Source organism: Kitasatospora sp. NPDC042419 (assembly GCF_056437345.1).
Genome location: NZ_JBWKAW010000003.1, coordinates 264,690 through 491,452 on the forward strand (window position 1 = coordinate 264,690; position 226,763 = coordinate 491,452).

202 protein-coding genes, 1 tRNA gene and 2 pseudogenes (1 of these 205 only partly in view) are annotated in these 226,763 nt (G+C 72.8%); 101 read left to right on the forward strand and 104 right to left on the reverse strand.

What is annotated here, in order from left to right; translation table 11 throughout:
- Positions 1-7 precede the first annotated feature (7 nt).
- The 5 genes from AC067J_RS08540 to AC067J_RS08560 all read right to left on the reverse strand — a co-directional run bounded on the left by AC067J_RS08540 (position 8) and on the right by AC067J_RS08560 (position 5,563).
- Positions 8-2,014, reverse strand: a complete 2,007-nt coding sequence (locus tag AC067J_RS08540) for an anthranilate synthase family protein (protein ID WP_478297135.1) — start codon at positions 2,012-2,014, stop codon at positions 8-10.
- Positions 2,011-2,784, reverse strand: coding sequence for an isochorismatase family protein (locus AC067J_RS08545; RefSeq protein WP_478297136.1), 774 nt, complete (start codon positions 2,782-2,784; stop codon positions 2,011-2,013). Before AC067J_RS08545 ends, AC067J_RS08540 begins: the two co-directional genes overlap by 4 nt.
- Positions 2,777-3,547 carry a 2,3-dihydro-2,3-dihydroxybenzoate dehydrogenase gene (locus AC067J_RS08550; protein WP_478297137.1) on the reverse strand — a complete coding sequence of 257 codons (771 nt, stop codon included), beginning with the start codon at positions 3,545-3,547 and terminating at the stop codon, positions 2,777-2,779. The genes AC067J_RS08545 and AC067J_RS08550 overlap by 8 nt, the downstream gene beginning before the upstream one ends.
- A gap of 164 nt (positions 3,548-3,711) precedes the next feature.
- Entirely contained in the window at positions 3,712-4,893 is a 1,182-nt protein-coding gene (locus AC067J_RS08555; protein ID WP_478297138.1) for a 3-deoxy-7-phosphoheptulonate synthase, read from the reverse strand.
- Between the two features lie 52 nt (positions 4,894-4,945).
- The gene (locus AC067J_RS08560) at positions 4,946-5,563 is read right to left on the reverse strand and encodes an NAD(P)H-dependent oxidoreductase (RefSeq protein ID WP_478297139.1); all 618 of its coding nucleotides are present in this window, start codon (positions 5,561-5,563) and stop codon (positions 4,946-4,948) included.
- 248 nt (positions 5,564-5,811) lie between these two features.
- Between AC067J_RS08560 and AC067J_RS08565 the strand changes: the two genes are divergently transcribed.
- Both AC067J_RS08565 and AC067J_RS08570 read left to right on the forward strand, forming a co-directional pair.
- Positions 5,812-6,987: a transaldolase family protein gene (locus AC067J_RS08565; RefSeq protein WP_478297140.1), complete on the forward strand. Its 1,176-nt coding sequence runs from the start codon at positions 5,812-5,814 to the stop codon at positions 6,985-6,987.
- A 174-nt stretch (positions 6,988-7,161) separates the two neighbouring features.
- Entirely contained in the window at positions 7,162-9,090 is a 1,929-nt protein-coding gene (locus AC067J_RS08570) for a helix-turn-helix domain-containing protein (RefSeq protein WP_478297141.1), read from the forward strand.
- A gap of 74 nt (positions 9,091-9,164) precedes the next feature.
- Here AC067J_RS08570 and AC067J_RS08575 read toward each other — a convergent pair whose 3' ends face one another.
- From AC067J_RS08575 to AC067J_RS08585, 3 genes are all read right to left on the reverse strand, one after another.
- Positions 9,165-10,490, reverse strand: a complete 1,326-nt coding sequence (locus AC067J_RS08575; RefSeq protein WP_478297142.1) for an IS701 family transposase — start codon at positions 10,488-10,490, stop codon at positions 9,165-9,167.
- A gap of 209 nt (positions 10,491-10,699) precedes the next feature.
- Positions 10,700-11,548 carry an NAD(P)H-binding protein gene (locus tag AC067J_RS08580; protein ID WP_478297143.1) on the reverse strand — a complete coding sequence of 283 codons (849 nt, stop codon included), beginning with the start codon at positions 11,546-11,548 and terminating at the stop codon, positions 10,700-10,702.
- A gap of 28 nt (positions 11,549-11,576) precedes the next feature.
- On the reverse strand, positions 11,577-12,764 hold the full coding sequence (locus tag AC067J_RS08585) for an acyltransferase family protein (RefSeq protein WP_478297144.1): 1,188 nt from the start codon (positions 12,762-12,764) through the stop codon (positions 11,577-11,579).
- A gap of 231 nt (positions 12,765-12,995) precedes the next feature.
- On the opposite strand from AC067J_RS08585, the gene AC067J_RS08590 reads away from it, so the two are divergent.
- The 5 genes from AC067J_RS08590 to AC067J_RS08610 all read left to right on the forward strand — a co-directional run bounded on the left by AC067J_RS08590 (position 12,996) and on the right by AC067J_RS08610 (position 20,812).
- Positions 12,996-13,976 carry an NADPH:quinone reductase gene (locus AC067J_RS08590; protein ID WP_478297145.1) on the forward strand — a complete coding sequence of 327 codons (981 nt, stop codon included), beginning with the start codon at positions 12,996-12,998 and terminating at the stop codon, positions 13,974-13,976.
- A gap of 85 nt (positions 13,977-14,061) precedes the next feature.
- Positions 14,062-15,516: an MFS transporter gene (locus AC067J_RS08595; RefSeq protein ID WP_478297146.1), complete on the forward strand. Its 1,455-nt coding sequence runs from the start codon at positions 14,062-14,064 to the stop codon at positions 15,514-15,516.
- 77 nt (positions 15,517-15,593) lie between these two features.
- Positions 15,594-16,373, forward strand: coding sequence for an alpha/beta fold hydrolase (locus AC067J_RS08600; protein WP_478297147.1), 780 nt, complete (start codon positions 15,594-15,596; stop codon positions 16,371-16,373).
- Positions 16,374-16,628: 255 nt separating this feature from the next.
- Positions 16,629-20,618, forward strand: coding sequence for an ATP-dependent RNA helicase HrpA (gene hrpA, locus AC067J_RS08605; RefSeq protein ID WP_478297148.1), 3,990 nt, complete (start codon positions 16,629-16,631; stop codon positions 20,616-20,618).
- Positions 20,619-20,738: 120 nt separating this feature from the next.
- Positions 20,739-20,812 (forward strand) — tRNA-Asp (locus AC067J_RS08610).
- Positions 20,813-21,177: 365 nt separating this feature from the next.
- Here the strand turns inward: AC067J_RS08610 and bldC are convergent.
- Together bldC and AC067J_RS08620 are read right to left on the reverse strand one after the other, a co-directional pair.
- A complete protein-coding gene (bldC, locus tag AC067J_RS08615) occupies positions 21,178-21,384 on the reverse strand; it encodes a developmental transcriptional regulator BldC (protein ID WP_014137253.1) in 207 nt (68 codons plus the stop codon).
- A 529-nt stretch (positions 21,385-21,913) separates the two neighbouring features.
- On the reverse strand, positions 21,914-22,834 hold the full coding sequence (locus tag AC067J_RS08620) for a DUF8083 family protein (RefSeq protein WP_478297149.1): 921 nt from the start codon (positions 22,832-22,834) through the stop codon (positions 21,914-21,916).
- A 242-nt stretch (positions 22,835-23,076) separates the two neighbouring features.
- On the opposite strand from AC067J_RS08620, the gene AC067J_RS08625 reads away from it, so the two are divergent.
- Both AC067J_RS08625 and AC067J_RS08630 read left to right on the forward strand, forming a co-directional pair.
- Positions 23,077-24,237 (forward strand): Glu/Leu/Phe/Val dehydrogenase dimerization domain-containing protein, encoded by a 1,161-nt coding sequence (locus AC067J_RS08625; RefSeq protein ID WP_478297150.1) that lies wholly within the window; start codon positions 23,077-23,079, stop codon positions 24,235-24,237.
- Positions 24,238-24,630: 393 nt separating this feature from the next.
- A complete protein-coding gene (locus AC067J_RS08630; protein ID WP_030306026.1) occupies positions 24,631-24,888 on the forward strand; it encodes a DUF3073 domain-containing protein in 258 nt (85 codons plus the stop codon).
- A gap of 333 nt (positions 24,889-25,221) precedes the next feature.
- Here the strand turns inward: AC067J_RS08630 and purM are convergent, their stop codons facing one another.
- From purM to AC067J_RS08645, 3 genes are all read right to left on the reverse strand, one after another.
- The gene (purM, locus tag AC067J_RS08635; protein WP_478297151.1) at positions 25,222-26,307 is read right to left on the reverse strand and encodes a phosphoribosylformylglycinamidine cyclo-ligase; all 1,086 of its coding nucleotides are present in this window, start codon (positions 26,305-26,307) and stop codon (positions 25,222-25,224) included.
- A 77-nt stretch (positions 26,308-26,384) separates the two neighbouring features.
- The gene (gene purF, locus AC067J_RS08640) at positions 26,385-27,968 is read right to left on the reverse strand and encodes an amidophosphoribosyltransferase (protein ID WP_478297152.1); all 1,584 of its coding nucleotides are present in this window, start codon (positions 27,966-27,968) and stop codon (positions 26,385-26,387) included.
- A gap of 291 nt (positions 27,969-28,259) precedes the next feature.
- Positions 28,260-29,120, reverse strand: coding sequence for a diacylglycerol kinase family protein (locus AC067J_RS08645; protein ID WP_478297153.1), 861 nt, complete (start codon positions 29,118-29,120; stop codon positions 28,260-28,262).
- A 126-nt stretch (positions 29,121-29,246) separates the two neighbouring features.
- On the opposite strand from AC067J_RS08645, the gene AC067J_RS08650 reads away from it, so the two are divergent.
- Together AC067J_RS08650 and AC067J_RS08655 are read left to right on the forward strand one after the other, a co-directional pair.
- Positions 29,247-30,530 carry an adenylosuccinate synthase gene (locus AC067J_RS08650; protein ID WP_478297154.1) on the forward strand — a complete coding sequence of 428 codons (1,284 nt, stop codon included), beginning with the start codon at positions 29,247-29,249 and terminating at the stop codon, positions 30,528-30,530.
- A 174-nt stretch (positions 30,531-30,704) separates the two neighbouring features.
- Positions 30,705-31,307, forward strand: a complete 603-nt coding sequence (locus AC067J_RS08655; protein WP_478297155.1) for a GNAT family N-acetyltransferase — start codon at positions 30,705-30,707, stop codon at positions 31,305-31,307.
- A gap of 139 nt (positions 31,308-31,446) precedes the next feature.
- On the opposite strand, the gene AC067J_RS08660 is transcribed toward AC067J_RS08655, so the two are convergent.
- Positions 31,447-31,596 (reverse strand): hypothetical protein, encoded by a 150-nt coding sequence (locus AC067J_RS08660; RefSeq protein WP_478297156.1) that lies wholly within the window; start codon positions 31,594-31,596, stop codon positions 31,447-31,449.
- Between the two features lie 308 nt (positions 31,597-31,904).
- Here AC067J_RS08660 and AC067J_RS08665 point away from each other — a divergent pair, with 308 nt between their 5' ends.
- The 3 genes from AC067J_RS08665 to metG all read left to right on the forward strand — a co-directional run bounded on the left by AC067J_RS08665 (position 31,905) and on the right by metG (position 35,164).
- The gene (locus tag AC067J_RS08665) at positions 31,905-32,093 is read left to right on the forward strand and encodes a DUF397 domain-containing protein (protein ID WP_478297157.1); all 189 of its coding nucleotides are present in this window, start codon (positions 31,905-31,907) and stop codon (positions 32,091-32,093) included.
- Positions 32,094-32,129: 36 nt separating this feature from the next.
- Positions 32,130-33,251 (forward strand): damage-control phosphatase ARMT1 family protein, encoded by a 1,122-nt coding sequence (locus tag AC067J_RS08670; protein WP_478297158.1) that lies wholly within the window; start codon positions 32,130-32,132, stop codon positions 33,249-33,251.
- 182 nt (positions 33,252-33,433) lie between these two features.
- On the forward strand, positions 33,434-35,164 hold the full coding sequence (gene metG / locus AC067J_RS08675; protein WP_478297159.1) for a methionine--tRNA ligase: 1,731 nt from the start codon (positions 33,434-33,436) through the stop codon (positions 35,162-35,164).
- 198 nt (positions 35,165-35,362) lie between these two features.
- On the opposite strand, the gene AC067J_RS08680 is transcribed toward metG, so the two are convergent.
- Together AC067J_RS08680 and AC067J_RS08685 are read right to left on the reverse strand one after the other, a co-directional pair.
- Positions 35,363-36,391 carry a transglutaminase-like domain-containing protein gene (locus AC067J_RS08680; RefSeq protein WP_478297160.1) on the reverse strand — a complete coding sequence of 343 codons (1,029 nt, stop codon included), beginning with the start codon at positions 36,389-36,391 and terminating at the stop codon, positions 35,363-35,365.
- A gap of 182 nt (positions 36,392-36,573) precedes the next feature.
- On the reverse strand, positions 36,574-37,065 hold the full coding sequence (locus AC067J_RS08685; protein ID WP_478297161.1) for a MarR family winged helix-turn-helix transcriptional regulator: 492 nt from the start codon (positions 37,063-37,065) through the stop codon (positions 36,574-36,576).
- Between the two features lie 140 nt (positions 37,066-37,205).
- On the opposite strand from AC067J_RS08685, the gene AC067J_RS08690 reads away from it, so the two are divergent.
- From AC067J_RS08690 to AC067J_RS08700, 3 genes are all read left to right on the forward strand, one after another.
- On the forward strand, positions 37,206-37,622 hold the full coding sequence (locus AC067J_RS08690) for a DMT family transporter (RefSeq protein WP_478297162.1): 417 nt from the start codon (positions 37,206-37,208) through the stop codon (positions 37,620-37,622).
- 62 nt (positions 37,623-37,684) lie between these two features.
- Entirely contained in the window at positions 37,685-38,005 is a 321-nt protein-coding gene (locus AC067J_RS08695; protein WP_478297163.1) for a DMT family transporter, read from the forward strand.
- A 93-nt stretch (positions 38,006-38,098) separates the two neighbouring features.
- The gene (locus tag AC067J_RS08700) at positions 38,099-38,422 is read left to right on the forward strand and encodes a DUF6087 family protein (RefSeq protein ID WP_478297164.1); all 324 of its coding nucleotides are present in this window, start codon (positions 38,099-38,101) and stop codon (positions 38,420-38,422) included.
- A gap of 181 nt (positions 38,423-38,603) precedes the next feature.
- Here the strand turns inward: AC067J_RS08700 and AC067J_RS08705 are convergent, their stop codons facing one another.
- From AC067J_RS08705 to AC067J_RS08715, 3 genes are all read right to left on the reverse strand, one after another.
- Positions 38,604-39,539, reverse strand: a complete 936-nt coding sequence (locus AC067J_RS08705) for a class I SAM-dependent methyltransferase (protein WP_478297165.1) — start codon at positions 39,537-39,539, stop codon at positions 38,604-38,606.
- 29 nt (positions 39,540-39,568) lie between these two features.
- Positions 39,569-40,663 carry an NAD(P)/FAD-dependent oxidoreductase gene (locus AC067J_RS08710; RefSeq protein ID WP_478297166.1) on the reverse strand — a complete coding sequence of 365 codons (1,095 nt, stop codon included), beginning with the start codon at positions 40,661-40,663 and terminating at the stop codon, positions 39,569-39,571.
- A 142-nt stretch (positions 40,664-40,805) separates the two neighbouring features.
- The gene (locus AC067J_RS08715; RefSeq protein ID WP_478297167.1) at positions 40,806-41,810 is read right to left on the reverse strand and encodes a hypothetical protein; all 1,005 of its coding nucleotides are present in this window, start codon (positions 41,808-41,810) and stop codon (positions 40,806-40,808) included.
- Between the two features lie 279 nt (positions 41,811-42,089).
- Between AC067J_RS08715 and AC067J_RS08720 the strand changes: the two genes are divergently transcribed.
- The 3 genes from AC067J_RS08720 (at position 42,090) to AC067J_RS08730 (ending at position 43,892) form a co-directional block, all read left to right on the forward strand.
- Entirely contained in the window at positions 42,090-43,148 is a 1,059-nt protein-coding gene (locus tag AC067J_RS08720; RefSeq protein WP_478297168.1) for an aldo/keto reductase, read from the forward strand.
- A 112-nt stretch (positions 43,149-43,260) separates the two neighbouring features.
- Entirely contained in the window at positions 43,261-43,491 is a 231-nt protein-coding gene (locus AC067J_RS08725; RefSeq protein WP_478297169.1) for a PhdYeFM domain-containing protein, read from the forward strand.
- Positions 43,488-43,892 (forward strand): PIN domain-containing protein, encoded by a 405-nt coding sequence (locus AC067J_RS08730; RefSeq protein ID WP_478297170.1) that lies wholly within the window; start codon positions 43,488-43,490, stop codon positions 43,890-43,892. The genes AC067J_RS08725 and AC067J_RS08730 overlap by 4 nt, the downstream gene beginning before the upstream one ends.
- A 30-nt stretch (positions 43,893-43,922) precedes the next feature.
- Here AC067J_RS08730 and AC067J_RS08735 read toward each other — a convergent pair whose 3' ends face one another.
- Positions 43,923-44,819 (reverse strand): imine reductase family protein, encoded by an 897-nt coding sequence (locus AC067J_RS08735; RefSeq protein ID WP_478297171.1) that lies wholly within the window; start codon positions 44,817-44,819, stop codon positions 43,923-43,925.
- A 98-nt stretch (positions 44,820-44,917) separates the two neighbouring features.
- Between AC067J_RS08735 and AC067J_RS08740 the strand changes: the two genes are divergently transcribed.
- Positions 44,918-45,283: a winged helix-turn-helix transcriptional regulator gene (locus tag AC067J_RS08740; protein ID WP_478297172.1), complete on the forward strand. Its 366-nt coding sequence runs from the start codon at positions 44,918-44,920 to the stop codon at positions 45,281-45,283.
- 116 nt (positions 45,284-45,399) lie between these two features.
- On the opposite strand, the gene AC067J_RS08745 is transcribed toward AC067J_RS08740, so the two are convergent.
- Positions 45,400-45,822, reverse strand: coding sequence for a DUF350 domain-containing protein (locus AC067J_RS08745; RefSeq protein ID WP_478297173.1), 423 nt, complete (start codon positions 45,820-45,822; stop codon positions 45,400-45,402).
- A 160-nt stretch (positions 45,823-45,982) separates the two neighbouring features.
- Here AC067J_RS08745 and AC067J_RS08750 point away from each other — a divergent pair, with 160 nt between their 5' ends.
- The 4 genes from AC067J_RS08750 (at position 45,983) to AC067J_RS08765 (ending at position 50,749) form a co-directional block, all read left to right on the forward strand.
- Positions 45,983-46,420, forward strand: a complete 438-nt coding sequence (locus AC067J_RS08750) for a hypothetical protein (RefSeq protein ID WP_478297174.1) — start codon at positions 45,983-45,985, stop codon at positions 46,418-46,420.
- Between the two features lie 6 nt (positions 46,421-46,426).
- Positions 46,427-47,656 (forward strand): glutathionylspermidine synthase family protein, encoded by a 1,230-nt coding sequence (locus AC067J_RS08755; RefSeq protein WP_478297175.1) that lies wholly within the window; start codon positions 46,427-46,429, stop codon positions 47,654-47,656.
- A 176-nt stretch (positions 47,657-47,832) separates the two neighbouring features.
- Positions 47,833-48,864 carry a Fic family protein gene (locus tag AC067J_RS08760; protein WP_478297176.1) on the forward strand — a complete coding sequence of 344 codons (1,032 nt, stop codon included), beginning with the start codon at positions 47,833-47,835 and terminating at the stop codon, positions 48,862-48,864.
- A gap of 46 nt (positions 48,865-48,910) precedes the next feature.
- The gene (locus AC067J_RS08765; protein WP_478297177.1) at positions 48,911-50,749 is read left to right on the forward strand and encodes an NHL domain-containing thioredoxin family protein; all 1,839 of its coding nucleotides are present in this window, start codon (positions 48,911-48,913) and stop codon (positions 50,747-50,749) included.
- A gap of 91 nt (positions 50,750-50,840) precedes the next feature.
- On the opposite strand, the gene AC067J_RS08770 is transcribed toward AC067J_RS08765, so the two are convergent.
- A complete protein-coding gene (locus AC067J_RS08770) occupies positions 50,841-52,154 on the reverse strand; it encodes a M18 family aminopeptidase (RefSeq protein WP_478297178.1) in 1,314 nt (437 codons plus the stop codon).
- Positions 52,155-52,688: 534 nt separating this feature from the next.
- Positions 52,689-54,518 carry an acyl-CoA dehydrogenase gene (locus tag AC067J_RS08775; protein WP_478297179.1) on the reverse strand — a complete coding sequence of 610 codons (1,830 nt, stop codon included), beginning with the start codon at positions 54,516-54,518 and terminating at the stop codon, positions 52,689-52,691.
- A 227-nt stretch (positions 54,519-54,745) separates the two neighbouring features.
- On the opposite strand from AC067J_RS08775, the gene AC067J_RS08780 reads away from it, so the two are divergent.
- Both AC067J_RS08780 and AC067J_RS08785 read left to right on the forward strand, forming a co-directional pair.
- A complete protein-coding gene (locus AC067J_RS08780; protein ID WP_380354552.1) occupies positions 54,746-55,246 on the forward strand; it encodes an SseB family protein in 501 nt (166 codons plus the stop codon).
- 126 nt (positions 55,247-55,372) lie between these two features.
- Entirely contained in the window at positions 55,373-56,323 is a 951-nt protein-coding gene (locus AC067J_RS08785; RefSeq protein WP_478297180.1) for a pirin family protein, read from the forward strand.
- Between the two features lie 111 nt (positions 56,324-56,434).
- Here AC067J_RS08785 and AC067J_RS08790 read toward each other — a convergent pair whose 3' ends face one another.
- The 3 genes from AC067J_RS08790 to AC067J_RS08800 form a co-directional block, all read right to left on the reverse strand.
- Positions 56,435-57,256 carry an integrase gene (locus tag AC067J_RS08790; protein WP_478297181.1) on the reverse strand — a complete coding sequence of 274 codons (822 nt, stop codon included), beginning with the start codon at positions 57,254-57,256 and terminating at the stop codon, positions 56,435-56,437.
- Positions 57,257-57,659: 403 nt separating this feature from the next.
- Complete coding sequence (locus AC067J_RS08795; protein ID WP_478297182.1) at positions 57,660-58,289, reverse strand: TIGR03086 family metal-binding protein; 630 nt, start codon at positions 58,287-58,289, stop codon at positions 57,660-57,662.
- Positions 58,286-59,248: an alpha/beta fold hydrolase gene (locus AC067J_RS08800; RefSeq protein WP_478297183.1), complete on the reverse strand. Its 963-nt coding sequence runs from the start codon at positions 59,246-59,248 to the stop codon at positions 58,286-58,288. Before AC067J_RS08800 ends, AC067J_RS08795 begins: the two co-directional genes overlap by 4 nt.
- 142 nt (positions 59,249-59,390) lie before the next feature.
- Between AC067J_RS08800 and AC067J_RS08805 the strand changes: the two genes are divergently transcribed.
- Positions 59,391-60,032: a TetR family transcriptional regulator C-terminal domain-containing protein gene (locus tag AC067J_RS08805; RefSeq protein WP_478297184.1), complete on the forward strand. Its 642-nt coding sequence runs from the start codon at positions 59,391-59,393 to the stop codon at positions 60,030-60,032.
- Positions 60,033-60,113: 81 nt separating this feature from the next.
- Here AC067J_RS08805 and AC067J_RS08810 read toward each other — a convergent pair whose 3' ends face one another.
- From AC067J_RS08810 to AC067J_RS08825, 4 genes are all read right to left on the reverse strand, one after another.
- Entirely contained in the window at positions 60,114-61,472 is a 1,359-nt protein-coding gene (locus tag AC067J_RS08810; RefSeq protein WP_478297185.1) for an amidase, read from the reverse strand.
- A gap of 106 nt (positions 61,473-61,578) precedes the next feature.
- Positions 61,579-61,809 (reverse strand): hypothetical protein, encoded by a 231-nt coding sequence (locus AC067J_RS08815; RefSeq protein ID WP_478297186.1) that lies wholly within the window; start codon positions 61,807-61,809, stop codon positions 61,579-61,581.
- Positions 61,810-61,929: 120 nt separating this feature from the next.
- The gene (alc, locus tag AC067J_RS08820; protein ID WP_478297187.1) at positions 61,930-63,084 is read right to left on the reverse strand and encodes an allantoicase; all 1,155 of its coding nucleotides are present in this window, start codon (positions 63,082-63,084) and stop codon (positions 61,930-61,932) included.
- A 59-nt stretch (positions 63,085-63,143) separates the two neighbouring features.
- Entirely contained in the window at positions 63,144-64,061 is a 918-nt protein-coding gene (locus AC067J_RS08825) for a LysR family transcriptional regulator (RefSeq protein ID WP_478297188.1), read from the reverse strand.
- Positions 64,062-64,225: 164 nt separating this feature from the next.
- On the opposite strand from AC067J_RS08825, the gene AC067J_RS08830 reads away from it, so the two are divergent.
- From AC067J_RS08830 to AC067J_RS08840, 3 genes are all read left to right on the forward strand, one after another.
- Positions 64,226-65,245, forward strand: a complete 1,020-nt coding sequence (locus tag AC067J_RS08830) for an LAETG motif-containing sortase-dependent surface protein (RefSeq protein ID WP_478297189.1) — start codon at positions 64,226-64,228, stop codon at positions 65,243-65,245.
- Positions 65,246-65,492: 247 nt separating this feature from the next.
- Entirely contained in the window at positions 65,493-66,575 is a 1,083-nt protein-coding gene (locus AC067J_RS08835) for an LPXTG cell wall anchor domain-containing protein (RefSeq protein WP_478297190.1), read from the forward strand.
- Between the two features lie 360 nt (positions 66,576-66,935).
- Positions 66,936-68,153 carry an MFS transporter gene (locus AC067J_RS08840; protein ID WP_478297191.1) on the forward strand — a complete coding sequence of 406 codons (1,218 nt, stop codon included), beginning with the start codon at positions 66,936-66,938 and terminating at the stop codon, positions 68,151-68,153.
- Between the two features lie 407 nt (positions 68,154-68,560).
- Here the strand turns inward: AC067J_RS08840 and AC067J_RS08845 are convergent, their stop codons facing one another.
- The 3 genes from AC067J_RS08845 to AC067J_RS08855 form a co-directional block, all read right to left on the reverse strand.
- Positions 68,561-68,959, reverse strand: a complete 399-nt coding sequence (locus AC067J_RS08845; RefSeq protein WP_478297192.1) for a hypothetical protein — start codon at positions 68,957-68,959, stop codon at positions 68,561-68,563.
- Complete coding sequence (locus AC067J_RS08850; RefSeq protein ID WP_478297193.1) at positions 68,956-69,771, reverse strand: hypothetical protein; 816 nt, start codon at positions 69,769-69,771, stop codon at positions 68,956-68,958. Before AC067J_RS08850 ends, AC067J_RS08845 begins: the two co-directional genes overlap by 4 nt.
- Before the next feature lie 305 nt (positions 69,772-70,076).
- The gene (locus AC067J_RS08855) at positions 70,077-70,298 is read right to left on the reverse strand and encodes a hypothetical protein (RefSeq protein WP_478297194.1); all 222 of its coding nucleotides are present in this window, start codon (positions 70,296-70,298) and stop codon (positions 70,077-70,079) included.
- Positions 70,299-72,067: 1,769 nt separating this feature from the next.
- Here AC067J_RS08855 and AC067J_RS08860 point away from each other — a divergent pair.
- The 7 genes from AC067J_RS08860 to AC067J_RS08890 all read left to right on the forward strand — a co-directional run bounded on the left by AC067J_RS08860 (position 72,068) and on the right by AC067J_RS08890 (position 81,604).
- Complete coding sequence (locus AC067J_RS08860) at positions 72,068-73,129, forward strand: phosphotransferase (RefSeq protein WP_478297195.1); 1,062 nt, start codon at positions 72,068-72,070, stop codon at positions 73,127-73,129.
- A gap of 121 nt (positions 73,130-73,250) precedes the next feature.
- Entirely contained in the window at positions 73,251-73,913 is a 663-nt protein-coding gene (locus AC067J_RS08865) for a GNAT family N-acetyltransferase (RefSeq protein ID WP_478297196.1), read from the forward strand.
- 174 nt (positions 73,914-74,087) lie between these two features.
- Positions 74,088-76,637 carry a valine--tRNA ligase gene (valS, locus tag AC067J_RS08870; protein ID WP_478297197.1) on the forward strand — a complete coding sequence of 850 codons (2,550 nt, stop codon included), beginning with the start codon at positions 74,088-74,090 and terminating at the stop codon, positions 76,635-76,637.
- A gap of 423 nt (positions 76,638-77,060) precedes the next feature.
- Positions 77,061-77,426 (forward strand): hypothetical protein, encoded by a 366-nt coding sequence (locus AC067J_RS08875; RefSeq protein WP_478297198.1) that lies wholly within the window; start codon positions 77,061-77,063, stop codon positions 77,424-77,426.
- 121 nt (positions 77,427-77,547) lie between these two features.
- Positions 77,548-79,407 (forward strand): nitroreductase family protein, encoded by a 1,860-nt coding sequence (locus AC067J_RS08880; protein WP_478297199.1) that lies wholly within the window; start codon positions 77,548-77,550, stop codon positions 79,405-79,407.
- On the forward strand, positions 79,404-80,429 hold the full coding sequence (locus tag AC067J_RS08885; RefSeq protein ID WP_478297200.1) for a hypothetical protein: 1,026 nt from the start codon (positions 79,404-79,406) through the stop codon (positions 80,427-80,429). The genes AC067J_RS08880 and AC067J_RS08885 overlap by 4 nt, the downstream gene beginning before the upstream one ends.
- Positions 80,429-81,604, forward strand: coding sequence for a JmjC domain-containing protein (locus AC067J_RS08890; protein ID WP_478297201.1), 1,176 nt, complete (start codon positions 80,429-80,431; stop codon positions 81,602-81,604). Before AC067J_RS08885 ends, AC067J_RS08890 begins: the two co-directional genes overlap by 1 nt.
- Before the next feature lie 271 nt (positions 81,605-81,875).
- Here the strand turns inward: AC067J_RS08890 and AC067J_RS08895 are convergent, their stop codons facing one another.
- Both AC067J_RS08895 and AC067J_RS08900 read right to left on the reverse strand, forming a co-directional pair.
- Positions 81,876-82,109: a DUF397 domain-containing protein gene (locus tag AC067J_RS08895; RefSeq protein WP_478297202.1), complete on the reverse strand. Its 234-nt coding sequence runs from the start codon at positions 82,107-82,109 to the stop codon at positions 81,876-81,878.
- A gap of 8 nt (positions 82,110-82,117) precedes the next feature.
- Positions 82,118-83,011: a helix-turn-helix domain-containing protein gene (locus tag AC067J_RS08900; protein ID WP_478297203.1), complete on the reverse strand. Its 894-nt coding sequence runs from the start codon at positions 83,009-83,011 to the stop codon at positions 82,118-82,120.
- 295 nt (positions 83,012-83,306) lie between these two features.
- Here AC067J_RS08900 and AC067J_RS08905 point away from each other — a divergent pair, with 295 nt between their 5' ends.
- From AC067J_RS08905 to AC067J_RS08935, 7 genes are all read left to right on the forward strand, one after another.
- A complete protein-coding gene (locus tag AC067J_RS08905) occupies positions 83,307-83,954 on the forward strand; it encodes an ATP-binding protein (protein WP_478297204.1) in 648 nt (215 codons plus the stop codon).
- 306 nt (positions 83,955-84,260) lie between these two features.
- Positions 84,261-84,878 carry a hypothetical protein gene (locus tag AC067J_RS08910; RefSeq protein ID WP_478297205.1) on the forward strand — a complete coding sequence of 206 codons (618 nt, stop codon included), beginning with the start codon at positions 84,261-84,263 and terminating at the stop codon, positions 84,876-84,878.
- Between the two features lie 159 nt (positions 84,879-85,037).
- Entirely contained in the window at positions 85,038-85,421 is a 384-nt protein-coding gene (locus AC067J_RS08915; RefSeq protein WP_478297206.1) for a roadblock/LC7 domain-containing protein, read from the forward strand.
- Entirely contained in the window at positions 85,418-86,878 is a 1,461-nt protein-coding gene (locus AC067J_RS08920) for a Mur ligase domain-containing protein (RefSeq protein ID WP_478297207.1), read from the forward strand. The genes AC067J_RS08915 and AC067J_RS08920 overlap by 4 nt, the downstream gene beginning before the upstream one ends.
- A 57-nt stretch (positions 86,879-86,935) precedes the next feature.
- Positions 86,936-87,460: a helix-turn-helix transcriptional regulator gene (locus AC067J_RS08925; RefSeq protein ID WP_478297208.1), complete on the forward strand. Its 525-nt coding sequence runs from the start codon at positions 86,936-86,938 to the stop codon at positions 87,458-87,460.
- Positions 87,460-87,714, forward strand: coding sequence for a hypothetical protein (locus tag AC067J_RS08930; protein ID WP_478297209.1), 255 nt, complete (start codon positions 87,460-87,462; stop codon positions 87,712-87,714). Before AC067J_RS08925 ends, AC067J_RS08930 begins: the two co-directional genes overlap by 1 nt.
- Positions 87,711-88,802 (forward strand): hypothetical protein, encoded by a 1,092-nt coding sequence (locus AC067J_RS08935; RefSeq protein WP_478297210.1) that lies wholly within the window; start codon positions 87,711-87,713, stop codon positions 88,800-88,802. Before AC067J_RS08930 ends, AC067J_RS08935 begins: the two co-directional genes overlap by 4 nt.
- 51 nt (positions 88,803-88,853) lie before the next feature.
- Here the strand turns inward: AC067J_RS08935 and AC067J_RS08940 are convergent, their stop codons facing one another.
- The 7 genes from AC067J_RS08940 to AC067J_RS08970 form a co-directional block, all read right to left on the reverse strand.
- On the reverse strand, positions 88,854-89,816 hold the full coding sequence (locus AC067J_RS08940; protein WP_478297211.1) for a hypothetical protein: 963 nt from the start codon (positions 89,814-89,816) through the stop codon (positions 88,854-88,856).
- A gap of 233 nt (positions 89,817-90,049) precedes the next feature.
- A complete protein-coding gene (locus AC067J_RS08945) occupies positions 90,050-90,379 on the reverse strand; it encodes a hypothetical protein (RefSeq protein WP_478297212.1) in 330 nt (109 codons plus the stop codon).
- A gap of 155 nt (positions 90,380-90,534) precedes the next feature.
- Positions 90,535-93,183, reverse strand: a complete 2,649-nt coding sequence (locus AC067J_RS08950) for an ATP-binding protein (protein ID WP_478297213.1) — start codon at positions 93,181-93,183, stop codon at positions 90,535-90,537.
- A gap of 136 nt (positions 93,184-93,319) precedes the next feature.
- A complete protein-coding gene (locus tag AC067J_RS08955; RefSeq protein ID WP_478297214.1) occupies positions 93,320-95,083 on the reverse strand; it encodes a relaxase/mobilization nuclease domain-containing protein in 1,764 nt (587 codons plus the stop codon).
- The gene (locus AC067J_RS08960) at positions 95,080-95,739 is read right to left on the reverse strand and encodes a plasmid mobilization protein (RefSeq protein ID WP_478297215.1); all 660 of its coding nucleotides are present in this window, start codon (positions 95,737-95,739) and stop codon (positions 95,080-95,082) included. The genes AC067J_RS08955 and AC067J_RS08960 overlap by 4 nt, the downstream gene beginning before the upstream one ends.
- A gap of 1,041 nt (positions 95,740-96,780) precedes the next feature.
- A complete protein-coding gene (locus AC067J_RS08965; protein WP_478297216.1) occupies positions 96,781-97,890 on the reverse strand; it encodes a DUF3631 domain-containing protein in 1,110 nt (369 codons plus the stop codon).
- 393 nt (positions 97,891-98,283) lie between these two features.
- Positions 98,284-98,502: a helix-turn-helix transcriptional regulator gene (locus tag AC067J_RS08970; protein WP_478297217.1), complete on the reverse strand. Its 219-nt coding sequence runs from the start codon at positions 98,500-98,502 to the stop codon at positions 98,284-98,286.
- 597 nt (positions 98,503-99,099) lie between these two features.
- On the opposite strand from AC067J_RS08970, the gene AC067J_RS08975 reads away from it, so the two are divergent.
- Complete coding sequence (locus tag AC067J_RS08975) at positions 99,100-100,395, forward strand: tyrosine-type recombinase/integrase (RefSeq protein ID WP_478297218.1); 1,296 nt, start codon at positions 99,100-99,102, stop codon at positions 100,393-100,395.
- A 71-nt stretch (positions 100,396-100,466) separates the two neighbouring features.
- On the opposite strand, the gene AC067J_RS08980 is transcribed toward AC067J_RS08975, so the two are convergent.
- Complete coding sequence (locus tag AC067J_RS08980) at positions 100,467-101,114, reverse strand: ATP-binding protein (protein ID WP_478297219.1); 648 nt, start codon at positions 101,112-101,114, stop codon at positions 100,467-100,469.
- Positions 101,115-101,343: 229 nt separating this feature from the next.
- Here AC067J_RS08980 and AC067J_RS08985 point away from each other — a divergent pair, with 229 nt between their 5' ends.
- From AC067J_RS08985 to AC067J_RS09030, 10 genes are all read left to right on the forward strand, one after another.
- Positions 101,344-102,186, forward strand: coding sequence for a hypothetical protein (locus tag AC067J_RS08985; protein ID WP_478297220.1), 843 nt, complete (start codon positions 101,344-101,346; stop codon positions 102,184-102,186).
- Positions 102,187-102,381: 195 nt separating this feature from the next.
- Complete coding sequence (locus AC067J_RS08990; protein WP_478297221.1) at positions 102,382-103,149, forward strand: YcnI family copper-binding membrane protein; 768 nt, start codon at positions 102,382-102,384, stop codon at positions 103,147-103,149.
- 93 nt (positions 103,150-103,242) lie between these two features.
- A complete protein-coding gene (locus AC067J_RS08995; protein WP_478297222.1) occupies positions 103,243-103,929 on the forward strand; it encodes an SCO family protein in 687 nt (228 codons plus the stop codon).
- Entirely contained in the window at positions 103,926-104,477 is a 552-nt protein-coding gene (locus AC067J_RS09000) for a copper chaperone PCu(A)C (RefSeq protein ID WP_478297223.1), read from the forward strand. Before AC067J_RS08995 ends, AC067J_RS09000 begins: the two co-directional genes overlap by 4 nt.
- 12 nt (positions 104,478-104,489) lie before the next feature.
- Positions 104,490-106,568, forward strand: a complete 2,079-nt coding sequence (locus tag AC067J_RS09005) for a copper resistance CopC/CopD family protein (protein WP_478297224.1) — start codon at positions 104,490-104,492, stop codon at positions 106,566-106,568.
- Positions 106,569-106,582: 14 nt separating this feature from the next.
- Complete coding sequence (efeB, locus tag AC067J_RS09010; RefSeq protein ID WP_478297225.1) at positions 106,583-107,911, forward strand: iron uptake transporter deferrochelatase/peroxidase subunit; 1,329 nt, start codon at positions 106,583-106,585, stop codon at positions 107,909-107,911.
- A gap of 245 nt (positions 107,912-108,156) precedes the next feature.
- Positions 108,157-109,092 carry a prephenate dehydratase gene (gene pheA / locus AC067J_RS09015; protein ID WP_478297226.1) on the forward strand — a complete coding sequence of 312 codons (936 nt, stop codon included), beginning with the start codon at positions 108,157-108,159 and terminating at the stop codon, positions 109,090-109,092.
- A gap of 529 nt (positions 109,093-109,621) precedes the next feature.
- A complete protein-coding gene (gene serS / locus AC067J_RS09020) occupies positions 109,622-110,896 on the forward strand; it encodes a serine--tRNA ligase (protein ID WP_478297227.1) in 1,275 nt (424 codons plus the stop codon).
- Between the two features lie 148 nt (positions 110,897-111,044).
- Complete coding sequence (locus AC067J_RS09025; protein WP_478297228.1) at positions 111,045-111,893, forward strand: HAD family hydrolase; 849 nt, start codon at positions 111,045-111,047, stop codon at positions 111,891-111,893.
- 156 nt (positions 111,894-112,049) lie between these two features.
- Entirely contained in the window at positions 112,050-113,933 is a 1,884-nt protein-coding gene (locus tag AC067J_RS09030; RefSeq protein WP_478297229.1) for an LCP family protein, read from the forward strand.
- Positions 113,934-114,062: 129 nt separating this feature from the next.
- On the opposite strand, the gene AC067J_RS09035 is transcribed toward AC067J_RS09030, so the two are convergent.
- On the reverse strand, positions 114,063-114,827 hold the full coding sequence (locus AC067J_RS09035) for a sporulation protein (RefSeq protein ID WP_478297230.1): 765 nt from the start codon (positions 114,825-114,827) through the stop codon (positions 114,063-114,065).
- A 195-nt stretch (positions 114,828-115,022) separates the two neighbouring features.
- Between AC067J_RS09035 and AC067J_RS09040 the strand changes: the two genes are divergently transcribed.
- Together AC067J_RS09040 and AC067J_RS09045 are read left to right on the forward strand one after the other, a co-directional pair.
- Positions 115,023-115,763, forward strand: a complete 741-nt coding sequence (locus tag AC067J_RS09040) for a FadR/GntR family transcriptional regulator (protein WP_478297231.1) — start codon at positions 115,023-115,025, stop codon at positions 115,761-115,763.
- Between the two features lie 155 nt (positions 115,764-115,918).
- A complete protein-coding gene (locus AC067J_RS09045; protein ID WP_478297232.1) occupies positions 115,919-117,181 on the forward strand; it encodes a CynX/NimT family MFS transporter in 1,263 nt (420 codons plus the stop codon).
- Positions 117,182-117,279: 98 nt separating this feature from the next.
- On the opposite strand, the gene AC067J_RS09050 is transcribed toward AC067J_RS09045, so the two are convergent.
- From AC067J_RS09050 to AC067J_RS09070, 5 genes and pseudogenes are all read right to left on the reverse strand, one after another.
- The gene (locus tag AC067J_RS09050) at positions 117,280-117,996 is read right to left on the reverse strand and encodes an ABC transporter permease (protein WP_478297233.1); all 717 of its coding nucleotides are present in this window, start codon (positions 117,994-117,996) and stop codon (positions 117,280-117,282) included.
- Positions 117,997-118,161: 165 nt separating this feature from the next.
- On the reverse strand, positions 118,162-119,079 hold the full coding sequence (locus AC067J_RS09055; RefSeq protein WP_478297234.1) for an ABC transporter ATP-binding protein: 918 nt from the start codon (positions 119,077-119,079) through the stop codon (positions 118,162-118,164).
- A gap of 23 nt (positions 119,080-119,102) precedes the next feature.
- Positions 119,103-120,008 (reverse strand): ABC transporter permease, encoded by a 906-nt coding sequence (locus AC067J_RS09060; RefSeq protein WP_478297235.1) that lies wholly within the window; start codon positions 120,006-120,008, stop codon positions 119,103-119,105.
- The gene (locus AC067J_RS09065; protein WP_478297236.1) at positions 119,992-121,044 is read right to left on the reverse strand and encodes an ABC transporter ATP-binding protein; all 1,053 of its coding nucleotides are present in this window, start codon (positions 121,042-121,044) and stop codon (positions 119,992-119,994) included. Before AC067J_RS09065 ends, AC067J_RS09060 begins: the two co-directional genes overlap by 17 nt.
- A 209-nt stretch (positions 121,045-121,253) precedes the next feature.
- Positions 121,254-121,649 (reverse strand): annotated as a pseudogene (locus AC067J_RS09070) (LLM class flavin-dependent oxidoreductase); the annotation flags it as partial.
- A 105-nt stretch (positions 121,650-121,754) separates the two neighbouring features.
- Here AC067J_RS09070 and AC067J_RS09075 point away from each other — a divergent pair.
- Together AC067J_RS09075 and AC067J_RS09080 are read left to right on the forward strand one after the other, a co-directional pair.
- Positions 121,755-122,057 (forward strand): hypothetical protein, encoded by a 303-nt coding sequence (locus AC067J_RS09075; RefSeq protein WP_478297237.1) that lies wholly within the window; start codon positions 121,755-121,757, stop codon positions 122,055-122,057.
- 193 nt (positions 122,058-122,250) lie between these two features.
- On the forward strand, positions 122,251-122,580 hold the full coding sequence (locus AC067J_RS09080) for a hypothetical protein (protein ID WP_478297238.1): 330 nt from the start codon (positions 122,251-122,253) through the stop codon (positions 122,578-122,580).
- A gap of 559 nt (positions 122,581-123,139) precedes the next feature.
- Here the strand turns inward: AC067J_RS09080 and AC067J_RS09085 are convergent.
- On the reverse strand, positions 123,140-123,772 hold the full coding sequence (locus tag AC067J_RS09085; protein ID WP_478297239.1) for a GNAT family N-acetyltransferase: 633 nt from the start codon (positions 123,770-123,772) through the stop codon (positions 123,140-123,142).
- A 23-nt stretch (positions 123,773-123,795) separates the two neighbouring features.
- On the reverse strand, positions 123,796-124,794 hold the full coding sequence (locus AC067J_RS09090; RefSeq protein WP_478297240.1) for a hypothetical protein: 999 nt from the start codon (positions 124,792-124,794) through the stop codon (positions 123,796-123,798).
- 583 nt (positions 124,795-125,377) lie between these two features.
- On the opposite strand from AC067J_RS09090, the gene AC067J_RS09095 reads away from it, so the two are divergent.
- Both AC067J_RS09095 and AC067J_RS09100 read left to right on the forward strand, forming a co-directional pair.
- Positions 125,378-125,791, forward strand: a complete 414-nt coding sequence (locus AC067J_RS09095; protein WP_478297241.1) for a hypothetical protein — start codon at positions 125,378-125,380, stop codon at positions 125,789-125,791.
- Positions 125,792-125,822: 31 nt separating this feature from the next.
- Positions 125,823-126,800 carry a hypothetical protein gene (locus tag AC067J_RS09100; RefSeq protein WP_478297242.1) on the forward strand — a complete coding sequence of 326 codons (978 nt, stop codon included), beginning with the start codon at positions 125,823-125,825 and terminating at the stop codon, positions 126,798-126,800.
- 50 nt (positions 126,801-126,850) lie between these two features.
- Here AC067J_RS09100 and AC067J_RS09105 read toward each other — a convergent pair whose 3' ends face one another.
- Positions 126,851-127,738: an LLM class flavin-dependent oxidoreductase gene (locus tag AC067J_RS09105; protein WP_478297243.1), complete on the reverse strand. Its 888-nt coding sequence runs from the start codon at positions 127,736-127,738 to the stop codon at positions 126,851-126,853.
- A gap of 62 nt (positions 127,739-127,800) precedes the next feature.
- On the opposite strand from AC067J_RS09105, the gene AC067J_RS09110 reads away from it, so the two are divergent.
- Both AC067J_RS09110 and AC067J_RS09115 read left to right on the forward strand, forming a co-directional pair.
- On the forward strand, positions 127,801-128,049 hold the full coding sequence (locus AC067J_RS09110; protein ID WP_405012215.1) for a type II toxin-antitoxin system CcdA family antitoxin: 249 nt from the start codon (positions 127,801-127,803) through the stop codon (positions 128,047-128,049).
- Entirely contained in the window at positions 128,046-128,447 is a 402-nt protein-coding gene (locus AC067J_RS09115) for a DNA-binding protein (RefSeq protein WP_478297244.1), read from the forward strand. Before AC067J_RS09110 ends, AC067J_RS09115 begins: the two co-directional genes overlap by 4 nt.
- A 49-nt stretch (positions 128,448-128,496) precedes the next feature.
- On the opposite strand, the pseudogene AC067J_RS09120 reads toward AC067J_RS09115, so the two are convergent.
- Positions 128,497-128,682: pseudogene (locus AC067J_RS09120) on the reverse strand (LLM class flavin-dependent oxidoreductase); the annotation flags it as partial.
- 159 nt (positions 128,683-128,841) lie between these two features.
- Between AC067J_RS09120 and AC067J_RS09125 the strand changes: the two are divergent.
- From AC067J_RS09125 to AC067J_RS09135, 3 genes are all read left to right on the forward strand, one after another.
- Positions 128,842-129,270 carry a type II toxin-antitoxin system PemK/MazF family toxin gene (locus AC067J_RS09125; protein ID WP_478297245.1) on the forward strand — a complete coding sequence of 143 codons (429 nt, stop codon included), beginning with the start codon at positions 128,842-128,844 and terminating at the stop codon, positions 129,268-129,270.
- Positions 129,271-129,371: 101 nt separating this feature from the next.
- Complete coding sequence (locus AC067J_RS09130; RefSeq protein WP_478297246.1) at positions 129,372-130,055, forward strand: maleylpyruvate isomerase family mycothiol-dependent enzyme; 684 nt, start codon at positions 129,372-129,374, stop codon at positions 130,053-130,055.
- A 158-nt stretch (positions 130,056-130,213) separates the two neighbouring features.
- Positions 130,214-130,663 (forward strand): iron chaperone, encoded by a 450-nt coding sequence (locus tag AC067J_RS09135; RefSeq protein ID WP_478297247.1) that lies wholly within the window; start codon positions 130,214-130,216, stop codon positions 130,661-130,663.
- Between the two features lie 110 nt (positions 130,664-130,773).
- On the opposite strand, the gene AC067J_RS09140 is transcribed toward AC067J_RS09135, so the two are convergent.
- On the reverse strand, positions 130,774-131,685 hold the full coding sequence (locus AC067J_RS09140; RefSeq protein WP_478297248.1) for a serine/threonine-protein kinase: 912 nt from the start codon (positions 131,683-131,685) through the stop codon (positions 130,774-130,776).
- A gap of 86 nt (positions 131,686-131,771) precedes the next feature.
- Here AC067J_RS09140 and AC067J_RS09145 point away from each other — a divergent pair, with 86 nt between their 5' ends.
- The 3 genes from AC067J_RS09145 to AC067J_RS09155 all read left to right on the forward strand — a co-directional run bounded on the left by AC067J_RS09145 (position 131,772) and on the right by AC067J_RS09155 (position 133,985).
- Positions 131,772-132,317 carry an RNA polymerase sigma factor gene (locus AC067J_RS09145; protein ID WP_478297249.1) on the forward strand — a complete coding sequence of 182 codons (546 nt, stop codon included), beginning with the start codon at positions 131,772-131,774 and terminating at the stop codon, positions 132,315-132,317.
- A 287-nt stretch (positions 132,318-132,604) separates the two neighbouring features.
- Complete coding sequence (locus AC067J_RS09150; protein WP_478297250.1) at positions 132,605-133,177, forward strand: hypothetical protein; 573 nt, start codon at positions 132,605-132,607, stop codon at positions 133,175-133,177.
- A gap of 94 nt (positions 133,178-133,271) precedes the next feature.
- A complete protein-coding gene (locus tag AC067J_RS09155) occupies positions 133,272-133,985 on the forward strand; it encodes a hypothetical protein (protein ID WP_478297251.1) in 714 nt (237 codons plus the stop codon).
- A 36-nt stretch (positions 133,986-134,021) separates the two neighbouring features.
- Here AC067J_RS09155 and AC067J_RS09160 read toward each other — a convergent pair whose 3' ends face one another.
- Positions 134,022-137,396, reverse strand: coding sequence for a BTAD domain-containing putative transcriptional regulator (locus tag AC067J_RS09160; protein WP_478297252.1), 3,375 nt, complete (start codon positions 137,394-137,396; stop codon positions 134,022-134,024).
- Positions 137,397-137,492: 96 nt separating this feature from the next.
- On the opposite strand from AC067J_RS09160, the gene AC067J_RS09165 reads away from it, so the two are divergent.
- Entirely contained in the window at positions 137,493-138,158 is a 666-nt protein-coding gene (locus tag AC067J_RS09165) for a hemerythrin domain-containing protein (RefSeq protein ID WP_478297253.1), read from the forward strand.
- A gap of 77 nt (positions 138,159-138,235) precedes the next feature.
- Positions 138,236-138,628 carry a DUF4267 domain-containing protein gene (locus AC067J_RS09170; RefSeq protein WP_478297254.1) on the forward strand — a complete coding sequence of 131 codons (393 nt, stop codon included), beginning with the start codon at positions 138,236-138,238 and terminating at the stop codon, positions 138,626-138,628.
- A 253-nt stretch (positions 138,629-138,881) separates the two neighbouring features.
- On the opposite strand, the gene AC067J_RS09175 is transcribed toward AC067J_RS09170, so the two are convergent.
- Positions 138,882-139,850, reverse strand: coding sequence for an ArsR/SmtB family transcription factor (locus AC067J_RS09175; RefSeq protein ID WP_478297255.1), 969 nt, complete (start codon positions 139,848-139,850; stop codon positions 138,882-138,884).
- A gap of 76 nt (positions 139,851-139,926) precedes the next feature.
- On the opposite strand from AC067J_RS09175, the gene AC067J_RS09180 reads away from it, so the two are divergent.
- Positions 139,927-141,291, forward strand: coding sequence for an MFS transporter (locus tag AC067J_RS09180; RefSeq protein WP_478297256.1), 1,365 nt, complete (start codon positions 139,927-139,929; stop codon positions 141,289-141,291).
- Positions 141,292-141,355: 64 nt separating this feature from the next.
- On the opposite strand, the gene AC067J_RS09185 is transcribed toward AC067J_RS09180, so the two are convergent.
- Positions 141,356-141,532: a hypothetical protein gene (locus tag AC067J_RS09185; RefSeq protein ID WP_478297257.1), complete on the reverse strand. Its 177-nt coding sequence runs from the start codon at positions 141,530-141,532 to the stop codon at positions 141,356-141,358.
- Positions 141,533-141,701: 169 nt separating this feature from the next.
- On the opposite strand from AC067J_RS09185, the gene AC067J_RS09190 reads away from it, so the two are divergent.
- The 3 genes from AC067J_RS09190 to AC067J_RS09200 all read left to right on the forward strand — a co-directional run bounded on the left by AC067J_RS09190 (position 141,702) and on the right by AC067J_RS09200 (position 144,207).
- Positions 141,702-142,166, forward strand: a complete 465-nt coding sequence (locus tag AC067J_RS09190; protein WP_478297258.1) for a hypothetical protein — start codon at positions 141,702-141,704, stop codon at positions 142,164-142,166.
- Positions 142,167-142,244: 78 nt separating this feature from the next.
- A complete protein-coding gene (locus AC067J_RS09195; protein ID WP_478297259.1) occupies positions 142,245-143,261 on the forward strand; it encodes a hypothetical protein in 1,017 nt (338 codons plus the stop codon).
- Positions 143,262-143,373: 112 nt separating this feature from the next.
- Positions 143,374-144,207 carry an HAD family hydrolase gene (locus tag AC067J_RS09200; protein ID WP_478297260.1) on the forward strand — a complete coding sequence of 278 codons (834 nt, stop codon included), beginning with the start codon at positions 143,374-143,376 and terminating at the stop codon, positions 144,205-144,207.
- A gap of 154 nt (positions 144,208-144,361) precedes the next feature.
- On the opposite strand, the gene AC067J_RS09205 is transcribed toward AC067J_RS09200, so the two are convergent.
- The 17 genes from AC067J_RS09205 to AC067J_RS09285 all read right to left on the reverse strand — a co-directional run bounded on the left by AC067J_RS09205 (position 144,362) and on the right by AC067J_RS09285 (position 169,516).
- A complete protein-coding gene (locus AC067J_RS09205; protein WP_478297261.1) occupies positions 144,362-145,324 on the reverse strand; it encodes a phosphate ABC transporter ATP-binding protein in 963 nt (320 codons plus the stop codon).
- Positions 145,325-145,347: 23 nt separating this feature from the next.
- Positions 145,348-146,292 (reverse strand): class E sortase, encoded by a 945-nt coding sequence (locus AC067J_RS09210; protein WP_478297262.1) that lies wholly within the window; start codon positions 146,290-146,292, stop codon positions 145,348-145,350.
- A complete protein-coding gene (locus AC067J_RS09215) occupies positions 146,289-148,256 on the reverse strand; it encodes a phosphate ABC transporter substrate-binding protein PstS (protein WP_478297263.1) in 1,968 nt (655 codons plus the stop codon). Before AC067J_RS09215 ends, AC067J_RS09210 begins: the two co-directional genes overlap by 4 nt.
- 38 nt (positions 148,257-148,294) lie before the next feature.
- Positions 148,295-149,542 carry a phosphate ABC transporter permease PstA gene (gene pstA / locus AC067J_RS09220; protein ID WP_478297264.1) on the reverse strand — a complete coding sequence of 416 codons (1,248 nt, stop codon included), beginning with the start codon at positions 149,540-149,542 and terminating at the stop codon, positions 148,295-148,297.
- A 143-nt stretch (positions 149,543-149,685) separates the two neighbouring features.
- Complete coding sequence (gene pstC / locus AC067J_RS09225) at positions 149,686-150,705, reverse strand: phosphate ABC transporter permease subunit PstC (protein WP_478297265.1); 1,020 nt, start codon at positions 150,703-150,705, stop codon at positions 149,686-149,688.
- 165 nt (positions 150,706-150,870) lie between these two features.
- Positions 150,871-153,582, reverse strand: coding sequence for a hypothetical protein (locus AC067J_RS09230; protein ID WP_478297266.1), 2,712 nt, complete (start codon positions 153,580-153,582; stop codon positions 150,871-150,873).
- A gap of 334 nt (positions 153,583-153,916) precedes the next feature.
- The gene (locus AC067J_RS09235) at positions 153,917-154,516 is read right to left on the reverse strand and encodes a hypothetical protein (protein WP_478297267.1); all 600 of its coding nucleotides are present in this window, start codon (positions 154,514-154,516) and stop codon (positions 153,917-153,919) included.
- A 189-nt stretch (positions 154,517-154,705) separates the two neighbouring features.
- Entirely contained in the window at positions 154,706-155,746 is a 1,041-nt protein-coding gene (locus AC067J_RS09240) for a PstS family phosphate ABC transporter substrate-binding protein (RefSeq protein ID WP_478297268.1), read from the reverse strand.
- A gap of 106 nt (positions 155,747-155,852) precedes the next feature.
- Complete coding sequence (locus tag AC067J_RS09245) at positions 155,853-156,914, reverse strand: PstS family phosphate ABC transporter substrate-binding protein (protein WP_478297269.1); 1,062 nt, start codon at positions 156,912-156,914, stop codon at positions 155,853-155,855.
- A 442-nt stretch (positions 156,915-157,356) separates the two neighbouring features.
- Complete coding sequence (locus tag AC067J_RS09250) at positions 157,357-157,764, reverse strand: hypothetical protein (protein WP_478297270.1); 408 nt, start codon at positions 157,762-157,764, stop codon at positions 157,357-157,359.
- Positions 157,754-158,167, reverse strand: coding sequence for a DUF1508 domain-containing protein (locus tag AC067J_RS09255; protein WP_478297271.1), 414 nt, complete (start codon positions 158,165-158,167; stop codon positions 157,754-157,756). The genes AC067J_RS09250 and AC067J_RS09255 overlap by 11 nt, the downstream gene beginning before the upstream one ends.
- Positions 158,168-158,388: 221 nt before the next feature.
- Positions 158,389-160,068, reverse strand: a complete 1,680-nt coding sequence (locus tag AC067J_RS09260) for a sensor histidine kinase (protein WP_478297379.1) — start codon at positions 160,066-160,068, stop codon at positions 158,389-158,391.
- Positions 160,069-160,411: 343 nt separating this feature from the next.
- Positions 160,412-163,948: a thiol reductant ABC exporter subunit CydD gene (gene cydD / locus AC067J_RS09265; protein WP_478297272.1), complete on the reverse strand. Its 3,537-nt coding sequence runs from the start codon at positions 163,946-163,948 to the stop codon at positions 160,412-160,414.
- A 4-nt stretch (positions 163,949-163,952) separates the two neighbouring features.
- Positions 163,953-164,978, reverse strand: a complete 1,026-nt coding sequence (gene cydB, locus AC067J_RS09270) for a cytochrome d ubiquinol oxidase subunit II (protein WP_478297273.1) — start codon at positions 164,976-164,978, stop codon at positions 163,953-163,955.
- A 13-nt stretch (positions 164,979-164,991) separates the two neighbouring features.
- Positions 164,992-166,536, reverse strand: a complete 1,545-nt coding sequence (locus tag AC067J_RS09275; protein ID WP_478297274.1) for a cytochrome ubiquinol oxidase subunit I — start codon at positions 166,534-166,536, stop codon at positions 164,992-164,994.
- Positions 166,537-167,041: 505 nt separating this feature from the next.
- Complete coding sequence (locus AC067J_RS09280) at positions 167,042-168,430, reverse strand: oxygenase MpaB family protein (protein WP_478297275.1); 1,389 nt, start codon at positions 168,428-168,430, stop codon at positions 167,042-167,044.
- 192 nt (positions 168,431-168,622) lie between these two features.
- Positions 168,623-169,516 (reverse strand): oxidoreductase, encoded by an 894-nt coding sequence (locus AC067J_RS09285; protein ID WP_478297276.1) that lies wholly within the window; start codon positions 169,514-169,516, stop codon positions 168,623-168,625.
- Between the two features lie 57 nt (positions 169,517-169,573).
- Here AC067J_RS09285 and AC067J_RS09290 point away from each other — a divergent pair, with 57 nt between their 5' ends.
- Positions 169,574-170,254: a helix-turn-helix transcriptional regulator gene (locus tag AC067J_RS09290; protein ID WP_478297277.1), complete on the forward strand. Its 681-nt coding sequence runs from the start codon at positions 169,574-169,576 to the stop codon at positions 170,252-170,254.
- On the opposite strand, the gene AC067J_RS09295 is transcribed toward AC067J_RS09290, so the two are convergent.
- From AC067J_RS09295 to hisC, 4 genes are all read right to left on the reverse strand, one after another.
- Positions 170,232-170,813 (reverse strand): Uma2 family endonuclease, encoded by a 582-nt coding sequence (locus AC067J_RS09295; RefSeq protein WP_478297278.1) that lies wholly within the window; start codon positions 170,811-170,813, stop codon positions 170,232-170,234. The two genes, AC067J_RS09290 and AC067J_RS09295, sit on opposite strands and share 23 nt — an antisense overlap.
- A 108-nt stretch (positions 170,814-170,921) precedes the next feature.
- Positions 170,922-172,532, reverse strand: a complete 1,611-nt coding sequence (locus AC067J_RS09300) for a sensor histidine kinase (protein WP_478297279.1) — start codon at positions 172,530-172,532, stop codon at positions 170,922-170,924.
- A 16-nt stretch (positions 172,533-172,548) separates the two neighbouring features.
- Positions 172,549-173,304, reverse strand: a complete 756-nt coding sequence (locus tag AC067J_RS09305) for a response regulator transcription factor (protein WP_478297280.1) — start codon at positions 173,302-173,304, stop codon at positions 172,549-172,551.
- 347 nt (positions 173,305-173,651) lie between these two features.
- Positions 173,652-174,722, reverse strand: coding sequence for a histidinol-phosphate transaminase (gene hisC / locus AC067J_RS09310; RefSeq protein ID WP_478297281.1), 1,071 nt, complete (start codon positions 174,720-174,722; stop codon positions 173,652-173,654).
- Between the two features lie 332 nt (positions 174,723-175,054).
- On the opposite strand from hisC, the gene AC067J_RS09315 reads away from it, so the two are divergent.
- From AC067J_RS09315 to AC067J_RS09325, 3 genes are all read left to right on the forward strand, one after another.
- Entirely contained in the window at positions 175,055-176,212 is a 1,158-nt protein-coding gene (locus AC067J_RS09315; protein WP_078879728.1) for a LacI family DNA-binding transcriptional regulator, read from the forward strand.
- 148 nt (positions 176,213-176,360) lie between these two features.
- Positions 176,361-177,671 (forward strand): metallophosphoesterase, encoded by a 1,311-nt coding sequence (locus AC067J_RS09320; protein WP_478297282.1) that lies wholly within the window; start codon positions 176,361-176,363, stop codon positions 177,669-177,671.
- Between the two features lie 270 nt (positions 177,672-177,941).
- On the forward strand, positions 177,942-178,685 hold the full coding sequence (locus AC067J_RS09325; RefSeq protein WP_478297283.1) for a hypothetical protein: 744 nt from the start codon (positions 177,942-177,944) through the stop codon (positions 178,683-178,685).
- A 138-nt stretch (positions 178,686-178,823) separates the two neighbouring features.
- Here AC067J_RS09325 and AC067J_RS09330 read toward each other — a convergent pair whose 3' ends face one another.
- Positions 178,824-180,080, reverse strand: coding sequence for a hypothetical protein (locus AC067J_RS09330; RefSeq protein WP_478297284.1), 1,257 nt, complete (start codon positions 180,078-180,080; stop codon positions 178,824-178,826).
- A gap of 357 nt (positions 180,081-180,437) precedes the next feature.
- Here AC067J_RS09330 and AC067J_RS09335 point away from each other — a divergent pair, with 357 nt between their 5' ends.
- A complete protein-coding gene (locus tag AC067J_RS09335; protein WP_478297285.1) occupies positions 180,438-181,019 on the forward strand; it encodes a hypothetical protein in 582 nt (193 codons plus the stop codon).
- Here the strand turns inward: AC067J_RS09335 and AC067J_RS09340 are convergent.
- Positions 180,962-181,918: a LysR family transcriptional regulator gene (locus AC067J_RS09340; protein WP_478297286.1), complete on the reverse strand. Its 957-nt coding sequence runs from the start codon at positions 181,916-181,918 to the stop codon at positions 180,962-180,964. The genes AC067J_RS09335 and AC067J_RS09340 overlap by 58 nt on opposite strands.
- Before the next feature lie 129 nt (positions 181,919-182,047).
- On the opposite strand from AC067J_RS09340, the gene AC067J_RS09345 reads away from it, so the two are divergent.
- Together AC067J_RS09345 and AC067J_RS09350 are read left to right on the forward strand one after the other, a co-directional pair.
- A complete protein-coding gene (locus tag AC067J_RS09345; RefSeq protein WP_478297287.1) occupies positions 182,048-182,440 on the forward strand; it encodes a VOC family protein in 393 nt (130 codons plus the stop codon).
- 352 nt (positions 182,441-182,792) lie between these two features.
- Positions 182,793-184,181 (forward strand): cytochrome P450, encoded by a 1,389-nt coding sequence (locus AC067J_RS09350; protein WP_478297288.1) that lies wholly within the window; start codon positions 182,793-182,795, stop codon positions 184,179-184,181.
- A gap of 78 nt (positions 184,182-184,259) precedes the next feature.
- Here the strand turns inward: AC067J_RS09350 and AC067J_RS09355 are convergent, their stop codons facing one another.
- Positions 184,260-184,439: a thiamine biosynthesis protein ThiC gene (locus AC067J_RS09355; protein ID WP_478297289.1), complete on the reverse strand. Its 180-nt coding sequence runs from the start codon at positions 184,437-184,439 to the stop codon at positions 184,260-184,262.
- Between the two features lie 49 nt (positions 184,440-184,488).
- Here AC067J_RS09355 and AC067J_RS09360 point away from each other — a divergent pair, with 49 nt between their 5' ends.
- Complete coding sequence (locus AC067J_RS09360; protein ID WP_478297290.1) at positions 184,489-186,063, forward strand: recombinase family protein; 1,575 nt, start codon at positions 184,489-184,491, stop codon at positions 186,061-186,063.
- Positions 186,064-186,186: 123 nt separating this feature from the next.
- Here the strand turns inward: AC067J_RS09360 and AC067J_RS09365 are convergent, their stop codons facing one another.
- From AC067J_RS09365 to AC067J_RS09385, 5 genes are all read right to left on the reverse strand, one after another.
- The gene (locus AC067J_RS09365) at positions 186,187-187,650 is read right to left on the reverse strand and encodes a replication initiator (RefSeq protein ID WP_478297291.1); all 1,464 of its coding nucleotides are present in this window, start codon (positions 187,648-187,650) and stop codon (positions 186,187-186,189) included.
- Positions 187,651-187,759: 109 nt separating this feature from the next.
- On the reverse strand, positions 187,760-188,575 hold the full coding sequence (locus AC067J_RS09370) for a DUF2637 domain-containing protein (protein ID WP_478297292.1): 816 nt from the start codon (positions 188,573-188,575) through the stop codon (positions 187,760-187,762).
- Between the two features lie 41 nt (positions 188,576-188,616).
- The gene (locus AC067J_RS09375) at positions 188,617-190,032 is read right to left on the reverse strand and encodes an FtsK/SpoIIIE domain-containing protein (RefSeq protein WP_478297293.1); all 1,416 of its coding nucleotides are present in this window, start codon (positions 190,030-190,032) and stop codon (positions 188,617-188,619) included.
- Entirely contained in the window at positions 190,029-190,241 is a 213-nt protein-coding gene (locus tag AC067J_RS09380) for a hypothetical protein (RefSeq protein ID WP_478297294.1), read from the reverse strand. The genes AC067J_RS09375 and AC067J_RS09380 overlap by 4 nt, the downstream gene beginning before the upstream one ends.
- Before the next feature lie 29 nt (positions 190,242-190,270).
- A complete protein-coding gene (locus AC067J_RS09385) occupies positions 190,271-190,666 on the reverse strand; it encodes an SCO3933 family regulatory protein (RefSeq protein ID WP_478297295.1) in 396 nt (131 codons plus the stop codon).
- A 157-nt stretch (positions 190,667-190,823) separates the two neighbouring features.
- Here AC067J_RS09385 and AC067J_RS09390 point away from each other — a divergent pair, with 157 nt between their 5' ends.
- The gene (locus AC067J_RS09390) at positions 190,824-191,543 is read left to right on the forward strand and encodes a GntR family transcriptional regulator (RefSeq protein WP_478297296.1); all 720 of its coding nucleotides are present in this window, start codon (positions 190,824-190,826) and stop codon (positions 191,541-191,543) included.
- Between the two features lie 1,767 nt (positions 191,544-193,310).
- Here AC067J_RS09390 and AC067J_RS09395 read toward each other — a convergent pair.
- The 6 genes from AC067J_RS09395 to AC067J_RS09420 all read right to left on the reverse strand — a co-directional run bounded on the left by AC067J_RS09395 (position 193,311) and on the right by AC067J_RS09420 (position 196,940).
- Positions 193,311-193,730 (reverse strand): hypothetical protein, encoded by a 420-nt coding sequence (locus tag AC067J_RS09395; RefSeq protein WP_478297297.1) that lies wholly within the window; start codon positions 193,728-193,730, stop codon positions 193,311-193,313.
- A gap of 206 nt (positions 193,731-193,936) precedes the next feature.
- The gene (locus tag AC067J_RS09400) at positions 193,937-195,025 is read right to left on the reverse strand and encodes a radical SAM protein (RefSeq protein WP_478297380.1); all 1,089 of its coding nucleotides are present in this window, start codon (positions 195,023-195,025) and stop codon (positions 193,937-193,939) included.
- 19 nt (positions 195,026-195,044) lie between these two features.
- On the reverse strand, positions 195,045-195,578 hold the full coding sequence (locus AC067J_RS09405) for a class IV adenylate cyclase (RefSeq protein ID WP_478297298.1): 534 nt from the start codon (positions 195,576-195,578) through the stop codon (positions 195,045-195,047).
- Positions 195,565-196,176 (reverse strand): AAA family ATPase, encoded by a 612-nt coding sequence (locus tag AC067J_RS09410; protein WP_478297299.1) that lies wholly within the window; start codon positions 196,174-196,176, stop codon positions 195,565-195,567. The genes AC067J_RS09405 and AC067J_RS09410 overlap by 14 nt, the downstream gene beginning before the upstream one ends.
- Positions 196,177-196,281: 105 nt before the next feature.
- The gene (locus tag AC067J_RS09415) at positions 196,282-196,485 is read right to left on the reverse strand and encodes a hypothetical protein (RefSeq protein ID WP_478297300.1); all 204 of its coding nucleotides are present in this window, start codon (positions 196,483-196,485) and stop codon (positions 196,282-196,284) included.
- Entirely contained in the window at positions 196,482-196,940 is a 459-nt protein-coding gene (locus AC067J_RS09420) for an ATP-binding protein (protein ID WP_478297301.1), read from the reverse strand. The genes AC067J_RS09415 and AC067J_RS09420 overlap by 4 nt, the downstream gene beginning before the upstream one ends.
- A gap of 215 nt (positions 196,941-197,155) precedes the next feature.
- Here AC067J_RS09420 and AC067J_RS09425 point away from each other — a divergent pair, with 215 nt between their 5' ends.
- Positions 197,156-198,337 carry a helix-turn-helix domain-containing protein gene (locus AC067J_RS09425; protein WP_478297302.1) on the forward strand — a complete coding sequence of 394 codons (1,182 nt, stop codon included), beginning with the start codon at positions 197,156-197,158 and terminating at the stop codon, positions 198,335-198,337.
- Positions 198,334-198,636 (forward strand): hypothetical protein, encoded by a 303-nt coding sequence (locus tag AC067J_RS09430; RefSeq protein WP_478297303.1) that lies wholly within the window; start codon positions 198,334-198,336, stop codon positions 198,634-198,636. Before AC067J_RS09425 ends, AC067J_RS09430 begins: the two co-directional genes overlap by 4 nt.
- 70 nt (positions 198,637-198,706) lie before the next feature.
- Here AC067J_RS09430 and thiC read toward each other — a convergent pair whose 3' ends face one another.
- Positions 198,707-200,518 carry a phosphomethylpyrimidine synthase ThiC gene (gene thiC, locus AC067J_RS09435; protein WP_478297304.1) on the reverse strand — a complete coding sequence of 604 codons (1,812 nt, stop codon included), beginning with the start codon at positions 200,516-200,518 and terminating at the stop codon, positions 198,707-198,709.
- A 415-nt stretch (positions 200,519-200,933) separates the two neighbouring features.
- Between thiC and AC067J_RS09440 the strand changes: the two genes are divergently transcribed.
- From AC067J_RS09440 to AC067J_RS09470, 7 genes are all read left to right on the forward strand, one after another.
- A complete protein-coding gene (locus AC067J_RS09440) occupies positions 200,934-201,140 on the forward strand; it encodes a hypothetical protein (RefSeq protein WP_478297305.1) in 207 nt (68 codons plus the stop codon).
- A gap of 103 nt (positions 201,141-201,243) precedes the next feature.
- A complete protein-coding gene (locus tag AC067J_RS09445; RefSeq protein WP_478297306.1) occupies positions 201,244-202,740 on the forward strand; it encodes an SPFH domain-containing protein in 1,497 nt (498 codons plus the stop codon).
- A gap of 80 nt (positions 202,741-202,820) precedes the next feature.
- Positions 202,821-203,834, forward strand: a complete 1,014-nt coding sequence (locus tag AC067J_RS09450; RefSeq protein WP_478297307.1) for a 3-oxoacyl-ACP synthase III family protein — start codon at positions 202,821-202,823, stop codon at positions 203,832-203,834.
- A complete protein-coding gene (locus AC067J_RS09455; RefSeq protein WP_478297308.1) occupies positions 203,831-204,646 on the forward strand; it encodes a glycosyltransferase family A protein in 816 nt (271 codons plus the stop codon). The genes AC067J_RS09450 and AC067J_RS09455 overlap by 4 nt, the downstream gene beginning before the upstream one ends.
- Before the next feature lie 100 nt (positions 204,647-204,746).
- Entirely contained in the window at positions 204,747-206,234 is a 1,488-nt protein-coding gene (locus AC067J_RS09460; protein ID WP_478297309.1) for an AMP-binding protein, read from the forward strand.
- Positions 206,231-207,529: a cytochrome P450 family protein gene (locus AC067J_RS09465; protein WP_478297310.1), complete on the forward strand. Its 1,299-nt coding sequence runs from the start codon at positions 206,231-206,233 to the stop codon at positions 207,527-207,529. Before AC067J_RS09460 ends, AC067J_RS09465 begins: the two co-directional genes overlap by 4 nt.
- Positions 207,520-208,443, forward strand: coding sequence for an NAD-dependent epimerase/dehydratase family protein (locus AC067J_RS09470; RefSeq protein ID WP_478297311.1), 924 nt, complete (start codon positions 207,520-207,522; stop codon positions 208,441-208,443). Before AC067J_RS09465 ends, AC067J_RS09470 begins: the two co-directional genes overlap by 10 nt.
- 27 nt (positions 208,444-208,470) lie before the next feature.
- Here the strand turns inward: AC067J_RS09470 and AC067J_RS09475 are convergent, their stop codons facing one another.
- The 3 genes from AC067J_RS09475 to AC067J_RS09485 all read right to left on the reverse strand — a co-directional run bounded on the left by AC067J_RS09475 (position 208,471) and on the right by AC067J_RS09485 (position 210,022).
- Positions 208,471-208,671, reverse strand: a complete 201-nt coding sequence (locus tag AC067J_RS09475) for a DUF5326 family protein (protein WP_478297312.1) — start codon at positions 208,669-208,671, stop codon at positions 208,471-208,473.
- 287 nt (positions 208,672-208,958) lie between these two features.
- On the reverse strand, positions 208,959-209,627 hold the full coding sequence (gene tenA, locus AC067J_RS09480; protein WP_478297313.1) for a thiaminase II: 669 nt from the start codon (positions 209,625-209,627) through the stop codon (positions 208,959-208,961).
- A gap of 77 nt (positions 209,628-209,704) precedes the next feature.
- A complete protein-coding gene (locus AC067J_RS09485) occupies positions 209,705-210,022 on the reverse strand; it encodes a cupin domain-containing protein (protein WP_478297314.1) in 318 nt (105 codons plus the stop codon).
- 104 nt (positions 210,023-210,126) lie between these two features.
- Between AC067J_RS09485 and AC067J_RS09490 the strand changes: the two genes are divergently transcribed.
- Positions 210,127-210,501 carry a phage holin family protein gene (locus AC067J_RS09490; RefSeq protein WP_478297315.1) on the forward strand — a complete coding sequence of 125 codons (375 nt, stop codon included), beginning with the start codon at positions 210,127-210,129 and terminating at the stop codon, positions 210,499-210,501.
- 116 nt (positions 210,502-210,617) lie between these two features.
- Here AC067J_RS09490 and AC067J_RS09495 read toward each other — a convergent pair whose 3' ends face one another.
- On the reverse strand, positions 210,618-211,043 hold the full coding sequence (locus tag AC067J_RS09495) for an SsgA family sporulation/cell division regulator (protein ID WP_478297316.1): 426 nt from the start codon (positions 211,041-211,043) through the stop codon (positions 210,618-210,620).
- A gap of 205 nt (positions 211,044-211,248) precedes the next feature.
- Positions 211,249-212,130, reverse strand: coding sequence for an IclR family transcriptional regulator (locus AC067J_RS09500; protein WP_478297317.1), 882 nt, complete (start codon positions 212,128-212,130; stop codon positions 211,249-211,251).
- Between the two features lie 327 nt (positions 212,131-212,457).
- On the opposite strand from AC067J_RS09500, the gene AC067J_RS09505 reads away from it, so the two are divergent.
- Positions 212,458-212,985 carry an NUDIX domain-containing protein gene (locus AC067J_RS09505; RefSeq protein ID WP_478297318.1) on the forward strand — a complete coding sequence of 176 codons (528 nt, stop codon included), beginning with the start codon at positions 212,458-212,460 and terminating at the stop codon, positions 212,983-212,985.
- A gap of 61 nt (positions 212,986-213,046) precedes the next feature.
- Here AC067J_RS09505 and AC067J_RS09510 read toward each other — a convergent pair whose 3' ends face one another.
- The 4 genes from AC067J_RS09510 to pdhA form a co-directional block, all read right to left on the reverse strand.
- Positions 213,047-214,423 (reverse strand): globin domain-containing protein, encoded by a 1,377-nt coding sequence (locus AC067J_RS09510; RefSeq protein WP_478297319.1) that lies wholly within the window; start codon positions 214,421-214,423, stop codon positions 213,047-213,049.
- Between the two features lie 705 nt (positions 214,424-215,128).
- The gene (locus AC067J_RS09515) at positions 215,129-216,505 is read right to left on the reverse strand and encodes a dihydrolipoamide acetyltransferase family protein (RefSeq protein WP_478297381.1); all 1,377 of its coding nucleotides are present in this window, start codon (positions 216,503-216,505) and stop codon (positions 215,129-215,131) included.
- Positions 216,506-216,510: 5 nt separating this feature from the next.
- Complete coding sequence (locus AC067J_RS09520) at positions 216,511-217,473, reverse strand: alpha-ketoacid dehydrogenase subunit beta (protein ID WP_478297382.1); 963 nt, start codon at positions 217,471-217,473, stop codon at positions 216,511-216,513.
- Between the two features lie 98 nt (positions 217,474-217,571).
- Complete coding sequence (pdhA, locus tag AC067J_RS09525; protein WP_478297320.1) at positions 217,572-218,711, reverse strand: pyruvate dehydrogenase (acetyl-transferring) E1 component subunit alpha; 1,140 nt, start codon at positions 218,709-218,711, stop codon at positions 217,572-217,574.
- A 148-nt stretch (positions 218,712-218,859) separates the two neighbouring features.
- Here pdhA and AC067J_RS09530 point away from each other — a divergent pair, with 148 nt between their 5' ends.
- Positions 218,860-219,321, forward strand: a complete 462-nt coding sequence (locus AC067J_RS09530) for an Lrp/AsnC family transcriptional regulator (protein WP_478297321.1) — start codon at positions 218,860-218,862, stop codon at positions 219,319-219,321.
- Positions 219,322-219,573: 252 nt separating this feature from the next.
- Here the strand turns inward: AC067J_RS09530 and AC067J_RS09535 are convergent, their stop codons facing one another.
- Positions 219,574-220,161: a TetR/AcrR family transcriptional regulator gene (locus tag AC067J_RS09535; protein ID WP_478297322.1), complete on the reverse strand. Its 588-nt coding sequence runs from the start codon at positions 220,159-220,161 to the stop codon at positions 219,574-219,576.
- 128 nt (positions 220,162-220,289) lie between these two features.
- Here AC067J_RS09535 and AC067J_RS09540 point away from each other — a divergent pair, with 128 nt between their 5' ends.
- From AC067J_RS09540 to AC067J_RS09550, 3 genes are all read left to right on the forward strand, one after another.
- Positions 220,290-221,558, forward strand: coding sequence for a hypothetical protein (locus AC067J_RS09540; protein WP_478297323.1), 1,269 nt, complete (start codon positions 220,290-220,292; stop codon positions 221,556-221,558).
- Positions 221,559-221,719: 161 nt separating this feature from the next.
- Positions 221,720-223,420 carry a phenylacetic acid degradation protein PaaN gene (gene paaN, locus AC067J_RS09545; protein ID WP_478297324.1) on the forward strand — a complete coding sequence of 567 codons (1,701 nt, stop codon included), beginning with the start codon at positions 221,720-221,722 and terminating at the stop codon, positions 223,418-223,420.
- A gap of 158 nt (positions 223,421-223,578) precedes the next feature.
- Entirely contained in the window at positions 223,579-225,075 is a 1,497-nt protein-coding gene (locus AC067J_RS09550) for an FAD-dependent monooxygenase (RefSeq protein WP_478297325.1), read from the forward strand.
- Between the two features lie 55 nt (positions 225,076-225,130).
- Here the strand turns inward: AC067J_RS09550 and AC067J_RS09555 are convergent, their stop codons facing one another.
- Positions 225,131-225,697 (reverse strand): CGNR zinc finger domain-containing protein, encoded by a 567-nt coding sequence (locus tag AC067J_RS09555; RefSeq protein ID WP_478297326.1) that lies wholly within the window; start codon positions 225,695-225,697, stop codon positions 225,131-225,133.
- A 285-nt stretch (positions 225,698-225,982) separates the two neighbouring features.
- On the opposite strand from AC067J_RS09555, the gene AC067J_RS09560 reads away from it, so the two are divergent.
- Positions 225,983-226,763, forward strand: partial view of a hypothetical protein gene (locus AC067J_RS09560; protein ID WP_478297327.1) — the 5' portion only. 236 nt of this gene lie beyond the right edge of the window; only the first 781 of its 1,017 coding nucleotides appear in the window; its start codon is at positions 225,983-225,985; its stop codon lies off the right edge, out of view.

Sequence of the window (226,763 nt, forward strand, 5' to 3'; positions counted from 1 at the left end):
GGCCTTGTCAGGTGGACGCGGAATCGGCCGGGCCGGACGGGTCGGCCGGGTCTGCCGGGCCGGACGGGTCAGCCGGGCCGGGCGGACGCCGGGCCGGACCGCCCAGCGCGTGGGCGATCAGGTCGCCGGTGATCCGCACGCCGTCGCGGGTGAGGACCGACTCGGCGTGGAACTGCACCGAGGCGAAGCGCGGGCCCCGCAGCGCGTGCACCTCCCCGGTGGCGGCGTCCCGGGCGACCCGGACGGTGCCGCCGGGCAGTGCGAACTCCCCCTCCGGGCCGGTCCCTTCGGTCCAGGAGGCGGCGAAGGTGTTGTAGAAGCCGACCCGCTCGCCGGCGCCGAACAGGTCGATCTCCCGCTGCACGCCCTGGTTGGGCACCTCGCGGCGGACCAGCGGCAGGCCGAGTTCCGCACAGAGCACCTGGTGGCTCAGGCAGACCGCCAGGAACGGCCGCCGCTCGGAGATCAACTGCCTCACCCGCGAACGGAGATGGGCGATCTTCGGGTGGGCGGTGTCGCGCGGGTCGCCGGGCCCGGGGCCCAGCACCACCAGGTCGGAGCCGGCCAGCCCGTACGGCCGGTCGAACCGCCGGACGGTGACGTCGAGGCCGAGCGCCCGCAACTGGTGGTCGATCATCGCGGTGAAGGTGTCCTCGGCGTCCACCACGAGCACCCGTCGCCCGACCAACTCCGCGCGTCGGAACGGCCGTTCGTCGGGTCTCGCGCCGTCGACCGCGGTCTCGTCGCCGCCGGCCCCGCCCTCGCCGGCGAGCCAGAAGCCGGCCAGCGTGCGGTTCCGCCCGGCCAGCGCGTCGCGGACCCTCGGATGGGCGCCGAACCGGCCCCGGCCGCCGTCCTCCAGCGCGGCGAGCAGCCCGGCCGCCTTGGCCCTGGTCTCGGCCACCTCGGACGTCGGGTCCGAGTGGCGCACCAGCGTCGCGCCGACACCGATCCGCAGCCGCCCGGCCGAGTCGATGTCGGCGGTGCGGATCAGGATGCCCGAGTCCAGCGCCCGCGCGCCCTCCGCGTCCCGACCGATCAGCGCGACCACGCCGCTGTAGTAACCCCGGCCCCCAGGCTCGTACTTGGCGATCACCCGGGCGGCGGACTCCAGCGGGCTGCCGGTCACCGTCGGTGCGAACAGCGTCTCGCGCAGCACCTCACGCGGATCGCGTTCGGTCCGGCCCTCGATGAAGTACTCGGTGTGCGCGAGCCGCGCCATCTCCTTCAGGTACGGGCCGACCACCCGGCCGCCCGACGTGCAGATCCGGGCCATCATCTTGAGCTCCTCGTCGACCACCATGAAGAGCTCCTCGGCCTCCTTGCGGTCGGCCAGGAAGTCCATCAGGCCGTCGAGGTCCGGCCCCCGCTCCGGGTACCGGTAGGTGCCGCTGATCGGGTTCATCACCGCCCGCCCGCCGTGCACGCTGATGTGCCGCTCGGGGGTGGCTCCGACCAGCGTCCGCTCCCCGGTGTGCACCGCGAAGGTCCAGTAGGCGCCGGTCTCCCGCTGGAGCAGCCGGCGGAACAGGGTCAGCGCGGCGGCCGGGGTGTAGCCGGTGATCTCGGCGACGAACGAACGCTTGACGACGAAGTTGGCGCCCGTCCCCTCGCCGATCTCCTCGCCGATCACCCGGCGGACGGTCTCCGCGTACTCCTCGTCGTCGGCGTCGAAACGGCCGCCCGCCAGGGTGATCGGCACGTCCGGCAGGCGGGCGAGCAGCTCCGCGAGCGGCAGGACGGCCTGCTCGGTGACGGTCAGCGCGAGCAGCGGGGTGCCGTCGTCGGGCGCCTCGAAGCCGCGCTCGGAGATCTGCCGGTACGGGACCAGCGCCAGCAGCTCGTGGCCCTTCCCGGCGGGCTCGGCGGGCAACGGCAGGTCCGCCAGGGTGGCCGGCGCGGACACCTCGCCGACCAGCAGGTCCACCAGTCCCGACCCGGTGGCCTCCGGGCGGTGCAGCAGCGCGAAGGCCGGCGGGTGCCCGGCCAGCACCCGGTCCAGCAGCTCGCTCATCGGGTCACCGTCCCGGCGGTCGACGGGGCCGCACCGGACTGCTCCGCCGCGGGACCGGCCGCCGCCGGTGTCACCGGAGCGGCCGCGGAACCGGCTGCCGGACCGGCCGCCGCGGCCACCGGGTCGCCGGTGACCGAGTCGGCGGTCAGCACCACGGCGCAGCGCCGGGCCGCGTAGTCCAGCGCCATCCGGTGGTCCTCGGCCGTGAAGTCGGCCACCGCGTCGGCGACCAGGAAGGTCTGGATGTCGTTGGTGAACGCCTCGACCGCCGTCATCAGCACCCCGACGTGCGCGTACACGCCGCAGAGCACCAGCTGGTCGCGGCCGGCGGCGCGCAGCCGGGCCAGCAGGTCGTTGTTGAAGAAGGCGCTGTAGCGCCACTTGGTGACCAGCCAGTCGGCCGGCCCGGGGGCGAGCCGGTCGACGATCTCCCGGTCGGCGGGGGCGGCCTGCATCCCCGGGCCCCAGAAGTCGGCCAGCAGGCCGCGCTGTTCGGGGGTCATGCCGCCGGGCTGTGCGGTGTACGCGACCGGCAAGCCGTGCGCGCGGGCCCAGTCGCGGAGCCGGACGGCGTTGGCGAGCAGCGGGCCGTCCTCGCCGAACGGCGCGAGGAAGTAGCGCTGCATGTCGTGCACGAGCAGGACCGCGCGGTCCGGGTCGAGCGTCCAGTCCGCCGTGTTGGCCGGCAGGTCGGCGGCGGTGGGCAGCGGGTAGGGGGCGATCGCCGGGAGGCCCGGCCGCCTCGGCGGGGTGGGGAGGCCATTACGCACCGAGCCCGGCACCCCCGTCCACCGTGAGGTCGTGCAGGGTGATGTGGCCGGCCTCGTCGGAGAGCAGGAAGACGACGGCGTGTGCGACGTCCTCCGGCTCCGCGAGCTTGCCGAGCGGGATGCCGACCCGGTAGGCGGACGGCCGGCCCTCCAGGGTGCCGGCGCGGCCGCTCTCGTCGTGCCACATCGAGCTGAGCATCGGGGTGTCGGTGGAGCCGGGCGCGACCAGGTTGCAGCGGATGCCGTACCGGGCGACCTCCAGGCCGAGGCTCTTGGTGAAGAGGGTCGCCGCGGCCTTGGACGCCGCGTAGGCGGCCATCTCGCTGCGCGGGGTGGCCGCGGCGTTGGAGGCCACCGTGACGATCGCCCCGCTGCGGCGCGGGATCATCCGGTTGACCACGGCGCGGGAGACCCGGAAGACGCCGTCGGCGTTCACCGAGAAGGTGCTGTGCCAGTCCTCGTCGGTGAAGTCGCGGACCTCGCCGAGCCGGAGCACGCCGGCCGTGTTGACCAGGTAGTCGAGCGGGCCGAGGCGTCGTTCGGCGGTGTCGACGGCCTCCTCGACGGAGGCACTGTCGGTGACGTCGGCGGGGATCGCCGTGACGGTGAGGCCCTCGGCGGTCAGCTTGCCGGCCAGTTCGGCGAGGCGGCCGGCGTCCCGGTCGACGGCGGCGACCAGGACGCCGCGGGCGGCCAGGGCCCGGGCCACGGCGGCGCCGATGCCGCCGGCCGCGCCGGTGATGAGTGCCACCTTGTTCTGCATGTGCCAGACCTCCCTGGGGTCGGCCCGGGGGTGCGGGCCGGCGGTGTGGGTTGGGGGTTGTGCACGCGGGGTCGTACGGGGGCGGGTGGTGCCGGACGGGACGGACGGTGCCGGACGGGACAGGTGGTGCCGGAGGGGTCGGTGCGTCGGGTGCCGTGCCCGGGTCAGGCGCGCCAGGCGGACACCACGGTGATCGCCTGGCCCGGGTTGAGCCGCGGATCGCAGAAGCTCGTGTACTTGTCACCGACCCGGCCGAGCCCGGCCTCGTCGTCGGCGCACTCGGTGACGTCGTCGGGCGTGGTCTCCAGGTGCAGGCCGCCGGCGGTGCCGCCCTCGGCGCGGACGGCCTGCTGGAAGGCCTCGACCTCCCGGACGACGGTCTCCACCAGGCGGGTCTTCAGGCCGTCGGGCCGGCTGAAGGTGTTGCCGTGCATCGGGTCGGTGAGCCAGACCACCGGGTGTCCGGCGGCCCGGACGGCCCTGACCAGCCCGGGGAGGACCCGGGCGGCGCGGTCGGCGCCCAGCCGGGCGATCAGGGTGAGCCGGCCCGGCTCGCGGCCGGGGTCGAGCAGGTCGCAGAGCCGGAGCAGCTCGTCCGGCGTCGTGCCCGGGCCGACCTTGCAGCCGACCGGGTTGACCACCCGGGCGAGCAGTGCGACGTGGGCGCCGTCGGGCTGCCGGGTGCGTTCGCCGATCCACGGGAAGTGCGTGGAGGCGAGCAGTGGACGGCCCTCCTCGTCCCGGCGGAGCAGCGGCAGTTCGTAGTCGAGCAGCAGCGCCTCGTGGCTGGTCCACACCGGCGGGCAGGCGGCGGAGGGTTCGCCGGGGGCGAGCCGGCCGAGGTGGACCATGGCCTGCCGGGCGGCGTCGTAGCCGCTCAGCAGGCGGCGCGGGTCGGGGGTGCGCTGGACCGGGTCGGGCTCCGGACCGTTGACCATGTGGCCCCGGTAGACCGGGAGTTCGACGCCGTCACAGCGTTCGGTGAGGTGCGAGCGGGGCTTGGCGAACTGTCCGGCGATCCGGCCGATCCGCACCACCGGGCGGTGGGTGGTGATCTTCAGGAGGCCGGCCAGCGCGTCCAGCAGCCCGGCCTTGCGGGCGACGTCCCCGGCGGTGCACTCCAGGGGGTCCTCGGCGCAGTCGCCGGCCTGGAGCACGTGCGCGCGGCCTTCCGCGACCTGGCCGAGCAGGGCGCGCAGCCGGTGCACGTCGGCGGCCGACACCAGGGCCGATCTTTCAGCCAACTCCTGTCTGACGGAATCGATTTCGACGGAATCCGGCCAGTCCGGCTGCTGTCTGGCGGGGCAGCCGGCGAGCGGGCCCACGAGCAGGTTGTCCACTGACATCTCCATCACGGTTTGGGGTCCGGCCTCGACCGACCTGATCCACAGGAGGCCCCTAGGGCGTGTCGAGGCCCCGGACCACGCCCGCGACCCGGACCACGCGGCGGGCCTGGTACTCGACGGCGGCGATGTTCTCCTCGTGGACCTGCCCGGGCACGTTCCGGGAGACCGCGCTGGCGCCGTACGGGTTGCCGTTGTTGGGCCGGAACAGCACCGGATCGGTGGAGCCGGTGGCCAGGATCAGCGAGCCCCAGTGGCAGAACGCGTTGTGCAGGGCCAGGATCGTGGTCTCGTGGCCGCCGCGCGGCGCCGAGCCCGAGGTGAACGCCGAGACCGCCTTGTTCGCCAGCCCGCCCGGGATCGACAGCGGCGCGGTGGAGTCGACGAACCGCAGGACCGGCGCGGCCGGCAGGCCGAACCGCACCGGGGTGCCGATCAGGATGCCGTCCGCCCACGCCAGGTCGTCGAGCCCGGCCACGGGGACGTCCGCGGTGCGTTCCCGCAGCTCCCGCGCGGCGTCCTCGGTCCCGGGCACGTAGGTGTCGTCGGGCAGGTCGGCGATCCGGCGCAGCCGCACCTCGGCACCGGCCTTCTCCGAGGCGGCGGCCGCCGCCTCGGCCAGCCGGGCGACATTTCCGGTCGACGAGTAATAGATGACGGCAATGGTGGTCATGGCAGCGAACTCCTCGGGGACGGGGGCGCGTTCAGCTGATCCTTGACGGTGGACAGCGGGTCGGCCAACGGAGTTCCCGGCACTTCGTCAGGTGGCGTCGCAGTCCATCAAATACTCATCAGATGTCCCGTTCGACCCGACCTGACATTGACCGGGGGAGTGACTTTTCCGGGCACGAATTGCTCCCTATCCTCGGTGCCCGGCACCGTTTTCGGGCCGTCGCAGAGCCGAGGAGCAGTGATCCCGCAGTGAAGAAACCGCCGGCCGCCCCACCCAGTCGACGAGACCTGCGGCCGCTGATCGCCGAAGGCGTCTCCCCCTGGCTGGACGGAATACACCGCGGCCTGGCCACCTCGGGCCTGCTCGGCCGGCTGATCGACGAGTCCGGCCTGCGCGGCGCCACCACCAACCCCGCGCTGCTGGCCGGCCGGCTGCGCCGCGACCCGGTCTACGCCGAGCAGTTGGCCCGGCTCGCCGGGCACGACGTCTCCCCCGAGGGCTCGGTGTGGGCCGCCTCGGTGCACGACCTGCGACTGGTCTGCGACCAGTTCCTGGACGTCTTCCGCACCGCCCACGGCCACGACGGCCTGGTCTCGGCGGACCTCGACCCGCGGCTGGCGCACGATCCGGCGGCGACCACCGCCGAGGCCGTCGAGCTGGCCCGCGCGGTGGACCGGCCCAACCTGCTGGTGAAGATCCCGGCCACCCCCGAGGGCCTGGGGGCGATCCGCGACTGCGTGGGCCTCGGCCTCGGCGTGCACGCGACCGGGCTGTTCTCGGTGCACCGCTACGGCCAGGTGGTGGAGGCCTACTTCGACGGCCTGGAACAGGCGCTGGCGGCCGGCCGGCCGCTGGCGGCGATCGCCTCGGTGGCGTCGCTGCCGGTCGGCCGGGTCGACCAGGAGATCGACCGGCGGCTGACCGCGCTCGGCACCCCCGACGCCCTCGCGCTGCGCGGCCTGACCGCCCAGGCGGCGGCCCGGCTGATGTACCGGGCGTACGAGGAGCGGCTCGGCGACGGCCGCTGGCGCACCCTGCGCGCCTCCGGGGCCCGGCCGCAGCGGCTGCTGTGGACCGACTCCGCGCTGGCCGGCGCCGCCGCCGCGCAGGCCCGGTACGTGGCCGGTCTGGTCTCCTGGGGCACCGCGCACGCGATGACCCGGCCGGTGCTGGACGAGGCGGTCCGCAAGCTCCGGCTCGACGGCGACACCCTGATGGGCCGGCACGAGGCGGCCCAGGCGGTGCTGGACCGGCTGGGCCGGCTCGGCATCGACTACTGCGCGGTGGTGCGGCGGCTGGAGGAGGAGAGCGTCCCGCGGCTCGTCGACCACTGGCTCCGGCTGCACGCCTCGGCCGCCACCCGGCTGGCCCGCCCGTCCGACCTGCCGGGGGACAGCGAACCAGCCCGACTCCGGGGCAGCTGAGGATCTTTGACGAACCATCACTTGTGTTCGCCCGGCGGTGTCCGACCTCTCACCGGTGGCCCGGCGACCGGCCCGGACCTGTGCTTGACGGGAACATCCGCCCCCGCATACCTTCCGATTTGCAGGCCGTCACGCACTCCTTCTGCTCGGGAGGGCCTGGGGGGAGGGAAGGTCATGACGCGACGGTCGGCCGACTCAATCGCGTTCAACGTCCTGGAGTTGCTGGCCAGCGAGGCGCCCGCCGCCCAGCTGGAGGAGCTGGTCGAGCAGGCCCGGAAGAGCTGTGAGTCGCCCCGGGAACGGGAGGCGCTGGGCCGGATCGAACAGCTCGGCCTCTCCATACGCTCACAGTCGCAGCGCCGCCGCCGGCGCGAGGCCGGGCTCGCCGCGCTCGCCGACACCGCCCGCGACCTGGCGCTGCCGTACGACCTGGACGGCCTGCTGAAGGTGATCACCCGCCGGGCCCGGCTGCTGCTGGGCGCCGACGTGGCCTACCTGACCACCGCCGACGAGGAGCACGGGCAGGTCCGGATCCGCACCACCGACGGCCCGGCCGGGTCCCTCGCCGTCGGCCTGCGGATTCCCGACGGCTTCGGCCTGGGCGCCGGCGTGCTCGCCGACCCGGCGCCGCACTGGACCCCGGACTACCTGGCCGACGACCGGATCCGGCACAGCCCGGTGATCGACGAGGCGATCCGCGCCGAGGGCCTGCGCGCCGTGGTGGCCGTCCCGCTCGGCCACCGCACCCGCCCGTTCGGCGTGCTGTACGTCGCCGAACGCACGGTCCGCTGCTTCACCACCGACGAGATCTCCCTGATGGCCGCGCTCGGCGACCTCGCCGGGGTGGCGGTCGAGAAGGCCCGGCTGCTGGAGCTCGCCGCCCGCCCGGCCGCCGGACCGCCGCCGGACGGCCCCCTCGGCGAACTCGCCGCGGCCCACCGCGCCCTGGTCGACCTGGCGCTCTCCGGGGGCGACCCGCACGCCCTGGTCCGGGACGCCGGCCGGCGCCTCGACCTCGGCCTGCGGGTGTACGCCACCGACGGCACGGTGGTCGCCTCGGCCGGCGACCTGCCCGAGCTGGACGAGCCCACCGTGGTCGCCACCGCGGTGGACACCCACGCCGCCGGCCGCCCGGTCCGGCTGGCCGGACCGCTCTGGGCCGCCCCGGTCTGCGCCGGCTCCACCGACCTGGGCACCCTGCTGGCCCGCCCGTCCACCGGCCGGGCCGACCTGGCCGCGGAGTTCTGCCAGAGCGTGGCGCAGGCGGTCGCGGTGGCGCTGCTGCTGGAGGGCGGCCGGGCCGCCGGCCCGGTCGGTCCGGCCGGCCAGGTCCGGGACGAACTCCTCGACGAGCTGCTGGCCAGCCCGCAGCGCCCGCCGCAGCAACTCGCCCTGCGTGCACGCCGGCTGGGCATCGACCTGTCCACCGCGCACGTCCTGGTGGTGGCCCGGCCCGAAGGGGAGGCCCAGGGCAAGGCCGCGACCTGGGCCAACCTGTACGCCCACCGGATGAGCGGGCTGAAACGGGTCCACAACGGCCGGGCGGTCCTGCTGCTGCCCGGCAGTGACCCGGGGACGGCCGCCCGCGCCGTCTCGGAGGAGCTGACCCCGCTGCTGGGCATCCCGGTGACGGTCAGCGCGGCAGGCCCGGTCTCCGATCCGACCTCGGTGTTCCACGGCTACCAGGAGGCGCTGCGCTGCCTGGACGCGATGACCTCGCTCGGCGCCGTCGGCCGCGCCGCCTCCGTCCGTGAACTCGGCTTCGTGGGCGTACTGTTGGCGGACAACCATGACATCGAGGGGTTCATCGAGTCCGCCGTCGGACCGGTCCTCGACTACGACCGGCAGCGGCTCACCGAGCTGACCCGCACGCTCCAGGCGTACTTCGAGACCGGCAACAGTCCGACCCACGCCGCACAGAAACTGCACGTCCACCCCAACACGGTGGCGCGGCGGCTGGAGCGGATCGGCGAACTGCTCGGCCCGGACTGGCAGAAGCCCGAGCGGGCCTTCGAGGTCCAGCTGGCGCTCAAGCTCTGCCGGGTGCGGCGCGTCCTGCTGGACCGCGCCGCCCACAAGGACCCTCCCGGACACCCGTTCTGACGCCTCATCAGCTCCATCATCCACGACCGCCGCGCCAAGCCCCACCGGTCACACCCGCCGGTCACACCCGCCGGTCACACCCGCCGGTCGTCGCCGCGCGCCAGCACCGCCACCGCATGGGCCGCCGAGGCCAGCGTGATGTGCCGGTGCCAGCCACTGAACGACCGCCCGGCGAAGTCCCGCACCCCGACCCGGTCGGCGGTCCGGGCGAAGTCCCGGCCCACCCGGTCGGTCAGCCGGGCCAGCCGGACCAGGGCGGCCGCCGGCAGGTCCACCAGATCGGTGAGCCAGAGCTCGGCCGGCCACCGCCGCCCGGGCGCGCCCACCCCGAGCAGCAGCAGCTCCCCGCCGCCCCGCCCGTCCCGGCCAGGCCCCGCCGCGCGCCCGGGCAGCCGGACCGGGACCGAGGCGACCAGTCCGTTGCGCAGCCCGCCGGCCGGGCCCGACCAGACCACCGGCCGGCGCAGCTCCCGGGCCGCCGTCATCAGCTGGTAGGCGGGCCCCGGTCCGGCCGGCCGCCCGGGCAGCACCGGCCCCACCGGCAGCAGCGGGAACGAACCGCCGACCCGGACCAGCATCGGCAGCCGCTCGGCCCGCAGCCGGCGCACCATCCGCAGCCCGTCGGTGTCCCGGGCGTCCGTCACCACCGGGCGCAGCGGCAGCCCCCAGCGGGCCGGCAGGCCGAGCACCGCCTCCAGCGCGCAGTCGCCGAGGGTCTCCGCGTCGACCTCGTCCGGGATCAGGGCCTGGCTGCGCCGGGGCTCGTTGTCCAGCCAGGCCTGCGGCAGGTGCAGCCGCCAGTTGACCGGGCCGCTGAAGCTCTCCGAGGCGGCCCAGACCCCGACCGCCTGCTGGGCGTTGAGCACCTGGCCGAGGGCCGGGATGAACCGGCGGTCCACACCCACCGAGTGGTCGCCGGCCTTCGGGATCACCATGGGCCGCAGCACGTACGCCTGCGGCGGGGCGATCCGGGCCAGGTGCTGGGCCAGCGCCTGGCGGACCGGTCCCCAGTCCCAGGTGGAGCTGGTGATGAAGTGGTGCAGGCTCTGTTCGGCGGCCTGGCCGCCGACCACCGTGGCGATGTTCCGGATCGACTTGCGCCCGCGCGCGCCGAGCAGGCCGCGCAGGTACTGGACGCCCTTCTGCCGCTGGTCGCTGCGGGGCAGCGAGGCGAACAGCACCGCGCACAGCTCCCGGAGCAGGACGTCGTGCGAGGCGTCGAGGCCCGGTCCGGGCTCGCCCGGCAGCTGCCGCGCCACCGGGACCCCGTGCACCGGAAGACCGTGCAGCGGCACACCGTGCGCCGGGACCCCGTGCGCCGGGACGTCGTGCACCGAAAGGCCGTGCGTCGGAACGCCGTGCACCGGAACGCTCCCGGCGCCCAGGGCGAGACCACTCATTGATCCCCCTCGAATGCGCGGATGGCTGCGCCGTCCTCACGCTAGGTGCCGCGCCCCCTCCCGCTAAGGTGCGCAGCCCACCCGTCCGGCGCTCGCGGCGGTGGCCCGGCCACCTGGACCCGGACCACCGGTACGGAGGGTCCGGTATCCGGCGGCGCGGGCGGGCACCGGCCGGGCGCCCCCGCGGGGGTGGCACCCGGCCGGACGGGTCAGGCGGTGAAGTCCGCCACGTGGTCGCGGGCCCACTCGGCGAAGGTCCGGGCCGGCCGCCCGGTGAGCTTCTCCACCGTGTCGGACACCTCGGTGGGGACGCCGTCGGAGCCCTCCCAGTAGCCGACCACCGCGTCCATCACCCAGACCGGCACGATCGGGGCCAGCGCCTCGCGCGCCTCGGCGTCGGTCAGCTCCTCGAACTCCAGCGGCCGGCCGAGCGTCTCGGCGAGGACCGCCAGCTGCTCGCGCTGGGTGATCGACGCCGGGCCGCTGATGAAGTACGCCTGGTTCTCGTGGCCGGGCTGGGTCAGCGCGACCACGGCGACCGCGGCGATGTCCTTCTCGTGGATCGCGTCGCTGTGCGACTCGGGGTAGGGGAAGCGGATCCGCCCCTCGGTCCGGATCGACTCCGGCCACCCCCACATCAGGATGTTGGTGGCGAAGTTGTGCGGCCGCAGGAGGGTGTGCGGGATGCCGGAGGCGACCACGGCCGCCTCGACCGTCCGGTGCATCTCGACGATCGGCCGCTGCACCGGGAAGGCGTCCACGACGGTCTGCGAGGAGAGCACCACGACGTGCCGCACGCCCGCCTCCTTCGCCGCCGCGAGGAAGCCCTCGGTGCCCTGCGGCACCGCGTAGAGGAACACCTTCTCGACCCCGGCCAGCGCCGGGCCGTAGGTCTCCGGGTCGGTCAGGTCGAGCACGGCCGTCTCGGCCGAGGCGGCCGGCGGCAGCTTCTCCGGGGTCCGGGCGCCGGCCCGGACGTCGGCGCCGGCCGCCAGCAGCTGTGCCAGCACCTCGGCGCCGACCTGGCCGGTCGCCCCGGTGACGAGGATCTTGCCCATGGGAACGGCTCGCTTTCTTGACGGTCTGTCAGTCGTTTCGGACGGCGGGTCGACCGCGGCGCGAGGTGGAGAACCGCCGGGTGATCGGCGCCTCGACCAGCCGGTAGAGCACCCAGGAGACCAGCACGGTCGCCGCGATGGCGAAGAGCAGCAGGCCGATCCCCTCCACGGTGGAGAACATCCGGGTGCCGAGCAGGTCACGCAGTTCGGTCAGCACGATGAAGTGCAGCAGGTAGAAGGCGAAGGAGATCTCGCCGAGCCAGGTCATCGCCCGGTTGCGGAAGATCGTGAACCGCCCCTCGTTGTCGGCGATCGCGGCGGCCGCGATGAGCAGCGCGATCGGGACGACGGTGACGGCCCGCTGGGCGTACAGGTAGGGCACGTAGTGGGTGGCGATGTAGCCGGCCACCAGCAGCAGGCCGGACCAGACCATCCCGATGTTGCGCCAGCGGCCGCTGCGCACCGCGTGGGCGACCAGCATGCCGAGCGCGAAGTCCAGCATCCGCACCGGCGGCAGCACGTAGCTGAACCAGTACTGCGACACCGAGCCCTCGTACCCGCCGGGGACGCCCGGGGTGTCGGGCAGCAGCAGGTAGGCGACGGCGGGGGTGGCGACGACGGCGGCGACCGCGCCGGCGATCCAGAACACCAGCCGCTCCGGGCGGATGGTCCGGAACACCCGGTGCAAGAGGGGGAAGGAGAGGTAGAAGACCGCCTCGGCGCCCAGTGACCAGCTCGGCGGGTCGACGCTGAAGTAGGTGTTGAAGTCGGGTATCCAGACCTGGAGCATCAGCAGGTTGACGATCGCGGTCCGGGCCGGGGTGTAGGTGCTCGCGAACAGCACCATGGCGAGCACCCAGGCGACCACGTAGTTCGGGACGATCTTGACCATTCTTCGCCGCCAGAACGCGGTGGCCGTGTCGTCGGCGCGAGCCGACCAGGTGAGCACGAAGCCGCTGAGCACGAAGAAGAAGGCGACGCCGAGCCCACCGGCCTGGTCGGCGATGTCGACGAAGCGGAACTCGGTGCTGTCGTCGGCGAAGAGCCGCAGGGTGGGGATGGGCAGGGCCGCGTGGTAGGCGAAGACCGCAAGGGCGGCGGGGAAGCGCAGGCCGGTCAACGACGGCAGACGGCTGGTGAAGGGACGCTGCGACTGCTGTCCGCTCCCGCCGTCGGGCGTCGGCCCCGGCTGGGCGAGGAGTCGGTCGGTGGCCATGGTTCCGTCCTTGAGGGTGTCGGGCCTGTGGACCGGACCGATGGCGCCGGCCCGACCCGAGACCCAAGTAAACTACTCGGTGCAGATGAGAGATTGCACCGATCGGTGTAGCATCTATGTCAGGTCGGGGGACAACCCGGCCCGCCCCGCCTTTCCCTCCGAGACAAAGGAGTTGACGAACGATGCCGTGTCTCGGCGCAGACCGCCCGTCCCTCCCGGAGGATCGGCCCCATGTACGCAGCGTTCATCACCCAGCACGGACCGGCAACGGACATCCGCTACGGCGAACTGCCCGGACCGGTCCCCGGGCCCACCGATGTCCTGGTCGACGTGGCCGCGGTCTCGGTCAACCCGGTCGACACCTTCGTCCGCTCGGGGCTCTTCCGCACCCCGGTGCCCTTCCCCTTCGTGATCGGGCGGGACCTCGTGGGCACCGTCGCGGAGGCCGGGCCGGGCGCCCCCGGCTTCGCCCCCGGTGACCGGGTCTGGTCCAACAGCCTCGGCCACGGCGGCCGGCAGGGCCCGACGGCCGAACGGGCCGTCGTCCCCGCCGACCGGCTCTACCACCTGCCCCCGGGCGTGGACGGGACCGGCGCGGTCGCCGTGGTCCACCCGGCCGCCACCGCCCACCTCGCCCTGTTCGCCCACGGCGGGCTGCGGGCCGGCGAGACCGTCCTGGTGGCCGGCGGCGGCGGCAACGTGGGCGGCGCCCTGATCGTCCTGGCCGCCGAGGCCGGCGCCCGGGTGGTCGCCACCGCGAGCGCCGCCGACGCCGCCCACTGCCGGGACCTCGGCGCCACCGAGGTCCTCGACTACCGCTCCGCCGACCTGCCCGACCGGATCCGGGCCGCCTGCCCGGACGGCGTCGACGTCCACCTCGACACCTCCGGCACCAACGACCTCGCCACCGCCGTCGACCTGCTCGCCCCGCGCGGCCGGATCGTGCTGCTCGCCGGCGCCCGCTCCCGCCCCGAACTCCCCGCCGGACAGCTCTACATGAAGGACGGTTCGATCCGCGGGTTCGTCATCTCGCACGCCCGCACCGGTGAACTCGCCGAGGCCGCCGGCACGATCAACCGCCTGCTCGCCGCCGGCCGGCTGCGGCCGCGCGCCGTGGAGACCCACCCGCTCAGCGCCGCCGCCGAGACCCACCAGCGGCTGGAGAAGGGCGGGCTGAACGGCCGCCGGGTCGTCCTGCGGCCCGACCTGTAGTGCCCCGCACCGACCCGTGGTGCCCCGCACCGACCTGCGGTGGCCCGCACCGACCGCCTCCCCGTCCCCGAAAGGCCATCCCCCCATGCCCCCGTCCGCCGGCGCCGAGCAGGCGTCCGGGCCGCGTCACTCGGGTCTCCTCCTGGCCCTGCTGGCGTTCGCCCAGTTGATCGTCTCGATCGACTACAACATCGTCTACGTGGCACTCCCCGAGATCGGCAGCGGCCTCGGCTTCTCCGCCCAGAACCTGCAGTGGGTGGTCAGCGCCTACGCGGTGGCCTTCGGCGGTTTCCTGCTCTTCGGCGGCCGCGCCTCCGACCTGTTCGGACGCCGCCGGATGTTCGTCCTCGGCCTGCTGCTCTACGCGGGCTCCTCGCTGATCGGCGGCCTGGCCACCGCCCAGGGCCTGCTGATCGCGGCCCGCGCCCTCCAGGGCCTCGGCGGCGCCTTCCTCTTCCCCGCCACCCTCGCCCTGGTGGTCACCAGCTTCGCCGAGGGCCGCGAGCGCAACCGGGCGCTCTCGGTCTGGGCGGCGGCCGGCGCCAGCGGCATGATCATCGGCTCGCTGGCCGGCGGCGTGCTGACCTCGGCCTTCGGCTGGGAGGCGGTCTTCTACGTCAACGTGCCGCTCGCCGGCGGCGCGGCGCTGCTCGCCCCGCGGCTGATCCGCGCCGACGGGCCCCGCGAGCAGGCCCGCTCCTTCGACCTGCCCGGCGCGCTCACCGCCACCGCCGGCGCCACCCTGGTGGTCTTCACCCTGGTCCAGGCACCCGCCTCCGGCTGGACCTCGCCGCTGGTGCTCACCACCGCCGTCCTGGGCCTCGCCCTGGTCGCCGCCTTCCTGGCGATCGAGGCCCGCACCGCCGACCCGCTGATGCCGCTGCGGCTCTTCCGCAACCGCAACCTCTCCACCGGCGTGGTCACCACCTTCCTCTTCATGGCCTCCTTCGGCACCCTGCTGTACTTCCTGACCGTCTACTTCCAGACCGTGCACGAGTACAGCGCGCTGCGCACCGGCGTGGCCTTCCTGATCCCGATGGCCTGCGGCTTCCTCGGCTCGATGCTGGGCGGCCGGCTGGCCACCCGGTTCGGTGCCCGCACCACCCTGATCGCCTCCTTCGTCCTCGGCGCGCTCGGCACCGCCGTGATGGCGCTGGCGATGGAACCGGACGGCTCGTACGTCTCGCTGCTGCCCGGCCTGGTCGTGCTCAGCCTCTGCCAGGGCGTCGTCTTCACCACGATGTTCTCCGCCTCCGCGACCGGGGTGCACCCCTACGAGCAGGGCATCGCCTCCGGCATCGTCTCCACCGGCCAGCAGGTCGGCAGCGCGGTCGGCCTGGGCGTCCTGGTCGCGATCGCCAACGCCGGCACCTCCGGGCTGACCGGCGAGGCGTTCCGCTCGGCCACCACCGACGGCCTGCGCACCGCCGTCCTTGTCGCCACCGGCGGGATCGTCGCCCTGGTCCTGGTCGCGCTCGGCTTCGACCGCGCCCCGCGCCCGGCGGCCGCCGCCGAGGCCCCCGCCGAGAGCCTGGCCTGACCGACCCGCCCGCCCGGCACGCCCGTCCCACCGCTACTCCGACACTCCGATCCGACACTCCGAGGAGAACCGCCACCATGCCCATCGCCTCCACTCCCAGCGCCCGCGTCTCCTACCAGGTGGACGGCTCCGGCCCGGGCCTGGTCTTCGTGCACGGCACCGGCTTCGGCGCCGAGGGCACCTTCGGCCACCTCGCCGCCGACTTCACCGGCTCCCGCACCGTCGTCCTGCCGGACTACGCCGGCTGCGGCGACACCGAGGACGACGGCGGCGAGCTGACCGTCGAGCTGCTCGCCGAGCAGATCATCGGCGTGATCGAGGAGGCCGGCGACGGCCCGGTCGACCTGGTCGGCTTCTCGCTCGGCTCCGTGGTCGCCGCCGCCGTCGCCGCCGCCCGGCCGGACCTGGTGCGCAGCCTGGTGCTGACCGCCGGCTGGACCCGCCCGGACGACGCCTACCTGCGCAACCACATGACCACCTGGCTCGGCACCCGGGCCGACAGCGACGCCTTCGGCCGGTTCGGCACGCTGACCGCGTTCAGCCGCGACCACCTCAACAGCCTCCCCACGGAGGCCGTCGAGGGCATCATCAAGGGCAACCAGCCCACCGACGGCGCGCTGCGCCACATCGACCTCAACCTGCGCGCCGACATCCGCGAGCTGCTGCCCCGGATCACCGCCCGCACCCTGGTGATCGGCTGCACCAAGGACGCCACCGTCCCGGTCGAGCTGACCCGCGAGCTGGCCGAGGGGATCAGCGGCAGCAGCTACGCCGAGATCGAGAGCGGCCACGTGGTGGTCTACGAGAAGCCCGCCGAGTGGGTCCGGCTGGTCAGCGACTTCATCGCGCAGGACTGACCGCCACCGCACCGCGCAGCACCGCACCACCGCCGCACCTGCACCGCGCAGCACCCGTGGGCCCCGTCCGGACCGTCCGGACGGGGCCCACGGCCGTTCCCCGGCCCGGTCCGCCCCGCCCCAGCCCCGGCCCGTCCCGACCCGGCCCCGCCACCGTCCGGACCGGTGTTGGCAGCGGACCGCCGTCCCCTGTGACACTGGAGACGCTCGAAAACCGAGGTGCGCTCCGCCGCATCTCCTTGCGAACCTAGAGGGATGCCCGCCGTGAGTTCTCCCGCAGTCCAGTCCGCCGACGCGCCCACCGAGGACCAGGGGCCCGGGATCGGCGAGCTGGCCGCGCGCCTGCCCGAGCTGACCCTGCGCGACCAGGTGCGGATCGGCCGCCGGCTGGAAGGCGCCCGCAAGGTCCGCAAGCCCGAGGCGCGCCGGCAGATCGCCACCGAGATCGCCGGCGACATCGAGCGCGCCGAGCTGCTGGTCGAGCGCCGCCGCGCCGCCGTCCCCGCGATCAGCTATCCCGCCGAGCTGCCGGTCAGCCAGAAGAAGGACGAGATCCTCGCGGCCATCCGCGACCACCAGGTGGTGATCGTGGCGGGCGAGACCGGCTCCGGGAAGACCACCCAGATCCCGAAGATCTGCCTGGAGCTGGGCCGCGGCGTGCGCGGCCTGGTCGGCCACACCCAGCCCCGCCGGATCGCCGCCCGCACGGTGGCCGACCGGGTCGCCGAGGAGCTGAACACCCCGCTGGGCGAGGCGGTGGGCTGGAAGGTCCGGTTCACCGACCAGGTCGGCCCGGACACCCTGGTCAAGCTGATGACCGACGGCATCCTGCTCGCGGAGATCCAGACCGACCGCGAGCTGCGCCAGTACGACACCCTGATCATCGACGAGGCGCACGAGCGCAGCCTCAACATCGACTTCCTGCTCGGCTACCTCAAGCAGCTGCTGCCCCGCCGTCCCGACCTCAAGGTGGTCATCACCTCGGCGACGATCGACCCGGAGCGGTTCGCCCGGCACTTCGGCGAGGCCCCGATCGTCGAGGTCTCCGGCCGCACCTACCCGGTCGAGGTCCGCTACCGCCCGGTCACCGACGAGGACCCCGACGGCGACGGCGACGAGGTGGACCACGACCGCGACCAGATCCAGGCGATCTGCGAGGCCGCCCAGGAGCTGCAGGCCGAGGGCCCGGGCGACATCCTGGTCTTCCTCTCCGGCGAGCGGGAGATCCGCGACACCGCCGACGCCCTCGGCAAGCTGAAGCTGAAGTCCACCGAGATCCTGCCGCTCTACGCCCGGCTGAGCTCGGCCGAGCAGCACAAGGTCTTCCAGCGGTCCGGCTCCCGCCGGATCGTCCTGGCGACCAACGTCGCCGAGACCAGCCTCACCGTCCCGGGCATCAAGTACGTGATCGACCCGGGCACCGCCCGGATCTCGCGCTACAGCCACCGCACCAAGGTCCAACGCCTCCCGATCGAGGCGATCAGCCAGGCCAGCGCCAACCAGCGCAAGGGCCGCTGCGGCCGCACCTCGGACGGCATCTGCATCCGGCTCTACTCGGAGGAGGACTTCCTCTCCCGCCCCGAGTTCACCGACGCCGAGATCCTGCGCACCAACCTGGCCTCGGTCATCCTCCAGATGACCGCCGCGGGCCTCGGCGACATCGCCGCCTTCCCGTTCCTCGACCCGCCGGACTCCCGCAACATCAAGGACGGCGTCAGCCTGCTGCACGAGCTGGGCGCGCTCGACCCGGAGGAGAAGGACGTCCGCAAGCGGCTCACCCCGCTCGGCCGCAAGCTGGCCCAGCTGCCGGTCGACCCGCGGATGGCCCGGATGGTCCTGGAGGCGGACCGGAACGGCTGCGTCCGCGACGTCATGGTGATCGCCGCCGCGCTCTCCATCCAGGACCCGCGCGAGCGCCCCGCCGAGAAGCGCCAGGCGGCCGACGAACGGCACCGCCGCTTCAACTCGGAGACCTCCGACTTCCTCGCCTTCCTCGCCATGTGGCGGTACGTGCGCGAGCAGCAGCGGGAGCTCTCCTCCTCGGCGTTCCGCCGGATGTGCAAGGCCGAGTTCCTGAACTACCTGCGGATACGGGAGTGGCAGGACATCTACTCCCAGCTGCGCACGGTCGCCAAGCAGCTCGGCGTCACCATCGAGGAGCCGCACGAGGACGCCGAGCCGGACGCCGACCGGATCCACCAGTCGCTGCTGGCCGGCCTGCTCTCCCACATCGGCCTGTTCGACGTGGAGAAGCGCGAGTACGGCGGCGCGCGCGGCGCCCGGTTCGCGGTCTTCCCCGGTTCGGGCCTGTTCAAGAAGCCGCCGCGCTGGGTGATGTCCGCCGAGCTGGTGGAGACCTCCCGGCTCTGGGCGCGGATCAACGCCAAGATCGAGCCGGAGTGGGTGGAGCCGCTGGCCGGCCACCTGGTGAAGCGCAACTACAGCGAGCCGCACTGGGAGAAGAAGTCCGGCGCGGTGCTGGCGTACGAGCGGGTCACCCTCTACGGGGTGCCGGTGGTGGCCCAGCGGAAGGTCAACTACGGCCGGATCGACCCGGAGCTCTGCCGCGAGCTGTTCATCCGCAACGCGCTGGTGGAGGGCGACTGGGAGACCCACCACCGGTTCTTCGCGGAGAACCGGAAGCTGCTCAGCGAGGTCGAGGAGCTGGAGAACCGGGCCCGCCGCCGCGACATCATGGTCGACGACCAGACCCTGTTCGACTTCTACGACAGCCGGCTCCCCGACGACATCGTCTCCACCCGGCACTTCGACTCCTGGTGGAAGAAGACCCGGCACGACCAGCCGGACCTGCTCAGCTTCGAGAAGTCGATGCTGATCAACGACTCGGCGGACGGCGTCACCGAGGACGACTACCCGGACCACTGGCAGCAGGGCAAGCTCCGCTTCAAGCTGACCTACCAGTTCGAGCCGGGCAGCGACGCGGACGGCGTGACGGTCCACATCCCGCTGCCGGTGCTCAACCAGGTCACCGCGGAGGGCTTCGACTGGCAGATCCCGGGCCTGCGCGAGGAGCTGGTCACCGCCTGGATCAAGTCCCTGCCCAAGGCGGTCCGGCGCAACTTCGTCCCGGCCCCGGACTACGCCAAGGCGGCGCTGCGCGCGCTGAAGGACCGCCAGGAGCCGCTGCTGCCGACCCTGGAGCACGTGCTCAAGCGGATGACGGCGATCACCGTCCCGCCGGAGGCCTGGGACGAGGAGCGCGTCCCGGACCACCTCAAGGTGACCTTCCGGGTGGTGGACGGCCGCAAGAAGCTCGCCGAGTCCAAGGACCTGGAGGAGCTGCGGCTGAGCCTGAAGCCGAAGCTGAAGGAGACGCTCTCCTCGGCGGCCTCCGGGCGGGGCATCGAGCAGTCCGGGCTGACCGCCTGGCCGTCCGCCCTGCCGGTGCTCCAGCGCACCTTCGAGCAGCGCTCCCGGGGCCACTCGCTGCGCGCCTACCCGGCGCTGGTGGACGAGGGGGACACGGTCGGCATCAAGCTGTTCGACACCCCGCAGGCGCAGGCGCAGGCGATGTGGGCGGGCACCCGGCGGCTGCTGATGCTGACCACCACCTCGCCCGCCAAGTCGATCCAGGGCCGGCTGGGCAACCAGGCCAAGCTGGCGCTGTCGTACAACCCGCACGGCTCGATCCCGGCGCTGTTCGAGGACGTGGTGGCCTGCGCGGCCGACCGGCTGATCGCCCGGGCCGGCGGGCCGGCCTGGGACGAGGCGGCGTTCGGCTCGCTGCACGACAAGGTCCGGGCCGACCTGTACGACCTGTCGGCGGACACCACGCTGAAGACGGCCACCGCGCTGATCGCCTTCCACAAGGCGTCGACCCGGCTGAAGTCGGTGAGCAGCCCGGTGCTGCTGAACGCGGTGAACGACATCCGGCTGCACCTGGCCTCGCTGGTGCACCCGGGCTTCGTCACGGCGACCGGCTGGCAGCGGCTGCCGGACCTCAAGCGGTACCTGCTGGCGGTGGACCGCCGCCTGGAGGCGCTGCCCAACCACCCGCAGCGGGACTCCCTGCAGCTGCTGAAGGTCCAGCAGGTGCAGCAGGAGTACGGGGAGCTGCTGGCGGCGGTACCGGCCGGGCAGCAGCCCTCCGAGGAGGTACGGGCGATCCGCTGGATGATCGAGGAGCTCCGGGTCAGCTTCTTCGCCCAGTCGCTGGGCACGCCGTCGCCGGTCTCCGAGAAGCGGATCACGAAGGCGATGGAGGCCGCCCGGGCGTCGCTCTGAGCGCGCCCCAGCTCAGCGGGCCGGGGCCTCCAGGAGCCAGTTCGACCTGGGGGCCCACCATGGGCTACGATCTGTCTTGTTCGCAGCGCAGCAAGCGAGTGAACGAGATCAGAACACTCTGGTCCCGTGGAGCAGTTGGTTAGCTCGCCACCCTGTCAAGGTGGAGGTCGCGGGTTCAAGTCCCGTCGGGATCGCCGTAGTCGAGAGGCCCGGAACCGTTTGGTTCCGGGCCTCTTGCTTTTGGCCTGACACCCCCTTTACCCCGGTCCAGGTCTAGACCACAAGTGACCGTGCGTGTGATAGTCGTCACCCACCATCTCCGGGAACCGACCGTTCGAACACCCTTCCAAGAGGGCACTAATTTAATATGTAAAATTGTACTGCCATTAACAGTAAATCCCCCCCACCCCACCCACCTCAAATCGTTATCCGGAGTTCAACATTCCGGGCGGGGTGCGCCACAACGACAGCCGTGTAGAAACAAAGAAAGGGGCCGCTTACCGGACCCGGCGGAGTCCGGTAAGCGGCCCCTTTCGAAGAGCCTTGCGCCTTCGGCCTGTCAGGCCTCGGTGCGCTGAGCCGGAATACCGGCCAGCAGGGCGCGCACCTCCGCCTCGCGATAGCGGCGGTGACCGCCGAGCGTGCGAATGGACGTGAGCTTGCCGGCCTTGGCCCAGCGCGTCACGGTCTTCGGGTCCACGCGGAACATGGTGGCGACCTCTGCCGGCGTCAGCAGGGGCTCGGCATCAGGGGTACGAGCGGTCATGAGCGGCCTCCTCGGGAGAACCGAACCAGGGCGGTTCTATCCTTCAAATTCTGCACCTTGGCCCGCGATGCCCGAAATGGCATAGACGGGCCGAGTCGGTAATAGGACGAACGGCTTGTCCTGGTGTCTACAACTACACCATCCGTCCAGCCCTATCGACCAAACCGCCAAAATTGACCCCTCACGGGTTCAAGGCCGACGGATGGCGATGGACCACCCCATAACGGGCAGTCACCTAATAGTGACATTCGGTTACGAGAGGACCAGACCCTCCGTTTCCCCGCAAAGCACGCATCGACTCCAGAACCACCCAAAAGTGGGCACGCTCACGTGAAGTTGGGCTGGTTGTCCCATTTTTGCACATAGGGGTTAGTTCGCGTCAACGGTGAGTAGTGTCACGTTCGACAGGTATTGACCCGAACCAGGACCTTGGTCATGCAGGACGGGCCGTAGGACTCTTACAGTCTTACAAGTACCACCGACACCCGCCCCGGCCCGCCGTGACAGACCCTCAGCCGGGCGGGCCCGGCTAGTTCGCGTACCGCAGCGCCAGCACCCGGCGCCAGCGCACCGTCAGCTCCTCGTACGCCCGCAGCGCCTCCGCGGTGTCCCCGGCCCGCAGCGCCCGCAGCCCGTCCTCCAGCTCCCCCGCCGAACGGTCCGCCAACAGCCGCTCCGGCCCCAGCAGATGCACCAGCCCCCCGTAGTCCAGCTCCACCAGCGACCGCGGATGGAACTCCTCCAGCCACCGCCCCACCTGTTCCGCGCCCCGCACCAGCTCCCCCTCCGGCACCGCCTCGCGCAGCGCCCGGTACGCCCGGGCCACCCGCCGGCGCGCCTGTGCCATCGGCGTCAGGTAGAACAACGACGCCTTCTCCCCCCGCACCCCTCCTCCCCCGTTCCGTTCCCCCGATTCCTCCTCCCCCACTCCTGCGGGAACGAAGCACCGGTCCTCCTCCCCGAACGGCAGGAACCACCGCACCGGCACCTCCCACCGGCTGGTGAGGATCCACGGCCGGGCGTCCGGGTGGTCGGCCCGCCAGCGCTCGCGGTCCGCCTCCGCCGCCGCCCGGGTCGCCGGCGGCAGCGCGGTGTCCACCAGCGCCACCGGCGCCCCCGCCCGGAGCTCCTCCAGCGCCTGCCAGCTCCGCAGCCTGGTCGCCCACGGACAGACGTACAGCACCCCGTCCACGGCCCGGACGAACGCCCGCTCGCTCTCCCGCTCCGGCAGGGCCCGGGGCGTCCGGCCGACCACCCCGGCCAGCGCCGAGCGCTGCTCCTCCAGCACCGCCGCCGCGACCGACCCCCCGGCCTCCGCCGCGTCCGGCCCGTGCTCCGCCGCGTAGGCCTGCCAGTGCGCCCGCTCGGGCTCCGGGTACGCGGCCAGCGGTTCGTAGACCCGCAGGTGCGCGGCGTAGGGCGGCAGCACGGAGGTGCGTACGACGGTCACGTCCTGCATGCTCCCACGCGCTCCCGCCGTCCGGGAGGGCGCGGTTCGCGGACGCACTCCCGCGCCGTCCGCGGACCGCCCTCCGTCCGGGTCCGCGCAGCGCCCGGGCCTGCCCGTCTCACCCTTCGGACAACCGGCCCGAGCTTCGCCAAGGGGGCGGATCGGCGGCTTTCCCGCGACTACGCTTCGCCCTAGGCGCCCGCACCACAGCAGCGGGCCTCGGAAATACTGGAGTCACCACAGTGACCGACGTACAGACCGCATCCGCCACGCACCCCGCACCCGGCGTGCTCGGCAGGATCTTCGGCACCCCCCAGGACGGCGCCAACGGCGACGGCCACGAGCAGGTCGTGCTGTGCCACGACCGCTCCTCCGGACTCAAGGCGATCATCGCCGTCCACTCCACCGCCCTGGGCCCGGCCCTCGGCGGCACCCGCTTCTTCCCGTACGCCTCCGAGGAGGCGGCACTGGAGGACGCCCTCAACCTCTCGCGCGGCATGTCCTACAAGAACGCGCTGGCCGGACTCGACCTCGGCGGCGGCAAGGCCGTCATCATCGGCGACCCGAACAAGGACAAGAACGAGGCGATGCTCCGCGCCTACGGCCGCTTCGTCGAGTCGCTGCGCGGCCGCTACATCACCGCCTGCGACGTCGGCACCTACGTCCAGGACATGGACGTCGTCGCGCGCGAGACCGAGTTCGTGACCGGCCGCTCGCCCGAGAACGGCGGCGCCGGCGACTCCTCCATCCTGACCGCGTTCGGCGTCTTCCAGGGCATGCGCGCCTCGGCCCAGGCCCGCTGGGGCCAGCCGACCCTGCGCGGCAAGCGGGTCGGCGTCGCGGGCGTCGGCAAGGTCGGCCACTACCTGGTCGGCCACCTCGTCGCGGACGGCGCCACCGTCGTCGTCACCGACGTCTCGGAGACCGCCGTCAACCGCGTGCGCGCCGCCCACCCGGAGGTGGAGGTCGTCGCCGACACCGCCGCGCTGCTCCAGGCCAAGCTGGACGTCTACGCCCCCTGCGCCCTCGGCGGCGCGCTCACCGACGACTCGGTGGCCGCGCTGGGCGAGTTCGGCACCGCCGTGGTCTGCGGCGCCGCCAACAACCAGCTGGCCCACCCGGGCGTCGAGAAGGACCTCGCCGACCGCGGCATCCTCTACGCCCCGGACTACCTGGTGAACTCCGGCGGCGTCATCCAGGTCGCCGACGAGATCGAGGGCTTCAACTTCGACCGCGCCAAGAACAAGGCGACGAAGATCTTCGACACCACCCTGGAGATCTTCACCCGGGCCGCCTCCGACGGCGTGCCGCCGGCCGTCGCCGCCGACCGTCTGGCCGAGAAGCGGATGCGCGAGATCAGCGCGCTCCGCTCGGTGCTGCTGCCGGGCGCCCGCCGGGGCTGATCCCGCCCCGGCCGAGCCGGGCGGATCCGCGATGCGCGGGGGGCGGTCCACTTCCGCCCCCCGCGCATCACAATGTGGAACCGGATTCTCACTTCTGCGCCCGATCGGGTGATCCAACGTCCCCCTTGGGGGGATAATCGATGCGGGAACAACGGACCTGAGACACCTCCGGACAGCGTGCAGAAAGCCGCAAAACCTCCCCTGACCTGGGACGACCTGGTCGCGGGTGCGGCAGGTGCGCGCCACGTCACACTGACGACGTACCGTCCAGCGGCAGAAACAGGTACCGTTAATGCTCCAAGGGACGGTTCTCCCCATTCGGGCAGGCCGCTCTTGATCATGAACACGTGTCAGACTCGGGGCCGTGAGCCCCATCGTTGAGGGGGTCGACCCATGGGGCGCGGCCGGGCCAAGGCCAAGCAGACGAAGGTCGCCCGCGAGCTGAAGTACAACAGCGGCGGGTTCGACGCCAATCGTCTCTCCAGCGAGCTGGGCGTATCGCCCTCCACCTCCCCGATCGAGCCGGAGCCGATCGAAGAGGACGAGGACGACGACCCCTACGCGGAGTACGCGGCTCGTTACGCCGACGACGACGAGGACGACGACACCGAGTCGGGTACCGGGCCCTCCCAGGCCCGCCGTCGCGCGTAAGTCTCCCAGTCTGGCCTGACCGGCCTCGGTGCCCAGTGCACCGGGCCGGTTTTCGGCGTTCCCGCGTGCTCCCGGCACTCCCGCGCTCCTGCCGGCTCCCGCGCCGCCCCCGCGCGTGCCCCCGGACGCCCTCCCCGGTACCTCCCGCTGCTTCCCCGCTGCTTCCGCGGTCCCCCGGCACCCGGGGACCGGTGCGCGGCCGTGATAGCCCCTCGGGCCCCGCGCAGGGCCCCGGCGCAACCGGCCCGGCGGCCCCGGCCCTGCGCACCCCCCGCCCCAGCGGAAAGGCCCCTCCGGCACGCTGCCGGAGGGGCCTCTTCACGGTTACCGCGCTCAGCCCGCGGTGAAGCCCTCGTACGCGTTGTAGAGCGCCGCGCCGCCGTCGTGCCCGTCGGTCCGCTCAACGATGTCGCCCAGCAGCCAGGACTCGACGCCGCGGTCCTCCAGGATCGACAGCACCGCGTCCACCGAGTGCGGCGGGACGACCGCGACCATGCCGATGCCCATGTTGAGCGTCTTCTCGATCTCCAGCGTCGCCACCTTGCCGACCTGCGCGACGGTCTGGAAGACCGGCAGCGGGGTCCAGGTGCCGCGGTCCAGGCGGGCGTGCAGGCCGTCCGGGATGACCCGGGCCAGGTTGGCCGCCAGGCCGCCGCCGGTGACGTGCGAGAAGGCGTGCACCTCGGTGGCCCGGGTCAGCGCCAGGCAGTCCAGCGAGTAGATCCGGGTCGGCTCCAGCAGCTCCTCGCCGAGCGTCCGGCCGAACTCCTCGACCTTGCGGTCGAGCTTCCAGCCGGCCTCGTTCAGCAGCACGTGACGGACCAGCGAGTAGCCGTTGGAGTGCAGGCCGGAGGCGGCCATCGCGATCACCACGTCGCCGGCCCGGACGCGCTCGGCGCCCAGCAGCGCGTCCGCCTCGACCACACCGGTACCGGCGCCCGCGACGTCGTACTCGTCCGGCCCGAGCAGGCCCGGGTGCTCGGCGGTCTCGCCGCCGACCAGGGCGCAGCCGGCCAGGGCGCAGCCCTCGGCGATGCCCTTGACGATCGCCGCGACCCGCTCCGGGACGACCTTGCCCACGCAGATGTAGTCGGTCATGAAGAGCGGCTCGGCACCGCAGACCACCAGGTCGTCGACGACCATGCCGACCAGGTCGTGGCCGATCGTGTCGTGCTTGTCCATGGCGGCGGCGATCGCCACCTTGGTGCCCACGCCGTCGGTGGCCGAGGCCAGCAGCGGCCGCTCGTAGCGCTTGAAGGCGGACGCGTCGAAGAGCCCGGCGAAGCCGCCGAGGCCGCCGACCACCTCGGGGCGACTGGCCTTCTTCACCCACTGCTTCATGAGCTCGACGGCGCGGTCGCCCGCCTCGATGTCGACGCCGGCGGCGGCGTAGGTGGCGCCGTTCTGGTTCGTGGTCACTGCGGTGCGGCCCTTTCGGGTCAGTGGGGGTTGGAACAGCGGTGGGGCCCCGGGGATCCGGGACCCCACACGGGTCGTTACGGGCGGCGCAGCGCGTCGGCCGCGCCCGCTCCGCCGAGCAGCGACTGGACGCCGTCCAGGTCGCTGCCGCTGGTCGGCTTGCCGCGGACCGCCGGCTGCTGCTGGCCGCCCTTGATCTCGGCCTCCAGCAGGAGCTTGCCGAGCAGCGCCGGGTCCGGCAGCTCCATCGGGTACTCGCCGTCGAAGCAGGCCCGGCAGAGCCGGTCCTTCGGCTGCTTGGTGGCCTCGATCATGCCGTCGATCGAGATGTAGGAGAGGGAGTCCGCACCGAGCGTGCGGCCGATCTCCTCGATGGTCATGCCGTTGGCGATCAGCTCCGCGCGGGTGGCGAAGTCGATGCCGAAGAAGCACGGCCACTTGACCGGCGGCGAGGAGATCCGGATGTGGACCTCGGCGGCGCCCGCCTCGCGGAGCATCTTCACCAGGGCGCGCTGGGTGTTGCCGCGGACGATCGAGTCGTCGACCACGACCAGGCGCTTGCCCTGGATGACCTCGCGCAGCGGATTCAGCTTGAGCCGGATGCCGAGCTGGCGGATGGTCTGGCTGGGCTGGATGAAGGTGCGGCCCACGTAGGCGTTCTTCACCAGGCCGGAGCCGTAGGGGATGCCGCTGGCCTCGGCGTAGCCGATCGCGGCGGGGGTGCCGGACTCGGGCGTCGCTATCACCAGGTCGGCGTCGACCGGGGCCTCGGCGGCCAGCTTGCGGCCCATCTCCACGCGGGAGAGGTGCACGTTGCGGCCGGCGATGGAGGTGTCCGGGCGGGCGAGGTAGACGTACTCGAAGACGCAGCCCTTGGGCTTGGCCTCGGCGAACCGGGAGGTCCGCATGCCGTTCTCGTCGATGGCGATGAGCTCGCCCGGCTCGACCTCGCGGATGAAGGAGGCGCCGCAGATGTCCAGCGCCGCCGTCTCGGAGGCGACCACCCAGCCGCGCTCCAGCCGGCCCAGCACCAGCGGGCGGATGCCCTGCGGGTCACGGGCGGCGTAGAGCGTGTGCTCGTCCATGAAGACGAGCGAGAAGGCGCCCTTGACCTTGGGCAGGACGAGCTTGGCCGTCTCCTCGATGGAGAGGTCCGGGTGGCCGGCGAGCAGCGCGGTCACCAGGTCGGTGTCGTTGGTCGCGGCCGACCTCCCGGAGCGGGAGACGTGCTCCTCGCCGGGGAGTTCGGCGACCATCGCCGCCAGTTCGGCGGTGTTCACCAGGTTTCCGTTGTGCCCGAGGGCCAGCGAACCGTGCACGGTCGCCCGGAAGGTCGGCTGGGCGTTCTCCCAGACCGAGGAACCGGTGGTCGAGTAGCGGGCGTGTCCGACGGCGATATGCCCGTGCAACGACCCCAGGGAGGCCTCGTCGAAGACCTGGGAGACGAGTCCCATGTCCTTGAAGACGAGAATCTGGGAGCCATTGCTCACTGCGATGCCCGCGGATTCCTGACCGCGGTGCTGCAGGGCGTAAAGGCCGAAGAACGTGAGCTTGGCGACCTCCTCGCCGGGAGCCCAGACACCGAAGACGCCGCAAGCGTCCTGGGGGCCTTTCTCACCGGGAAGAAGATCGTGGTTGAGTCTTCCGTCACCACGTGGCACGCCTTCGAGTCTAGGGCAGTTGGCACAGGCTTCCGGAACCCGGTCGGCCGGGATTGTCGGGCGGTCGGACAGTAACGCGCGTAGACAAAACCCCTTACCCACCGTGGATTTCGACGGCTCCGCATTCCCCGCGCACGCGGTTGGCCTTGCGGTTCGCGCCCGTTGGCGCATTCCGTGCACGGACGGCCCTTCGCCTCGCGTTCGGCCGCCGTTCGCCCAACGTGAGCCTGCTCACCCAGGGGCCTTCCATGTCGCCCGGTGTCCCGCGGGTAGCGCTGCGCTCCGCGGCGACTACGCAGCGGGCAGCAGCAGGCCCCAGCAGCCGGGGTGGACCGTCCAGGTGCGCGCCCGGACCGGGCCGACCGGGTGACCGTCCGCCTCGTAGCCGAAGCCGCGCCCGACCACCGAGACGCTGGCCGCCCGGGCCCGCACCAGGGCGCCGGGCGTGCGGACCACGACCTCCATCACGCCCTCGCCGAGCGCCTCCCCGGCGGGCAGCGTCACCTGGACGGCCCGGACCGGGCGGTGGACGTCCGCGAGCAGCCGGCCGTCCGCCTCGACCCTGAGCCGGGAGCTGTGCTCACCCCTGTTCTCGCCCCTGGGCTCGGATGTGAGTACGGTCCCCTGCTCGGCCGCAGCCAGTTTCGCCCATAGCGAACGCCAACCGCTCGAACGGCCGACCGGCCGGCGCGCTCCGCCCCCCGGGATCCGCACCCCGCCGAGCGCCACCCCGCCCCCGTCGTCCACCAGCAGGTCCAGCTTCCGCGGCACCCCGGACAGCACCGCCCGCGCCGCCGCCACCGGGGCGCCCGGCACGCCCAGCGCCCGGGCCGCCGACAGCTCGTCCGTCCGGCCCACCGGCACCATGCCCACCGCGTCCGCCCCCAGCTCACGCTGGCGGTGCAGCGCCTGGAGCACCCGCTGCAGGGCCAGGTCGGAACCGATCACCACCGGTCTCCTCCGACCGCGGTGCGAAAGCACCCGGTCGAGCTCGGACGGGCTCTCCGGGTACGCCACCTTGACGTCCGCCCCACCGGAGAGAACGTCCTTCGCGATCCGCACCGACTCGCCGTCGGTCTGCCGGGCCGCCGGGTCGAGGAGCAGCAGAAGCGGCTCGGGGCCGCCGGTTGCAGGCGTGGACAGGGACGACACAACCGGTCCTTCCTCAGGTAATCTCTCGGTGCAAGAGCCCCTTGCGCTATTGCGCCAGGGGCTTCGTCTATCTCGGGGCAGACTGCGGCCTACGCAGGATGCCCCAACCGGAAGGGGTGTACGCCTGTGCCGGCACTCGTGCTCGTTGGCGCTCAGTGGGGAGACGAGGGCAAGGGGAAGGCGACCGACCTCCTCGGCGGCTCCGTCGACTACGTCGTCCGCTACCAGGGCGGCAACAACGCCGGTCACACGGTGGTCATCGGCGACCAGAAGTATGCCCTGCACCTGCTCCCTTCCGGCATCCTCAGCCCGAACGTGACGCCGGTGATCGGCAACGGCGTCGTGATCGACCCGGGCGTGCTGCTCTCCGAGCTCAGCGGCCTGAACGAGCGCGGCATCGACACCTCCAAGCTGCTGATCTCGGGCAACGCCCACCTGATCACGCCGTACCACCGGACCCTGGACAAGGTCACCGAGCGCTTCCTCGGCAAGCGCCGGATCGGCACCACCGGCCGCGGCATCGGCCCGACCTACGCGGACAAGATCAACCGCGTCGGCATCCGGGTCCAGGACCTCTTCGACGAGTCGATCCTGCAGCAGAAGATCGAAGCCGCGCTGCACGACAAGAACCAGCTGCTGGTCAAGCTCTACAACCGCCGCGCCATCCCGGCCGAGCTGGTGCTGGAGGAGTACCTCGGCTACGCGGACAAGATCAAGCCGTTCCTGGCCGACACCACCCTGGTGCTGGACGAGGCGCTGAAGGCCGGCAAGGTCGTCCTGCTGGAGGGCGGCCAGGGCACCCTGCTCGACGTCGACCACGGCACGTACCCCTTCGTGACCTCGTCGAACCCGACCGCGGGCGGCGCCTGCACCGGCGCCGGCATCGGCCCCACCAAGATCGACCGGGTCATCGGCATCCTGAAGGCGTACACCACGCGCGTCGGCTCGGGCCCGTTCCCGACCGAGCTGCTGGACGCCGACGGCGAGGCCCTGCGCCGGATCGGCGGCGAGCGCGGTGTCACCACCGGCCGTGACCGCCGCTGCGGCTGGTTCGACGCGGTCATCGCGCGCTACGCGACCCGGGTCAACGGCCTCACCGACTTCTTCCTCACCAAGCTCGACGTGCTGACCGGCTGGGAGCAGATCCCGGTCTGCGTCGCGTACGAGGTCGACGGGCAGCGGGTCGAGGAGCTGCCGTACAACCAGTCGGACTTCCACCACGCCAAGCCGATCTACGAGACGCTGCCGGGCTGGAACGAGGACATCAGCGGGGCGAAGACCTTCGGCGACCTGCCGAAGAACGCCCAGGCGTACGTGAAGGCGCTGGAGGAGATGTCGGGCGCCCCGATCTCCGCCATCGGCGTCGGCCCGGGCCGGTACGAGACGATCCAGATCAACTCGTTCATCTGAGCCCGTTGGCCTGAGCCCGTTGACCTGAGCTCGTTCATCTGAGCCGCGGCCGACGCCCGACCGACAGGAAGGCCCTGCGGACTTCGCGTCCGCAGGGCCTTTCCGCGCCCCGGGGATTTTGCACTGGTGCAATAAGCCGTTGCATCTAGTGCATTCTGGCGCTACCTTTCGATCATGACTGCGAAGATCCCCGCCCCCGTCACGCTCACCGGCCGCCACGTCCGCCTGGAGCCCCTCGGCCGCGACCACCTCCCCGAGCTGTGGGCCTCCGTCGGCCGGGACCAGGACGTCTGGCGCTGGATCCCGTTCGCCGCCCCCACCACCGAGGAGGAGCTCGGCGCGATCCTCGACGTCCGCCTCGCCGAGGTCGCCGCCGGGACGGCCGTGAAGTTCGCCGCCGTCGACCTCGCCTCGGGGCGGGCCGTCGGCATCACCGGCTTCTACGACTTCAGCGCGGAGAACGAGCTGGTCGAGATCGGCGGCACCTGGAACGCCCGCTCGGTGTGGCGGACCGGCCTCAACACCGAGTCCAAGCTGCTGCTGCTCACGTACGCGTTCGAGGAACTGGGCATGGGCCGGGTGTTCTGGAAGACGGACGCGCTCAACGACCGCTCCCGCAACGCGATCCTGCGCCTGGGCGCGAGCTTCGAGGGCATCCACCGCCGCGACAAGCGGCGCGACACCGGGGTCTGGCGCGACACGGCGTACTTCTCGATGCTGCGGGAGGAGTGGCCCGCCGCGCGGGCCCGCCTGGAGGAGAGGCTGGCCGCCGGATGACCGCTCGGCGCCCCCTCCCGTCGTCCTGACGGGCGGCCGAAAGGCCCCGTCCGAACACGACTTCGCCGAACCGGGCAGGCTCCGACGGCATCCACCGGCCGAATCGGCCGTGCCCCGCCGGGAGTTGGCGCGACAGTGCCTACTTCTCCCGGCCGGCGACGGAGTGGCCGGAGGCCAAGTCCCGCCCGGTGGAACGTCTTTCCCGCGGCTGACGACTCGCGATGATCTGCGCCACCACCCCGACGAAGACCACCGACACCAGCAATCCCGTCAGCAGCACGACAGCCATCAGCGATCGACCGCCACCACGGCCCAAACCGCCTTGCCGCAAAGCCCGATGAGTTCCACACCCCAGTCATCGGCCAAAGCGGCGGCGAGGTCAAGCCCCCGCCCACACGTTCGAGCCAGATCCGGCTCCGGATGGACCGGAGGGTCCGGACGGGCCTCCTGGCACCGTCATGTCCGGTCTACCGCACCGGAGTTCGAGCCCGACGGCCGGTGCGCCCGCCCGTGGATCCGGGCAGAATCGGGCCGTGGCCCGTCGCGTCGGTCCCGGGCTCAACCGCCGACCTCCACCGCCGACCTCCAGGAGCAGTCATGGACGACCGCGACCCGCAGGCCCCGGACACCCCCGACCGGGGCGGCCACCGCCCCCGGGTCACCGTCACGCCGGACGCCGTCCTCGTCCGCAGCGGCCGCGCCCCCGACGCACCCCACGCCGTCCTCACCCACCGGGAATGGCAGGACCTCGTCGCCGCCGTCAAGCAGGGCGAGTTCACCCTCTGACCGGCACATCTCCTGGACACGCCCTAGAGTCGCACCGTGGCTGAGGCGGCGGTGATTCGTAGCGACGTACCCGGATCGTTCGCGTGGGCGGTGTTCCACGAGCGGCATCCGCGGCTGGTGAGCCGGGTGCTGGCCGCGCTGCCGTACGGGGCGCGGCAGCGGGCGGAACTGGAGCGGCTGCTCGCGGAGAGCACCGCCGGGGTCCTGGAGCCGCTGCCCGAGGACGCGCACGACGGCGCCGGGTGGCTGGCCTGGGGCGAGGGCCTGTGGGGGCGGCCGTGGGGGGAGGCGCCGTTCCTGTGGGCGGAGAGCTACTTCTACCGTCGGCTGCTGGAGGCGACCGGCTACTTCGACGACGGCGTGTGGCGGGGGATCGACCCGTTCGGCCCCTTCAAGGCCGCCGAGTTGGCCGGGGCCCCGGTGGACGGGTTCGGCGACGGCCCGCAGGAGCTGCTGGCGTCCGCCCTGTGGGGGAACCGGGCCGACCTCGGGTTCCGGATCACCGCGGGGGAGGGACCGCAGGCCGAGACGGACGCGCTGGTGGCGGACGACTCGGCGGCCTTCTGGTCCGCACTGGAGCGCGGCCGGGGCGGGCGGGTCTGCGTGGTGGCCGACAACGCCGGGCCCGAGCTGCTGCCGGACCTCGCCCTGATCGACCACCTGCTGGAGCGCGGGCTCGCGGCCGAGGTCGCCCTGTACGTGAAGCCGCAGCCGTACTTCGTGTCGGACGCGACGATGTCCGACGTCCTGGCTGCGGTCGACCGCCTGCACGGCACGGCGGCCGGGCGGCGGCTCCGGCGGGCGATGGAGGACGGCGCACTGGCCGTCCGGACCGACCCGTTCTTCTGCGCGCCGCTGCCGTACGACGCGATGCCCGCCGGCCTGCGGGCGGAGTTCGCCGGGGCGGCGCTCACCGTCCTCAAGGGCGACCTCAACTACCGCCGGCTGGTCGGCGACCGGCACTGGCCGCCGACCACGCCCTTCGCGGCCACGGCCGGCCACTTCCCCTCACCCGTCGCGGCACTGCGCACGCTCAAGTCGGACGTCCTGGTGGGGGCGGACGCGGCGGTGCTCGACCGGCTGGACGGGACCGGGACGCGGTGGCGGACGGCCGGCCGGCACGCGCTGGTGCAGGTGGACGGAGCGGCCCGGCGGTAAACGGGAGCGAAGGGGCGGGAGGAGCTTCGCTAGGATTGGGGCCGCCCACAGTGGAACCCGCTCTGTGTGGCAGCCCGGGAACCGGCCTGCGTGCCGGGCTTCCGTTGCGGCCCCCAGAACCCTGCGCCTGTCACGGCACTCCGGGGTAGGGGTGCGTGCGGGAGAAATCGGAGCATCCGAGGATGGCTCGGCACCTGATCACCAGCGCCCTTCCCTACATCAACGGGATCAAGCACCTGGGCAACATGGTCGGGTCCATGCTGCCGGCGGACGTCTACTCCCGGTACCTGCGCCAGCGCGGGCACGAGGTGCTCTACATCTGCGCGACCGACGAGCACGGGACGCCGGCCGAGCTGGCCGCCCAGGAGGCCGGGCTGCCGGTGGCGGAGTTCTGCGCGCGGGCGCACGACCAGCAGAAGGCGGTCTACGACGGATTCCGGCTGTCGTTCGACTACTTCGGGCGCAGCTCCTCGGTGCAGAACCGGGAGATCACCCAGGAGATCGCCCGCGAGCTGCACGCCAACGGGTTCATCGAGGAGCGGGCGATCCGCCAGGTGTACTCGATCACGGACGGGCGCTTCCTGCCGGACCGCTACATCGTCGGCACCTGCCCGCACTGCGCCTACGACAAGGCGCGCGGTGACCAGTGCGAGAACTGCACCCGCGTCCTGGACCCGACGGACCTGCTGGACCCGCGGTCGGCGATCAGCGGCAGCTCGGAGCTGGAGGTGCGGGAGACCAAGCACCTGTTCCTGCTCCAGTCGAAGCTCACCGAGCAGGTGGAGCAGTGGGTCGCCGCGCACGGTGACCAGTGGCCGGTGCTCGCCTCCTCGATCGCCCGCAAGTGGCTGACCGAGGGCCTGCAGGACCGGGCGATCACCCGTGACCTGGAGTGGGGCGTGCCGGTGCCGGCCGACGTGTGGCCGGAGCTGGCGGCCTCGGGCAAGGTCTTCTACGTCTGGTTCGACGCCCCGATCGAGTACATCGGCGCCACCAAGGAGTGGTCGGACGCCGCGGCCGACGGCGAGACGCGGGACTGGAAGTCCTGGTGGTACGAGGTCGACGACACCGTCCGCTACACCGAGTTCATGGCCAAGGACAACGTCCCCTTCCACACGGTGATGTTCCCGGCGACGATCCTCGGATCGCGCCGGCCGTGGAAGAAGGTCGACTACGTCAAGGCCTTCAACTGGCTGACGTACTACGGCGGGAAGTTCTCCACCAGCCAGAAGCGCGGCATCTTCACGGACGTCGCGCTGGAGCTGCTGCCGGCCGACTACTGGCGCTACTTCCTGATGGCCCACGCGCCCGAGTCGGACGACTCCAGCTTCACCTGGGACCTCTTCGCCGCCGCCGTCAACAAGGACCTCGCCGACACGCTCGGCAACTTCGTCAACCGGGTGCTCACGTTCAGCCGCAAGCGCTTCGGCGACGACGTGCCGGCCGGGCACGCGGCGGGCGAGCCGGAGGAGCGGCTGGGCGCACAGATCGCCGAGCTGCTGGCCGACTACGAGGCGCAGCTCGACGCGCTCAACTTCCGCAAGGCGGCGCAGAGCCTGCGGGCCCTGTGGAGCGCCGGCAACGCCTACCTGGACGAGAAGGCGCCCTGGCTGCAGGTGAAGACCGACCCGGAGGCGGCCGCGCTGACGCTCCGGACGGCGATGAACCTGATCCACCTGTACTCGGTGGTCTCGGAGCCGTTCATCCCGACGGCGGCGGAGGCGATGCGCGGGGCGTTCGCGCTGCCGGCCGACGCCCCGGCGAGCACCCGCCGCTGGGTGGGCGCGGAGGAGGCGCGGGCGCTGGACGGCGTCCCGGCCGGGACGCCGTTCACCGTGCCGCCGGTGCTGTTCGCGAAGATCACGGACGAGGACCTGGCCGGCTGGACGGCGCGGTTCGGCGGCGGGGAGTAGCCCGGGGTCGCGGCACGAACGGCGCGGCCGCCCGCCTCCGTCCAGGACGGGGGCGGGCGGCCGCGCCCGTCGCGGGGCCCGGCGGGCGGTCGGGCGGTCGGCCCCGGCGGGCGGCCCTGGCGGTCGGGCGGTCCCGGTGGGCGGGCGGCCCTGGCGGTCGGGCGGTCCCGATGGGCGGGCGGCCCTGGTGGTCGGGCGTCAGCGCAGGAGCACTTCGCGCGGGCCGTGGAACGGGGCCATCGAGAGGACCCGCCCCGGGGTCCGCAGGCCCTCCTCGGCGGTGAACAGGCCGCGCACCGCCGCGAACCGGACACCGGGGCCGCCGGTCAGACGGGCGACCCGGTCGTAGAGCGTGCGGACGTCGTCGGTCATCCCGTCGTCGCTGCCCGCGCCGGCCCCCCAGACGTCCCAGAGCAGCGTCTCGACCTTGTTGAGTGCCGCGAGGTCGAGCCGGACGCTGCCCGCGACGAACCACTCCCCCACCAGCGGGGCCCGCGGGTCGGGGAGGCCGAAGGACAGCGGGTCCGCCGCGCCGGTCCGGACGGCCCGCCAGGCCGCGCCCGCGACCAGGAAGCGGTCCCGGGGCACGTCCATCGGGTCGAGGTCGACACCGAGGGCCTCGGCGATCGCCGGGTCGGCGAGTTCGGCGTCGGCGAGCAGCCAGCCGCGGTCGGCGTCCCAGTACTCGGTGACCACGTGGTCGACGTGGAAGCCGTCCGGGCCGAGGTAGTCGGCGAAGCCGATCCGCAGGCGGGCGGGGGTGCCGGTGTGGCGGAGGAACGAGCAGTGCAGCAGGGCGAAGTCGCGGCAGACGCCGACGAACCGGTCGCCGGGGGCGCGGGCCCCGGTCAGCGGGGAGGCGTCGCGGGCGAGGACGATCCGGAGGATGTCGTCCGAGTAGCGGGTCTCGGCGTCGTCGTGGAGGCGGTCCGGCGGGATGTCGTGCCGGAAGTGCTCCCCCTCCAAGCGGTGGATCACCAGACCCCTGGCGATCGCGGCGAGTCCGGCCGGGTCGCGCGGCAGGCCGGCGTAGTGCGGGGCGAGCGGGCCGGGGTCGGAGAAGGGGCTCTGGCTCGCGTAGAACGCGGCCTCACCGGACGCGAGCCGGGCGGCCGCAACGGGGGCGGGCGCAGCGCCGACGGATCCGGGGTGGGTGGGCGGCTCCTGGGCGTCCGGCCCGCGCGCCGCGCCGGGTGGGTTCGGCGGATCCGGCGAGGCGTGCGACACGGCTGGTACCCCCTGGCGGTGCGAGCGGCGGCGGAGCGGACCCCGCCCACCGTGCCAAAATTCGCCCGCCCCCGTCCAGGCCGGCCGCCGACCGACCGCCGCCGCCCGGGCACCGCTGCACCGCCGCACAGGAAGTCGGCCCGGTCGACTTCCTGTGCGGCGGGCGGCGCTCCGACCCGGGTTCAGCCGAGGGAGCGGCGGGCCGTTTCGAGGAGCGGGGCGAGGTCGGGGGTCGCGGTGGCGGCCTCGTCGAGGGCGGTGGTGAGCGTCTCCTCGTAGGTGCCGAGGGCCTCGCGGTGGCGGTCGCGGCCGGCGTCGGTGAGGACGGTGTAGACACCGCGCTTGTCATCGGGACAGAGGTCCCGGTAGGTGAAGTCGGCGGCGTTGAGGCGGGCGACCAGGCGGGTGACGGAGCTCTGGTTGAGGCCGAGCCCGGCGGCGAGGTCCTGCATCCGCAGTTCGCTCCTGGGCGCCTCGGCGAGCAGGCCGAGGGCGCGGTACTCGGAGAGGCCGAGGCCGTGCCGGCGCTGGAGCGCAGTGGCGAGGCGGCCTTCGACCTGGGCGTGCAGGGCCGTGATCCGGCCCCACATGCGGGCGTCGGCGGGGGCGTGGGGGCCGTCGGCGGCCGGGGCGGGGGCGTGCTCCGGGGTGGCTCGGCCGGGTCGGGTGGGCATCGGGCGCTCCTGTCCGGACGGTCGGACCGTCAGGTCGGGCGGGGTGGGTTGACACGATGTTACTTGTACATGCATGCTTTTGCCCAGCGCGATCTACTTGCACATACATGCAAACACCATGACCCCGGGGGGCTCTTCCCATGGCCTGGATCCACCTGCTCATCGCCTCGGTCTTCGAGGTGGTCTTCGCCCTCGGCACCAACGCCACCGACGGCTTCACCGAACTGGGCCCGTCCCTCCTCACGGCGGCGGCCGCGGCCGGCGGGATCTTCTTCCTCAGCCTCGCCCTCAAGACCCTCGACGTCGGCGTCGGCTACACCGTCTGGACCGGGATCGGCTCGGTCGGGACGGTCGTCCTCGGCACCCTGATCTTCGACGAGGAGATGAACGCGGGGAAGGCCGTCGCCTTCGTGCTCATCATCGGCGGCGTCCTGGGCCTCAAGCTCGCCGACCGGCCGGCCGGAGCCGACAGCACCGCACCGGCCGCACAGCAGCCCGCCGCACCGGCCCCGACCCCGGTCCCGGCGGCCACCGCCGGCCCCGCGACCACCGCCTGACGGCCGCCCCCGCCCGCATCCGCACCCACGATCCCGCACCCACAAGAGAGAGTTGAACCGTCATGGCCTGGGTCTTCCTCGCGATCGCCGTCGTCTTCGAGATCGTCTTCGCCCTCGGTACCAACGCCACCAAGGGCTTCACCAAGCTCTGGCCCTCCGTCCTCACCCTGGCCGCCGCCGCGGGAGGCATCTACACGCTGAGCCTCGCGCTCCGCACCCTCGACGTCAGCGTCGGCTACACGATCTGGACGGGGCTGGGCTCGATCGGCACGGTCGTCCTCGGCGCCCTGATCTACAAGGAGCGGATCACACTCCCCAAGCTGGTCTCCTTCGCCTCGATCATCGCCGGCGCGGTCACCCTGAAGCTGGCGTCAGGGCTCTGACCCCGCACCGGATTTCACCCGATCGTGGAATCGTCCGCCCGATCCGGATCGGCAAGACTGGCCGTCCCCGACCGATCCCCGAGGGAGGCGGCGATGGACGCCGAGGACGAGCCGCTGGCCGAGTGGTACGCGAGGCGGGCGCGCCGACGCCGGGCGCCCGGCACGCGCGACACGATCACCCTGGCGCCGGGGCCGCGGCGCGGGGCGCACGTGTTCCAGGACGTACCGCGGCTGGTCGTCGAGTGGGACGGCTTCGCCTGGCAGCCGGTCGCGGTGGCGGAGAGCTACGCGGAGGCGTACCCGCTGATCGTCCGGCCCGAGGAGGCGGCCGGACCCGCCACCGTCCTCCCGCAGGCGGACACTCCGGTGCCGCTGCTGCGCAAGGGCACCGGCCGCCACCGGAAGCCGGACCGGTGACGAGCGGGCCGCCACCCCCACCGGGCCTCGACCCCGCCCCACCACAGGGGAGTCGGGCGGCTTCGAGGACGACCGCGGGGGCCGGCCCGCCCTCCGACCGGCGGCCCGCAGGCCCCGGCCGGCGGCAGGATCTCCTGCCGCCGGCCGCTCCGTCCGCGGTACCGGCCGAGCCGCAGCAGCGCTACCGCCCGTCGGCCGCCCGGGCGGTGTGGACGGTGACGGCGGTGAGGTAGAAGGCGTCCGGGCGGGCCAGGATGCCGGTGGGGGCCTCCGGGTCGAGCAGGACGTCGAGGGTCGCACGGTCCTCGGCGTCCAGCTGCTCCGCCAACTGGTCGCGCCGGCGCGAGAGGTTGACGTGCAGGTACTCGCGCGCCGGACGGTCCAGCGGGGCCGGGCGGTCGGTGAGGAAGGTGCGCGTCCCGCTCGGGACGAGCCCGGCCTCCGCCAGCATCGCCGGCCAGTCCTCCACCGCGGCGACCGTACCGGGCAGTTCGGCGCGCATCCTGCTGAAGGTGTCCTCGTTGGCGGCGTCCAGCCGGGCCTGGAGGCCGGGGCGTCCGGTCCCGAGGTCACGGGGGAGGAAGCGCGGCGGCAGGCCGCGTTCGGCCACGGCCAGCAGGCCGCCCGGGCGCAGCGATCCGGCCAGGGCCGTCAACGCGGCCTGCTGGTCGCCCAGGTGGTGGATCGCGTTGGCGGACCAGATGAGGTCCGCGGTGCCGAGCGCGGCGAAGTCGTCCGGCAGGTCGGCCCGCCGGGTGGCGACGCGGCCGGCCGACCGCTTCCGGGCGCGGTCCAGCAGGGCTTCGGACTGGTCGACGGCGACCACCTCGGCGGCCGGGAAGGCGTCCGCGAGCAGTCCGGCGATCACGCCGGGGCCGCTGCCGACGTCGAGCACCCGGCCGACGGCGGCGCCGTCCAGCAGCCCGCGCAGCCAGTGCGCGGCCTCGGTGACGGCAGGGGCCTGGAGTTCGGCCTCGTGCTCCAGGTGGGCGGCGAGGGCGTCCCAGTCGAAGTCCGTTCCGGGGCCCTGGTGGTGGCCGTGACCGTGAGCGTGGGCGTGGCCGTGGCCGTTGCCGTGCTGGTGTCCGGGGGCCTGCGGGGAGTGGTCGTGCGGCATGGCGTACTCCGTTCGGTCGGGGGTGGGCTTCACCGCGGCACGGCGGTGGCTACGGCGGTGGCGGTGGCAACGGCGTGGACGGGGTCGGTGGCGGTGGCGGTGGCCGCGGCGAGCGCCTGCTCGACGTCCTCGTCCACCAGGTCGTGGTTGAGCGCGAAGGCGGCCGCCGCCCCGGCCCCGGCGGCGGTGACCACCTGGGCGCGCGGGTCGGCGACGTTGCCCACCGCCCAGACGCCGGGAACGCTGGTACGGCCCGCGCCGTCGGTGGTGACCCAGCCCTGCGCGTCCCGTTCGCAGGCGAGGCCGAACAGCAGCGCGTCCCTGGGCACCATGTGCGGGAAGACGAAGACCGCCTCGCGGGGCACCGCCCGGCCGTCGGCGAGTTCGACACCGCGCAGCCGGTCGTCCTCGACGACCACCCGCTTGACCGGGCCCTCGACGACGCGCACGCCCCGGGCGGCGAGCCGGGCCCGGGCGGCGTCGGACGGCTCCAGGGTGTGCGCGAAGAACACCACGTCCGCCGACCACTGGCGGACCAGCAGCGCCTGGTGCACCGCGCCCGGGTGGGTCCCCAGGACGCCGAGCGGCCGGTCGCGGACCTCGTAGCCGTGGCAGTACGGGCAGTGCAGCACGTCGCGGCCCCACCGCTCGGCGAGGCCGGGCAGTTCCGGCAGTCCGTCGCGCAGACCGGTGGCGACCACCACCCGGCGGGCCCGCAGCACGGGGCCGCCGGCCAGGTGGACGTGGAACCCGGGAGCACCGGGGCCGGGGAGGTCGGCGCCGGGGACGGCGGGGCCGGGGACTTGCGAGCCGGGCCCGGCGTCCGGGACGGGCTCGATGTGGTCCACCCGCGCGTCGATCAGGTCGCCCCCGTAACCCGCGACCTCCTCGCGGCCGACCGCCAGCAGTGCGGCCGGGGACATGCCGTCCCGGGAGAGGAAGCCCCGCATGTGCGCGGCGGGGGCGTTGCGCGGCTGGCCGGCGTCCACCACGGCGACCCGGCGACGGGCCCTGGTGAGCACCAGCGCCGCGTTCAGCCCGGCGGCGCCCGCGCCGACCACCACCACGTCGTAGCCGTCGGGGGTCCGGCCCTCGGAGCCGGGTTGGATCTGCTTGTCGCCCACGGCGATCACCTCCACCGCCAGGCTGCGCGACCGGTGCTCCCCGGGCAACTTTCGTTGCGGTTTCGGCAACACCCGCAGGGCCGCCCGGCCGCGCACCGCTCAGCCCGTACGCCGCCCCGCCCGTACGCCACGGCCGCACCGCTCAGCCCGTACGCCGCCAGTACGAGCGGGCGGCCACCGCCAGCGCCACCCCGTAGACCGCGAACGCGCCGAGGCCGATCCAGCAGACCAGCAGGGCGTCCCCCGACGTCGGGAAGTCGCCGCGCCGGATCCCGACCACGCCCGCCGTCACGAGGGCCGCGTACCCGACGCCGACCACGCCGTACGGCGCGAGCGTGCCCGCACCCAGCAGCGCGGGGGTGAGCGGCAGCCAGCGGGGGACCCGACGACCGCTCAGCGGCAGGGTCCAGCGCGGGAAAACCTGCCCCCAGGGGCGGACCAGGCCCCAGAGCAGGAAGACGCCGAGGGCCGCCAGCAGCGCGGTCGCGTCCAGCCCCCAGGACTCCAGGGTGAGCCAGAGCCCGGAGGCGCCGTTGCGTTCGGCGGCGGCGCGCATCTCGGCACCGCTCACCCCGGCGAAGGTGCCGCCGAACGCCCAGGTCAGCTTCATCCCGACGTACGGGAGGAACGCCACCGTCCCTGCCCAGGCGGCCAGTTGGACCGTCGGCGGGGCCTCCGAGGGAGCCGCCGGAGGAGCGTCCGGCGAACCCGCCGGGACCGCCGCCGCGGCCCTCGCCGTCCCCGCCAGCAGCCCTGCGCCGAGCGCCGAGAGCGCGTGCTGCACCGCACCCGGCACACTGTCCACGCCCTGCCCGAAGAGCAGCGTGATCACGTCCATCAGCAGGCTGAACGCCCCTGCCCCGGCCAGCCCGCAGAGCGTCCAGAGCACCGGACGCAGTGCCGGGCGCGGCCCGGACCGCGCCACCGCGGCACCGGCCGCCGCGGAGGCCAGACCGACCGCCGCCACCGCCCACCCCACCCAGGACGCACCGAACAGCGCCGTCCCGCCGACCGCGCAGCCCACGCCGAACGCCGCGTACGCGACGCCCCACCCGGCCGCGCCCCGCCCGTCGGTCACCCAACCCGCCGGCCCCGGCCTCCGCCGCGCCGGCGTCCGCCCGGCCGCCCACCCGCTCGTCGTCGTCATGCCCTCACGCTCGCACCGGGCGCCCGGGCCGGTCCTCCCCCGCTCGGACGAAGCCGCTCCCCCGCCGGGGGGAGCCGGGCCACCGGGCCTGGTCACCGAGCCCGACCACCGGGCCAGCCACCGGGCCCGACCACCGCGAGCGGTCCCGCTCGAAGCCGCCCCGCCCCTTGCCTTGGAGCGCACTCCAGGTCGTAGCGTCGACACCGGCGACTCCGCAGGAACCGGCGCCGACCAACCTGACCACGCACCACCACCCACACCACCAGGGGGATTCGCACCATGCGCTACCGCATCCTCGGCGGCACCGGCATCGAGGTCAGTACCTACTGCCTCGGCACGATGATGTTCGGCGCGGTCGGCAACCCCGACCACGACGACTGCGCCCGGATCATCCACACCGCCCTCGACTCGGGCATCAACTTCGTCGACACCGCCGACATGTACTCCGGCGGCGAGTCCGAGGAGATCGTGGGCAAGGCCCTGCAGGCCCGGGGCGACCGCGACGACGTCGTGCTCGCCACCAAGGTGCACTTCCCGATGGGCGAGGGCCGCAACCGGGGCGGCAACTCCCGGCGGTGGATCGTCCGGGAGGTCGAGGAGAGCCTGCGCCGGCTGCGCACCGACCGGATCGACCTCTACCAGGTGCACCGGCCCGACCACGGCACGGACATCGAGGAGACCCTCTCCGTGCTCGGCGACCTCGTCCGGGCCGGCAAGATCCGCGCCTTCGGCTGCTCGACCTTCCCCGCCGAGGAGATCGTCGAGGCCCACCACGTCGCCGAACGGCGCGGCCTGGCGCGCTTCCGCACCGAGCAGCCGCCGTACTCGCTGCTCGCCCGCGGTGTCGAGCGGGACGTCCTGCCGACCGTGCGGCGGCTCGGCATGGGCGCGCTGACCTGGTCCCCGCTCGCCTCCGGCTTCCTGACCGGCCGCTACCGCAAGGGCCGGCCGATCGACATGGGCAGCGGCCGCGCCGCCCTCACCCCGGCCCGGTTCGACCCGGCGCTGCCGGTCAACGCGGCCAAGCTGGAGGTCGTCGAGGAGCTCACGGCCCTGGCCGAGGACCTCGGCCGCACGCTGCCCGAACTGGCCCTCGCCTTCCCGCTCGCGCACCCTGCGGTCACCTCGGTGATCATCGGCCCGCGCACCCTCGGCCAGCTGGAGTCGGCCCTCAAGGGCGCCGACCTGGTGCTCGACGACGCGGCCCTCGACCGGATCGACGCCGTCGTCGCGCCGGGCACCAACGTCTACCACCCGGACGGCGTCTGGCAGCCGCCCGCCCTCACCGACCCCGCCCTCCGCCGCCGCCCCGCCGCCGACCGCCCCGCCGCCGGCTGACCGGCCGCCGGTTGACCGGGCACGACAACGCCGTATCGCAATGCATTACGCCGCGACACAATCAATGCATGAAGACCATCACGCAGCGTAACTCGCCGCCCGGTCCAAGGCCGTGCTCGACGACGTCGAAGCCGGCGAGGTCTACCACATCACCCGCAACGGCACCGAGATCGCCGAGGTCCGCCCGCTCACCTCCCGCCGCCGGTTCGTCCCGATCGAGGAGCTCCAGCGGAAGTGGAGCACGGCGCCGGCGGTCGATGCGGCGGAGGTGCGCGCGGAAGCCGACGCCTTCTACGGTGACGAGGACCGCGTCGACGGCGACGACCCCTGGGAGCGCTCGTGACCGAGCGCCGTCCACGCGGTCTGCCGGACACCTGCGTGGTCATCGATCTGCCACAGCTCGGCCCGGAACGGCTGCCGGTGGAGGCCGCCGTCTCGGCCATCGTCCTGGCCGAGCCGGCCCAAGGCATGGCCATGGCCAAGGACCCGGTGCAGATGCTCGCCCGAGCCCAGCGCCTCGCCGACGCCGAGGCCGAGTTCGCCGCCATCCCCTTCGACCGGGAGGCAGCGCGGCGCTTCGGCACCCTGGTCGCGCTCACGATCCAAGCCAGGCGTGCCCCCCGGCCCCGCCGGATGGACCTGATGATCGCCGCGACGACCGCTGCCGCCGGCCACCCCCTCTTCACCCGCCATGCCGCGGACTTCGTCGGCCTGGAGCAGGGGGTCGAGGTGATCGAGGTCTGAGGCCGGACCGGGCCCTGCCCAGCCGGGCTCCTACCGCCGGAGCAGGTCGATCACGCCGGTCAGGTCCTCCGCGCCGTTCCGCACGTCCTGGCCCAGGCGCCGCTCCATCAGGTCGAAGAAGGGCGCCAGCAGCTCCGGGCTGACGCCCTGCTCCTCCGCGGTGCGCAGGAACGTCGGAACCCCGGCCGTCTGCATGGCGAGGTTCGACACGACGCCCAGGGTGTAGTCGCCGGCCTCCAGTTGCTCGGCGGTGGTCGCCACCGAGCGGGTCATCGCGGTGAGCCAGGAGGTGAGCATCGGGGCGAGGCTGCCCGGGGCGACGGACTCGGAGCGGGCCAGCGCGAAGGCGTGCGCGACCCCGGCGAACATGCCGTACATCGCGCTCAGCAGCGCCACGTCGTGCAGGGCGGCGAACCCCGGGTCCTCACCGACCCAGGTGGTGCCGGCCGGGGCCGCCAGGGTCTCCCGGTGCTCCTCGAACAGCTCGGGCGAACCGCTGTAGAAGACGTACGGGCCGACCGCCGGGACGCCGATCATCGGCGGGACGGCCATGATCCCGCCGTCCAGGTACCGGGCGCCGCGGCCGGCGGCCCAGGCGGCCCGGGCGCGGGCCTGGCCGGGGGTGCCGGTGACCAGGTTGACGACGTCCTTGCCGGTCAGGTCGGCGCCGGCCAGCGTCTCCTCGACCGAGGCGTCGTCCAGCAGGCAGACCACCACCAGCCGGTTCGCGGCGACCGCCCCGGCCGCGGTGGCCGCGACGGCGGCGCCCCGGGCGGCGAACGGTTCGGCGCGGGCCGCGGTGCGGTTCCAGACGGTCAGCGGGTGCCCGGCGGCGAGCCAGGCGTCGGCCAGCGCGGCGCCCATCGCGCCGAGGCCGAGCAGGGTGACGGGGGTCTTCGAGGCGGTGTCGACCGCGTTCTCTGTCATGCCCGCCAGGCTCGCCGCCCGCCGCCGGAACGATCAAGTACGCACTTCGGAGTGGGTGGTTACCCTGAGGTGAGCGAACAGGTCGGAGAGGTGGGGGCATGGCGACCGTACCGAGGCCCGGCGCGTACGTCTGCGGGATCGACGCCGCGATGGACGTGATCGGCGGCAAGTGGAAGGTCCTGATCCTCTGGGCGCTGGCCGAGCGTCCGGGCTGCCGGTTCGGCGAGCTGCGCCGGCTGGTCCCGGGGATCACCGAGAAGGTGCTCGCCGCCCACCTGCGCGAGCTGGAGGCGGACGGCGTCGTGCACCGCGAGGCGTACGACGAGGTGCCGCCGCGGGTCGAGTACTCGCTCACGGCGGTCGGGGCACGGCTCAACGAGGCGCTGGCCCCGCTGGGCGCCTGGGGGCGCGAACACGTGCTGGGCGGCGAACCGCACCCCGCACCGGGCCGGCTGACCGCCTGAAGCCCGACGGCCCGCCCGCCCCGGACCGTCCCCGGACCGTCCCCGGACGCCCGGACCGTCGCCGAGCGCCCCGAGCGCCCTGAACGCCCGGGCCGTCCCAGCCGTCCCGGACCGCCTCAGGCGATCGACGCCGACACGATCGCGGCCACCGCGAGGTTGCAGCTGGCCGTCACCCAGACCGCCGGGTGCGGCTCCGGGTCGACCAGGATCGCGCCGAGCTTGCCCGGCGTCAGGACGTCCACCACCCAGAACGCGACGGCCATCAGCACCAGGCCGAGCACGCCGAAGCAGGCGGTGGAGGCCAGGCCCTTCCCGAAGTCCTCGTAGGTGTAGAGGATCGCGGTGAAGACGATGCCGCCGATGCCGAGCAGCGCCGAGCTGAGCAGCACGGCGGCGTTGCGGTTGCGCTCCACCCAGATCTGCCGGCCGAGCTTGCCCGGCGTCAGCAGGTCCACCAGGACGATGCCGAGCAGCAGCAGCACCACGCCGACGCCGCCGAAAGCGGCGGCCGCGCCGAGACCGTGCAGGATGTCGTTCATGGGTGTCTGCCCCCGGTTCCACGTACGTCACGGGGCCGGCCGACGTCCGACGCGGCCCCACGGTCAAGGATCGGCAAAAGATAACCCATCGGGCCCGGCCGTGGCCGGGTAACGGGGTCCCCTCCCGTACCATCCGGCACCGCGCGTACCATCGGGCGCCATGACGCAGCCGTTGCCAGCCGCCCCCTCCCCGAGACCGGACGCGCCCGCCCGGATTCCGGACGCAGCGACCCCCGACGCCGCGACCCCGGGCACCGCGACCCCGGGAACCGCCCCGACGCCCACCGCCGCCGAACCGGCCGGCCGGCGCCGCTCGGGCTTCGTCACCCTCGGCATGGTCGGCACCCTCGCACTGGCCCTGTCCGGCTGCTCGTCCTCCTCCGGGAGCAACCCGCCGAGCCGCTGCGTCGACCCCGGCACCCTCAAGGTGCTGGACCGTCATTCCTGCACCAGCGGGACCGGCGCGGCCACCGCCGGCCGCTGGTACTACTGCGGTTCCGGCTCCGCCACGGCCCTCGGCGGCACCTTCGACAAGGCCGCGACCAAGCGCGGCGGCTTCGGCTGCCCGTCCGGCTCCAGCGGCTCGGGCGGGGGCTGATCCGCCGTGCGCCGCCGCACCATCACCCCGCGCCCGGACTGGCTGGCCACCGTGGAGGGCCAGGGCCTGATCTACGCCATGTGCTCCGACCCGTGCAACCAGGGCGGCCCGCACGCCTACTGGGACGAGTCCGCGTACTACGAGTTCTCACTGCCCGAGGTGGAGGCGCTGGAGGAGGTCGTCGAGGAACTGCACGAGCTGTGCCTGGCCGCCGCCGACCACGTGGTCCGCACCGGCCGGTTCGCCGACTACGGCATCACCGACCCCCGGCTGGCCGACGCGGTCGCCGAGTCCTGGCGCCGGCGCGACGAACAGCCCGCCGTCTACGGGCGGTTCGACCTCGCGTACGACGGCGCCGGGCCGGCGAAGCTCTTCGAGTACAACGCCGACACCCCGACCTCGCTGATCGAGGCGGCCGGCCCGCAGTGGTTCTGGATGGAGGAGCGGTTCCCGGGCGCCGACCAGTGGAACTCGCTGCACGAGCGGCTGGTCGCCTCCTGGGCCCGGCAGAAGCACCTGCTGCCGCCCGGCCCGGTGCACTTCGCGCACTCGCGCGGCGACACCGAGGGCGAGGACTGGATGACCACCCTCTACCTCCAGGAGTGCGCCGAGCAGGCCGGCATCGAGACCGTCGGCATCGCCATGGAGGACATCGGGTGGGACCCGCTCTCCGGCCGCTTCGTCGACCTGGAGCACCGCTTCGTCCGGGCCGCCTTCAAGCTCTACCCGTGGGAGTGGCTGGCCTCCGACGAGTTCGGCACGCAGCTGCTGGACGTCATCGACCACGGGGGCTCCACCGGCTCCACGCTGTGGATCGAGCCGGCCTGGAAGATGCTGCTCTCCAACAAGGCGCTGCTGGCCGTGCTCTGGGAGCTGTTCCCGGGCCACCCCAACCTGCTGCCCGCCTACCTGGACGGCCCGCGCGAACTCGCCGACCCCGACGGGCCCGGCTACGCGGCCAAGCCGCTGCTCGGCCGCGAGGGCGCCGGCGTGCGGATCGTCGAACCGGGCGGCCGCGAGACCCGCCTCGCCGAGTGGGCCGGCGACCCGGACCGCTACGGCGCGGAGGGCCACTGCTACCAGCAGCTCCACCCGCTGCCCGACTTCGACGGCAACCGCCCGGTGCTCGGCACCTGGGTGGTGGACGGCGAGTCCGCGGGCCTCGGCATCCGGGAGACCGACGACAGCCCCATCACCCACCAGGGCGCCCGCTTCCTCCCGCACCTCATCACCTGACCACCCCGCCCCGCCCCGGCCCCGCGCCCCCGCCCCACCGCGACCGCCCTGGGCCGCTGCCTCGGCACCATCCCACTCCCGGGTGAGAACCGGCGTGATCGGGGCCCCGCCCTCCCCGAAGTTGATAAGTTCAATTGGCCGTTCCGGTCATGTATCAACTCCGGGGAGGAGCAACGGTGGCCGGACGAGGCAGGCCCAGCCGCAGCACCGTCTACAACCGGCTCAGCGGCGCGCTGGCCGAGCTGAACGAGCGCTTCGGCGGCCTCCCCAGCCCCAGGGAGGCCCGGGAGGTCTGGGACGACATCTGGCACGAGGAGGCGCACCACTCCACCGCCCTGGAGGGCAACACGCTGGTGCTCCGCGAGGTCCAGGCGCTCCTGGACCAAGGCCGGGCCGTCGGGGCGAAGCCGCTCAGCGAGTACAACGAGGTCCAGGGCTACGCCGATGCCGCGCGCTGGGTCTACGGCCAGGCGCTGGAACCGGACTCGTGGCACGACGGCCGCCTCGTCACCCTCGGCGAGATCCGCCACGTCCACCACGTGGCCATGACCCCCGTCTGGAACGTCTCCCCTCATCCGGACGCCGGGGACCGCGAGGCCCCCGGCAACTTCCGGGAGCACGACATCGCCCCCTTCGCCGAAGGGATGACACCGCCGCCCTGGCCGCTGGTCCCGGCCCAGGCCGAGCAGTGGGTCGCCGACGTCTGCGCCCTCGGCCGACGGATCGAGACGAACGAGGACCTCGGACGCCCTCTTCCGGAGGAACTGGCCCGGATCCACAACCGGTTCGAGTACATCCACCCGTTCCTCGACGGAAACGGCCGCACCGGCCGACTCGTCATGAACCTCGTCCTCGTACGGCTCGGATTCCCGCCGATCATCATCTTCAAGCGCCAGCGGGACGCGTACCTGACCGCACTGCGCAGGGCCGACGCGGGCGACTGCGGATCCCTCGGCGAGCTCATCGCTCGGGCGATGGAGGACAACCTCAACCGGTTCATCGTCCCCAACGTGGCCGGTCCCGCCCGCATGCTCCCGCTCGCCGCGCTCGTCGATGCCGAGCTCTCCCTGGCGGCCCTCCGGCAGGCGGCGCAGCGCGGCCGTCTGAACGCCGTGCAGGGAGCGGACGGGGTCTGGCGCTCGTCGCGGAAGTCGGTCGACGCCTACAAGGCGGCCAAGCACCGGCGCAGGCCGCGTTCCACGCCGTGAAGCCCCGTCCGGAATGCGGGGCGGGGTGGTGCTGTTTCATTGGCTCATGGCATCTCGTGCACGTGTACGCGCCCCCGAGCTGGTCGGGGCAGGCGGTTGGCTGAACACCGGCGGCAAGGACCTCACCCTCGCCGACTTCCGGGGCAAGATCACCATCCTGGACTTCTGGACGTTCTGCTGCATCAACTGTCTGCACGTCCTCGACGAACTGCGTGAGCTGGAGGAGAAGCACCGCGACACCGTGGTGATCGTCGGCGTGCACTCCCCCAAGTTCGTGCACGAGGCCGACCACCAGGCCGTGGTCGACGCCGTCGCCCGCTACGAGGTGCACCACCCGGTGCTGGACGACCCGGCGCTCGCCACCTGGAAGCAGTACGCGGTGCGGGCCTGGCCGACGCTGGTGGTGATCGACCCCGAGGGCTACGTGGTCGCCCAGCACGCCGGCGAGGGGCACGCGCACGCCATCGCCCGGCTGGTCGAGGAGCTGGAGGCGGAGCACGCGGCCAAGGGCACGCTGCGGCGCGGCGACGGCCCGTACGTGGCACCCGAGCCGGCGGCCGGGGACCTCAGGTTCCCCGGCAAGGCGATCCGGCTGCCGAACGGCAACTTCCTGGTGGCGGACTCCGGCCACCACTCGCTGGTCGAGCTGGAGGCGGACGGCGAGACCGTGGTGCGCCGGATCGGCGACGGCGTGCGCGGCCTGGTGGACGGGACCGCTCCCCGGTTCAGCGAGCCGCAGGGGCTCGCGCTGCTCCCGGCCGGCTCCGCGTACGACGTGGTGGTGGCGGACACCGTCAACCACGCGCTGCGCGGCGTCCGGCTCGCCGACGGCGCGGTGACCACGCTGGCCGGTACCGGGAAGCAGTGGTGGCAGGGGTCCGCGACCGAGGGCCCGGCCCGCGGGGTGGACCTCTCCTCGCCGTGGGACGTCGCCTGGTTCGACGGCAAGGTGTGGATCGCGATGGCCGGCGTGCACCAGCTCTGGGCGTACGACCCGGACGCCGGCACGGTCGGCGTCGCGGCGGGCACCACCAACGAGGGCCTGGTCGACGGGCCGGCCGCCGAGGCCTGGTTCGCCCAGCCGTCCGGCCTGGCCGTCTCGGCGGACGGCGAGCGGCTCTGGGTCGCCGACTCGGAGACCTCGGCACTGCGCTGGGTTTCACGTGAAACCAAGGCCGTGCGGTCGGCCGTCGGCACCGGCCTGTTCGACTTCGGGCACCGGGACGGCGAGGCCGGGCAGGCGCTGCTCCAGCACCCGCTGGGCGTCACCGTGCTGCCGGACGGCTCGGTGGCCGTCAGCGACACCTACAACCACGCGCTGCGCCGCTTCGACCCGGCGAGCGGCGAGGTCACCACGCTCGCCACCGACCTGCGCGAGCCGTCCGGCGCCGTGCTGGTCGACGGCGACATCGTGGTGGTCGAGTCGGCCCGGCACCGGCTGACCAGGCTGCGGCTGCCCGAGGAGGCCGTCCGGGTGGACGCGGTGGCCCACCGCACCCAGCGGGCCGCCACCGAGGTCGCGCCGGGCGCGTTCCGGCTGGACGTGGTCTTCTCGGCGCCCAGCGGCCAGAAGCTGGACGAGCGGTACGGCCCGTCCACCCGGCTGCTGGTCAGCGCCACCCCGCCCGAGCTGCTGCTCTCCGGCGCGGGGGCGGACACCGCGCTCTCCCGTGAGCTGGTCCTCTCCGACCGGGTGGCCGAGGGCGTGCTGCACGTGTCGGCGATGGCCGCGTCCTGCGACGACGACCCGGAGATCGAGTACCCGGCCTGCCACGTCCACCAGCAGGACTGGGGCGTGCCGGTGAAGCTCGCCGCCGGCGGCGAGCGCCGGCTGCCGCTGGTGCTGGCGGGCCTGGAGCAGGCAGCGGAGCAGGCGGCGGAGTAGGCGGCGGAGTAGGCACCGCCCCGGTACGACGGAGGGGCCCGGCGGATTCCGCCGGGCCCCTCCGTCGTACCGGTCGCTCACACGGCCGTGCTCAGCCCTCCAGGAAGGCCTTGATCGCGCCGGCCAGCAGGTACGGGTCGTCCGCCCCGCAGAGCTCGCGCGCCGAGTGCATCGAGAGCGCCGCGATGCCGCAGTCCACGGTCTGGATCCCGAGCCGGGCCGCCGTGATGGGGCCGATCGTCGTACCGCAGGGCATGGCGTTGTTGGAGACGAAGGTCTGCCACGGCACGCCGGCCTTCTCGCAGGCCGCCGTGAAGACCGCCCGGCCGACGCCGTCCGTCGCGTACCGGTTGTTGACGTTGACCTTCAGGATCGGACCGGCGTTCGGCATCGGGTGGTGGCCCGGCTCGTGCCGCTCGCTGTAGTTCGGGTGGACGGCGTGCCCCATGTCGGAGGAGAGGCAGATGGTGCCGGCCAGCGCCCGGGCGCGCTCCTCCACGCCGCCGCCGCGCGCGTACACGGTGCGCTCCAGCACGTTGCCGAGCAGCGGGCTCTGCGCGCCGGTGTCCGACTCGCTGCCGGTCTCCTCGTGGTCGAAGGCGGCCAGCACCGGGATGTAGGGCAGCCGGACGCCGCCCGTCTCGGCCGCGGTGGCGACGGCGGCCAGTGCGGCGGTGGCGGCGTGGACCGAGAGCAGGTTGTCCAGTCGCGGGCCCGCCAGCAGCTCGCGGTCGCGCCCGAGGTAGGAGGCGGGCTGCACGTCGTGGGTCATGAGGTCCCAGCCGGCCACCTCGGCCGCCTCGACCCCGGCCCGCTGGGCGACGTACTCGATCAGCGAACCCTCGTCGACCGGGCCGAGGCCCCAGATCGGGGTGAGGTGGCGCTGCTTGTCCAGCTTCATGCCCTCGTTGACCTGCCGGTCCAGGTGGATCGCCAGCTGCGGCACGCGCAGCAGCGGCTCGTCCAGCTGGACCAGCCGCTTGCTGCCGTCGCGCAGGGTGAGCCGGCCGGAGAGGCCGAGGTCCCGGTCGAGCCAGGTGTTGAGCGGCACCCCGCCGTAGATCTCCACCGCGACCTGGCGCCAGCCGGCCGTGCCCGTGTCGGGGATCGGCTTGACCCTCAGGTTCGGTGAGTCGGTATGGGTGCCCACCACGCGGAACGGTGTCTCCGGGCCCGCGCCGTGCGGCACGTACCAGGCGATCAGCGCGCCGCCGCGGACGACGTAGCGGCCGCCGGTCGTCGCGTCCCAGGCGTCCGTTTCCAGGACCTGCCGGAAGCCCGCTTTCTCCAGTCGCTCGGCGGCGCTCGCGACCGCGTGGTAGGGCGACGGCGAGGTTCCGAGAAAGGCGATCAGATCATCGGTGTGCGTCCGGTCGAAGAAGGCCTGGCGGGCGGCGGTCGACATGCTGCTCCTGGGTCGAGGGAGGGCCGAAGCCGAAATGGGGGATCGGCTTCGCACCTTGAGCATATGCCCGTACACGGACATGACACTCGGAGCAGCCCAACGGATGCAGAACGCAGACGCAACCGTGAACTGACGGCAGGACGGGAGTCCGCCCGGGCGCGTGCTGCCGCCCACGGCAGCGGGGTACCTGCCCTGGTGGCGCCGCGTCAGGCCACCGTCCGTGCCCTCTCCGGAGTCCCGTCCGGGCGATCGGGCGATCAAGTGGTCGGATGGTCGGGCGATCGGGGAAGCGGGGGTCGGATGCTCAGACGATCGAGCAGCCGAGCGCCAGGCGGTCAGGCGATCGGGCGATCGGGCGATCGGGCGATCGGGCGCCGGACGGCCGGGTGCCCCCGACGGGTCCGCCCGGCCACGCCCGGCCACAACCGGCCACGGCCCGACTCGCCCCCGCCCCCGCCCGGGTACGCCGAAGGGCCCGGGGTGCACCGGGCCCTTCGGCGTGAGGGTTGGGTCAGGCGGTCAGTGGGGGCGGCGTCAGAACGCCTCCTCCGCGAGCTCCATGATCTCGTTGTCGATGCCCTCGGCGATCAGGCGCTGCGGGGCGACGGTCGGCAGGATGTTCTTGGCGAAGAAGCGGGCCGCCGCGACCTTGCCCTGGTAGAAGGGGACGTCCTTCTCCGAGGCGCCGGCCTCCAGCTTGGCCAGGGCCACCGCGGCCTGGCGGAGCAGCAGCCAGCCGACCACGACGTCGCCGGAGACCATCAGCAGGCGGGTGGTGTTGAGGCCCACCTTGTACATGTTCTTGACGTCCTGCTCGACCGAGGAGAGGTCGGCGAGGAGCTTGCCGATGATGGCCTCCAGGTCGCCGGCGGCCTTGGCGAGCAGCTCGCGCTCGGCGGCCAGGGCGTCGCCGCCCGCGGCGGAGGCGAGGAACTTCTGGATCTGCTCGGACAGGGCGGTGAGCGCCTGGCCGCCGTCCTTGACGATCTTGCGGAAGAAGAAGTCCTGGCCCTGGATGGCCGTGGTGCCCTCGTAGAGGGTGTCGATCTTGGCGTCCCGGATGTACTGCTCGATCGGGTACTCCTGCAGGTAGCCGGAGCCGCCGAAGGTCTGCAGGGACTGGGCGAGCTGCTCGTAGGACTTCTCCGAGCCGTAGCCCTTGACGATCGGGAGGAGCAGGTCGTTGAGGCGCTCGGCGGCCTCGTCGTGCTCGCCGCGCAGGCGGGCGGCGGCCATGTCGTCCTGGGTCGACGCGGTGAACAGGACCAGGGCGCGCATGCCCTCGGCGTACGCCTTCTGGGTCAGCAGCGAGCGGCGCACGTCGGGGTGGTGGGTGATGGTGACGCGCGGGGCGGTCTTGTCCAGGAACTGCGAGATGTCCGCGCCCTGCACGCGCTCCTTGGCGTACTCCAGGGCGTTCAGGTAGCCGGTGGAGAGGGTGGCGATGGCCTTCGTGCCGACCATCATGCGCGCGAACTCGATGATCTTGAACATCTGGCGGATGCCGTCGACGGTCTCGCCGAGCAGCCAGCCCTTGGCCGGGTGCTTGGCGCCGAAGGTCATCTCGCAGGTGTTGGAGGCCTTGAGGCCCATCTTGTGCTCGACGTTGGTGGCGTAGACGCCGTTGCGCTCGCCGAGCTCGCCGGTCTCCCAGTCGAAGTCGAACTTGGGGACGATGAAGAGGCCCAGGCCCTTGGTGCCCGGCTTACCGCCCTCGGGGCGGGCCAGCACCATGTGGATGATGTTCTCGGACATGTCGTGCTCGCCCGAGGTGATGAAGCGCTTCACGCCCTCGATGTGCCAGGAGCCGTCCTCCTGCTTGATCGCCTTGGTGCGGCCGGCGCCCACGTCGGAGCCCGCGTCGGGCTCGGTGAGGACCATGGTGGAGCCCCAGAGGCGGTCGGTCATCCGCTTGGCGACCTCCAGCTGCTCCGGGGTGCCCTCCTCGGCGATGACGCCGGCGAAGGCCGGGCCGGAGGAGTACATCCAGATGGCCGGGTTCGAGCCGAGGATCTGCTCGGCGAACGCCCAGATCAGCGAGTTCGGGGTGACCTGGCCGCCGATCGACTCCGGGATGCCCAGGCGCCACCACTCGGCGTCCATGAAGGTCTGGTAGCTCTTCTTGAACGCGGCCGGGATCGGCGCGGTGCTGGTCTCCGGGTCGAAGACGGGGGGGTTGCGGTCGGTGTCGGTGAAGGACGCGGCGAGGTCGTTCTCGGCGAGGCGTGCGATCTCGCTCAGGATGTTCTTCGCGGTCTCGACGTCCATGTCCGCGAACGGTCCGGTGCCGTACACCTGCTCGCGACCGAACACCTCGAAGAGGTTGAACTCCACGTCCCGCAGGTTGGACTTGTAGTGACCCATGGCCGTTTTCTCCGGTTCGTCGCTTCCGGGAGACCGCCGCGTTCGGGCGCCCCGTACCCACCAGTACGCTTCATGATGCTACCCAGCGGTAACTTGTTTCAAGCCCTCGCCGGTGAAACCTCGGCGGAATCCGCTATGAACGTGGTCACGTCCCACAAGCCGGGGCGACCACTCCTTGTCAGGATCGGCGCCAGCACGGGTGGCCGCGCTCCCGATAGCCTGTCCGTGTGTACGGCTATGACCAGAACGCATACCCGGGCGATCCCTACCAGCAGGCGGGGCCGCAGCCGGGCATGAACGGCATGCCCGGCCCCGGCCCGTACGGCGAGCAGCCGCCGGGCGCACAGCAGTCCCTGTACCCGGAACCGTCCCCGCCCTCGCTGGCGGACGCCGTCCGGGCCTTCACCACGGGCTCGATGGCGGTGGAGGACTTCCAGGCCATCTTCATCACCTCCAAGGTGCACTGTCCGCGCGGTGAGCGCCCCGGCTTCCTGGCGCTGCACAACACGCCGACGCCGGTGATCCCGATGTTCAGCTCACTGAAGGAGCTGCGCCGGTACGCCGGCAAGGACTCCAAGCACTTCACCGTCACCGGCGCCGAGGTCCTGGACCTGCTGCCGACGGGGTACGGCTTCGCGCTGGACATGGAGGGCGAGCACCGGATGGTGTTCGACGCCAAGGCGGTCGAGCAGATGGTCGACTTCACCATGCGCCGCATGTACGGCTAGCCCAGGATGAAGGGGAGCCCCGCGGCTCCGCCGCGACCAAGTGGTTCAAAATTCAACTTGCTTCTTGTTGAGGATTGAACTAATCTCGTGGACGTAGGCCAGAGGAGAACCCCGAAGGAGGCCGACATGCCCGCCGTGACCGTCGACAACCCGTTGATCCTCCCGCGCGTCGCCACCCCCGACCCCGCCGTCGCCGGCGCCCGGCCGGTGCTCACGGTGGTCACCGCCCCCGAGGGCTTCGAGGGCGAGGGCTTCCCGGTCCGCCGCGCCTTCGCGAAGATCAACACCAAGTACCTCGACCCGTTCATCATGATGGACCAGATGGGAGAGGTGGAGTACGCCGCCGGGGAGCCGAAGGGCACCCCGTGGCACCCGCACCGCGGCTTCGAGACGGTCACCTACCTGATCGACGGCGAGTTCATCCACAAGGACTCGCACGGCGGCGGCGGCCACCTCGGCGGCGGCGACACCCAGTGGATGACGGCCGGCTCCGGCATCCTGCACATCGAGACCCCGCCCGAGTCCCTGGTGCTGTCCGGCGGCCTGTTCCACGGCATCCAGCTCTGGGTCAACCTCCCGGCGTCCGACAAGATGACCGCCCCCCGGTACCAGGACATCCACGGCGGCCACGTCAAGCTGCTCTCCACCCCGGACGGCGGCGCGATCCTCCGGCTGATCGCCGGCGAGCTGGACGGCCACCAGGGCCCGGGCGCCACCCACACCCCGATCACCCTGCTGCACGCCACCATCACCCCGGGCGCGCAGATCACCATCCCGTGGCGGCCGGACTTCAACGCGCTCGCCTACGTCCTCAACGGCGACGGCAAGGTCGGCGCCGAGGGGCGGCCGATCCGCACCGGGCAGGCGGCGGTGTTCGGCGACGGTGACACCCTCACCATCTCCGCCGACCCCGTCCAGGACTCGCGGCACCCCAACCTGGACGTGATCCTCCTGGGCGGGCAGCCGATCCGCGAGCCGGTCGCCTGGTACGGGCCGTTCGTGATGAACAGCCACCGCGAACTGGAGCAGGCCATGCGGGACTTCCAGTCCGGCTCGTTCGGCCACCCGATCGACTGAGCCGACCGGCCGGGGGACCGGGCCGGACGCGGCCGGGCGGCACCGACCCGCCCGGCCGCGTCCGGCCCGGACACCCCGCAACGACGACGCCCCGGCCCCCCGCGCCCGCTGCTACAGCAGGGCGTAGAGGGCCGAGGCGTCGTCGTGCGCCTTGCCCCGCGGCCAGCGCTCGCAGGCGGCGTCCGCCCGCTCCACCGCCCGCACCTGGGCGATCAGCTCGGCCGGCCCCGACTCGGCCAGCAGCCGCAGCGCGTCGCCCCAGCTCCCCAGGCCGAAGCGCTCGGTGAAGCGCGAGGCGCCGTCGCTCAGGGCCGCCACCGCGCGCAGCGCGGTCAGCGGGACGAATCCGGTCTCGGCGTGCGCGGCCGCCTTCGGGCTGGCGGCCGCGATCCACGGGCCGTTGCCCGAGTTCCGGGCGGCCCGGACGGCCAGCACGTACTCCAGGTAGAGCGCGGCGCGCTCCGCCGAGCCGGGCACCGTCGACCAGACCTGTCGGCGCAGCTCCTCGCCGCCCGGGAAGCGCTGGTTGTCGCCGATCACCCGCGGCGGACCGTCCTTCGGCTCCAGCACCAGCAGCGAGTCGCCGAGCACCAGGTACTCCAGCGCGCCCCCGTGCCGCCGGGCCGCGACCACCATCGCGGCGGGCGTGTTGGGGTGGGCGAGGTCGCACCGGCCGCCGTGCAGCGCGGCCGTCTCCGCGATGGCGTCGGCCAGGCACTCGGCGATCGAGCGGTCGGCGCGGTCGGTGAGCCGGGCCAGCAGATGCACCCCCAGCCTGCGGACGTACCAGGGGGTGCCGTGGCGGCACCCGGACTCCAGGCCGGTCGGCGAGCTCGAACCGTCGAGCAGGACGAGCGCCTCCGATGTGGCGGCCGCGAAGTCCTCGCTCTCGCGGTCCGGCCGCCGTGCTTCCCCTGCGAGCTGTACCTGCATCCCGACAGTGTGGCCGCAGAGCGGGGCGTGCGCCCAGACCCGTGCGCGTGCCACGGCGTGCCGCCCGGTGGCAGCGGAGGAAATTCGGCCATACCGTCGGATAGCGAGTGGACAATTCGGCCATTCAGGGCCGATCGGGTTTGCGACCTCCTTCGGGGGGATCCCGCCCCCGGCGCTGACGACCGCAAGGACGAGGACGAGGAGCGACGGATGTTCTGGGAGTTCATCGTGCTGGTGGCCGCCTCGCTCGGCTTCCCGACCGCGGCACTGCTCTTCCTGATCGGCGGGCCGCGGTTCCCCGACGAGCAGCGCGACGGCCGGTAGGCCCCACGACGGCCGGCAGGCCACACGCCGGCCTGCGGGCCCGCGGCGGAGGCCGGGCCGGCCGGCGCCCGCCGCGCCGCTACCGGGCGGGCACCGCCCAGTGCGGGTCACGGCCGAGCAGGGCGAGCGTCCGGCCGAACGGCCCGGCGGCGGCCGCCGGCGACCGGCCGGCGGCGAAGGCACGGCCAGGCCCCCGGTCGGCCGGCGTGGCCGGGACGGCCTCGGCCACCGCCAGCAGCGCCCCCGCGAGCGCCGGCTCGGCCTCGACCGCGGCCGTGATCCCGGACGCGGAGGACGGGCCCAGGGCCGCCGCCACGTCCCAGGCGTGCACCAGCGTGTCCAGCAGGTGGAAACCGACCGCGAGGTCCAGCGGGAACGGGCCGCCGTCGCGGATCTCCGGCAGCCAGAGCCGGGGCCGCCCCGGGGTGTCCGCCGCGGCGGTGAACGCCGCCGTCAGCTCCGCGGCCGAGCGGCGGAAGGCTCCGGCCGGGTCGCCGTCGACGGGGACGTCCCGCCAGAGCGCCCGGTCCGGCCCGGCGCCGCGCGCCGCGGCGGCGAAGCCCCGGTGCTGGCCGATCACGTGCTCCATCAGCCGCCGGAGCGGCCAGTCGGCGCAGGGCGTCGGGAGCACCAGTTGCTCCGGCTGCACCGTGTCGACCACCCCGGCCGCCAACTCCAGGGAACGGGTGTGCAGTTCGACCAAGCTCATGCCGCGCCCACCTCCCGGGCGGACACCGCGGCGTGACCGGCGGCGGGAGCGTCACCCGGCGCGGAGGCGCGACCGGACCCGGTGGCCTGGGCATCCGCCGCCGCCTCGCGCCCGGCCGCCAGGAAGCCGATCGCGTTGTCGACCACGGCCGGCTCGGTGAGGATCCGGCGGTGGCCGAGCCCCCGGGTGGCCAGCAGATCCAGCCGGTCCCCGTAGGCGGCGGCGAGCCGGCGGGCGTGCCCGAACGGGACCACGTCGTCGCCCTCGTCGTGCGCCACCAGGATCGGCAGGGCGATCTCCTCGGGGCTGCGGGTCGCGTCGAAGTGGGCCGCCACGTCCGTCACCCCGGGGAACATCGCACCGCTCTCCACCCGGCGGCCCAACTCCCTCTCCACGGTGGAGTTCAGCCCCAGCCGGGCGCAGAACGCGGCAGGCAGGCCGGAGACCTCGGCGACCCCGGCGACGGCGACCAGCCGGCCGGCCCGGAGGCCGCCGCGCAGCGCCAGGAAGGCCGCGTTGACGCCGAGCGAGTGCGCGACCACCGCCTCGAAGGCGCCGTGGCGCTCCTGGAGCCGGAGGGCGATCTCGCGGTAGTCGAGCACGGTGGTGGCGCGTCCGCCCGAGTCTCCGTGCCCGGGGGCGTCGAAGGCGACCGGGGTGAGGCCGAGCGCGGCCAGCCGGGGGACGAAGCCGGCGAACCGGGAGGCCCGGGACTGCCAGCCGTGCAGCAGCAGGACCGGCCGGGCGCCGTCGCCCCAGCGGTAGACCACGACGCGCTCGCCGCGGAAGGTGAGCGACTCGGTGACGGCGCGGTCGTGCACCTCGCGCTCGCGGGTGCGGACCCGGCCGCGCCGGACGGGGTGGCGGTACAGCTCGAACGCGGCCCGCCCGGCGAGCCGCGGGGCGGCGAGCGAGGCGGCGTTCAAGGTGGTGCGGATCAGTGCGACGGCCGGGTCCATACGGATCTCCCTGTCGATGCCGAGGGGCAAGAGCCGAACTCGTCGAGATATTAGCACGACCGTTCGTGCTTTTTTTGATCCCCGGACCGCCCGCCCCCGCTACCCTGGCGGCACGGGAACCGGACGAGAGCTGAGGTGAACGGTGGCCGGATCGACCACGGACGGACGGGTCCTGCGCGGCGAGGAGACCAGGCGCACGGTACTGCGGCGCGCCGTCGAGATCTCCTCCGTCGAGGGGCTGGACGCGCTGTCGATCGGCCGGCTCGCCACCGACCTCGGACTCAGCAAGAGCGGAGTGTTCGCCGGTTTCGGCTCCAAGGAGGAGCTCCAGCTGGCCACGATCCGGGCCGCCCGCCGGATCTTCTCGGACGCGGTGCTCGAACCGGTCCGGCAGGACGCCCCCGGCCTCGGCAAGCTCCGGCGGCTCTGCGACTCCTGGCTGGCCTACTCACGGGCCCGGGTCTTCCCCGGCGGCTGCTTCTTCTACGAGGTCACCGCCGAGTTCGACGCCCGCCCGGGACCGCTGCGGGACGCCATCGCCGCCAGCTGGCGCGAGTGGCGCGCGACCGTCCTCGACCTGCTCGCGGAGGCCCGCGCCACCGGCGAACTCCGGGCCGGGGCCGACCTGGAGGACATCGCGTTCACCCTGATCGCCCTGCTGGAGAGCGCCAACGCGCAGGCGCTGCTCTTCGACGACAGCGCCCCGTACGACCGGGCCGCGCGCGCCGTCCTGCACCGGCTGCGGGCGGACGCCACCGACCCGGACTCGCCCGCCCTCGCCTGACGCCCCGGACCGAGCGGCACCCGGCCCACCCTGGCCCGGACCACCCTGCCCTGCCTGTTCCGACCCGCCCGCCCCGACCCGTCAGGCGCAGTCCAGCACCCGCTCCAGCACGGCCGCCTGGGCGAGCAGCCGCTCGTCCGCCCACGCCTCGCCGACCACCTGGAGGCCCAGCGGCAGCCCCTCCGCCGTCACCCCCGCGGGCAGGCTGAGCGCGGGGAGTCCGGCGTAGCTCCACGGCAGCGACATCACCGCGTCGCCGGTGCTGTCCAGGCCCGCCGGGGCCGGGCCGGTCGCCGACGGCGCGAGCAGCAGGTCCACCCCGGCCCGCCGCCGCTGCTCGGCGAGCCGGTCGCGGAAGTGCTCCCGGGCCCGCAGCGCGGCCTCGCGGTCGCCCGGATCGACGGTCCGGCCGTGCCGGATGCTCGCCACGGTCTCCGGGCGGTAGAGGCCGCCGAACCTGGTGAACCAGTCGGCGTGGCTCGCGGCCAGCTCGAACCGGTTGATGACCTGCAGCTGCCGGACGAGCTCGTCGAAGTCGGGCAGCACGTCGATGTGCCGGATCGTCAGCCCCCGGGCGGACAGCCGGTCCAGCTGCTCCCCGAAGGCCTTCAGCGCCTCCGGGCGGGCCCGTTCCAGGTAGCTCCCGACCGGGACGCCGAGGACGGGACCGCCGCCGCCCCGCCCGTCGGGACCGAGAGGACCGCCCCGGTCGCCCGGCCCGCCCTTCCCGCCCCGGTCGGCCCAGTCGTCGCAGAGCAGTGGCGCGGCCAGCGCGACACCCGCCAGGTCGGCGGTGAACAGGCCCAGGGTGTCGAAGCTCGGCGCGTTCGGGATCACCCCGTCGACCGGGATCCGCCCGTACGTCGGCCGGAACCCCACCACCCCGCAGTACGCGGCCGGCCGGATCACCGAGCCGACCGTCTGGGTGCCGATCGCCAGCGGCACCAGCCCCGCCGCGACCGCCGCCGCGGAGCCGCTGCTGGACCCGCCCGGGGTGTGCCCCGGGTGGTGCGGATTGCGGGTCGGCCCGGGCGCACTGGCCGCGAACTCGGCGGTGACCGTCTTGCCCGCCACCAGCGCGCCCGCCGCCCGGAGCCGGTCCACCACGGTGGCCTGCGGTCCGGCCAGCACACCGGGCGGCAGCGCCGAACCGGCGTGCGTGGGCAGGCCGTCCACGTGCACGATGTCCTTGACCCCGACGGCCACCCCGTACAGCGGCGGCGCGTCCGCCCGGTCGGGGTACCGGGCGGCGAGCGCGCGGGCCTCGGCCTGCAACCGGTCGGTGCGCCCGGGCTCGGCGACGAAGGCGTGGATCAGCGGGTCGACCTGGTCGATCCGGGCGCAGAGCCGGTCGACGTGGACGGCCAGGGCGGGCACTCCGGCCCGCAGTGCGGCGGCCTCGCGGGTCAGCGCCCGGGGCCGGACCAGGGACTCCTCCATGCCGACCACGGTAGCCCCGGCCCGCACCGGACGGCCCACCCGTGCCCGGGCGGACCCGTCGCCCACCCGTCGACCTGGGCGTTCGCCGCCGTTCACGAAGTGGTCGCTACGGGTGTTCGGCCCCCAGGTAGGGGGCCTCGCGCAGGTAGTACGCGCCACAGGTGTGGCAGCAGAGTTCGGGGGTCTTCCCCCAGTCCACCGCCTCCCGGGACACCGCTCCCGCGTCGAGTTCCCGGCCGCACATCGCCACGTCCTCCGCCCCGCGGACCATGTGCCAGAGCCGCACCCCGGCGGACTCGCCGCCGTCGCCGTACTCGGCACGCATCTGGTGCATCATGCCCCCATCGTCCGGCCGGTCCGCGGCACCGGCAACCGGGGGAACGGGCGGGCGGCGCGCACGGGAGACGGCCGGCCGGCCGCCGGGTGGCGGCCGGGGATCAACCGGGTGGCGGCCGGGTCAGACCAGGCCGCCGTACAGCCGCAGCCGGGCTATCCCGCCGTCCGGGAAGACGTCGAGCCGGACGTGGGTGGCCGGGCGCGGCGCATCGAGCACCAGGCGGTGGACGGCGTCGGGCTGCAGCCGGGTGCGCGGCACCAGTTCGAACCACTCCTCCGGGTCGGCGGCGCGGTCGTCCCGCCCGTACAGCGCCGCCCAGCCGGCCGCGTTGCCGACGTAGTAGCCGGTGTCGATCTCCACCGCCCGGACGGCGCCCCGGCCGGCCAGTCGCAGCCGGACCCAGTCACGGCCGCCGTCCCGGCGCCGCCGGTTCTCCCACCCGTCGCCCATCTCGCGGGACTTGCCGGGCAGGGCCAGGTTGGCCGGGGCGGAGAAGAAGCGGTCCGAGGCGTCCTCGACGGCGCCGCCGTTCTCGATCGCGGCCAGGTCGAAGGTGCCGAGCGCGGCCAGCCAGGCCGGGTCGGGGCGGGCCTCGCCGTGCACCCGGAACCGCGCGACGCCGCCGTCCGGGTACTGGCTGAGCCGCAGGTGGGTGAAGCGGCGGCGGTCGGCGACGGCGAAGCCGTTGGCCGCGTGGCCGCGCACCGGCGAGCGGGGGACCAGCGGGTGCCAGACGGTGGCCGCGTCCAGCAGCTCCTCCGGGCCCGGGATGCCGGGCAGTTCGGCGCCCTCGACGCTGATCTGCCGCGGCTGGTTGGCGCGGAAGTGTGCGGTGTCGACCACGACGCCGTGCACGACTCCCGGCACTCCCAGGCGGATCAGCGCCCAGTCGCGGTCCTCCGCGGCCGGGTGCGGGTGCGCGGCACCGGCTCCGCGCCGCCGCCTGGTCTCCCAACCGTCCATGACCTGGCCCTTGTTGCCGAAGGTGTGCGGGCGGAACTCGGCCCGCCCGGGCAGCAGCAGGTTCTCCCGGTCGGCGAACAGCTCGTCGTTGGCGGCGATCACCGCGCCGCCGAGCCGGCGGTCGGCGAGGTCGGTCAGCGCGGTGAAGGCGAACCCGGCGGCGCGGTAGTCGGCGTACGGGTTGCCGCCCCCGTACGGCGGGGCGTCGTAGCCGGCGTCGTCGGAGGGGGCGTCGTCGGCGAGGGCGTCGTCGGAGGGGGCATCGTCAGAGGGGGAGGGGGCGGGGGCGGGGCGGTGCGGGTCGGCGGTCATGGATCCACCATCGCCCCGCTCGACCGATCAGGTCCATCACAAAGAACTGAGCAAACCGTTCACCCGGACTGAACGGTCCCGGCCACCGCGGACAGCTCCGCCAGCACCCGCCGCAGCGGCGGCGTCCGCTCCGTCCCGGCCCGGACGGCGGCGACCACCCGGCGGGCCGGCAGGTCCGCCGGCAGCGCCCGGACCACCGCCCCGCCGCCGCGCCCGGCCGTGGCCAGCCGGGGCACCAGGGCCACCCCGAGCCCGGCCGCCACCATGGCCAGGATCGCCGTCCAGTCGGCGGCGGTGTGCGCCCGCTCCGGTGTGAACCCGGCCTCCGCGCAGGCCGCCCGGGTGATCTCCCACCACGGCCCCGCGGCCCCGTAGATCCACGGCTCCTCCGCCAGGTCCGCCAGCCGCAGCCCCGGCGCGTCGGACAGCGGGTGCCCGGGCGGCAGCGCCACGTCCAGCGGGTCGTCCAGCAGCACCGTCCCGACGAACCGGGGGTCGCGGCCGTCCTGCCCGACGGCCAGCGACAGCGCCAGGTCGACGTCCCCCGCCGCCAGCAGCCGGATCGCCTCCGCCGCCTCCGCCTCCACCACCCGCACCGTCAGCCCGGGTGCGGCAGCGCGCAGTCGGGCCACCGCCGGGACGAGCAGCCCGCCGATCGCGGTCGCGAACGCGCCCACCCGGACCTCGCCGGCCTCGCCGTGCAGGTAGCCCGCCAGCTCCGCCTCGGCCCGCTCCAGCTGGCCGAAGACCAGCTCGGCGTGACGCAGCACCAGCCGGGCGGCCGGGGTGAGCCGGACCCTCCTGCCGTACGGCTCCAGCATCGGCGCGCCCAACTGCCGTGCCAGCGCCGACACCTGCTGCGACACCGCCGACGGCGACAGGCGGAGGCGCTCGGCCGCCGCCGTCACCGTCCCGTACTCGTCGACCGCCCGCAGCACCCGCAGCCGCCGGAGCTCCCACTCACCCACCGCACCCATCGCGCCAGGGTAGGACCTACGGCGGCCCCATCCGGCCACCCCGACCGGAACCCTTCGCCCACCCACCGATAGGGTGCCGCTCCTGCGACCCCGCCGGTGATCGAAACCAGGCATCAAGTCGCCCATATTCGGACAGAATTCGCCAAACCATGGAGCAAAAGACCGTGCGCTCATCCCGCCTTCTGGCTGCGTCCACGCTGCTCGCGCTCTCCCTCGGCGCGACGGTCGGTGCGGCCACCGCCGGCGCCGCCGCCGTCTCGCCGTCCCCGACGGTCACCCCGAGCGCCACCACGACGGCCTCCCCCTCCGCGACGGGCACCCCGTCCGCGACCGGCACGCCGAGCACCACCGCGTCGCCGAGCACTTCCGCCTCGCCGAGCGCCACCGGCACCCCGTCGGCCACCGCCTCGCCGAGCGCCACCGGCACCCCGTCGGCCTCGGCCACGGCCACCCGGCCCCCCGTCCGCCCCAGCTTCCCCGCGCCCACCTTCTCGGGCATCTGCCAGGGCGGCGTGTACCAGGCCGACATCAAGGTCACCGGCAGCGGGCTGTGGGGCGGCAGCACCACCCCGGGCGCGGTCAACGAGACCACCGTGACCTGGGAGAACACCAGCGGCGTCGAGCTGCCGAACTTCCACACCTACCTCTACCTGACCGACCACATCCCGGAGGGCGCCTCCAGCCCGGTCGAGTGGAGCAAGGACTTCTTCACCGTCCAGTTCCGCGCCCCCGGCCAGGACTGGAAGCCGGTCACCATCAACGACCGCAGCCTGGACACCGGCAAGTACAAGCTGGCCAAGGGCGAGAAGGTCACCCTCCAGTTCCGCATCGCGGCCACCGACAAGGCCCCGCTCGGCGAGTTCGGCGGCAACTTCGGCGGTGGCGACACCGCCATGGAGAACCCCGGGCTCCCCCACCCGGCCAGGCCCGACAAGAACGGCTGCACCCAGTACATCAGCTACTACGAGGGCACGTTCAAGCTGGCCGCACCCGGCTCGGCCACCACCGCCGCGTCGGCCACCCCGGCCACTGCCAAGGCCTCCGCCCCCGCAGGGCCGCACCTGGCCGAGACCGGCTCCAGCTCCAACACCCTGCCGATCGCCGTCGGCGGGGCCGCGGTGCTGGCCGCCGGCGCCGGGACGCTGTTCGTGCTCCGCCGCCGCAAGGCCGGCGCGCACAGCTGACACCCGCCCGGCACGATCCGTCCCGCCCGCGCACCCGCGCGGGCGGGACGGCGCCGTTCCGGACCCGCGCCACCCGTACCGGCCGTGCCGCACCACCACCGTCGGCCACACCACCACCGTTTGCCGTAGCCGCACCTGACGGACGGTCGACGGACCGCGCGACGGATGCGTACAACCGTTCACCCCCTTCGCGGGTCTTCTCCTCGGAACGTCCTTCCCGTCACTTCTCACAGCCGGAGCCGTGATCGTGCGCACCTCCCGTCTGGCGGCCACCGCCGCCCTGTTCGTGCTCACCGCGGGCGCGATGGTCTCCGGGGCCACCGGCGCCTTCGCCGACGACGCCACACCCGGCCCCTCGGCGACGGCGACGGCGACGGCCGGCGGCACGCCGACCACCGAGGCGACGGACACCCCGTCCGCCACCGCCACGCCCACGGCCACCACCACGCCGTCCGCGGAGCCGACCGGCGGCCCGACCGCGACGACGACGCCGACGGCCACCACCACGCCGACCGCCACCTCCACGCCGACGGCGACCGGCACCCCGACGGCCACCCCGACCCTGCCCGAGGGCTGCATGTACGAGCGCGAGGAGAAGATGCCGGTCCACGGCGTCACCCTCGGCACCGACGGATCGTGGCGGGACATGGCCGTCTCCGTCTACAACAGCACCTCGACGACGATCACGGACTTCCGGATCACCGCCGTGGTCAGGAGCGCCACGGGGGCCGTCCCGTCCGAGGTCGGGGTGAAGTTCCAGGGCGACCAGGCCTGGGCCCCGGTCACGGCGGACCCCGCCACCGGCGCGGTCTCCCTCGGCCACCACCGGATCCCCTCGCACGAGATGTACACCGTGGTGCTCCGGATCACCGCCGACCCGGCGGAGAAGGCCGAGGGCTACACCCTCACCGTCAACGGCGCCTCCGAGGTGCTGCCGTACGGGGTCGGCCCGACCAACGTGAAGTACACCTGCAACCGGCTGACGGCGTCCTCGACTGGCCGGGTCACCTTCCGTGACGAGCCGACCGCCACGGCGACCCCGTCGGCGAGCACCACGCCGTCGGCCACCGCCACCCCGTCGGCGAGCACCACGCCCACCGCGAGCACCTCGCCGAGCGCCTCGGCTTCGCCGTCCGCGACCTCGACCGGCGGCGTCGTCCCGGCCGGCAACCGCGGGACGGGCACCGGCACCACGGCCACCGCCGGCGGCCGCCTCGCCGAGACCGGCAGCTCCGGCACCGTGCCGCTGGCCGTCACCGGTGTCACCGCCGTCGCCCTCGGCGGCGGCGCCGTCCTCGTCGCCCGCCGCCGCAGGAACGCCCGCGGCTGACACCGCGGCAAGGCCCGGCACGCCTCGTCCCGCCCGCGCACCCGCGCGGGCGGGACGACGCCGTTCGGTGCCCCGCCCCGGTCGTCCCTCCGGTGACCGCTGTTCGCCGCCTCCGCCGGCACGTTGTGGCACGGCATTCGGTGCGGGAGCCCGATGCGGCCGTCGAGATTCGACGGGCCGGCCGGTCCCGCTCTGACGTGCAGCAACACGGGACGGCGTGGACTCCACCGGCGGACTGCGGCCATTCCGCGCCGGCCGGGGGCTGACTGTCGGCGTCGGAAATCCGCCGGAGGATGGTGCCCGTTCCTGCTGGACTAGTGGTCGCACTCTGCACGTGATGCCCAACTCAGGACGGGATTCATGTCCACGGCAACCACTCCTTCTGTCCGATCTCCCGCACCGTCGGACCGCTCGCCCTCGGCTTCCTGGCCGGCTGTCATCTCAGTGATGCTGGGGATCTTCTCCATCGTCACCACCGAGATTCTGCCGATCGGCCTGCTCACCTCGATCGGATCGAGTTTCACCGTCTCGGACGGAATGGCTGGTCTCATGATGACCACGCCCGGATTCCTGGCCGCGGTCTCGGCCCCCCTGGTCACGGTGGCCACGGGGCGTATCGACCGGCGGGTGATGCTGGGTGTGTTCATCCTCCTGCTGGCGCTGGCCAATTTCCTGGCCGCCATTGCGTCGAGCTACTGGCTGGTCCTGGTCTCCCGCGTCTTGGTGGGGGTCACCATCGGCGGCTTCTGGTCCATCGGAGCCGGACTCGCCGGCCAGCTGGTGCCTGCCGAGTCCGTGGGCCGCGCGACCTCGGTGATCTTCTCCGCGGTACCGCTCGGCTCCGTACTCGGGGTACCGCTGGGCACTTTCATCGGTGACGTCGCGGGCTGGCGGACGGCGTTCCTCGTCATGGGCGGCTTCACGCTGGCCGTCCTCGCCTTGCTGCTCCTGGTCGTCCCGCCGCTCCCCTCCGACCAGACGACGCGCCTCGACGTCCTCGGCGGCATGTTCCGGAGCGTCAACACCCGCTTCGCCCTGGTGATGACCTTCCTCGTCGTGCTCGCCCACTTCGGCACGTACACGTACGTCACCCCCTTCCTGGAGCAGGTGACCAAGGTGGGTCCGGGGCTCATCACGGTCTACCTGCTCATCTACGGAGCGGCGGGCATCGCCGGCAACTTCCTCGGTGGATCAACCGTGGGGCGCTGGCCGCGAGCCACCTTCGCCGCGGCCGCCGCGTTGATCGCCGGCGCAACCCTGCTCCTCCCGGTCCTCGGCGGGTCGGACGTGGGAGCGGTAGCACTGCTGGTCGTCTGGGGCGTCGCCTACGGAGCCGTCCCGGTCTGCTCGCAGACCTGGTTCGCCAAGGCTTCGCCCGACTCTCCCGAGGCGTCCTCTGTTCTCTTCACCGCCTCCTTCCAGGCCACCATCTCCATCGGGGCGCTGGCCGGCGGGGTCGTCCTCGACCGTTCCTCGCCCTCGACGGTCATGGTGCTGGGCGGATCGGCAGCTGCCCTGACGGTGCTGGTGGCCTGGGCCCACCGGGCGGGGAGGTTCCCCTGGCCCAAGGCTTCCTAGCCGCACCGTGCCAGGTGCAGCCATCCGCGCCGGCAGTTTGCCCGGCGGGGCACGACCTGGCCGACGAAGTGCTCGGCGTCCCCGTCTCCAGGGCCCGTCGGGCGAAGGTCCGCGGCGGACGGCCGACAACCTCCTCGACTCATCAGGAAGCAGCGCGCAGGAGAGCGCCGTCCTGCCACTTGAGGATCTTTTGACCCCCGCAAGCCCCTGACCTGGGATTTTGTCACCAAAATGCCGCTGACCAGCGAAAACTACCTTCAGTAGTTGACGCTGGTCAGCGGCATTTTCCACCCTCATGTGCCCCAGATGTGCCCTCGTTTCGCACCGGCTCTCCGCGCCTTGCGCCGTGAGAGCCGGAGCCCGTGAGCGTGTCACCTGTGGTGCGACTGCCAACCTCCTGCCTGGGCTCAGGCCAGCGCGGCGACCGCCTGCTGTGCCAACGCCGCGATGGCGACCAGGCCGGGTACACCACCGCAGTGCTGGTACATCGAGTTCATAAGGACGCGCAGTCCGACGGGGTCCTCACCAGCCCGGTGAAGGCGTTGCTCGACGGCCGAGATCTCTTCGAGGCAGGCTTGCGGCTGTGCCAGCTGAACAGCGTGCTGTTCGACGGCTTCGCGCAGTTGCTGCAGGTGCCGCTGCGTTTCTTCGAGTGCCTTGTCGGCGGCGCCGGCCACGTGCTGGCTCTGGGTGGTGCTCTGGGCGCCTGGTGCGTTCTGGATATTGCCCGTGATGTTGCCGCTGGCGCTGATGCCGCCATGAGCGGCGGGCGGGTTCGAGCGGGGTTCACGACGGAAGGGCATCATGCCTCCTGACTCTGAGAGGTGTCGGAGGCACCGGGTGCGTTCTGGATATTGCCGGTGATGTCGCCGCCGGCCATGACACCGAAGTTGTAGATGGCCATGGCCTGTGCTTGGTAGGAGCGGGTGTCGATCCGGTGATTTCCGAGGAACGCCTCGACCGTGTCGAAGACCCTACGCTGCATCATCTGAACGTAGTGGCTAGCGTCCTCGTACATGTGCATCTCGTCGATGTACCGCGTCGAGTAGACCTCGCGGAGGCTCACCGGGCCACCCTGGTCCAGCGCAGGCTTCGACGGCGCGACACGAGCGGAGATGAGACGGTTCGCAGCGTTCAGCAGGTCGAACAGGGCTTGGATCCAGGCGGAGCGCTGCCACTGCCACGACAATGGGGAGATCGGGTTCGCCCATGCCGTGAGTGCACTGTTGAGCGGGGCCATGAGACGAGGGCGGACGGTGACCCTGAGGAAGCCGCTTTCGTAGGCGAAGTTGACCAAGATCGAGGCGGCCATCTCTCCGCCCCACGAGACAATGCGCGCCCACAGATAGCGGCGGGCGACGTAAGGCCCCGGCCCCCCATCAGGGCGCCCAGCGCCGAGGGACTCCATGCTCTGCCAGGTCGGGTCTTCGAGTCCACCCCACCGTTTGGCGGAGACTGCGGCAACACCCAGCACCTCGATGTCGGCGAACGGATACCCAGGTGCGCGCAACGGAGCGGGGTCGATACGGCGAGCGGCCACGAAGTCGTGGAGTTCCTCCACCGTGAAATTCCTGAAGGCATTGGCAGCGCTCCGCCAGCCCGATTCGACCAGCTTCACGGATCTGCGACTGTCGCTTCCCACTGGGCTCTTCCCTCGCTTCTTGTACCTCACCATGCTTGTCGTTCTCCGATCTGTGGCGTCGCGGTTCGTCTCTAGAGTCGGCCCCCGCCTCAAGAGGAAGACGCAAGTTGCGCGCTCAATAGCCGAAGTTGACGGTCACCTGCGCCTCTTCACGTCACCTCAGAGGACACTTGTCGAAAGTTGACGTAACTTGTCAGCCTGAAGGTCTGGACGGCGAGCAGGGGCTGGGCATGGGCATACTGGTTCCCGGGGAGGAAGTTCTCCCCGTTGGGGCAGCAAGGTCACTCGTAGTAGCGATCCATGATCTCTATCGCGCCGCCGGGATGCCCTCGTTGCGGGTACTGAGCGACGAGATCCGCGACCGAGATGATCTGCCAGCGACACTCACTCCAGAAGGTGTTCGCCGCATCCTGACGGGCGTCGGCCAACCTCGATGGAGCAGCGTTGAGAGCCTCGTGACGGTACTCATCGGCTCCGAAACAGACACCTACCTTCAGGAACAACTCGACAAGCTCCGCAGGCTGTGGCTGTCAGTGGTTGCCCCAGACTTGCGAGATCCAGATCCATCCAGCGCTCAACCGAGCGAGTTCCACGCGAGAACACAGCTGTTGCAGTCTCAGGTCCTGGAGTTCGCCCCTGAAGAACCCGATATTCCATGGGAGCCTCGTTCCAGCGGAACGGGCTTGCTCTGGGGACCTTCCACATGGGTAACTTCCGGAGCCGTGACGGACCAGAACTTCTCAGTGTCGTGGGACGGGAACGGTCTCGGAGTGCAGTACCTCGCACACCTGCCAGAGAGGTACAACACAAGGGCTGATCTTTCCTATCCGGCCCTCACCGTAGGGTGCTTGTACGCGCCCGTAGACGCGGTGGTCCCCGAGACGACAACGTGCTCAGTCGGTAGCCGCGTAATGATCACCGGTGTGCCAGACCGCCGCGACAATCCCTTCGACGTGTACTGGTGGTATGGAAGTGTCACCGACCGGAACGGCCCTTGGTGGATTGTCGAGGCCAACCCCGGGGCTGGGGGTTCAATGCCGAGCGACGGCTCCCTGGTCTGCCTGGCAGAGACAGGGATGCTTGTCGGGATAGTTACAACTTCCATGCGCCCTACGAGTCCGGACGGCCCACCACGAATGCGCTGCGCACCAGCGAGTGCCATTTCGCACGCCGTCGCCATGGCAGCTACGCGCTGGGCCGAGTAGCAGCCGGGCAACGATCAGGAGCCGGCCAGTCCATTGCAGGCTGAGCCCACTCGGCCAGCTCCTACACCTCAGCGGTTGTTGCAAAGACGCTGTCACGGTGGCGCTCAGGTCATGGGCAGGGGCCCACATGCTGCCCATGGAAGCAGATGCGCTCAGCGTTAGAGCAGTTTGCGACCGCCCAGAGGTTCTGTGCCTGCTTGTCGACCAGATGTGCGCTGCACTGCGATCGACCTCTTCACAGGAGAAGGCGGTGTTCGGGTGGGCAGGCTACTGACAGGCTTGCCTGCGATAGCAAGGTCTGAGCTGCTTCGCCCTCGAGGCACCGTCACCTGCAACGATGCCACATCGCTGAGCTGATGTCGCAACGTTCTACGGCCTGCCGATTAGTCCTCACGACCGATACCGCGCGGGCAGCACACCTGCCTTTGGCGAAACTCCCAGTAGGGTTATCCCCGCAGTACTTCTCCCCTGGCGCGGTCTCAGCCGTCGACGGCTGCGGTGTGCCCGCCAGCTGTCCTGAATGGCCGTGGGCCAGCAAGGAGAAGAACTGATGCCCAACCAGCCAGGCTCCCGCGAGGGGGCCCCGGCACGCACCACCCGCTTCGCGGACAGGACCCGTCGCGCACTCGTTGTAACCGGGACCTGGTTGGAGACTCCCGAGGGCCGAGCGACCCTCCAGGTGGCCAAGACGTTGTTGAGCTTGCTCAGCATCGGAGCCGGCCACCACATGGGATGACCGGCTCCGAGAAGCGGTACTAGCACGGAGGCCTCGCGGCTTTGCTTGCCGGCAGACGCGGGGCCTTCGTCGTTTTCGTACCTGCGCGACCTCTGCCTCGCCATCGGCATGATGGTTTGATGTGGCACAGTTCTTCATGTCGGCCGCTGGGCCATGGTACGCACCCAACGCTGTACTCGGCGACCAAGCCATCAGCGCATGTCCGACCGGTCAGGTATCCTCCGGCCCACTCAGAACAACCCAAACGGTCTTACCGGACCTGCGACAAGGTCCGGTGGGATACCTCTCGAACCGACTGCACCGGTCTCTCTGCTCCGCTAGCCTCCTTGGGGTGACGGACGCGACTTTCGGCGCTCTGAGTGGCGCTCGGTACAGCGAGATCGCGGAGGACCTGACGCTTCTCGGCGAGTCCTTTGGGCTGAGCGAGGTTCGGGAGTGCCGCTTCCTGTCGGACGGCTTGATGAATGGGAACTGGCGGCTGGATACGGCCGAGGGCTCGTTCGCGTTGAAGCGGATCATGGACGTTCCGTTGCCCCTGGCTCGGCGGAACCTTGCTGTGCTGACGGAGCTAGCCGACGACGGCCTGCCGGTGGGCAGGGCGAGGACCTCCTCGGCCGGGGACGCGGTGGTCGAGGTCGCTGGCCGTGGGTACTGCCTGATCCCGTGGATGGAGGGGAGCCATCTGCCGGGTACGGCGCTCTCAATCGCGCAGGCTGGTGACCTCGGTGTTCTGCTTGGTCGGATCCACCGGAGCTTGAACGGCGAGCGAATGGCCGAGCTGCTGCCGCCGGGGCCAGAGCAGGTGACCGTTTCGGTGACCACATCCGCCGAGGCTCACCAGGAGGCGGATCGCTTCCTCGCCTTGATCACGGGGCTTGAGAGCCGGACGGCGTTCGACGCCGAGGCTGCTGTGGCGTTGGCTGAGCGCAAGATGTTGTTGGAGAAGTACGGGCACGAGCGCCCGGCCGGCGAGGTGGCGGTCGGCCCGGTGGGGTGGACGCACGGTGACGTCCAGCACCGGAACGTGCTGTGGCGGGACGGCAAGATCGCCGGGGTGATCGACTGGGACCGGATCCGGGTCCGGCCGTTCGGCGAGGAAGTCGCCCGCACCGCCACGGTGCAGTTCGGCGGTGAGGACGGCTTCCTCGACCTGGAGCGGACGGCCGCGTTTGTGGCCGGCTACCGGTCGGTGGTGCCGATCCCGGTGCCAGCCCTGGCGGACGCGGTGGAGCGGCTGTGGTGGAAGCGCATGTCGGACTACTGGCAGCTGGTCTTCCACTACGACCGCGACGACTACTCCTGCGACCACCTGTTCCTGCCCGCCGAGCGTTTCCTGGCCTGGTGGACCGAGCGGCGCGAGGACGTGCAGGAGGCATTCGCGGCTATGCCGTGAGCAGCGTGTCGAGCCGGTGTTATCGGGCAGACTCCGGCAATGTCCGGCAGCTCTCCAGGTGAGAGCCACCATGGGCGTAGCCCGACTGGCCCGGTCGGCGCGCTCGTGCACAGACTGGTTCATGCTGATCGACCACTGGCCGTTGCTCGGCCTGGAGCTGGCCACTCCTCGGTTGAAACTACGGCTTCCCAACTCGGATGAGCTCGCGGCGCTGGCTGATCTGGCCGTTCAGGGCGTCCATGATCCGGCGAGGATGCCGTTCAGTAGCGAATGGACCGATCTGCCAGCGCCGGAGCGGGCCCGTTCGGTCATCCAGCGCCAGTGGCGTCGCCAGGGCGACTGGGACCCCTCCGACTGGTCGCTGAACCTTGTTGTACTTGAACAGGGTCGGCCTGTTGGTTCACAAGCGTTGGCTGCGCGGCACTTCCGGCTCGTTCGTGAGGTGCGTTCGGCGTCCTGGCTGGGGCTGCAGCACCAGGGGCGCGGCATCGGCACGGAAATGCGCGCCGCTGTTCTCCATCTGGCATTCGACGGGCTGGGCGCTGTCGATGCCGTCACCGGTGCCTTCCCGGACAGCAAGGCTTCGTTGACCGTCTCGCGCAAGCTTGGGTACCTCGCCGACGGCGTCGAGCGACGCCTGGTCCGCGGGCAGATCGTGGTCATGCAGCGGTTGCGCCTGCCGCGTTCACACTGGCACCAAGAGCACGCCACTGACATGCACATATCCGGACTGGCTCCCTGCCTGCCGATGTTCGGCCTGACGGACGCGGAACCCCTCACCTAGGAGTTCCACCTCCGCTTGGCGCCGCAGTCCAGTAGTGGCGACCGCTCGCCAAAGTAGAGCGACGACTCATCAGATCAGACGTTCCTGCCGTGATCGCACGTATCCGACGGTCAGTTAACTTCCCGACCTGCGAGAGTAATTGCGCTTTGCCGTGAGCAGATAGCATCTGGGGCCATGACGAACGCATCTCCTCTCCCCGGCGCACCCGACAAGCCCACCCTCGACGGCCTTGAGGCCAAGTGGGCCTCGCACTGGGACGAGCAGGGCGTATATGTATTCGACCGCTCCGTAGGCCGGGAGCAGGTGTACTCGATCGACACTCCGCCACCCACGGTCAGCGGATCGCTCCACGTCGGCCACGTCTTCAGCTACACCCAGACCGACGCCGTCGCCCGCTTCCAGCGGATGCGGGGCAAGGCGGTCTTCTATCCGATGGGCTGGGACGACAACGGGCTGCCAACCGAGCGCCGGGTGCAGAACTACTTCGGTGTGCGCTGCGAGCCCTCACTCCCGTACGACCCGGACTTCACGCCGCCCGAGAACCCCGGAAAGCAGCAGATTCCCGTCTCTCGGCGCAACTTCATCGAGCTGTGCGAGCGCCTGACGGTCGAGGACGAGAAGGTCTTCGAGAGTCTGTGGCGGCGGCTCGGACTCTCGGTGGACTGGGGGCACACCTACCAGACGATCGACAGCAACGCCCGTGCGGTGTCCCAGCGCATGTTCCTGCGCAATCTCGCGCGGGGGGAGGCGTACCAGGCCGAGGCGCCGACCCTGTGGGACGTCACCTTCCAGACCGCGGTGGCCCAGGCTGAGCTGGAGGACCGCGAGCGGCCCAGCGCGTATCACCACATTCTGTTCGACGCCGGATCCGGGCAGTCGCTGGAGATCGCGACGACGCGGCCGGAACTGCTTCCCGCTTGCGTGGCCGTTGTCGCGCACCCCGAGGACGAGCGGTACCAGAAGCTGTTCGGTACCTCGGTACGCACGCCGGTTTTCGGTGTCGAGGTACCCGTGCTCGCCCACCGTCTGGCGGATCCGGAGAAGGGCACGGGTCTGGTGATGGTGTGCACCTTCGGAGACACGACCGATGTGGTGTGGTGGCGTGAACTCGATCTGGCGACCCGGAGTGTGCTCGGCCGCAACGGCCGCTTCCTTCCGGACGCCCCCAACGGCCTGGACACCGAGAAGGCCACGGCGGCCTATGCCCGACTGGCCGGCACGACTGCGCACACGGCCCGCGAGCGGATTGTCGAGCTGCTGCGCGCTGACGACGCGCTGGCCGGGGAGCCCCGGCATTTCAACCACATGGTGAAGTTCTACGAGAAGGGCGACAAGCCTCTCGAGATCGTCACCAGCCGTCAGTGGTACCTGCGCAACGGCGGCCGGGACACCGAGCTGCGCGAGCGGCTCCTGGCGCGCGGGCAGGAGCTGGCGTGGCATCCGGAGCACATGCACCACCGCTACCAGTCGTGGGTGGAGGGACTGGCCGGCGACTGGCTGATCAGCCGACAGCGCTACTTCGGTGTGCCGGTCCCGGTCTGGTACCGCTGCGATGCGGAGGGCCACGCGACGGACGAGCTGATCCTGCCGTCTGAGGATGCGCTGCCGGTCGATCCGACGAGCGACGTGCCGCCTGGCTTCACCAGTGACCAGCGCGACTCCCCCGGGGGCTTCACCGGCGATCCGGACGTGATGGACACCTGGGCGACCTCGTCCCTGACTCCGCAGATCGCGGGCGGCTGGGGCACGGACGACGATCTCTTTCAGCGCGTCTACCCCATGGATGTGCGTCCGCAGGCTCACGAGATCATCCGTACGTGGCTGTTCTCCACCGTGGTCCGATCCGAGCTGGAGCATGACGAACTGCCGTGGCGCAACGCCGCGATCAGCGGCTGGATCCTCGATCCCGACCGCAAGAAGATGTCGAAGTCCAAGGGGAATGTGGTGACCCCGCTGGATCTGCTGGACCAGCACGGCTCGGACGCGGTGCGCTACTGGGCGGTTTCGGCCCGTCCCGGGACGGACACCGCCTTCGAGGTCGCCCAGATGAAGATCGGTCGCCGTCTGGCGATCAAGGTTCTCAACGTGACGAAGTTCGTCCTCGGCCTGGGCGCGGGCAGTCCCGGGGCGGAGGTGACCGAGCCGATCGACCAGGCGCTGCTCGCCGAGCTTGCGCGCGTCGAGGGCGAGGCCACGGCGCTCCTTGAGGCGTACGACTACGCCCGCGCCCTGGAGGTCACCGAACGATGCTTCTGGGCCTTCTGTGACGACTACGTCGAGCTGGTGAAGAACCGGGCCTACGGTGACAGCGGCGCGGTAGGCGCCGAATCGGCCCGAGCCGCACTGTCGCACGCGCTGTCGGTGCTTCTGCGGTTGCTCGCGCCGTACCTTCCGTTCGCCACGGAGGAGGCGTGGAGCTGGTGGCAGGAGGGATCGATCCACCGCGCGCCTTGGCCTGCCGAGGCGCTGACGAGCCTCTCGGTCGAGGGTGACGTCGGCCTGCTCGATGTCGCGGCCGGTGCGATCACGGCGATCCGCCGGGAGAAGAGCGGCGCGCAGCTGTCGATGCGGGCGGAGGTGGCCAGGGTCACCGCCCGGGGGCCGGCCGCGCTTGTGGCCGCGTTGCGGCAGGTTGCGCCGGACGTACAGTCCGCGGGCCGTGTGGGCGAGTTGATCCTCGAAGCGGCCGAGCGCGAGGACCTCGCGTACGAGATTGTCCTGTAGCGTCCGGCACATCTGCGGCGGGGGCGGCTCCAATTGGAGCCGCCCCCGCCATTTTCGTTGCTGCACAAGGCAGTTGAGGCTCGAATGCCTTCCGCTCGCACATCGTGGGAGCCGGAATCGGCCATGTCCGGCCGCGCCCCAAATTGAGGGGTGCGGCGGAGCCGGGGCGTATTAGGGTCTGAGCACTGCGTGACGGACCACCACCTGTGAGTGGGCGCTCCGTTCATCCTTCCGGTCGTGTTCGTGTCACCGTGACGAGCAGAAACGTCCACCACACTCTCGATGCGCGTACGCGTCCTCGTGCACCCGCATGCTGGTTGGTGGCCGGAGGGGTGGGAGCAGTCTCACGACGGTACGTCGCGTGCCATCACGCGCGGGCGCCGGACAAGCCGGTCCCCGCGCTCCGACAGTGGGAGGTGCCCTGTGCACATCGCCGTGCAAGATCCCTCGACGAAGACCACCTACCTCCTCGACGCCGCCAGCCTGGCGCCGTTCGAGGCGGCCCCCTCGCAGCTCGACGACGGTGCGGACATCGTCTTCGTGCTGCCCTCCGTGACGCTGGTCGAGCAGGTGCCGGTGGTGCCGGGCAACGCCTCGGCGGACCCGTCCATCCTGATCTCCGACCCCGACGGTGACCGGCGCTGGCTGCTGAACCGCTCCGACCTGGAGCGCTTCGCCTGTGGCGAGGCCCAGGAGGGGGCCGTCTGGTTCTCGCTGCCGGCCGCCGAAGCGGGCCTCTACGCAGCGGTGCCGCTCTTCCGCCGGGCGCTGGTTCAGAACAGCTCCTGATCGGCCGGGGCCCGCGGCGGAGCTTTCGCTCCGCCGCGGGCCCTCCCGCCGACCTGCTGTTAGGGCCACCAGTGCGAGGGACACAATGATGGATACGGTACGGATCTTCCCGGCCCGGGCGATGGGTCCGCAGGTTCAGGCAGCCGCGCGGTGGATCGCCGTCGACGCTGCTTCGCGCCAGGCGTACGTCCTGTCCGGCAAGGACGGTGAGTGCCCGCTGCTCACCTGGATCGCCAAGGGCCGCGCTCGCGACACGGGGCAGGACTTCGTCTCGGCCGCTCGCGGTATCGGCCTGCGGGAGTGGCCGTCCGCCCCCGTGTCGGGGATCCTCGGCTTCTACCGCCGTCTGAACCTGAACTACCCGTTTCTCGACTACTCCGTCGAGGAGAGCCACCGGGTCGACCGTGGCCTGATGGACGGATACGCGGGCCACGCCGCTCCGCCGCCGGTCGCCACGCCCCGCGAGGGGCCGCAGCTCGGTCTCGACGATGCGCCGCTGGTCGTCACGCCCTACGGTGCGGCCCCGCCACAGGCCGCTCTGCTGTCGGCCTGGCTGTCGGCGGCCGCGCGAATCACCGGGCGCCGACAGGGCCGGCACGGCCCGATCGTGCTGAAGACCAGTCCCTCCGGGGGTGCCCGCCACCCCACCGACCTCGGCGTGATCGTCGGAGACGGCTGGCCCGGCGGGTTGCGCGGCGCCTGGTGGTACGACGGCGACCAGCACGCGCTCACGCGCGCCGACCAGGACCTCCGCCTGGAAGTCGACGTCCCTACTGGCGGGATCGCAGTCGTCCTCACCAGCCACGTCGAGCGGGCCATGTGGCGCTACCGGGACGTACGAGCCTGGCGCCCGGTCCTGATCGACGCCGGCCATGTACTGGAGACGCTCGATCTGGCGGTGCGGGCCACCGGATGGCACACCGCCTGGCTTCCGCTTCCCGCGTTCGCCGGAGGAGACCCGGTCCTCGGCGTACTCGCCGCCACACCGCAGCCGGCCGAAGTACAGGCCCGGGCCCTGCCGGAACTTCGGGCGGCCCTGACCGACAGCGAGTACCGCACCAGCCCGTACCTGTCCCTCGTTCCAGCCGCCGACGGCCTGTACGCGGACGTCCACGGAGAGCCAGGTACACCGCTGCCGCTGACACCGGCTGCGGTGACCGCGCTCGCCTACGCCAACCCGAGCACGCGCGGCGACCGGCCGTCCACTCTTCCGCAGATCAGCCAGAACAGTGGCGCCTCCGTGGACGAGCTCCGGGCACTGGCGGAGGCTGGCGCCTTACTTCCGGCCGAGCAGGCGCAAGCGGCCTGGTCCACGGCAACGCCCTGGGCCAACGCGGGCTGGTTGCCGTCCCTGCTGGTCCATGCCGACGCCGTGCGCGAGGCCCGTGCGATGCCGTCCAAGGCGCCAACCGAGCGCCCGGGCACCGGCCCCGTTCCCTGGACCGCCCTCCCCGCCGCGCTGGCCGCCCGACGCACCCACCGCAGCTTCAGCGGCCTCCCGGTACCCGAGGACACGGTGGAGACCCTCCTCCGCCTCCTGGACGAAGCGCGCAGTGAGGTCCGTCTCAGCCTGCTGCACCCGCACGGGCTCCTCGATGCGGGCACCTACAGGCGCGAGCACTCCGGCGGCTGGGAGCACATCGCGCCAGCGCCGAGCCCGGCCCAGATCCAGGGCGCCGCCATCGGTCAGCCCTGGACCGAGGGCATCAGCGTCGTCGCCTGGCTCGTGCCGCGACAGGACGGAAGCGGCGCCGGAGCCTGGCAGGAGTCACTCCTCCAGTGCGGCCGCGACGCCCAGCGCATCGCCCTCGCGCTCGCGACGGACCGCCGTGTAGGCGTGTTCCAGAGCCCCGCGCTCGTCGACGACCGCCTCGGCCCGCTGGCCGGACTCGACCAACCGCTCGACGGCGCCTACCTGGTGGGCATCGGATCGGCCAAGGGCGCACAGCCAACCACTCCGCGAGAGGGCGCGGCCGTATGAGTGCACCGATCGCCGCCGGCTGGGGCGCCTACGAGCGCCACGACGGATCCTGGGAGGTCCTCGACCACGCGACCAGCACGGCGTACACCGTCGCTGCCCACCTCGGCCAAGCCCTGTGGCGCTCCACGCCGCTCCTGTCCCTCCCGCTCCAACGGGCCCTCGACACGGTATCGGCCCTCGCGCCCCCTGCGCCCCAGGACGACTTCACCGACATCGAGCTGGCCGGTGCCGTCGTCCGCTACCAAGCCGGCGACCCCGCTGTGCTGAAACACCTGCGCACCGCGTTCGCCGTCGCCGCGCCCGGGCAACGCTCCACGCCGGACGTCATCTGCCGACTGGACGCCGGAGCCCGGCTCGACCTGCTGCACCGATCGATGAACAGCCTGCGCGACAGCGTGCACTACCGGCTGCCCCACCAGAGCGCTTGGCAGCCGCTGAGCGGGGAACTGCCAGCGCTGCCGCCGCTGGCGGCCCCGCCGTACCGGGGCCGGTTCTTCGCCCTGCACGCCGCGCTCCTGGTCCTGCCGTCCGGCCGGTCGCTGCTCGTGTGCGGAAACCAGAAGGCCGGCAAGACGACGGCCTGCCTCTGGGCCCGCGACGGCGGCCAGGCCGCCGTCGCCACCGACGAATCCGTCCTGATTGACACGTTCACCGGTACCGCGTTCGGTACTCCCCTGCCCACTGCGGTGCGGTCCGATGGCCACCGAACGGTCGTACCACTGGCTGCCGACGCCACCACCCACCTCGGCGCCACTCTGCCCGCCGCGGTCGTCATCCTCTCGACCGGCCGCCACCCGTCCGGCCACGCCCTCACCACAGCCCGCACCACAGACGAGGCCCTGGACTGGCTCACCGATCACATCCGCGACGCCGGAGCCAGTCCTTGTGCCACCCGCCGGGCCGCCCGAATGCTCGCCGGCCGCGTGCCAGTTCACCGGCTCGCCGTCTCCCCCTGGCCCGCCCTGCGCGGGGACCTCGACACGTCGCTGACCCACCTGCTCAAGACCATGGAGCGCTCCTGATGTCGACTTCCGCCGTGGTCCGACTCGATGAGGCCGACCGCCTCACCCTCCAGCCCGGCCCCGTTCCCGCCGGCCTCGATGCCCAGGTGCAGCGGGCCAACGCCACAGCGGTCCGCCAGGCCGCCGAACGACTGCGCCACCGCCTGGGCGACGGGATCGTCTCGGTACTCGCCAGCCCGTGCTCCACCCCCGTCACGGGCACCGCACACGGTGACGCCAGTCCCCTCCCCGGCCGGACCGCATTCGAACAGTGGCTCACGGACGAACCGCGCCTGATCGCCGGCCCCGGCACCGGAGCCAACGCCGACATGGAACTGCGCGACGCCCACGGGAAGCTGCCCGGCGCCCGCTTCGGCCACCAGCTCGAACCCGGCAGCGACACCTTCCAGATGGACATCCACCGCGTTCGACAGGCTCTCGCCGACGGTGTGACGCTGGGCGTGCGGCAGTTCGACCGATGGTCACCCGCGTTGGCCGAACTCTCCGACGACCTCGTGGCCGTCTCCGGCGCCGATGTCTTCACCAAACTCTTCATCTCCGGCGGCACTACGAGCGTCACCGGCTGGCACAACGACCAGCAGGACGTCATCGCCCTCATGCTCTGGGGTAGCAAGCAGTTCCAGCTCGGCGACTGGGACACCCCCGACGGAGGCCCGCCCAACCGGGTCGTCGCCGACAGCGTCCTTGGCACCGGCGACTGCCTACTGTTCCCCGAGCGCCATCCCCACCAGGCCGTGCCCCTCGGCGACGACAGCGGTCTCCTGTCCATCGCCCTCCTGCGCCACCACAACTGGATCTCCCGCGACCAGGTCCCGTCCCACCTCGGCGTGAACGACTTCGCGCCCAGCGAAGAGCTCTACCGGCATCTGCTCCGTTCCCGCATCCGCCTCTCCCCGGCCCCTGCCGAGCCCACCGGGAAGACACTGCTTCGGACCCGGATGCCCGGCGGAGCGAAGCTCCTCGGCACCACTGACGACGGCCGGCTGCTCCTCTCGGCTGCCGGAAGCGTGCACGCCGCCACCCCGGCAGCCATCAGCGTGCTGGCACGCGTGCATGATGGCTTCCCCCGCACCGTTGACGAGGCCGTCGCGGGCGTCGATCCGGCAACCGCGGCCGAGGCGGTGCTCGGCCTCATCCACGCCGGGCTCATCATCCAGGTATCCGACCTGCCGTGAAGCAAGGCCCGATGCCTCCGCCGCGCTCTGGCGGGAACAGCACCGCCGCATGGCCCATCGCCAGGCCAACGCCCGAGTGAGGCAAGGCGGGGCTCCGACCGTCGACAAGTCCCCAACGGTGCATGGGGTATGCGTCATTTCACGATTCCGATGGGCTTGCCGGAGTTGATACAGGCCCTCTTGCGTTCATTGGCGAAGTCGGGTGGTATGCAGTGGATGGGTGAACCCCGGCGGCTCTATCGCCAGGGTCCACCCATCTGCCTTCACCCCGTTACGGCTGGGCCGGGAACTCGCCCGCCTTGACAGCATCGAGGAAGTCCTGGAACGCGGCGGGGCCGAACTCCAGCACCGGACCGCGCCGTCGCTGCTTGGTGTCGCGAACCGGGATAGTGCCGGCCGGAGTCCGGCCGACCTCGACGCAGTTGCCGTTCTCGCTGCTGCTGTAGCTGGACTTCGTCCAGCCATGGCCGCCCTGGTCGAGGGCGGTGCCGTCTCGCATGATCATCCTCCCATTTATCCCAAACTCGCCTTGTTCGTCAGGGATGCCTGCAAGTATGACCGGGTCGCCTGCGGGTCGAGTGCCTGGGACATGAGCAGCTCGAACTGGCGGCTGTGGCGGGCGAGCTTTGCTGGCTGGTCCTTGAACGTCAGGTCCTGTTCGACGTAGGCCACCCCATCACCCGGCAGGTCGCTGAACAGGTAGACAGCGAACGGGCCCGTGGTTCCGACGTGGTAGCCGGAGTCCTCGGTGAGCACCTGGATCGTGATGTTGTCCAAGGCGCAGACCTCGATCAGGTGCGCAATCTGGGCACGCATGAGATCAGCCCCGCCGACGCGCATCCGCAGCGCGGCCTCACCGAGGATGAACCATGCCTTCGGCGGATTCTCCCCGAACAGCACCTGCTTGCGCCGCTCAGCGCGCTCGACGGCCTTGTCGAGCGGTAGCGGGTTGTCATCCTTCCAGCGGAACCGGGCGCTGGCGATGACCTCCTCGGTGTAGCCAGTGGTCTGCAGCAGGCCCGGGATGATGCCCGGCTCCCAGTTCTTGATGCGCCTGGCGAGCCTCTCGGCCTCGACGAGAGCGCTGAACGCCGGATGAACGTCCTCCGCCGACCACCAGCCGTGCTCCTTGCTCTCCTTGGCCATCGCCCTGAGCGAGTCAGCGGTGGCCAGATCCAGGTTGAACTGCGTGGCCCATGAATTCACATCGTGGACCTTGATGATGTTCCGGCCTGTCTCCAGCCGCCGAACGACCGCAGCCGAGAGGCCAAGGGCATCGCCGAGCTGCTCACGAGTGAGCTTGTGCTGCTCGCGGATCCGGCGGAGCCGACCGCCGAGGAGGTGTCGGAGGAACGGCACGCCGGCGGGGCGTTCCTCCTGCTCTTCTGTCGTGACCTCTGCGTCCATGCCCCACCCCTATCAGTCGCCCCTGATTCAACGTCAAGTCTGATGCACGCGCGCCCGGCGCCAGGCGGTCACCACCGTCAATTGACGGTGGTGACATGTGTTGCATTTCAGTCCTGAGTACGAGACCGTAGCAGTGCCTTCACCGACCGTGGCCTGCACCACACCTTCGGTGATCTGTCGCTGTCGCCGTGCTCACCGGGGGTCTCCCATGTCTGAGTTGCTGCGCCCTGCCCACCTGGGCGCTCCGTTGGCACCACGCCGGCCATTCCGGCTGGCTTTGCATGTAGCCCCGACCGTGAAGGACGCCGCAGAAGCCCGGCGGATCCTCCTCGACGGCATCAGCCGGTGGGGTCTCGCCCTGCCGTCCGAGCGGATCGGAGACATCGGCCTGCTGGCCGGTGAGGTGATTGCCAACGCGGTCATCCACGCCGGTACGCCGACGACCGTCAGCGCGGCTTGGACGGGCACCGCAGTCCGCGTCGAGGTGTCTGACGAAAGCCTCCAAATGCCGCTGGTGAAAGACCAGTTCGGCGAGGCGATGACCAGTGGCCAGGGCCTCAACTTGGTCCGGGCACTGTCCAATGCCTGGGGAGTGCGAACCGACGAGAGCACTGGCACGAAGGTCGTCTGGTTCGAGTGCGGGCCCCGGCAGGAGCCCTCCATAGGTCAGCCAGACGCCACGGTGGCGCCGCCACAGGAGCGCCCTCACGACGCACCGCGGTGCCGTTCGCCCCGTGCGCACGCTCTGCGGCCCAGGCCGAGGCACGCCGGATTCCACCGCAGGAGCGGGACCGCGATGGCCACCGCCGAACGCACCACCGCCGACCTGCGCCGCCGGGGCGTCGACCACGCCCCGCCGGACCGACTTGCCACCGCCGAGGCGGAGGCCGCGCCGGATCTGCTGCGGCCCAGGCGCGAGGCGGTCGACCAGATCCCCGCATGAGCAGCACCGCGGAGGTCTCCGGGGATGCCTTTGCCTCAACGCACTGGCGTCACCGGACTCCAGGATGCCGACCCCGGACAGCGTTGGGGCTGGCGGCCCTCTCGAAAGGGGCGAGCCCCGCACCACCGTTCCGGGGCAACCGTGGCCCTCCGTTTCAGCGGCGTGGCGGGACCTGTCGGCGACGTTCGGCCTTGGTGCCTGCGCTGTTCGGCTGCTCCCGTCCCGTGGCACGGCGAAGGAGGTGGCTCCCGCCTGACCAGAGGCAACCGGACGCCTCTCGCTTGAATCCCCAACGAAGGGCTTGTGATGAGCGTCAGACGAATCACGCCGCCGCACGTACTCGGCGGGCGCTGGCTCGCCGGAGTCAGCAGCACCCCTCACACGATCACGGACTTGTGGCGCGACGGCCTGCTCGCCCCGGTGCAGCTTTCTTGCCGGTTCGACGCGGTGCTGCTCTTCGGTGGGGACCTCACCGCCGCGGTGGTGGCCGAGCTGACATCAAACGGCATAGCTCCCGGCCCGGTGCTGTACGACCACGGCGACAAGCGAAGCTACTGGCTGGTGGCGGTACGCCCCGGTGCGGGGTGGCAGATGAAGGACACGGAGCTGCTGACCGCCCCCGAGGACGGCAGCGAGCCCCCGACGCTACTGATGCCAGCACCGGGCGCCGGACCAGTCGGACCTCGGCAATGGCTGGTCATCCCGGACGGCAGCGGCAGGCTGACCAACCGCGAGGACCTCGCCGTCGCTCTCCGTCGCGCACGCACGGCCCTGGAACGCGGTCGCCGACTCCAGGCGATCGCCCAACGCCGCCTGATCACAGCCGGGGACAGCTCCGGCGCTAACCGACCACCACCACCTGAACGCATCCCTCCGCCTGGCCTGCGCGCAGCATCGCCGGTTTGTTCACCGGCCAGCCCGTGAGGGTCTCACTGCCAACCGTCGCCACTCAGCGGCCAATTCGCCCTGCGCTTCAGGCGGACGCTGTGTGATCCCGGCGATCAATGACGGCCTCGTCCCCCACACACGCTCGGGCTTCTACTACGCCGTCCTTCACCGTCTGACCAGAACCAAGGAGTAACCGTGCCCCACCTGCAACCGATCTCCCTCGTCGCCCTGGTGGCCGGCACCACGGGTGCCGTCGCCGCCATCCACGTCAGCCCCGAGGGCCTTGTCCTGGGTACCTCGCGCGGCATCGACCGTGACGACGCCGACCGCTGGGCGGCCGCGATGTCGGCGTTGGGCGCTGTGAGCATCAATAGCGTCGGCATCGTCGGCGTTCTCACCTCGGGCGCGTACCCGTGGGGTCACAGCGTGATCGAGGACCGGTTCGGCCAGACCCTCACGCTGGTGGGCGCGCCCGACCGGTCCATGCTCGCCGTGGTCGGTGCCAAGGGCGCGGACCTGGGGCAGATCGCGGCTCGCCTGATCGAACTCGCCGACCAGGGCTTGGCGGTGGCGGCGTGAGCACGGCGCCGGAGGACCGGAGAGGTCCGGCCCGCCCGATGCCGCTGCCCGCCGTCCTGGCTGCCCCTCACTTCCCCGACCCGCACAGCCCCGGCATGGCCGGGCTCGCGGCCTACCTCGCCCGGCGCGGCGCCCGGGTGACGATCGCACCGCGGCAGGACAGCCACCACAACGAACTGCTCCGGCACCTCGACCGCACCGGTGCGGCGCTCCAGCCCGTGGACCAGCGCACGACGAGCCTGATCTGGGGCGGGGACAACACGGCCGTGCCGGAGATCCTGGATCTCGCGACCGGCCCGGGCCTGCCGACGATGGGCCACTGCCGGGCGATCGAGTTACTCGCCGCCACCGCGCCCACCGTCGTCGCCGTCGCGGGCAGCCACAGCACCGCTACGGCCGCAGCTGCCCTGACCTGCGCGCTCACCGTCCGCGACCCGGGCTGGATCCTCAACGCCGCTCCCCGCGGCGACGCCCCCGGCTACGACGGCGGCGGCGAGGTCCTGGTCGTCGACCTCTGCCCGGACACCGCACTCCACGAGGCCGCCGCGCCCGGACGGGAACACCACACCCTGGGGGAAGGGCTCCGACCGGCGGTCACGCTGGTCACCGCCGCCGACGTGGCACCGCCGACGTTCGCGGCGCGCGAGGACGCGCTGGACGAAATCGAGGCCCTCGCCCGCCGCAGCGAGACCGTGGTGGTGTGGTCCGGCCAGCCGGGCTACGCGCAGCTGCTGGAGCGGCTGCGCCGAACACCGGGGCCCAGGGTGGTGACGGTCGGTCGGGGCGAGGGCATGGACGTGGCTGTCCTCGGGATGCGGTGGAGCGGTGAGGAGTACCGGCTCACTCTCCAGGCGGGCGGTGAGCGGTTCGCCGTCACCGTGCCTGCCGCCGGTACGAAGGAGGCCCTCGGCGTCGCGGCGGCGTTCGCGGCCGGCTGGGCGCTCGGGCTGTCCGGGAAGGAGCTGGCCGACGGGCTGGGAGCGTTCCCGGGCGTCGAGCGGTCACTGACCCGCCTGGGCACGGTCGGCGACGTAGCCGTGGTGGAGTCCTGTGCCCAGCACCCGGAGGAGATCGCCGCCGCCGTCGAGGGTGCCTGGGTGCTCACCGAGGGCGCGGTGATCGCCGTGTTCGAGCCGGTCGGCCACCTGCGCACGGAGGCGCTCGCCGAGCGGATCGCCGACGCCTTGCGCGGCGTCGACCACACGGTGGTACTGCCCGTCCACTCGACACTGGCCCGCGCCCAGTGCCACGCCGACGGCATCGAGGCCCTCGCCCGCGCCGACTTCGGCGGAACGCTCGTAATCCCCGGACCCGGTCCGTGCCGGCCCGGTCCTGCGGTCGTGGCCGCCTCCCTCGCCCGCTGCGGCGATCTGATCCTCACCATCGGCCCGCACGCCGCCCGCCGGATCGGCCCCGAGCTGCTGGCCGCGCTCAACCTGCCGCGCTCCGCCGCTTAGCGCGGCACCGCCCCCCACGTTCTCCCTCCACTCAGTCTCTTCGCGAGGAGCTTCGCCATGCCCGATTCCCTGCCCGACAAGCCGGACCTGTCCGAGTCCGAGGTCCTGCTGCTGCGCCAGGTGGCCGGCGGTCACCTGAACGCGGTGGTCAGCCGCGCCACCGGCATCGCCGAGACGAAGGTCGGCGCCGCCGTCACAGCGCTGACGGCCAAGCTCGGGACGCCGCACCGCCACCACGCCGCCGCCCTCGGCGTCGCCTGGGGCTGGGTGCAGGCCGAGGACGTCCCGGTGCTCAACCCCAGCGGCCTGCCGCTGCCCCGCCGCCACCGGGAGGTACTTGCCGCCCTGGTCGCCGGGAAGGAACCGAAGGCGACCGCGAAGCGGCTCCACCTGACGGAGGGCACCGTCAAGACCTACGTCCAGGACATCCTCCGCACCCTGGGAGTCCGTTCCCGGCCGCAGGCTGCCGCCCGCGCCCTCCTGACCGGCCTCGTGCCGCTGAGCGCGCTCGGCGACGGCTGGCCGGACACCAGGCTCGGCCGCCCCGGTGACCGGGCCGCGCAGCCCACCGGGACGAGCTGATGCCGCCGCGCCGCAGTCGGCTCCTCGCAGCCCTGCTCGCCGGGGCGGCCTGCCTGCTGCTGGCACTGGCCGGCGGTTCGGCGACGGCAGCGGCCGTGCTGCACCACGAGCATCCACTGCACGGGCCCGTGGTGCTGGCGGGCACCACCTACGCGCTGGGCCTGGTCCTGCTGCTGGCGGCCACCCGCCTGCTGATAGACAACGGCCTCGCGCGTCGGCACCCGCGCATATGCGGGCCTGGTACGGAGGCATGACGAACCTCCTGATCCGTGCAGCCGACGGTCCGCCAGCACGTCGCGTCCTCGGTTGGGCCTGCCCGCACTGCGGTGAGCGCCTCGCCCTGGCCTGGGACCAGCAGCAGGCGCTGGCACTCGTCGCCGGCGGGGTGTCCGCCTACGGGATCGCCCGTCGGCTCGGACTCGGTGTCGCGGCCCCGGACGGGACCGCCGCCGACGAGCTGGTGGCCCGGTCCCTGGACAATCTGGGAGCGACCAGCCGCGCCCAGGGCATCGACATCGCCTACCGAGCCATGCTTCTGCCCGCCCCCATCCCGCCCAGGTTCCTGAACCGCGACCTGACCGAGGACGAGCGCGAGATCGCGCGCCGCCTCGTCCTCGGCCACACCGTCACTGAGACCGCCGACCTCCTCGGGCTCACACGAGGGAAGATCACCTACATCGTCGGCCGACTCGGCGCGGCACTGGACATCCCCGAAGGCCCGGGGCGCACTGTCATGACCGTCCACCGTCTGCACGGCGCCCGGCTGCTGCCCGACGACCACCCCTGTCGATGCCTCCACGCCGCCGACCCGGCTGCCGAGCGCTGGGTGCAGGGCATCCCATGCCCCTCCTGCCACGTGCGGCCCGTGCTGACGATCACCGAGCACACCGTTCTCGGCCTGCTCGCCGCCGGCAGGACCGACCAGGAGATCGGCGAGCACTTCGGCACCACCAGGACCGGCGGAACCCGCCGGGCCCGGAAAGCACTCAGGTCCCTGGGCGCGGCCACCCGCGTCCAGGCCGTCGACATCGGCTGCCGGACCCGCCTCATCGCCCCGCTGAGGGACCCGCGCGACCCTCGGGAGCTGGTCAAGCCGTGGGACCTGGACGTCATGGGGGAACTCGTCCGCGGCTACACGCTCGCGGACCTCGCCGAACACGGCGGCCCGAGCCACCGCGCCCTCAAGTCACAGATGACCCGGTTCTACACGCGGCTGGGCGCGAACGCAGCCTCCTCGCCGGGCCTGGCCGCCTACATGCTGCACGGCCTGGCCCTCCTGCCGGGCGAGCACCCGTGCCAGTGCGGCGCTCCCCCTCACGCCACCGCCGGCCAGGACCGATAGGTCTGTGCCCCGGACACCTGATCCGCAGGACGACCTGCCCGGAGCAGGGGCTCAGCTGGCCGTGACCAGTCCACCCAGGTCCATACCGACGGTCTTCCCGGCGCGCAGGGCCGCCCTGGCGCGGGCCGCTCCACCCCGGGTGGCCGCCTCATCCCCGCCGACAGCGACCGTGCGCGTGCCGAGGCCCGCGCAGGGGCGGCAGGTGCCCGCCTGGGGCACCGGGTCGTGGCACTTGGCGCACTCGGCGTACCGGGCCGCTGCGGGCCGCACAGCCGCCTGGACGGGCGGCATCTTCCTTTCCAGACGGTAGCGGAGCACCGCGACCGCCGAGTGCACCGGGGCGGGCAGGCCGGGCAGCAGGGCCTGGGCGAGGTCGGCCTGGGTCGCGCCGTGCTCCAGCCACCGCGTGACGAGGGGTGCGAGGTCCTCGGCTTCGGCCTGGCCGAGCCGCAGGCGCGGCTCGGGGCGGATCACCCGGAACAGCGTGGCGACCGCCTCGCGGACCTGCTCGTCCGGCACCGCCACGGGCTGCTCGCCGGTCTTCTCCTCGGGGTCTTCCTCCCGCCCTCCCGTCCTCGCCTGCGGCTCGTCGGCGAGGACCGGTTCGTCGGCCGGCTCGGCGGGGAGGGAGGGTTCTTTCACCAGGTCCTTTACAAGGGCGTCAGCACCGCCGGTGGTCGCTTCACCGGAGACCGGACGGGTGGCACCCGGCAGCACCGTGAGCTGCGGGGTGTCGTAGACGTGGGTCTCGGTGCGGATGGTGCCGTCGGGCATGCGGATCTTCTCGACCCGGTAGAAGCCCGCCTCGGCCAGTTCCTTCAGGGCCTTGCGGATCGCGCCGCGTCCCTGGGGGCTGGTGTCGGCCATGTGTCGGCCGTCCTCGCGCCAGCCGTCGGGGCGGGAGAGGAGGTCCGCGAGGAGGCCGCGGGCGGTGTAGGAGAGCCGTCGGTACTGCAGGACGGTGTTGGGCAGCACGGTGAAATTGCGCACGTGGGCGCTACGATGGACACGCATCGGGAGGTCGCACTCCTGTTGCCGGACCCCGGGGTGTTGGTAGCACCGCCGGGGTCGCCTATTTTCGGTTGGACCACGGAACGTAGCACATGCACTGCCCGAAGATCGACTAAATCGTCCAGCGATCACGATCACACCGGCCAGTCGCGGCAAGGCAATTGGTACACCGCAGCCGTCAATCCTGCGGGAGGGCGGGGCTACCGCCGACCTGGTGGCAGCCCCGCTCCGTCAGCTCAGTTCCAGACGGTGCCGGCGAGCAGTCCGTCGAAGCCGAGTCCGCGGTACATCTCCTCGAACGACTCCCACTCCCGCAGGGGCCCGCCGTCGTCCCCGCAAGCGGTGGTGACGTGGGCGGTCGCCAGGTCGTGTTCGCGCCATTCGTGGGTGCAGCGGCAGCGGACGAAGACGAGGTCGGGCTGGACGTGGATCAGGAGCCAGTCGCGTTCCGCGTCGCACATCGCGCAGGTGATGGTGGTGCCGCGGGGGTTGAGGGGTGCGGGGTGGGGGACGGCGAGGACTTCGGCGCGGTGGGGGTTGCGGTCGGCGTTGGCGGGGTTGGTCAAGTTCGGTGCCCTTCAGCGTCGGTGACGGTTGCAAGTACCACACGACGTCCGGCGGGCGGGGATGCTTCCCGATGACGGGAGAAGACATCGAACCGACACAAAACCCTACGGCTGCCGCCCCGGTGGTGGGGGCGGCAGCCGTCCGGGGGTGCCGTTTATCGGCCGTCTGTGGCCTGCAGTTCGGCTACGGCCTGGCGGGCGAGGTCGGTCAGGTTGGGGTGGTGGCGCAGTCGCTGGGTGACGAGGGCGTGGACGGCGTCTTCCCAGGAGATGGTCGGGTGGTCGGTGTGGAGGTGGGCGATGTCGGCCGGGCCGATGTCGGTGACCTGGTCGCTGTCGAGGCCGGCCCAGACCGCCTGGATGAGCCGGTCCTTGGGAAACATGGCGTCGATCGCCTCACCGACGGCCCCGACGACGCTTCGGTGCAGGCGCTGGCAGGCGGTGGCCCGCAGCTGGTCGTCGGGCGGTACGACCTTGCCGGTGGCTTGGTGGCGGGCGAGTCCTTCCTTGATGTAGGCGATGAGCTCCGGGGAGGAGAAGGCGTTGAGTTCGACGCGCTGGTAGCGCCACTTGGCGGGCTCGCCGTTCGGGCGCCAGGCGATGGCTTCGCCGGTGAACCACGTGTGGGCGGTGTCGGTGAGGTGGGGCAGGATGCGGGCGGGCAGGGCGGCGTCGCGGGTGTCGGGCTCGGAGTCCAGGCCCTTGGCGATGGCGTCGTCGACGGTCAGGCCGAGGTCGATGACCTTGACGCGGTGGTCGGGCATGCGGGCGGTCTCCTCTCCGAGGGTGCGGGCGATGTTGTAGCCGTAGGGGTCGGCGTCGTGGAGGACGAAGATCTGTACGTCGCCGGGGGGCATCTTGGCGAGGAGTTCGCGGCACGCCTCGGTGCCGTAGCCCTCGTTGGTGATGACGGCCATGTCGTACTGCTCGGCGATGCCGGATTCGCGGACCGGCGGCCACAGGCCGGTCTTCTCGATGACGAGGATCTTGTTGTAGCTCCACTGCGGCGGGGTGTACTGCTGGACCTCGCGGGTGCCCAGGCGCACGTCCCGGATCCCGGCGGGGTCGTGGGGGTGGTGGAGGGTTCCGCGGGGTTCGCGGTAGAGGCCCTGGATCGGCCCGTTCTCGCGCTCCCAGTCGGGGATCAGCTTCTGCTCGACGTAGGGGGCCTTGAGCTTGCTGGCGGCGGGCAGGAGCGTCAGCGCGAGCGGGCGGATCTTGTAGAAGAGGGTGTGGGAGGAGAACGACAGGCCCTCGGCGCCGCGGGCCTGGCCGATGGCCTCGTGCAGGACCGTGAACACGGCGTCCTTCTTCGACACCTTCGGCGCGGCCTGGGTCGCGGTGTGCGCCTTGTGGTCCCGCAGCGCTGCCCGCAGCTCGCGCCGGTCCGCGCTCTGGCGGGAGCGCTTGTCCTTGAGCAGTACCCGGGTTGCCGCGGTGAGGGCCTTCGCGCAGGCGTCGGCGACCTCACGGGGGACGACGAGGACGGTCTTGCCCTTGTCGGTGAACTGCGGGACCGGGCAGATGAGATGCACGACGGCGGCCCGCCGGAACTGGTTGCCCGGGCCGGGGGCGGCGTCGGCCTGGGCCAGGAACGAGCCCGCCCCGACGCTGTCGACCTGGTCGCCGACCAGGTGGGTGTGGGCCAGCGGGTCTCCGAACGTCGCCGAGTAGTTCACCGCGAAGGCGACGGTGCCGGGTCGCTTCGTGCGGGCGAGGGCGACCTCGATGCTCCACGGGACGCCGGCCTTGTCGGTCAGCTGCTTGCGCGTGAACCATGCCTCCTCGACGCCGAACGCCTGGTCGAGGACATGGGTGCAGTGGTCGCGGGGCACCTGGCCGAGGTAGGAGGGCGTGGGCGGCTTGCTGTGCTGCTTCATGGCGGCCAGCAGCACCGGCACCTGGTCCGGGTTCTCCTCGAACCCGGACAGGTGCGTGACCTGGGGGACCTGGTCGGCGACGAGCTTGGCCTTGGCCGAGCCGGTCAGGCCCGCGAAGGTGTTGGTGAACGCCCGGACCGTCCGGTCCGCGCCACCCTGGCGGTGCTCGCGGATGTGGGCGAAGACCAGCTTCGCCATCGCGGCATCGTCGTAGTGGTGCGCGCTGGTCGGGTCGGTGGGCAGGGGCTTGCGCCACCCCGGCCGGGCGGTGGGCTCGTAAATTCCGGCCCCTTCTGCGCCGCCGGCCTGAGCGTGGTCAACGAGGCGGGCGTGCGGGTTCACGAGGGCGAACTTTTGCAGCCAGCCGGCCGCCTTCTCGCCGGTGACCAGGTCGGCGGGCAGCTGCACGGTGACCGAGGTGCCGGTGGTGCGGCCGGTGGGGGCCTTGGTGTGGCGGGTGGCGACATCGCCCGAGGGGTCGGCGCAGACGGCGATCTCGTGCCGTACCCCGTGTGCCTCGATGACCACCGGTGCGGTGACGCCGAGGGCGTGGGGGATGCCGAGCAGGGTCTTGAAGGCGTTGCCCTGCATGCCGCGGGTCGGCGAGCGAAGGCTCTCCTTGTCGGAGACGTTGCGGGTGAAGTCCAGGATCCGCTCGACCACCTCTTCCGGCATGCCTGGGCCGTTGTCCGTCACGCACACGCGCGCCACATCGCCGGACCAGGACAGCGCGAGGCCGATCTCCGGGCGCACGCGCGCGGACTCCGCCGCGTCGAGGGCGTTGTCGAGCAGTTCCTTGATCACGACGTCGCCGAACCTCGCGCGGGGCTGTCCGGTCTGGGACTGCAGGGCCCGCCAGTCCAGGAACTCGGCGGTGCGGGACGCCGAGAACACGGTGCGTTCGATGACCGGGATGGAACTCAAGTAGCTGTCTCCGAAGGGGTGTGACGGACATGGGAGTGGGTGGGTCCGGCCTTCCCTCCCCGGCAGTTCGGCGGCGGGGAGGGAGGGGCGTGATCAGCAGGGTGGGCGTGGTGATGCGGACCCGCCCGCCGGTTGGTCACCGCGTTCGGCGTGCCTGGCCGGGTGCGGGCGGCGCCGGCGGCCGGGGCGGCTGGGCGGCCGTGCCCGCCGGTGTGGTGGTGTGGCCGGTGGCGCTCCTGGAGCGGGCCGCGCTGGTGCGGCGGTCCTCCGCCGTGGCCTTCGGCACCGGGGCCGGGAGGCGGCTGTTGCGCCGGATGCGCCAAGTGAGCACGGCGGCGGGCGAGTCGGCGCCGACCAGGTCGCGTTGCCCGGCGGCCCGGGAAAGCAGGGCCTGCACGTCGTGCCCCGCTTGTTCGGCTTCGGCCAACGTGGCCGCGAGTGCCGCCCAGCCGTCCTCGGCGAGCACCCGGACGGCCTGGTCGGCGGGCAGCGCCTGCCGGAGCGCCGTCTCGTGCCGGTCGAGGTCCGCCTCCGGAAGCTGGCGCCCTCGGGTGTCGAGCACGGCGAGCGGGCGCCCAGCGTGCCGGCCGTAGGCGGTACGCAGGTGCGCTGCTGCGGTGTGCGCGGCCTCGGCCTGGCGCTGGTGGCCCTGGGCGGCGTGCCACTTGGCGATGACGATCGTGAGCAGGACCAGGCTGGCCAGGATCGTGGCGGCGGCGGTGCCCTCGTCGCCCCGGCCGCCGTTGCCGGAGCCGGTGTAGAGGAGTTCGCGGGCGGCCGAGCGCATGGCCCGCCGGTCGCTGCGGGCGGCGCGGGTGCGGGCGACAGCGGTGTACTCCAGGGCGCGGGCGGCCTGGTTGATCTCCTTCCTGGACAGGACGGGGCTGGTGAGCGCGAGGGTGTCGAGGACCTCGATCGTGCCGCTGACCACTGCGGCGACCTGGCCAGCCCGGGGCTCGTCGTCGATGGTGGCAGTCGCCCGGTCGACGCTGGTGCTGGCCCGGTACCGGGCCGTGGCCGGACGCCCCTTGTCACCCGGGCGGCTGGGGGCGGGCTGGTCGACGCCGGTGGCGAAGCGCTCGTGGATCTTGGGCAGGGTGAGGTCGGCGGCGAGCTGGCTGCCGGAGAACCACACCGGACCGCCCGGACCGCCGGTGGGCAGGGCGAACTTGTAGCCCTTGGCGTCGCCGGAAGGCAGCCAGCGGACCTCGAACTCGATGCCCTGCGCGGTGAGGCGGGCGAGGAACTCCTCCTCGCCCGCGGCGCCGGCAAGGGCCCGGCGCACACCGGTCCGCAGCCGGGCCCGCCCAGTCTCCTCCAGGCCGAGGCGCTCCGCCTTGCGCAGCTCAGGGCTCTTGGCGCGCTTGGGGATCGCGGCCCGGTACTCCGGTGTGCGGGTCTCGGACCAGTCCTTGAGCCCGTACTGCCGCTCGATCCTGGTGAGCTCGCTCTCCGTCCGGTACTGGTCGCCCCGCAGGCGCGCCTGGGTCAGGTCGGCGCGCACCGCGGTGGCGAGGATGTGGATGTGGTTGTCGCCGTGGTGAACGGCGACCCAGCGGCAGCCGTCCGGGTCGCCGTCGGGGGCGATGCCGGCGGCGGCCACGACCCGGCGGGCGATGGCGCCCCACTCCTCGTCGCTCAGGTCCCGGTCGCCGGGGTCGGCCCGGACCATGCGGTGGTAGACGTGCTTGTTGATCGGCCTGCCGTAGCGAACGACGTGCAGGTCGAGGGCGTCCCGCAGCTGAGCGAGGGTGGCCTCCCGGTCGCGGCCCGGGTCGGGGGCGAAGCCGTCCCATGACGCAACGAGGTGCGGGTCGGTGTGCTCGTTGCGCCGGCCCGGACCGTACAGGTACTCCAGCGCCTTCAGCGTGTTCCTGCCGGAGCGGGCCGTGGTGATCACCGGCGGGCGGCCTTCGCCACACGCATCGCCGTGGCGTCGACCTGGGCGGCAGCCCGGCGGGCCTCGGCCAGCACCTCCCTGGCCTTCTCCAGGGTGGCCTGCGCCGGGCCGTGGTCGATGCCGAGCTGGGCGTTGAGCTGGAAGGCAATCTGGTTGGCGTTGACGCCGACCCGGCCGACCTGCAACCGCGCCGCATCCAGCGCCCGCACGGCCTCGTCCAGTTGCTCGTCGCGGGTCACCGTTCCGGCACCGCCCGGGGTCAGGGCCTGGCGCTCCAGGTAGTCGGCCACGTTCAGGCCGACCTCCTGCGCGAGCCGCTTGATCTGCGCTGCCCGCTCATCGGTGCAGCGGAAACCGAGCTTCTTCCTCTTCGGGTTCTCGTTGTCACGTCGGCGGCGCTTGGGACGACGCGCGGCGGCACGCGAAGCACGCTCGGTTCGGGCGGGCGCGTGAGGCTCGACGGCGGGCGTCTCCTCCTGCTTCGCCGCGCCCTCGCGGTGAAGCTCCGGTGCTGCCGCCCCCGGCAGCACCGGCACGTCCACGCCCCCCTGGGCGTGGACGTCCCCGTGCGCGGCCCCGTAGGGGCCTCGCACGCACTCGCTTGCTCCGCTGTTGACCTGGGGGTGGTCGCCTCCGTTGCGGGCGGGCCTGCTCACGACGCCGGTCGTGTGGGTATGCGGTGCGGGTCGGGTGTCGGTCAGGGGATGCTCCGGGGGATGGTGGGGTCGGGGTGGGCAGTGTCCGGACAGCGCCCGGCTTGGCGGTGCCGAACTTCGGGCGTGGAAGGGGCGTTTCCCGGTCCGGCCGGAACGGTCCGGTGGGCGCTCGGGGAGGGAGGCCGGTCCGGTCCACGGCTCGGGCGGTTCTGGACCGGACCGGCCAGCAGGGCACTTTCGGACCGGACAGGACCGGACCGATGGCCTGGGCAGGGCAGGAAGCGGTCCGGACCGCAAGCTGCATGCGGCGGACCGTCCGGTCCGGCTGGCGCGGTCCGTGAGCAGATGGTCGGCAGATTTCGGTCCGCCGGTCCGCCAGTCCAGTGGCCCGACCGGACCAACCGACGGACCGGAGAGACGGTCCGGACCGTGAGGCTGCGGGCGGTGGACCGTCCGGTCCGGCTGGCGGGGCACTTCCGGACCGGACCGAGCGGACCAAGCGGTCCGGTCCGGTCCACCGGTCGGACCGCTTGATCGGTGAGTGGAATTCGGTCCGAACGGTCCGGTCCGCCAACGCGGTCCGTGAGCGGAGGGCCGGCAGATTTCGGTCCAGCGGTCCGGACGGACCCGACCGGTCCAGCGGACCGCTGGACCAGTCCATGCGTGCCGACCGGACGGTCCGGACGGTCCGGACCAGCGCAGGAAAGGTCCGGCAGTTTCCGGACCGTGCATCCGGACCGGCGCCGGACACCGGACCGGACCGCACGCTGCGGACTCCGGACCGGTCCGGCCGGGTTGGGTGCCGCGGTCCGTCTCATCCGTCTCGCGTGCCGAAGTCCGTTGTCGTGCCCGGACCGTGTGCGGTGGCGCTCCGTCCCGCTACCGTCCTGGTCCGGTACCGCCGAATCGGTCCGGTCCGGTCTCCCGCCTTGCGGTCGGCAGGACGTGCGGACGGGTCCCGGAAGGTTGCCGTCCCGGTGGTGGGCGTATGGGAGAGCGAATGGGACGTCGGCGACGGCATCTACCGCACCCGGGCCGGGGTCAGCCGGCCGGGGCGCGCTCGGGGAGCGGGTGGATTCGGGGGCAGTAGCGGCGCCAGGAGTCGGCGAACTTGTTGAGGGTGTAGCCCTTGCGCTGGGTGCCGTCGGGCAGGCGGATGTTGGCCGAGGAGATCCGGTAGTCCTTGAGCAGCCCGGAGAGCGCTCGGGCGGTGAGGCCGCCGCGTCCGTGCTCGGCCCACGGCGCTTCGGGGTCGTCGTTGAGCGCCGCGAGGATCGCCGTGGTGGGCAGGGTGTCCGTGTCGCCGTGGGTGAAGTAGATCCGGCGGATGTCGGCGAGGATCCGCGCGCCGCCGCAGCTGTCCTCCTCGATCTCCTCCTCGGCCGCGACCATCCGGACGCACGCCAGGCGGGCACGGTCCGGCCACGAGCCGCCGGCGAGGTCGGCAACGGCCACCAGGGGCTCCCAGGTGTCGGCGGCGCGGTCCTCGACCGGCATGTCCGGGTGCAGGGCCTCGGCCTGGTCCCGCACGCGGGAAGCCCACAGGGCGAGCTTGGCGCGGGTCGCCCGCAGCAGGACGCCGTCGCGACGATCCCGCAGCGGGGCGACGACCTCGCCGTCGGCGCGACGGCGCATGCGGATCACGATCGACCGGTCCATGATCGTGTCGGGCAGGTCGCCGATCCCGGCGAGGGCGGCCATGGCGAAGGTGTCGAACTCGCGGGCCTGGTGGTCGTTGCCGACCGACCGGGTGACGGGCCGGTTGCGCTGGTGGCCGGCATTCAGCAGGCCGCGCAGGCCCTCGTTCATCTCGGCCGTGCGGGGGTTGCCGAAGATGGTGTCGACCTCGTCGACCAACAGGGTCCTGGGCCGGTCGCTGAGCGAGCGGTAGATCGCCGCCGCGCTGGTGTTGACCGTGATCAGCGGGTCGTGGACGGTCTCGACCAGGATGTCGAGCAGGCGGGACTTCCCGCACCGCCGGGTCGGGGCCACGATCGCCAGGCGCGGCGCGTGGTGCCACACCGCCTGCAGGTGCGTCGCGGCGACCCACAGTGCGACCGCGTCGAGCGCCTCCTCGGAGGGCAGGACCGCGTACCGGCGGATGTGGTCGTGCAGCTCCGTCAGCAGGTCGGCACCCGGCGACTGCGGCATCGCGTCAAGGTCCGGCGTGCCGTCTGCCGCAGGGGCATCGTGCGCGGCCGACTCTCCACCAGCTGTGGATTCGGCCAGGGGCTGGACGTGGAGGCTGGCGTCGGGCCGGCCCGGGTTGGCGAACGGCGGCCAGGCGGCCACGGGCAGGTGAGGCGCGGAGGTGATGGCGGGGACTCCAGACTGCGGTGCGGCAAGCCGCCGCACCGCGAAAGGGGAAGAGGATGGCAGGAGATGGGGGCGCCGCAGCGTGGGCCTTCGACAGGCGCGACTGGTGCGGCGGCGAGTGCGAACGGTAAGGCCGCTCGGGGCCGGGATCCATCGCGGGGCGGCAAGTTCAGCCGGCGGTGGACGAAACGGCTTCCGGGCTTCGGCGCGGTGGTGGGACGAGCGGGATCAGGCGGCGGCGTGGTCGGCGCGCTGGCCGTCCAGCCAAGCCTCCACCTCCGTCCAGCGGTAGCGCAGGTGCCGGCCGACCTTGATCGCGGCCGGGCCCTGGCCGCGGTGCCGCCAGGCGTACACGGTGCCCAGCGGGACACCGAGGTACGCGGCAAGCTCCTCCGCGGTGGCCAGTGGCCGGCGATCGGTGGCGGCGGCGCGGAACGTCTTGGGCAAGAGGTCTCCAGCTGGTAGGGGAAAGGGGGGTGTGCGGGCACGCCGAAGAATCCCCAAGAATGGGGCGTCGCGAGGCCGCGAGGAGGAAGTCTCCATGCAACCCGGCTCGGAACCTAAAACGGGCCCGGGCCCGGCCCGCTGGCCGCCTGACGGGAGTGTGGGGGTTCCACTTTCGTGGCGGCCGTTGAAGAAGCTATCTGCTGGCATATCTCCCGAGCCAGGAATTCGGCGGTTTCCCCGAAAAAAATCTTGATCAGCCCCATCGCGGGCGTCCCACCAGGGTGGAAGAGGCGATGCCCCGGGCTGCCGACCTTCCCCGACCGGCTCCCAGGCTTTTGCGCGGACCCACCCGAAAAGCACCCTGGAAGCCTGGGACGATTCGGCACGATCGGACACCATTCAGTCTGCCCGGGGCGATCCGGCGGCTTCTCCTTGACAAATGGCTGCCGGTCGATAAACATCCAACACTCACCCCGGGAGAGCGGCTTTCGTGCTCCTCCCAATGCGCCGCCTATCAGGCGTCGCGCCTCACGTCACCACTTCACCCAACCGCCGGCCACGGCCGCGCCCTCCCATGTCCCCGACCGAAGGAGCCGAATGGCGACCGTCTACGACACCTGGCACAAGACCTACCCCCGCCCGACCGACAAGCCCTGCCGCGAGCACAAGGGCAAGTACCCCACCACCGACCACGGCAAGGGCAAGCGCTGGCAGGTTCGCTACCGCGACCCCGACGACGTCCAGCGCAAGGAGGACTTCGAGCTCAAGACCAAGGCCGATGACCGCGCTGCCGAGCTCAAGGTCATGCTCAAGGACAGCACCTACGTCGACCCGAACGCGGGAAAGACGACCGTGGCCGAGTACGCCGAGACATGGTTGGAGGCCGTCACCCCCGGCCCGACCACCTTGGAGCGCTACGACGGCGTGGTTCGCAACCACATCGCGGCCCGCCTGGGGACGTTGGAGCTCCGGGCGCTCAAGCCGACCACGATCAAGCGCTGGGTGAGGCGACTTCAGGACGAAGGCTTCGCGCCGTCCACCATCGGCTGGTACGGCTCGGTCCTGATCATGATGCTGGATTCGGCAGTTGACGACGGAGCGATCGCCACCAACCCCTGCCGAGCCAAGTCGGTAAGCTTCCCGAAGGTGGAGAAGGAGCCGGTCGTCCCCTGGTCCGTAGAGCGCGTCCACGCGGTCATCAACGGCCTGCCGGAGCGCTTCCAGGCCGGCGGCTCGGTCGCGTTCGGCTGTGGGTTGCGACAGGGCGAGGTCTTCGCCCTGTCCGTCGACGACATCGACTTCCGCCGCCGCATGGTGACGGTACGTCGGCAGGTCCGCTTCGTGGCGAAGAAGATGGTGTTCGCGCTGCCGAAGGGCGGCAAGGTCCGGCAGGTCCCGCTGCCCGATGGTCTGGCAAGGGCCCTGAAGGCCCACATGAGGAGGTTCCCGCCGACTCGGGTCACGCTCCCCTGGCGTCTCGCCGATGGTGAAGCCCACACGGCGAACCTGCTCTTCACCGATGACAGCGCCAAGCCGTACCACCGCAGCGTCTTCAACGCCGGTGCGTGGAAGCTGGCGCTCGTCGCGGCCGGGGTGATCCCGCCGCGCGAGAAGGGGGCGAAGTACTTCCAGGCGGCCCCGGACGACGGCATGCACGCCCTACGGCACGCCTACGCCTCGGTGCTGCTGGATGCCGGCGAGACGATCAAGGCGCTCGCTGCCTACCTCGGCCACAGCGACCCGGGCTTCACGCTCCGGACCTACACCCACCTGATGCCGGCCAGCGAGTCGCGGACCCGTTCCGCGATCGACAGGGTGCTTCCGGGTGCGGGCGCGGGGCATACCCCGCCGAAACCCGAGGGCATGTGCCCCACGTGTGCCCTGGTGGCCTGATCCCTGCCTCGCCTGCGCTGCGACCTGGGGCCCGGCAGCGGCCATTCGCGCAGGTCAGAGAGCCATAAGCGTTACGAGGCCCGGCGCAGGAGAGCGCCGTCCTGCCACTTGAGGATCTTGTCGAAGCTCACGATCGCGCCCCCGAGCGGGTGGTTGCGGAGCTGGACGTGGTCGGTGAGGGCGTGGATGAGGAAGAGGCCGCGGCCCGACTCGGCGGTGAGCTCGGGCAGGGTGTCGAGGTCGACCGGCCGGAGGGTGGGCGCCGGGTCGGCGTCGCGCCCGCCCGGCAGGACGTGGGTGTCGTACGGGCGGCCGTCGCGGCGCGGGCGGTGGGCGGTGAGCAGCGGGCCGGGGACGGTCGCGCGCCCGCGCCGGCTGCGGCGGCGCGGGACCGGCCGGGCCGGCGGCGCCTGGGCGGGGGACGGACGGCGCGACGCGTGGCTGCCCGGGGCGGGGGCGGGCAGGCCGGGGCCCGAGTCCGTCACCTCGATCCGCAGCAGGTCGCCGCTGATCGAGGCGGTGACCTGGTAGCCGTCGTCGGGCCGGCCGCCGGTGCCGTGCTCGACGGCGTTGGCGCAGGCCTCGCTGAGGGCGACGCCGAGGTCGTGGGCGATCTGCGGGTCGACGCCCGCGGTCGCCATCGCGCCGAGCAGTATGCGGCGGGCCAGCGGCACGCTGGCCGGGTCGCGCTTGAGGTGCAGAGTCCACCAGATGTCCACGGGAGGTCCCTCCTGGCTGCGGCTCCACATATAACGAGGTATCTCCGGGGGATGCCGGGGTGAACCGTGCCGGAGGTCCGCTACCGCCCGTTCGGCGGATGGACTGGGGGACGGGACTGTGCCGAGCGGCGCACGTCCGCGCCCGTGCGCCGGGGCCGAACGGGGCATTCGTAGGGATTTCCCACCCTGCCGATCCGGCGGTGGTAGGCGATGAGATGATGGCCCGGCCATGACTGCCCCAGCCGCCGCCCAGCACCCGGGCGCCCCCGTACCGGACGCTCCGGTGGGGGCCGCCGCCTGGGACCTGCGGCTTGCCCGGGCGGTCCCGTTCGCCCTGGTGTGCACGCTGATCGCGGCCGCCGGGCACGCCCTGGCGGGCGGCGGGAACGTGGCCCTGCCGGCCCTCGCGACCGGCTTCACCGCCGTCCTGGTGACGGCCGTCGCCCTCGGCGGGCGGGAGCGCTCGCTCGCCTCGATCGCCGGCGCGCTCGGCGCGGGGCAGTTCGGGCTGCACGTCCTCTTCCACTCCTTCGGCGGCCACGCGGCCGCCGGCGGCCCGGCCGGGTCGCACCACGGCGGTCCGCTGGGCCCTGGCCCGCTGACCCTGCCGCAGGTGGCCGGCCGGCTGATCTGCAACGAGGCCCGGCCCGGCACGCTGCTCGGGCTGCCCGGCAGTCCGACCGCCGAACAGCTGGTCGCCGGCGCGGGCCTGGACCCGCGGGCGTACGCGACCGCGCCGTGGTGGCAGAGCGGCGTGCTGGGCATGACGCCGTCGATGCTCGTGGGCCACCTGGCCGCCGCCCTGGTGGCCGGCTGGTGGCTGCGGCGCGGCGAGGCGGCGCTCTGGCGGCTGGTGCGGGTCACCGCCACCGCGGCCCGGGAGCACTGGACGACCCCGCTGCGGACGGCCTTCGCGCTGGTCGCGGTCCTGCTGCGCGGCCTGCTCGGCACGCCCGACGGCCCGGTCCGCCGGGCCGGTGGCCGCGACGGGGACGACCCGCTGCCGGCCGGTGCCGCGCTGCGGCACTGCGTGGTGCGGCGCGGTCCGCCGCTCGGGGCGCTCGCGTACTGACCCGCCGTCCGCGGCACCTCCCCCCATGGGTGCCCGTCCGGGTCTGCGCAGCAGCCGAGCCGTACCCGCCAGCTCGTGCGGTCCTGCGGCCTCCCCCACTCTCGTCCCCCGCCGCGCGGCCCCGCCGTGGCACGGAAGCCCCGTGCCCGGGAGCGGGCCTGCCCGCCGAGCCTCCGATCGGAGACCACGAAAACCATGCGTTCCCTCTCCTCCCGCCGTATCGCCGCCGTCGCCCTCGCCGCCGCCGCCTCCGTGGTGGTGCTGGCCGGTCCCGCCTCCGCGCACGTGACCGTGAACCCGGGCAGCGCCGAGAAGGGCGGCTACACGGCCGTCGACTTCCGGGTGCCGAACGAGAACGACGCCGCCGGCACGGTGAAGCTGGAGATCAACCTCCCGCTCGACCACCCGCTGGCCTCGGTGCGGACCCAGCCGCTGCCGGGCTGGACCGCCGTCGTCGAGAAGTCCAAGCTCGACAAGCCGATCAAGGTGCACGGCAACGACGTCAACGAGGCCGTCTCCAAGATCACCTGGACCGCCGACGCGGGCGTGAAGATCGCCCCCGGCCAGTTCCAGGAGTTCCGCGTCTCGCTCGGCCCGCTGCCGACCGACGCCGACAACCTGGTCTTCAAGGCGCTGCAGAGCTACGACAACGGCGACGTCGTCCGCTGGATCGACGAGGCCAAGGACGGCCAGCCGGAGCCGGCGAAGCCCGCTCCCGTGCTGAAGCTGACCAAGTCCACCTCCGCCGACGGCCACGGCGTGACGGCCACCGCCTCCCCGTCGGCCGCCGCCGGGGGCCACGGCCACGGCGACTCCGGCACCGAGGACAAGGCCGCCGCCGACTCGAAGTCCAGTGACTCCACCGCCCGCGTGCTGGGCGTCGTCGGCATCGTGGTCGGCGTGATCGGCACCGCGTTCGGCATCGTCGGCCTGCGCCGCAAGAGCAGCGGCTCGGCCTCCTGACCCCAGCACCGGCGGGGCCGCACCCGCCGTCGGCCGTACCCGCGCCCCGGGTACGGCCCCGCCGGTGATCCACCGCGCACGATCGGACCTCCCATGCCCCGCACCCTCCGCACCACCCGCACCACCCGCACCGCCCGACTGGCCGGCGCCGCCGCCGTCGCCCTCGCCGCCGCGCTCACCCTGAGCGCCTGCGGTTCCGACGGCGGCTCCACCGGCCCCGCCAAGGTGACCCAGCAGAAGCCCGACTCGCCCTACCAGGGCACCGTGCTCGGCAAGAACTTCGAGAAGCCGGACCTCCAGCTGACCGACACCGCCGGCCAGCCGTACGACCTGCGCAAGCAGACCGCCGGCAAGCCGACCCTGCTGTTCTTCGGCTACACCAGTTGCCCGGACGTCTGCCCGACCACCATGGGGGACATCGGCGTCGCGATGAAGTCGCTCCCCGCGGAGGAGCGGCAGAAGGTCAACGTCGTGTTCGTCTCCACCGACCCGCAGCGCGACACCCCGCAGGTGCTGCGCACCTGGCTCGACTCGATGGGCAGCGACTTCATAGGCCTCACCGGCGACCTCGCCAAGGTGAAGACGGCCGCCAGGGCGCTCGGCATCATGATCGAGGACCCGGTGGTCAACGGCGACGGCACCGTCACCTCCACCCACGGCGCCCAGGTGCTGGCCTTCCTGCCCTCCGACGACAAGGCGCACGTCCTCTACCTCAGCGGCACCGAGGAGAAGGTCTTCGAGCACGACCTGCCGCTGCTGGCCAAGGGGGTCGCCGCATGAACGGCACCGGGCGGCCCGCCGGCCGCCGGGCCGCCGGCACCCGGAGCGCCGTCGGCTTCCGCCGGACGGCACTCGCGGGGGCGGTGCTGGCGACGGCACTGGGCGGCGGCGCCTTCCTGGTCGCCTGCGGAGCGGGTGGTCAGGACGGTGCCGGCGGCGCGGTGCCGGGGGGCGGACCGGCGCGGCTGAGCGTCGCCGACTCCTACATCCCGCTGCCGCCGGCCGGCGGGATGGCGGCCGGCTACCTGACGGTGCGCAACGACGGCGGCGAGCAGGACGAGCTGCTGGCGGTGTCCAGCCCCGGCGCCGGCTCGGTCACCATGCACCGCTCCACCGCCACCACCATGGAGCACGTGGAGAAGCTGGCCGTCCCGGCGCACGGCGCGCTGCAGCTCGCCCGGGGCGGCACCCACCTGATGATCATGGACTGGCAGAAGTCGCCCGCCGTGGGCGACGAACTCGAACTCGACCTGACCTTCGCCCGGACCGGCACCATCTCGGTCAAGGTGCCGGTCAAGGAGCTCACCTACCGTCCCGGCCAGCAGTAAGGGATCCACGAGATGCTGAAGGCCGTGCTGCCACCGTTCCCCGGGCGCCGGATCGCCGGACTGCTCGGCGTGCTCGGCGCGGTGCTCGCGCTGATGCTCGCCGGCGCCGGACCGGCCTCCGCGCACGCCGCCCTCCAGTCCACCGACCCGGTGCAGAACGCGGTGCTCCCCGCCGCGCCGCAGGCCGTCACGCTGACCTTCAGCGAGGCCGTCTCGCTCTCCGGGGACTCCGTCCGGGTGCTCGACCCGGCCGGCAAGGCCGTCGACTCGGGCGCTCCCGTGCACGCCGACGGCAAGGACAACACCGCCCGGGTGGGGCTGAACAGCGGACTGGCCAACGGCACGTACACGGTCGCCTGGCGGGCCGTGTCGGAGGACTCCCACCCGATCGGCGGGGCGTTCACCTTCTCCATCGGCGCCCCCTCGGCCACCACCGTCTCCGCCACCGCGCTGCAGAGCGCCGAGGCCGACGACGTCGTCGCCGCGCTCTACGGCACCGGGCGGACCGTCGCTTACGCGGCGTTCGCGCTGCTCGTCGGCGCCGCCGGGTTCGTGCTGGCCTGCTGGCCGGCCGGGGTGGCCCGGCGCCCGGTGCAGCGGCTGCTGATGACCGGCTGGGTGGCGCTGCTGGTCTCCACCGTCGCGGTGCTGATGCTGCGCGGCCCGTACGAGCGGGGCTCGGGGCTCGCGAAGGCCTTCGACCTGTCGCTGATCCGCGCCACGCTGGACGAGCGGATCGGCACCGCACTGGCGGCCCGCCTGCTGCTGCTCGCGGCGAGCGGGGTGTTCCTGTCGCTGCTGGTCGGCCAGCTCGGACAGCCGGCCGCGCACCCGGCGGACGGCGGAGCGGCGGCCCCGGCGGACGGCGGGAAGGCCCGCCGGGACGAGGACCCGGAGGAGGCCGAACTGCGCGAGCTGGAGCAGCGGGTCGCCGAACGGCCGCAGCGCGAGGCCAGGCTGGGTCTCGGGGTGGCCGGGCTGGTGCTGGCGGTCGCCCTCTCGGCGACCTGGGTCGGCGCCGACCACGCCTCGGTGGGCATCCAGGTCTGGCTGTCCCTGCCGCTCGGCATGCTGCACCTGATCGCCATGGCGCTCTGGCTCGGCGGCCTGGCCGCGATGCTGGTCGGGCTGCGCGAGGGGATCGGCGCGGACGTCGCCGACCGGTTCTCGAAGATCGCGCTCGGCTCGGTCGTGGTGCTCACCGGCACCGGGGTCTACCAGTCCTGGCGCGGCCTCGGCACCTGGGGCGCGCTGACCGGCACCGAGTACGGCCGGCTGCTGCTGGTGAAGACCGGCTGCGTGGTCGCCATGCTCGGCGTCGCCTGGTTCTCCCGCTCCTGGCTGGCCCGGCTGCGCGCCGCCCCGGCCGAGGCGGAGGCCGTCCTGCTGCCGGCGTCCGTCGCGGCCCCCGTCCTGCCCGAGGCGGAGGCGGGGGAGCGGACGGACGGGCCGGCGCCCTCCGACGACCCGGTCCGGCGGGCCCAGCTCGCGCGGCAGCAGGCCGCCCGGGAGAGCGCCGGCCGGGACCGCGGGCTCACCCCGAACCGGGCCGGGCTGCGCCGGTCGGTGCTGGTCGAGGCGGTGGTCGCGGTGGCCGTGCTGGTGGTCACCACGATGCTCACCAACTCGCCGCCCGGGCGGGTGGCGGGCGAGATCGCGGCCGGGACGACGGGCGGCGGTACCGCGCCCGTGACCGGCGGCACGGTCCCGGGGACGGGCGGTTCGGCCCCGCAGACGGTGCCCGGCCAGACCCTCGAACTCAAGCTCCCGTACGACACCAAGGGCCGGACGCCGAACGCCAAGGGCACCGCGACCGTCACCCTCAACCCGGCGCGGACCGGGTCGAACGAGGTGCACCTGAAGCTGGACGGCGCGGACGGGCAGCCGGTCGAGGTGCCGGAGGTGGAGCTCGCCTTCACCCTGCCGGACCGCGACCTCGGCCCGCTCACCGTCCCGCTGACCGCCGAGGGCACCGGGCGCTGGAGCGGGACGGCGCAGCTGCCGCTGGCCGGGAACTGGGTGGTGTCGGTGCTGGTCAGATCCTCCGACATCGACCAGACCACCGAGATCAAGCAGCTGAAGATCGGTTAGATCGGATCACCGCCATGGAGAGCACCAAGAGCACGAACGGCGCCGGGGGCACCCGGGGCGCCGACGACGCCGACGGCACCGCCGGGGCCGGGAGCGGCGCCGGCTTCACCCGGCGGGCGCTGCTGGGGACGGCCGGGGCCGGGCTGGTGATCGGGGTCGGCGCGGGCGCCGCGGGGGCGGTCGTCCTGGACCGCCCCGGCGGCGGTGCCGGTCCGTCCGGTCCTGACGGCGCGGCCCGCGCGCTCGGTCCGGCCCGGGTGCCGTTCCACGGCGAGCACCAGGCCGGCATCCTCGAACCGCAGCAGGCGCGGGTCCAGCTGGCCGCCTTCGACCTGGCCGACGGCGCCGGGCGGGACGGGCTGCGCGCCCTGCTGCGGCGCTGGTCCCGGACGGTCGCCCGGCTGACCGCCGGCGAACCGGCCGACGAGTTCGAGAACCAGGTGGCCCTCGACGCCGGGCCCTGCTCGCTCACCGTCACCCTCGGCTTCGGTGCCGGTCTGTTCGACAAGGCCGGACTGGCCGACCGCCGGCCCGCCGGGCTGGAACCGCTGCCCGCCTTCCCGGCCGACGCGCTCGACCCGGCCCGCGGCGACGGCGACCTGTTCGTCCAGATCGGCGCCGACGACGCGCTGGTCGCCGTGCACGCCCTGCGGGTCCTCCAGCGCCAGGCGGCCGGCACCGCGGCGCTGCGCTGGCAGTCGTCCGGCTTCGCCCGGACGCCCGGAGCGACTCCCCGCCCGATGACCGGGCGCAACCTGATGGGCCAGATCGACGGCACCAACAACCCCAAGCCGGGCGAGGAGGGCTTCGCCGCCAAGGTGTTCTGCACCGCCGGGAGCGACCAGCCCGCCTGGCTGGCCGGCGGCTCGTTCCTGGTCTTCCGGCGGATCCGGATGCTGCTGGACAACTGGGAGGCGCTGCCGGTCGACCGCCAGGAGCGGGTGATCGGACGGCGCAAGTCGGACGGCGCGCCGCTCGGCGCCCCCGACGGCGCCGGCGAGTCCACCCCCGTGGACCTCGGCGCGCTGGGGCCGGACGGTTCGCTGGCCGTCCCGTCCGACGCGCACATCCGGGTCGCGGCGCCGGCCGCCAACGGCGGGGCGGCCATGCTGCGGCGCGGCTTCTCGTACCACGACGGCCTGCTGTCCGACGGCTCACCGGACGCCGGACTGCTCTTCCTGGCCTTCCAGGCCGATCCGCGCAAGGGGTTCACCCCGGTGCAGCGCAAGCTGGCCAGGGGCGACGGCCTCTCGCGCTTCCTGCGGCACGAGGCGAGCGGGGTGTACGCCGTCCCGCCGGGCGCGCCGGAGGGCGGCTACGTCGGACAGACCCTGCTGGACTGACCGCCCCGCCGTCGGCGCTCGCCCAGCCGCACCACCGCACCGCCGCACCGCCGCACCGCCGCACCGCCGCACCGCCCACGGAGCGAAACACGATCGTGGGCGGCGGACGAAGTGACTAAGGTTGCTTCTTTCGGCGGTCCGCCGCTCCCGGCGGCCCGCCGGTACGCGGCGGCCGACCGCGCCGGTCGCCCGGCGCACCGGCCGCCCCTTCTCCCCGCTCGGTCCCTTGTTCCCTTGGAGGCGTCATGTCGGCAACCCGCTACACGTACCTCGGGCCGGCGGGCACCTTTACCGAGGCGGCCCTGCGGACCCTGCCCGAGGCGGCGACCCGGGAGCTGGTGCCGATGTCCTCGGTGCAGCTGGTGCTGGACGCCGTGCGCAGCGGCGAGGCGTCGGGCGCGTTCGTGCCGATCGAGAACTCGGTCGAGGGCGCCGTCACGGCGACCAACGACGAACTGGCGGCCGGCGCCCCGCTGATGATCTACCGTGAGGTGCTGCTGCCGATCACCTTCGCGCTGCTGGTCCGGCCGGGCACCGGGCTGTCCGACATCAAGACCGTCACCAGTCACCCGGTGGCCCAGGCGCAGGTCCGCCGCTGGCTGGCCGCCAACCTGCCGGACGCGCACTGGGAGTCGGCCGCCTCCAACGCCGACGGCGCCCGGCTGGTGGCCGAGGGCCGCTACGACGGCGCGTTCGCGGGTGAGTTCGCGGCGCCGATCTACAGCCTGGACCCGCTGGTCAAGGACATCGTGGACGCGCAGAGCGCGACCACCCGCTTCGTCCTGGTCGGGCGGCCCGGGCGGGTCTCCTCGCCGACCGGCGCGGACAAGACCTCGATGGTGGTCTGGCTGCCGGACGACCACCCGGGCGCGCTGCTGGAGCTGCTCCAGGAGTTCGCGGTGCGCGGGGTCAACCTGATGCGGATCGAGTCCCGGCCGACCGGTGAGGGGCTCGGCAACTACTGCTTCCTGATCGACTGCGAGGGGCACCTCAGCGACCGCAGGGTGGCCGAGGCGGTGATGGGCCTCAAGCGGATCTCGCCGCAGGTGCGGTTCCTCGGCTCCTATCCGCGCGCCGATCAGCAGGTCTCGGAGCACCAGCGGCCCGGCACCACGGACGCGGATTTCAGCGCGGCCGCCGACTGGCTGTCCCGCTGCCTCGACGGCCGCGGCGACATCTGATCGTCGACATTTATCCCCCTGTCCTTTTCCGACCGTTTTCGACTGCGTTCCCGGGCCGGTGCGGGTGACCGCACCGGCCCTCCGCCGGCCTCCCGCCGACTGTCCACAGGGCGGCCGCCGCCGGAACCCGCTTGTCCACAGGGGTGGGCACTGTCCACAGCCGAAAGTTATCCACAGGTCTGGGGATGAGTCGACAAACCGGTATAGCCACTGCAGGTATCGGTCGGATCATCGGTTTGCGTCGCAGAGATGACTAATCGGACCAGAGTCACCCGAGTGCCAGCAAATCACCCGTCCGAGTGCTTCAATTCCCTCACCCGGGAAGGTCAAATGAGGTTTGAAACCTCAATTCCCAGGTTCGATCCGTCGTCCACCGCGGCCGTGCAACGATCCACAGCCCGCCCGCCGAGCCTGTGGATAACCGGCGGGAGGACGGTTCCCCACAGCGGTTATCCACAGGCTGGCGCGAGTTATCCCCAGGGGAAAACCGGTACCGGTGGACGAGCCCCCGCCCGGTAGGCTTGGGCGCGTGATTGACCTTCGCCTGCTCCGTGAGGACCCTGACCGAGTGCGCGCCTCGCAGCGCGTCCGTGGCGAGGACGTCGACCTGGTCGACGCCCTCCTCTCCGCCGACGAGCGCCGCCGGTCCTCGGGCACGCGCTTCGACGAACTGCGCAACGAGCAGAAGTCGCTCGGCAAGCTCGTCGCCAAGGCCCAGGGCGACGAGAAGGCCGCCCTGCTCCAGCGCACCAAGGAGCTGGCCGCCGAGGTCAAGGCCGCCGACGCCGAGCAGACCGGCGCCAAGGACGAGGCCGAGCGCCTGCTCCGCTCGCTGGCGAACCTCATCGACCCGGCCGCCCCGGTCGGCGGCGAGGAGGACTTCGTCACCCTGGAGGAGATCGGCACCCCGCGCGACTTCGCCGCCGAGGGCTTCGAGCCCCGCGACCACGTCGAGCTGGGGCAGATCCTCGGCGCGATCGACACCGAGCGCGGCGCCAAGGTCGCCGGTGCCCGCTCCTACTACCTGACCGGTCCCGGTGCGCTGCTGGAGCTCGCCCTGGTCAACATGGCGATCGCCCAGGCCACCGCGGCCGGCTTCACCCCGATGATCACCCCGGCCCTGGTCCGCCCGGCCGCCATGGACGGCACCGGCTTCCTCGGCCAGGCCGCCGAGAACGTGTACTTCCTGGAGGGCGACGACCGGTACCTCGTCGGCACCAGCGAGGTCCCGCTCGCCGCGTACCACATGGACGAGATCATCGACGCGGACAAGCTGCCGCTGCGCTACGCCGGCTACTCGTCCTGCTTCCGCCGCGAGGCCGGCACCTACGGCAAGGACACCCGCGGCATCATCCGCGTCCACCAGTTCGAGAAGGTGGAGATGTTCGTCTTCACCACCCCCGAGGACGCGGAGAACGAGCACCGCCGCCTGCTCCAGTGGGAGAAGGACTTCCTGAACGCCCTGGAGCTGCCGTACCGGGTCATCGACGTCGCCTCCGGCGACCTCGGCTCCTCGGCCGCGCGCAAGTTCGACATCGAGGCGTGGATCCCGACCCAGGGCAAGTACCGCGAGGTCACCTCGACCTCGAACACCACCGAGTACCAGTCCCGCCGCCTCGCCATCCGGATGCGCGAGGAGGGCAAGGTCCGCCCGCTGGCCACGCTGAACGGCACCCTGGTCGCCGTCCCGCGCACCATCGTGGCGATCCTGGAGAACCACCAGCAGGCCGACGGCTCGGTGGTGGTCCCGGAGGCGCTGCGGCCGTACCTCGGCGGGCGCACCGTCCTGGAGCCCGTCAAGTAGCACCCCCGCGGTGCCGGGGCGCACGTCGCCCCGGCACCGCGCACCGCAGGACCGGCAACCGCAGGACCGCGGCACGACAGGACCGCAGCGCCGCGGGTCGGTGGTGCCGCGGTGACACCCGAAGCAACTCCCGGGAGACGTACGGCCCATGAGCACCGCCAGCCCCAGCCCCGTCTCCCCCGCCGACGGCGGCGGCCTGCCCTACCGCCTGGTCGCCACCGACCTCGACGGCACCCTGCTGACCAGCGCGGAGAGCGTCTCCGAGCGCACCCGCGCCGCACTGACCGCCGTCACCGGTGCCGGGGCGCTGCACATCATCGTCACCGGCCGCTCGGCCCCCTGGGCCCGCCCGGTCTTCGACGAGATCGGCTACCGGGGCATAGCGGTCTGCGGCCAGGGCGCCCAGGTCTACGACGCGGGCGCGCACAAGCTGCTCACCTCGCTCACCCTGGACCGGCGGCTGGCCGCGCTCGCCATCGCCAAGATCGAGGCGGAGACCGGCCCGCTGGCCGTCGCCGCCAGCCAGGACGGCCTGGAGGGCGCCGTGCTGGCCGGCCCCGGCTACGAGCTGCAGATCGGCTCCGACCTGCCGGTCGTCCGGGCCGCCAAGGACGAGCTGCTCGCCGCCCCGGTCTCCAAGCTGTACATCCAGCACCGCAGCCTGACCGACGACGCCCTCGCCGAGGCCGCCCGCCGCACCGCCGGCGACCTGGTCGGCGTGGTGATGGCCGGCGCGGGCATCGTCGAGCTGCTGCCGCTCGGCCTCTCCAAGGCCACCGGGCTGGCCGTCGCCGCCCGCCGGCTCGGCGTGACCGCCGCCGACACCATCGCCTTCGGCGACATGCCCAACGACGTACCGATGTTCGGCTGGGCCGGGCACGGTGTCGCGATGGCCAACGCGCACGAGGAACTGCTCGCGGTCGCCGACGAGGTCACCGTGGGCAATGACGAGGACGGCGTCGCGGTGGTGCTGGAGCGGCTCTACCCGCTGGGGTGAACCGCCCTGCCGGGCCCGCCGGTTCAGCCGTTCGGGTGAGCTGTGCCGACGAACCGGCGGGTCGGCCCGGGCGGGACGGGTTCGGCGGCCGAGCGCTGCCGGAAGAGTTTGTATGCTCCCAGGGTTGCCGCTTCCGCCGCTGAGAGGTGCGCGCCAATGTCAGGCCAGTGGAGCGAGGGCCCGCCGGAGCCGGGTGGGCGACGGCGCGCCGACGGCGGCGTCCGCACCGGCCGGCCCGAGGACGGGCCCGGCCGCGTACCGGCGCCGCGCCCCGGCGGCCGGGCCGAGGCCCGGCGGGCCGCCCAGGGCCGGAGCACGCCGGGAAAAGCGGCTCCGGGCAAGGCCGCTCAGGGCAGGGCCGCTCCGGGCGGCGCCGGTCAGGCGAGCGGCGGCCCGGGCGGCGCCGGTCAGGGCGGGGTCCAGGTCGGTGTCCAGGGCCGGCCCGTGCGGGTCGGCCGCCGTCCGGCGCCGGACGCCCGGCCGGACGGGCCGCGGAACACCCGGCGCCACCCCGGCCGGGACGCCAGGAGCAGCGCCCGGCGGATCATCGCCTGGTCGGTGGCCGGGGTGCTCGTCGTCCTGGCCGGCGCGGGCGGCGCGGTGTACTACAAGCTGAACCGCAACATCCGTTCCTTCGACCCGGACGCCATCGCCACCGACCGACCGCCCGCGCCGCCCGCCGACGCCCACGGCAACCGGCCCGTCAACCTGCTGCTGATCGGCTCGGACTCCCGCTCCGGCCGCAACAGCGACCTCGGCGGCGGCAACGAGGGCGGTGCCCGTTCCGACACCACGATCCTGCTGCACGTCCACGCCGACCACCGGCACGCGGTGGGCGTCTCCATCCCGCGCGACGCCCTGGTCACCATCCCCCGGTGCCGGCTCCCGAACGGGAAGTGGACCAAGGAGCAGCCCGGACAGATGTTCAACTCGGCCTTCTCGGTGGGCAACGCGGAGTCCGGCAACCCGGCCTGCACGCAGAACACCGTGGAGAAGCTCACCGGCATCCGGGTCGACCACACGATCGAGGTCAACTTCCAGGGGTTCGCCGCGATGACCGGGGCGGTGGGCGGGGTCGACGTCTGCCTGCCCAACGACATCCACGAGGGCAACATCAACCCCAGCCTGGGCCGGAAGGGCAAGGTGGTGCTCGCCAAGGGCCGCCAGCGGGTCTCCGGCCAGCAGGCCCTGGACTACGTCCGGCTGCGGCACGGCATCGGCGACGACTCCGACATCGGCCGGATGAAGCGTCAGCAGGCCTTCCTGGCCTCACTGCTGGCCAAGATCAAGAGCCAGGGGCTGAGCCCCGGCACGCTGCTGCCGCTGGCCGACGCGGCCACCCGCTCGATGACCGTGGACCCGGGGCTCGACTCGGCGGCCAAGCTCATGGACTTCGCGCTCTCGCTCCAGGACATCGACCTGCACGACGTCAAGTTCCTCACCACGCCCTGGCGTTACAGCGGCGCGCGGATCGACCTGGTGCACCCGGCGGTCGACAACCTGTGGAGGACCCTCCAGGCCGACCGGACCATCGACGGCCAGGACGCCACCGGACGCCAGGAGGACGCGCCCGCCACGCCGTCCCCCGAGGCGCCCTCGCCCTCGGCCGCGCCTTCGCCCACGCCGCTCACCGCCGAGGGTGCGCCGATCCGGGTCGCCGTCCTCAACGGCACCACCGCGCCCGGACTGGCCGCCAGGGCGGCCGAGACGCTCCGGGCGGCCCGGGTCACCGTCACCGGGGTGCGCAGCGCGAGCAGCACGGCCCGGACGACCACCACCGTCGAGTACGGGGCCGGGCAGAGGGCCAACGCGGAGAAGGTCGCCGCGCTGTTCCCGGGTGCGGCGGCGGCGCCCGGCGCGGCGGCCGGGATCAGCCTGGTGCTCGGCCGGGACTACGCCGCCGGCGCCGCCGCCTCGGCGGCCTCCGCCTCCGCTGCCGCCACCGGCCCGTCCGGTGCCCCGGCGCCGCTGCCCGCCGAGGTGGTCAACGAGGCCCGGTCCGGCGACGACGACATCTGCGGCAACGTCTCCTACGGCTGACGGCGCCGCCCGGTCGCCCCGGTCGCCCCGGTCACCGGGGCGGCGCCGTCCCGGGCGGCCGAGGCGGGGGGACGGCGGGACAACGGCGGGGGAGGCGGCGGTACCGGCCCGGCCGCCTCCCCGGGGGGATCAGAGCGCCGAACGGATCCAGCCGTCGACCAGCGCCGTGAGGTCCTGGTCGGCCTGGCCGTGGTCGACCACGTGGGTGCGGATCACGTCCCCGCCACCGCCGAACAGCCCGCCGCGCTTGTCCGCCTCCAGGATCACCTCCACCCGGTGGGCGGTGGTCACGAAGGTGACCTCCAGCGAGTTGCAGGCGTGCGCGTACTGCGGCGCCGAGGAGTACTCGATCTCCTGGTAGAACGGCAGCGTCTGACCGGTGCCGCGGATGTGCCCGGCCTCCAGGTCGGCCGAGCGGAACCGGAAGCCGAGCTGGAGCAGCGTCTCCAGGACGCGGCGCTGGACCGGCAGCGGCTCGACGTCGAGCGGGTCGGAGTCGCCCTTGTCCAGCGCCCCCGCGATGTCGACCTCGGTCCGCACACCGAGCTGCATGCCGTGCAGGTGCTGCCCGGCGATGGTGGTGACCGGCGTCTCCCACGGCACCTGGACGGCGAACGGGATGGACCGGTTCTCGCCCGCGGCGAGCTTCAGCGGCTGGGTCACCGAGAAGCGGGCGAACGGGTACAGCCCGGTGCTCTCGCCCTCCTCGTGCTCGACCTCCACCCGGGCGACCAGCGTCAGCGTGATCCCCCGGATGTCGGCCTCCACCGTCCCCCCGGTCAGCTCGACCGTCCCGTGCAGGGTTCCGCCGGGCTGGACGACCGGCGTGGTCAGGACGGTGTCGACGCCGGGACCGCCGACGCCCAGGGCACCCAGCAGCTTCTTGAACACCATGCGGACGCTCTCCTCGAATCAGGGGGTGTGGACCGGCTCCGTGATGCCGGATGCCCGGTCCTCCGAAGGAACGCCAGGTTCCCACGGACGGTTCCCACGACGTTCACCCGCAGTTGTAGGATGACCGGGCAAGCGGTTGTAGGATGACCGATGACCGGCTCGCCCAGGGCCGCCGCAGACCGGGGAGGAACCGCCGTGACCAGCGCGAACAGCAACAACGACACGCTGCAGACCGCCGGGCGGCGCTCCCTCGTGGACACCGCGATCGAGCAGCTGCGGGAGCAGCTGAGCACCGGTGCCTGGCCGGTCGGGTCGCAGATCCCGACCGAGCACGAGCTCGCCGAGCGGCTGGGCGTCGGCCGGAACACCGTCCGCGAGGCGATCCGGGTGCTGGTGCACGCCGGCATGCTGGTCTCCCGGCAGGGCGAGGGCACCTTCGTCCGCTCCACCAGCGACCCGGCGGCCGTCCTGCGCGGCGTCCAGCGCTCCGGCGTGCGGGACGTCCTGGAGGTCCGGGCCGCGCTGGAGGCCGAGGGCGCCCGGCTGGCCGCGCTGCGGCACACGCCCGAGGACATCGTCCGGATGCGGGCCGCGCTGGCCCGCGAGGCCGAGGTGATCGCGGCGCACCCCGAGCGGGCCGGCCGCGAGGCGACCGTCGAGCACGACCTGGAGTTCCACACCGCCGTCGTCGAGGCGGCGCACAACCCGGCGCTGGCCGAGGTGTACCGCTACTTCGGCGCCTCGGTGCGCGAGTCGATGCGGACGGCGTTCGGCGACCACGAGATGCCGGAGGTGGTCGTGGCCACCCACGAGGCGCTGGTGGACGCGATCGAGAGCGGCGACCCGGACCGCGCCGAGACCGCGTGTCGCGCGCTGCTCGCCGAGCCGACCGCGGCCGTCGAGCAGCTCCTCGCCGCCATCGCGGCCCGGAAGTAAGCGGCCCCGAGCCCCTCCGCGCCCGCACCCTCCGCGTCCGCACCTCTGCCTTCCCGCGTCCGCACCCTCCGCGTCCGCCGCCCACGCGTCCGCGTCCGCCGCGTTCCCGCCCTTCCGCGTTCCCGGAACCGTTCCCCGAAAGAGCAGCACGCCCCATGGCCGTCACCCGTGCCCCGCAGCCGGTGGTCACCACCCCGTCCTCCTCCGCGCTCCCCGTCCGCAGCAGGCTGGCCCACCCCGCCCTGCTGCTGACCGGCATCCTGCTCGTCGCCCTGAACATGCGCGCCTGCCTGGCGGCGATCTCGCCGATGGTCGGCGAGATCCAGCAGACCTTCGGCCTGTCCGCCACCGCGAGCGGCCTGATCACCACCGTGCCGGTGCTCTTCCAGGGCGTCGGTGCCCCGCTCACCCCCCGGCTGACCCGGCGGTTCGGCACCGAGCGGGTGGTGCTGGGCGCGGTGCTGGTGCTCGGCGCGGGCGTGCTGCTGCGGGTGCTGCCGTCGGTGGCCGCGCTGTACGCCGGCTGCGTGGTGATCGGCGTCGCGATCGCCGTGCTGAACGTCTCGATGCCCGGCCTGGTCAAGCGCGAGTTCCCGGGCAAGGCAGCCGCGATGACCGGCGTCTACTCGACCACGATGCTGGTCGGCGCGACCCTCGCGGCCGGCACGTCGGTGCCGCTGGAGCACGCGCTCGGCGGCGGCTGGCAGGCCTCGCTCGGCGCCTGGTCGCTGCTGGCCCTGGTCGCCGCGGCGGCCTGGCTGCCGCAGGTGCTGCGGTCGCGGGCCGGGCGGACCGCTCCGGCGTCGCCCGCGTCCGGGCCCGCCCCGGCCTCGGCGGGCCGGCCGATAAAGGGGATCTGGCGCTCGCCGCTGGCCTGGCAGATCAGCCTCTTCATGGGCATCTCGTCGCTGCTCGTCTACACCCTGGTCGCGTGGATGCCGACCATCCTGGCCGACCACGGGATGGACCGCGGCGAGGCCGGCCTGGTCTTCGCCTTCTCCAACCTGGTGCAGGTGGCCGGTGCCTTCCTCGTCCCCCTGATGGCCGGCCGGATGACCAGCCAGCGGGCGCTCGCCGTGGTGATGGCGGTGCTGAACGGCGTCGGCATCGCCGTCCTGCTGATCGCGCCGGTGCCCGGCGCCTGGGTCGCGGCCACCATCCTGGGCGTCGCCCAGGGCGGTTCGCTCGGCCTCGGGCTCGCCTTCATCGTGCTGCGGACCGACAGCGCGGCCGGCGCCGCCCAGCTGGGCGGGATGTCGCAGGCGGTCGGCTACCTGGTCGCCGCGGCCGGCCCGGTCGGTGCCGGCGCCCTGCACCAGCTGACCGGCGGCTGGACCGTGCCGCTGGCGCTGATGCTGGCGCTGGCCACCGTGGTCGCCGCCGCCGGCTGGGGCGCGGGGCGCAACCGGACGCTCTGAGGCGGTGACGCGGAGGGCCGGTCGGCGAACGGTCCTCCGACCCCGGAGCCGCCCCGGGCATCGGCCCCGGGCATCGGCCCGGGGCGTGTCGGCCCGTCCTACTCGTCGCTCGCCAGGGTCAGCCCGGCCAGCCGCACCGAGGCGAACGCCGCCGCCGCCACGGTGGCCACCAGCAGCAGCGGCACGGCCACGCCGAGCGCCACGGGTGCGGTGATCGCGCCGTCCGCGGCCACCGCCTTCGCCACCGACAGGCCCCACTGCTGGACGCTGAGCGTCCGGGCGCCCTCGACGAAGTTGCCGATCAGCGACTCCCAGACCAGCGCGTACGCCAGCCCGGCCACCACCGCGTGCCGGGTGACCACGCCGAGCAGCAGGAACAGCGAGCTGTACGCGGCCCCGGCCACCAGCGTCGCGGCGGTGTAGCCGAGCGCCAGGCCGTCCTCGGTGCCGTACAGCAGCAGGCCGGCCAGCAGCGTCGGGACGGCCGCGAAGACCCAGGTGGTGCCGATCGCCACGGTCAGCTTGGTGGTGATGATCTTCCAGCGGGGCAGCGGCTTGGCCAGCAGGTAGACGATCGAGCCGTCGTCGATCTCGGTGGCGATGGCGCCGGTGCCGACCACCAGGCCGAGGATCGGCAGGAGGGTGCCGAGGCCGAGCTGGCCGAGGATCTTGACGGTCAGGTCGTGCTTGTCCCCGCTGGCGCCCGCGGCGATCGCCGAGACGAGCAGCAGCAGGGCGGGGACCACCAGCAGCAGCAAGCCGCGGCGGCGGCCCAGCAGGCCGCGCAGCGTCAGCCTGGCGACGGTCGGGTTCATGGTGGGTCGGCCTTCCTGGGGTCCGTGCGGTTCCGGCTCCGCGTGCGGTTCCGGCTCCGCGTGCGGTTCCGGTTCGGGGTCGGGATCGGGGTCGGGATCGGGGTCGGGTCGCCCCGCCGGGGCCCTACTGCGGCCGTGCCGGGGCCGTACCGGGGCCGTGCCGGGCTAGGCGGAGACGAGGTACGAGAAGACGCTCTCCAGCGACTCGTCCGCGGGCGCCACGGTGTACAGCCGGATGCCGGCCTGCTGGGCGACCTTCGGCAGCAGCGTGGTGAACCCCTGGAAGTTCACCGCCTGGATGCGCAGCGCCTTCTCCTGCCAGTCCAGCTCGATGCCGGCCGTCGACGGGTCGGCGATCAGCGCCGCCGCCAGCCGGCGGTCGTCGCTGGAGCGGACCAGGTAGCGGTGCGGGCGGTCGGTCATCAGCCGGCGGATCTTCCGGAAGTCGCCGGAGGCGGCGTGCCGTCCGGCGACCACGACCTCGATGTGCCGGGCCAGCTGCTCGACCTCCTCCAGGATGTGCGAGGAGAACAGCACCGTCCGCCCGTCCGAGCCGAACCGGCGCAGCAGTTCCATCAGCTGGAGCCGCTGCCGCGGGTCCATCCCGTTGAACGGTTCGTCGAGCAGCAGCACGGCCGGGTCGTGGACCAGGGCCGACGCCATCTTGACGCGCTGCTTCATGCCCTTGGAGTAGGTGCCGGTCTTCCGCTCCTGCGCGTACTCCATCTCGACCAGGGCCAGCGCCTTGCGGGCGGCGGCACCCGGGTGGGGGAGGCCGTGCAGCTCGGCGTTGGCGAGCACGAACTCCCAACCGGTCAGGTAGTCGTACATCGACTCCCGCTCGGGGACCAGCCCGATCTGCCGGTACACCTGCTGGTTGCGCCAGATCGGCGCGCCGTCCAGGGTGACCGCCCCGGTGGAGGGGGCGAGGAAGCCGCTCATCATGTGGATGAGCGTCGACTTCCCGGCACCGTTGGGACCGAGCAGACCCGTGATGCCAGGACCGATCGCCATGCTGACGTCGTTGACGGCGACCACGTTCCCGAACCAGCGGGAGACCTTGTCGATGGTGATGGTGGCCATGACGCCCTCTCAGATTCGGTTGATCAGATGCCGCGGTAGCGGCGCAGCAGCAGCCGGTACGAGCCCGCCACCATCGCGGCGGCGACGGCGGTGAAGACGACCGCACCGAACCCGCCCGGCGCGTGGAACCGCTCGGGGCCGTCGCCGAGGTCGAACACCTGGTTGACCAGGCTCTCCACCAGCCCTCCGGGCGAGAGCAGGGCGGCCCACTGCGCGGAGTCCGAGGCCCCGCCGCCGACGGCGGTGGTGCTGATGCCGATCACGATCGCGACGACCACCGTGCTCACCGCCAGGTAGCCCATGATCGCGGCGACCCCGAAGCCGCGCCGCGGCGTGGCGGCGGCGATGACCACCGCGACCGAGGTCGGCACCAGGGCGTACAGCACCGCCGCGACCAGGCCGTACAGGAAGTGCGCCGTCTCGTGGCCGAAGCTCAGCCCGCTGAGCAGCGCGCCGGCGTACAGCACCAGCAGCGGGACGAGCATCAGCAGCAGCTGGGCGCAGACCATCGCGGCGAACTTGGCCCGGACGTAGTCGGCGCGGGTGATCGGGCGGGAGAAGTACAGCGGCACGGTGTGGTGCCGCAGGTCCCGCGAGAACAGCACCGGCGCCTGCGAGGCCAGGAAGATCGAGACGACCAGGCCGACCCCGCTCAGGTACTCCGCGTAGTCCATCGCCAGCTCGTTCCGGCCGCCCGCGATGGTGATCACGACGATCATCACGGCGGGCACGGCGACCGCGCCCAGCACGATCATCGGCAGCACCTTGGACTTGCCGGACCGCCCGAGGCCGTAAGCGGCGCGCAGGCTCTGGGTGAACAGCGAGCGCGTGGCGTACGCCCGGCCCAGCCGGGGGCCGGAGTAGCCGCGGTAGCCGATGTCGTGGATGACGCCGGTGTCGGCCGGCCTGGTCTCAGGAGACAGCGACATCTGCGGTACCTCCCTCGTTCTGCCGCCGGCCGTCGTCGACCAGGCCCTTGTCCGTGCGGTGCTCCGCGCCGGTGTCCGCGCCGGAGTCCGCGCCGCCGTCGGCACCGGCGCCGGCGTCCGTGAACAGCTCGGCGACCCGGTGGCGGCGCTGCTCCAGCCGGACCAGCCCCAGGCCGAGGGCCGCGACCGCGTCCCGGATGGTGTCGTACGTGTCGTCACCGGCCAGCCTGACCAGCAGGATCCGCGACCCCTCCGCCTCCACCGCGAGCCCGGCCGCGGCCAGCCGCGCCCGCACGGCGGCGCTCGCGTCCAGCCCCGCGTCCTCCGGGTGGTCGGTCACCTCGACCGCCAGCGTGGCCGTCGCCCCGGTGAAGGACGCCGTCGACGAGGACCGCAGCAGCTTGCCGCCGTCGATGACCACCAGGTGGTCGCAGGTCCGCTCCAGCTCGCCCAGCAGGTGGGTGGTGACCAGGACGGAGATGCCGAAGTCGGTGTACACGCGGCGGATCAGCGCCAGCATGTCGTCCCGGCCGACCGGGTCCAGCCCGTTGGTGGGCTCGTCCAGCAGCACCAGCTTCGGGTCGTGCACCAGCGCCTGCGCCAGCTTGACCCGCTGCTTCATGCCGGTCGAGTACCCGCCCATCGGCCGGTACCGCTCCTCGTACAGCCCGACGTGGCGCAGCGTGTCCGCCGTCCGCTCGCGCGCCGCGGCGGCGGGCAGCCCCGCCATCCGCGCCATGTGCACCACGAACTCGGTGGCCGACACGTCCGGCGGCAGGCAGTCGTGCTCCGGCATGTAGCCGACCTGCTCACGGATCTCCGACCCCTGGGTGGCGATGTCGAGGCCGAGCACCCGCCCGGTCCCCGAGGTCGCCGGGGCGAGCCCGAGCAGGATCTTGATGAGTGTGGACTTGCCCGCCCCGTTCGCCCCCACCAGACCGACCACCCCGGGCTCCACCTCAACGGTGAGCTGATCGAGGGCGGTCACCCGGGGGAACCTCTTGGTGAGGCCGTCCGTCTTGATGACAGTGGACACGTGCCCCAACGTAGTGCGCGCACCCCGTCCGGGCCATGAGCTCCGATGACGAACACCTCTGCTGCTGCGGTATGACATCGCGTGCCCCGTCCCCTAGGGGATCAGTTCGCCCTCCGCCCGTCCCGCCCGACGGCCCCCTGTCCACCGGGGACCGGCCGGGGCACCCGACGGCCCGCACCGCACCGCCGGGCGGACCGCCGGGCGCGCGTTCAGCCGAGCTGGGCGACGCCCTCGGTGGCGATCCGTTCGAAGACCGCCAGGTCGTTGGCGAAGACCGAGTCCGGCACCGGCCAGTGGATCACCAGCTCGGTGATGCCCAACTCCGCGTACCGGCCCGCCCAGTCGACGAAGGCGTCCACCGAGGCCAGCGGCTTCTCCGCCGTCGAGCCCTGGAGCAGGACCTTCTCCAGCTCCCCGGCGTCCCGCCCGGCCGCCTCGCAGGCCGCGGTCAGCTTGGCGATCTGCGCGGCGATCACGGCGGGCGCCTGCTCGACCGGCACGTCCGCCGGGCCCCTCGGGTCGCCGTACGTCACCCAGCCCTGCCCGTACTCGGCGGCCAGCTTCAGCCCGCGCGGGCCGGTCGCGGCCACGTAGAACGGCACCCGCACACCCGCACACCCGTACGCCCCGGCCACCCGGACCAGGCGCTGACCCCGTCGCCGACACCGGCAGCGAACCCCGTCACCGACCCCCTTCCCAGGAGCTCCCGCATGTCCCATCCCGCCATCCGCCACAACGTCATCGTCCTGTTGCTCAACACGGACTACACGGTTCGCCCCGACACCAACACCTGGACCCATTTCGAAGGGCGCCCCTTCGCCAACGCCGAGCAGACCGCAGCCGAGAGCGCCACCCCGGAGGAGATCGAGATCCTCATCGCCGTGTCCAACCGTGAGGTCGCCAGCGAGCTGTTCCGGGGCAACTTCCCGGAGGCCCTCTGCGCCTTCCTCACGCGCTACTGGGCACAGCTCCCCCGCAGGTGCCGTCCTCGGCGACGCCGTTGCCCATCATGACCAAGGACGGCCGCGACGAGTTCGAGCACCTTCTCGGACTCGTGCTCCGCTGAGGGCTAACAACCAGTGCACCTTGACCGGGTAACTGCCCGGCCAAGGTGTCGAAGTGATGTCGTCTGCGGCGGTCGGGAACTTCCCGACCGCCGCACCCCTTGTGGTCCCTTGCACCGCGTCCCCGACCTGGAAGGACCACATGACCGACTACGACCCCGACTTCCACAACCCCCACACCGAGCCCCACCACGCCACCATCCGCGCCGTCCCCAACCCCGGCGAACTCGACGCCCGCGACATCCCCGTCACCTGTCCCGACTGCCGTGCTCGCCGGGACTGGCTCCTCCTCAACGTCCGCCACCACGTCTTCGTCCGCTGCCGCTGCGCGGCCGAGTGGTACGAGCCGGACCTCACCCGCGCATACTTCGACCTGCACTTCACCGAGCCCCAACACGAGTGGGACGACTACAACACCGCCATTCGGGCACTCGCATTCGACGGACTCCCGGCCGGATCGACCTGGAACTGAGCTGAACAACGCTGTATGCCGACCCCCTGATCGGTGTGTCGGCATACAGCAACACGGCCGCACCTCCAAGGCCCTGAAGGTCATGGAGGCGTAGGTTCGGAGACAGGACTGAGCCCTATCCGACCAGCCCGAGGAAGTGATCAAATGACGAGCGCCCCGGAAGAAACCCCTCTCTTCTGGAGTCCAGAAGGACGAAAGGCGGAAGTCGTCCGTTGCCACCTCGGCCATCTGGCCCTACGAGAGACCTTCGAGAACGTTGGTGGCTGCCCGTACTGCATGCACAGCCCAAACGAGCGTCTGGCTGCCGTACAGGCTCTTGATGCCGCAGAACGGAGGAAGCGAATGCTGCCGAAGCTCGATCGCCTCGGGAGCACCGAGAGGTGACCTCCATCGGCCTGTGTCCTTCGAGTACCCCTTTGCCGCCTTAGCCCGATCGTGCGGCGGGAGATCGAATAGGCGCGTCTCGAGCCAAGGCGGAGCTACCTGCGCGACAACAACCAGCCTCCGCGACGGTGCCGACCAGACCTCTTGCCACCGACTGCCAGGTCTTGGCACGGCCTCACCTTCCGTGCGATACGTCGTCAGGCTGGTCAGCCGGGGCGAGTGCCTTCGTGGCATCGGGCACGACAGCGTCGGGGGCCCGCAGTCCCTCGATCGGTGTCCACTCGTGCTCCAGGATCGAGTAGGTGATCGAGTCGCGCCATGCTCCGTTGACGAAGACGTGGTCGCGGATGCGGCCGTCCTCGGTCATGCCAGCGCGGAGGAGAGTTCGCGCGGACGCCTCGTTGAGCGGAGAGCGAGCGGCCCAGATTCGGTGCAGGCCGATGACGTCGAAGCCGAGCTCGCACAGGAGGTGGACGGTCTCGGTGCCGAGTCCCTTGCCCCACTCGGCTTGGTGGAGGGCGAAGCCGATGGTGGCGGCCTGCTGGGGTTCGGTGGCCAGTCGGGCGTACCCGATCAGCCGGTGCTCGCCGAGGTGGGTGACGGCGAGGCCGTACTCGGTCCTCGGGCTGTCCGTCGTCGACTTCATCGAGCGGTCGACGATCGCCTGGACTTGGTCGCGGGTTCGGGGCTCGAAGCTGAGGTGCCGGGTGGCCTCGGGGTCGCCGTAGACGGCCAGGAGGGCGTCGGTGTCCTCGTGCTCGATCTCGCGAAGTGCCAGGCGGGGGCCGGCCAGGTGGACTGAGGTCATGGCCGCGGAGCCTACCTGCGCGGTCACCGGATGAGGACCGATGTGGGGATGGCGGTGAACGCCTCGATCTCCTCGCGCAGGTCAACCGCTGCCCCGCCGGCACTACGACCACCGGACGGCAGCGCGGCGTGGACGCGCTGGGCACTGCTGGTGATGCCGAAGTTCCGCTGCTCGATGGGCAGGTCGAGCACGGGCCGGACGGCCTCGGCTGCGCCGTCGATCTCTCCTCGGGCGAGGCGGGCGAGCGCGAGGTCGGTCTGAGCGCCAGCCTCGTCGCCAAAGGCCCACTCGTCCTCGGTCGCGGTGCGGTAGGCAGTGACGGCCGCCTCGGCCTGGCTCTCGCCGAGCGCCGGGTCCTCGCCGAGGTGCACGGTGGCCTCGGCGACGTAGTAGAGCTGTCGGGGCACAGGGAAGGTCATGATGCCGCCGAAGCCGTCCAGGTCGTCGGGCTGGGCCACGGCACGGGCGTCCTCAGCGCGCTGGATGGCGGCGCGGGTCGCCTCGCCGTCGCCGAGCAGGGCGTGGGCGCGGGCGGAGAGACAGGCGAGCCAGACGCTCGTGGTGCCTCGGACGTTGCCGGCGGCGGCGTGTCCGAGGTCGGCGTAGTCGGCGGCCTCGGCCGGACGGCCTGACCAGTAGGAGATGAGCGATTGCAGCGAGCGGACCCAGGCTCGCATGGCGTGGTGGTCCGCGTTGTCGGCGCAGACGAAGGCGGTGCGGGCCTGCATCATGGCGGCGCTCGGGTTGCCCAGGTCGTGGCTGGCCTTGGCGAGCATGCCGGAGGTTATGCCCGCGAGCAGGTACAGCTCGCGGGGCTGTAGGGGCTTGACGCGGCCGTGCTCCAGGAGGCGGAAGGTCAGGTCCTGGACCTCGACCAGGTCGCCGAGCAAGGTCGGCAGGGCGAGTTTGGGGTAAGCGACGGTGAGTCGCCGTACCTCGTCCTGGATCTGGCCCAAAGTCTCCGGGCCGACACTGCTTCCTTCCGCCATCGCGGTGAAGCGAAGCGCACGACGAGCCGCCATCGCGACCTGCCTTTCCAATTCGGTGGTGCCCGCGTCGAGGCGGGTCTCGCTGCTGAACGGGCCACCAGCAGGCAGTACCTGTGCCTGCTCGGATGGGAGGAGAACAGGGACCGGTCGTGGTGGTGGGACAACGAGCGGGGACACGACACTGGCATCTGGCCGTGCGGGAGCGGGTCCGAGCAGCCGGTCGACGCCGACGCCGAACATGGCTTCCAGAACCCGGCACTGGTCCGGGTAGGGACGGGTCTTCACGGCGCCGCCGTACCAGCGCTCGAACTGCCGCTTGGAGACCGACAGCCCTGCCAGGCGTGCCCGGTTGATCCGACGATCCTCGCCTGCGCGGCGGCGAGTTCCTCCTCCATGAACGCGCCGTGCTCCTCTTCGTTGCGGCGCAGTCTTGAGGGGTACGAGGTGGTGAGCACTGCGATGCGGCTGTGGTTCATCCTCCAGGAACAGGAGTGACGGTGCGTCGGCGATCATCCAACCGCTACAGCGACCTGGACGTCTTTTCGATATTCGACCCCTCGCGCGTGGTGTCACTGGTTAGCATCGGCACAACCTGTCACTTTTCGAAGGAGCGCGAATGAGCGAGGAGCTGGGCCAGTTGGCCGGGTCCGCCGCGAGCACGGTGGTCACCCTCATGCTGACGGATGCCTGGAGTGGCTGTCGGTCGGGCATCGTCTCGATGTGGCAGCGCTTCCGTCCGGAGCAGTCCGATGACGTGGCTCGCGACCTGGACGACTCCCAGGCCGAACTTCAGCGCGCCCGGGATCTCGGCGACGCCGAAACGGAGCAGGAACTCATGGCCCAATGGGGCGGACGGTTCCGGCGCCTCCTCCGGGACTTCCCGGATGCCGCGGAATTGCTTGGGAATATCGGTGGCGAGGACGGCGGATCGAACGGAAACGAGCGGATCTCCCTGGTGCGGCAGACGGCTGTCGCGAGCGGAAAGGGCTCCCGTGTCTATCAAGCCGGCGGCAACCAGATCAACCATTGACGCCGTCCACGGAATGAGAGGCTGATCGGCAATGCCGCCGCCCGACGGGAACATCCCCATTAGCGGCGAATCGGACGTACGGCAGACCGCCCAAGCGGATCAGGGCGGGACGGTGAATCAGCTCGGGCACGGCACACAGATAAACGGTCTGTCGAGCGGCGCCGCGATCGGACTCGTAGCGGCAACCGTGTCCATCGCGCTGGCCGCGGTCCTGACGTTCGTTGTGGTCAGTGATTCGGGGAGCTCCCGACCGGAACCCCGGACAGATTCCGTCCGGTCGACGTCCGGCGCCTACCCCGGCAGCGGGCAGCCGGCGGGATCGACGAACGACGTCAAAGCCGTTTTCAGCATGCCGCGAGAGGGCGGGGTCAGGGCTTCCGTTTACCTGCCCACGGACGAGGAGGAACGCGATTACCTGACCCATATCGGCGAGGCCAGAGAAAAGCCCGGCTATGCGGATTTTGCGGCCAGGCAGAATCTCGCCCCCGTGGAAAATGACTCGTACAAGCTGACGATCACCAACGTGAGCGGTGCGACGATCCGAATCGTCAACATCAAGCCCGTGGTCCTGCAGCGCAAATCCCCCATAAAGGAAGTCCTCTACTATCCTTGCTGTGGAGCGGGCGGCGAGGAGGGAGTCGTCGCGACTCTGGATCTCGACGACCCCCAGCCGTATCTGGCACAGGGTAGGGCGGACTATTTTTCCGGCCACTCGGTACCCGTGGGCCCCGGTGATGCTTTTGACATATTCATCAACGCCAGGACCTCGAAGTACCACTGCAGCTACTCGTTCGACGTACAGTACACCGATTCGGCCGGCGATCTGCAGCATCTGGAAGTCCTCCACCCCGATTGGCTGTCCGGAAAGCGCATCCCGTTCGAACTCACTGCGGGAATTGCGAACGGCGAAACCTACCGGCGGCAATATGTGCCCACCCTCTCGACCCCCGACTCGACTTGGCGGGACGGCTACTACGTGCGTTCCGACAATCAGCCGCCTCGCAGTTGAAGCGGCCACGGTCCACCCCCGTTCGCGAGGTGGACCGCGGCTCTTTGGCATCAGCCGAGCTGGGCCAGGCCTTCAGTGGCGATCCGTTCGAAGACCGCGAGGTCGTTCTCGAAAATCGAGTCCGGCACCGGCCAGTGGATCACCAGCTCGGTGATGCCGAGTTCCCGGTAGCGGCCGGCCCAGTCCACGAACGCGTCCACCGACTGGAGCGGCTGCTCCGCGGTCGAGCCCTGGAGCAGCACCTTCTCCAGCGCCGCCACATCCCGGCCCTTCGCCTCGCAGGCCGCCGTCAGCTTCTCGATCTGCTGTGCGATCACCGCGGGCGCCTGCCCCACAGGCACGTCCGCCGGCCCGCGCGGGTCGCCGTACGTGACCCAGCCCTGTCCGTGCTCGGCCGCCAGCCTCAGCCCGCGCGGGCCGGTCGCCGCGACGTAGAACGGCACCCGCGGCGTTTGCACGCAGCCCGGGATGTTCCGCGCCTCGACCGCCGAGTAGTACGTGCCCTCATGCGTGGTGGCGTCGGTGCGCAGCAGTTCGTCCAGCAGCGGCAGGAATTCGCCGAACCGGTCCGCCCGCTCCTTCGGCGACCACGCCTCCTGCCCCATCGCCGTCGCGTCGAAGCCCGTCCCGCCGGCCCCGACCCCCAGGGTCAGTCGCCCGCCAGACACGTCGTCCAGCGTGATCAGCTCCTTGGCGAGCGTCACGGGATGGCGGAAGTTCGGCGATGTTACGAGGGTGCCCAACCGGAGCCGCTCGGTCGCCGTCGCCGCCGCCGTCAGCGTCGGGATCGACCCGAACCACGGCTCGTCGCGGAACGACCGCCAGGACAGGTGGTCATAGGTGTAGGCCGCGTGGAAGCCGAGGTCCTCGGCCCGCCGCCAGATCTTCTGCCCCTCGCTCCACCGGTGGATGGGGAGGATCACCGTGCTCAGTCGCATGGCGTCGACCCTACGTCCCGAATGGCCCGCCACCCGGGCGCATACCGCAGTATGCTCTCCTCATGGCAGCAACCACGCGCATCACCGTCACCCTCCCGACGGAACAGGTGGACGAGCTGAGAAAGCTCACGGACAACGTCTCCGGGTATGTCGCGGAGGCGGTCGCCCGCCAGATTCGGCACCAGCTGCTCGCGGACGACCTTCGCCGCTACCAGGACGAGCAGGGCCCGTTCAGCGATGAGGAGCTGTCCGAGGCACACGCCAGGATCTTCGGTTCCGCCGGGTCGGCGGGCTCGGCGAGCGCCGCGTGACCGAGCGCTTCGAGACGGTCGTGCTGGACTCGCAAGGACTCTCCTCGTGGATCACCCAGGACCGCAGCGTGCTGGCGATGCTTCAGGTGCTCCACGCGACGGGGGCCGACTTCGTCGTCGGCGCGAACACCATCGTGGAGGTCACGCACGCGCGCGTGAACGAGGCCCGGCTGAACTGGACGCTCTCCCGGGTCAAGGTGGAGCCGGTCACCGATCAGGCCGCCAGAGCCTCGGCCAAGCTGCTGAAGCAGGCCGGCCTGCATGGCCACAAGTACGCGATCGACGCGACCGTGGCAGAGATGGCGCTGCGGCAGCCGGGGCCGGTGGCCATGCTCACCTCGGACATCGACGACATGGCCAAGCTCTGCGGCACCCGCGTCCGGCTCATCGCCGTCTGAGTCCGAGCGGGACCCGAACACTCTCGGCAAGCGTTCCAGCAGGTCGGCATGTGATGGGTGAAGAAGCCTTGACCGAGGTCACCAGCGTCCCCAGCCGGATCCGCTCGGTGGCCGTCGCCGCCGCGGTCAGGGTCGGCACCGCCCCGAACCACGGCTCGTCGCGGAACGACCGCCAGGACAGGTGGTCGTAGGTGTACGCGGCGTGGAACCCGAGGTCCTCGGCCCGCCGCCAGATCTTCTGTCCTGGCTCCGATCGGACATCGCCCGCTACCGGGGGGCGGGAAGTACGCTGAGGCCTGCGACCGCTGCCCGGTCTCCGGCTGCCCGCACGACTCGCGGTGGCCACGGTGGCCGCACCCGTCTCCGCACCCGGCCCGACCAGCGAGGAGGACACGTGAACCGTGGCGAAGTCTGGTGGGCCTCCTTCGACGAGCGCCGCCCGGTCGTGCTGCTGTCCGGAGACGAGGCGTCAGGTTTCCGGGCGATGCAGGTCGTTGCTCCCGCGGGCGTCGACATCAGCGGTCTGGGCGTCGAAGTGGCAGTGGGCGCCATCGAAGGACTGCCCTTCGAAGGCGTGCTGCGGTTCGCCTTCCCGCGTCCGGGCTTCACCCCGTGCACGTGGCTCACCACCGTGTCCCGCGACGACCTGATCGAGCGGGCGGGCGTGCTGGCCCCCGCGACGCTCGGCGAGATCGCCGATGCCCTCCGCTCCGGTGAGCGGGAGGAGACGTGGACTCCGGCAACGGCCGCGCGGCTCGGCGAGATTCGGGACGCCCTCCGTCCCATCGGACCGGACCTCTGGTCCGGCGGCGGTGAGTCCTGAGGAATGATCGGGGTCATGCCGAAGATCGTGTTGATGTCCGACCCGCCGGTGGCCGCCGTACCTGTCGCCGGGTGCGGTGAACCCCGGACCGGTGGCGCGGCGTGAGCCGAGACCGTGTGATCGAGGCGTTTCGTCTGGAGTCCGAGGCCCTCGCCGAGGCCGTCTCCGGCCTCGGCGAGGCCGAGTGGAACCTCCCGACACGCTGCGCCCCCTGGACCGTACGCGACCTGCTCGGGCACGTGTGCGTGGTGATCGACTGGCTGCCGGCCATGCTGGACGCGCCTGCACCCGGCAAGGCGGACATCTCCGCGGTGGAGTACTACCGCCCGGACGATCGCTTCTCACCCCGGACCAACGGTCAGCGGATCGCCTTGGCTCAGGACCGTGCATCGCGGTCGGCTGACAGCGCCGCCTCCGCCGGGGACTTCGTCTCGACCTGGCAGCGAGTCGATCGCCTGTGCAGAGTCCAGCCCGCCGACCGGACCGTACGGACGCGTCACGGTGATGCCATGCTCCTGTCGGAGTTCCTCCTCACCCGGGTCGTGGAACTCGCCGTCCACGGCCTCGACCTGGCCGACGCGCTCGAACGCGAACCATGGCTGACCGCGTCGGCCGGTGATGTCGTGCTGGAGTTGCTCCTCGGCGCGGAGCACGTCGCGACTGCTCGCAAGCTGGAATGGAGCCGGCCACGGTTTCTGCGTAAGGCCACCGGCCGGGAGCCGCTGGACGCATCAGAGGCCACGCAGGTCGAACGGCTCGGCATCCGATGGCTCGCCCTGGGCTGATGCTCACATTCGACTGACGGTTCACGCCTCCACAGCCTCCTCACCGACGCCGACACCGACTCATGTTCCGTGGTGTCTTCCGTGGTCAGCACGGAGGCGGCCCGCACCCCGGCCGAAGCAGACTGTGATCACGACCGGTTACCGAAGAAGGAGTGATCATGGCCGACACCGCCAGCAGCACGTACGACGGGTTCACCGCGGAGGAGCGGGCCGCGATGAAGGCGCACGCTCAGGACCAGAAGAAGGCGGCGCGCCGGGGATCGGCCGCGGAGAAGGCGGCGGAGGCGGAGCGGGACGTGCTCGCGAAGATCGCCGAGATGCAGGACTCGGACCGGGTCATGGCCGAGCGCGTCCACGCCGTCGTCACCGCCGGCGCCCCGAGCCTCGCGCCGAAGCTCTGGTACGGGATGCCCGCCTACGCACTGGACGGCAAGGTCGTCTGTTTCTTCCAGAGCGCGGAGAAGTTCAAGTCGCGCTACGCGACGCTCGGCTTCAGCGACCAGGCGAAGCTGGACGAGGGCCCCATGTGGGCGACCAACTTCGCCTTGACCGACGTGACGCCCGAGGTGGAGGCGCGGATCGGTGAGCTCGTGAGGCGGGCGGTGTGAGGCGGGCGGTGTGAGGCCGGCGGCGTGAGGCGGGCGGTGTGAGGCGCGGCCGCTCCACGGCGCGGTGCTCGCGAACCGGCCTGCACGGGATTCGCAACTCCCTGTCGGGTTCAACGCTGCAGCCAGCCCAGCAGGGTCGTCGCCGTGAACACCGTGCCCGCCGCCAGACAGACCGCGCGCGGGGTCAGCCACCCGGGGCCTTCCGGGGGCTGGGACTCCGGCGCCGGAGCCAGCAGTGCGTCTGCGAAGGCCTGGGCGGTCGGCGGTCGGTCCGCCGGCTCGACGGACATCGCGGCCCGTAGCAGCACGGCGACGTGAGGTGGGAGCTCCGCTCCGGCCGGGAGAGCCGGCAGCGTCGAGGCGGTCGGCTGGGCGGTCATCAGGGCTGTGGCGCGTCCGCCCGGGCCGAACGGCTTCTGCCCGGTCAGCAGCTCGTAGGCCACGACGGCCAGCGCGTACACGTCGGCCCTCCCGTCGAACCCGCCGGTCTGGAAGGCCTGTTCCGGTGCCATGTACGCGGGCGTGCCCGTGGTCACCGTCAGCCCGGACGCGTCGGCCAGTTGCTTGGCGCTGCCCAGGTCCGCCACCAGCACCGCGGCGGGTGCGGGGCCGGTGGCGAGCAGCAGGTTGGACGGCTTGACGTCGCGGTGCACCACGCCCGCCTCGTGCAGGACCTGGACCGCGTAGCCCGCCTCCGCGGCCAGCCGCAGCGCCTCCTGCGGGTCGCACTGCCCGACCCGGTCCGCCAGGGTGCCGCCGCGCACGTGGTCCATGACGAAGTAGGGCCGGTCCTCCTGCACCCCGACGTCGTGCACCCGGACCACCCGCGGGCTGGCGATCCGGCGCAGCAGCCTCGCCTCCGTCAGGAACCGCTCGCGCACATCGGCGTTGGCGGCCCAGTTCTCGGCCAGCACTTTCACCGCGACCTCGGTGTCGAGCTCCGGATCGTAGGCCTTCCAGACCGTCGCGAAGGAACCGGCTCCGAGCCGCTCCAGGAGGAGGTAACGGCCGAGCTTGCGCATGTGGCAGCATTCTGCCGGAGTCGGGGGGAGTGCGGAACTCCCATTCGACGGGTGGCTGCCGGGCGGGACGAAACGGGGGGATCCGGGTGTTCGAGGAAGGTGAGCTGGAACGGCTCGTGGCGGCTGCTCAGGCGGGGGCGCCGGGGTCGATGGAGTACCTGCTGGCCAAGCTGCGGCCGGTGGTGCTGCGCCGCTGCTCGCGCTTCCTCCCCCACCACGCCGACGCGGAGGAGGCCGCGCAGGACGCGCTGCTGTCCATCAGCACGCACCTGGGCGGGTACGGCGGCCGCGGCTCCTTCCTGGGCTGGGTGACGGTGATCGCCTCGAACGCCGCCCGGTCCACCTACCGCTCGATGCGCCGGCGCGCCGAGGACAGCCACGCCGACCTCCCCGAGTCCGTCGACCCGCGCACCACCAGCGTCATCGCCGGGACCCGGCTCGACCTGATGGAGGCGCTGGCCGCGCTGGAGCAGCAGCACCCCGCCCTGGTGGAGTCCTTCGTGCTGCGCGACCTGGGCGACCTGACCTACGCCCAGGTGGCCGAGGAGCTGGACGCCCCGCTGGGCACGGTCAAGGACCGTATCCACCAGGCCCGCCGCTTCATGCGCGAGCGCCTGGTCACCGGTCTGTGAACGGCGGTCCCGCAGCGGGCGGCGGCCACGCCGTCGTCCGGCCCCGGGCCGCCGTCGTCGCCCTGGTGGCAGCCGCCGCGCTCGGGCTGGCGACCGGCCGATTCGTCCTGCCACCGCCCCCCGGCGCCACCCCGCACCCGGCAGCGCGATCGGCTGCCGGGGCCGGCGGGGCGTCCCAGGGCGCGTCCGCTCTCGCGACGCCCGGCGGGTCCGTCCCGACGCCGCCCGCGTCCTCGCCCGCGTCCGAGCCCTCCGGCTCCGCCTCGCCGGCCGGTGCGACCGGACCGGTGACGACCGCGAACCTTCTGGGACCCGCGGCGTTCGGCCCGGACATCGGCATCGGGCAGATCCACGTCACCGACCGGTACGGCGACGGGTCCTACGCCAACGCGGCCTGCTCCGGCGAGAAGACCCTCACCCAGACCCTGGGCGGGCCCGGTGCCCACTTCCGCGGACTGATGACCAGCCCCCGCACCGACCCGGGCGACCCCACGGTGGCCGCCGACCCCGGCGACCAGGTGGCCCGCGAGGTCACCGCCGAGGCCCGGAACCCTTCCCTGGCGCGGAACTTCGCCGCGCGCCTGCTGCTGGAGGAGGAGCCCTGCCAGGCGGAACCGCCGGGGCACTGGGTCTACGGAAGGACCACGACGGTGCAGCTCGCCCCGGACGTCACCGCGAGCTGGATGGGCGCCTACCCGGGATCCCTCAACACCACCGGCACAGCGCCCGAGGGCAAGGAGCCCTGCGGCGGCATCGCCGTGCTGCGCAGCGGCAGCCACTACGGGGTACTGGAGGTCAGTGCCTGCCTGGGGACGGCCGCGATGGACCGCGTCGTCAGGACCGCTCTGTCACAGCTGTGAAACAGCCGGTCAGGGCTCCAACTTTCCCTCCTCCGGCGCCATCTCCCCGGTTGTACGAGGACGCAGCAGGCGTCCCGACCAGCAGGGGGACCAGATGACCGAGAACCAGGCCGTCCAGCAGAAGTCCGTTCGCCGCAACCGGGTCGCCGCTGCGGCCTGCTTCGCCGCCGCACTGATCACGGTCAGCGTCGTCGGCACCCGGTCGGCCACCGCCGACGGGGCCGCGCACCCGGCTGCGGCCGCGGTCGCCGCCACCCCGGCCACCGCCGCCCACCCGGCCGCGGCCGCCGCGCCCGGACTCGGCTCCGCCGACCTCCTCCAGAGCGAGGACTACTTCCAGCAGGGCCTGAACCCGGTCGGCGCGACCGTCGCGCTGACCGGACGCCAGGGGCTGTCCGCGTGCTCCGGCGAGCAGACGATGCGCGACCTGACCAAGGGCAAGGCCACCGCGTACGCGTCCGTGACCTGGACCTTCGACACCGACGGCCTCCTGACCGAGTCGGCTGCGAGCGCCCCCACCGGGACCGCGGCCGACGCCTGGGAGAAGCAGCTCGTCGCGCTCGTTCAGGACTGCCAGGACGAGCCCGCCGGCCACTGGCACTACGGCGCGGCCCACACCCTGACCGTCACCGGCGGGACCGCCCGCTGGTACCCGGCCTACAGCGGCGACGGCACCGTCAGCGGCGGGGTCGCGGTCCTGCGCAGCGGCACCAGGGTCGCCGTCGTCGAGCTCACCGGCCGGCCCGCCGGCGCCCCGGCCTCCGTCGAAGGCATCGCCACCGCAGCACTGAGCCGCCTCCGCTCCTGAACGACGGCCCCGGTCGTCGCATGCCCATGACCCCGGTCAGCCGATGCCGCCGCGCCCCAGGGCGGTGCTCCACCGTTCGGCGATGGTGGCCGCGTGCGTGAAGTGCGCGGCGGCCTCGGTGTCTCGGCCGAGGAGGCGGGCGAGTTCGCCGAGCGTGTACGCGACCGGGCGGATCGCCAGGGCGAAGCCCGAGGAGGGCGGCGGCGCGTCACGGTGGGGGAGCAGGGTGCTGTACAGCTCGTCGGCCCGCTCCTGCTCGCCGAGCGCCACCACCGCCATCGCACGGAAGGTCGCGAAGACCGTGAGGAGGTAGTCCGTGCGCAGCGGCCCGACCCGGGCGAGGACGGCGCGGGCCTCGTCCTGCCGCCCGGCGGCGGACAGCGCCGCCGCGAGCAGGTCCGCCACCAGCGGGCCGTACTCCTCGGTCAGCTGCCGGGCCTGCGGGACGAACTCACCGAGCCTTCCCTGAGCGGCCCGGATCGTCGCCAGCGCGACCTGCAGGAAGCCGTCGGCGTGCGGAGAGCCCTGCCTGGCCATCCCGGCGGCGGCTTCCGCGTACAGCTCCTCGGCGTCCTCGCCGCGCCCTTCGATCAGCGCTCGCGTCGCCAGCGCGGTCCGACCGACCACGATGGGCCCCGGCATCCGGTACGTCCGGGCCAGTTCCACGCACGTGTCGATGTGGCCGTAGGCACCGGCGACGTCGCCTTCGGCAGCGGCTGCGGTCGACAGGCTGTGCAGGCCGAACCAGCGGAAGGCGGGCAGGTCGTGCTCGGTGGCGAGCCGGACGAGTTCCTCGCTCCGCAGCACCAGCTCGCGTTTCTCGTGTTCCTCGTGTTCCTCGCGTTCCTCGTGTTCCTCGCGCACGATGTCGAGCTCGCGGAGCAGCGCCGCGAGCGCCCTCGCGCGGAGGCCGGGATCCCCCAGACCCGTCGCGAGTTCGACGGCTTCCTCGGCCGCGGCCCGCACACGCGGGTTCCGCTCGTCGGACAGTTCGGCGCAGTAGGCGAGCAGCAGCCCGCACCGAGCGGCGGGTGCCAGGTCCGGCAGGTCCAGCGATCGGCCGAGCAGTGCGACGACGGGCTCGTCGACCACGCCGTACGGCCGGGTCTGCCACGGCGTCGGCTCGGACCAGGCGGTGAGGGCGCGGATCAGCAGCCCGCTCCGTCCGGTGCCGACCGCGCACTCGATCGCCCGCTGCCGGGTCGCGCGGGCGGACATGACCGCCCCGGCCCGCACCTGGGCGCGCAGCAGCCTGCCCAGCAGGTCGACGCGTTCCGCCTCCCGGTCCTCCGACGGACCGACCGGGGTGCGGTCGAAGCAGTCCAGCGCCGCCGCGAGCAGATCGGCCGCCGCGTCGTGGGCGTAGCGGGCGGACGCCAGGTCGGCCGCCCGCAGGCAGTAGTGAACGCCCTTGGCGGCCGTGGCCGAAGCCGCCGACCTCGCGAAGTGGTGGGCCAGCGCGGACACATCACTCGAACCGAGCCGCTCCAGACCGTCCGCGATCCGCCCGTGCATGCGCCTGGCCCGCAGGCCGCTCAGATCGGCGAGCAGCGTGTCGCGCACCAGCGCGTGCGTGAACCGGACGCGGCCCGGGGCGGGCTCGGTCAGCAGTCCGGCGACCAGGCCGGTGTCCAGCCCTCCCAGGACTCCGTCCTCGTCGGTGTCCGCAGCTCCGACCAGCAGCTCGACGTCCGCCTCACGCCCGACGACCGCGGCCAGCCGCAGCACCGCCACCACCGCCTCGGGGAGGCGTCCGAGCCTGCGGCGCACCACGTCCCGTACCCCCTCCGGCACCTCGGACAGGGCCACCAACGCACCTTCGCTGCCGAGCAGTCGGGCGCTCTCCCACACGTAGAAGGGGTTTCCGCCGGTGCGTTCCGCGAGCGCGGCGACCGTTCCGGCGTCCACCGGCCCGGTACCCGCCGCCTTGATCACCTCGGCGACGGCCGACACGGGCAGCCCCGGCAGCGGCAGCCGCAGTGGTGACCGCCCCGCGAGCACGGCGAGCTGGTCCGCGAGCGGGCCCTCGATCTCGTTCGGACGGTAGGCGGCCACGACCAGGACCGGTGTCCCCGGGGGCAGGTCGGTCAGGCCGGTCAGCAGGGCGAGCGTCTCGGCGTCGGCCCAGTGCAGGTCGTCCAGCAGCACTGCCAACGGCCGCTCGCGGGCCACCGCCGCGAGCCACCGCGACACCGCACGGTTCAGGCGGAACCGGCCGGCTGCCACGTCCTCGTCGGGGGCCTGGCCGGATGCGCGGTCGGAGAGCAGCGGGGCCAGGACCTCGGCGGACTCGGTCGGGGGCGGCGCGGCGGCGGCGATCGTCCGCAGTGCCGCCACCCAGGGCCACGCGGGTGGCGCGCCCTCGTCGTCGGTGGCCTGGCCGACCGCGACCAGCCAGCCCTCCCCACGGAGCCGCTCGCCGAGCCGCTCCAGCAGCTCCGACTTCCCCAGGCCCGCCTCGCCGGTGACCAGCGCGACCCCGGGCCCCGCGGTGGCCGCCCGGCCGGCGGCCTCCACCAGCCGGGCGAACTCGGCCTCACGGCCGACGAACAGGCGCGTGTCGGCGGCGGGTCGGCGCGATGGTGCCTGGGCGTTCCGGCCTTCGGGCGAGGTCGGCGGCCGGTGCTGCGGAACCTCCGTCGCGGCCTGCAGCACCGCGGTGCGACCGCCCAGGATGGCCGCTTCGAGCTCGTTCAGCGCGGGCCCCGGGTCGAGACCCACCTCGGCCGCGAGGACCGCGCGGGCCCGGCGCAGCGTCGCCAGCGCGTCGGCCTGCCGGCCCGCCGCCCACAGCGCCAGTGCGTGCAACCGCCAGCCTTCCTCCCGCAACGGCTCGTCGACTGTGAGCAGTTCGGCCTCGGGAACGGTCACGGCGGCATCCGCCGACCTCAGTCCGGCGACCACGTTCAGCTCGCGCGCGACCAGCCGCAACTCGTCCAGACGGGCGATCTCGGCACGGGCCCAGGACTCGTCGACGAACTCGGCGTACGCCGTGCCCCGCCACAGCGACAGCGCCTCGCCGAACAGGCGCCGAGCGGTCTCCGGCTGCCGCCCCGAGACTTCGCGCGCCTCGCCCAGCAGCCGCTCGAACCGCCAGGCGTCGACGGCCCCGTCGGACAGGCGCAGCGCGTAGCCGGGTGGTGCGCTGACCAGCAGGGTGGCCGGAGTGCGCGGCGCCCTGCCGGGCTCCAGCAGCCGTCGCAGGTTCGACACGTACGCCTGCAGTGACGTCACCGCCCGTGCGGGCGGCGCCCCTTGCCAGATCTCCTCGACCATCCGGTCGACCGAGACGACCGCGCCGCGCGCCACCGCCAGCCGGGCCAGGACCGCGCGCTGCCGCCGGCCGCCGAGCGGGACGGGCGCGCCCTCCCGCTCGGCCGCGAAGGAGCCGAGCACGCGTAGGGAGACCATCACCAGGCACATCGTAGACGGCCCGCCCTCCTCCGAAGGATGTTCCTCCAAGTCGCTTCCAACCGCCCTCCAGGAGCCCCCGGCGAGGCTTCTCGCATGGAAACCACGAACGCACCGGTGCAGACCCGTCCGAACACCCAGGAGATGGTGGTCATCCACCGCGGAATGCGCCGCGAGTCGCGACTGCTCGTCGAGCTGGTCGCCGCCGTGGCTCCCGGGGACACCGCCCGCGCCCGTGTCCTGGCGGACCACTTCCGCGACTACCGACTCGGATTGGGCAACCACCACCACGGCGAGGACGCGTTCCTGTGGCCTCCGCTGCTGGCCAGGGTCGACCTCGAAGCCGACCTCGTCCTGCGGATGGAGGCCCAGCACGAACGGGTCGCCGCCACCCTCGCGGCCGCCGAAGCCGCCGTGCCCGCCTGGGAGTCGGGGGCCGGAGAGGCGGAACGCGACGCGCTCACGGCCGCCCTCGCCGAGCACCGCGCGGTCCTCGTCGAGCACCTCGACGAGGAGGAGACCTCACTGCTCCCGCTCGCGGCACAGCACTTGTGGCTGCACGAGTGGAACGCGATGGGCGAGCACTTCCTGGCCAACACGCCCAAACCCAAGCTGCTGTTCTTCCTCGGCATGGTCCTTGAGGAGGCCGATCCCGCCGAACGCACGGCGATCCTCGGCGGCCTGCCGCTCCCCGCCCGCCTGCTCTGGTACGCCGTCGGCCGCGCGGGGTACGCCCGCGCCACCCGCCGCGTCCGGGGCTGACCGCCCCGACCGCCTCCGCCCGGCCCACCCCTCCTCCCCGAATCCTCTCCGAGTCCTCTCCGAAAGACAGGAAAGCCATGAAGCGCTTCACCACCGTCCTCTCCGTCCTGAGCGGTCTGTTCCTGCTGTACATCGGCCTCCTCTTCCTGCTGGATCCGCAGACGTCCGCGGCCGGCTTCGGCCTGCCGAGCTGGCCCGAGCACGAGGGCACGGGCTTCCTCACCGTCAAGGGAGGGCGCGACATCGCAGTCTGCCTGGCCGTCTTCGCGCTCCTGCTGACCGGCCACCGCAAGGCCCTCGGCTGGGTGCTGCTGGGGCTCACCTTCGCGCCCGTCACCGACATGCTGACGGTCCTGGGCAACCACGGGTCGGCCGGCGTCGCGTTCGGCGTCCACGGCCTCGCCGCCGCGGCAGTCGCTCTGAACGCCGTACTCCTCCTGCGCGAACGCCCCACCCCGGCCGCCGCCTGAGCAGGCCGTGCACACGACCGCGGATACGTCCGGGAAGGACCACGACCGGCCGGGGGCCGCTCACGCCCCGGGCACTGGCCGGCGGTCCTTCCCGGCATGCCGGCAGGTGACGGGCGAACGAGGCTCGACCGAGGTGACCGGCGTCCCCGGCCGGATCGATCCGCTCGGTGGCCGTCGCGGTGGCCGCCGCGGCGGTCGTCAGGGCCGGCTCCGTCCGGGCCCGGGACGGCGCGCCGGGAGGTCGCCCGACCGGTCAGCCGTGGTCGAGGAGGGTGACGCCCAGGTCGGTGGCGGTGTAGTGGACCTCGTGGCGGTAGCGGTGGCGGGTCAGCAGACCGGCCCCGCGCAGGACGGACAGGTGCTGGGAGACGGCGCCCAGGCTCAGGCCGGTGCGGGCCGCCAGCTGGGTGGTGGTGCTCGGCGAGGCGGTGAGGGCGAGGATCCGGGCCCGGGTGCCGCCCAGGAGGCGGGCGAGGCCGTCGGTGACCGGCTCCTGCCGCTCCCAGAGCGTGCCGACCGCGCGGGCCGGGTAGATCGCGATCGGCGGGGAGGCCGGCCTGCCGGCCACCAGCACGCAGCGGCTCGCGAAGACGCTCGGGAGCAGCGGCAGCCCCCGGCCGGCGAGGTCGATCCGGGTGTCCAGGCCGTCGTCGGTGACCAGGCGGTCGCCCGACCAGCGCGCGGTCGGGTGCAGGTGGTCGAAGAGCGCCCGGACGCCGCCGCCGGAGAACTGCCGCGTCCGGTGGGCGATGTCGGCCTCCAGGACGGCCCTCATCCGCGGCCAGTGCGGCCGGACCGCCGCCTCCCACCAGGCGAGGACGGCGTCGGCCAGCAGCGGCAGCGCCCGCTCCGGGTCGGCGGCGAGCAGCCGGCCGAAGGGCGACCGTGCGGCGTCCGGCCCGAGTTCGGCGCGGATCCGTTCCGACGGGGTGGCCAGGACGACCGCCAGCTCCGCCTCCAGTTCGGCGACCGCGTCCGCGGGCGGCGGCGTCAGGAAGTCCGGGAGGCAGTCGGTGTCGGAGACGAGGGAGCGCAACGGGGCCGTCCGCCGGGCGAGTCCGCGGTCCCCGGCCAGCGCGCGGGCGGTCCGGATCCACGGCAGGTGGACGGCGTGCCGGGCGGGCTCGGCGAGCGCCCACAGGCCGGCGACGGTCTCCCAGAGCGGCGACACCGCGAACCGGACGGCCGCGACGTCCCCCACGTCGAACCGGACCTCGCTCATCCTGCCTCCCCCGGCGGGTTTCGGCCCACGCTAAAACACTGGCTGCCGCCCGGGCCAGCTGGTGCCCTGGTCCGCCATGGGACTCGACCGTTCGACCTTGCTCTTCCACCGCGACTTCCGGCGGCTCTGGACCGCTGACACCGTCAGCCAGGCCGGCACCGGCGTGACCCTGGTCGCGCTCCCGCTGACGGCGATCGGGACGCTGCACGCCACCCCGTTCCAGGCCGGGCTGCTGGTGATGTTCGAGTACCTGGCCGCGTTGCTCATCGGCCTCCCGGCAGGCGCCTGGGTGGACCGGATGCGGCAGCGCCGGGTGATGATCGCCGGTGACCTCGGCCGGGCCGCGCTGCTGCTCTCCGTCCCCGTCGCCGCCTGGCTGGACGCGCTGACGCTTCCCCAGCTGTACGCGGTGGCGTTCGGGATGTCGGTCTGCACCGCGTTCTTCGACGTCGCCTTCCAGAGCCACCTCCCCCGACTCGTCGGCGGCGAACGGGTGCTGGAGGGCAACGTCCGCCTGGAGACCACCCGGAACATGGCCCAGGTGGGCGGGCCCGGGCTGGGCGGGGCCGTGGTCGCGGTGGTCACCGCACCGGTGGCGGTGGCCGTCGACGCCGCCTCCTTCGGCCTCTCGGCGCTCGCCCTGGCCCGCATCGGCGCCCCCGACGAGGCCGCGAGCCGGGGCGCGGGCGGGGCCACAGGGGCCGGCCGGGACGCGGGCGGGGGTGCCGGCCGGGGCGACGCCGCCGCAGGGCTGCGCGCCGAGATCGCCGAGGGGCTGCGCTTCGTCCTCGGCCACCCGCTGCTGCGGGCGATCACCGTCAGCTCGGCGCTCTCCAACCTGTGCGGCGTGATCGGTGCCTCGATGCTGATGGTGCTGCTGGCCGACCGGCTGGGGCTCTCGCCGCTGCTCTGCGGACTGGTCTTCACGGCGGAGGCCGTGGGCGGACTGCTCGGCGCGCTGCTGGTCGGGCGGATCACCGCCCGGTTCGGCCAGGGGCCGGCGATGTGGCGCGCGATGGCCGTGAGCACGGCGCTGTGGATGCTGGCCCTGCCGCTCTACCAGCCGGACTGGCGGTTCGCGCTCGCGCTGCTGCTCAACGGGCTGGGCTGGGTGAGCTTCATGACCTACCGGATCACGGCGGTGAGCTTCCGCCAACTCCTCTGCCCCGCACCGCTGCTGGGCCGGGTGACGGCCACCTTCCGGTTCGTGGTGTGGGGCCTGATGCCGGTCGGGGCCCTGCTCGGCGGAGTCCTCGGCGAAACGGTCGGGCCCCGGACGGCGATGTGGGTGGGCGCGCTGGGCGAACTGCTCGCCGTCGTACCGCTGCTGCTCTCACCGCTGCGCACCGCCCGCGAACTGCCGACGGCCGCCGAGGAGCCGGCTGTCGGGGAAACGGTCGTCGGGGAAACGGTCGTCGACGACGCCCGGACGGTGGCCTGAGCAGGGGCGCGGCCCGGATCCGGACTCAGGAACCGGACTCAGGAGCCGGGCCCGGTTCCCGGGCTCAGGGGTGGGGGCGCTGCGCGGGGAGGTGGACGGGGCTCGACGGGGTGGCGCGGCGGGCGAGGTCGGCGAGGGTGTCGAAGAGGATGTCGCCGAGCAGCACGGGTTCGCGGGACGGGGGCGGGTCGTCCTCGGGAGTGGTCGGTGGGCGCTCGTCTCGAAGCTGGCGAGTTGGCATGGCTCTTCCTGCCGACGGGGTGGCCGAGAAGAGTCCTGCCCGGTCAGCGGGGTCGGGACACCCCGGGAACCGGCGAATCGGCCGGAACTGGCGCTGCGGGGACCGAAACGCGCCCGCATCGGCGCGCGCTTACGGCGGTCGAATACCGGCCGGGGGTACCCTCGGCCGCGTGACGACGGCGGACGGTGGGCGGGCGCGAGGGGGCGGTGGGGCCGCGGCCCGGCTGCTGCTGCTCTGCGCGCTGCTCGCCGGGCTGTTCCTGATGCACGGCTCGCCGACGGCGGCCGGCGGCTGCCACGGGCCGGCGAGCTCGGCAGCAACGACGGCAACGACGGCGGCCGTCCCGCACCATCACGCGCCGGACGGGCCGCCCGTGCCGAACGGGCCGCCCGCGCTGGAGGGGCCGCGAACGGCGCACGGGGACGTGGCGCCGACGGCGGCCGCCTCCTGCGTGACCGCCCGGGACCGGGACGGCGCCGGGCTGCCCGCCGCCCCGCTGTCGGCCTGGGCGTTCGCCGTACCGGTCGTGCCGCGCCCGCCGGCCGGGCCGCGCGGGCGGCGGACCTCCGGGCCGCGTGCCCCGCCCGCCGCCGGTCGGCGGCTGCTGTGCCAGGTGTGCGTCTCCCGGACCTGACCGGGCCCGCGCCGGGCTCCCCGACGGGGCCCGGGCGCGCCGCGTCCTGTCCGCACGCACCGGAAGACACCTCGAACGATGACTCTCGACACCCGCACCCGCACCCGCACCCGTCCCCGCACCCTCGCGCTCGCCGCCGGCGCCGCCGTCCTGGCGGCCGCCCTGACCGCCTGCGGCTCCGACGCGATGAGCGGGATGGACCACGGCGCACCGGCACCCGGCACCGCCACCGCCGCGACCACCACCGCCTCCCCCACCGGCGCCCACCAGGGCCACCAGATGCCCGCCGCACCGGAGACCCCCGCACCGGACGCCGCAGCCCAGCCCTCCACCCAGCCCGCAGCCCAGCCCGCAGCCCAGCCCGCGGGGCCGCTCGCCGCCCCGCCCGCCGAGCAGGACGGCTACCGCCTCACCTCCGACACCGCGACGCTCGCCGCCGGAGCCCCCGTCGAGTACCGCTTCGCCGTCACCGCGCCGGACGGCAGCCGGCTCACCGCCTACCAGGCCGACCAGACCAAGCGGATGCACTTCTACGCGGTCCGCTCCGACCTGACCGGCTTCCAGCACCTCCACCCCGAGGAGGCCGCCGACGGCACCTGGACCGCCCCGCTGGCCGCGCTCACCGCCGGCACCTGGCGGGTGTACGCCTCGTTCGTCCCGGACGCCGGCCCCGGCAAGGGCGGCGGCCTGGTGCTCAGCCGCACGGTGACCGTCCCCGGCGAGGGCGCGGACGCCGTCGCCGCGCTGCCCGCCGCGACCGGCACCGCGACGGTGGACGGGTACACCGTCACGGTCGAGGGCTCCCCGGTCGCCGGGAAGGCGGGCGAGCTGAAGGTGACCTTCGGCAAGGACGGCAGGCCGGTCACCGACCTCCAGCCGTACCTGGAGACCTTCGCCCACCTGACCGCGTTCCGCGCGGGCGACCAGGCCTTCGCCCACCTCCACCCGGAGGCCAGGGCGGAGGCCGGCGGCACCGGCGGACCGGTGCTGGCGTTCCACGCCGAGATGCCGGGCGCCGGCGACTGGCGGCTGTTCCTGCAGTTCCGGACCGGCGGACAGCTGCACACCGCCGCCCTGACCCTCAAGGTCGGGTAGGCCCCGGGGCGCCGCCGGGCCGGGTACCCGGCCGTCGGGAGGCCACCGCGACGAGCGCCACATCGGCGACCGCGCCGGTGACCTCCCGGCTCGGGTGGGCGAAGATGGACCGGTGACCACACCGCGCAACGCTCCCCGGCTGATCGCCACCGACCTGGACGGCACCCTGCTCTGCTCCGGCGGCACCGTGACCGAGCGCACCGCCGCCGCCCTGGCCGCCGCCGAGGCGGCCGGGGTCCAGGTGGTGTTCGTGACCGGCCGGCCGCCGCGCTGGATGAAGCAGGTGAGCTCGCACATCGGCGGCCACGGGGTGGCGATCTGCTCGAACGGCGGCGCGGTGGTCGACGTGCGGCGCGGCGAGCTCCTGGAGTCGTTCCCGCTGGACTCCGGGACCGCGCTCGCCGTGGTCGAGCGGCTGCGCGCGAAGCTCCCCGGCACCGCGTTCGCCTTCGAGTACCCGGCCGGGTTCGCCCGCGAGCCCGGCTACGAGGTGCGGATGTGGGGCCAGGACGAGAACCACCCGATCGGTCCGGCCGAGGAGCTGCTGGGCACGGGCGGGGCGGTGCGCGGACTGTTCAAGCTGCTGGCCAAGCACCCGGACCTCGATCCGGACAAGCTGCTCGGCGAGGCCCGGGAGGCGGCCGGGCACCTGGCCGAGATCACCCGCTCGGCGCCGATCCCGCTGCTGGAGATCAGTGCGCCCGGTGTCACCAAGGCCAGCACGCTGGCCCGTTGGTGCGCCGGGCGCGGGATCGACCGGAGCGAGGTGGTGGCCTTCGGCGACATGCCGAACGACCTGGAGATGCTGGCCTGGGCCGGCAGCGCGTACGCCGTCGCCAACGCCCATCCGCAGGTGCTGGCGGCGGTGCCGCTGCACACGGTGAGCAACGAACAGGACGGTGTCGCGGCGGTGCTGGAGCAGCTGCTCGGCCTCCCCGGCCGCTGATCGGGACCGCGCCGCTGACAGGATCGCGCGAGCCGCCGAAGGCCGCGCCGCCGCAGAGCGCCGCCGCAGTCCGCGCCGCCGAAAAGCCGAACCGGCCGGCGGAGCAGGCCCGCCGGCCGGTGAACGGTCCCACCCCGCAGGGTGGTTCGGCGCTCTACCCGAAGCGCCCGTTGACGTAGTCCGAGGTCCGCTGGTCGTACGGGTTCTGGAACACCTGCTCGGTCGGACCCGCCTCCACGATCCGGCCGGGCGTGTCGTGGGTGGCCAGGAAGAACGCGCAGGACTGCGAAACCCGCTGCGCCTGCTGCATGTTGTGGGTGACGATCACGATGGTGAGCCGCCCGCGCAGCTCCGCGATGGTCTCCTCGACGCGCCGGGTGGAGGTCGGGTCGAGCGCCGAGCACGGCTCGTCCATCAGCAGGATGTCCGGCGAGACGGCCAGCGACCGTGCGATGCAGAGGCGCTGCTGCTGGCCGCCGGAGAGCGAACCGCCGGGGGTGTGCAGCCGGTTGGAGACCTCTTCCCAGAGGCCGGCCCGGCGGAGGCTGGTCTCCACCAGGTGCTCCCGCTCGTCCTTGGAGACCTTGATGCCGGCCAGCTTCAGCCCGCTGGAGACGTTGTCCTGGATGGACATCGCCGGGAACGGGTTCGGCCGCTGGAACACCATGCCGATCCGGCGGCGGACCTCGGTCGGGCGCCGGCCGGGCCGGTAGACGTCGTCGCCGTCCAGCAGCACCTCGCCGGAGAGCGCGGCGCCGCGGATCATCTCGTGCATCCGGTTGAGGATGCGCAGGTAGGTGGACTTGCCGCAGCCGGACGGGCCGATCAGCGCGGTCACCTCGCCGGCCGGCATGGCGAGCGAGACCCGCTCCAGCACCTTGTGCGAGCCGAACCAGGCGGAGACGTCGCGGGTCTCCAGCCCGGCCAGCGCGGGCTCCTCGCCGTAGTTCTCGTAGTGCGCGTCCTGCGGGTACAGCAGCTGCTGCCCGTCGTGCTCGGCGTACCCGCCGGCGACGCCCGCGCCGGGCGGGACGGCGGGAAGGGTGATCGTGGTCTCGGACGGTCCGGCCCCCGGGGCCTGGCCGGGCGGTACGTCGGTCATCGGTGCATCCGTCATCGGTACGGTCCTCCGGGCGCGCGTCAGTAGAGGTTGGGCAGCAGGGCGGCGGCGTTCTCGTAGACCGCCCAGAGCAGCGCGCCGATCACCGGCGCGAGGCTGAGGTAGGCGGCCGAGCGGTGCCAGTACCGGGCCAGCACGATCGCGGCGACCACCGCGCCGAGCAGGCCGAGTGCCCACAGCTGCAGCGTGGCCAGTGCGCCCTTGTCGGCGGCCAGCGCCTTGTCGTAGGGCGTGGTGCGGGGCCGGCCGCCCGGGTTGGCCTGCGGGTCGCCGTCCAGCCGGGCGCCGATCATCACCGTCGAGCGCGGGATCCAGTCGGAGTCCCCGGTAACCAGCACCATCCGGTTGCGGGCCGGGTCCGCGATCGGGTGGTCCTCGTCGCCGTACACGTTGACCGTGTAGGTGAACTTGCCCTGCCCGGTGGTGGCTTCGATCTTGTCGCCGACGCGGAGCCTGGTCAGCTCGGCGAACGGCGCCCCGAAGGTCGCGCCGCGCCCGAAGAGCACCGCGACGCCGGTCTGCCCGGGCAGCGCGGTGTCCCGCCGGTGGCCGGGACCGCGCATGAGGTCCCGGCCGCTGGTGCCCTCCACCACGACCACGTGGTGCAGCCCGATCGCCGGGATGTCCAGCAGCGCGACCGGGTCGCCGTTCCCGGCCGCGCCGGTCGGGGCGGTGGCCTTGGCCAGCTGGTCCCGGAAGGACTTGTAGGCGGTCGACTGGAAGTGCTTCTCCTGGACGTGCGAGAGGGTGAAGAGGTAGCCGACGAAGCCCAGGGTGAGCGCCGCCAGCAGGCTCACCGCCCAGGCCCCCTGGAGGAACCGGATCCGCCCGGCGGTCCGGCCGGAGCCGGACGGCCCGTCCGGCCCGTCCGGCTTGGGCGCGGTCCCGGGGGCGTCCGGCTCGGCGGCCGGGGCCGGCGCGGGCTGCGCCGGGGCCGTCGGCTTCTCCAGCGCCGGGGCCGTCACGACCGGCCGCCGTTGTTCGCGCGCCGGCGCAGCAGGCGCCGCCCGAGCAGCGGCGGGACGATCACCACGGCGAGCAGTTCGAGCGCGGTGAGGGTGCTCAGCGTCCAGTCCTCGGGGCGGCCGCCGACCTCCACGACGTTGGCCGCGACCTCGGTGGCGGCGCCCCCGCGGCCGCGCGCGACCACCTGGCCGGTCTGCGGGTCGACGGTGTCCTCGGCCGCGCCCTCGCCCTCGCCGTCGGCCGGAGCGGCGTTCGGGTCGCCGGCGGCCGCGGCGGGATCGCCGGGCGCGGCCTCGCCGGTGCCGCCGGCAGCCGCCGCACCGCCGGTGCCCGCGGCGCCGCCGGCGGCCGCGCCGCCCCCGCCGGTGGAGCCCGTGGAACCGGTGGAGCCGGTGGAACCGGGCGTCTGGGTGCTGCCGGTCTTGCCGGTTCCGGCCTTGTTGCCGGTGGTCCCGGTGGAGCCGGTGGCCGCCGCGCCGCCGCCGGTCGCCGCGGCTCCGCCCGAAGCGGCGGCGCCACCTGCGGCCGCACCGCCCGCCGCGCCGCCGCCGGTGGCCGCGGCTCCGCCGGAGGTACCGCCCGAAGCGGCTGCGCCGCCCGTCGACGGCTTGCCGCCCACGATCTTGCAGTCCAGCGGCTGCCCCTTGGCGTCACATGCGCTGGGCTGCGGGGCGTTGTCCAGGATGGTCAGCCGGCCGGCGGAGTTGAAGGTCGGGTTGTTGCAGTTGGCGAGGGTGTTGGGGTCGACGGGGCTGGCGTTGCCGGGGATGTGCTGGGACTGGAGCAGTCCGCCGCGGACCAGGCCGCGCGGGATGGGCGAGTAGCCGAGGTCGTCGGCCTCGCCCTGGCCCTGGCAGAGCACGTAGGAGAGGAACTTGCTCAGTGCGCCGCCCTTGTCGTTGCTGAAACGCGGGAGCGCCTTGAGGGAGTTGGCCCGCGGCACGACCAGGTAGCTGTAGCTGGACAGCGGGTAGGAGCGTGCGTCCGGGTTGGTGTAGACCTCGTCCAGGTTCTGCTGGAGGTAGTTCGGGTCGTCCGGCGAGGTGCCGTCGTCGACGCCGCGGATCTTCGCGGCGGTGAGCGCGATGGCGACGTTGGAGGCGGTCGGCAGGACGAAGTAGCCGGCCGGGTTGAGGACCTTCACCACCGGCCAGTCGCTGCGCTTGGCGAACGCGTACTCGTCGTAGCCGATGGTGCCGTCGCCCGAGCTGGCCTTGATGTAGCCGGCCACCGTGTCCGAGCCGTTCTGGGCGGTCATCCGGCCGGACGGCGGGTAGAACTCGGTGAACTCACCGCAGGAGACCTTGTTGACGGACTTGCAGTACTCCTCCCACTGGGCGGGGAAGGTGTGGCTCATCCACCGGGTGAACTGGGCCGTCGCGCCGGAGCCGTCCGAACGGATCACCGGGGTGATCGGCAGGTTGGGCAGCTGCCTGCCGTAGTCGGCGGTGACCTTCGGGTCGTTCCAGTTGGTGATCTTGCTGGTGAAGATGTCCATGATGACCTGGGGCGAGAGCCGCAGGTCGCGGACCTGCTTGCCGCCGATCTTCAGGTTGTACATCAGCGCCGTGCCACCGGCGGTGATCGGCACGTAGGAGTAGCCGTAGACCGGGTTCTCCACGCCGCCACCGCCGCTGCGCAGGACCTCCTCGCTCGCACCGGTGTCGATCTTGGTGCGGAACGGCACGTCGGAGGCGGTGAAGTCGTTCTGGCCGATGGACCACTCCTGGCGGCCGCGGGCCGAGCCGACGGCGCTGAAGTCGATCTGGATGCCCTGCGGCCCGACGTCCTGGCGCCACTGGTCGATCGCCGGGTACGCCCAGCTGGAGCCGCTGGCGGTCAGCGCGACGGCCGCGTGCGCCGGGGTGGCCTGCCCCAGCAGCAGCGAACCGGCCGCGAGCAGGGTGGACATCAGCACGGCCAACGGGCGTGCCAGGGGGCGGCGTTCGGCCTCCCGTGACATGGGAACTCCTCCGGTACTGAGGGTGGTCGGTCGGAACATCAGTGCTCCCCGGTGGCGACGGCGGGACCGCCGAGCTGGGCGGAGGTGGGCGGCTCCGGCCGGGAGGCCCGAGCGGTGTGGGCGGCGCGGGCGAGCTTGCGCTTCTGGCGGCGGCTCATCTCTCCGGGTCCGCGGCCGCCGAGCAGTCGTGCGGTGACGAAGAGGATCAGCACCACCGTCATCAGGGTCAGCCCGGCGGCGAAGGCGCGCGCGGTCATCTCGGGGACCGGCAGCTTGACGTAGCTCCAGATGTAGAGCGGCAGCGAGATCTGCTGCCCCTCCAGCGGGTTGGCGTTGAGGCGCGAGGTGAACCCCGCCGTCAGCAGGACCGGCGAGGTCTCACCCACCGCGCGCGCCATGCCCAGCACCACGGCGGTCACCAGGCCGCGCCGCGCGGTCGGCAGCACGACGTTCCAGACGGTCCGCCACTGGCTGCCGCCGAGCGCGTACGAGGCCTCCCGCAGGGTGCCCGGCACCAGGCGGATGACCACCTCGGCGGCCCGGGTGACGATCGGCATCATCATGACCATCAGCGCCAGGGAGGCCGCGAAGCCGCTCTTCTCGAACCCGAAGGTGAGGATGACGACGCCCAGGATGAAGAGGCCCGCGACGATCGACGGCAGCGCCGTCATCGCCTCCACCAGCGTCCGGACCGGACGGGCCAGCCGGCCGCCGATCTCCGACATGAAGACGGCCGCCGCGATGCCCAGCGGGACGGCGAACAGCGTGGCCAGGCCCAGCTGTTCGAGCGAGCCGATGACGGCGTGGAACGCGCCGCCGGAGGTGATCGGGGAGAGCGAGGCCGTGCTCACCATCGTCTCGGTGAAGAAGTTCGCGTGCTGGGCCGCCTCGTACCCCTTCGAGGCGACGTAGCCGATCTGGTCGGCGATCAGCCCGACGACGAACAGGCCGGAGCTCCAGGCGACCACGGCCACCAGTCGCTCCCGGACCAGGAGCGGGCCCCACTGCATCCGGCCGAGGACGAAGTAGCCGGCGAGGAAGAGCAGGTACCAGCAGAACAGGAAGCCCAGGGCGCCGCTGAACGGGAGCACCCGCTCGTACAGCACCCAGTCCAGTCCCAGCGCGCCGACCAGCGCGCCGGCGATCGTGAAGAAGTCGTCGCGGGTGGTCCCGCCGAGCTTCAGCTTCCGCTCCGGACGCGGGACCTCCCGGGCCGGTCCGGCGTGCGGCTCGTCCGGCGGGGGCGTCGCGGGTGCCACGGCGGGTGGCTTGTCGAGGGTGGTCATCGGTGCGTCCCTTCACGGCGGAGCGGCAGCGGTCGGCGGGCCCGGCGGCGGGTGCTCCGGCCCGCCCCGGGGTCCTGATCGGCCACGGCGCCCCTGCGGGCCGGCCGCCCCCGGTCGGTCGTGCTTCTCTGGTCGGCCACGGCTCAGTCCACCGTCGCCGCGCCGGAACGGGAACGCGAGATCACGAAGCTCGCCACCACGTTGACCAGCAGCGTGATCCCGAACAGGACCAGGCCGGCCAGCATCAGCGCGGAGAGGGCCAGCGTGTCCGACTCGCCGAACCGCAGCGCGATCAGCGCGGAGATCGAGTTGCCGCCGTTCTCCAGCACGTGGGTCATGGTCTTGAAGCTCGGCGAGATGATCAGGGCGACCGCGATGGTCTCGCCCATCGCGCGGCCGAAGCCGAGCATCACGGCCCCGATCACACCGCCGCGCCCGAACGGCAGCACCACCGTGCGGACCATCCCCCAGCGGGTGGAGCCCAGCGCGTACGCGCCCTCGCGCTCGCCCTGCGGGGCCTGCGAGAACACCTCGCGACTGAGCGAGATGATGATCGGAATGATCATCAGGGAGACCACCACGCCCGCGACGAAGGTCGACGAGGTGTAGGAGGTGGCGATGTCGCCGGTGCGCACCTTGAGGAAGGGGATCGCGTCACCGAGGTGGTTGGACGCCCAGCGCGCGACCCCGATGATCTTCGGCTGGAGGAAGAACAGGCCCCAGAGCCCGTAGACGATGCTGGGGATCGCCGCCATCAGGTCGACCAGCGAGATCAGCGTCGCGCGCAGCCGCACCGGCGCGTACTCGGAGATGAAGACCGCCGTGGTGATGGCGACCGGAACGGCGATCGCCAACGCGATCACGGCGATCAGGATGCCGTTCGGCAGAACGGCGGCGATGCCGAAGTTACCGGCCTGGGTCTGCCACTTCTGCTCGGTGAAGAAGTCGAAACCGACCACGCGCAGGGCCTCCGCGCCGCGCAGGATCAGGAAGAACGCGATCAGCCCCATGATCGCGAAGACCGAGAGGCCCGCGGTCCGCAGCATGCCGCGGAACACCCGGTCGCCGGGCGTGGCGGGGGCGGTGATGGTGCGGGGTACGTCGGGGTCGGGCTGGCGTGGAGCCTCGGCGAACGGTGCCGCGGGCTCGGCGGCGGCTGTCATGGTCTGCTCTCCGGCGCGCTCGGTGGGAACTGCTCGGTCCAGGGATCACGGGGGTCGGGGGAGGGGGCCGGGCGCGGTTCCCCCGGGTAGGGCGCCCGGCGACGGGAAGCGGACTCGGCGGGGCCGGGACGGCGGCCCCGCCGAGTCCTCACCGACCGGGCGGTGTCAGGGGCTGCGGCGGATCCGCGCCCAGACCCCGCGGGTGGCGGCGGTCAGCCGCGCGCCGGCCGGGGTACCGCCCAGGACGAGCGCCGCCGGGCCGCCGACCAGCAACACCAGGCCGGCGATCAGGGCGATCGGCAGCAGCAGCCGGGCACTGCCCGAGCGGTCGGCCGACGGCGAACCGGCCGCCACCGGCGCCGCCGCGAGCGGGCCGCCGTTCTGGCTCGGTGCCGCGCTCGGCGCCGGCTTGGCGGCGGCCGGGGTGGTCGCCGCCGGAGCGGGCGCGCCGCCCGCCGTTCCGCCGGAACCGCCGGCGGCCGAGCCGCCCACGCTCCCCGACGTACCGGAGCTCCCCGACGTGCCGGAGCCGCCGGACGTGCCGGACGTGCCAGAGGTACCGGAGGTGCCCGAGGTACCGGACGTCCCGGAGGACGAAGCGCTGCCGTCCGTCACCGGCGTACCCGTCGTGCCGGTGCCGCCCGTCGTGCCGGTGCCCCCGGTCGTGCCGGTGCCGCCCGCGCCCGAGCTGCCGCCGGTCGAGGTACCGCCGGTCGACGTGCCACCGGTCGACGTGCCACCGGTCGTCCCGGCCCCGCCGTCCGTGCCGCCGGTCCCGGAGGGGTTCTCCCCGCCGCCCGGCGTGGTCGGGGGCTTCTGGTTGCCCGGCCACTTGCCGTCCTGCGCGGTCACGTGCTTGACCGCGTCCTGGGCCTGGGCCCGCTGCTCCTTGGTCAGCGCGAGGAAGCCCTCGGGCAGCCGGCCCGGCTCGACGCCGTACAGCTGGCCGGTGTCGGTGACGGTCTTGAGGAACGTCCCGATCGCCGCCGCCTTCTCCGCCGGCACACCGCCGGTCGGCACCATCGCGTACTGCACCGTGGTCAACGGGTACGCCCGCTGGTCACGGGCGTACGCGCTGTCCGTGGCGCCGTAGGGCAGCAGCTGCGTCCCGGTCACGGGGTCCACCGGCATGTCCGCGACGGCGGACTGCAGGGTGTCCCGGGACGGCGACACGAAGGCACCGGCCGCGTTCTTGAGCGAGGCCTCGGGGATCGCGTAGGCCTTCGCCTGGGCGCTGTCCAGGATCGCGAAGAGGGTCCGCTGGCCGATCGGCTGCGGCTCGAACGACGGGTGGTTGCCCTGGCCGTCCACCTCGGCCTTCTTGGCCGTCACCTGGCCCTGCTGGATGAACCGCAGCACCTGGTTGAGGCTGGTCTGCAGCGGGTTCCACTCGTACTGCTTCCAGTGCTTCAGGTGGTCCGGCAGCTTCGGGCCCCCGGGTGCCTCCACCGCGCCGCTGTCGTCCTCCCGGATCAGCTGGTCGGTCGGGTAGCCGGCGAACACGGGGCGCGTGTACTGCGTGTTGACGCGGGTGCCCCACGGATCCTGCTCGCCCTCCATGAACCGCGCGGCCTCCGGGTCGCTGGCGATCCACGAGGTCAGCTGGTAGGTCAGGTCGGTCGAGGTGCCCAGCACGATCGGCAGGGACTTCTCCGGGCCACCGCCGCACTCCGGCCAGGCGAGGCCGCTCGTCGCGGGCAGCGGGTTCAGCGTGCGGAACTCCTCGTCGGCGAAGATGCAGTTCGGGTTGTTGCCGACCGAGGGCATCTCGATACCGGGGGCGCGGTAGCTCTGGGTCAGCAGCTTCGCGACCAGCCGGGCGTTGAGCTTCATGTCCCGGATCTGCCGACCGGCCGGCGAGTCGACCAGGAAGGCCACCGAGATCCCGGTCGTCGCCAGCGGCGAGTAGACGTACGGCCGCGTCGGCGTGTCCCGGTCCGGGATCGCGGTGAGGCCGACGTCACGGGTCCCGCGCAGGAACGACTGCCGGGCCTGCGGCTCGCCGCCGCCGGAGGAGTACTGCACGGTCAGCGGGTCCTTGCCGAGGCACAGCCCCGTGATCCACTGCTGCATGGCGCGGTTGAGCATCTCCAGGCCGGAGGCCACGAAGTCGTTGGCACGGACACCGCAGTCGTCCGGGGTGGCGGCGAAGGTGAGCGGGATGACGACCCGGTTGGCCCAGGCGCACTGCTCGTTGCCGTTCATCCCGGTGATCGGGTTCTCGTACCCGGTCAGGATGACGTCGGTGGCCGTGTAGAAGATCACGCCGTCGTTGTCGATCGAGTGGTCGGCGCAGTCGGGCTGGCCGTTCCGCTGCGCGTAGAGGTCCAGCGGATCGCCGCCGTAGTTGGCCTCGACCACGATCGAGCACGGGTGGGAGGCGTCACAGCCGAGCGAAGGACTCAACCGCGAGGACCGCACCTCGATCGGCGCCGTCCCGGAGCCGTCCGCACCGGTGACCGCGATCGCCATGTTGCTCGGCAGGTCGGGAGCCGTGGTGCCCTGCGGCGGGTACTTCTGCTCGAAGCCCGCCGCCGGGTCGGCGCCGAACATCGTGCTGCCGTAGCAGTCCATGACCTTCGGGTCGGTCCCGCGGCACTGGTAGATCCGGACCGGGTACATCACCTGGTCCGAGTTCGGCTGGACGGCCGTGGCCTGCTCACCCGTCCTGAGGACACTCGGTGTGAAGCCGCTCCAGGAGACCTGGATGACCTGGTCGGTGAGGTTCTCCGTCTGCGAGACGGTGACGCTGCCGTTGGCACCGTACGAACCCGTACCCGGCTCCGCGCCCGGCATCCAGACCTTCGGCCCCACCACCGTCTTCGCCGAGGCCGCCCGGGCCTCGGTGACGGTGCCGAGCCCGACCGGTGCCGTCACCAGAGCACCCACCACGGCGAGGACGAGCGTGAGCGAGGGTAGTCGCCGGCGCCACCGCCCTCTGTCTCTCGGGTCGGGTACGCGGATTCTCATGGCGGGTACCTCCGGGAATCGCGAGCCGCACACGAGGGCGGCACGAGGGAATGGTCGCGTTGAGGGGTGACGGCTCCGGTTGCCTACTATTCGGCCATCCGGACATGGCCGGATCAGGTCGACCGGATGTACGAGAACACAACGCGACGACTCCGTACCGGAGTTGGGAACTCCGCATGCGAGCGGGCCCGCGCGGTGGCGCGGGCCCGTCGTCCTACGGCAGTCGGTACCGGACCGAGGGTCAGCTGCCCTGGGTGAAGGTCAGCGCGAAGGAGCCGACCGACTGGCCGCCCTTGAAGAAGGAGGTGTTGAGCTTGGAGTCCAGGTACTGCGCACCGGCGGCGTCGATCTGGAGGTCGGTGGAGGCCAGCGTCTGGGTGGTGCCGTTGCGGCCGATCTGGCTGTCGCCGGCCGGGTCCAGCAGGGCGACCGGCGCGGTGCCGCCGACCGGCACGCCGGTGATCTGCCAGTTGTCGACGCTGAAGTGCAGCTTCTTGAAGGTGGCGCTCTTGCCGGTGAAGACGTTGACGAAGAGCAGGCCGCCACCGAGGTCGATGTCGCCGTAGTAACCGGAGAGGTTCGCCGAACCGGCGGTCACGGGGAAGGTGGTGGAGATACCGGTGGCGCTGTCGTACGAGGGGGACGCGGTCGGCAGCGGGATGACGACGATGCCGTTGAGCGCCTGGTCCTTGAGGAAAGCGGTGCTGGAGTTGACCACCGCGCTGCCGGTGGACGGCGTGCTCGCCGGGGCCGTGTCGGCGACGGCCGCACCGCTCATACCGGTGACGGCGAGGACGACGGCGGTGCCGGTCGCGGCGAGACGGGCGCGGGTACGGGACATGCTGGACTCCTAAGGAGAGGTGAGATGTTGTGCTGGGTGGAGCAGGCGACCAGGAGGTCGCCCCTACGGCCGCTCGGCTCTCGCAATGCCCGGCGGAGCCCGCGGCCGAAGTCTTGTGCTTCCTGAGGGTCAGGCGCGGGTGCCCGAGGTACCGGACCCGACGGGACGGCGGGCGCGTCCGCCCGTTCGTCAGGCCGTACTGCCGCAGGCACCGTTCGGGAGCGTCAGGAATCCGTAGCTCTTGATGACCTGGGAGCCCTGGCCGCCGTTGGAGCAGATCCAGCCGCCGACACCGAAGATCGCGCGCAGCGCGGTGCCCTGGGTGTTCGTCGCGGTCCACTCGGCCTGCCGGACGATGTTCCAGAGCACCCGGCCGTAGGCGGACGCGGCGTGCTGGGGGCTGATGGTGTTGCTCGCGGTGACCGGCGCGATGCCGTTGACGCTGCGGACGGTCAGCGAGCCGGCGGCGTCGAGCGGTGTGCTGTGGCCGAGGTACACCTGGCCGACGTAGTGGCCCACCGAGTACGGGATCAGCACGTCCGGGTCGTTGAGCACCGGATCCACGCCCTGGTTCTCGCCCGGACCGGTCGTCACGCAGCCACCCGGGACGACGGGCGAGGTGCCGCCGACAGCCTTCAGGAAGAGTCCGCGCACACCCGAGTCGGCGGGCGGCAGGAAGGGCTTGATCGTCGCGTTGGGCAGCGTCGGGCTGATCTGCTGCCAGTTGGTGACCGTGCACTGGTAGACGGCCTTGAGCTGCGCCGTCGTCAGGTTGGTCGGCGCGTGACCGCCGCTCTGCGCCGCCCAGGTCACGGCGTCCTTGGCCAGGGCCACGAAGAGGTCGCTGGCCGGGTCGCCGGGCAGTCGGCCGCGGTCCGCGCGGACGAAGTCCACACCGGCCGGGAGGTTGTGCAGGTACGACTGGCCGGTCGCGATGCCGGTCGGCCGGGCGACCGGCAGAAGGCCGGACTTCAGCGTGACCGGCGACGGGCCGGTCGAGTCGTAGCTGTAGAGGCGCGGCGAGGTGGTGTTGCCGGACGCGGCCAGGAACGCGTTGTAGCCGGCCGAGAGACCGTTGAACAGCGGCCCGGTGGTCTGCGAGCCGACCCCGACGATGTCCGACGGGTTCGGCGTGACGGGCGGGTCCGCGAGCGCCGTGCCGCCGGTCGTGCCGGCCAGTGCGCCGGCGATCGCGGTGACGGCGAGCACCTTGCCGATGGTCCTGCGCATCGTTGCCCCAGCTCCCTGTGCGGCGGTGATCCGGTGTGGGCCGGCGGCCACGGGCGCGAGGCCCGTGGCCGCCGGATGGTGCGGGTGGTACCGGGGTGCTGGTGGATCAGATGTGGGTGGTGGAGCCGCAGGCGCCGTTCGGGAGGGCCAGGAAGCCGTAGTCCTTGATGATCGCGGCACCGGCACCACCGTTGGTGCAGATCCAGCCGCCGACACCGAAGATGGCGCGCAGCGCGACACCGTGGGCGTCGGTCGCGGTCCACTCGGCCTCGCGGACCACGTTGTAGATCACGCGGCCGTACGCGGTGGAGGCGAAGGAGGAGTTGATGACCTTCGGGGTGACGGCGGTGTTGACCGGCGCAATGCCGTTGATGTCGCGGATGGTCAGCGGGCCCTGGGCGTCGCTGCCCGAGGCGTGGCCGTTGTAGACCTGGCCGATGTAGTGGGCGACGGAGTAGGGAACGACCGCGTTGGCGTCGTTCAGGACCGGGTCGGTGCCCTGGTTCTCCTGGGTGCCGGAGACGACGCACGCGCCCGGGACGACGGAGGTGGCGCCGCCGATGGCCTTCAGGAAGAAGGACCGGGTGCCGGAGTTGAGCTGCGGCAGGAACGGCTTGATGGTGGCGTTCGGCAGCGAGGCGCTGATCTGCGTCCAGTTGGTGATGGTGCACTCGTAGATGCCCTTGAGCTGGGCGGTGGTCAGGTTGGCCGGCGCGTTGCCGCCCGACTTGGCCGCCCAGGAGACCGCGTCCTTGCCCAGGGTGACGAAGATGTCGGTGGCCGGGTCACCGGTCTGCGGGCCGCGGGAGGAACGGGCGAAGTCGACCGTGGTGCTGGTGTTGGCGTTCAGCGCGGTGATGCCGGCGCCGGAGCCGTTCGGACGGGCGATCGAGGTCGCACCGGTCTTGGTGGTGAGCGGCGAGGTGCCGGTCGCGTCCCAGCTGTAGAGGCGCGGCAGGGTGCTGCCGGCCGGCAGGGAGGCGTTGTAGCCGGCCGAGAGGCCGTTCAGGACAGCCTGGGTGGTGTCCGAGCCGACGCCCACGATGTCCTGGGCGAGCGGCAGGGTCGGCAGCGTCGACGGGTCGGCGACGGCGGTGCCGCTCGCGACGGTGACGACCGAGGTGGCGAGGGCGGCGGCGGCGAGCAGCTTGGCAGCGGTCTTGCGCATGTTCCTGTTCCTCCGGTGGGAGAGACGTACATCGCTTGCCCGGGTACTGGTTGTCAGTCCCGGGGCCGGTGACCGCGTCCGCGGCGGCCTCTCCGGCAGTGCCGATCCTGTCGGTCGGCGCGGTTCCGTCGGAAGGGTGGTCAGGGGCGCCGGGGGATTGTCGATATCTCGGTTCAGAGAGGTTTAACGACTGGTCAGCCCAGCCGCGCGGGGTGGTAAATCCGCAGGTCGGAGGCCGGTGACGTTCTTCTCCAGGTGGCGACTCGGGGGTTTGCCGGAAACCTGCGCTTCACCGGAAAAGGGGGAAAGGGGGGCCGGGCGGGCGGCGGCGCGAGCGGCGGGGAGCAGGCCGGGAACGCGGGGAGCAGGGAGAACGGGTGGAGCGGGCCGGAACGGGGCGGAACGCGATGGGACGGGCGGGCCGGAGCGGGCGGGGCCCGGACTACCAGGGCAGCTGCCCGTCGCGCCCGACCCGTCGCAACTCCTTTCCCAGGTACTGGAGTCCGGCGCGGAAGCCCTCCACACCGGCCTGGCACTGGTCGCGTCTCAGGTAGCCGCGGGCGCTGCGCGCCACCGGGCCGGCCGCGTCGGCGGCGCCCGGGCGGGTGCTGCGGACCGGAAGGTACGCCGTCCAGACCCAGAGCCGCGCGTCGGACTGCCCGACGGTACATCGCAGGGCGGCCCGTTCGATGATCAGTTCCCGCAGGGCGTCGGAGAGTTCCGCCTCGCCCCGGTAGGTGCGCACGCCGACACCGAGCTGCCGCCCGTTGGCGGCGCGCAGCGCCCAGCCGAGGCAGCGGTCCCCGGCGGGGACGGTCAGGAGTTTGGGACCGCGCCGCTCAGCGGACATCGGTGATTCTCAACGAGACTCCGCGGTCCGGGAGTTCGAGGGCCGGCTGCTTGGCGAGCAGCACGACGAACCGGCGGAAGGCGTTCTGGCAGGTCGCGTACCGCTCGTACGCGCGGCTGGACCGCACCTCGGGGAGGGTGCGGGAGCCGGGGATGACCCAGACCCAGCCGATGCCGTCCCGGACGTGCGTGATCCGGGCGGTGAGGCTCTCGGCCCCGGCCCGTAAGCCGTCGAAGCCGCGCTCCGCCTCCCCGGCCGTCTCGTAGGCGGCCTGGGTCACGGCCACCACCCGGCCGTTGGGTGCCTTCAGCTGCCAGCGGTACCGCCCGTCCGGTGCACGTTCGGCCCGAAACCCCCCTCGACTTGCCCCTGCTGCGGTGTGATCGCGGTTCGACGCGTCCACTGCTCCCCCACAGTCCGGTACCTCTCCGAGACGGGAGTAAAGCTATGTGTGCACACGAGACCGCCGGAAGGCCATGAAATGCACAACTTGCTCCGTTGGCCGCGAAGTTCTCTCTCGTTAAACTTTCACCGGGTGCACACCAACCGCGCGCCAACCACTCCCGTGGTCACTGCGCATCGTCCACAGACAGTTCGAACCGGTCCCATCATCCGGACGGGTGTTCAGAGCCGCGCCGTCCACCGCACCCGGGTGCCCCGCCCGTACGGCCCGGGCTCGTGCCAGGCGTCCCCGCCGAGCGCCTCGGCCCGCCGGGTCAGGTTGCGCAGGCCGCTGCGCCGGCCGCCCTCCGGGATGCCGACGCCGTCGTCGGTGACGGTCAGCAGCACGCCGGGGCGGCCGCCGCGGTCGAGGGACTCCGGGTCGCCGCCGACCGGGCGGCCGGCGTCGTCCAGGTGGACGGTCGCCTCGACCTCCACACCGACTCGGGACGCCCGCGCGTGCCGCGCCGTGTTGGAGAGCATCTCCCTCAGTGCAGCCAGGAGTTGACGTCCGGTCTTCTCGCCGACCAGGCTCTCCACCGGGCCCATGAAGGAGACCGACGGCTTGAAGCCGAGCGCCGCGGCGGCCTGGCTGCACTCGCGCAGCACCCGGGTGCGCAGGGTGTCGGGGGCGTCGCCGTGGTTGTCGTGCTGGAGGGCGTAGATGGTGGTGCGGACCTCCTGGATGGTGGCGTCCAGCTCGTCCACCGCCTGGCCGATCCGGACCTTCACCTCCGGCACCACGGCCCGCCGGGCCGCGCCCTCCAGCATCATCCCGGTGGCGAACAGCCGCTGGATCACCAGGTCGTGCAGGTCACGGGCGATCCGGTCGCGGTCCTGGAAGACGGCGAGGCGCTGCTGGTCCCGCTGGCCCTCGGCGAGCCGCAGGGCGAGCGCGGCCTGCGAGGCGAAGGTCTCGGCGAGCTGCTTCTCGGCCTCGCTGAACGGCACGGCCCCGCGCGGTCGCCAGACGCTGAGACCGCCGAGCACCCGGCCGGCGGCGACCATCGGCACGGCCAGCGACGGACCGAAGCTGCGGGCGAGCCGGATCACCACGGTCGGGTCGGTGGACATGTCGTCGAGGTGGACGCTCTCCCCCTCCAGCAGCCGGGAGGCGAAACTGTCCGGCGGGAGCAGCTCGCCGCGGACGAACTCGGCGGCCTCCCCGGAGGCGTGGGCGACCCGCATCTGGGCGGCGCCGGGGCCGGCACCGGCGTCGGCCTCCCCGGTCGGCAGCAGGATCATCCCGAGCGCGGCGTCGGCCAGCTCCCGGACCTGCTCGGCGGCGACGGTCAGCGCGACCTCGGCCTCGTCGGTGGAGAGCAGTGCCGTGGTGACGGCGGCGGCCCCGGCGATCCACCGCTCGCGGCGCCTCCCCTCCTCGTAGAGGCGGGAGTTCTCGATCGCGACGCCGGCGGCCGCGGCCAGCGCGTGCACCACCTGCTCGTCCTCGGGGGTGAAGGCGCCGCCGCCCTGCTTCTCCGTCAGGTAGAGGTTGCCGAACACCTCGTCGCGGATCCGGATCGGCTCGCCGAGGAAGGTCTTCATCGCCGGGTGGTGCGGCGGGAAGCCGTACGAGCGCGGGTCGGCGCCGAGGTCGCTCAGCCGCAGCGGCTCGGGGCGGTCGATCAGCGCGCCGAGGATGCCGCGCCCGACCGGCAGCTCGCCGATCTCGGCGGCGGTGGCGTCGTCGATCCCCACGTGGATGAAGTCGGACAGCCCGTGCCCGCCGGGGGCGATCACCCCGAGGGCGGCGTACCGGGCGTCGACCAGTTCGGCGGCGCCGGTCGCGATCCGGTGCAGGGTGGCGTGCAGGTCGAGCCCGGCCCCGACCGAGACGACCGCCTCCAGCAGCCGCTGCATCCGGTCGGTGACGGCGGCGGCGGACTGCAGCCGCTCGGCGACCTCGGTGACCAGGGTGTCCAGGCCGAGCGAGGAGATCTCGGGGACCCGGTGCGGGGCCTGGTCGGGCCCGGGATCCGCCGGCTCCGCCGGTACCGGGGGCTCCGGCCGCTCCGGGTGCTCCGCCTGCTCCGCGGGACCGCCGGGGACGGGCTGGACGGTGGGAACGGGCGGAGCGGCGGGCACGACGGGGCCGGCGGGGTCGGCGGGAACAGCGGGGTCCGGCAGGGATGGCGTGGGGTCCATGGTGATGAGCGTAGTTTGTACGGTTTTCCGCCGAAGTAGCGACGCGACGATCGGATGATCAGGCCGCCGCCGGCACCAGCAGCCCGTCCGCCTCCCGCTCGCGCTCCCGCATCGCCCGCAGCCGCCCGTCCGGCGCGTCCAGCAGCTCCGACCACCCGCCCCGCTCGACCACCCGGCCGCCGTCCAGCACCAGCACCTCGTCCACCGTGGAGTCGTCCAGCCCGGCCAGCCGGTGGGTGATCAGGACCGTCGTCCGCCCGGCGGTGGCGGTCAGCAGGTCGGCGGTGAGCGCGTCCGCGGTCGGCAGGTCCAGGTGCTCGGCGGGCTCGTCCAGGACCAGCACCGGGAAGTCCGCGAGCAGCGCCCGGGCCAGCGCGAGCCGCTGCCGCTGGCCGCCGGAGAGGCGGGCGCCGTGCTCGCCGACCATGGTGTCCAGCCCGTCCGGCAGGGTCCGCGTCCAGTCCAGCAGCCGGGCCGCGGCCAGCGCGGCGGACAGCTCCTCCTCGCCCGCCGAGGGCCGGGCGAGGCGCAGGTTCTCCCGGAGCGAGCTGTCGAAGACGTGCGCGTCCTGGGCGCAGAGGCCGATCACCCGGCGGACGTCGTCCCCGGCGAGCGACCGGCTGTCCACAGCCTGTGGACGACCGGCGGCGAGGACCACACTGCCGGAGCTCTGGTCCAGGAAGCGGAGCAGCGCCTGGGCGAGCGTCGTCTTACCGGAGCCCGAGGCGCCGACCACCGCGATCCGGCGGCCGGGGGTGAGGTCGAGGTCGACACCGGCCAGCGCGTCCGCCTGCTGCCCCGGGTACCGGGCGATCAGCCCCCGGACCGCGATCGGGAACGGCTGCTCGGGCAGCGCCGCCGGGGCGGCGGGCTCGGCGACGGCGGCGGGCGCGTCCAGCACCTCGGCGAGCCGCGCGGAGGCGGCCCTGCTGCGCCGGCGGGCCTGGACGGCGAGCGGCATCCCGGTGACCGCCTCGAAGGCGGCCAGCGGGGTGAGCACGACCACCGCCAGGCAGACCGGCGCCAGCGTGCCCGCCCCGACGCCCTGCAGGCCGACGGCCGCGGCGGCGGCCACCGTGACACCGGTGAGCAGCGAGATCAGGCCGGTGCCGAGCGCGGCGGTGGTGGCCGAGCGGGCGGCCAGGCCGGTCAGCGTGGCGTCGGCGGCGCGGACGGCGGCGAGCCGGCCGGGCAGCGCGCCGGCCACGGTGAGCTCGGCCGTCCCGCTGAGCGCGTCGACCACGGCGGTGGCGAGCCGGCCCCGGGCGGGTGCCTGCCGCCGTTCGGCGCCGGCCGACCAGCGGGCGGCCAGCGCGGGGACGACGGCGCCGGCCAGCAGCAGGCCGATCCCGAGGACCAGTCCGGCGGCGGGCAGGAAGGCTCCCATCGCCACCGCCGCCGCCAGCGACACCACGGCGGCCACGGCGGCCGGGAGCCGCCAGCGCAGGTAGTGGTCCTGGACGGCGTCGACGTCGGCGACCAGCCGGGAGAGCAGGTCGCCGCGCCGGAAGGCGGGCAGCCCGGCCGGGGCGAGCACGGTGAGCTTGCGGTAGACGGCGGCGCGCAGGGTGCCGAGGGTGCGCAGCACGGCGTCGTGCGAGACCAGCCGCTCGGCGTAGCGGAAGACGCTGCGGCCGATGCCGAAGGCGCGGACGGAGGTGACGGCCATCATCAGGTAGAGGACCGGCGGCATCTCGGAGGCGTAGGAGATGAGGTAACCGGAGGTGGCCATCAGGGCGACGGCGCAGCCGAGGGCCAGCGCGCCGAGCAGGACGGAGAGCGCCAGCCGGGGCCGGACGGCGTCGGGCCCGGGCGTGTCGTCCTCCGTCGGCGCGGCGGGTGTCGGCCGGCCGGTGGGCACCAGCGCCGGCACCGCCGGTCCGCCGGTGGCGCCGTCCGGGGCGCCGTCCGCCGCGCCGGCGGGCCCGGCTGGCGGGCCCGCCAGCCGGGCCCGCCGGTCGGCCGTCGCGAGCAGTGCGGGCCGGTGCGCGACCAGCAGCACGGTGCGCGCCGGGTCGGCGGCCAGCGCCCGGACGGCGTCGACGACCGCCGCCTCGGAGCCGCCGTCCAGGTTGGCGGTCGGCTCGTCGAGCAGGACGAGCGGCCGGTCGTCGGCGAGCAGGACGCGGGCGAGCGCGAGCCGCTGCCGCTGCCCGGCGGAGAGCCCGGCGCCGTCCTCACCGAGCACGGTGGCGAGCCCCTCCGGCAGCCGCTCGACGAAGTCGAGTGCGTGCGCGGCCCGCAGCGCCTCCCGGAGTTCGGCGGCCGGGGCGTCGGGCCGGTAGAGCGCCAGGTTCTCGGCGACGGTGCCGGCGAACAGGTGCGGGTGCTGCGGCACCCAGGCGATCTGCCGCCGCCAGCTCTCCGGCGCGAGGTCGGCGAGGTCGTGCGTCCGGCCGTCGGCGGCGGTGATCCGGACGGTGCCGGCGTCCGGCGCGGTGAGGCCGAGCAGGACGCCGAGCAGGGTGGACTTGCCGGCGCCGCTCGGCCCGGTGAGCGCGACGGTCTCGCCCGGGCGCAGGGTGAGCGAGGCGTCGTCGAGGGCGGGTGCGGTGCGGCCGGGGTGGGTGACGGTGAGCCCGTCGAGCCGGACGGTCGCCCCGGCCAGGGCGGGCGCCGGGGTGGTGCCGGCGGCGGGCCGCTCGGTCTCCAGCACCCGGAAGATCTCGTCGGCGGCGGTGAGGCCCTCGACGCTGGAGTGGTAGAGCGCGCCGACCTGGCGGATCGGGAAGTAGACCTCGGGGGCGAGGATCAGGATCAGCAGCCCGGTCTCCAGGTCCAGCGTGCCGTCGACCAGCCGGAAGCCGATCGAGACGGCGACCAGGGCGACCGAGAGGGTGGAGAGCAGTTCCAGCGCGAAGGAGGAGATGAAGGCGATCCGCAGGGTGCGCAGGGTGGCCCGGCGGTAGTCGGCGGTGATCCGGGCGATGGTGGCGGCCTGGGCCCGGGCCCGGTTGAACACCTTGAGCGTGGGCAGGCCGGCGACCACGTCCAGGAAGTGGTGCGAGAGCCGGGACAGGGCGGACCACTGCCGGTCCATCCGGGACTGGGTGGCCATCCCGATCAGCACCATGAAGAGCGGGATCAGCGGCAGCGTGCCGGCGATGATCGCGGCGGAGGTGAAGTCGGCGCCGACGATCCGCAGCAGCACGATCACCGGGACGACGACGGCGAGCGCCAGCTGCGGCAGGTAGCGGGCGAAGTAGTCGTCGAGCGCGTCCACGCCGCGGGTCGCGAGCGCGGTGAGTTCGCCGGTGCGCCGGCCCGCCAGGTAGGCCGGGCCGAGCGCGGTGGCGTGGTCGAGCAGCCGGCGCCGCAGGGTGGACTTCACCCGGGCGACGGACCGGTGCGCGGTCAGTTCGGTGAGCCAGCCGACCAGCCCGCGGCCGACCGCGGTGAGGGCGAGCAGCACCAGCGGGGTGCCGAGCTCGTCGAGCCCGGCCCGCTGCTGGAAGCCGCGGACCACGATCTCGGCGATCAGGCTCGCCTGGAGGACCACCAGGGCCGCGCCGGCCGCCCCGAGGAGGACCGATCCGGCGAGGAAGGCACGGGTGGTGCGGGCGTACCCGAGGAGTCGGGGGTCGACGGGCTTCACGGCGTCAGACCTGGTCGAGCGCGGCGGCCGGGTCGTGCCCGGGGATGTGCTGGACGCCGATCCGCTTGCGGAACACCCAGTACGTCCAGCCCTGGTAGAGCAGGACGAGCGGGGTGAACACGGCGGCCACGACGGTCATCAGCTTGAGCGTGTAGGCCGAGGAGGCGGCGTTGGTCACGGTCAGGCTCCAGCTCTCGTTCAGGGTGGACGGCATGACGTCCGGGAAGAGCGAGAGGAAGAGCATCGCGACCGCGGCCACGACGGTCGCCCCGGAGAGGACGAAGGCCCAGCCCTCGCGCCCCAGCTGGTTGGCGGTCAGCGCGCCGACCAGCGCGAGCACGGCGGTCACCAGGGCGGCGAGGCTCCAGCCGTTGCCGTTGTCGGCCTGGGTCCAGATCAGGAAGACCGCCGCCAGCGCCGCGGCCGCCAGGCCGAGCCCGAGGGCCATGGCCCGTGCCCGGTCGCGGATCTCGCCGACCGTCTTCAGTGCGGCGAACACCGCACCGTGGAAGGTGAACAGGCTGAGCGTGACCAGGCCGCCGAGCAGCGCGTACGGGTTGAGCAGGTCCCAGAAGGTGCCGACGTAGTTCTTCTCCGCGTCGATGTCGACGCCGTGGACGATGTTGGCGAAGGCGACGCCCCAGAGGAAGGCGGGGATCAGCGAGGTCCAGAAGATCGCCTCCTCCCAGTTCCGCTGCCAGCGCGGCTCCGACCGCTTGGCCCGGTACTCGAAGGCGACGCCGCGGACGATCAGGCAGACCAGGATCAGCAGCAGCGGGATGTAGAAGCCGCTGAACAGGGTCGCGTACCAGTCGGGGAAGGCCGCGAAGGTCGCGCCGCCCGCGGTCAGCAGCCAGACCTCGTTGCCGTCCCAGACCGGGCCGATGGTGTTGATCAGCACCCGCCGCTCGGCGGTGTTGCGGGCGAGCGGCTTGGTGAGGATGCCGATGCCGAAGTCGAAGCCCTCCAGGAAGAAGTAGCCGATCCAGAGGACGGCGATCAGGACGAACCAGATGTCGTGGAGTTCCATGGTCAACCGGTCCTCAGTAGGCGAAGGCGAGCGGCTTGTCGGCGTCGTCGTCCGAGGACGGTCCGCGCAGTGTCGGGTCCTCGGCGGGAGGCTGCTCGGAGGTCACCGGGCCGGCCTTGGCGTACTTGACCAGCAGCCGCACCTCGACGACGGCGAGGATCGCGTACAGCGTGGTGAAGGTGGCCAGCGCGCCGATCTGGGTGCCGACGCCCACGTTCGGCGAGACCGCGCTCGCGGTGGTCATCAGCCCGAACACCGCCCAGGGCTGACGGCCCATCTCGGTGAAGATCCAGCCGAAGCTGTTGGCGATCAGCGGGAACCCCATGGTGAGGATGCCGATCCGCCAGCTCCACTTGGTGAGGAACGGACCGAGTTCGCGCTTCGGGGTGAGCATCAGCCTCGGCACCTCGGTCTCCCCGGTGCGGAACCCCGGGGCCAGGAGCCACTTCCTCCGGGTGGTCCAGAGACCGATCACCCCCGCCACGAAGGAGGTCATCCCGAAGCCGATCATGAGGCGGAAGCCCCAGTAGGTGACGAAGATGCTGGGGATGTAGTCCTTCGGGTCGCCGCCGTACTTGGCGGCCTCGGCGTTGGCGGTGTCGTTGATGCCGGGGACGGACGAGCTGAAGTCGCTGTTGGCGAGGAAGGAGAGTATCCCCGGGATCTCCAGCTCCACCGAGTTGTGGCCCTTGCCGACGTCGCCGACCGCGAAGATCGAGAACGGTGCGGGGGCCTGGGTGTCCCAGAGCGCCTCGGCGGCGGCCATCTTCATCGGCTGCTGCCGGAACATCACCTTGGCGAGCGAGTCACCGCTGAGCGCGGTGCCCAGGCCGAAGACCACCGCGAGGACGAGGCCGAGCCGCAGCGAGGTCCGCATCACGGCGACCTTCTTGGCGTCCGCGGTCTCCGGCCTGCGCTTGGCCTTCCAGAGGTGGAACGAGGCGATGCCGACCATGAACGCCGCACCGGTGAGGAAGGCCGCGGTCAGGGTGTGCAGCACGACGGTGACGGTGGTGTCCTGGAACAGCACCCGGACGATGTCGGTGAGCTGGGCCTTCCCGGTGACCGGGTCGATCGTGTAGCCGACCGGGTGCTGCATCCAGGAGTTGGCCGCCAGGATGAAGTAGGCGGAGAGCACGGTGCCGAGCGACACCATCCACATGCAGGCGCAGTGCAGCTTCCTCGGCAGCTTGTCCCAGCCGAAGATCCAGAGTCCGATGAAGGTCGACTCGAAGAAGAAGGCGATCAGCGCCTCCATCGCGAGCGGGGCGCCGAAGACGTCGCCGACGAAGCGGGAGTAGTCGGACCAGTTCATGCCGAACTGGAACTCCTGGACGATGCCGGTGACCACGCCCATCGCGATGTTGATCAGGAAGAGCTTGCCCCAGAACTTGGTGGCGTGGAAGTACTTCTCCTTGTCCGTCCGCACCCAGGCGGTCTCCAGCCCGGCCACGATGGCGGCGAGGCTGATGGTGAGCGGGACGAAGAGGAAGTGGTAGACGGTGGTGATGCCGAATTGCCATCGCGCGATGGTCTCGTGAGCGATTGCCAGTTCCACGTCGCCCTCTCTCCAACCGACCTGTCTAGGTCACATTTAGGACAAACTTCATCTATAGCCGTAGACCGCTGCCCGACCGCGCAAGCTTGTCCGCTTGTGAACGTGAACACGTTCACAAGGCTCAGTATCCATCATCCTTACGGGTGAATTGCGGGCGGGGTGTGTGATACCGGCTACTGAGCGGCGGTGATGCCGTGCGCACAGTCTGCGAAGCCGTCCGCCCGGCCACAACGAGCGGCCGGGCAGGTGGGGAGGCGTTGTTGGACGATCCGGCGCATTGACAGCCGCCGGACCGTCCACGGCGGACTGTCCGGGCCGGACCGCCGGACGGGCGACCCGCCCTGCGCCGGACGGCCGCCACGGGGGCGGGTGCCGGCCCCCGCCCGGGCGCCGGCCGCGGACACGTCGCGCCCCTCGGCGCCGCACCGGACCAGGACGGCGGGGCGTGACCGGCCCGCCGCACCGGCCCGCGGCACCGGCCCGCGGCCGCCCCCGCGTTCCCCCGCTACGCCCGGCCGAGCAGCTGGGTGCCGGGAGCCGAGGGCGCGCGGGCGGTGAAGTAGTCGACGAACGCGCGGAGGAACTCCTCCGTCGTGATGACACCGTCGCCGTCGGTGTCCAACTGGCGGAATCCGTGCGAGAGTTCCGCTGGGTGGACGCGCCGGCCACCGAACAGCACGCGGTACTCGGCGAAGTCCAGCCGGCCGTCCTGGTCGGTGTCGGCGGCGGCCAGCACGGCCCGCAGCGCGGGGAGCAGCCCGCCCTCCAGGTAGGCCGGGTCCCGGTCGCAGCCGGCCAGGGTCGCCGCGACGAACTCGGCCTGGCTGATCCGGCCGTCCCCGTCGGCGTCCATGGACGCGCGCAGCTGCTCCCACCAGGCCTCGAAGGCGGTGTACACCCGCGACTCGCCCTCCTCGGAGAGCTCCAGCTGCCAGCAGACGTTGTGCGCCATCGCCTGCAGGTCGCGGGCGGTGAGGTGGCCGTCCCCGGTCTGGTCGAGGACCTCGCGGAAGAAGCGGTCCAGCCGGGGCGGCCGGGTGTCCCGGCCGGACGGCCGCCGGGGCTTCGCGGGCGGCCGCCCCGCGGCGGACCGGTAGCGGTAGCGGTCGGGCAGCCCGGTCGCCACGAGGCGGCCGCCGTGGTGCAGCAGCCGGGAGAGGACGGCCGCGCGGCGGGTGCGGACCAGGCCGAACCGCTCCCGGTAGACCGGCGGGAGGTCGGCGACGGTCAGCGCGGTGACCAGTCGGCCGATCACCGCCCGCGACAGCCGCCAGCCGACCGGGCCGAGGAACCGCAGCCGCCGCGGGCAGGGTGCCTCGTGCAGCATGTCGTACAGCAGGTGCCGGGCCTCGGCGGTGAACTCCAGCTCCTCGGACGCCGTCCGGACCAGGTAGGCCGGCAGGTCGGCCGCGGTCGGCGGCAACGCCCCGTCGGGCAGCCCGAAGACGCCCGCGATCCCCCTGAACTCCCGGTAGGTCTCTTCGAGTTCGTCCGGGGTGTACGGGTCACCGCCCAACTCCCGCATGGCGGCGACCGATTCGAAGAGGGTGAGCAGCACCCAGGCCCGGGTGGCCGGGTCGTGGGCGTCGTACGGGCGGCCGTCCTCGGCGGTGCCGCGGATCCGCCGGTGCGCCCGGTCGAGGCGCTGGACCTCGCGCCACAACTGCTCCTCGTCCGCCTGGAACAGCCGCCGCCCGCTGCCGAGGGTGTGCTCGATCCGGCGCCACGGGTGGCCCCGGTAGGTGGAGTGCTCGGCCATCCCGGCCCCGACGACCGGGTGGGAGGCCTGCAGCACCAGCAGCCGCCAGGCGACGAGCACGATCCGCCACTCGCCGAGGTCGCGCCGGAACGAGACCGCCGGTCCGGCCGCTGGACTGGGGGGTGACGACGCCATCCGGACTCTCCAAGGGGCTGCTGGGCCTTCCCGTGCCGGGGGCGGCATTCCCGACGGACCGCCGGGAAAACTCGCACAGCAATAGTGGGATCGTCGTACCGGATGGTGGCTCACCTCCACCCGCCACCACCGCCCGTCCCACCGCCGCCCGGCGTCGCCGAACGCCCTCGCCGCCCGCCCCGGCCCGCCCGGTCATGCCGTCGCGGCGTGCTCCTCGGCGAGCGCCCCCAGCTCCGCCAGGTCGCCGGCGTCCAGCCGCAGCCCGGCCGCGGCAATGTTCTCCACCAGGTGGGCCGGCGAGGAGGTGCCCGGGATGGCGAGGATCGCCGGCGACAGGGCGAGCAGCCAGGCCACCATCACCTGGGCCCTGGTGGCGCCGTGGCGCTCCGCGACCCGGCGCAGGGCGGGGTGGTCCGGCACGCCGGTGCCGCCGAGCGGGTAGAACGGGACGAAGGCGATGCCCCTGGCCTCGCAGTCGGCCAGCAGCCGGTCGCCGTCGCCGGTGTGCTCCAGGACGCTGAACTTGTTCTGCACCGCGACCACCGGCGCGAGCGCCTCCGCCTCCGCCAGCTGGGCGGCGTCGACGTTGCTGACGCCGAGGTGCCGGATCAGGCCCTCCGCGCGCAGCTCGGCCAGGGCGGCGAAGGGTTCGGCGATCGAGGACTGGCTGGGCATCCGGCGCAGGTAGACCAGGTCCAGCCGGTCCACGCCGAGCTCGCGCAGGTTGCGGTGGACGGCCGCGCGCAGACCGTCCCGGTCGGCCGGGTGCAGCCAGTTGCCCTCCGGGTCGCGGCCCGGGCCGACCTTGGTGGCGATCACCAGGTCGTCGCGGTAGGGGTGCAGGGCCTGCCGGATCAGACCGTTGGCGGAGACGTCCCGGTGGAAGTAGAACCAGGCGGTGTCGATGTGGTCGATGCCCAGCTCGGCCGCCCGGCGCAGCACCTCGCGGCTCTGCTCGGGGTCGCAGGCGGGACCGTGCCAGTCGTGGGAGGGCAGCTTCATCGCGCCGAAGCCCATCCGGGACACCGGCAGGTCGCCGCCGAGGAGGAAGGTGCCGGCCGCGGAGACATCGGGTGTGGTCGTCATGGCACCAAGCCTCGAACGGGCTCGCGGACCCGCCCGCCGATCTGGCAGGTTGCTGCCATGAGTACCGATCGGATCATCACCCTGCACGGCGAGCAGGAACTCGTCCAGCGGGCCGGGCACCTCTTCGTCGCCTCGCGCGAGGAGTTCCTGGTCGCGGCCGCCGATCTGATGACCTGGTCGGCCGGCGTCAACGCGGCCTTCCGCGAGGGCAAGCGGCCGCACGTCGTCCCCGGTCTCACCATGCGCAAGCTCTACACCCGGCGCGCCCTCGCCGACCCCGAGTCGCACCGGCGGCTGCTGCGGATCGCCGCCTCCGGCATCGAGGTCCGGATCTCCGACGGCCCGATCTCCCGCGAGGCGATCGTCATCGACCGGCGCACCGCGATCCTGGCCGGCGCCCCGGTCCGCGGCGTCCGCGCCTACACCGTGGTGAACACCCCGGAGGTCGTCGACGGCGTGCGCTCCCTCTTCCGCGCCGCCTGGGAGGCGGCCACCGACCTCGCCGACTGCGGCGCCGCCCCGCCCCCGCTGTCGGAACAGGCCCGCCACATCCTCCGCACGCTCGCCGCCGGCCACACCGACGAGACCGGCGCCCGCCTGCTCGGCGTCTCGCTGCGCACCTACCGCCGCCGGGTCGCGGACCTGATGACGGCCCTCGGCGCCACCTCCCGCTTCCAGGCCGGCCTGCTCGCCCAGGGTCTCCTGGAGGAACCGCTCACCCCCGACGCCCCCCGGTGACCTCCGGGCCGATCGCGAACCCCTTCGCCGGCCCCTCCGGAACCACCGCCTCCTCCCCGTACGGGGTCCGCACCGACGACGCGTAGGCCCCCCGCTCGGGATCGGGGCCGGTGAGCACGGTGACGGCACCACCGTCGTCGAAGTCGTCGATGATCACGTAGACCGGGATGCCCGCGGTGGCGTAGGCGCGGAGCTTGAGGACGAGGTCCCGGCGGCGGTTCTGACTACCTGGCGAGACAGTCTCGACGACCAGGGCGACGCCGGTTGCCGGCACGCCGAGGCCCTCGGGCTGCTCGATCTCGTCGGCGTCGTCGGGCGCCACGAAGACGTCGGGGCTCAGGGCCTTCAGCCCGGCGATCACGTAGCCCGCCTGGGCGGAGCCGTACCCCGTACCACTCAGGTACCTGTCCAAGGCGCGATCCAGCCGCCGGTTGACGCTGAAGTGGCGGTGTCCGCCGGTGAGTGACATCTCGATGGCTCCCTCGACGACCTCCGCGCGGTAGCCCTCGGGGACATCCATTGCCTTCCACACCTGCCACAGCGCCTCGTCCAGCTCCACGACGACCTCCTCGGATGCGGTCCCGGCTGCACAAGCCGCAGCCGTACGGTCGCACGCGATCGGCCGGGAGGCCTCGTGAACGAACCGGGTTCACCCGATCGGTGGGTTTCAGCGCTGGTGGGGGAGTTCGAGGCGGAAGGTGGCGCCGGCGCCCGGGGTGGTGTGGAGGGTGAGGGTGCCGCCGTGGGCGTGGGTGAGGGCGGTGGCGATGGCGAGGCCGAGGCCGGCGCCGCCGCGCTTGTCGGGGCGGCTGCGGGAGGCGTCGACGCGGTAGAAGCGGTGGAACACCAGGGCCGCCTGGTCGGCCGTGAGGCCGGGCCCGGAGTCGGCGACCTCCAGGAGGCAGAGCCCGCCGTCGGTGCCGACGCCGATCCGGACCGGGGTGCCGGGCGGGGTGTGCTTGACCGCGTTGCCGACCAGGTTGGTGACCACCTGGCGGAGCCGGGCCTCGTCGCCGAGGACGGGCGCCGGCCCGGGCGCACCGGTGCCGGCCGGGCCGGTGAGCGCGACCGGGCGGGACGGGTCGAGCGCGGTGAGGTCGTGCAGGGCGTCGGCGGCGAGGGTGCGCAGGTCCATCGGGGCGAGGTCGAGCGGACGCTCCTCGTCGAGCCGGGCGAGCACCAGCAGGTCCTCGACCAGGGTGCCCATCCGGACGGCCTCGTTCTCGATCCGGCCCATGGTGCGCTTGACGTCGGCCTCGGTGGGGAGCGCACCCATCCGGTACAGCTCGGCGAAGCCCCGGATGCCGGCCAGCGGGGTGCGCAGCTCGTGCGAGGCGTCGGCGACGAACCGCCGCATCCGGCCCTCGGACTCGGCCCGGGCGGCGAACGCGGCCTCGATCTGGGTGAGCATGCCGTTGAGCGCGACGGACAGCCGGCCCACCTCGGTGCGCGGGTCGAGCTCGGGCATCCGGTGGGAGAGCTCGCCCGCGGCGATCCGCTCGGCGCCCTCCTCGATCCGGCTCAGCGGCCGCAGCCCGGCCCGGACGGCGAAGAAGCCGAGGGCGGCGATCAGGACGAGCACCGCACCGCCGATGCCGACGAACGCCCGGTGCATCCGGGCGAGGGTGCCGTCGATGTCCTCGCGGGAGACGGCGACCATCAGGTAGGCCGGCGCCGGGGCCGCGAACATGCTGCTCGGCTGGGCGGGCGGCCGCTGGAGCGGCAGGACCAGGGCCCGCCAGCTGCGCTGACCGCGCTGGTCGGGCAGGTCGAAGGGGGCTTCGGGGTCGGTGGCGGCGGGGTCGAAGCCGGCCGGCTGCGGAGCCGGGTCGTTCTCGGAGACGGGCTGCCGGACGACGAGCTGCACCTTGCCGTCCGCCGCGAGGTACTGGACCAGGTACTGGCTGGGCAGCGCGGCCAGGAAGGGTGCTCCGGCGCGCTTGCCGCCGCCGGTTCCGGTACCACCCCCGCCGCCCCCGGTCCCGGTCCCGACCCCTCCGACGGCGGCGACGGCGGGCTGCTGCTGCTTGCTCTCCTGCCAGTTCTGCCGGGTCGGGGCGCGGCGCGCGAGCGGCTCGCCGAACCGCTGCAGCTGTTCGTCGAGCCGCTGGACCAGCTGGACCCGGACGGTGCCGAGGACCACGGCGTCGCTGACCACCAGGCCGGTGGTGACCAGGACGAGCGCGAGCACCAGCAGGCGGGCGCGCAGCGACAGCCGGCCGAGCGTCCGGGACGGGCGGCGGAGCAGCGTGGTCAGCGGGAGCGGCAGGGGGCGCATGCGGGGCGGCGGGTGGTCAGGCCTGCGGCGGGCGGCGCAGCGCGTACCCGATGCCGCGCACGGTGTGGATCAGCTTGGGGCCGTGGGCCGGGCCGGAGTCGAGCTTGCGGCGCAGGTAGGAGATGTACGACTCGACGATGGAGAGGTCGCCGCCGAAGTCGTAGGCCCAGACGTGGTCGAGGATCTGCGCCTTGGAGACCACCCGGCCGACGTTGGCCATCAGGTAGTGCAGCAGCTTGAACTCGGTCGGGGAGAGTGCGACGGCGGCCCCGCCGCGGGTGACCTCGTGGGCGACCGGGTCGAGGGTGAGGTCGGCGACGATCAGCCGGCCGTCCTCGGCCGGTCCGCCGGAGCGGCGCAGGATGGCGCGGATCCGGGCGATCAGCTCCTCCAGGCTGAACGGCTTGGTGACGTAGTCGTCCGCGCCGACGGCCAGGCCCTGGACCTTGTCGCCCACGCCGTCCTTGGCGGTCAGGAAGAGCACCGGCAGGTGGTCGCCGGGGTGGCCGTGGACGGGTCCGGCTATGAGGCCCCGGCTGGTCTGCTCGCGCAGCCGTTCAACGACGGTGAAGCCGTCGAGGTCGGGGAGCATCACGTCGAGGACGACCAGGTCGGGCCGCTCGGCGGCGATCAGTTCGAGCGCCTCGGCGCCGCTGGCGGCGGAGGCCACCCGGAAGCCGGAGAAGCGGAGCGAGGCGGAGAGCAGCTCGCGGATGTTCGGCTCGTCGTCGACGACGAGGAGGAAGGCCTCCCCCGGGCCGCCGTTGCTCACCGCCGAGGGTCCTGCTGTGGACACAGTGCCTTGCACGGGGGTTCCGCCTCCCGGTCGGACGATGGCGTTCAGCTTGAGGCTAGCCCGGGGAGGCTATGGGCCATCGATGAATGTTGGATTAACACCTTATCGGGCGGTTTTACACGGACGGACCCACCGGGTCGGCTTCGGTGGTGTGCGCACGGGTCCGACGGCGGGCGGCGGCGGGCCGTGACCGGCCGCGGGGCCGCGCGGAGGGGCCGGGTTCAGGAGGGCCCGGGGCAGGAGGGGCTCCGAACGGACGGAGCCGGGTCCCGGCAGCAGCCTGCTGCCGGGACCCGGCTCCCTGAACGCCGCTGAGCGGACGGTCAGAGCTCCTTGCGGAACGCCTCCGCCACCGCGAGGAAGATCGAGTTGCCCTCGACCTCGCCGATCGAGATCCGCACGCCCTCCGGGAACGGCCGGACGATCACGCCCGCCTCGGCGCACGCGGCCGCGAACTCCTGCGAGCGCTCGCCGAGCGCCAGCCAGACGAAGTTCGCCTGCGAGTCCGGGATCTCCCAGCCCTGGGCGCGCAGCCCGGCGACCACCCGGTTCCGCTCCTCGACCAGCGCCTCGACCCGGACCATCAGGGCCTCCTCGGCGCGCAACGAGGCGACGGCCGCGTCCTGGGAGAGCTGGGTGACGCCGAACGGCACCGCGGTCTTGCGCAGGGCGCCCGCCACCGGCTCGTGCGCGATCGCGAAGCCGACCCGCAGACCGGCCAGGCCGTACGCCTTGGAGAAGGTGCGCAGCACGCAGACGTTCGGGCGGTCGCGGTAGAGGTCGATGCCGTTGGGCACCTCGGGGTCGCGGATGAACTCGATGTACGCCTCGTCGATGACGATCAGGACGTCGGCCGGGACGGCGTCCAGGAAGCGCTCCAGCTCGGCGCGGTGGATCACGTTGCCGGTGGGGTTGTTGGGGTTGCAGACGAAGATCAGCCGGGTCCGCTCGGTGACGGCGGCGAGCATGGCGTCCAGGTCGTGGTCGCCGCCCTCGGTCAGCGGCACCGGGACCGGGGTCGCGCCGGCGACCTGGGTGATGATCGGGTAGGCCTCGAAGGAGCGCCAGGCGAAGATCACCTCGTCGCCCGGGCCGGCCGTGGAGAGGATCAGCGACTGGGCCACGCCGACCGAGCCGGTGCCGGTCGCGATGTGCTCGGCGGGGACGCCGAAGTGCTTCGCCAGCTCGGCGGTGAGCTCGGTGACGGCCATGTCCGGGTACCGGTTGAGCTTGCCGGCGGCGGTGACCGCGGCCTCCAGCACGCCGGGGAGCGGCTCGTAGGGGTTCTCGTTGGAGGAGAGCTTGTAGGCGTCGGCGCCGGCGGGCTTGCCGGGCTTGTAGGTGGGGATGCCGTCCAGCGTCGGCCTCAGGCGGGGGCCCTGTGCTGCGGTCACGGTCGTTCTCCTTCGTAGTCTCCGCTGCGTTCGCCCGCCACGGTCGGGATCGCCGCCGTGTCCGGGAAGTCGGAACGCACCCGGTCCACCCCGGTCGGGTGCCCTGAACGATACCGATCGCACTCACCCGTAGGAGTGAGATGCCCGGTCGGGTTACAGGCGCAGATCAGCCATTCTGTCGGGTTCCCATGGCACATGTCAGAGGTAAGACGGCTGGTTTCGTGCGGGTATCGAAGGGGCGCACACAGGCTCACTAACGGAGAAACGTATCTCCAAGGGCTCCCGATGCGCCGGTCACAGACCCTTGTCAGGAGCCATACGATCGGTCCGCCATGACAGCAGCAGCCAACCAGAGCGGTCGGCGACCCACCACCTCACGGCGTCTGGAGCGGGCCGGCATCCGGGATGTGGCAGCAGCCGCCGGAGTGTCGATCACCACCGTCTCCGACGCGCTGAACGGGAAGGGCCGCCTGCCCGACGAGACCAGAAGCCGGGTGCGCGAAGTCGCCGAGCGCCTCGGTTACCGCCCCTCGGCGGCCGCCCGAACCCTGCGCACCGGACGGTCCGGCCTGATCGGGCTGACCGTCACCACCTACGGCGAAGAGCCCTTCACCTTCACCGAGTTCGCCTACTTCGCCGAGATGGCCCGGGCCGCCACCAGCGCCGCCCTCGGCCGCGGCTACGCACTGGTGGTGCTGCCCGCCTCCTCCCGGCACGACGTCTGGGGCAACATCGCCCTGGACGGCACCGTGGTGATCGACCCGCCCGACCAGGACCCGCTGGTCAGCGAGCTGTACCGGTCCGGCGTCCCGGTGGTGAGCGACGGCAAGCCCGGCAACTGCCCGGTCACCGCCTGGGTCGACAACGACCACGAGGCCGCCGTGCTCGGCATCCTCGACCACCTCTCCGAGGCCGGCGCCCGCCGGATCGGCCTGCTCACCGGCACCAGCACCGACACCTACACCCGGCTCTCCACCGAGGCCTACCTCGGCTGGTGCGCCAAGGTCGGCCAGGAGCCGGTCTACGAGACCTACCCCGCGCACGACCCGGCCGCCGGCGCCGTCGCCGCCGACCGGCTGCTCGCCCGCCCCGACCGCCCGGACGCCGTCTACGGCCTCTTCGACCCCAACGGCACCGACCTGCTCGCCGCCGCCCGCCGGTACGGCCTGCGGGTGCCGGACGACCTGCTGCTGGTCTGCTGCAGCGAGAGCGACGTCTACGCCACCACCGAGCCGCCGATCACCACGCTCTCGCTCAAGCCCCGCCGGATCGGCACCACCGTGGTCAACCTGCTCATCGACGCCATCGAGGGAGTGGACTCCGGCACCGGCGTCGACATCGCCCGGCTCTTCCCGCCCCGTTTCCGCACCGCCGGCACCGGACCGCCGCCCGGCACCCTGATGCCCACCGAGCTCATCGTCCGCGCCTCCTCGCAACGGCGCAGCCCGCGCACCACGGTCAGCCCGCCCCGCCCGCCGGGCGAGGTGTGACCCCGCGACGGCGCCCCCTCGGGGTCGCGGTCTAGACCATGCCCAGTCGGGACAAAACGGACCTGACGGCCCGCCCGGCTGACGCTCCGGAGGATTGGATACCCACCAGGTGACGACGCCGGGAGAGTGGTCTTCCTATGATGGGCGAATGACACCCGAGGACCGCTTCCCCGGGCCTGAACACCCGGACTCAGGCCCCCGCCACCAGCCGGACCTCGACGTGCTGCCATACGGCACCTATTACGAACCAGAGCCCTCCGTCGGCTACTCCGAGACCCCGTACGAGGCCGAGACGTACAGCGGCTACGGCGGCGCCCGGTACCTCGAACAGCACTGGCCGGCCCCGGGAGCCGAGCACGGCCCCGGCCCCGGCAGCCACACCGTGCACGCCCACGGCCCCGCCGAGGGCCACCCCGACGGGCACGGCGGCCACCCCGACGGGCACGGCGGCCACGGCGGACACCCCGGCTACGAGCCGGGCTACGAGCCGTCCACCCTGTCCGACCACCCCTCGCCCGCGCACGCCGGCCACCAGGGCCACCCCGACCACCGGGAACGGCAGAGCGACGACCCGCCGACCATCGAACTCGGCCCCCCGCTCGCCGAACCGGGCCTGCCCTACCACCCCTACCCGGCCCCCGGACCGGGCGAGCCGCCCGGCCCGCTCTACGTCGTCGGCGACGTCCACGGCTACCTCGACGAACTCCTCGCCGCCCTGCGCCACCAGGGTCTGATCGACGCCGACGGCCACTGGTCCGCCGGCCGCTCCCGGATCTGGTTCCTCGGCGACTTCACCGACCGCGGCCCGGACGGCATCGGCGTCATCGACCTCGTCATGCAGCTCGCCGCCGAGGCCGCCGCCGCCGGCGGGTACTGCCGCGCCCTGATGGGCAATCACGAACTGCTCTTCCTCGGCGCCGCCCGGTACGGCGACGAGCCCGTCCAGTCCACCGCCGGCACCGCGTCCTTCCTCGCCGCCTGGCGGCTCAACGGCGGCCAGCAGCACGACCTGGAACGCCTGGAGGCGCACCACATCAGCTGGCTCTCCCGGCTGCCCGCGATCGCGCTGGAGGACGGCCACCTGCTGCTGCACTCCGACACCACCGCGTACCTGGAGTACGGCGAGTCCATCGCCGAGGTCAACGACGCCGTCCACGACCTGCTCGCGGACGAGGGCGTCGACGAGTGGTGGGACTGCTTCCGGCGGTTCACCAAGCGCTTCGCCTTCCGCGGCGACTCCGGCCCGACGGCCGTCCGCGAACTGCTGGACTCCTACGGCGGCACGCGCGTCGTGCACGGGCACAGCCCGATCCCGTACCTCACCGGCGCGGTCCACTCCGACGACGGCATGCCGCCGCACATCCCCGGCCCGTACGTCTACGCGGACGACCTCGCCGTCGCCATGGACGGCGGCGTCACCATGGACGGCCGGCTGCTCGTCGCCCGGCTGCCCATCTGAGGCCCGGGCCGATCCACCGGACACGCCCCGGGGGCCGGACCGATCACGGTCCGGCCCACGTCGTTTGACGCAGCGTCAACCGAACGGGTGTTCCCGGCGCCCGGACGGTCGCGCCCGCGCGGCCGGGGCGCGAAATTCCGGAAAGCCACTGTCGATCCGGCCCCACCCGCCCCTACCATCAGGGGCACACCACACCCGGCCGCCCGTGTGGCGGCCCGTCTCCGCGCCCCGCCCCCGCGCATACGCGAGGCGGAGCGAACGGGGTTCTGCATGAACGGGGTCCCCATGAACGACGCCCCGCACCTGCTCGCCGAGGACCGCCCGGACTTCGAGCGCCTCCTCGACGAAGCACTGCGCGACGACACCGTCCTCACCGCCCTGCGCGCGCCCGGCGCGCCCACCTCCGACCAGCTGCGCGCCCGCGCCCTGCACGAGGCCGACACCGCCGCCGCACCGGCGGCCACCGAGTACGAGCACTACCTGCGACTGCGCGAGAACCTGCACGCCGCACCGCCACCGCACGGGCCGCCCGGCCCGGCCGGCGAACCCACCGCGCCCGGACTGCTCGCCCAGCTGAGCTCGGCCGACGGCGGGGCCGGGCTCATCCCGGTGCTCACCGTGCTCACCCCGATCCTCGCCTGGACCGCCGCACTGGTGCTGCTCCTGCTCGGCTACGGCCTGCGCGCCGCCGACCCGGACCTCGCGCTGGGCCGCTCGCTGCTCACCGCGGGCTGGCTGGCGCTCGCCGCCGGGGTGGCCGCGATGGCCGTGGGCATCGTCGGGCTGATCCTCACCGCCCTGCGGGACGGCTCCGCCGCGCCCGTCCCGGCCGGCGCCGACCCGGACCTCGCCGCCGAGCTGGCCGACGCCCGGCTCGACTGGCAGCGCGCGCTGCGCGGGCGGGCGCTGCCCCCGTACCTGGCCGCCGCCGCCCTGGCCGGCGCCTCGGGCGGTGGCGGGCCCGGCGGCGACGGGATCGCCTCGCACGCCCTCACCAGCACGGACGACCGCTGACCGACCGCCTACCGACCGCCTGGACCGCCGACCGGCACCGACCGGCCGGGGCCGACGGCCCGGCGGCGGCTCTCCCGACGGACGCGGCCCGCTCCCGGGAGGACGGACCTCCGGGGAGCGGGCCGGGCCGGTCGCGGGTCAGCTGCTGCGGCGGCGGGCCCGTCGGGTCAGCGCGAGCGCGGCGCCGCCGACCGCCAGCAGCGCGGCCGCGACGGCCACCGGCACGGCGGGGTTCGAGGAACCGGTGTCGGCCAGCTCGGGACCGGCCGCCTTGGTCGCGGACGGCGTGGCGGCGGACGGCTTGGCGGCGGCCTTGCTGGCCGACGGAGCCGCGGCGGACTTCGACGCGGACGGCGTGGCCGCCTTGCCCGGCGTACCGGTCGCGGACGGCGTGACCGCGCCGGCCGCGCCCGGGTCCACGCACTCGGGGGCGCCGTCGACCGGCGTCGTGGTGAGGGCCTGCTCGGTCCAGAGCAGCACCGGACCCGAGCCCGGGTAGTAGCCGAAGTCCAGCTGGCTGTCCTGCGGGTTGACCTTGAAGTTCCTGCCGAGGGTGATCCGGGCGTTGATCACCTGGTTGCCGACCGGGCCGGACGCCCACTTCGTCGTGTCGACGGAACCGCCGACCATGCCGACCGCGCCCAGCGGGACCTTGTGCCAGCTGCCGTCCTTCGGGTCCTGGACGTCCACCTGGGCGTCACAGGCGGCCGGGCCGTCCATCGAGCCGACCCCCTGGCCCGCCCAGAGGTAGAAGGACGGCGGCAGGAAGTGGTAGTCGAAGGCGTTGGCCGTCTTGATCGAGACCTTGAAGGGGTGCGGCTTGCCGTCCGCCGGGACCGGCTTCGGCAGCCCCTCGATCGCGGTGGTCAGACCGGTCACCTTGACCGTCTTCCCGGTCTGCGAGACCCACTCCTTGGCCTGGCCGTCCCGGCCGAGCGTGGGGGCGAGGAAGGCCTGCACCTGGAGATCCGTCCCCGGGCCCCTGTGCTTGGACTGCACCAGCTTGAGGCGGAGCTTGAAGGTCCGCGCCGCGTGCGGCTGGACCTCCACCGCGGCACCGGTCAGGTCGGCGGCCGTCCCCTCCTGGCCGCCGGAGCCGCCGCCCAGGTCCTGCGCCACGAGCTTCACCGGCTGCCAGGTGCCGGACTCGCCGTCCGCGTACTCGGCGACGACCTGGTCCACGGCGAGCTGCTGGGAGCCGATGTAGACGACCAGGTGCTCGGCGGTGGCCGGCTGGTCGGCGTCGTTCTTCACCGTCAGCGTCCCCTCGGACCAGCCGCCGCCCGGCTCGACGGAGGCGAACCCGTCGATCCGCACGCTGTGGGCCGAGTCCCCGGGGGCCGCCTGGGCGGGCACGGCGAGGACGAGCGGGGACGCCACCAGCGCAGCGGCCATGAACGTCTGGCGAATTCTCACATCAACCTCGAAAGTCCGAAATGGCCGCGTATTTCCCGGCGGCTGCGCGGGGATTCCCCCCACCGCGCGGGCGGCAGAATATCTGATCTTCGCATTGGAATGTCAACCAACTATTTCGGTGCCACTATTCGACACAAATCGACAAAGCGGCGCCTCCTCCGGCCTGCCCCGCCCACCGCCCACCGCCCGCCGGAGCCGTCCTCCTCCCCGGCGTCCCGGCCCTCCCCCGGCCGGGGGAGGCGGTTCGCACTCGGTGAGGACGCCCCCGACCGCCTCCCGCTGGAATCGTCGGAATCAGCCGGGCCGACCACCGCCCGCCGAACCGGAGGGGACACCATGAACACCCGCACCATGCTGGAGAAACTGCACGGCCGGACGGCCGACGGTGTCCCGCGCTGGGCCGTGCGGACCGCCTGGGTCACCAGCCTGACCGCACTGCCCGCAGGCCTCTGGCGGATCGCCGCGTTCACATTCGACGCCCCGCTGCTGGAGCCGACCGCCGGGACGGACCCGAACTCCGGAATCCTGTGGTGGTACGTGATCGTACTCAGCGCGGTCAGCGAGGCACTGGCCTTCCTCGCCCTCGGACTGGTCAGCACCTGGGGCGAGCGGTGGCCGCGCTGGATCCCCTTCCTCGGCGGACGCCCCGTCCCCACCCTGGCCGCGGTGATCCCGGCCGGCCTCGGCGCCGCCGTACTGATGGTCCTCCCGTACTCCCTGGCGATGGGCGCCTTCGGCCTGGGACTCACCGGCGAGCCGACCGGCCTCGTCACCCACGGCTACCAGACCGTCGTCTTCTGGGCCTCCTACCTGCCGCTCGGCCTCTGGGGCCCGCTGCTCGCCGTCCTGACCGTGCACTACTACCGGCGCCGCACCGGGGGCTCCGTCCGCCGGCCGTCCACCGTGCTCGCCGCCTGAACACCCGCAGCACCCTCCGCCGCCGCGACCTCCGCCGCCGCCCGGACGAACTCCCGGACCCGGGCCGTGGTGTTGCCCTCCAGCCAGATCGGCCCGCGCTCGATCGGCGGGGCGTCGCGGATCGGCACGTAGGCGATGTCGGGCCGCGGGTAGTACTGCCGGGAGTGCTCCCCGACCGGCAGCACGCCCCGGCCGAGGGCGACCAGGGTGAGCATCTCGGAGAAGGTCCCGCCGGCCGGCCCCTTCGTCACCGGCCGCCCGGACGGGGTGTGGTCGGGCGTGCGGTCCCGCTTGAACGCCGCCGAGGTCACCGCCGGGTACTGCACCACCGGGTGGTCCGCGAGCACCTCCAGCGACACCGACTCCTCGCCCGCCAGCGGATGGCCGGCCGCCACCGCCAGCACCCGGCGCTCCGTCATCAGCACCGGACCGCGAGCCATCCCGTCGAACGGGTAGGAGGCGATCAGGACGTCCACCGAACCGTCCAGCAGGCCGGAGCGGGTGTTCGCCAGCTGGGCCTCGCGGACGTCCACCCGGCAGTCCGGGTGCCGCTCGGTGAACAGCGTCACCGCCTTCAGCAGCACCGGCGCCGTCCCCTCCCCGAGGAAGGCCACCCGCAGCTCCCCGGTGACGCCCCGGTGCGCGTCCACCGCCCGGCGCACCGCCTCGTCCATGCCCGCCACCAGCGGCGCCAGGTCGTCCGCCAGCCGCCGGCCCACCGGGGTGATCCGGACCGTGCGGCTGGTCCGCTCGAACAGCGGACCGCCGACCCTCCGTTCGAGCTGCCGCACCACCTGGCTGACCCGGCCGGTGGTGAGCAGCATCCGCTCGGCGGTCCGGCCGAAGTGCAGCTCCTCGGCGAGTGTCAGGAAGATCTCGACCTCCAGCCGTTCCAGCACAGGCCCCACCCCTCCCCGGCGTTTACCCCGGCTCAACGATCCTTGACCGATCCCGCCTTGATGGCACCGGCCGACCGGCGGATCGTAGAGGACACCACCCGGTGCCGCTTCCCCCCGACAGGAGCCGTCATGACCGCCGTCCGCGTGAAGGCCTTCGACCACCTCGTGCTCAACGTCAGCGACATCGAGCGCTCGCTGGAGTTCTACGGCGGCCTGCTCGGCCTGGAGCCCGTCCGGGTCGACGAGTGGCGGGCCGGCGGGGCCCCCTTCCCCTCGATCCGGATCACCCCCGAGACCATCATCGACCTGACCAGCCGGCCCCGCGGCGAGTCCAACGTCGACCACATCTGCCTGACCGTCGAGCCGCTCGACTGGCAGGAGGTCATCGACTCCGGGACCTTCACCGTCCTGGAGGGCCCCGTCCCCCGCTACGGCGCCCGCGGCACCGCGACCTCCGTCTACGTCCAGGACCCGGACGGCAACACCGTCGAGCTCCGCTGGTACCCGGAGGACGCGGCCTGAGCCGCCCGGCGGCAGGGGGCACCCGAACGGGTCGAGGGCGCGACGGCACGGGGGTCCGACGCGCCCTCGGCCGACCTCCTCAGCCCCCGCCCGCAGCGGTCGGCGCCCGCCCGCACCGCCCGCACCGGCCCCGCCGGCCCTCGGCGCGGGAGCGGGCGCGGGAGCGGGACCGCGGTGCGCGGTGCCGAGCGTGATGCCGAAGGCCTCGGCGGTCCGCCGACCCGGCCGGGCTCCGCATTGACAGCACCTCCTCGGATGGCTGACCGTGAAGCCGGAAGCTGATCGCACGTCAGTTCTCCTGCGGGGCAAGAGTCAGGCCGCTCACGACACCAGCCGCTGCGCGAGGAGTCCGATGATGACGGAATCGTCCGCCCTCCCCACGTCCACGCCCGGGAGCCGACGCGTCCCGGGTGCCCTGCCGCTGCTCGGACACGCGCTGCAACTCCAGCGCCGCCCGCTGGCCTTCCTGAGATCGCTCCCCCGGCACGGCGACCTGGTCGAGATCGGACTCGGGCCGCGCAGGGCCTACGCGGTGTGCCACCCGGATCTGGTGCGGCAGGTGCTCACCGACGCGAGGACCTTCGACAAGGGCGGGCCGATCTACGACAAGCTCCGGCAGCTGCTGGGAAACGGCCTGGGCACCAGCGCCCGTGAGCCGCACCGCCGGCAGCGCCGCATCATCCAGCCCGTCTTCCACACGGAACGGATCCGGCAGTACGTCCCGGCCATTCGCGACGAGGTCGCCGCGGCCACCGCCGGATGGTCGGACGGCCAGGTCGTCGACGTCGCCGAGCACGCCTACGCGATCATCACGAGGATCCTCACCCGGACGATGTTCACCGCCGAAGCGCGCGCCGAAGCAGCAGCCGTGATCGGCCGGGCCCTGCCGGTCTTCCACGAGGGTGTCGGCCGGCGGATGAACTCACCCTTCGCCTTCCTGGAGAAGGTACCGACCCCCGGCAACCGCCGCTACGACGCGGCCAGGGCACAACTCCACTCACTGGTGGACCGGGTGATCGCCGAGCACCGCCGCACCGGCGGCGACCGGAGCGACCTGCTGTCCGTGCTCATGGCCGCCCGGGACGGCCAGGCGGACGGCGGGGCACCGGCGATGACCGACGAGGAGATACACGAGCACGTGATCACCTTCCTGGTCGCCGGGATACCCACCTCCGCCGCCGTGCTGGCCTGGGCCCTGCACTTCCTGGGACAGGACGCCGACCTGGAGGCCCGCCTGCACGGCGAGGTCGACACCGTCCTCGACGGTGCGTCGCCCGCCCCGCCGGACCTGAGCCGGCTCGACCTGACCACCCGTACGCTCACCGAGGTCATGCGGTACTACCCGCCCGGGTGGCTGCTGACCCGGGTCGCCATGCACGACACCGTGCTGGCCGGGCAGCACGTCCCCGAGGGCACCGTGATCGTCTTCAGTCCGTACCTCATCCACCACCGACCGGACCTGCACCCCGACCCGGACCGCTTCGACCCGGACCGCTGGCTCCCGGAACGCCGGCACGCGATGGCACGGGACGCGTTCATCCCGTACGGCATCGGCAGCCGCAAGTGCATCGGCGAGGTCTACGGCATCACCGAGCTCACCCTCGCGCTCTCCGCGATAGCCCGCCGCTGGCGGCTGACCCCGGTGCCGGGCACGGGTGCGCACCTCACCGACCCGAAGCCGACCGCCGTCATCCGGCCGGCACCACTGATGATGCGCCTGCACGAACGCACTCCCGGCTGACCCCGGCCGCGCGGGCCGGAGGGCCGTGCTGGGAAGCCCCCTCCTCCTCCCAGCACGGCACATCGGTGGAGGGCGTCCTCAGTCGGCCAGCGGGAGGTAGACGCGGTTGCCCTGGGCGGCGAACTCCTCGGACTTGGCCTGCATGCCGGCCAGCGCCTCCGCGTCGAACTCCGTCGCCACCGCGGTCGATCCGTCCCCGTGCTCCTCGCGGATCTGGTGGGAGATCTTCATCGAGCAGAGCTTCAACAAAAGCGGCATCGGCTACTCTGCTGGCTGAAGTACTGGCTACAGCTGAGGGGGCCCGCACATGGCTGCACGTGAAGAGCTGATCAAGGCACTCCGGGGGACGCCGCCCGACCTTCCGTCCGTGGAGGAGGTGCGCGCGATGCTCGAAGCCAACCCCGGCATGAAGTGTGTTGTCTGCTACGCGCGCATCTCGTTCGACGGGCGCGTGAAGGACGCCCACGGCGTCGAGGATCAACACCGGAACCTCGGAGAGAAGGCGCGGTCGTTCGGCTGGCTGGTGGTCTACCGCTACACGGACAACGACAAGAGCGCGAGCAAGGAGAACGTCGTCCGCGACGACTTCGAACAGCTCGTCGTAGACCTCCGCGCCGGCCACACCCCCGAGGGCTACCCGATCCACGGCGTGATGGCGGACAACGACGACCGGCTGTACCGGCGGCCCGGAGACTGGGAGCGGTACCTTCGGGCGTTCACCAGCCACGAGGGCCGCGTGTACTGGGACTCCAACGGCGTCCAGGACCTCTACGCCGAGGGCTTCGAGATCAAGGGCCTCGTCGGAGTGGCGATGTCCCTCGCCGAGACGCGGAAGAAGCAGCGGCGCTCACGCAACAGCCACCGCAACCGGGCCATCCGTGGCCAGTCTGTCTCCGCATGGCGTCCGTTCGGCTGGGAGGACGACAAGATCACTCTCCGGCAGAAGGAAGCCGACGCGATCAACAAGGCCGTGAAGGACGTGATCGCCGGAGCGTCCATCTCGGAGATCACGCGGCAGTGGCACGCCGCCGGCTACCTCACCGCGCGGGGAAACCTGTTCCAGTACCAGAGCGTCAAGCAGGTACTCATGAACGCCCGTCTCTGCGGATACCGCGAGATCAAGGGTGAGTTGGTGCGCGATGGCGACGATCAACCGATCGTCGGCGAGTGGGACGCCATCGTCACTCCGAAGGAGTGGTTCGCGGTCGTGGCCGCCATCCGCAAGCGCGGGGGCACAGGCCAGCCAGGGGGCGCGCTCGTGCACAAGTACCTGCTCACCAACATCCTCCGGTGCGGCAACGTCTTGGAGGACGGCACGAAGTGCAACGCGAAGATGAAGGGTGAGAAGGCCAACCAGTGGGTCAAGTACAGCCATGGCTACTTCTGCAAGAAGACCGTTGACGGTGGCTGCAACGGCACCTGGAAGCGCGGGGACGAGACGGACAAGCACATCACGAAGCTCGTCCTGCGGAAGCTCAAGGCCGACGCCGCCGCAGCCGCCACCGAGGTTCCCGACTGGGGGCGGGAGGAAGAGTTGGAGGCCGCACTGGGACGCCGGGCAACTCTGGAACAGCGCTGGCACAACGGCGAGATCGACGACGAGCAGTTCTTCCGAAACCTGCCCGTGCTCGAAAAGAAGATCAAGGAACTGCACGCGGACCAGGCGAAGAACATAGCGGCGAAGGCCGCCGCCCAGGAGGCGACGGCCGACGTCGAGAAGGAATGGGAGTCGAGGACACTGGCGCAGAAGCGGGAGCTGATCAAGAAGGCCCTGCACGCGGTCATCGCGCTGCCGAGCGGCATGGGTAACAAGCCGTTCGACGTGGATCAGCTCATCCCCGTGTGGAAGCAGTCCGGCGGGTCAGCTGTACTCCCAGGATGAGGCCCATTTCCCGGAGCTGGTCGTCCGAGAAGCGCGGGGCCGTGGCCAAGTGCTTCTCGATCCAGCGTTCCACTGCCTCGTCATCGCAGAGGCGGGACGCCGAGCGGCGGTCAGTCATCACGGTCACTTCAAGTCCCCTTCTCGCTTGAGGCGTTGTGTGGCTTGGCGGTTGTGGCGGACGGTTTGCGCGAGGAGTTCTTCGCCGGGGGTGTAGCCGGTGGCGAGGTAGCGCCAGTGGCCGACGACGAGGGTGGTGGTGGGGTCGATGGGCGGGTGGCCGGCGCGGAGGCGGGCTTGTTCGGTGTGCCAGGTGCGGCGGGCACCGCGCAGTGCGCCGAGGGTGGTGGAGTAGCGGCGGGACTTGGTGGAGAAGTGGCCGCGGAAGCCGAGCATGTGGGCCCACTTGGTGAGCTTGAGGTCGGCGAAGTCGGGGACGCGGTGGCCGAGGTCCCAGCAGGTGCGGATCATCTGGCGTACGTGCTGGGCCACGTCGAGGTCGGCGATGGGCTCGGCGAGGCCGGTTCCCGCGCAGGAGGTGCACTCGTCGGTGAGGCCGGTGGGGGTGGGGATGCGTCCGCGTCCCTTGCAGGGCGTGCAGTACAGGGGGCGGTCGATGGTGCCGGTGCCTTCGGCGGACTTGGTGGCGTACTTGGCGACGTATCCGGCCACGGCGGCGTCGGTGAGCGGGGCGGTGCCGTCGGCGGTGTGGTCGGGGCGGGTGATCTCGCGTACGTCGAGCTGAGTGCCCCAGGTGAGGTGGCGTTCGCCGATGGAGTCGCCGCAGGCGGTGATGGAGACCCGGGTGGCGGCGTCGCGGATGGCGGTGGTGAGGAGTTCGGGGGTGGCCCAGGCGGGCGGGGTGTTGGTGGAGCCTTCGGGGCCGTCGAGGCGGACGATGGCGTGGAAGTGGACCAGGCCGCGCTTTTGGAACTCGGCGACCTTGGCGAAGGAGACGCGGCACTGCTCGCGGAGTTCGGCGACGGTGAGTCCGGCGGCGCGGGCGACCTCTCGGCGCAGGTAGGTGGTGAAGCGGGCCCAGAGGGCTCCGGCGTGGGCGTTGAAGAGGACGGCTCCGGCGTAGTCGTAGGTGGTCGGGTCGAGCGGGGTGCCGAGGGCGGGGTGGTCGGCGGAGTGGAGGGTGCCGCAGCGGCAGGGGAAGGGCTTGCCGCTCTTGGTGGTGGGGCGGTTGTGGACGGGGCCGAAGGAGGGGGCGGTGAGGGTGAGGAAGACGCGGGGGTGGGTGCGGACCTGTTCGGGGGTGCCCTTGCCGCCGGAGAGTCCGGCGCGGATGAGCTGGTAGGTGTCGGCGGCGTAGGTGCGCGAGCAGGAGGGGCAGCGGGTTGCGCGTCGGTTGCCGCAGGCGGTGAGGAGCCGGCCGAGGGGTTCGGCGGCGGTGGTGTAGTGCCGCACGGCTTCGCCGGTGGTGGTGTCGAACGTGGTGGTGTGGCCCACGAGTTGGATGGGGCTGGTGCATCCGGCGAGGCGTTCGACGGTGGCTTCGATGCGGTCGAAGTCGTCGCGCTGGGCGAGGTTGAGGAGGTCCCGGACGGACGGAGAGGGGATCTGCCGGGGGTCAAGTTCGGTCATCTGGTCTGTCCTTCCGGGCAGTTGAGGCGATGCGGGAGGCATGGGGGTGCCGTCGCGCCGACCGGGCGGGGTGTTCGCACGGTCGGCGCGAGGCGGGTGGAGCAGGGGATCAGGCGGGGGCGGCCACCAGGTGGGCGTGGGCGGCGTCGGCGAGGTGGGCGGGGACGCCGAGGCGGGCGCGCAGTTCGGGCGCGGTGATCGCATCGCCGGTGGTGGCGTGGTGGGTGTCGGCGATCCGGCGGGCAGCGGCCAGGAGCGGGCCGGGGACATCCGGCAGAACCGGGGACGGCGGGGCTGCGGGGCCGGTCAGGACAGGCGTTGCAGGTGCAGGCGGCGTGGGAAGCGCAGCGGGTTGCGGAAGGCCCGGATGGGGGCGGGGTTCGCCGGTCGCTGGTGGTTGCGGCGGGGGTGGAGCCAGTACGGGGAGGGGTTCGGGGTGGGCGGGTGCGGTCGGGTCGGGGTCGGGGTCAGGGGTGGTGTCCTTCGGGGTGGTGGGGGTGTGGAGGTGGCGCAGGAGGGTGGGGCCGACGGCTCCCCAGCCGAGGAGGAGGGTGGGGGCGACGGTGTCGAGGGCGGCGCGGTCGTAGTGGCCGGCGGCGATGGGTTCGGCGATGTTGAGGGCGAGGGTGAGGAAGCCGCACAGGTGCATCAACCGCCGGGCGGGGGCGAGGTGTTCGGGGTCGGTGCCGCTCAGGGTGAGGTGGTGGAGGGCGACCAGGAGGCCGACGACGGACAGGTCCACCATGGGGGCGATCAGCGGGGCGATCGGCTGCGGGATACCCAGGCGCAGGGCGAGGGCCCAGACGTTGCCGAAGGAGAAGACGAAGGCGAGGGAGGCGATGACCGCCATCACGGCGGTGATGGTGACGCGGGTGAACTTGCCGGGGTCAGCCGGGCCGCTCCCGTGCGCGGTGGTGGCGGTCATCGCCAACTCCCTTGTGTGGTCTGCCGGTTGTGGTCATGGGGTCAGGCGATCGGGTGGAGGTCGTCGCCCTTGAGGAGATCCGGGCGGTTGAGGAGGTCGAGGAGGCGGCCGGGGTCGGCCGTCAGGTGGGCGCAGTCCTGGGCGATGCGGGCGACCTCGGCCGGATCGACGTAGGGGATGCGGATGCGGGTGAAGCCCTCGTGTCCCTGGCGGGCCATGGTGGCCACGCCGACGTATCCGGGGTCCTGCATGATGACGGGGTTGGCGTCGGGCCAGTTGCGGATGTCCTCGCCGAGGGCGGCCACCGCGGATTCGGTGGTCTTCTGGGCGAAGGAGAGGGAGACGGGGCACACGTCGCGGATGAAGGTGGGGATGGCGTCGCCGGTGGGCTTCTGGGTGGCGACGATGACGACGATGCCGACCGAGCGGCCCTTCTTGACCAGGTCTTCGACCAGCCGGGCGTTCTCGGCGGTCAGGGCGGCGTACTTCTTGGTGGTGGGGTCGGAGCCCTTGTAGTCGCGGAAGTAGGTGTGGGCTTCGTCGATGACGAGGACCACCAGCGGCCACTTCTTGGACGGTCCGACCGACCACATGTTCGGCGTGCCGAGCAGGCGCCGGATGTTGGAGGAGCGGGAACGCCGCAGGTCCACCAGGCGCGTGAACAGCTTGTTCGCCGCTTCCAGGTCGTCACCGACGAACGCGAAGAGGCGGTCCACCACGTCCGCGTAGTCGCCTTCGTGGGCTTCGCTGACCTTGCCGTCGGCGACGGCGAACTGCACCGCATCGGAGGGGGCGAGGCGGGAGATCAGCCCGTTGATCAGGCTGGTCTTGCCGAAGCCGGGAAGGCCGGCGACGCAGACCCCGGGCACGTTCGACATCCGCAGCACGGTCGCCAGGGCGTATTCGTCCAGGCCGAGGTCCCAGACCGAGAGGTCGGCGGGGGGCTTGCCGTCGGGGGTGAAGGTGGAGGGGATGAGGAGGGGTTCGTCCCGTACGGCCCGGATCATCAGGCGGCCGGGCTTGCCGGGGTTGACGGAGACGCGGGTGCAGCCCCAGGCGTCAGCGAGGTGATCGGCCTGCTTCTGGAACTCGGCCAGGCCGACCTTGGCCACCGTCTTCACCTCCACCATCACGCCGTACCGGTCCACCTTGGTGGCCAGGGCAGGGGTGAGGACGCGGGGTTCGGGCTTGCCGCCCTTGTCGGTGGCGGTGAGCGACTGGAGGAAGGTGGGCGTGCGGTCGGTGGTGGTCAGGCCGAGGTTCCGGGCCAGGCGCGGCCAGGTCCGGCGGATGCGCCACGCCTGGACGATGCTCCGGCGGGTACCGGGGTCGGCCATCAGATACCGGCCGCAGATCACGAGCAGCCAGGCGAACAGGCCCAGGGTCAACGTACCGGCGACGTAGAGGAGTTGGGGAGAGATCGTCACGGTCCCGATGGAGGGGACGGTGGTGTTCATCGGGTCACATCCGGGGTGTAGAGGAAGCGGAAGAGGGCTTGTTGGAGGCGTACGTGGTCCGAGCCCGAGGTGATCGGCGGATAGCCGTGCTCGGCCAGGACCGCCGCGAGATCGCGCACCAGGCCGAAGGTGAACCGGTCGTCGTCGTCCAGAGCGGGCAGCGGATAGACCGCCGGGGCCGGGGCCGGGCCCGCAGACGAGGAGTCCACGGGCCCGACGATCCGGGCGGGGCGGCTGGTCACGAGACCGAGACGGGCTCGGAGGCCGACGCCTTCGCGGTGGTCTTCGGGGCGGTGGCCGGGACCACCGGGACCATGGAGGCCGCGCGGTAGGCGACGCCGGACTGCACCTGACCGTTGAACAGGTTCGCCCACGGGGTGGCGGTCAGGCCGACCGGGCGCACGATCGCACCGGGCACAAGAGCGGCGTCGAGACCGGTCTCCGGAACGGTGACCTTGATCAGCTGGGCGGTCGCCTCGAACGTCTCCAGCAACTGGACCGTGTAGAGGGACGCGCCGGTCTCCCGGTCGGTGGCGATCTGCCCGGTCGCGGCGTCGGCCAGCTTCGGGACCGGCGGCAGGACCACCGTGAGGGTCACGCCGGTGAGGTCGGGGCGAATGGTGATACGAGCCATGAAGGACTCCAAGGAGGAAGGGGAGGTGCCGGTGAACTCCGACGACCAGAACACTAGCCGAACACCTAGGACACATGCAACACATGGAACAAGCATCTGTACTGATACACCTGTCGGGGGTGTGTCATCTGTACGGGCGGGCGGCTACCCTCGACCTATGACGCTGCCGCTCGAAGACGACCCACGGCCCCCGTATCAGCAGGCCGCGGATGTCCTGCGCAAGGACATCGAGGAGGGTCGCCTGAAGGCCGGCGAGAAACTGCCGAGCGCGCGGGAGTTGCAGGCGCGGTTCGGGCTGGCCAGCGCGACGATCCAGTCCGCCCTGAAAGTCCTCAAGGACGAGCGGCTGATCTACTCGGTGCAGAGCCGGGGCAGCTACGTCCGCAAGAGCCCGGAACAGTTCAGCGACACCCGGCCCTACCCCATCCAGGGATTCCCCGACTGGCAGCCCGAGCCCGCCGACGCCCCCGACCCCTACCGCAACACGCCCTTCGAGGAAGTGGAACGCGCGGTCTACGACACCTTGCAGCCGATGCGCGAGAGCGAACTAGACGACGTCTACGAGCAGTTCATGCGGAAGCTCCGGTCGGGCGCCGAGCCCCGGCACGTGCTGCGCGACCTCGCGGAGGCCGGCTACTACCCTCCCGTCGAGCAGGCCCAGGGGCAGGCGGCCAGCAGCGAAGAGGCGTCCAGCGAGGCGGCCGGGGACGAGCAGGCCGAGGCACCGGCCGGCGGGGAGACCGTCCAGGTTTCCGCCGCCGACCTTTCCACGCTTACCGAGCTGGTCACCGGACTGGCTGTCCAGGTCCAGCAGTTCCAGCAGGAGATGCGAGAGATGCGGGCCCGGGTTGAGCGAGTCGAGCGATCCGCTCGTTGAGGTCGGCCATTTCCTCGCTGAGGTCAGCCAGCTGGCCGCCGACAGTGGCCAGCATTTCGATAAGGCGGCCGATTTCGCCGTGCATCAGTGCTCGTTCTCCCCGTACGTCGTAGCCGATTCGGTCGCCCCACTAAACCCAGCGAAACTCACCGCTTTTCTCCCCAAGCGCCGTCCCAGCCCGTAACAGTCGCGTATCGGCCACCGGTGAGAAGACCGGTGAGTTCCGCGCTGGCCCAGCTCAGGCGAGCCAGGAGCCCCGAGGTGCAGGCCCCGAAGCTCACCGTGGCACTCCGCAGGACCCGAGGGAAGCGAACGGCCGGGCAGATCCCGTCATGCGGGAAAAACGTTTCTGCGCTTCCCGCTGTGCGGGATCTGACGCACACACAACCCGAATACGGCGGACACTTCAACTCCGCGACAAGCCGGAAGAAGTTTCCCGGAAGAAACAGCGAGAAAGAACGAGACCCAACGGAACGGAATGACACAGGGTGAGACGATCCGGCATGACGCATTTCACACCCCTCCTCCCGTCGGCAAGCCCTTCCCGCCGACAACTCCGAACGGCCCGTCCGCCTGAGCAAGACTGATCCTGCACACCAGGCATGTCCTTGCGCAGGAGATGCAGCCCGTGGTAGCCGACCCCAAGCCACACCTCCCGCCGAGTCACCCAGCCATGGCCGGGCCGGTGCGGTCCGCTTCACAGTGCACTCCGATCCCCGGTTTGGTCCGGCCGGAGAACTCCGGTAGAGGCCCCTCCGCCCGCATGGCCAGTACGCCACGCACAGCCTGTGGACAGTCTCCGGCGACCGCGCCCCCATATCCGACATGCCCTGTTCCTCCCGGTTCGCTCCTGAAATGCCCCTTCACCTGATAGAGGCCGCAAAATCGGCGCCCGTGTGACATCTGCGGCGAACTTTCTTCCGCGACGCCCGGCAGCGGGACCGCACAGGCCAACCATGAGCCGCGATCAGCCCGACGTATCGCGCCGATCTTGTGCTAGGGGTCCGGGCGCGGGCAGGAGGCGGCATCGCACATAGAGGTGCCGATCAGGGCATCGGTGTGACATCGGGCCAGGACTCATCGCAGCAACCCGGAGCACCGCCAGGGCCAAGGCCGGATCACGGCGCGCGGACAGCAGTCAGGGCCCGGCCAACAGGATGCGCGCGGGGATGGGCACCGCGGATTCCTGACGCAGACGGCCCAGCAAGGCGACGGGGATGAGGAAGGTGCACGGCCGGCGGAAGGCGGCCAGATCCAGGCAGACGAAGAGGGCAGGGGGAGGCGGTGTTCAAAGTTTCATTACTGGATCAAGGGCGGCCCGCCAGAGGCGGGCCGCGCGCCGCCGCGTTTCCGCCCGCCGCTCCTGTCTCGCGCCCCGCTATGGGCGGCCCCGCTGGCGGCGCAAGAACGGGGGTGGCGGTCGAGCAGGGCCAGGACGAGCCGGACAAGCGGTCCGGCCCGGCGTGGCCCAGGTCAAGGCCGATGGTTGCCCGCCGTACGTCCAGGCTCCCCGCTGCCCGATGATCCGGGGCGGACGGAACCCGTCAAGCCCGCAACGCTCGCCACCGACGGCCAGGTACAGGCCCGTCCAGCGGGCTTGACCGAACCCGCCCGCCCCTACTCTCGGCAGCTATCGGGGAGCCCGGCCGGAATGGTCCCCGTCTGCCCTCGCCCACCAGCACGACCGGCCTGCCGCGCAACGCAAGTAGGGCCCGGCGCATCACACACGCCGAGCCCCACATGTCGGTTCACGGATGATCTGCCGGACTACCCGTTGCCGAAGGTCCCGCCAGACGCGGTCGCCGACCGGGCACAGCGAGCGCACCTCATCCTCGACCAGATCACCAACGGGCCACGGACCACGTCCTCCACGCCGCCTTCCAGCGACAACCTTCCGGCGGGCAAGCCGCAGTCCAGGCAGACCCGATCCGCCTCGCGCCGGGTGAAGCAGTCCAAGCAGAGGAGCACGTGCGGCACCTCCGCGAGGATGGCGGCCGGCTCCGGCGCATTCGTCAGGTGACGGCACGCCTTGAGGGTGTTCTGCTGCCTCGCCGCATCCATCGCGGCCACCGCTTCACGCTGCCATGCCGGGACCAGGGCCGCAGGAACGGAAGTCTCCGGCCCTCTGCCCTGACGGGCCAGGAAGCCGGCCGCGTGAGCACCCGCAGCACGGATCTGATCCTCCATGGCCACCCACCCGGGGTCCTCAGACTCGTTCATCTTGCCCGTCTCACTCTTCCGAATCGGCTGCGGGAGCGCCCCGCCCCGGTCGTCCGTGGTCCACAAGTCACGTCACCGGGGCGGGGATTGTGCCACCCGGCGGTTGCAGGTGCCGCCGGGAATCGGGAGGTCTCCCCTGTCCGCTACCTCAAGCAGACCGGGGCGACCCAGCATCAGGCAGCGGCGCCGTACTGGCTCGTCAGCCGCCGGACTTCGGCATCCTTGAACGCCTGGACCTCTTCCACGATGCCGCTCTTCGCCAGCTCGGCCACGGGCACGCAGAGGTCCATCCGCTGGATGCAGACGCCGACCATGTACTCCCCCTGTTCGGTGAGGTAGAGCCGGACGCCGTAGTAGCCCTCTTCGCAGTCCGTGTCGTTGTTGAAGGTGCACGACGCGCAGGTGTCCGGCAGTCGCACCGGCAGCAGGCGCTTGACGTAGACGGCCCGGCTGCCGAGCGCCCGATAGAGGGTGCGTTCGTCGGAGGTTCCGGCGGTGAACGTCCGGAGCACCGGTTCCGCGCCCACCCGGGCCAGCACTTCGGATATCGCCGCGATCGACTCCTGCCCGTCCTGGATGCTGGTGAGCATCCGCACGTCCGCGAACTGGCCGTACGACTCGACCAGGTTGACGACCCGGTCCACGTGGGCCAGGCCGGGCACGACGATGTTCACGGAGACCTTCACACCGTTGGACACGGCGGCTCGGATGGTCTGCTCCGCAGAACGGATCTTCGCATCAGCCAGGCCCGCCGACTTGAAACGCTCGGACTGCACGGCCTGGAGCTCTTCGGCGGTGGTGCCGAAGACCGAGACGTTGACCCGGTTGAGGCCGGCCGCCGAGCACTCCGGCATCACCTGCCGCCCGCGCTCCCCGTTGCTGGTCATTCCGACACTCAGTCCCATTCCGGTGAGCGCCGAGACCAGCGAGGACACCTCAGTGTGGAGGGTGGGTTCCCCTCCCGTGAGGTGAACCTCGCTGGCGTCGAACGCCTTCGCCACGGTCCGCACCGCCCGCCGGAAGGCCATGTCCGGGGCCATCTTCGCGGAGAGGAAGTTGACCCTGTTCGTCTCGCTGTAGATCGACACGCGCCCGGTCCTGCCCGGCCCCGACACGAAGGGCAGCAGGGTGCGGCCCTTGTTGTCAGCCGTGACCGGCGTTCCCTCGTTGTGGCAGAACGTGCAGGCCAACCCGCAGTCGTCGATCACCTTGACGCGGATGGTCTTGTCCCGGACGACACGGACCGCCGGGTGTTGGGTCACTGACAACGCTTGTCTCCTGTCACTCGAACGTGAGCCGGGGGATCGACTCGATGTCGATCCCGTACCGGCGGTAGACCTTGGTGGTGTTCTCGCTCGTCAGCTCGGCCAGCGGCAGCCCGAGCGCGAGTGCCGTCGAGTGGACGTGGTCGGCGCTGTCCCCCTCGATCTCCAGGTACGCGGGGATCAACGGCCACTCATCGATCTCGATGGCCGCGCCGCCCAGCGTCCAGGAGGACCGGCGGTTCTCCTGGTACGCCTTCGGCTGGTACCCGAGCTTGGCGAGAAGCGAGTTGGTGGTGTCGAAGTCGCCTACGGTCGTCTCGGTCTCGGTCACGCCGTCGATTGCGTCGGAGTGGATCTCCTTGACGCACAGCGTCACGTCGCTGCCGGTGTCGCGCAGGCGGACCCAGGTGCCGGGCCGGCCGGGGATGTCATAGACGTAGCGGCGCTGGAACCGGTCGCCCAGGTGCTCCGCCCCGGCCTCCGCCAGGCGCACGCGCATCTTCTCCGGCTCGATGGCCAGGATCTTCGCTTCGAACTCAGTTACGGTCATGGGAAGTTGCCCTTTCTAGACGAGGGTTCGGAACACGCGAGCGCACGATATCGGCTATCGCGTCGCCCACCTGTTCCGGCGTGCGGCCGGTGCTGTCCACGGGCACGAGGCCGAATGCCCGGTACACGCGGCAGCTCTCGGCGACGTTCGGCTCCTCACGCTGATGCCAGTAGCTCAACGTCCCCTGCTCCGCCCGTCGGCGAAGGCGCTCCCGTCGTGCACGCTCGTCCACCTCCAGGAGGACCGCCACGTCCGGCACGAGGACCCCGCTCGGGTACTCCGGGGCGCAGTCGTGCCCCATGGCGCTGTGCGTGGCGACGGTGCGCGGGAAGTAGGACTCGACCACCACCGTCCGACCGCTCTCGATGATCTGACGGGCCGTCTCGGACTTGAGGTGGTTCGCCATCATCCACCAGTGGTACCGCGCCGACAGGTTGCCGGTGGCGTCCACCTCCGCCCTCACGCGGGAGAACGTCGGCAAGGTGCCGTCCGTGAGGTGGACGCCGTTGAGCAAGGCCGCGAGCAGCGGGGCGACGGTGGTCTTCCCGCTCGCGCTGAGGCCATCGAGGGTGACGAAGGACCCGCGGGCCACGTCCATCTGAACTCCATTCCTCGGTCGGTTTCCGGGTCGTACGGAGTTGCGGAACCCGCCCCGGTCGGCGAGGGGGTTGCAGGCCGGGGCGGGAGCCTTGAGGCGCGTCACTCAGGCAGGCGGTTCGCGGTCCGGAACCGACTGGGCGGTCTGCACCGGTCCAAGGTGGTCAGGGTCCAACTGGTGGGCCACGGAAGTGCCGAGGAGAAGAACGGTGACCACGTGGCCGAGCGCCCAGAAACCCGTCAGCACCGCGCCGACGGGATCGCGGTGTTCGCCGCGGTGACGACCGCCGGCCGAGTTGCGCTCAGTCATGCCTTCACCGTCCTCAGCTCGAACCAGACCCACTTGCCGAACGGCGCCCAGGCCACGCCCCAGCGAGCGGAGAGGTCTTCCACCAGCCCCAGGCCATAACCGGATTCCGCCTCACAGGCCGGGGCCGTGCGGCACGGCAATGCGCCGGACGAGTCCCGGACGCCGACCCACACCGACGCCTTCTCCCGGTTCACCGCGACGGCGATCCGCGTGCACCCCGTGTGCCGAACCGCGTTGGCGACCAGCTCGCTGACCAGCAGCTCCGCGACCTCTCGCAGCCCCTCAGCACCCCACGCCTTGAGGGCAACAGTCACCAACTGGCGTGCGGTACGCGCCGATTCGGGACGGCAGGGCAGTTGCAGCAGGCACCCGAGGTCATCAGGCTGCACTACCGGGATCTCGATCAGCGCGGCGTCAGAGGGGCCGGCAGACGTTGTGCTGACGCTGACAGACATGCGGCCTCCGGTCTGTGAGTGCAGGTCAGGTCTTGGTGACGCCGCCCGGGGGTCCTTCCCGACAGGGCCGGAGTGACCGACCCATTACCCCGGGCGACTGAGAACCATCAAACGCCTGCGGTTCGGGTAGGGACAGGGCGATGCTGTAGGCAGACGCTAGGCACTTCACTAGGCTGTCTGGCTCCCACCAACGGCACCGCAGAGACGGGCCTCAGATGACCAACGACGCACTACGACGGCTTCGTCTCGGGCGAGAGTGGACCCAGGGCGAGGTCGCCGCCCGAGTGAACGCCCGCATCAAGGCAGCAACCGGGCGAGACAGGGCGATTGACGCCAACGTGATCAGCCGATTAGAACGTTGCGTGATCACGTGGCCGGAGCAGGAGGTCCGCGACGCCCTGCGCGGAGTCTTCGGCGTGGCCACGAACGCAGAGCTGGGGCTGTTCCCGAAGCGGACCCGGCGGGACCGCGAGGAGGTGAGTGAGTCGAAGCGCCGCGACTTCTTGGCCGTCTCCTTGGCAGCCATCCTGCCCGACGTGATGCCGTCGCCAACTTCCTTAGGCATGAAGGACATTGACGATATCGCAGAGCGGACATTCGCCCTGGAGGAGTGGGACCGACGAAGCGGAGGCGTCGCCACACGCCATCTCGCGTTCGGCGAGCTGCGAAGCACCGTTGACCTGACCAAGTCCTCCATGGGACCGCGTGTCCGCGACCGGCTCTGCGGTCAGATCGCCAACCTCGCCGATCTGGCCGCCTGGTCAGCGTTCGACGCGGGGCAGAGTGCGCCCGCTCGCAGCACCTTCGGGCTCGGTATCAAGGCTGCCCAAGAGGCCGGCGACGACGGCCTGTTGTGTCACGTCGCAACCGGCCTCGCCCGCCAGGAGATCGCCGAGCGCAAGCCGAAGGACGCCGTCGCCCTGGCCGACATGGCGATGGGGAATGTGCCCCTGTCTGCACTGGCGATGATCGCGGCGGTGAAGGCCCAGGCATATGCCATCCAGGGCGACGAGGCCGAGGTGATGCGACAGATCAGCCTTGCCGAGTCGATCTACAGCCGCGTCACCGACCTTCACAGCGAACCACGCTGGATGTGGTACTTCACCCCGCACAAGCTGCACGGGGAGACCGGCCACGCCCTCTACCTGCTCGCCACGGTCACCGGGCGTCCTGTCTCCGATCTGGTGTCCCGACTCCGCCGGGCCGTGGATTCGCAGACCTCCAACCGAGCCCGCTCGAAGGCGATCGACACCGCCCAACTGGCCACCGTGCTCTACCGGCAAGGTGCTCAGGAGGAAGCCGAGCACTACGCCCGCACCGCAACCGACCTTTCCACCGTGGTCCGCTCCGCACGACTGGATGCCGCACTGGCAGAGATGAGGAGAGCCCAAGCATGACCATCGAAGACGTGATCAAGGAAGCCGCCGCCCGTGGAGTCCCGGGCCTGCCGGAGCCTTCCCGATTGACGCACGTCCGGGTGTGGCCGGGTGCGTCACAGTGGGTCGGCGAGGTCGGCGAGCCGCCCCACAACGAGACCGTGGGCGAGGGCATGTTCGACACCAAGGACGAGGCTCAGGAGGCCGCGTTGAAGGCCGTCGCCGACAGCCGGTCCTTGTTGGTCGCGCTCTTGCCGTCGGATCTCGCCGCGACGGCCGACGAGTGGCCGGAGCCGATCGTGACCGCCTGGGACGCCTGACGCACGTCGAAGCGCTGCCCTGGGAAGCCCCCTCTTCCTCCCAGGGCAGCGCGGTATCGGAGACGCCGGATCAGTCGGCGAGCGGGAGGTAGACCCGGTTGCCCTGAGCCGCGAACTCCTCTGACTTGGCCTGCATGCCAGCCACGGCCTCAGCGTCGTACTCGGTGTTCACGGCCTTGTCGCCGTACAGCTCTGTGATGCTTTTACTAATCTTCATCGAGCAGAACTTCGGGCCGCACATGGAGCAGAAGTGCGCCGTCTTGGCGGGCTCGGCGGGGAGGGTCTCGTCGTGGAACTCGCGGGCCGTCTCCGGGTCGAGGGCCAGGTTGAACTGGTCCTCCCAGCGGAACTCGAAGCGGGCGTCGGAGAGCGCGTCGTCCCAGGCCTGGGCGCCGGGGTGGCCCTTGGCGAGGTCGGCGGCGTGGGCGGCGATCTTGTAGGTGATGACGCCGGTCTTCACGTCGTCCCGGTTGGGCAGGCCCAGGTGCTCCTTGGGCGTGACGTAGCAGAGCATCGCCGTGCCCCACCAGGCGATCATCGCGGCGCCGATGCCCGAGGTGATGTGGTCGTAGCCGGGCGCGACGTCCGTGGTGAGCGGGCCGAGCGTGTAGAACGGGGCCTCGTCGCAGATCTCCTTCTGGAGGTCCATGTTCTCCTTGATCTTGTGCATCGGGACGTGGCCCGGGCCCTCGATCATCACCTGGACGTCCTTGGCGCGGGCGATCCGGCCCAGCTCGCCCAGCGTCTGCAGCTCGGCGAACTGCGCCTCGTCGTTGGCGTCGGCGATCGAGCCGGGGCGCAGGCCGTCACCGAGCGAGAAGGTGACGTCGTAGGCCGCGAGGATGTCGCAGAGCTCCTCGAAGTTGGTGTAGAGGAAGTTCTCCCGGTGGTGCGCCAGACACCAGGCCGCCATGATCGAGCCGCCGCGCGAGACGATGCCGGTCTTGCGACGGGCCGTCAGCGGCACGTACCGGAGCAGTACGCCGGCGTGGACGGTCATGTAGTCGACGCCCTGCTCGCACTGCTCGATGATGGTGTCGCGGTAGACGTCCCAGCTGAGCTCCTCGGCCCGGCCGTCGACCTTCTCCAGCGCCTGGTAGAGCGGCACGGTGCCGATCGGCACGGGGGAGTTGCGCAGGATCCACTCGCGGGTGGTGTGGATGTTGCGGCCGGTGGAGAGGTCCATGACGGTGTCGGCGCCCCAGCGGGTGGCCCAGGTCATCTTCTCCACCTCCTCCTCGATCGAGGAGGTGACGGCGGAGTTGCCGATGTTGGCGTTGATCTTCACCAGGAAGTCGGTGCCGATGATCGCCGGCTCCACCTCCGGGTGGTTCACGTTCACCGGGATGACGGCGCGGCCGCGGGCGACCTGGTCCCGCACGAACTCGGGCTCCAGGCCCTCGCGCAGGGCCACGAACTCCATCTCGGGCGTCACGGTCCCGCGCTTGGCGTAGGCGAGCTGGGTGACGGCGGTACCGCTCCGGCCGCGCAGCGGGCGGCGAGGCCGGCCGGGGAACACCGCGTCCAGGTTGCGCAGGTTGCCGCCGCGCGGCGAGGTGTGCTTGATGCCGTCGTCCTCGGGGCGCGACTCCCGCCCGTCGTACTCCTCCACGTCGCCGCGCTGGCGGATCCAGGAGTCGCGCAGGGCCGGCAGGCCGCGCCGCACGTCGGGTTCGTAGGCCGGGTCGGTGTACGGCCCCGAGGTGTCGTACAGCGGGACGGTCTTCCCGTCGGTGAGCACGACCTCGCGGTACGGAACGCGCAGGTCGGGGCGGGATCCCTCGCGGTGGGCCTTGCGCCACGCCGGGGTCGGGTAGCCGGTGCCGGCACTGGAGGCGGCGGAGTTCCGGGCAGACTGCGGCTGTGCGTCGAACGTGGTCATCAGACCTTCTACTCCCTACGCCGGCATTACCCGGTCAGGTTCCTGCGGTCGACGCAGCGGTCGGCACGTCCAGTGACGTTCCGGTCAGCGCCCTCTCAGCCCGGTGCTCCGAGCTCCCGTGTCCGCAGGCGGTGTTGCCTGCGCATGACGTCCAACACCGTAGCGAGCCGATCGCCGGAGGTCCAGAGGGGGTCCGGACGGTGGCCGCGGGGTGACGGCCCCGACCGGACGGGCCCGCGGTCCGGGCCGGGCGGACCGGCGGAGGACCGGACGGGCGGACGACCGGGCGACCGGAGGGGCCGAGCGGAGGACCGGACGGGCCGAGCGGACGGGCAACCGGTCCCCGGGCGGGCAGACTGGCAGTCACAGGGTCGGCGGCGGGGTCGGCGGCGGGGACGACGAGAGGGAGGCCGGCGTGGTCGGAAGCACGGGACGGGTCACCGGGGTGGTCGGCGCGGGGCTGGTCGGCGAGGTGATGGTGCACGTCCCGGAACGCCAGGGCGCCGAGGCCTTCCTCGCCTACCTCGCCGTCCCGGGGGACCGGCTGCCGGTCGGCACGCCGGTACTGGTGATCGAGTACCAGCCGCCCCGAACCGTGTACGTAGCTCCCATCGGGCCGTGACGACCTTGTGACGGGCCGTCATGTCACTTCCCTTTCCATCGGATTGGCCCGAGCGGACAATCCGAATCGGCGCATCTTCTGCGCCGGAAGGGGGAGTTGAACCATGGTGTACCTCATCCCCGGAGCAGTGGCCGCGGTGCTGCTCATCGGGATCACACTCTTCAAGCTCATGTGGCGGGTGGCGGAGCCGAACGAGGCGCTGATCATCTCCGGTTCCCGGCACCGGAACGAGGGGGTCGGTGACGGGCTGGGATTCCGGATCGTCACCGGCCGGGGGACCCTCGTCACCCCCGGGCTCCAGGGTGTCCGGCGGCTCTCGCTGGACCTCAACGAGGCCGAACTGAACGTCGAGTGCGTCACCACGCAGGGCATCCCGGTCCGGGTGAAGGGCGTGGTGATCTTCAAGGTCGGCGACGACGACGTCTCGATCGCCAACGCCGCCCGCCGCTTCCTCGACCAGCAGAAGCTGATCAGCCAGCGCGTCCACAACGTCTTCGCCGGCCACCTGCGGTCGATCGTCGGCGGGCTCACCGTCGAGGACATGATCCGCGACCGCGAGCGGCTCACCGGGGAGACCAGGGCCGCCTCGGGGCTGGAGATGGAGAAGCTCGGGCTGATCATCGACACCCTGCAGATCCAGGAGATCATCGACCCGACCGGCTACATCAAGAACCTCGCCATCCCGCACGCCGCCGCCGTCCAGCGGGACGCCCGGATCGCGCAGGCCAACGCCGACCGGCTGGCCACCGAGGCCGAGCAGGAGGCGGCCGCCCGGAAGGCCGAGGCGACCCGCAACAGCGAGATCCAACAGGCCTCGTACCAGGCCGAGATGGACACCGCCACGGCCCGCGCCCGGCAGGCCGGACCGCTCGCCGACGCCGCCGCGCGGCAGCAGGTGGTGGTCCAGGAGACCCGGGTCGCCGAACTGGAGGCCCAGCGCAAGGAGCAGCAGCTCCAGATCGACGTCCGCAAGCCGGCCGACGCCAGGGCGTACGACACCCGGACCACGGCGGAGGCCGACCGCGACGCCCGGATCTCCGCCGCCCAGGCCCAGGCCCAGGAGACCGAGCTGAGGGCCGCGGCCGAGGCCGGCCGGGTCAAGATCGCGGCCCAGGCCGAGGCGGAGTCCACCAAGCTGCGCGGCCTGGCCGCCGCCGAGGCGACCAGGGCCACCGGTGAGGCGGAGGCCGCGGCCGCCGAGGCCCGCGGCCTGGCGGACGCGAAGGCGGTCCAGGCGCTCGGGCTCGCCAAGGCCGAGGGCATCAAGGCCCGCGCCGAAGCACTGGCCGAGAACCAGGAGGCCGTGGTGGCACAGGAGTTGGCGGAGAAGTGGCCGGACATCGTGCTGGCCGCCGCGGAGTCCTTCGGCCACGTCGAGCACATGGTGCTGCTCAACGGCGCCGACGGGATGGGCGAGTTGTTCGCCAAGGCGCTCACCATGGGCGGCACCGGACTCGGCCTGGCCCGCCAGTTGCTGGCCACCGTCGGCCCGGAGGCCGCCCCGGCGCCCGCCGCGGTCCCCGCGCCCGCGCAGGCCGTCCCCGTCCAGCAGGTGCCGGTCGACCGGGTACCCGCGGACCGGGTGCCCGGGGAGGAGTGACGTGATTGGGTAGCCCGCCCGCGCCCACCTGAGTACGGGTACTCAGGTGGGCGCGGGCGCGTCCGCCGGACGATGGGGGCATGCACCCTGCAGCCACCGCGCGGATCGGCATCACCGCCGTCGGAGCCCACCTCCCCGCCCGTCGCCTGACCTCCCAGCAGCTCCAGGACGAGGTCACCGCCGGCGGCCGGCTCCGCCTGCCGGAGCGGACGTTCGAGAAGGCGACCGGCATCGTCACCCGGCACTTCGCGGCCGAGGGCGAGTACGCCTCCACCCTCGCCGTCGGAGCCGCCCGGCGCGCGCTCGCCGCCCGCGGACTGGACCCGCTCGACCTCGACCTGCTGCTGTACGCGTCCGCCACCCGGGACGTCTGCGAGCCCGCCACCGCCCACCTCGTCCAGGCCGAACTCGGCTCCCGCGCACACGCGCTGGACGTCAGCAACGCCTGCAACAGCTTCCTCAACGGCATCGACCTGGCCCGCGCGATGATCCTCGCCGGCCGGGCCCGGCGGGCGCTGGTGGTCACCGGCGAGACGCCGAGCCGGGCGATGCGGCGCGACCCGGAGGGCCTGTCCGACTTCCGCGACGGGTTCGCCGGCTACACCTTCGGCGACGCCGGCGCGGCCGTCGTGGTCGAGGCGGTGGAGCGCGGCGGCATCCTCGACATCGAGACCGAGACCGCCTCCGAACACTGGGAGGTCGGCGGCATCCCGGGCGGCGGCTCGCGCCACCCGCGCGGCGACGAGTACAGCTACTTCCGGGGCGGCGGCAAGGAGTTGCGCGGCGTCTTCGAGCGGATCGGCGGGCACATCCTGACCCGGGTGGCCGCCCGCACCGGCCTCGGCTGGGACGACTACGCCCGGGTGCTGGTGCACCAGGTGACCCTCCCCTACCTGGAGCGGTTCGTCGAGCTCACCGGCGTGCCGGCGGAGAAGCTGGTGGTCACCGTGCCCGAGCTGGGCAATGTCGCCAGCGCGACGCTCGGCATCCAACTGGACCGAATACAGCACGAGTTGAACCCGGGGGACAAGGTGCTGCTGATCGGCCTGGGCGGCGGCGTCAGCCTGATGACGATGGTCTGGGAGGCGTCGTGAGCACCCCGCCGGCCTCCGGAACCGGCCCGGCCCCCGGTCACGGTCACGGTCAAGGCCCCGGCCCCGGCCCCGGTCACGAACTCTGGGTCGTCGTCCCCGCCTACCAGGAGGAGGCCCGGATCACCGGCACCCTGAACGCCCTCGCCGCCCAGCGGGACCGGGAGTTCACCCTGCTGGTCGCCGACAACGGCTCCACCGACGGCACCGTGGCCGCCGTCCGGTCCTTCGCCGCCCGGGCACCCTTCCCGGTGGAGGTGCTGGTCGAGCCGGAGAAGGGCGTCGGCTCGGCGGTCGACACCGCCTTCCGGCACGCCATCGCCCACGGCGCCACCCTGCTCGCCCGCACCGACGCCGACTGCCTGCCCGAACCCGGCTGGAGCGCCGCCGCCCGCGCCGGGCTGCTCACCGGCGGCGGGCTGGTCTGCGGACGGGTCACCGCCCGCCGGGACGAGCACGGGCCGGCGGGCCGCGCCGTCTTCCTGGTGCTGGTCGCGCTGGGCGCGTTCTTCGGCCGGATCCGGCCCGCGCACCGCCGCCGGCACGGCTACCTCACCCCGTACCGGATGCACGCCGGCAACAACATGGCGATCACCGCCGAGCTGTACCGGGCGGTCGGCGGCATGCCGCGCCGGCCCTCGCCCACCGACCGGACGTTCATCAACAGGGTCCGCCGACACACCACGGCGATCGTGCACCGCCGCGACATGGTGGTGCAGAACTCCACCCGCCGGATCCGGGCCTACGGGGTGGTCGGCACCGCGCGCTGGTACCTGGAGCGCGGCGCCGGCCCCCGTTCGGCGGACGTCCGCTGAGCCCAGCGAAGGGCCCGCCCCGACCAGACACCGCCTCCCGACCCACCCGACCCGCCACCTCACCGACCCGCCCCGCCAGACTCCCTCGCCGAGGAAACCGATGCTCGACCGGCTCGCCCACGCCCTGCGCACCGTCCACCCCGACCGCCCGGCCGTGCTGCGGCACACCCGGCTCGGCACCACCCGGGTCGGGATCCGGCGCGGCGAACTCGCCGACCTCGCCGACACCTACGCCACCGCCCTGCACGCCCGCGGACTCACCGACGGCGACACCCTCGGCGTCGCCGTCCGCCCCGGCCCCCGGGCGCTCGCCGTCATGCTCGCCGCGCACCGGCTCGGCCTGCGGATCGCCGTGCTCGACCCGGCCGCCGGCCCCGACGTCCTGGCCGCCCGGCTCGCGCTGGCCCGGCCCGACCTGGTGCTCGCCGACGCCGCCGCCCAGGCGGTGGCCGGCTGGGCCGGACCGGTGGCCCGCCGCGCCGGCCTCGCGCTGCCCCCGCTGGGCGCGCTCGGCCCGGTCGCCACCCTCGGCCGGCGCCTGCCCGGCTGCGCGCCCCGGCTGCGGACCGGCCGGTTCGGCGCCTCCGTGCCCCGCGTCCCGGGCCACGACACCCACGAACGCGACGGCGACGCCGTCATCGTCTTCACCTCCGGCACCACCGCCCGCCCGCGCGCCGTGGTGCACACCCGGGACGGCCTGGCGGCCGGGCTGCGGACGGTCGGCGCCCTGGTCGGGCCCCGGCCGGGGACGACCGTCCTCGGCGGCACCTTCTTCGTGCTGGTCCCGGCCCTCGCCGCGGGCGCCGCCGTCGCGCTGCCGGCCCGCACTCCGGCCGCGCTCGCCCGCCAGCTCGCCCGGCTGGCACCGGCCCACACCTACCTCACGCCGCCGCAGCTGCGCGCCGCCCTGGCCGCCGGGGCCCGGTTCACCGGCCGGGTCTGGACCGGCTCGGCACCCGCCGACGCCACCCTGCTCCGCCGGGCCAAGCAGGCCGGCGCGGACCAGGCGTGGGGCGTGTACGCGCTCACCGAGCTGTTCCCCGCGGCGGCCGTCGAGGAGGCCGAGAAGAGCGCCTTCACCGATCCGGGGGACCTGGTCGGCGCCCCGCTGCCGGGCGTCCGCACCGACCTCGGTCCGGACGGCGAACTGCTGCTCACCGGCCCGGGCGCGCGCCACCGCTACCTCGGCGAGGAACCCGATCCGTGGGTGCGCACCGGCGACCGTGCCGTGCTCGCCCGGGACGGCCGGATCGTGCTCGCCGGTCGGCTCAAGGACATGGTGCTGCGCCGCGCCGACAACATCTACCCCGGCCTCTACGAACCGGCGCTGCACCTGCCGGGCGTCGAACTCGCGGTACTGGTCGGCGTCCCGGACGGGGACGGCGACGAGCGGCTGGTCGCCCTCGTCCAGCCCGCCCGCGGCACCGACCCCGGCCGGCTGCGGGCCGCGCTGCACGGCCCGCTGGACCGGATGGGAGCGGCCCGCCCGGACGCCGTCCTGTTCGGCGAGGTGCCGCTGGCCGGCCGCTCCCGCAAGCCCGACCGGGTGGCCGCGTCCGCTTACTGCGCAGGGGAGTTGTCCGCATGAGCAGACCCGCCCCCGGGCCGGCCGCCGGCGCCCCGGCCACCGCGAGCACCCCTGCGGCCCCCACCACCCCTGCGGCCCCCGATCTCGCCGTCCTCGAACGGGCGGCCTCCGACCGCACGGCCCGCCGGCGCGACCGCCGGGTCTACCTGCGCAGCCACCCGGTGCTGTTCGCGCTGCTCGTCGCCACCCGCCGGCGCCCGGTGGTCAGGCTCGGCCGCACCGTCCTGGTGCACGGCGCCGAGGCCTACCGCGAGGCGCTCACCCGGATCCCGCTCGACCGCACCGCACCCGGCACCACCGGCGGGGCCGCCGCCCGACTCACCGACGGCGGGCTCCTGTTCGACCAGGACGGCGCCGAACACCGTTCCGCCCGGCGGGCGTTGGCGAGCGACCTCGGCTCGGCGGCGGTGGAGCGGATCCGCCCGCGCTGGCAGGCCGTACTAGCCGAGCGGATCCCGGAGCTCGCCGAAGGGCCCATCGAACTCGTCTCCCTGGCCGAGGAGTTGGCCGGGGTGACGGCCGCCGCGCTGACGGGTTCGACGGCCTGCCCGCACGCCCTGGCCGGCGCCGCGACCCGGGTCGCCGCAGCCGCCGCCCGTGACCACCTGCCCGGCCCCCGCCCGCGCCGCACCGCCCGGACGTCCGCCGCCCGCGCCGCCGAGCTGGCCGCGCTGCTGCCCGACCCGCTGGACGCGATGGTCGCGGTCGCCGCCGTCAACACCACGGTCGCCGCCCTCCCCCGGGCCGCGGCCTGGTGCGCGGACGCCGGGATCTGGCCCTCGGTCGACGCCGCCACCGCTCCCGCCCTCGCCGCCGAACTGCTCCGCCTCACCGCCCCCTCGCCGCTGCTCCCCCGGGTGGCCGGCGCCGACGCCGTACTGGCCGGCCGCCGGATCCGGGCCGGCGACCGGCTGATCCTGGTCGCCCGGCACGCCGCCCTGGCCCACCGGCCGGAGCCCGCCCCCGGGCCGGCCGCCACCCAGGCCGTCTTCGGCGCCGGCCCGCACGCCTGCCCCGGGGCGGCTCCGGCCCGGGCCCTGCTCGCCGACCTCCTGCTCGCCCTCGCCCCGTACCGCCCGGTGGTCGCCCGCGCCCGGGCCGACCGCCGCGCCGCCCTCCCCGGCTGGGCGGAACTCACCGTCCGCAGCACCCGCGCCCCCGGCGCCCCGGCCACAGCCGCGCCCACATCCACATCCACCGCCGCCGCAGGAGCAGCAGCAGCCGCCGCACCCCGCTGCCCCCACACTCCGGCGACCGACCCCGCCCCCGACCGAGGAGCCCCCCGATGCGGATAGCCGTCACCGGCGCGAGCGGCTTCTGCGGCTCGCACGTCGTCCGCGCCGCCGTCGCCCGCGGCCTCGACGTGGTCTGCTACGGCCGCCGCCCCGGCCCGGCCGGGCGCCACGTCCGCTGGGACGCCGCCATCGCCGACCCCGACCTCACCGGCGTCGACGCCGTGGTGCACTGCGCCGCCGCCGTCGCCGACCTGCCCCCGGGTGCCGCGGCCGAGAAGACGCAGTACGCCGTGAACGTCACCGGCACCGAGCGGCTGCTGCGCGCCGCCGCCGACCGCCCGGTCGTCTGGGTCTCCAGCGCCAGCGTCTACGACCCCCGGATCGACCGCGAGTCCGTCCAGGAGCACCACCCCACCGAAAACGGCCACCTCAACGCGTACGGGCGCACCAAAGCCGCCGGCGAGCGTCTCGCACTCGCGGCGGGGGCGGTCGTGCTGCGCCCGCGCGCCGTCTACGGGCCGGGCGATCCGCACCTGGTGCCCCGGCTGCTGGAGCGGGTCCGGTACGGGCGGCTGCTGCTGCCCGGCGGGGACGTCCGGCTCAGCCTCACCGCCGTGCAGAACCTCGCCGACGCCTGTCTGGCCGCCGCCGGCTCCGGCCGGCCCGGCCGGCGGCCCTGGTCACCCGGCGCCTACAACATCGCCGACGCCCGGCACTACCTTCGCGACGAGGCGGTCCGGGCGGTGCTCGCCGCCCACGGCGTGCGCGCACGGATCCACCACGTCCCGGCGCCGCTGGCCCGGCTGGCCGCCCGCACCGGAAGGGTCCCCGGCCTGACGCCGTACGCGGTCGACCAGCTCTCCCGCAGCGTCACCCTGGACCTGGCCCGCGCCCGTACCCAGGGCTGGCACCCGCTGTGGGACCTCGACACCGTCCTGCTGCTCGACGACGGCGGACGCCCGCACCCCCGGTGAGGGTGCGGGCGTCCGTGAACGGCCGGTTCAGTTCCTGGCGGCCTTCTTCACCAGGATCACCACGGCGGCGGCGATGCCGACCACCACCAGCAGCTTGACGGCCAGGCTCAGCAGGGCGCCGACGACGCTGAACACCAGGCCGAGGATGTTCCAGGCGAGTACCAGCACCAGTACCGGGACGACGATGTTGCGCACCCACGAGGGCAGCGACTTCCAGAGCTCAGCCATGTCCGTTCCTTCTCTCCCCTTGGGGCCGGCTGCCGTCCGGTGCCGCATCCCGCTCGTTCTCGGTACTTCGATCGTACGGCGACGCACGTGGCCGGACGAGGGACAACGGCCCGGAGAGAACCCGGAGATCACCCCTACCCGGGCCCCCGGGGGAACCCCCGGGCCGACCCCCGCCCGGCGCCCTGGCAGCACCGCCCGGAGCCCCGGTCGGAGCCGTGGTCGGAGCCCCGGTCGGCTCACCGCCCGGAGCACCGGGAACGACCTGCGGGGAAGAGCCCGCGGCAGGGTCAGACCGGCCAGGTCTCCCGCCGCCACGCGGCGTCCCAGAACATCCACTCGTACCGCGAGGTGGTGACGAAGTGCTCCACCACGCGCCGCCGTTCGGCCGGGGAGATCTCCTCGCCGAGCCGGTCGGTGAGCGCCAGCACCCGCCGCACCACCGACTGGAACGCCTCGTCGCCGTAGGTGGCGATCCACTTCGCGTAGAGCGGGTCCGGGGACCCCTGGGCGAGCAGCCGGTCGCCGACCCGGGCGTAGATCCAGTAGCAGGGCAGCACCGCGCCGACCGCCTCCGCGAACGAGCCGCCGTAGACGGTGGCGAGCAGGTAGCTGGTGTAGGCGCGGGTGGTGGGCAGCACCGGTTCGGCGGCGGCCTCCTCGGCGGTGTCGCCGAAGGCGTCGAGGAACTCGGCGTGCATCCCCTGCTCCGCCGCCAGCGCGCCGATCGCGTCGTCGGCGAAGGCCCGCACCTCCTCCTCGCCCGGCGCCTTGGCCGCGCAGACGGCGAGCGCGCGGGCGTAGTCCCGCAGGTAGTGCGAGTCCTGCACGACGAAGTGGCGGAAGGCCTCGCGCGGCAGGGTGCCGTCGGTGAGGCCGGCGATGAAGGGGTGGTCGAGGATCTCGGCGTAGACCGGCTCGATCGCCGCCCAGAGTTCTTCCGTCAGGCTCAGGCTCATGCCCCGACCCTAACCGGCGGGTCCGGCCCCCACGGGTCCGGTCCCCGGGGGTCCTGACCCCCGGTGCCCTCCCCGGTTCAGTCCTCCGGCGGGGAGAACACCACCAGCACCCGCAGTTCCTCGGTGATGTGGTGGAACCGGTGCGGCACCCCGGCCGGCACGTAGACGACGGTGCCCCGGCCCACCGTGGTCGTCTCGTCCCCGACGGTCAGTTCGGCCCGGCCGCTGACCACCTGGTAGATCTCGTCCTGGGCGTGCGCGGTCTGCGGATCGGTGTCGCCGGGGGAGAGCGCGTAGAGGCCGGCGGACATCCGGGGTTCGCGCAGGAACCGCAGGTACGCGCCGTCGTTGGCGGCGCGTTCGGCGTCCAGTGCGTCCAGTCGGAACACCTTCATCGGGGCACCCCTCCTCGTCCGGGCCTCGGTCCAGGGGCATTCAACACCAAACATCCGGGTCAGGGCCGTCGCCCGCCCCTTGACCGACCTGGGACGCTGGCCCCATGAAGGGTTTCCTCATCAAGACACTGATCAACGCGGCGGCCATCTGGGTCGCCGCCTGGATCGTCCCCGCGATCTCGCTGACCGGGGACGACTGGCAGCACAAGACGCTCACGGTGATCGCCGTGGCGCTGCTCTTCGGGGTGGTGAACTGGCTGATCAAGCCGGTGGTGAAGTTCTTCTCCTTCCCGCTGTTCATCCTCACCCTGGGCCTGTTCACCTTCGTCGTGAACGCGCTGATGCTCTGGCTGACCTCCTGGGCCTCGGACAAGCTCGACCTGAACTTCCACGTCGACGGCTTCTGGGCGGCGCTGTTCGGCGCGCTGATCATCAGCCTGGTCTCCTGGGGCCTCAGCCTCGCCCTCGACGACGACTGAGCGAGCCGCCGTGCCCGCCCGCGAGCAAGGGCCCCCACCCGGTGACGACCGGGGAGGGGCCCTTCTTCTTCCCGCTTCCGACCCGGGTGCCGGCCGCTCCGGCGGAGCGCGGCCGGTCACCCGGCGTTCTCATGCCCCCGGAGGATGAGTGCGAGTTGGGCGTCGAGTTCGCCGGCGGTGGTCTCCTGGCCCATCGGCACCAGCCGGTCGGTGCGGGCCAGGAACGCGACCAGCGGCGGTGCCGGGGCGCGCAGCACGGCGTCCCCCTCGGGGGAGTGCAGCACGACGCACACCTCGGCGAGTTCCCCGCCGACCGGATGGATGTGCACGTCGCCCTCGCCGGCCGGCCGGCCGATCCCGTCGAGCAGCAGCTCGCGCCCGAACACCCAGGCCACCGGCTCGTCGCCGGGCAGGTGGAAGGTGAAGCGGACCGCGTACGGGTCGACGGCGTCGTACGCGAGGTCGACCGCGATGCGGAAGGAGAGCTCGTGCGAGACCACCAGGTTCATCATCAGGCGGCCCTGGACTGTGCTGTGCTGCATGGCGCCGGTACCTCTCGTTCTGCCCGGCCGTGCGTGCTGCGGGTCCCGCAGGCGGCCGGGCGGTGCAGTTCGCTGACAAGGGGAGGGGGTGCGTGCGGTACGTCCATCCTCATCGTCCACGTTTGGGGACGTAGTGGACAAGACGTGCTTTTTCAAATGGTGAACGAGGGGCCCCGTGCGGGACAGGCCGGGCCGGCCGGGGGCGTCAGAGGACGAACGACGGCGTCATCGCGCCGACGCTGCGGCGCAGTTGCCCGGCCGCCGCGGCGAGCCGGTCGACCTGCTCCACCGGCAGCGAGAGCGCCATGGTGGCGACCACCGAGCCGACGGTGATGGGGACGGCCGCGCAGACGGTGCCGAGCGCGTACTCCTGGCGCTCGACCACGGGCATGGTGGGCCGGAGCGCGGCGAGCCGGCGCAGCACGGCCGACTCGTCGGTGAGGGTGGAGGGGGTGAGGCCGACCGGGGGGTGGCGGGCGAGGTGGTCGCGCCTGGCCTCCTCCGGCAGCTGGCCCAGCAGGCACTGGCCGATGGCGTGGGCGTGGGCGGTGGCCCGGAAGTCGGCCCACGGTTCGACGGCGGGCTGGTGCGCACCGGCCGCGACGTCGACCACGGTGATCTCGCCGTCCCGGTAGAGCGCGAAGTAGACGGCGGCGCCCAACTCGTCGCGTAACCGCTCCATCCGGGCGCGCAGGTCGAAGCGTTCGGACTGCCGGTCGTCGGCCCGGCCTATCCCGTCGACCGAGTCGCCGTAGTAGAAGCGGCCGTCGGCCCGCCGCAGGTAGCCCTCGTGGGTCAGGGTGCGCAGCAGGTGGTACGTGGTGCCGAGCGGGAGTCCGGCGGCGCGGGCGAGCTGCTTGGCGGTGGCCCCCTGGAGGAACCCCCCGACCGCCTCCAGCAGTCGCAGCGCCCGCTGGACCGAGGCGATCAGGGTGGGCTGCCGCTCCTTGCGGGCGGGACCCGACGGACTCGAAGGGCCGGTCGGACTCGAAGGGCTCGTCAGGCTCGTCGAACCCGAAGGGGCGGTCGGACCCGCGGAACCCGCGCGCCGTGGCGCCGGTGACGTGCGCTCTGCGGTCCGATCCATGGCCACGCCCTGCCCCCAGCCCGAGTCATTGCACAGGAGGGCATGCGGAGTGAATCGCTCCGGTTTGCCCGATAGTCGCTCATTGCAGCACAGCCACGACGCCGCTGCAATCACTCTTGCACTGTTCACTCGGCAAAATCCTTTGAATCAAAGGCAAGATAGCAACGATGAATGCAATTCAAAGATCCGTTTAAGGTTCATCTTCGCTATCCAAGATCCATCCCGGCTCCGAACCCTCCCCGAACGGACGCACCCCGGGCGGGCCGCGTTTCGGCCCGCCCGGGCCGCGGGAGACTCCCGCACAACGCTCCAGCCCCGGAGGCCGCCATGCGCACCCCGCCTCGCCCCGTCGTCAAACGAACCGCCCGGGCGATCCTGCTGGAGGTGGACCCGGGCGACCCGTACGGACCGGCGTCGATCGTGCTGATCAAGCGGACCCGGCCGGGCTCACCGCACCCGTACTGGATCACCCCGGGCGGCGGCGTCGAGCGCGACGACCGCACCGTGGTCGAGGCCCTGCACCGCGAGGTCGACGAGGAGCTCGGCGGCAAGGTGGTCGACGTCGTGCCCGCGTTCGTCGACACCATCAGCCACACCCACCACGACGACGGCACCCTGCTCCACCCGCACGGGGTCAAGGTGCAGCACTTCTTCGTCTGCCGGCTCGCCTCGATGGACCTCAGCCGCCGTCACGGGCCCGAGGTCGAAACGCCGAACGGCGCGTACGAGGTCGTCCGGGTGCCGTTCACCCGCGAGGGCGTCACCTCGGTCAACGTGGTGCCGCCGAGCCTGCGGGCGTACCTGGCCGCCAACATCGAGGGCGTCCGCGCCCTGCTCGCCCCCGACCTGGCCTGACCCCGTCCGCAGGGGCCCGACGCCGCCCGGACCCGCCGGGCCCGCGGAGCCCGGCCGGCTGCTATCCGGCCGCCTGGTCACCCACCAGGTCGTGCCGGATCCGCTCCGCCGGGACCCCGGCCCGCAGCAGCACGCCGACCGCGCGCCGGACCATCGCGGGCGGCCCGCTGAGGAACGCGTCCCGGCCGGTCCACGGGCCGAACCTGCCCACCACCTCCGGGAGTTCACCGGTGAGCAGGCCCGCCTCCGAAAGCCGCCCGGCCGGTCCGGCCGGTCCGGCCACGGACGCCAGCGGCGCGGGGCCGGACAGCACCGGGCGGACCGAGAGCCAGTCGTGCCGCTCGGCCAGCTCGCGCAGCGCCGCCAGCTCGTACAGCTCGGCGGCCTGCCGCGCCCCGTAGAAGACCTCCACCGAACGCCCCGCGGCGCCGTGCTCGGCCACCTCCTCGACCAGCGCCCGGACCGGGGCGATGCCGGTGCCGCCGCCCAGCAGCAGCAGGTCCGCGCCGGCACCGTGGTCGAGGGTCATCCCGCCGGCCGCCGGACCGAGCCGCAGGACGTCCCCGGGCGCGGCCCGGTGCACCAGCGCGTTGCTCACCCAACCCGCCTGCACCGCCTTGACGTGGAAGGTCAGCAGACCGTCCGGCCGGGGCGCCGAGGCGAACGAGAAGTGCCGCCAGACCCGCGGCCACCAGGGCGTCTCCAGGCTGGTGTACTGCCCGGCCCGGTACGGGTACGCCTGGTCGGGGCGGACGGTGAGCACCGCGACGTCCGGGGTCCGGAGCTCGTGCGCGACCACCTCGCCCTGCCACCAGGCCGGCGAGGTCCGGGCGTCCTCCTCGGCGGCCTGGATCATGATCGAGGAGACCAGCCGGTAGACCCGGCGCCAGGCCAGCTCGGTCTCGGCGGTCCACCGGGTGCCCGCGTACCGGGCCAGCGCCGCCACCAGGCACTCGCCGACCGGGCCGTAGTGGCCGGTCAGGGTGCCGTACCGGCGGTGGCCCCGGCCGAGCGCGCCCAGCCGGGTGCGCAGGCCGTCGGGGTCGTCGGCGCTGCGGGCGGCCATCAGCAGAGCGCGGAAGAGGCGGTCGCGCTGGACGTCCATCGCGGCCGGGAAGAGCGCGCGGACCTCGGGGTGGTGCAGGAAGATCAGAGCGTAGAAGTGGGCGGTGGCGCGGTCGGCGACCGGCTCGACCACGGCCAGGCTGGTCCTGATCAGCTCGATGTCCCGTGCGGTGGGCGGCTGTTCGGCCCCCGCCTGCGGGTCGGCCGCCGTCCGGAGGTCGGGCACGGGCGCCGGGGCGGGCGCCGCCGCGGGGGCGGGCGCCGGGGCGGACGCGGCGTCACCGAGCGTCTGCAGTGCCCAGGCACGGGACCACTGGTCGCCCGGGCCGGCCCAGTTGAGGCCGGGCGCGCGGGTGAACAGCGGCTCGATCACGGGCCCGACCGCGGGGCCCGTCACCGGCCCGGTCGGGTGTGGCCGGGGCGACGGGGGCGGCGACGGGGCGACGGACGGCACGGACCCGGCGAAGGACGCGGGGGCGGGCGGCGCCGGAGCGGGCACGGCCGCCGCGGCGAGGACGGCGGGCGGCGCGGCGGGCGGCGGCGGGATGACGGGCGGGACGACGGGCGGGACGACGGGCGGCGCGGCCGGCGGGTCCGGGATCACCGGCCGGACGGCCCGCACCGGCTCGGCGGCGGCGACCGCACCCGGCGGGACCTCCGGTCCGGCCGCGGGCGGACTCGTCGGCGGGTGGACCGACGGGTGGACAGGAGGATGAACCGGCGGATGAACCGGCGGGAGGTCCGGCGGATCCAGCGGCGCGGGGGGCGGCACCGGCGCCGCGTCCGGCAGGCCCGGAACGGCCGCGACCGCTGCCGAACCGTGTCCCGTACGGACCAGGAGTGTTCTGCGGGACTTCACCGCAACGTTTCGAGTACCCAAGAGAATCGTTTCGCCTCCGGCCGGCCTGCGCCACCACCTGGCTTGTCCCTGTTGACGCCTAGGCAGCGTGGCACGCCCGAACTGCTCATCCGACAAGTCGCGCGAATCCCGGACACCCGCCCCTCGAACGCGCTACTCTCACTCGATCCGCGGGCACCCTGGGTGGCACAGCCACCACCCAGGGCGACCCCTCCCAGCTCAAAGCTGCCGCAACAGCACCCCCGGCTGCTCCACGCAGTCCGCGACGAACCGCAGAAACCCTCCCGCCGTACCGCCGTCACAGACCCGGTGGTCGAAGGTGAAGGACAGCTGGGTCACCTCACGCACAGCCAACTCCCCCTGGTGGACCCAGGGTTTGGCGACGATCCGGCCGACGCCGAGCATCGCCGCCTCGGGGTGGTTGAGGATCGGGGTGGAACCGTCCACGCCGAACACCCCGTAGTTGTTCAGCGTGAACGTGCCCCCGGTCAGCTCGGCCGGGGCGATCGACCCGGTCCGCGCAGCCTCCGTCAACCGGCCCAGCTCGGCGCCGAGTTGCTCGGTGGAGAGCCGCTGGGCGTCCCGCACGACCGGCACGACCAGCCCGCGCTCGCCCTGCGCGGCGAAGCCCAGGTGCACCGCGGAGTGCCGCAGGATTCCCGAACCATCGCCGGTCACGCTGGAGTTGAGCTCGGGGAAGCGCTCCAGCGCAGCGGTGCAGATCCGGGCGAGCAGGGCCAGCACGCTCACCTTCGGCCCCGGCGCCGCGTTCAACTGGCGTCGCAGCGCCATCAGTTCGGTCGCATCGGCGTCCACCCAGCAGGTCGCGGCGGGAATCTCCCGGTGGCTGCGGCTGAGCTTCTCGGCCACCGCCTTCCGCAGGCCGCGCAGCGGCACGACCCCCTCGGCGGACGGTGCGGACGCCGCCGGGGCCACCGCCGGAGCGACCACCGGGGCCACCACCTTCGCCGCGACCGCCCGTTCGACGTCCGCACGCATGATCAGTCCGTCCGGCCCGCTGCCGGTGACCGCCGCCAGGTCGACACCCTGCTCCCGGGCCAGCCGTCGTACCAGCGGCGAGATCACGGGCAGCACGACCGGGCCCGCCGCAACGGCCGCCACCGCGACCGGCGACGCCGACGGCACGGGCGCCGCAACCGCGACCGCGACCGGCGCGGGCGCGGGTGCGGGCGCGGACACCGGCGCACCGGGGGCGGACCCGCCGACCCGGCGCCGCCGGCCGACCCGCCCCGGCTCCGCGACCCCGTACCCGACCAGCGGCCGCTCCACCTCCGCGGCGAGCTCCGACCCGCCCGCCGACACCGCCGCGAGCGGCGGCACACCCTCGCCCGGCGACACCGCGACCGTCACCAGCGGCGCGCCGACCGCCACCTCCTCACCGACCTCACCGAACAGCGCGGTCACCACCCCGCCGTACGGGCAGGGCACCTCGACCACCGCCTTCGCGGTCTCCACCTCCACCACCGGCTGGTCGACCGCGATCACCTCGCCGACCTCGACCAGCCAGCGCACCACCTCGGCCCCGGTGAGTCCCTCACCGAGATCGGGCAGGGTGAACTCCCGTACGACGGGCATCATCCTCAGTCCTCCCACTGCAGCCGGGCGACCGCGTCCAGGATCCGGTCCACCCCGGGCAGGTGGTGGTGCTCCAGCATCGGCGGCGGGTACGGGATGTCGAAGCCGGTGACCCGCAGCACCGGCGCGGCCAGGTGGTGGAAGCAGCGCTCGGTGACCCGGGCGGCGATCTCCGCTCCGGTCCCGCCGAAGCCGCCGGCCTCGTGCACCACCACGGCCCGGCCGATCGAGCGCACCACCCGGCAGACCGTCTCGTCGTCGAACGGCACCAGGGTGCGCAGGTCCAGCACCGCGAGGTCGCGGCCCTCGGCCTTCGCCACCTCGGCCGCCTCCAGGCAGACCGGCAGCGAGGGACCGTAGGTGATCAGCACGGCGGAGGTCCCGGTCCGCCGGAGCACGGCCCGCCCGATCGGCTCGACGGGCACGGCCGGGTCGAACTCGGTCTTGCCCCAGTACATCCGCTTGGGCTCCAGGAAGACCACCGGGTCGTCCGAGGCGATCGAGGCCCGCAGCAGACCGTACGCGTCGGCCACCGTGGCCGGCGTGACCACGTGCAGGCCGGGGGTCGCGGTGTAGTACGCCTCGGAGGCGTCGCTGTGGTGCTCCACGCCGCCGATGCCGCCGCCGAACGGGATGCGCACGATGATCGGCAGCGGCAGCCGGCCGGCGGTGCGGTTGCGCATCTTGGCGACGTGCGAGAACAGCTGCTCCAGCGCCGGGTAGGCGAAGGCGTCGAACTGCATCTCGACCACCGGGCGCAGCCCGTACATGGCCATGCCGACGGCGGTGCCGAGGATGCCCGCCTCGGCCAGCGGGGTGTCCAGGCAGCGGTCCTGGCCGAACTCGGCGGTCAGCCCGTCGGTGATCCGGAAGACGCCGCCGAGCGCGCCGACGTCCTCGCCGAGCACGTGCACGGCCGGGTCCTCGCGCATGGCGTCGCGCAGCGCGGAGTTGAGCGCCTGGGCCATGCTGGACGTACGGACGCCGGCGGTGCGGTCCGGTGCGGCGGCGGGGCGCCGCGCCGCGGACCCGCCCAGGACGGGGGTGGACGACAGGTGGGAGGTCATCAGTGCTGCACCTCGGCCTCGGCGGCCAGCTCCTCGGCCAACTGCGCAGCCTGCTCGCGCAGTTGCGGGGTCGGCTCGGCGTAGACGTGGGCGAACAGGGACATCGGGTCCAGCTCCGGCTCGGCGTGGAACTCGGCGCGCATCCGGGCCGCCAGCGCCTCGGCCTCGTCGGCCGCCTCCTGCACCAGGGCGTCGTCCAGCACCCCGAGCCCCCGCAGGGAGCGCTCCATCAGCAGGATCGGGTCGTGCTCCCGCCAGGCGGCGACCTCGGCCTCGTTCCGGTACCGGGTGGCGTCGTCGGCGTTGGTGTGCGCCTCGACCCGGTAGGTGAGCGCCTCGACCAGGGTCGGCCCGCCGCCGGTCCGGGCCCGCTCGACCGCCTCGGCGAGCACGCTGTGCACGGCCGGCGCGTCGTTGCCGTCGACCAGCCGGCCGGGCATCCCGTAGCCGACGGCCTTGTGGGCCAGGCTCGGGGCCGCCGACTGCGCGCTGAGCGGTACGGAGATCGCGTAGCCGTTGTTCTGGACCAGGAACACCACCGGGGCCTGCAGCACCGCGGCGAAGTTGAGCGCCTCGTGGAAGTCGCCCTCGCTGGTGCCGCCGTCACCGAGCAGCGCGAGCGCGACCACCGGATCGCCGCTCAGCCGCGCGGCGTGCGCCAGCCCCACGGCGTGCGGGGCCTGGGTGGCCAGCGGGGTGCACAGCGGCGCGGTGCGGCCGGCGCGCGGGTCGTACCCGGTGTGGGCGTTGCCGCGCAGCAGGGTGAGCGCCTCCAGCGGATCGATGCCGCGGGAGACCACCGCGAGGGTGTCCCGGTAGCTGGGGAAGAGCCAGTCCTGCTCGCCGAGCGCCAGCGCGGCGGCGACCTGGCAGGCCTCCTGGCCGGTGGAGGCCGGGTAGACGGCCAGCCGGCCCTGCTTGGTGAGGGTGGTGGCCTGCTGGTTGTAGCGGCGGCCGACCACCAGGCGGCGGTACAGCTCGCGGAGCAGCGCGGGGTCGTACTTCTCCAGCGCGGGGGTACCGAGCACGCGGACGGGAGCGGCGTCCGGGAGGAGCGGGGCCGGGTCGGTGCGCGGGGCGGTGGCCCCGGGCAGCCAGCCGGGCAACGCCGTGTGGTGTCTGTGGTCGAGAACGGTCATCTCGGGCACCTCCAGGGGTGGCGGGGGCTCCCTACCGATTGTTCGGTCGTCTGTTCATCTTGACCAGAAGCGTGACAAGGTGGTGGACAATCGGCCCGGGTGGCGGTCGACTGGTGGCAGTGTGTCCAATCGTTGAGGGTGGGGGGTCATGTCGACTGAACAGACGTCCAGACTCGACCGGGTCGACCGGGCGATCCTGCGGCTGCTGCAGCAGGACGGTCGCGCCTCGATCCGCTCGGTGGCCGAGCGGGTGCACGTGTCCCGGGCCAATGCGTACGCCCGGATCTCCAGGATGGTCGAGGACGGCGTCATTCGCGGCTTCACAGCCAGGGTCGACCACGAACGCGCAGGTCAGGGCGCATCCGCGTACATCACCCTGAAAATCGTGCAGAACTCCTGGCGGACGGTCCGCGAGCAGCTGCTGGCCCTCCCCGGGGTCGCGCACATCGCCCTGGTCGGCGGCGACTTCGACGTGCTGCTGCTGGTCCACACCGCCGACAACCACGCCCTGCGGGAGCTCGTGCTCAACCGCATCCAGTCCATCCCCCAGGTGCTCGGCACCCGCACCATGCTGGTCTTCGAGGAGACCGACCAGGTCCCGCCGCTCTAGTCGCCCGCTCGCCTCCGGGCTGTGTTGTCGCCCGCTCGCCTCCGGGCCGCTTGATCCGGTGCCGACGGTCGTCGCTCCAATGCCGCTCGTTCCTCGCGGCCTCCTCGCTCCTTCCTTTCGGCACCGGCGCGGCCCTTCGGCTCGGGGCGGGTTCGGTGCGTGGCGGGGCTTGGCGGGGTGGGCGTGTGCTGTGGGGTTGGGTGCGTGGCCGGGGTCGGCGGGGCGGGCGGGCGCCCTTCGGGTCGGCTCGGGTCAGGCGCGGGCGCGCAGGCCGTCGAAGGCCAGGTGGACCACCGCGTCCGCGACCCCGTCGGCCCCCTTGAGGCCCGGCCGGTACCACTCGACGATCGAGTTGATCATGCCGAACAGCAGCCGGGTCGCCAGCCGCGGCTCGACGTCCGCCCGCAGCGAGCCGTCCGCGACCGCGGCCCGCAGCAGCTCGGCCACCTGGTGGTCGAACTCCCGCCGCCGCTCCAGCGCCCACTGCTCGGTGGCCGTGTTCCCGCGCACCCGGAGCAGCAGGGTGACGTACGGCAGCTCCTCCAGCAGCACCTCGGCGGTCCGCCGCACCACGTGCTCCAGCCGCTCGACCGCAGGACCCTCGACCGCGCCCGGCTCCGCCAGGATCGCGGACAGCCCGTCCAGGGCCCGCCCGACGGCCAGCCGGAGCAGTTCCTCCTTGCCGCGCACGTGGTGGTAGATCGACGACTTGGAGATGCCGGCCGCACGCGACAGGTCCTCCATCGAGGTGCCGTCGTAGCCGCGCTCGTTGAAGACGTCGACGGTCACCGCGAGCAGGGACTCCACGGTGTAGGCGGTGCGCGAGGTGTGATCGGCCATCCCCCGAGTATCCCCGCCCGGCCCAGCGCGGGTGCGCCCGGGTGGCCTGGTCCACACCAAAGGGAAGGGCCACGCCCTAGACTCGGCGGACGATCCGTCCACGGCCGAGCAGGGTGGGGTCCAGTCTGATGAGCGCAATACCGGCGGTCGCCTCCGACGTGCCCGAACAGCGCAGCGACGAGTCGGCGACCGAACCCGGCGTCGACTGGCGCGAGCGTGCCCGCGGGGTGGTCCTCCGCTTCGGCCCGGCCGTCTGGTGCTACGCCGTCCTGAAGCTGGTCGGCTTCACCGTCTTCATGAAGCTGCTCTCCTTCTCCGGGGACTACCTGGAGAAGCACCCCCGCTTCGGCGGCGGCGCCAACCCGTGGGACGTCCTGGCCAGCTGGGACGGCTGGTGGTACCAGCAGGTCGCCCAGTTCGGCTACCACCCGGCGCTGGTGGCCGTCCCGAACGGCACCCCGGGGTTCACGATCGAGCAGAACTCGGCCGCGTTCTTCCCGCTCTACCCGGGTCTGATGCGGCTGGTCTCGGACGGCACCGGGCTGGGCCTGTACGGCGCCGGGATGCTGATCTCGGTGGTGGCCTCGCTGTTCGCGGCGGCCGGCATCTACGCCGTGGTCGACAAGCTGGCCGGGCCGCGGGCCGGCGTGGTCGCGGCCGGGCTGTGGGCGATCGCCCCGGGCTCGGGCGCCGAGTGGGCGCTCTACTCGGACTCCCTGTTCATCGCGCTGGCCGCCTGGTCCTGCTACTGCGTGATGACCAAGCAGTGGGTCGCCGCCGGTGTGATCACCCTGGTCGCCGGCCTCAACCGGCCGACCTCGGCGGCGCTGATCGGCGCGGTCGGCCTGGCCGCGCTGGTCGAGCTGTACCGGCGGGACAGCGGCGTGCTGCGCCCGCTGGCCGCGATGCTGCTGGCGCCGCTCGGGCTGCTCGGCTACGTCGGCTGGGTCGGCTGGCGGATGGGCGAGTGGGGCGGCTACTTCACGCTCCAGCGGGACGCCTGGCTGCACTACTTCGACTGGGGCCAGGGCACCTGGAACGCGATCCGCGGGATCCTGCTGGGCCGCAACGACTACCCGTTCGCGTACCACACGGCCGACATGCTGGCGACGCTGATCGTGTTCAGCCTGCCGGTGCTGATCGTGCTGCTGGTGCGGCTCCGCCCGCCGCTGGTGCTGACCGCCTACACGCTGGCCACCATCGTCTCGGTGCTCGGCAGCCTGGGCATCTTCGGCAACACCTCGCGCTACCTGCTGCCGGCCTTCCCGCTGCTCATCGCGCTGGCGGTGGCGATGCGGAAGCTGAGCTGGCCGGTGCTGGCCGCGGTGCTCGGCACCGGCGCGGCCGCCTCCGGCTGGTACGGCGGGTACGTGATCTTCGAGCTGGGCATCCCGTAAACCGCCGCCCTCCCGCCCGCACGGCCCGCAGCAGGGGGCGCGTCCGCTCCGGACGCGCCCCCTCGCGTTTCCCCGCTCCGGTTCCGTCCGCCCTCTTGAGCCGACCGATCGTTCGGTTACCCTGTGACGTGTCCCGTCCTCCCCTCTGAGGAGCGCACACGATGTCCGCAGCGGTCACCCACCCTGTCGTCGCCGAGCTCGTCGAACGCCACCAGGCCACCCTGGACGCCGCACTCGCCGCCGCCGCAAAGCGCGACTACTGGTCGCCCTACCCCGAGTTCCCGAAGGCCTACGGCGAGAGCGCCGCCGCGGACGGCAAGGCCGCCTTCGAGGCACTGCTCAACCAGCCGTTCGCGCTGCCCGGCCACCCGGCCGACGGCGACCTGATCGGCGGCGAGGCCTCCCCGTACGGCGTCGAGCTGGGCATCGGCTACCCGCACGCCGAGCCGGACACCCTGATCGCCGCGCTGCGCGCCGCCCAGCCGGCCTGGGCCGCCGCCGGCCCGCGCGCCCGGGCCGCCGTCTGCCTGGAGATCCTCGCCCGGATCAACGCCCGCTCGCACGAGTTCGCCAACGCCGTGATGCACACCACCGGCCAGGCCTACGCGATGGCCTTCCAGGCCGGCGGGCCGCACGCCCAGGACCGCGGTCTGGAGGCGGTCGCCTACGCGTACGCCGAGCAGACCCGGCTGCCGGAGAGCGCCGGCTGGACCAAGCCGCAGGGCAAGCGCGACCCGCTGGTGATGACCAAGGAGTTCACCGTCGTCCCGCGGGGCCTGGCGCTGCTGATCGGCTGCAACACCTTCCCCACCTGGAACGGCTACCCCGGCCTCTTCGCCTCCCTCGCCACCGGCAACCCGGTGCTGGTCAAGCCGCACCCGCGGGCCGTCCTCCCGCTGGCGCTGACCGTCCGGATCGCCCGCGAGGTCCTCACCGAGGCCGGCTTCGACGCCGACCTGGTCTGCCTGGCCGCCGAGCACGAGGGCGGCACGGTCGCCCAGACGCTCGCCGTCCGCCCCGAGGTCAAGCTGATCGACTACACCGGCTCCACCTCCTTCGGCGACTGGCTGGAGGAGCACGCCCGGCAGGCCGAGGTCTACACCGAGAAGGCCGGCGTGAACACCGTGGTCGTCGACTCGACCGACGACTACAAGGGCATGCTGGCCAACCTGGCCTTCTCCCTCTCGCTCTACAGCGGCCAGATGTGCACCACCCCGCAGAACCTGCTGATCCCGCGCACCGGCATCGAGACCGACCAGGGCGCCAAGTCCTACGACGAGGTCGTCGGCGACCTCGCCGCCGCCATCGAGGGCCTGCTCTCCGACGACGCCCGCGCCGCCGCCATCCTGGGCGCCGTGGTCAACCCCGGCGTGCTCCAGCGCACGGTCGCCGCGGCCGGCGGCGAGTACGGCGAACTGGCGCTCGCCCCGCGGGTGGTGGAGTCGCCGGAGTTCCCCGGCGCGGCCGTCCGCACCCCCGCCCTGGTCAAGCTGGACGCCGACAAACCGGACGACCGGGCGGTCTTCCGCAGCGAGTGCTTCGGCCCGGTCTCGTTCGCCGTCGCCGTCGAGAACACCGCCGCCGCCGTCGACCTGCTCCGCGACACCGTCCGCACCCAGGGCGCGATGACCGCGGCCGGCTACACCACCTCGCCCGAGGTCGAGGCCGCCCTGGTCGGGGCCGCGCTCGACTCCGGCGTCTCGCTCTCGCTCAACCTCACCGGCGGGGTGTACGCCAACCAGACCGCCGCCTTCTCCGACCTGCACGGCACCGGCGCCAACCCGGCCGCCAACTCCGCCTACTGCGACGGCGCGTTCGTCGCCAACCGGTTCCGCACGGTGGAGGTCCGCCGCCACAGCTGAGCGCCGCCCGCCCCGCGCGGGTGACCGCCCTCCCTCCGGGCCCCGGACGCCACCGGGGCCCGGAGAATTCACAGCGCCACCCCGGGGCGGCGATGATGGAGGCCGGGAGCACGCCGAACGCGGCGTCCAACCTCTGTCCGAGCACCGGGAGCTGACACATGACCGCGAAGCAGACCGTCACCGACGTCCTGATCGTCGGCGCCGGACCGACCGGCCTGCTGCTGGCCGGAGACCTCGCCGCCGCCGGGATCGGGGTCACCGTCCTGGAGAAGCGCGGCACCGAGTCCAACCTCACCCGGGCCTTCGCCGTGCACGCCCGCAGCCTCGAACTCCTCGACGCCCGCGGCCTGGCCGACGACCTCATCGCCACCGGCCGCCCGCTCACCTCACTGAAGATCTTCGACAAGTTCCGGGTCGACCTCGGTGAACTCCCCAGCCGCTTCCCGTTCGTCCTGATCACCCCGCAGTACCGGACCGAGCAGCTGCTGCACGACCGCGCGGTCAAGGCCGGCGCGACCGTCCTGCGCGGCGCCGAGGTGGTCGCCCTGCGCCAGGACGCCGAGGGCGTCACCGTCGAGGCCCTGGAGAACGGCGCCGTCACCACCCACCGGGCCCGCTACGCGGTCGGCGCCGACGGCGTCCACTCCGCCGTCCGCGACCTGCTCGGCATCCCCTTCCCGGGCGAGTCCGTGGTCAACTCCGTCCTGCTGGCCGACGTCCGGCTGGAGCGCGAGCCCGACGAGGCCGTCACCGTCGGCGCCAACGAGAACGGCTTCGCCTTCCTGGTGCCGTTCGGCGACGGCTGGTACCGGATCATCGCCTGGGACCGCACCGAGGAGCGCCCCGACGGCACCCCGCCGTCGCTCGACCGGATCGCCGCCGTCGCCCTCGGCGCGCTCGGCGAGGACTACGGCCTGCACGACGCCCGCTGGAGCTCCACCTTCCACAGCGACGAGCGGCAGGTCCCCAACTACCGCTCCGGGCGGGTCTTCCTGGCCGGCGACGCGGCCCACTGCCACTCCCCGGCCGGCGGCCAGGGCATGAACACCGGCCTCCAGGACGCCGCCAACCTCTCCTGGAAGCTCGTCGCCGCCCTCCGGGGCCGGGCCACCGACGCGCTGCTCGACACCTACCAGACCGAGCGGCACCCGGTCGGCAAGGCGGTGCTGCGCAGCTCCGGCGCGCTGATCCGGCTCGCCCTCGCCCAGTCCGCGGCCACCCGGGCGCTGCGCGGCGCGCTCGCCTCGCTCGCCGACCACCTCGACGTGGTCGCGGAGCGCGGCGCCCGCACCGTCTCCGGCATCGGCATCGCGTACCCGGCGCCCAAGGACTCCCACCCGCTGGTCGGCAAGCGCGTCCCGGACCTGCGGCTGACCGGTCTGGAGCCGCCGCGCGAGGGCGGTCCGGCCGCCCCCGAGCGGCTCTACGAGGCGCTCCGCGCCGGGAGGTTCGTGCTGGTCAGCAATGACGAGCTGGCCGCCGCCGAGCCGTGGGCGGACCGGCTGACCACCGCCGCCCCGGCCGACCCGCACGGCAAGCTGCGCGACACCGTCCTGCTGATCCGCCCCGACGGCTACGCCGCCTGGGCGGCCGTCGACCCGGGCCGGGGCGAGCTCCGCGCCGCCCTCACCGACTGGCTGGGACAGCCGGCCTGACGGCCGCCGCCGGAACCCCTGCGGCGGGCACCTTCCGGGGTGCCCGCCCACGGTCCTAGCCGTGCACCTTCTCGTAGTGCCGTGCCGCCTTCGCCCGGTTGCCGCACACCGCCATCGAGCACCACCGCCGCCGGCCGTTCTGCGAGGTGTCGAAGAAGTGCAGGATGCACGCCTCGTGCGCGCACTTCTTGATCCGCTGCGGCCCCTGTCCCAGCAGCCCCAGGAAGTCGTCCACCGCCAGCCAGGCCGCCAGCCGCTCGGGCCCGTCCACCTCGACCCGGTCCACCGCGCCCGTCGCCGAGGCCTCCCGCCGGACCCGCCCGTGCCGCAGCACCGCGTCCAGCCCGGCCAGCGCCGCCGCCCCGACCCCGCCGCTTCCGTCGAGGTCCCGCACCGCGGCCGCCAGCGCCCCCCGGGCCTCCCGGACGGCGGCCAGTCCGGCCGCGTCGGCCGCGCAGCGTCCGGCCAGCCCGGCCGAGGAGAGCCAGATCTCGTACCCGTCCGGCTCGTCCAGCAGGTCGTTCACCGGCGTGCCCGCCCAGCGCGTGTTCAGCAGGTCGAGCGCGAGCGGCTCGCCGGTCAGCGGGCGCGGGTCCCGCGGGTCTGCTCTCCGGTCCGTCATCGGCCATCCCTCGCTCTCGCCCGGGTCCCCGAGTCTACGTCGGGCCCGCGCTCCCGGAACCGGCCCGGAGCGGTCGGCCCCGCCGCCGGCGGGGCCGTCTGTTTCCGCACTGTTTCAAGATCGCTCATCCTGTGGTCGACCCACCGTGGCCACTGTCATCCGCACGACTGATGACGTAGCCTCTCGACCGTGCATAGGGTTCCCCACAGCTCGGCGAGGCCGTTGACGGCGCGCTCCGGCGCCGAACCGGCTCTGCCGAATCCGCCCGGTGGGGAGAGTAACCGCATGGCCTCACAGAACCCCCAGGACGCACGGCTGAGACAGGTCGGGCCGCGCCCCGGCGCGCCCGCCCCCGTTCAGCCCGCCCTCCAACCGCCCGCCACCGCGTCCGCCGGGCGCCCGAGCCCGACCGGCGGCTTCGCCGACACCCTGCACCTGGCGATCGAGGCCAGCGGCCTCAGCCTGGACCGGATCCGGGCCGCCCTCGCCCAACGGGGCGTCAGGGTCAGTGTCACGACGCTGAGTTACTGGCGGCGCGGGCGCAGCCAGCCCGAGCGGGCCAGCTCGCTGCGCGCCGTGCACCTGCTGGAGGAGCTGCTCGGCCTGCCGCACTCCACCCTCTCCTCGCTGCTCGGCCCGCCCCGGCCGCGCGGCCGCTGGGCCGCCAACGCCAGCGCGAGCCACCTGCGGCTGGAGGACGTCTGGCCGGGTGAGCAGGAGATCGCCGACGTCTTCGCCGAGCTGGACGCGCCGCCGGCCGGCGAGCTGGAGCGGCTCTCGATCCACGACTCGTACTACGTGGACGCCGACCGGCGCGGCAACCTGCTGCGGATGCGGCAGGTGGTCCGGGCGACGGTGGCCGGGGTGACCCGCTGCCTGGTCGTGCACAAGGCCGACGAGGAGGCCACCGGCTGCCCGGAGATCACCGGGGTCCGGCACGGCCGGCTCGGCCGGGTCCGCCGCCGCCCGGACGCCGGCCTGATCGTCGGCGAGGTGATGCTGGACCGGCCGCTGGGGCTCGGGGACAGCACGGTCTTCGAGTACGAGGTGGAGATCCCGTCCGGCG

What these genes read in the sequence shown, in the direction of transcription:
- AC067J_RS08540 (WP_478297135.1), bottom strand. Translation starts at nt 2,014, where the DNA reads ATGAGCGAGCTGCTGGACCGGGTGCTGGCCGGGCACCCGCCGGCCTTC.
- AC067J_RS08550 (WP_478297137.1), bottom strand. Translation starts at nt 3,547, where the DNA reads ATGCAGAACAAGGTGGCACTCATCACCGGCGCGGCCGGCGGCATCGGC.
- AC067J_RS08555 (WP_478297138.1), bottom strand. Translation starts at nt 4,893, where the DNA reads ATGTCAGTGGACAACCTGCTCGTGGGCCCGCTCGCCGGCTGCCCCGCC.
- AC067J_RS08560 (WP_478297139.1), bottom strand. Translation starts at nt 5,563, where the DNA reads ATGACCACCATTGCCGTCATCTATTACTCGTCGACCGGAAATGTCGCC.
- AC067J_RS08570 (WP_478297141.1), top strand. Translation starts at nt 7,162, where the DNA reads ATGACGCGACGGTCGGCCGACTCAATCGCGTTCAACGTCCTGGAGTTG.
- AC067J_RS08575 (WP_478297142.1), bottom strand. Translation starts at nt 10,490, where the DNA reads ATGAGTGGTCTCGCCCTGGGCGCCGGGAGCGTTCCGGTGCACGGCGTT.
- AC067J_RS08580 (WP_478297143.1), bottom strand. Translation starts at nt 11,548, where the DNA reads ATGGGCAAGATCCTCGTCACCGGGGCGACCGGCCAGGTCGGCGCCGAG.
- AC067J_RS08585 (WP_478297144.1), bottom strand. Translation starts at nt 12,764, where the DNA reads ATGGCCACCGACCGACTCCTCGCCCAGCCGGGGCCGACGCCCGACGGC.
- AC067J_RS08590 (WP_478297145.1), top strand. Translation starts at nt 12,996, where the DNA reads ATGTACGCAGCGTTCATCACCCAGCACGGACCGGCAACGGACATCCGC.
- AC067J_RS08595 (WP_478297146.1), top strand. Translation starts at nt 14,062, where the DNA reads ATGCCCCCGTCCGCCGGCGCCGAGCAGGCGTCCGGGCCGCGTCACTCG.
- AC067J_RS08600 (WP_478297147.1), top strand. Translation starts at nt 15,594, where the DNA reads ATGCCCATCGCCTCCACTCCCAGCGCCCGCGTCTCCTACCAGGTGGAC.
- hrpA (WP_478297148.1), top strand. Translation starts at nt 16,629, where the DNA reads ATGCCCGCCGTGAGTTCTCCCGCAGTCCAGTCCGCCGACGCGCCCACC.
- bldC (WP_014137253.1), bottom strand. Translation starts at nt 21,384, where the DNA reads ATGACCGCTCGTACCCCTGATGCCGAGCCCCTGCTGACGCCGGCAGAG.
- AC067J_RS08630 (WP_030306026.1), top strand. Translation starts at nt 24,631, where the DNA reads ATGGGGCGCGGCCGGGCCAAGGCCAAGCAGACGAAGGTCGCCCGCGAG.
- AC067J_RS08655 (WP_478297155.1), top strand. Translation starts at nt 30,705, where the DNA reads ATGACTGCGAAGATCCCCGCCCCCGTCACGCTCACCGGCCGCCACGTC.
- AC067J_RS08660 (WP_478297156.1), bottom strand. Translation starts at nt 31,596, where the DNA reads ATGGCTGTCGTGCTGCTGACGGGATTGCTGGTGTCGGTGGTCTTCGTC.
- AC067J_RS08665 (WP_478297157.1), top strand. Translation starts at nt 31,905, where the DNA reads ATGGACGACCGCGACCCGCAGGCCCCGGACACCCCCGACCGGGGCGGC.
- metG (WP_478297159.1), top strand. Translation starts at nt 33,434, where the DNA reads ATGGCTCGGCACCTGATCACCAGCGCCCTTCCCTACATCAACGGGATC.
- AC067J_RS08685 (WP_478297161.1), bottom strand. Translation starts at nt 37,065, where the DNA reads ATGCCCACCCGACCCGGCCGAGCCACCCCGGAGCACGCCCCCGCCCCG.
- AC067J_RS08690 (WP_478297162.1), top strand. Translation starts at nt 37,206, where the DNA reads ATGGCCTGGATCCACCTGCTCATCGCCTCGGTCTTCGAGGTGGTCTTC.
- AC067J_RS08695 (WP_478297163.1), top strand. Translation starts at nt 37,685, where the DNA reads ATGGCCTGGGTCTTCCTCGCGATCGCCGTCGTCTTCGAGATCGTCTTC.
- AC067J_RS08700 (WP_478297164.1), top strand. Translation starts at nt 38,099, where the DNA reads ATGGACGCCGAGGACGAGCCGCTGGCCGAGTGGTACGCGAGGCGGGCG.
- AC067J_RS08705 (WP_478297165.1), bottom strand. Translation starts at nt 39,539, where the DNA reads ATGCCGCACGACCACTCCCCGCAGGCCCCCGGACACCAGCACGGCAAC.
- AC067J_RS08715 (WP_478297167.1), bottom strand. Translation starts at nt 41,810, where the DNA reads ATGACGACGACGAGCGGGTGGGCGGCCGGGCGGACGCCGGCGCGGCGG.
- AC067J_RS08720 (WP_478297168.1), top strand. Translation starts at nt 42,090, where the DNA reads ATGCGCTACCGCATCCTCGGCGGCACCGGCATCGAGGTCAGTACCTAC.
- AC067J_RS08735 (WP_478297171.1), bottom strand. Translation starts at nt 44,819, where the DNA reads ATGACAGAGAACGCGGTCGACACCGCCTCGAAGACCCCCGTCACCCTG.
- AC067J_RS08740 (WP_478297172.1), top strand. Translation starts at nt 44,918, where the DNA reads ATGGCGACCGTACCGAGGCCCGGCGCGTACGTCTGCGGGATCGACGCC.
- AC067J_RS08745 (WP_478297173.1), bottom strand. Translation starts at nt 45,822, where the DNA reads ATGAACGACATCCTGCACGGTCTCGGCGCGGCCGCCGCTTTCGGCGGC.
- AC067J_RS08750 (WP_478297174.1), top strand. Translation starts at nt 45,983, where the DNA reads ATGACGCAGCCGTTGCCAGCCGCCCCCTCCCCGAGACCGGACGCGCCC.
- AC067J_RS08765 (WP_478297177.1), top strand. Translation starts at nt 48,911, where the DNA reads ATGGCATCTCGTGCACGTGTACGCGCCCCCGAGCTGGTCGGGGCAGGC.
- AC067J_RS08770 (WP_478297178.1), bottom strand. Translation starts at nt 52,154, where the DNA reads ATGTCGACCGCCGCCCGCCAGGCCTTCTTCGACCGGACGCACACCGAT.
- AC067J_RS08775 (WP_478297179.1), bottom strand. Translation starts at nt 54,518, where the DNA reads ATGGGTCACTACAAGTCCAACCTGCGGGACGTGGAGTTCAACCTCTTC.
- AC067J_RS08785 (WP_478297180.1), top strand. Translation starts at nt 55,373, where the DNA reads ATGCCCGCCGTGACCGTCGACAACCCGTTGATCCTCCCGCGCGTCGCC.
- AC067J_RS08790 (WP_478297181.1), bottom strand. Translation starts at nt 57,256, where the DNA reads ATGCAGGTACAGCTCGCAGGGGAAGCACGGCGGCCGGACCGCGAGAGC.
- AC067J_RS08795 (WP_478297182.1), bottom strand. Translation starts at nt 58,289, where the DNA reads ATGAGCTTGGTCGAACTGCACACCCGTTCCCTGGAGTTGGCGGCCGGG.
- AC067J_RS08800 (WP_478297183.1), bottom strand. Translation starts at nt 59,248, where the DNA reads ATGGACCCGGCCGTCGCACTGATCCGCACCACCTTGAACGCCGCCTCG.
- AC067J_RS08810 (WP_478297185.1), bottom strand. Translation starts at nt 61,472, where the DNA reads ATGGAGGAGTCCCTGGTCCGGCCCCGGGCGCTGACCCGCGAGGCCGCC.
- AC067J_RS08815 (WP_478297186.1), bottom strand. Translation starts at nt 61,809, where the DNA reads ATGATGCACCAGATGCGTGCCGAGTACGGCGACGGCGGCGAGTCCGCC.
- alc (WP_478297187.1), bottom strand. Translation starts at nt 63,084, where the DNA reads ATGACCGCCGACCCGCACCGCCCCGCCCCCGCCCCCTCCCCCTCTGAC.
- AC067J_RS08825 (WP_478297188.1), bottom strand. Translation starts at nt 64,061, where the DNA reads ATGGGTGCGGTGGGTGAGTGGGAGCTCCGGCGGCTGCGGGTGCTGCGG.
- AC067J_RS08840 (WP_478297191.1), top strand. Translation starts at nt 66,936, where the DNA reads ATGTCCACGGCAACCACTCCTTCTGTCCGATCTCCCGCACCGTCGGAC.
- AC067J_RS08845 (WP_478297192.1), bottom strand. Translation starts at nt 68,959, where the DNA reads ATGATGCCCTTCCGTCGTGAACCCCGCTCGAACCCGCCCGCCGCTCAT.
- AC067J_RS08865 (WP_478297196.1), top strand. Translation starts at nt 73,251, where the DNA reads ATGCTGATCGACCACTGGCCGTTGCTCGGCCTGGAGCTGGCCACTCCT.
- valS (WP_478297197.1), top strand. Translation starts at nt 74,088, where the DNA reads ATGACGAACGCATCTCCTCTCCCCGGCGCACCCGACAAGCCCACCCTC.
- AC067J_RS08880 (WP_478297199.1), top strand. Translation starts at nt 77,548, where the DNA reads ATGGGTCCGCAGGTTCAGGCAGCCGCGCGGTGGATCGCCGTCGACGCT.
- AC067J_RS08885 (WP_478297200.1), top strand. Translation starts at nt 79,404, where the DNA reads ATGAGTGCACCGATCGCCGCCGGCTGGGGCGCCTACGAGCGCCACGAC.
- AC067J_RS08890 (WP_478297201.1), top strand. Translation starts at nt 80,429, where the DNA reads ATGTCGACTTCCGCCGTGGTCCGACTCGATGAGGCCGACCGCCTCACC.
- AC067J_RS08895 (WP_478297202.1), bottom strand. Translation starts at nt 82,109, where the DNA reads ATGATCATGCGAGACGGCACCGCCCTCGACCAGGGCGGCCATGGCTGG.
- AC067J_RS08900 (WP_478297203.1), bottom strand. Translation starts at nt 83,011, where the DNA reads ATGGACGCAGAGGTCACGACAGAAGAGCAGGAGGAACGCCCCGCCGGC.
- AC067J_RS08910 (WP_478297205.1), top strand. Translation starts at nt 84,261, where the DNA reads ATGAGCGTCAGACGAATCACGCCGCCGCACGTACTCGGCGGGCGCTGG.
- AC067J_RS08925 (WP_478297208.1), top strand. Translation starts at nt 86,936, where the DNA reads ATGCCCGATTCCCTGCCCGACAAGCCGGACCTGTCCGAGTCCGAGGTC.
- AC067J_RS08930 (WP_478297209.1), top strand. Translation starts at nt 87,460, where the DNA reads ATGCCGCCGCGCCGCAGTCGGCTCCTCGCAGCCCTGCTCGCCGGGGCG.
- AC067J_RS08935 (WP_478297210.1), top strand. Translation starts at nt 87,711, where the DNA reads ATGACGAACCTCCTGATCCGTGCAGCCGACGGTCCGCCAGCACGTCGC.
- AC067J_RS08940 (WP_478297211.1), bottom strand. Translation starts at nt 89,816, where the DNA reads ATGCGTGTCCATCGTAGCGCCCACGTGCGCAATTTCACCGTGCTGCCC.
- AC067J_RS08965 (WP_478297216.1), bottom strand. Translation starts at nt 97,890, where the DNA reads ATGCCGCAGTCGCCGGGTGCCGACCTGCTGACGGAGCTGCACGACCAC.
- AC067J_RS08975 (WP_478297218.1), top strand. Translation starts at nt 99,100, where the DNA reads ATGGCGACCGTCTACGACACCTGGCACAAGACCTACCCCCGCCCGACC.
- AC067J_RS08985 (WP_478297220.1), top strand. Translation starts at nt 101,344, where the DNA reads ATGACTGCCCCAGCCGCCGCCCAGCACCCGGGCGCCCCCGTACCGGAC.
- AC067J_RS08990 (WP_478297221.1), top strand. Translation starts at nt 102,382, where the DNA reads ATGCGTTCCCTCTCCTCCCGCCGTATCGCCGCCGTCGCCCTCGCCGCC.
- AC067J_RS08995 (WP_478297222.1), top strand. Translation starts at nt 103,243, where the DNA reads ATGCCCCGCACCCTCCGCACCACCCGCACCACCCGCACCGCCCGACTG.
- AC067J_RS09000 (WP_478297223.1), top strand. Translation starts at nt 103,926, where the DNA reads ATGAACGGCACCGGGCGGCCCGCCGGCCGCCGGGCCGCCGGCACCCGG.
- AC067J_RS09005 (WP_478297224.1), top strand. Translation starts at nt 104,490, where the DNA reads ATGCTGAAGGCCGTGCTGCCACCGTTCCCCGGGCGCCGGATCGCCGGA.
- efeB (WP_478297225.1), top strand. Translation starts at nt 106,583, where the DNA reads ATGGAGAGCACCAAGAGCACGAACGGCGCCGGGGGCACCCGGGGCGCC.
- pheA (WP_478297226.1), top strand. Translation starts at nt 108,157, where the DNA reads ATGTCGGCAACCCGCTACACGTACCTCGGGCCGGCGGGCACCTTTACC.
- AC067J_RS09025 (WP_478297228.1), top strand. Translation starts at nt 111,045, where the DNA reads ATGAGCACCGCCAGCCCCAGCCCCGTCTCCCCCGCCGACGGCGGCGGC.
- AC067J_RS09030 (WP_478297229.1), top strand. Translation starts at nt 112,050, where the DNA reads ATGTCAGGCCAGTGGAGCGAGGGCCCGCCGGAGCCGGGTGGGCGACGG.
- AC067J_RS09035 (WP_478297230.1), bottom strand. Translation starts at nt 114,827, where the DNA reads ATGGTGTTCAAGAAGCTGCTGGGTGCCCTGGGCGTCGGCGGTCCCGGC.
- AC067J_RS09045 (WP_478297232.1), top strand. Translation starts at nt 115,919, where the DNA reads ATGGCCGTCACCCGTGCCCCGCAGCCGGTGGTCACCACCCCGTCCTCC.
- AC067J_RS09050 (WP_478297233.1), bottom strand. Translation starts at nt 117,996, where the DNA reads ATGAACCCGACCGTCGCCAGGCTGACGCTGCGCGGCCTGCTGGGCCGC.
- AC067J_RS09055 (WP_478297234.1), bottom strand. Translation starts at nt 119,079, where the DNA reads ATGGCCACCATCACCATCGACAAGGTCTCCCGCTGGTTCGGGAACGTG.
- AC067J_RS09060 (WP_478297235.1), bottom strand. Translation starts at nt 120,008, where the DNA reads ATGTCGCTGTCTCCTGAGACCAGGCCGGCCGACACCGGCGTCATCCAC.
- AC067J_RS09075 (WP_478297237.1), top strand. Translation starts at nt 121,755, where the DNA reads ATGTCCCATCCCGCCATCCGCCACAACGTCATCGTCCTGTTGCTCAAC.
- AC067J_RS09080 (WP_478297238.1), top strand. Translation starts at nt 122,251, where the DNA reads ATGACCGACTACGACCCCGACTTCCACAACCCCCACACCGAGCCCCAC.
- AC067J_RS09085 (WP_478297239.1), bottom strand. Translation starts at nt 123,772, where the DNA reads ATGACCTCAGTCCACCTGGCCGGCCCCCGCCTGGCACTTCGCGAGATC.
- AC067J_RS09090 (WP_478297240.1), bottom strand. Translation starts at nt 124,794, where the DNA reads ATGGCGGCTCGTCGTGCGCTTCGCTTCACCGCGATGGCGGAAGGAAGC.
- AC067J_RS09095 (WP_478297241.1), top strand. Translation starts at nt 125,378, where the DNA reads ATGAGCGAGGAGCTGGGCCAGTTGGCCGGGTCCGCCGCGAGCACGGTG.
- AC067J_RS09100 (WP_478297242.1), top strand. Translation starts at nt 125,823, where the DNA reads ATGCCGCCGCCCGACGGGAACATCCCCATTAGCGGCGAATCGGACGTA.
- AC067J_RS09105 (WP_478297243.1), bottom strand. Translation starts at nt 127,738, where the DNA reads ATGCGACTGAGCACGGTGATCCTCCCCATCCACCGGTGGAGCGAGGGG.
- AC067J_RS09110 (WP_405012215.1), top strand. Translation starts at nt 127,801, where the DNA reads ATGGCAGCAACCACGCGCATCACCGTCACCCTCCCGACGGAACAGGTG.
- AC067J_RS09135 (WP_478297247.1), top strand. Translation starts at nt 130,214, where the DNA reads ATGGCCGACACCGCCAGCAGCACGTACGACGGGTTCACCGCGGAGGAG.
- AC067J_RS09140 (WP_478297248.1), bottom strand. Translation starts at nt 131,685, where the DNA reads ATGCGCAAGCTCGGCCGTTACCTCCTCCTGGAGCGGCTCGGAGCCGGT.
- AC067J_RS09155 (WP_478297251.1), top strand. Translation starts at nt 133,272, where the DNA reads ATGACCGAGAACCAGGCCGTCCAGCAGAAGTCCGTTCGCCGCAACCGG.
- AC067J_RS09160 (WP_478297252.1), bottom strand. Translation starts at nt 137,396, where the DNA reads ATGGTCTCCCTACGCGTGCTCGGCTCCTTCGCGGCCGAGCGGGAGGGC.
- AC067J_RS09165 (WP_478297253.1), top strand. Translation starts at nt 137,493, where the DNA reads ATGGAAACCACGAACGCACCGGTGCAGACCCGTCCGAACACCCAGGAG.
- AC067J_RS09170 (WP_478297254.1), top strand. Translation starts at nt 138,236, where the DNA reads ATGAAGCGCTTCACCACCGTCCTCTCCGTCCTGAGCGGTCTGTTCCTG.
- AC067J_RS09175 (WP_478297255.1), bottom strand. Translation starts at nt 139,850, where the DNA reads ATGAGCGAGGTCCGGTTCGACGTGGGGGACGTCGCGGCCGTCCGGTTC.
- AC067J_RS09180 (WP_478297256.1), top strand. Translation starts at nt 139,927, where the DNA reads ATGGGACTCGACCGTTCGACCTTGCTCTTCCACCGCGACTTCCGGCGG.
- AC067J_RS09185 (WP_478297257.1), bottom strand. Translation starts at nt 141,532, where the DNA reads ATGCCAACTCGCCAGCTTCGAGACGAGCGCCCACCGACCACTCCCGAG.
- AC067J_RS09195 (WP_478297259.1), top strand. Translation starts at nt 142,245, where the DNA reads ATGACTCTCGACACCCGCACCCGCACCCGCACCCGTCCCCGCACCCTC.
- AC067J_RS09205 (WP_478297261.1), bottom strand. Translation starts at nt 145,324, where the DNA reads ATGACGGATGCACCGATGACCGACGTACCGCCCGGCCAGGCCCCGGGG.
- AC067J_RS09215 (WP_478297263.1), bottom strand. Translation starts at nt 148,256, where the DNA reads ATGTCACGGGAGGCCGAACGCCGCCCCCTGGCACGCCCGTTGGCCGTG.
- pstA (WP_478297264.1), bottom strand. Translation starts at nt 149,542, where the DNA reads ATGACCACCCTCGACAAGCCACCCGCCGTGGCACCCGCGACGCCCCCG.
- pstC (WP_478297265.1), bottom strand. Translation starts at nt 150,705, where the DNA reads ATGACAGCCGCCGCCGAGCCCGCGGCACCGTTCGCCGAGGCTCCACGC.
- AC067J_RS09235 (WP_478297267.1), bottom strand. Translation starts at nt 154,516, where the DNA reads ATGTCCCGTACCCGCGCCCGTCTCGCCGCGACCGGCACCGCCGTCGTC.
- AC067J_RS09240 (WP_478297268.1), bottom strand. Translation starts at nt 155,746, where the DNA reads ATGCGCAGGACCATCGGCAAGGTGCTCGCCGTCACCGCGATCGCCGGC.
- AC067J_RS09245 (WP_478297269.1), bottom strand. Translation starts at nt 156,914, where the DNA reads ATGCGCAAGACCGCTGCCAAGCTGCTCGCCGCCGCCGCCCTCGCCACC.
- AC067J_RS09250 (WP_478297270.1), bottom strand. Translation starts at nt 157,764, where the DNA reads ATGTCCGCTGAGCGGCGCGGTCCCAAACTCCTGACCGTCCCCGCCGGG.
- AC067J_RS09260 (WP_478297379.1), bottom strand. Translation starts at nt 160,068, where the DNA reads ATGCAGCGGCTGCTGGAGGCGGTCGTCTCGGTCGGGGCCGGGCTCGAC.
- cydB (WP_478297273.1), bottom strand. Translation starts at nt 164,978, where the DNA reads ATGGAACTCCACGACATCTGGTTCGTCCTGATCGCCGTCCTCTGGATC.
- AC067J_RS09280 (WP_478297275.1), bottom strand. Translation starts at nt 168,430, where the DNA reads ATGGCGTCGTCACCCCCCAGTCCAGCGGCCGGACCGGCGGTCTCGTTC.
- AC067J_RS09285 (WP_478297276.1), bottom strand. Translation starts at nt 169,516, where the DNA reads ATGACGACCACACCCGATGTCTCCGCGGCCGGCACCTTCCTCCTCGGC.
- AC067J_RS09290 (WP_478297277.1), top strand. Translation starts at nt 169,574, where the DNA reads ATGAGTACCGATCGGATCATCACCCTGCACGGCGAGCAGGAACTCGTC.
- AC067J_RS09300 (WP_478297279.1), bottom strand. Translation starts at nt 172,532, where the DNA reads ATGCGCCCCCTGCCGCTCCCGCTGACCACGCTGCTCCGCCGCCCGTCC.
- AC067J_RS09315 (WP_078879728.1), top strand. Translation starts at nt 175,055, where the DNA reads ATGACAGCAGCAGCCAACCAGAGCGGTCGGCGACCCACCACCTCACGG.
- AC067J_RS09320 (WP_478297282.1), top strand. Translation starts at nt 176,361, where the DNA reads ATGACACCCGAGGACCGCTTCCCCGGGCCTGAACACCCGGACTCAGGC.
- AC067J_RS09325 (WP_478297283.1), top strand. Translation starts at nt 177,942, where the DNA reads ATGAACGGGGTCCCCATGAACGACGCCCCGCACCTGCTCGCCGAGGAC.
- AC067J_RS09330 (WP_478297284.1), bottom strand. Translation starts at nt 180,080, where the DNA reads ATGGCCGCTGCGCTGGTGGCGTCCCCGCTCGTCCTCGCCGTGCCCGCC.
- AC067J_RS09335 (WP_478297285.1), top strand. Translation starts at nt 180,438, where the DNA reads ATGAACACCCGCACCATGCTGGAGAAACTGCACGGCCGGACGGCCGAC.
- AC067J_RS09345 (WP_478297287.1), top strand. Translation starts at nt 182,048, where the DNA reads ATGACCGCCGTCCGCGTGAAGGCCTTCGACCACCTCGTGCTCAACGTC.
- AC067J_RS09350 (WP_478297288.1), top strand. Translation starts at nt 182,793, where the DNA reads ATGATGACGGAATCGTCCGCCCTCCCCACGTCCACGCCCGGGAGCCGA.
- AC067J_RS09355 (WP_478297289.1), bottom strand. Translation starts at nt 184,439, where the DNA reads ATGCCGCTTTTGTTGAAGCTCTGCTCGATGAAGATCTCCCACCAGATC.
- AC067J_RS09360 (WP_478297290.1), top strand. Translation starts at nt 184,489, where the DNA reads ATGGCTGCACGTGAAGAGCTGATCAAGGCACTCCGGGGGACGCCGCCC.
- AC067J_RS09365 (WP_478297291.1), bottom strand. Translation starts at nt 187,650, where the DNA reads ATGACCGAACTTGACCCCCGGCAGATCCCCTCTCCGTCCGTCCGGGAC.
- AC067J_RS09370 (WP_478297292.1), bottom strand. Translation starts at nt 188,575, where the DNA reads ATGACCGCCACCACCGCGCACGGGAGCGGCCCGGCTGACCCCGGCAAG.
- AC067J_RS09375 (WP_478297293.1), bottom strand. Translation starts at nt 190,032, where the DNA reads ATGAACACCACCGTCCCCTCCATCGGGACCGTGACGATCTCTCCCCAA.
- AC067J_RS09385 (WP_478297295.1), bottom strand. Translation starts at nt 190,666, where the DNA reads ATGGCTCGTATCACCATTCGCCCCGACCTCACCGGCGTGACCCTCACG.
- AC067J_RS09390 (WP_478297296.1), top strand. Translation starts at nt 190,824, where the DNA reads ATGACGCTGCCGCTCGAAGACGACCCACGGCCCCCGTATCAGCAGGCC.
- AC067J_RS09395 (WP_478297297.1), bottom strand. Translation starts at nt 193,730, where the DNA reads ATGGAGGATCAGATCCGTGCTGCGGGTGCTCACGCGGCCGGCTTCCTG.
- AC067J_RS09405 (WP_478297298.1), bottom strand. Translation starts at nt 195,578, where the DNA reads ATGACCGTAACTGAGTTCGAAGCGAAGATCCTGGCCATCGAGCCGGAG.
- AC067J_RS09410 (WP_478297299.1), bottom strand. Translation starts at nt 196,176, where the DNA reads ATGGACGTGGCCCGCGGGTCCTTCGTCACCCTCGATGGCCTCAGCGCG.
- AC067J_RS09415 (WP_478297300.1), bottom strand. Translation starts at nt 196,485, where the DNA reads ATGACTGAGCGCAACTCGGCCGGCGGTCGTCACCGCGGCGAACACCGC.
- AC067J_RS09420 (WP_478297301.1), bottom strand. Translation starts at nt 196,940, where the DNA reads ATGTCTGTCAGCGTCAGCACAACGTCTGCCGGCCCCTCTGACGCCGCG.
- AC067J_RS09425 (WP_478297302.1), top strand. Translation starts at nt 197,156, where the DNA reads ATGACCAACGACGCACTACGACGGCTTCGTCTCGGGCGAGAGTGGACC.
- AC067J_RS09430 (WP_478297303.1), top strand. Translation starts at nt 198,334, where the DNA reads ATGACCATCGAAGACGTGATCAAGGAAGCCGCCGCCCGTGGAGTCCCG.
- thiC (WP_478297304.1), bottom strand. Translation starts at nt 200,518, where the DNA reads ATGACCACGTTCGACGCACAGCCGCAGTCTGCCCGGAACTCCGCCGCC.
- AC067J_RS09445 (WP_478297306.1), top strand. Translation starts at nt 201,244, where the DNA reads ATGGTGTACCTCATCCCCGGAGCAGTGGCCGCGGTGCTGCTCATCGGG.
- AC067J_RS09450 (WP_478297307.1), top strand. Translation starts at nt 202,821, where the DNA reads ATGCACCCTGCAGCCACCGCGCGGATCGGCATCACCGCCGTCGGAGCC.
- AC067J_RS09460 (WP_478297309.1), top strand. Translation starts at nt 204,747, where the DNA reads ATGCTCGACCGGCTCGCCCACGCCCTGCGCACCGTCCACCCCGACCGC.
- AC067J_RS09465 (WP_478297310.1), top strand. Translation starts at nt 206,231, where the DNA reads ATGAGCAGACCCGCCCCCGGGCCGGCCGCCGGCGCCCCGGCCACCGCG.
- AC067J_RS09470 (WP_478297311.1), top strand. Translation starts at nt 207,520, where the DNA reads ATGCGGATAGCCGTCACCGGCGCGAGCGGCTTCTGCGGCTCGCACGTC.
- AC067J_RS09475 (WP_478297312.1), bottom strand. Translation starts at nt 208,671, where the DNA reads ATGGCTGAGCTCTGGAAGTCGCTGCCCTCGTGGGTGCGCAACATCGTC.
- tenA (WP_478297313.1), bottom strand. Translation starts at nt 209,627, where the DNA reads ATGAGCCTGAGCCTGACGGAAGAACTCTGGGCGGCGATCGAGCCGGTC.
- AC067J_RS09485 (WP_478297314.1), bottom strand. Translation starts at nt 210,022, where the DNA reads ATGAAGGTGTTCCGACTGGACGCACTGGACGCCGAACGCGCCGCCAAC.
- AC067J_RS09490 (WP_478297315.1), top strand. Translation starts at nt 210,127, where the DNA reads ATGAAGGGTTTCCTCATCAAGACACTGATCAACGCGGCGGCCATCTGG.
- AC067J_RS09495 (WP_478297316.1), bottom strand. Translation starts at nt 211,043, where the DNA reads ATGCAGCACAGCACAGTCCAGGGCCGCCTGATGATGAACCTGGTGGTC.
- AC067J_RS09500 (WP_478297317.1), bottom strand. Translation starts at nt 212,130, where the DNA reads ATGGATCGGACCGCAGAGCGCACGTCACCGGCGCCACGGCGCGCGGGT.
- AC067J_RS09505 (WP_478297318.1), top strand. Translation starts at nt 212,458, where the DNA reads ATGCGCACCCCGCCTCGCCCCGTCGTCAAACGAACCGCCCGGGCGATC.
- AC067J_RS09515 (WP_478297381.1), bottom strand. Translation starts at nt 216,505, where the DNA reads ATGCCCGTCGTACGGGAGTTCACCCTGCCCGATCTCGGTGAGGGACTC.
- AC067J_RS09520 (WP_478297382.1), bottom strand. Translation starts at nt 217,473, where the DNA reads ATGGCCCAGGCGCTCAACTCCGCGCTGCGCGACGCCATGCGCGAGGAC.
- pdhA (WP_478297320.1), bottom strand. Translation starts at nt 218,711, where the DNA reads ATGACCGTTCTCGACCACAGACACCACACGGCGTTGCCCGGCTGGCTG.
- AC067J_RS09530 (WP_478297321.1), top strand. Translation starts at nt 218,860, where the DNA reads ATGTCGACTGAACAGACGTCCAGACTCGACCGGGTCGACCGGGCGATC.
- AC067J_RS09535 (WP_478297322.1), bottom strand. Translation starts at nt 220,161, where the DNA reads ATGGCCGATCACACCTCGCGCACCGCCTACACCGTGGAGTCCCTGCTC.
- AC067J_RS09540 (WP_478297323.1), top strand. Translation starts at nt 220,290, where the DNA reads ATGAGCGCAATACCGGCGGTCGCCTCCGACGTGCCCGAACAGCGCAGC.
- paaN (WP_478297324.1), top strand. Translation starts at nt 221,720, where the DNA reads ATGTCCGCAGCGGTCACCCACCCTGTCGTCGCCGAGCTCGTCGAACGC.
- AC067J_RS09550 (WP_478297325.1), top strand. Translation starts at nt 223,579, where the DNA reads ATGACCGCGAAGCAGACCGTCACCGACGTCCTGATCGTCGGCGCCGGA.
- AC067J_RS09555 (WP_478297326.1), bottom strand. Translation starts at nt 225,697, where the DNA reads ATGACGGACCGGAGAGCAGACCCGCGGGACCCGCGCCCGCTGACCGGC.